Consider the following 229246-nt stretch of genomic DNA (forward strand, 5'->3'; position numbering starts at 1 on the left):
AGGCTTGGCGCCATGTTCAATCCCTCGCAAGCCGATGTTCGCCGATTTTTCTGTACTGTTTACGCCAAGGCGAAGGCAGGTCAAGCACTAGAAGCTATTGAAACCATAGCAAGCCAATGGATGGACGAGCATCCTGAATACCATGCCGATCTGCAGGATCTGGATGCCGCCCTGGCCCGAAATTACGATCTGGAGGCGGGCGCGACCAACCCCTTTCTGCACCTGTCCATGCACTTGTCGATCAGCGAGCAATGTTCCATCGACCAGCCGCGCGGCATACGCCAGGCGGTGGAGCTGCTGACGCGGCGGCGCGACTCGCTGCACGCGGCGCACCACGAAACCATGGACTGCCTGGGCCAGATGCTGTGGGAAAGCCAGCGCGCCGGCCGCCCGCCCGATGGCGAAGCCTATATCGCCTGTGTGCAGCGCCAGGCAACACGGGATTGAAGTCCTGGGCACCCAAGACACCACTTTCAGCAACCATCAAAAAAGCCCGCGACAGCGGGCTTTTTTGTGACCTAGGCAGACTTAACGGAAGCGCGACTGCGGCACGACCTTCAGCTCGCTGTCCAGCGAGTGCACATACGAAGCCAAGGCCTTCAGTTCGGTATTGGAAAACTGCTTAGCCACGCCGCCCATAATGGCATTGCCGCGTCCCACCAAGGGATTTCCCTCGGTCTTGTACGCCTTCAAAGCAACATAAAGATAGTCCGCATGCTGACCCGCAATCTTGGGATAGCTGGGGTCGATAGGTTTGGAGAAATTGTCACCGTGGCAGGACACGCAAGCGCCCTTGGTCAGCAATGCCGTCACCTGGGCAGAGGGCTGCACGGTGGGCTTGGCTGGCAGCGTTGCGCCCTCCACCACACCCAGGCTGCTGTAATAGGCTGCCACGTCCGCCATGTCCTGGTCGCTGAGCGAATCGGCGATGCCGCGCATGGTGGGGTGTTTGCGGTCGCCCTTCTTATAGGCGTTCAACGCAGAGATGATGTACTTTGCGCCCTGCCCGGAAATCATGGGCACCTTGTGCACTTCGGGGAAGCTGGCCTGGTAGCCCTTGATGCCGTGGCAGCCAATGCACATGTCCACCTTGGCATGCCCCGCTTTGGCATCTCCCACAATGTCTTGTGCACTCACCAGAGTACCCACCGAAGCTACTGCAAACGTCAACACCGTGGTCAATAATTTATTCATTTTTTGCGCGCACAATCTGGGGGAGAAACAAGCTTGTACATCAAGCTCGCCGACGTGCGCGGATTATATGCGTCGGTAATTCAATCCCACCCATCCTTCTGCACCCACCATGAAGTTTCAAGGCTCCGACAATTACGTTGCTACCCAGGATTTGATGTTGGCAGTCAATGCAGCGGCCACGCTCAAACGACCGCTGTTGGTCAAGGGAGAGCCCGGCACGGGCAAGACCATGCTGGCCGAGGAAGTAGCCGCCGCCTTGGGCATGCCCCTGCTGCAATGGCACATCAAATCCACAACCAAAGCGCAACAGGGTTTGTATGAATACGATGCCGTCAGCCGGCTGCGTGATTCGCAACTGGGCGACGAGCGGGTCAAGGACATCCATAACTACATCGTCAAGGGCGTGCTATGGCAGGCCTTTACCGCAGACGAACCGGTGGCCCTGCTGATCGACGAAATCGACAAGGCGGACATCGAATTCCCGAACGACCTGCTGCGCGAGATCGACCGCATGGAGTTCTACTGCTACGAGACGCGCGAGCTCATCCGTGCCAAGAACCGCCCCCTGGTGTTCATCACGTCCAACAACGAAAAGGAACTGCCCGACGCCTTCCTGCGGCGCTGCTTCTTCCACTACATCCAGTTCCCCGACGCCGGCACCATGCAGAAGATCGTGGACGTGCACTTCCCCGGCCTCAAGAAAGAGCTGCTGGCTGCGGCCATGAAGACCTTCTACGACGTACGCAATTTGCCGGGTTTGAAAAAGAAACCATCCACGTCCGAGCTGCTGGACTGGCTCAAGCTGCTGGTCGCCGAAGACATTTCGGCCGAGGCACTGCACAGCCAGGACCATAAGGTGGCAGTACCACCCCTGGTAGGTGCCCTGCTGAAGAACGAGCAGGATGTAAGCCTATTTGAGAAGCTGGTGTTCATGAACCAGCGCAACCGCTAACCTTGCCATCCACAGTAGGAGTTTTGGAATGAGTTTTGTACAAGCTGTCAACCTGCGTGCCCGCGGTGTCTTGCTGGAACCCATGGAACTGCAGCACGAAGCCGGCCTGCAAGCCGCCGCAGCCGATGGCGAACTGTGGAACATCCGCGTCACCTCGGTACCCGAACCCGAGAACACCCGCTGCTATATAGAGACCGCCCTGAAGATGCGCACCGATGGCAACCGCTTCGCGTTCGTAGTCAAAGACGAGGCCACTGGCCGCATATTGGGGACCAGCAGCTACCACGACATCCTGCCGGCTGTGAAGCGCGTGGAGATTGGCTACACCTGGTACGGCAAAAGCAGCCAGCGCAGCCACGTCAACACCACGGCCAAATTGCTGTTGATGACACACGCATTTGAAACCCTGGGCTGCCATGTGGTGGGCTGGCGCACCGACAACTTCAACTTCGCGTCGCAAGCTGCCATCGAACGCCTGGGCGCGAAGAAAGACGGCGTCATCCGTGGCCATGCGGTGCGGCGCGACGGCACCATCCGCGACACCGTGATGTACAGCCTGCGCAGCGGTGAATGGCCCGAGGTCAAAGCACAACTGCGGTACCTGTTGGACAAGCCACGCCCCTGAGCCTGCTTGCCACCGCCATGCTGATCGACTTCTTCTACACCCTGCGTTCCGCCAAGCTACCGGTCTCCGTCAAGGAATATCTGAGCCTGCTGGAAGCACTGAAGGCAGGTGTGGTCGGCCCAGCCAGCGAGGACGGCACATCCATAGACGACTTCTACTACCTCAGCCGCACCACCCTCATCAAGGACGAAAAGCACTACGACAAGTTCGACCAGGCTTTTGCCGCCTACTTCAAGGGCGTGGAGATGGTGGCCGACTTCACACAGAACATCCCGCTGGATTGGCTGCGCAAAAATCTGGAGCTGGACCTCAGCCCCGAAGAGAAAGCCCAGATCGAAAAAATGGGCTGGGACGCGCTGATGGAAACGCTCAAAAAACGTTTTGAAGAGCAGAAGGAACGCCACGAAGGCGGCAGCAAATGGATAGGCACCGGAGGCACCAGCCCCTTCGGCGCCAACGGCTACAACCCCGAAGGCATACGTATAGGCCAGGAGAAAAGCCGCCACAAAAGCGCGGTGAAAGTATGGGACCAGCGCGCCTTCAAAGACTACGACGACCAGCAAGAGCTGGGCACGCGCAACATCAAGATCGCGCTACGCCGCCTGCGCAAGTTCGCCCGCGAAGGCCATGCCGACGAGCTGGACCTGCCCGACACCATACGCAGCACCGCGGCCAACGCCGGCTTCCTGGACATCAGGATGGTGCCGGAGCGCCACAACAACGTGAAAGTGCTGCTGCTGATGGATGTGGGCGGCAGCATGGACGAACACGTACAGCGGGTGGAGGAACTCTTCAGCGCCAGCAAAAGCGAGTTCAAACACCTGGAGTTCTATTACTTCCACAACTGTGTTTACGACTTCATGTGGAAGCACAACCGCCGCCGCTACAGCGAAAAATTCGCCACCTGGGACATCCTGCACAAGTACAACAAAGACTACAAACTGATCTTCATCGGCGACGCGACCATGAGCCCGTATGAAATCCTGCAGCCCGGCGGCAGCGTGGAATACAACAACGAAGAAGCCGGTGCCGAATGGCTGCAGCGCCTGACCCGCGCCTTCCCCCAATTCGCCTGGATCAACCCCGAACCCCAAGGCCTGTGGCAATACCGCCAAAGCATTGCCATCGTCCAGCAACTGATGGGCCAACGCATGTTCCCCCTGACGCTCAAAGGCCTAGAAGAAGCCATGCGCTTGCTTTCCAAGTAGACGGATGCTGCGCAAAGTTATATTGATCACCCTCTGGGCATGGGCTTTTGCAGGAACTGCTGCATGGGCACAAACCCCTGCCAAATCGGCGTTTGACCTGCGCATCAACGCGCCCGCCAATCTGACCGACATGCTCACGCGCCACCTGGAGCTGCAGCGCTACCGCAGCCTGACCGACCTGGACGCCACCGAACTCACGCGCCTGCTGCAAGCCGCAGAGCGCAATGCCCGGGACCTGCTGGCCACGCGCGGCTACTTTGCACCTACGGTCACGCTGACCACGGTAGACACCCCACAAAGTCCCACGGCCCCGGTCGAAGTGGTGCTGACTGTGGACCCCGGTGTGCCGACCCGCATCAGCGAGGTCCACATAGACTTCAGCGGCCCGCTGGCCGACGACCCCGACAGCGCCCCCCTGCGCGAAAGCATACGCGCCGACTGGCAGCTGCACCCTGGCGACACTTTTACCCAGGACGGCTGGGACGACGCCAAGACCCAGGCCCTGCGCAGCCTGACCGTGCAGCGCTTTCCCACCGGCGAAATCCAGAACAGCCTGGCCGACATCGATCCCGACACCCACCAGGCACGCCTGGAGGTCACTCTGGCCTCGGGACCGGCATACCGGTTTGGCGCCATGGAGATACGTGGCCTGGAACGCTACGACGCCGACCTGGTGCGCAACCTGGCCCAACTGCCCAGCGGTTCAGACTACACCCAGGCCCAGCTGCTGCAGGCCCAGCAACGCCTGGCCGACAGCGGCTACTTCGACTCGGTCTTTCTCACGCTGGACACCGCCGGCGACCCCGCAGCCGCCCCCGTAGTTGCGCAACTGCGCGAGGCCAAGCTGCAAAAGCTGGTGCTGGGCGTGGGCTTCAGCACCGACAGCGGGCCCCGTATATCCGCCGAACACACGCACCACCAGTTACCCTGGATTGGCTGGCGCGGCGTCTCCAAGCTGTCGCTCGACCACAAGACCCAGACGCTGGGCACCGAACTCACTTCGCACCCCGACGAGCGCAGCTGGCGCTGGGTCACCTCCGCGCAGCTGGAGCGCGAAGCCGTCAGCGGCACCGTGACCAACAGCCAACGCCTGCGCGCCGGCCGCACGCAAATCAACGACCACATCGACCGCAATATCTACCTGCAGTACGACCAGGCCACCACGACCACCGACTCCGAACCCCAAAGCACGGCCAGCGCCATCAGTGCCAACTACGCCTGGACGCAGCGCAACTTTGACGACATCCGCACCCCCACATCGGGCTACGGCGTGGCCGTAGAACTAGGCCAGGGTCTGACCTTGGGCAGTGACCGCCAGCCCTTCACCCGGGTGCTGACACGCTGGCTGGGCTACTTCCCGCTGAGCCGCCTGTTGCCGGCGGATGGCCCGTCCATGCGCCTGGGTCGGCTGGCCATGCGCGCAGAAGGTGGTGCCGTGGTGGCCAAGGCCAGCGCCAACGTGCCCAGCACCCAGGAATTCCTGACCGGCGGCGACACCACCGTGCGCGGCTACAGCTACCACAGCATCGGTATCGTGGCCGCGGACGGCACGGTCAGCGCCGGGCGCTACATGGCCTCCGGCAGCCTGGAATGGCAGCGCCCCATCGTCTACAACGGCCGCACCACCGAGTGGGAAAGCGCGGTGTTCGCCGATGCAGGTGCGGTGGCCAACACCATCGGCTCGCTGGAAACCAAGGTCGGCGTGGGCGCCGGCGTGCGCTGGCGCAGCCCGGTTGGCCCGGTACAGATCGACCTGGCCTACGGCCTGGCCACCCACAAGATGCGGCTACACCTGAGCGTAGGGTTCAGCTTCTGATGGCGATCTGGCGACCTTCACGTAAAAGCCTGCTGTGGCTGCTGGGTGCGCCCTTGGCGCTGCTGGCCCTGGTGGCGGCCCTGACAGGCGGCATCTGGCTCTGGCTGGGTGGCGACACCTCGCTGGCCACGGCCCTGGGCCGGGTGGCACCTTATCTGCCGACCGGCCATTCGCTGGAGGTGCGCGACGTCAGCGGCTCGGTGCGCCAGGGCGGCCACATTGGCAGCCTGCATTACCAAAGCCCGGACATCACCATAGATGCGCAAGACATCGCGGTGGAATGGCAGATCCAGCCCCTGCTGCAACGCAAGCTGCACCTCAGCCAACTGCGCGTGGCACAGCTGCGCATCACGCAAGCACCCTCCACCACCCCCAGCAAGCCGCTGACCGAACTTGTCCTGCCGCTGCAGCTAGATGTGGTATTTGCGGTAAATGACCTGCAATGGACCGGTCCGCCCGCGCTGCAGGCCAGCCAACTGGCAGGCCGCTACCGTTATGACGGCAGCCAGCACCAGCTGAAGCTGGACAGCCTGCGCATTGCATCCGGCCAGTACAGCGGGCAAGCCCAACTGCAGGCACGCAACCCCATGGCCCTGGAGGCCAAGCTACAGGGCCAGGTGGAAACCAGCATCCCAGGCAGCAAAGCCCCCTTGCACATCGCAGCCAGCGCCTCCGCCCAAGGCCCCTTGGCCGGCCAGGACGCCCAGCTGGAAGTACTGGCCCAGCTGACGCCAGACAAAGCAGCCCAACAGCCCCTGCAAGCCACCGTGACAGCGCAAGTCCGCCCCTGGGCAGAACAGCCACTGCACCAAGCCGAGGCGAAGTTTCAGGACCTCAACCTGGTCGAGCTCTGGCCCGAGGCACCACAAACCCGCTTAAGCGGCAGCGCCCAGGTCACGCCCGATGCGTCCAGCACGCCAGGCGGCCGCTGGAACGCCAGCGCAGCCGTGGACAACCGCCTCAGCGGCCCTTGGGACAAGGGCCGTATTCCGGTAGACAGCGCACGTGCCCAGCTGCAGTTTCAACAGGGTGCCTGGGTGGTGCAGTCGCTAACCGCCCAGCTGGGCCAGGGCAGCCTGCATCTGCAAGGCCATTTGCAAAACCATTTGGACGGCACGGCCAGCAACGACTGGACTGCCCAGGCCGAGCTGCAGCGCATCACCCCCTCGGCCTTACATACCAAGTTGGACCCGGCGCCGCTGAACGGCCAGCTCAGTGCACAAAGTCGTAGCGCCGCCATCAGCTTCACCGCCGCCTTGCAACCTGCTGGTGCAGCGCCCGCGCGCTCGGCCCTGAACGGCCTGCGCATACAGCAGGCACGTGCCGTAGGCCGCTGGGCCCAAGGCACGCTCAGCCTGGCCACCCTACAGCTGCAGACCGACGACGCGCAACTGCAGGGCCAACTGGACCTGACGCTGGCCAGCCGCGCGGCCAAAGGGCAGCTACAGCTGAGCCTGCCCGGCGCCAAGGCCGACCTGCAAGGCAACCTCAGCGCCCAGCAGGGCGCGGGCAATGTCAGCCTGCACGTCACCGACGCCGCAGCCACCACCCAGTGGCTGGCCCGCCTGCCCGGCCTTGCCACCAACCTGCAAAACCTGGCCATCAAGGGCCAGGCCGACCTGAGCGGCCACTGGACCGGCGGCTGGGCCAATCCCACAGGCTCCGCACAAAAATCAGGCACCAATGGACTGGACCTACAAGCCCAACTGAGCTTGCCCACGCTGGAGCTGCGCCCCGCTAGCGGCGACCCCATCTTGCTGCGCAATGGCAAGCTGGACCTGTCCGGCAGGCTGCAAGCGCTGGACCTACAACTACAGGCCGAACTGGCCACCGGCACCCAGCAGCTGAAATTGGACAGCCGCGCCAGTGCCGACCTTTCCGCCCCCAACCAGTGGCAGGCCCGTATCGCCAGTCTGGTGCTCCAGCTGCAGGACAGTACCCGGCCCGGGCCGTGGCGGCTGCAGCTGGACCAGCCACTAGCCCTGAAACTGGCCCGTAGCGCCGGCACCACGGCATTGGACGCCGCCGCCGGCACCGCCAGCCTGACCGGTCCGGCACCGGGCAGCGCACGCATCAGCTGGCAGCCCGTAGCCTGGGTCCAGGATGGCGCGCACACCCGGCTGCGCACCCAGGGCAGCGTGCAAGGCATCACCATGGGCTGGCTGGAAACCCTGGCCGCCAGCAGCGGCCAACTGGCACAACTAGGACTGAAGGGCGACCTGGTGCTGGACGGCGACTGGGACATCCAGGCCGCCCAGACCCTGCAGATCAGCGCCAACCTCAGCCGGCGCAGCGGCGACATCCTGCTGCAGACCAGCGACGACACCGGCCCCGCACGCGCGGGCTCCGCCAACACGGCCAGCACCATCAGCGCCGGCATCCGTACCGCCAGCGTGGGGCTACGCAGCAATGGCAACCAGTTGCGCGCCAGCCTGCGCTGGGACAGCGAGCGCGCCGGCCAGATCGAGGCCAACCTCGGCACACAAATCAACAACAGCGATAGCGGCTGGACCTGGCCGGCCGACGCGCCACTCAGCGGCAGCGTGCGCGCAGAGTTGCCCCGGGTCGGCATCTGGTCCGTGCTGGCCCCACCCGGCTGGCGCATGCGCGGCACGCTGGCCGCCAACGCCACACTCAGCGGCACCCGCCAGGCACCGCAATGGGCCGGTACGCTGCAGGCCGACGACCTGGCGCTGCGCTCGGTGGTGGAAGGCATAGAACTGCGCGACGGCCGCTTCCGCGCCACGCTGGAAGGCCAGCGCCTGAACATCAACGAATTCAGCCTGCGCGGCGCACCCACCGGTGGCACGGCCGCACCGGCAGGCAGCGACGGCGGTACGCTGACCGCCACCGGCTTCGCCCGTTGGTCCAGCGTGGCTCCGGCTGGCATCCAGCTGGACCTGCAAGCCCAGGCGCAGGCTCTACGCGTCTCGGCCCGGGCCGACCGGCGCCTGTCGATCTCCGGCAAGCTGCAAGCCCATCTGGAGCAAGGCAAGCTCAGCCTGCAGGGCGCACTGAAGGCCGACCAGGCGCTGTTCATCCTGCCCGATGAAACCGCCCCCAGCCTGGGCGGCGACGTGGTGGTGCGCACCCGCAGCACCGGGGCCACAGCTACCACGGCGGCCACACCCACAGCCTCCAAGAATACGCCCGACATCACGCTGGACCTGGACCTGGGCAACGACTTCCGCCTGGTCGGGCGCGGCCTGGACACCCGGCTCACCGGCCAGCTCAAGCTGCGGGCCGGCCCCACCCTGGCCGGCCCGCGCGTCACCGGCGAGCTGCGCACCGTGCGCGGCAGCTACCGCGCCTACAGCCAGAACCTGGATATTGAGGAAGGCATCCTGCGCTTCAACGGGCCTTTTGATAACCCGTCGCTGGACGTGCTGGCGATCCGCCCCAACCTCAGCGTGCGCGTGGGGGTACAAATCACCGGCACCGCCTTGGCGCCTCGGGTGCGCCTGTATTCCGACTCCGACCTGTCCGATGCCGAAAAACTCGCCTGGCTGGTGCTGGGACGCAGCGCCGCCAACGGTGGCGCAGAAGCCGCCGTGCTGCAGCAGGCAGCGCTGGCCCTGCTAGGCGGCAATGGCAAGGGCATCTCGGGCGGACTGGCATCGGCGCTGGGCCTGGACGAGCTATCGTTCAGCGGCAGCGGCACCAAGACCGACGGAACCACCACCGCTGCCGCCGTCACATTCGGCAAACGCCTGTCGCGCGACTTCTACGTTGCCTACGAGCACAGCCTGGCCGGCACGCTGGGCACGCTCTACATCTTTTACGACCTGAGCAAACGCTTCACCCTGCGCGGCCAGACCGGCGAACAAAGCGCGATCGACCTGATCTTCACGCTCACCTACGACTGAAGCTGAGAACGTGTTCACGTTCTAAGCAGCGACCACCTGCGAAGCATGGGTCTGTGGCCGCCGCGCAGTGGCCGCACTGCCCATGGACGCGGCCATGATGCAGCCTATGGCCAGCCACTGCCGCTGGTTCAGGTGCTCGTCCAACAGACCCATGGCCAGCACCGCGGCCACTGCCGGCTCCATGCTGATCATGATGCCAAAGGCCTCCTTGGGCAGGCGCTTCATCGCCACCATTTCCAAGGAGATCGGTAGCGCGCTGGAGATCGCCGCCACACATACGCCCACCAACAGCACCGTGGGCGACAGCAGCGCCGCGCCGGCATGCACAACGCCCACCGGCACCACCACGATGGCCGCCACCAGCAGGCCCAACGACACCGAATGCCCCGCATGCAGATGGCCGACCCGCTTGCCGAACACGATGTACAGGGCCCACAGCACCGCCGTCCCCAGCGCGTACAGCACGCCCGTGGGGTCCAGGTCGTTACTGCTCAGGCCCAGGGGCAGCAGCATGCCCAGGCCCAGAGCGGCCAGCGCCAGCCAGACAAAATCCACCATCCGGCGCGACGCGGCAATCGCCAAGGCCAGCGGCCCGGCAAATTCGATGGCCACGGCCAGCCCAAAGGGCAAGGTGCGCAGCGACATGTAGAACATCAGGTTCATCGCGCCCAACGCGGCGCCATAGCTGGCAATGGAAATGGCATCGGCCCGCGACAAATGCCAGCGCCAGGGCCGCCACAGCAGCAATAGCAGCAGGGCCGAAAAGCCCACGCGCACGGCCGACGTGCCCTGCGCGCCCACCAAAGGGAAAAGCTGCTTGGCCCAGGAGGTGCCAATGCCCAGGGCCGTCACCGCGCCCAGAACCGCCAAAAAAGGAATCACCCGTGGATAGCGTGTCAAAGTCATGGGTGAAAATATAAATCGCAGCATGGCTGGTTTTCGCTGTAAAAACAGGCCACAAACGCAAGATTCGCTCACCATCGTCCACCCATATGTCCGCCGCCCTGCCCCTAGACGCATTCGACATCGCCATCCTGGACATCCTGCAAAAGGACAACAGCGTGCCCCAGCGCGCGATTGCCGAGGCGGTGCACCTATCGGCGCCAGCGGTGCAGCGGCGCATTCGCCGGCTGCAAGACAGCGGCGTGATCCGCGCCAATGTAGCCGTGATAGACGCGGCCAAGGTCGGCCTGCCGCTGACCATCATCATCGAGCTGCACTTGGAGAACGAACGCCCCGACCGCACCGCCGCCATGCGCGCCCGCATCGCCGCTGAACCCGCGGTGCAGCAGTGCTACAGCGTGACCGGCGAGGCGGACTACCTGCTCATCGTCACCGTCGCCTCGATGGCCGACTACGAGGCGCTGACGCGGCGCCTGTTCGAGGGCGACGACAACATCCGCCGCTTCCGCACCTCGGTCACCCTGGGCTGGCTGAAGTCCGGTCTGCAGCTGCCGCTGGACAAGGCGCTGCCGAGCGGCACCGCTGGACAAATTCATAGAAAATAGGCCGCCCGCGCAGATAGAAACTGCGCTAGTAGCTACGCTTTCAATAGCAAAAATCCATCCATTTGCTGCACCCAGGACTACAAAAGCAAGATTTGCACGCCGGCCGGCGACCACGCCAAAACTGCCCTTGCCAGGCCCTACAATCCCGGCTCCCCTTGTAGTTCAATGGATAGAACGAGTGCCTCCTAAGTGCTAAATACAGGTTCGATTCCTGTCGAGGGGACCAGTAAGTCGTTGATTTCTATAGCGCACTGAACAAACTGGGACAAAGCTGGGACTTTTTGACAGGTTTTTGCAGTGCCATGGGTAGGCTGAGGGTCCCGAAACGACCTCGTCCACGCCATGAACGACATCACTACCCTGGCAATTTTCAATACCGAAAATACCGTCGCGCGCTTGACTACCGGTATATCAGCTTGCAGATCGCAGCCAGCGAATTCAGCGGTCGAAGCGACGCCCCCTCCGATTTTTTCCACCAGGCTAGCAGTACGGTTCAGCTCAGTTACCTTGAAATGGATGTCCATTCTGCAAATGGTCGTACAGACACCCATTCAGCAGCGCATCAGCATGTCAATATGCTCGGGGTAGTCCCAGTTCCATGTGATTTTGGATGCGATGGTTTTGTACATGGGCGAGATTCGAGGGAAAGAAAAGCCGCCGAGATTGCTCAAGGCGGCTTGTTTGGCCGGGGTTTACCGGCAAGGGATGGAAATTAGGCTAGATCAGAGCCAGCTCTTCACTTTGCGTTTCACTCTTCCGACGAATCCACGAGACTTCTTTTCAAGAACACGCGGCAGGCTCGCCAAGGACGACGGGGTCCGCAGGACATGTTGACCGTAATCAAGGACAGGCTTGCCTGACAACCGAGCAATCTCGATCGCCTGCTCACTTTCGCTCTCGATAAACAGGACAGCATCTTTCAGTTTTCTGTAGACCTTTGCCTTGTGGCTTCCATGGGCGCCCAAACGGCGGCGCTCTTCAGCTGACGGCAAGTCGAGCATGTGCAATTCGCCATACTTGCCCCCGAAATCACGCAGCCATTGCTCCGTCTGCGGTCGGTACTTCTCAAGCCGGCTCGTCACCAAATGACCAATCCGATAGGAAGTTGCCGCCAAAGGGCGCGCAGCCTGCAGAAAATCGATGTATTTTGGCCCATCATCGTTTTGTTCTGCCGAAGGGTCGAGACAAAGCACGCCGTCAATATCCACACAATAGTGCTCGGCTTCGTCACGATGGAAGAGATTCCATTCGAAAATTCGCGGAAAGCCCGTGCTTGCAAAATGAAAATCTAGCGGGGTCGATGTCGGGCTTGTGTAAACCGCACCATATGTCGCCTTCCCTTTGTAGCCGGAGGTCTCAATCATCTTCCGGGCATCATTGATGGATTTCCCCGTCCAGGCGCTGTCGTCAATCACGACGATGCTTTTCGCATCCCACGCAGTTTGCAAGTAGCCCATCGAATGCTCTGCTGTGCCATCTTTGCGGGTACGCCCCGTAGCGAGTGGAGCATTGGTGCAAAAGGAGTGCACATCTGTCACCTTGCAATTGGCATAAAGCGCAAGAATACTGGCGGCCAAAAGACCACTACGAGGTACGCCCACGATCAAATCAACCCCTCGCGGCAACGTTGCATGTCCCGCCGCAATATCTCTCGAAAGATCGGCTATCGATTTGTAAATCATGTATTCCCCAGAATTACCTGGAGAAATTATGCCCGGACTACAACATTTGGTTACATTGCAATAAATGAGGGTTTACGGAACAGGAAGGAGCCAACAGGGTGCCCTCCTACTAGCATTTGCCGCCATAGCGGCCACTGCACACAGGGCATTTTGCAGCGGCGCTCGCCGACCGATGACAATTGACTGGAGCTATGCATCCCGACATGTATTCGACCCTGTTTAGCAGGGCGCGACACTGTTCTGACACTTAAAGAATAGCCCAGTGCTTCTTAAATGTGGCCCAACGAATGTCGACCTCAAAACCTGCGGGATAAAAATGTCGCTGCGGTATGTCTCGGCCATCAAAATCTCCTGGAAGTAGCGTGCAGACTGGCTCTCTGGCGAGTACTTGGAAAAATATCCAGATATCAAAAATTTGACGAACCACTGCAGCTCCGGCTAACCGTTAGGTCTCGATCAGTAGGCATCTTTTCGTCAAAAGATGGAGGCACCAAGCGCTCTATTTTTCATAGCTTCTTGCGCATATATTGCCTGCGCTAGAGCCGTTTTTATTCAAGAATAAGGGCGTAAAGAACGGTAGCGCAACGGCCGCACGCTACCTTTCGGTGGATGTGGCCTTCTGCTGACTACATCGCTACAACCAGCGGAAAAACCCAGCCCGACCACGCGACCGGGTTATGCCACTTTTTTCAGTTGTGCGAGCGAAGAAAGAACCACGCCCAGGGAATTGCGGGCGCACTACCAGCCCCGTGCAGGACGCAACCATGATGATTGAGAATTTATAGAAAAACAGGCTACAGCGCAGGTGATATCAGCGCTAAAAGCTATATTTAATATAGCAATTGATGCCACCACCGCATCAACGGGTGGGCCGGCTTTGAAAGTCCAGCACCCAGCCCGGGAATGCCTCTGCCGGCATGGGCCTGGCGATGTAGTAGCCCTGGGCAAAGTCGCAACCCAGGGCGGCCAGTTGGTCCCAGGCCGCGCGGGTTTCTATGCCTTCGGCCACGGCCTTGCGCCCCAGGTCGTGGACCAGGTCGATGGTGGAGCGGACAATGGCCGCCGAGTCCTTGCTGGTGGCCATGTCACGCACGAAGGACTGGTCGATCTTGATGTATTCCACAGGCAGTTTCTGCAGGTAGCTGAGCGACGAGTAGCCGGTGCCAAAGTCGTCGATGTACAGCGGTATGCCGTCGTCACGCAGGCTGTGCAGCACGCGCAGCGCAAACTCGGCGTCGTCCATCACCGCGCTTTCGGTGATCTCCAGCTCCAGCAGGCCTGCGGCCACGCTCCAGGTGGCTCTTTGCTTGCGTATGGTGTCCAGCAGGCCTTCGTCACGCAGGTTGCGGGCCGACAGGTTGACGGCGATTGGCAGCGCACAACCCTGCTCCTGCCACACATGGTTGAGGCGTAATGCGGCGTCGATGACCCATTCGGTCAGCGGCCTGATCAAACCCGTGTGTTCAGCCAGACCGATGAATTCACCCGGCGGCACCAGGCCGCGCTCGGCATGTTTCCAGCGCACCAAGCCCTCGGCACCGCAGACCTGGCCAGTGGCCATGGCGACCTTGGGCTGAAGGTAAAGCTGCAGATCACCGCCTTCAATCGCCCGGCGCAGCTCGCCCGCCATGTTCAGCCGATGCGACTGAACCTGGTTCTGGGCCGGATCAAACACCCGGTAGGCCACGCCCTTCTTCTTGGCCTGGTGCACGGCAATATCCATGTGCCGATAAAGGTCGTGAGGGGTCTCTCCATGCTGGGGAAACAGGGCTACGCCGGTGGTCACGGACACATCCAGCATGATGTCGGCAATCGGAAATGGCCGCGACAGCATCGCCGCCAAGCGCTGAACCATGGCGTTAGTGGCCTGCGCATCGCTATGGGGTAGCAACATGGCGAATTCATCTCCACGCAGCCTGGCAACTACGGCCGGCGCAGGGGCTGCCATCTGCAGCCGGGCGCCAAACTCGCGCAACATGGCGTCGCCCTGGTCGAAGCCCAGCGTGTCGTTGATTTCGCTCAAGCGTTCGATGTTGGTCTGCATCACGGCAAAAGGCTGGTTGAGCCGCGCACTAGCTTCGATGGCGGCCTCCAGTTGCTCGGTGAACTGAAGCTGATTCGGCAAACCGGTCAAGGTGTCGAATCGGGTCAGGTGGCGCATGGCCGCCTGAACTGCGTGCTGTTCAACGGCCGCGCGCAAATTACTGATACCAAAGGCCAGATCGTCGGCCAGCTCACTCAACAAGGTGAGCTCGTTCGGGCCAAAGGTATCGGGTTCCATCGCAAAAATTGCCAACGCGCCCAGGGTTTTGCCATGCACCGTCAAAGGGCATGCTATGCAGGTCGTGCTGCCATACAAATGCTCAAGCCATGGCGCACAACGCGGATCGGCTTGCATGTTCCCGACCACCTGCGTCGTGCCGGTACGGATGGCGGTGGCAATCACACCACGCCCGTGCTCGTTGTCCGCCCAGGTCACCTTCAAGGTCTGCAACGCGGCAAGGCCGGCGGGATAGCCACGTTCGGCCATGGGCGACATGGATTGTTCGGCGTCGTCACGGGAGTACCAGACGGTCGCCATCTGGTAGCCACCCGCGTCCACAATCGCCTGGCACATATGGTCCAGCAGTTGCTGTTCATGGCTGGCCCGCAACATGGCACGGTTGCCCGCACTCAGGGTTTTCAATGCGCGGCTGACGTGCTCCAGTTCGTGCACGCGTAGCGCCAGCTCGGTATTGAGCACCTGGATTTTCTCGCTGGCCAATTTGCGCTCGGTAATGTCCGCACCCAGCACGTAGTAGCCCAGCACAGCATCCTGCGCATCAAACTTAGGGACATATTGGATGGCCTGCCAGATGCCTGGAAAAGGTTGCCAGTCATAGCTCTGCGCTTGCCCCTGCAAAGCCTGGTCAACCAAGGGCGCAGCGATCGCATAGCGCGTATCTCCCAGCACCTCCCGCACCGTAAGACCGCCAATATCGGGTAGCCCGGGGGCAAAGCGCTGCTGGTACTGGCTGTTGGCGTAGACATAGCGCTGCTGCGCATCCACGTAGGCAATCAAAGCGGGTACGTTGTTGATGACGCTGCGCAGATGGTCTTCGCTCTCACGCAACTGCTCCGTGCGTTCCCACACGCGCTGCTCCAATAGTTCATTTTGGCTGCGGATCACCCGCTGAGCCTGGCGCGCCAGCGTTTCGTCCCGAAACACCAGCACGACTCCGTGTATACGACCTGCACTGTCACGGATGGGGGCCGCGCTGTCCGCGATCGGGCACTCGCGGCCATCGCGGGCCAGCAACAGCGTGTGGTTGGCCAGCTCTTGCACTTGGCCGGTAGCCAGCACCTGCGCCACCGGCACCTCGGCAGGCCGGCGTGTTTGCTCATGGACGATGCGAAACACCGCATCCACCGGTAGGCCCAGGGCTTCAGCTTGCTGCCAGCCCGTCAGCTGCTCTGCCACCGGGTTCATGCGGGTGATGCGGCCATGGGTATCGATGGCCAGCACGCCATCCCCAATGGAATGCAAGGTGGTCGCCAGATCTTCTTCACTGTCAGCCAGGGCCCTCCGACTGGCGTCGGTCTTGCGCAGTTGGCGACTGATCAAGGCATAGGTGGCCGCCAACAGCGCGCACAAGCTACATGCCACCAGCAAGCCCATGCCCAACAGGTTATTGCGCGTGCGTTGTTGATCGGCATACCGTTGCTCCAGCAGGCGCAGCTCTTCCGCCTCCATGCCCTGCAGCAGCCGGTACACGCGCTCGCGTGTTTCCTTCAACGGCGATAGGGCAACAAATGCGTTGGCGGCACCCACACCCTGCGTCTTGCGCAGTAGCTCCACCTGGCGCGCAATGGCCATGCGCTGGTCTACCACGGCACGCAGCTGCACCCACCGCTCTTGCTGGCCTGCATTTTTCTCCGTGAGTTGTTGAATGCGGCGCAGAACAGCTTCGCGCGAGGCCATAGCCGTATTGCGCTCAGCCAGTTGGGCGGCATCGCCCGTGATCCGGTAGCTCTGGGTCACCAGCTCAATCTGCAGCGTGTCGCCCCGGGCGCGGGACAAGCTGTTGAGAACCTCGTGGGTGTGCTCGACCCATAGCGCCGCAGCATTCGCATCGCTGGCCACCTTCCAGGTCGTGGCGGCTAGCACGCACACCACCAGCATCGCGGCGGCAAATGCTCCCAGCACCTTCACCTCAAAACCAGAGCGACGTTTCACAGAACTCCTCCAGCTTTGTGTATAGCCAACGTTTACATTCTGCCACCCACCGGAAACGATTTCGGCATGCCATTGTGACGGCCCAAACAGTCTGCCGACAGACGCGAAAACCGCTGAAAATCTTTACAACCCGACATATCTCCACTACGTGGCAGTGCAGCATGCCCTACTACACTGCGGCCTTAGCTTCACCCTGAAAGGCCCGCATGTCCATCAGCGCCACGTCGTCCGCAGGTTCCACGCCGCTACCCTCCACAAGCAGCAGCACCAAAACCACCGCACCGGCCAAAACCGATGCCAGCATCACCACTGCAGCCACACCCGAAGTCAAAAAAGACAGCACCCAGGACGCGCACTTCAATGTGCAAATGCCGGCACAGCCTGTTTCCAACGGCCTTGGGCAGACCATAGGCCAGCATTTGAATCTGCGCGCCTGAGCCTCTACTCCATTTTGATGAAAAATGGCTGTAGCGCTTATTAACATTGCGCAAGCCGCTACTTTAAATATAGCAACTGCACTTTATGGGAAACGGGGAGTACGGCACGCGGGTCTGCCGCGTGAAGCAGGCTAACCCGTTGTGGAAACAGCTATCCCAAGACTGGGTAAGCCATCAGAGACTCCACCAATACTGCACCACGTTGGCCTGATCGCAGCCAACCAGATCTGACATAGAGAATGCCGTGGCTAACGGGTGCAGCACACCGCTGTGGCGGCCATCTCCCCGCCGAGATTGGATTTATTGTCAACCTCTACTATTTAAGCCAAACATATACTCGATAAGGAATTATTTTTGAAATCCACCGCAAAACCCATACAAAGTTATTCATTTTCCCGGGCGGACCACCAACGCCTTTAATACCATCCAACAGTCCACACAAGCATGCATTGCTTTTCTTCATAAACCCTTTTTCATGCAGCTTGCTTGACTCCAACAAACTGCGACTCAGCAAGCGCAGCTTCAAAAATCGACGATATGGGGCTGGCGTATATTTACTCCAAAACAAGAACCCATTACGCGCCATCAAGTAAAAATAATACTCAGGTCGCTCAAAATGAATAGCAGTACGCCGGGGATGAAAAATGCGAGCACCAAAAGACACCTGACTCAGCCATCCGGCACGAGACAATCGAACACCCAAATCATTGTCCTCGTAATAGGCAAATAAATCTTTATCCAGCAGACCTACCGCTCTTAAAGCATCCAAGCGATAGAGCGGAGCAGTGCCATGCAACCACATATCTTTAGGATGCTGAATTTGCAAGGCCTGGGCATCGGCAATATTGTTGGGGCGCCGAGACTCCAAAGCAGCCCAATCATGCAAAGCACCGCAAAAATCCATGACGGAATGGTCATGCAAAGCAAGAATTACGGGAGATATGGCACCACATTCAGGGGTATTCTGAATATCAACAACCATCTTTTGAAGAGTACGCGGATCCACTACGGCATCGCTATTCAAAAGCCATACATAATCTGCATTCTGCTCTAAAGCAGATTGAATAACCATATTATGGCCTCCGGCAAACCCAAGGTTCGTGGTCATGCGCAGCAGTTGCACATTACTTGCCTGCAAGCCCGTGCTCAGTGCATTCCAATCCTCAATTTCAGACCCGTTATCTAATATCACTACGCAAAAATCGATACCATCCACGATAGATGCCAGCACCGATGCAACACAGCGTATTGTTTCCGCTGCCGTATTCCAATTAAGAATACTAATTACAACAAAAGGAATATCTAATTTTTTACGCATGCATGTAAATTTTTTCTAATACATCAAAATCCAATTGAAGACTAGCCAACGATCAAAAATGCACCATAAAAAACAATTTCAAAGCACTGCATCACAAGCAGTTTTAACAGTCAAAAATGTATTAACAATAGCTAGAGCAGTTCACGCTTTAGAAAAATACATCCCAGATAACACCCCGCTGCTGAGAATCCGTCGCCCACCTCACCCGCAAGGCAGCCAATCGTTTTACGCACCCAGCTGTTCCCTGGCACAACAACTTCCCGCCCGCAACAAAGCCGTGTCGACAGCATATGATTCAGACACCATACATTTCCCGTGCCAAGACAGCGGCGGAAAAATGGAATAACAACAGCACGTCATTTCCTGTAACTATCCTGCAACTACTCTCCCGCTTAACCTTCAATAGACCATGTCGGCATAGCTGGAAACAAAACCTAAGACAAATAACAAATAGACGACCACCAAGTGCTCATTATTTTGAGCCTCATCATGGCCCCAACAAAGGCTGGCACGTCCACTGCCAGACTTAACCCAAACCTGCGATACAGCGAAGAACGTAGGTCTTGAGATAGCGCCAATTCGTCGGGTCCAGCCGTATCGCCTCTCGGATGAAAGGCTTGGCGGCTTGCATGTCGCGGTCGTGCTCGATGTGCTGGTAGCCGCGGCCGAACAGTTCGGCCGCCAGGCGCCTGCGGATACCCGGCAAGGTCTGCCACGGGGCCTGGCGCATGCAACGCTGCTGGATGTCCAGGATTTCCTGGTTCATCGGCAGGCGGCTATTGCGCCCGGATATGGTGTTGGGCGAGTCATACAGCACGCCCAAAGGGCCTGGCACCTTCAGCAATGGGTATTTGGCCGCGAACCGCAGCCACATGTCGTAGTCCGCAGCGATGCGGTAGCGGGTATCGAAATCGCCCAGCTCCGCGTGCAGCGATTTGCGCCACACGGGCTGTGACCCGGTGATGCAGCGCAGCATCAGGTCTTGCGGGGTGTAGTCGGGCCAATGGCGCAGCTTGGCTCCACGGCGGTCACAGTCGGCGAAGGTTTCGTTTTCCGTATGGCTGATCAATTGGTCTGCGTAGGTCAGCGCCACCTCGGGGTGCTGGTCCAAAGCGGTCACCATGGCCTGCATGAAGTCCTGGCGGTGGCGGTCGTCGGTATTGGCATTGGTCAGGTACTTGCCGCGCGCCAGGGGGATGGCCCGGTTCCAGGCGACATACAAGGGCTCGCGCTCGGTGCGGATCAGCTGGATCTGCGGATATTGGCGTGCGAACTCCGCGCAGATTGCACTTTCGCCCTGCGGGGAGCCGCTATCAATGACCAGCACCTCCATTTCACTGAACAAGGTCTGCGCGACCAGATCCTCCAGACAGCCGCGTATAAAGCGCTCTGCACTGTAGGTGGAAACAATCGCCGTGATGAGGGGAAGTGCCATGTCCAAGCAAGGTGAAGTGCGCGGACGCACCACGCAGGTATAGATTTGTAACCGTTTGCCGACGATTATTTGCGAAGCAAGTCGCATTTCGGTGGCGGCAAACAGACAAAAGTCATACTAATCGTACGATTTATGCCTTTTGCTCCACAGGATTGGGCACGCCCACGCGCTTCTACGCGCTATAGGACGGGCGCTTGGCGCCCAGCTAGCGGAATTGGTGTAACTGCTCCACCGCCTGCTGCAGGTCACGGGCCCAGGTACGGCGGTCCCGGCCGTCCGCACGCTGGGGCTTGCCATAGGCGACCTCGGCGATGATGTTGTTGGCGCTGAGAGTGCGCCAGAGCGATCCAAACAAGGTGTCGTCACCGGCAAAGCGCGGGCCATCGTGTGGCGCGCCGGTATGTGCGTCGACAAAGCGCAGCGCCATCGGCAGCACCGGCACCTGCGAGGAAATCGCCGCCTGGAACAGGTTGGCATGGAAGGGCAGCACGCCGCGCCCGTCGCTGGTGGTGCCCTCGGGGAATACCGCCACCACCTCGCCAGCTTGCAGGTGTTCGGCCATGTGGTGCACCACGCGCATTGCGTCGCGGCGCTTGGCCCGTTCGATGTACAGCGTGCCCACGCCCGTGGCCAGGGTGCCGACCAGGGGCCAGTGCTTGATTTCGGACTTGGAAACAAACCGGCAGTAGCCCGCGGCATGCACCACCGCAATATCCAGCCAGGAGATATGGTTGGACACCAGCAGCAGCGGCCCCTGGGCCGGCATGCTGCCCCGCACCCGAAGTGTGATGCCCAGGACCACCAGCACCTGTTTGGACCAGACCTCTACCTCACGCTGCTGGGTCGCTGCGTCCATGTGCGGAAAATGCCGACGGATAGTCCACCAGCCCTTAAGCACATGCAAAAGCAAGCCCAGCACTTTGGCCAGAACGCGAAAAATATGCATACAACCCGATCCAAGCTTGGCGCTGAGATATTCAAGTAAAAAGTGCCGTTCGTGCAGAAGATACCTGCGCTAGCAGCTACTATTTTTATAGTGAATCGAATGCCACGTGGCCAGCTACAACGGCACAGCGCACACGGCCCGGCAGCTCATAGCCCGAAAAGGGTGTGTGCTTGCCCTGGCTGCGCAGGCTGTCGGCAGCCACCGCCCAGCTGGCGGCGGGGTCGAACACGCAGAGGTCGGCAACGCCGCCCTCGACCAACTGGCCCAGGCTGGCCTGCAGCGTGCCCAGGCTGCTGCCCAGCACGGCGGCGGGCGCACAGGTGACGGCGGCCAGCGCGCGCTGCAGCGGTACGCCGTCGTCCTGGCTCCACTTCAGCGCCAGGCTCAGCAGCAGCTCCAGGCCGGTGGCACCGGGCTCGGCTTCGGCGAACGGCAAGGCCTTGGCATCGGCTTCGACCGGCGTGTGGTCGGACACCAGGGCGTCGATGGTGCCGTCGGCCAGGGCGGCGCGCAGGGCTTCGCGGTCGCGCTGCTGGCGCAGCGGAGGACTCAGGCGGGCCCGGCTGTCGAAGTAGCCGATGTCTGTATCCGTGAGGTGCAGCGAGTTGATGCTCACATCGCAGGTCACGCGCAGACCGTCCTTTTTGGCCTGGCGCACCAGGGCGATGCCGGCGGCGCTGCTGATACGGCAGAGGTGCACGCGGGCGCCGGTGGTTTTCATCAATTCAAAAATGGTGTGCAGCGCGATGGTTTCGGCGGACACAGGCACGCCGCTCAAGCCCATACGCGTAGCCAGCGCACCGCTGGCGGCCACGCCCTTGCCCAGGTGCAGCTCTTGCGGGCGCAGCCAGACGGCGTAATCAAAGGTGGCGGCATATTGCAGCGCGCGCTGCAGCACCTGGGTGTTGCCCAATGGCACCTCGGCCTGGCCGAAGCCGATACAGCCCGCGCCGGTGAGCTCGACCATCTCGGTCAGCACCTCGCCCTGCAGGCCGCGGGTCAGCGCGCCCAGCGGGAACAGCCGCGCCTGGTGGTTCTTTTTGGCGCGGAACTTCAGCATCTGCACCAGGCCGGGCTCGTCCAGCACCGGGTCGGTATCGGGTGGGCAGACCAGGCTGGTCACGCCACCGGCAGCTGCCGCGGCCATTTCGCTTTCCATCATGCCTTCGTGCTCGTAGCCTGGCTCGCGCAGACGGGCGCACAGGTCGACCAGGCCGGGTAGCACGATGCAGTCACTGGCGTCGACCACGCGGTCGGGCTGGAAGTCGGGCACGTCGCGGCCGATGGCGATGATGCGGCCCGTAGCGATGGCGATGGAGCCGGTGGTGTCCAGCCCGCTGGCCGGGTCGATGATGCGGCCGTGTTGGATCAGGGTCTTCATATTTTAAACCAAATAGGGCTCTAGCGCAGGTAGTACCTGCGCTAGAAGCTATCAAATAAATAGCACACACAATAGACATCGACGGCGCTCCGTTCGTGAAACACCGCAGAACCGGCTCCGTCGGGCTGCTGGTGTTGCCCCCAGCAAGGGGGTTGGCGAAAGATGCGCAGCACTGAAGCCTGGGGGTGTGCCACAAGCTACGCCTCATTCCCGGCGACGATGCCCATCACGGCCATGCGCACAGCAATGCCGAAGGTCACCTGCGGCAGGATCACGCTCTGCTTGCCGTCGACCACGGCGGAGTCGATCTCCACGCCGCGGTTGATCGGGCCCGGGTGCATGACGATGGCGTCGGGCTTGGCCAGGGCCAGCTTTTCGGGGGTCAGGCCGAAGCTGCGGAAGAACTCCTGGCTGGACGGCAGCAGCGCGCCGCTCATACGCTCGTTCTGCAGGCGCAGCATGATGACCACGTCGCAGTCCTTGATGCCCTCTTCCAGCGTGTGGCAGACGCGCACACCCATCTGCGCCATGTCGCTGGGCACCAGGGTCTTGGGGCCGACCACGCGGACTTCGGCGCAGCCCAGCGTCGTCAGCGCATGGATGTCGGAGCGCGCCACCCGCGAGTGCAGCACGTCGCCGACGATGGCCACGGTGAGATTGCTGAAGTCTTTTTTGTAGTGCCGGATGGTGTACATGTCCAGCAGGCCCTGCGTGGGGTGCGCGTGGCGGCCGTCGCCGGCATTCACCACATGCACATGCGGCGCGACGTGCTGGGCAATCAGGTAGGGCGCGCCGGACTCGCTGTGGCGCACCACGAAGATGTCGGCGGCCATGGCACTGAGGTTGGCAATCGTGTCCAGCAGCGACTCGCCCTTGGCGGCGCTGGAGCGGGCAATGTCGAGGTTAATCACGTCGGCGCTGAGGCGGGTGGCGGCGATCTCGAAGGTGGTGCGGGTGCGGGTGCTGTTCTCGAAGAACAGGTTGAACACGCTCTTGCCACGCAGCAGCGGCACCTTCTTGACTTCACGGTCGTTGACGCTAACGAAGTTGGCGGCGGTATCCAGGATCTGCGTCAGGATGTCCTTGGGCAGGCCTTCGGTGGACAGCAGGTGAATCAGCTCGCCGTGCTTGTTGAGTTGGGGGTTGTTTCGTTTGTAAAGCATAGGGTGTCAGCCTTCGACGTTGAAGCTGAAAGCGCCAGAGTCCTTGCGCGCCAGTTCGAGCTTCTGGGTAGCAGGCAGGGCCACGCGGGCAGCGGCAAAGTCGGGGTGGATCGGCAGCTCACGGCCCCCGCGGTCCACCAGCACCGCCAGCTTGACGGCGGCCGGGCGGCCAAAATCGAACAGTTCGTTGACCACGGCGCGGATGGTGCGGCCGGTGTAGAGCACGTCGTCCAGCAAGATGATGTCGGCACCATTCACGTCAAAAGCCAGCGCGGTCTGCCCGCCGCCGCCCGAGACCATGCCGCGCTTGGAAAAATCGTCACGGTGCATGGCGCTGGAGATCACGCCTGGCTTGCCCGGTAGTTGCAGGTCGGCCTGCAGGCGCTCGGCCAGCCAGGCGCCGCCGGAGGTGATGCCGACCAGGCGGGTGTCGGGTTTGAGCAAGGCTTTGACGCCCCGCAACAGCTCTAGGTACAACGCCTCGGCGTCCAGCATGAGTGTGCTCACGAAATACTCCTCCAAGCAGGGGTTAGATGAAGCCCTACGGACATGGCTACGGAGCCGCGTGTTGGTTGGCTTGTTACGGAGTTCAGCCAAGTTTCTGCGGAATGCTCGCTTTCCGGGACTTGGGCATTTTTTCTGTCCATACTTTTTGGGCGCATCTTTTGATAATAACCCGCTGCCGCATCCCGTTCTGGCATGTACGGAGGCGCCAGGCAGCGGTTTTCGAGCCCGCTGCAGCCTGGTCAGTCTTCTTACGGGGAAAGGGGGTTTGGGAGCGCGCTCCAGGTGACCGGAACGTCTCGCTCACTGGGCAGCGCCAGCGGCGGATGGTGAAACGGCGGCCACTGTGCTCCGCCGTTTCTCTTGGCACGCTCAGTAGGTTATCTTGAACGTGGCGTCTTGCTTATCACCAGCAGGGGACGATGCGGAGATGGTGTCCAGTTGCAAATTGAAGGCTGAGTGACGGATATACCGGTCCGGGTAGTTGAACGATTTAAAGGATGTCCAGCTCGCATCAGCCCATCCATTGACCTTGTAAAACGTGGCGTCGTTCTTGAAGGTGGAAGTACCATCGTTTTTATTTACTACCAGCTTGAAGGCGGAATGGCGAAGGTAATAGCCCGGAAAACCAACCGCTTCAAATGACACGGCGGTGGAGTCGGCCAAACCGGGCACCGCGTGCCACTTTGAATCATCTAGCGGATCAATAGGTGCCTGGTCGATACGGCCAGCGAATGAGGCGTGGCGAACAAACCGGTCTGGGTAGTTATACGATTTGATGCGTTTCCAGCTTGGATCGCCCCAATAGGCAATCAGATTCGCCAATTCAGCCGCGGTTACCTTTGTGATAGTGCTGTGTTTGGCATTCACGGGCGCGTTGTAATCGCGCATATTCAGTTGGGTCCAGGAATTGGTAGCGATATTGGTGGTTTCCCACGCATAAAAGACCGGGTTGCGTGGAGAGTAGCTGTCGCCCCAGAGGTACCACCGCGTTTCGTTTATTTTTTGAACCAATGTTGGGGCTTCGATCGCCGCCCCGCTGGGGGCAATGGTGGGGACGTAGTTATTCGTGAAGGTTCCCGGGTTCAAGGTAGGCGCTTGAAATCCGTGGATGGTGCCATTGGCGTTGTAGAAGTAATTGACGCCGTTGTACGACAGCATGTCACCGTCGTAAATGTCATGGCCCGGATCATGGAAAACAGTCAGGTTTGTCGAATCGGTGACTGTTTTGAAATCCGTTGTATAGCTTACGTAGATGCGGTTGTAATCGGTGTTTCCAGACCACAGAATGGCATATTTACCACGGGATGCATCCCAAAATGCCTCTGGTGCCCAGGCATGCATGGTTGAACTGTTATTTACCTGCAGCAACCGGCCATTATTGAAGGTCCGCAGATCTGGCGAATCCCAGACATGGATACTTTTACTGAGATTTGCAGCCATATCCTGCCCAATCATATTTGTGGCCATTACCACAAATGTGCCGTCTTGCTTTCTGAAAATAAAAGGGTCGCGCAATGCGCCGTAACCCAGCGTTGGCGTAACCACCGGCTTATTCTGGTTCAGCGGTGCCCAGTTCAAACCATCGGTACTGTATGCCAGATGCAATGCAAACCTGTTCTGCGTTCCATCGGGCGACTCGGTGAAATAGCCCATGACATAAGCGGTATAGGGGTCCGCGGCAAACGCCACGCGACCCATCGCCAAACCTATAAATGCCAAGGTTTTAAAAAAAATCTTTATGACTCTATTCATCATGCTTCTGCTCCTGTTTTTAGTTTTTCAAACGAAATTGGGATTTGTTTCCCTGGTCTTGGTGAGACTACGCCCACTGCTATTGCTGCTGTCCCGCCGCTGAGCGGGGTTCAAACTGAAACCGACCGTGCACCGAGGCATCCACCACGGCTGGGGGTGGTTTATCTCCTTCCACCAATTGGGTAAGTACCGCTCTTGCACGGTCAAACTCATCCTGGGTTGCGGCCATAGCCCCTTCAGCTGAGCTCCCGGGGTCAAGAACCGTACGGCCAGTGCTGGACTGGTATTGCGCGTGCGCATCCAAAGTACGACGCAACTCGGATTGGGCTTGCGCATCCCCGAGTTGCGCCCGCGCTTCCAATTGCCGAATCAATTGGGGAGCTTGGTCTTGGATCCACGCGCATCGATTGGCGGGGTCCTTCTCGGGCGGTATCTTGGTGGCAACGCACCTGGGAAGGTCTTGCAGCAAGGCCCCCATCGCAAGCACGCCGCCGTCCATGGCCGCCACGATCCATTTATCCGGCGGCGCGGACTGAACTTTCTCTGCGTTGTCGCCAGGTATTGCCACAGGGGGACAGGCTTCACGTTCGCCCAGCATCTCTACCGTAATGGCAGAACCATCTGGGCAGCGTCCGACGGCCACCACGGAACGCGTCTTTAGCCCTTCAAAACCCACAGAACCAGGGTGTTCTGCCGAAGGCTTCTCCGGGCCTGGCATCTCCCGGCTTGGTAGACAAAAGAGCACTACAGCCGACAGGAGAGCAACTCCTGCCAGCGCAGTTTTAATCTGCAAGCCACTCATATGCACCGCGCTTGATCAATTCACCCGCTCAAACATCCAACGCTGAGGGGTACCTTCCGTATTCGTCCATTGCTGGATAAGCGCCCCATCCGCGGAATTCCCATTCACTACGTCCAGCATGAGGCCGCTACCCACGCCTTGGACCTTGAAGTATTGGGAATTCGTATAAATCAACTTCCATTGCTGGTTCGTGGTGCCAATGGCGGGATACGACTTCACCAGAGCCCCTGCCGTGGTGCTGAAATTGAATACATCTGCAACGTTGCCATTAAAACTGGAGGTGAACTGGAAGGCCCCTGACCCAGCGGGGTCCAGTGACCACAGTTGGTCCGGATTGTTGAAATTGGTCCAGCTCCAGATCTCCGCACCGTTGGCTTTAGCTGCGTATCGATTAATGCTCATCACTTTGCCGCTAGCTTGGTTGCGCAAACGATAAAGAATGGTGTCGGTGCCTTCGCCAGAAGGCCGCACCATGGCTGTGCCGGGCACCGAAGGCGCGCCCACAACGATAGTGTCGCCACTCCATGTGACCTTCTGGATTCGCGTAGTACGTTGCTCCCCGCAGCCTTGGCCAGAAGCCGGATTCGCGTGGTAGACCACCCAGTCTTCCGTGCCATCGGGTGACTTCACAAAGGAATGGTGTCCGGTCCCAAAAGCCCCCGGTCCTTTTTGCAAGAAGGGGGTGGGATTTTTGGTCCAGTTGGATGCTACGGTCAGGTCGGAGCCCAAGGGGGCCGTCCATTCGCCGAGTTTGTATTCGTCCGTGCCGCAGTAGCTGGCGGAAAACGTCAAGTGCACTTTATTGCCGTGGACAATAAATTGAGGGCCTTCATTCACAGGGGAGCCCGCGGTTTCCCAAGCCAGGTCCGGAAGGAAGATTTTGGCGCCACGCGTACCTGGCACGATGGTTTTGGGGTCGCTCAACTTCGCTATGGCCAGGTACTGCTGAGATGTACCCGCGGTCTCGGACCACGCCATATAGAGCTGCCCATTGATCTTTGCGACGGTTTGGTCGATTTTCCAGTCTTCATAGGTGTCATTGATCTTCGTAGGCGCACTCCAGGTTCCTACTGTGGGGTCTGCGTTGGTGTTGGTAATGACCCAGATGTGGTTCTTGTTATTCGTATTGCCCGACGCGGAAAAGTAGAGATACCAAACACCATCAAAGTTGTATATTTCAGGTGCCCAAACCAACTTATTAAAGCAATCGGTTCCTGCGCAATATGAGGGTGGTGTCATCACCGTGACCCGTGCGCCTGTGCCTATACCGCTGAGCGTGCGCGACTTGGCAATTTGCAGGCTATTCTGACCTGCGATGGTGTGCACGTAGTAGTAGTACCCATCCGTATGTCGCATGACAAATGGGTCCGCGGAAGAAACGCCTGCTGGGCCAACCGGGTTGATAAAGGTGGTGGACGCAGCGTGAACCGATAACATAGCTGTACAAGCCAATAGAGCTGTGCACGCCGGTCGCACAATGTGCCGCAATTTGGATAAGGTCATGATTACTGTCTCCTAAGAAATAGGCGATCACCGAGAAGTGAATCGCTTGTGGTTGATATTCGAGGTGTTCCGCTTAGAGTCAATTCACCCGCTCAAACAGCCAGCGCTGCGGGGCCAATCCGTTGGGTGCCCATTGCTGAATGATCCCGCCGTTGTTCAAGGTTCCATCCTTGACGTCGAGGTTCAAACCGCTGTTACGGTTTTGCACATCAAAGTACTGCGACGTGGTGGGCAGCAGCTTCCATTGCTGGTTGGTGCTGTTGATGGCGGGATATGACTTCACAGGCACTCCGGGGGTGGTGCCGAAGTTGAAGACATCCGCAACATTGCCATTGAAGCTGGATGTGAAGGTCACATAGCCGGAGCCTGCGGGTTCCAGAGACCACAATTGGTCGCTGTTGTTGAAGTTGTCCCACTGCCAGATGCTGGCGCCATTGGCACTGGCTGCGCCACGGTCGATGCTCATGACTTTGCCACTGGCCTGGTTGCGCAAACGGTACAAAATCGTGGCATTGCCTTCACCGGAAGGGCGGGGCATGGGAGCTCCGGCCGCAGTCGGTGCGCCGATGACCGGAGTGTCGCCGTTCCAGGTTATTTTTTGGATGCGGGTGGTGCGTGAGTCCACACAGCCCTGGCCCGGGGCTGGGTTGCCGTGGTAGACCACCCAGTCCTCGGTGCCATCGGGTGACTTCACAAAGGCATTGTGTCCTGGGCCATAAACACCATTGCCCTTTTGCAGAATTGGGGTGGACGACTTGGTCCAGTTCGCGGCAACGGTCAAGTCCGCCCCTAGAGTAGCGGTCAGTTCACCCAATTTGTAGTCGTCGGTCCAACATCCACTGGCAGAGAAACTCAGGTGCACCTTGTTGCCGTGCAGCAGGAATTGCGGGCCCTCGTTGACGGCGCCGCCCGAGCGCTCCCAAGCCAGCGTCGGCATACTAATGGTGGTAGCACGCACGCCGCTGGCAATCGCTGTGGGGCTGCTCATCTTGGCAATCACCACATGCTGGTCAGTCCCCGCGAATTCAGACCAAGCCATGTACAACTGCCCACTGATATTGGCCACGGTCTGGTCGATTTGCCAGCCGTCAAAGCTGTCGTGTATCTTGATGGGTTGGCTCCAAGTACCGGTGGTGGGGTCGGCACTGGTGTTTTGGATCACCCAGATGCGGTTGCTTCCGCTGTCGTCGCCCGATGCGGAGAAGTACAAATACCAGACGCCATTGATGAAATTCAGCTCTGGAGCCCAGATGTTTTTGGCGTAGCAGTTGTTACCGCTGCAGGCGCCCACCGGGGGTTTCCAAACTGTGGTCACCGGTGCGGCGCCAATACCACTAAGGGTGCGCGATTTGGCGATTTGCAAATTGGTCACACCACCATTGGGCCAACCTTGCGTGGTATGCAAATAGTAGTAAAAACCGTCCGTGTGGCGCATCACAAAGGGATCGGCGGAAGAGACGGTGGTGGGCCCTACGGGATTGATGAACGTTGTAGACGCAGCGTTTGCGGTGAGCATATACACGCATGTCAGCAACGCGGCTGACAATTGCAAAAGTATGTTGTGGCGGGTGAATCGGACCAAGGTGACTTCTCCGGAAAACTACAAGAGACGCCAGAGCACAGACTCCGGCTGATTAAATAGGTAAGAAGGCGCTTGAGAAAAATGAGGAAACTAGTTCTCAGTACCAGGATTAAGGAACTTCATGCCAAAAATCTATAGTTCAGGTCGTGCCACGTTGCGCTTTAGTATTTGCGCTTGGGAAATTCCCGCGACGCGGCGTCCATGCTGAACACGCCTTCTTTGCTTTGAACCCGTTTTGGTATCGGCTTACCTTCCGCGACAAGGCGCACCAAGGTCATAAGCTGAGGGCCTATCAGAGGATTGCACTCTACGGTGACGTTCATCTTGCCTGCGGCCATTGCTTCAAAAGCGCCTCGTACCGCATCGACGCCGATGATCAAAATGTCTTTGGCTGGTTTGAGTCCGGCCTCTTCAATGGCCTGAATCGCACCCAGCGCCATATCGTCATTGTGGGCGTACACCACATCGATCGCGCGGCCTTCTGCTTTGAGAAATGCTGCCATGACTTCTTTACCCTTCTCACGCGTGAAGTCCGCTGTTTGAGACCGAACCACCTTGAACCGTGGCGCAACCCGTATGACCTCGTCGAATCCGCGTTTACGCTCAATGGCGGGCGCTGATCCAGTGGTGCCCTGCAGCTCCACGATGCGAACGTCACCCGAAGTCTTGGCGTTGCGCAATAACCAGCGCCCCGCCCTGCGCCCCTCTTCCGTAAAGTCGGAGCCGAGCAAGGTGACGTAGAGGCCATCGTCACGCGTATCCACACTTCGATCCGTCAAAATTACAGGGATACCGGCACGCCGGGCTTCCAGCAATACGGGGTCCCACCCGGTGGTGACCACTGGTGCAAGAGCTATTACGTCAACACGTTGCTCAATGAAGGTGCGTATTGCCTTAACCTGGTTTTCCTGCTGCTGCTGTGCATCCACAAATTTGAGGCTAATACCCTCCGCGGCCGCGGCCTCTTGAACCGACTTGCTATTAGCTATACGCCATTGACTCTCGGCGCCCACCTGGACGAACCCCAGAACCAGTTGGCGTGCCCGCGCAGGCCCCGCCAGTGAGAGTCCGGACAAAAGACCTACCAGGGCGCATTGACGTCGCGTAATCATGTTGATTTCTTTACTTAACGGACAAACTTTTGATCCGAGGTGATCATGGTGAGATCGACATAGGTCGATCCGTTATGGTTGCTGGGCGAAAAGTGAACGGTGTAACCGCCCAAGTCGTAGGGCTGCAGCGATTCCATGGCCTTGATGAAGGAGGTGCGCGTGGGGTTGCTTCCGGCCTTGCGCAATGCTTCTACAACGACCTTTGCCGCGATATACCCTTCCAGGGAACCAAAGCCGGGTTCGCCCTTTACCTCCGCCAACACCTTTTGGTAGTTGCGGACCAGCGCATTGTTGCCATTCCAAGGGAAAGGAACGACCTGGGAAATTTGGACTCCGCGCCCACGCTCCTCCAGCTCGCGCGCCAGAACCTGGCTCCCCACAAAGGATGTATTCCATAGCAACGGCGGCGGGTCCAGCTTCTGCATCTCACGGATAAAAGCCACGCTGCCGGAGTAGGCAGCCATCATCACCACGGCCTGTGGTTGGGCGGCGCTGATATCGCGTACAGCTTTGCCCACATCGATTCCATTTCTCTCGACCGAGCCGCTGGCCACTAGCGACAAACCCATCAACTTGACGGCTTGCTCCACCCCTTCCAGCGCCGCTTTGCCGTTCGCATCATCTTCATGAAACACCGCGATCCGCTTCATACCCACGGTGCTCAAATGCCGAACAATGGCTCTCGTCTCATCAAAGTAGCCTGCGCGCATATTGAAGACATGGGGATTGAAAGGCACCCGAAGTACCTCTGCACCAGTGAATGCCGCTAAAAATGGAATCCCGCTCTCATTGACCAGAGGCAGCACGGCCTGGCTTGCGGCGCTTCCCACATAACCCATGAGGGCAAAAACTTTATCTTCCTGAATCAGGCGGCGCGTGTTCTCAATAGTGCGTTCGGGTTCGTACTTGTCATCGAGAATCCGCAACTGGATTTTTCGCCCATACACGCCGCCATCTCTGTTGACTTCATAAAAATGCAGATTGGCGCCAAAATTGAAATCCACACCCAGTTGCGCGGCAGGGCCGGATAGTGGAGCAGACTGCCCAAAGACAATGGGGCCGCCTACCGCATTTTCGGCATGGATGCCCAAGGGGAACGCAAGGATCCCCCCCAGCAATACCCATCTACTTTTATGGAGCTTTCGCAGAACCGAGGGGAGCCCCCCCGTGTTCACGCATTTGGCAGCTATTCGCCGTATGAAACCTACCGTCATTGTTGTCTCCTGCAATTAATCTTATGGAATACCACTCCATCCCTGGTCTCTAATGGACTATTGAAATGGGGATGTGTTTTGGCTGCGAATCCCTACTATTTGCAGAGTCCAAGCGGTAGCAATGAATGCCGGAGCAAGGCTCCGGCGGGTGGGAAAGATGGAATAGCGACTTACCGCTTACGGCGCTAACTCAAGCACCCATTTCTGGGCGTCCAAGCCGTTGTCTGGCCATTGCCGGATGTTGGCGCCGTTGGCCGGCGAGGCATTGATCAAATCCAGAGCTTTGCCGCTGTGGCGCGCAATCAATTTGTATGTGGACGGGCCCACGTTGACGATGCTCCATTGCTGGTTGGTGGCACCGGTCGAGGTGGAGATATCGACGTTGGCGCCATCTGTCGTGGCAGCACCGGTCACATTCAACGCTTTGCCGGAGACCACGTTAATCAACTGGTAGTAGCCATTGCCCAGGTCGGTGATGGTCCAACGCTGTGCGGTGTTGCTGAGGTCTTCCCATTGCTGCACATTGTTGCCATCGGCCGTGCCAGCGTTGGCATCGTCCAGAACCTTGCCACTGCTGCGATTGGTCAAGCGGTAGCGGCCGCCGGACTGCAGTGCTGGCAACAGTTCAATACGGTCGAGCTCGGCATTGCCGGCACCTTTGGCAATGCGCACGGTGTTGGCACCTGCATTGAGTGTTACGTTGATTGAGGTGCTGCGGTAGCTGACCCAACCGTCTCCAGCGTAGTAGGGATAGTTCAAGGTCGTATTGGCGCCCCCGTTCACGCTCACCAAGTGGGCCGCGGCAGCCTTGGAACCGTTGTCATACCGCGCCGCCAGCGTGTAGATGCCAGCGGTTGGCACATTGACTGCAAACTGAACATAACTGCTGCTGGTGTCTATATAGCCGACTTTCTTGCCGCCGGTGGCACCGGCGTCACTCACGACCTGCGCGCTCACCACCGTAGCGGCTTCTGCCTCATAGCTGATGGGGTCCACTTGCAGGTAATCGACCTCTGCAAAATTGCTGTTGTAGGTCAGCGTGACGGTGTTGCTACCGGCATTGAGATTGGTATTGACGGTGACCGTGGAGAACGTGCCCCAGCCGGCCATGGGTGGATAACTCACGACCGTGGCTGCGCCGCCATTGACCGTCATTTTGTGGGAGGCCGTTGTGCCGGAGCCATTGGCAAACCGAATGCTCAAAGCATAGGCACCAGCCACGGGCACTTGGACATTGTCGAAACGTACAAAACTGGTCGCATCGTTGATGTTGCCCACGTCTTTTCCATTGGAGGCATTGGCATACGACATGACACTTGCCAAGCCACCCCGGGTCGCGTATTCCGCTTCAAAGCGGTTGTCCCCCGCCGGAGTAGGCATCACGGTGCCGGTGGAAACCGGCACACCCAATACCGGCTTGCCCGTAGCCGCATCCCACGTAAATTTCTGGATGCGCATACTGCGCTGGTTGCCGAAGCAGGTATTCACCGTGCCATCCGAGTAAGCGTGGTACATCAGGTAGTCCTCGGTCCCATCGGCCGACTGCACAAATGCGTTGTGGCCAGGGCCATAGACATTAGCGCTAGGGTTGGACTGGAAGACCGGGGTAGACGATTTACTCCAGGAGGCCGACGACAGCAGGTTGCTGGTGTCGGACGCGGTAACCAAGCCCATCACGTAGCGTGGATCGCAGGAGCTAGCCGAGTAGCTGATGAAGATCTGGCCGTTGCGTTTGATGACTTCAGGCCCTTCGTTCACCAAATAGCCTTGCTGTTCCCAGGCCAGGTTGGGCGTGGTCACCAAGGTCTGGGTGCTGACGTCCATATGCAAAGGATCGTTCATCTTTGCAATGTAGACATTGGAGTTGATGTTGTTGCTGCCCGCAGGCTTTTGCGCCCACACCAGATACTGCACATTGTTGTGCGTGAAAGTGGTGGCATCCAGCGTAAAGCTGTCCCACGCCGTGGTAATGCGGCCATCCTCCACCCAGGTACCGGTGGTTGGGTCTGCGGCGCTGTTTTCCAGTGCGTAGAGGCGCACATTGAAGGCATTGCCAGACTCACCAGCGGTGAAGTAGACGTACCACTTGTTGTTGATGAAGTGAATCTCGGGTGCCCAGATGTTGGCGCCCATGATGCCGCTGGCATGCTTGGTCCAGATCACCACCGGTGTGGCGCTGCCAATGCCTGTCAGGGTGCGTGACTTGCGCAGCTCCAGCCGGTCAAACTCCGGCACGGTGGACATGTAGTAGTAATAGCCGTCTGTATGTTTGTAGACCCAGGGATCGGCACGGTGCAGCAAATTGGCATTGCGAAAGTGCATCGCATTGGCGCTGCCTTGTACCTCGGCGTATGCGCCGCCGAGGGTACAAACGAGCAGCAGTGCCACATTCAGGCATGCCGTAGCAATTCGTTTTAGAAAACGAATCCTCATATTTTTGTCTCCTGCATGATTCTTATAAGTTGGATATATGTAAAAACCTGGGGTATCCACAATCAAGTCCAACACATTTTTTCAGCTTCGAAATACGGATAAAAGCCGCCATTTCAAATGCTGCGGCGATAGTAGTGATTAAGGAAAGAGCACACCAATAAATTATTGGGTGAGACCCATACCAAAATGCATCAATTCATTAACAATGGACTGACCGCATATAGGTGTTCTATTTAGGCATCAATATGTATGACTAGGGGGTTTTACCCACATGCGTATAAATACAGCCCATATTGACCAAATAAGCCCAGTTGGACTCGAGAAATTTCGTATAAGAAGCTGGCTTGGTGTCAACGACCAATTATTTAGTCGGCCCTGCAAAACCCCGGCGGCCCGCGTAAATACTGGGTTTTCGCCAGTTCCGCTTGGTGCTTGACCCCTGGAGAATCATCAAATCAGATTTTGATTCTTGGGGTTTTTGCAGATGTCCGAGACCGATTTCTTCCGCCAGCCGCAGATCGAAACGGCTCTGGCCCCACACTTCACCCGCCAGGTGCGCGCGGGCAGCGCTGTCGCGCAAGACGACCTGTTTGACTCCTCTGTGCAGGTCGCCGGCGCTGGCTTTGTCGCAGCCGGTCGCCCCGACTTCCCATCCGCTTGATGGCCAGGCTGCTGTACCTCAAGCATGCCTACAAGCTCAGCGACGAAGAACTGGTGGAGCGCTGGGCTGAGAACGTGGTTTGGCAGCACTTCAGCGGCATGAGGTTCTACGAGCCGCGCCTGCCCTGCGATGCCACACAGATCGGGCGCTTTCGCTCGGCCATCGGTGAGGCAGGCGTGGAAGAGTTGCTCAAGGCCACCATCGATACGGCAGTGTCCTCCAAGGCCATCAAACCAGCCGAGTTCCAGCGGCTGATCGTGGACACCACGGTGCAGGAGAAGGCGATTGCGCACCCGGTGGACTCGCGCTTGCTGGAGATCGCGCGCCACAAGGTGGTGGCAGCGGCCAAGCGGCTACGCAAAGTAGTTAAACGCCAGCGTACGATCCTGGGGATCGTGCTGCGCGAGGTGGGGTGCAAGATCGAAGAGGCCAGCCAGGCAACAGCGCTCGCGCTGACCTGCTTGCGTACGCTGATGCAACGCGCCGAGCGCATCCGCAGCCAACATCCCAAGGACAAAAACAAGCTGTACGCCTTGCACGCCCCCGAGGTGGAGTGCATCGGCAAAGGCAAGGCCCCAAAGCCCTACGAATTCGGCGTGAAGGTCAGCGTGGCAGTCACGCACAAGCAGGGCCTGATGGTGGGTGCGCGCAGCTTTACTGGCAACCCCTACGACGGCCATACCTTGGCCGAGCAACTGGAGCAGGCGACGATTCTGACCGAGGACACCGGGGCCAAGCCCAAGCAGGTGGTCGTGGACCTGGGCTTTCGGGGCGTGGATGCGACCAACCCGGGCGTTGAGATCATTCACCGGGGTAAGTTCAAGAGCTTGACCGATCAGCAGCGACGCTGACTCAAACGCAGGCAGGCGGTGGAGCCGGCCATCGGGCACTTGAAACATGACAACGCCATGGACCGGTGCTGGTTGCAGGGCGCAACGGGCGATGCGTTCGCAATGGCCACGCGCGCGCGGGACAGCGGCTTGAGTCAGTAGGTCCGGTTGCCTTGGTGAATTTTGCATGGCCGACTATTTACATCAGGTCAATTAATCTGCCTCAAGAATTGCTCAAGAATGATGCAGGCTGCGGCGGCATCGGCGTCCTTCGCCCCCATTTCCAGCGCTTCCGTGGTGCTGTAGCGTTCGTCCACCTCGAACACCGGCAAGTTGAAACGGCCGCGCAGCTGCCGTGCGAACTTCTGGGCACGCCGGGTGTTGTCGTGCGCAGCGCCGTCCGGGTGGAAGGGCACGCCGACCACGATGGCGTCGGGCTGCCATTCCTTGACGCGGGCGGCGATGGGGATGAAGCGAGCATCGCCTTCGGCGTTGATCGTGCCCTGCGGCGTTGCGGTGCGGGTGAAACGGTTACCGACTGCGACGCCGGTGCGCTTTTGACCGTAGTCAAAAGCCAGGAAGGATTGCAAATTGGCGGGAACGGCTACCGGCTCGGTCATGCATGCCCTGCTTCGGGGGACAGCATCCAGGCCTGCAGACCCAGCAACATTAAAGCCTTGTCGTAGCGCTGCTCGACCGGGGTGTCGAAGATCACCGACAGATCGGCTTCCACCGTCAACCAGCTGTTTTCACCCAGCTCGGCCTCCAGCTGGCCCTCACCCCAGGCGGAATAGCCCAAGGACACCAGCACACGGCGTGGGCCGGCACCGGTAGACAGAGCTTCGAGTACGTCCTTGGAGGTGGTCATCTCCAGCCCGCCGGGAATGGCCATGGTGGAGGCGTAAACCGACTCGGTAGGGTCCACATCGTCGGCGACAAAGGCCTCGTGCAGCACAAAGCCGCGCTCGGTCTGCACCGGGCCGCCCTGGAATACGGGGCTGTCGCTCAGATCAGCGCGGCGCAGCGGCAGCTCGACCTTGTCAAACAGGGCTTGAAGGCTGATATCGCTGGGTTTATTGATCACCAGGCCCATCGCGCCGCGCGGGCTGTGCTCACACAGGTAGACCACGCTCTTGGCGAAGGCATCGTCCTCCAGCCCGGGCATGGCAATCAGGAAGTGATGCGTCAAATTCATGGGGGATGCATCAGGGGTCATGCTGCCATTTTAAAACAGCACGCATATCCCTCCACGAGGCGCCATGCCCCTATCCAGGGATGCTATGGGACCAGCTTTATAGGGCCCTAGGGTTTGCCCCTGCCTGTAGTCAATTCCCGCCGCATGTCGATTTTGAACAAGTGCACGTCCGCACGGCGCAAGGTGGCACACAGGTGACATCGAACAATAGGTGCAGATTCATTGGACCCCCACGAGAAACCCATGCGCGGCCAAAACTACTCACTCTGGAGCCTGCTCAAGCACGGCTTTAAAAACCACCAAACCTGGGAACCGGCCTGGGAACGGGTGGCCCTGAAACCTTCTTACGACGTGGTGATCGTCGGTGGTGGCGGGCACGGCCTGGCCACCGCCTACTACCTGGCCAAGAACCACCCCGAGGTCGGCAAGATCGCGGTGCTGGAAAAAGGCTATTTGGGGGGCGGCAACACCGCGCGCAACACCACCATCGTCCGCTCCAACTACCTGTGGGACGAATCCGCAGCCATCTACGAGCATTCGCTGAAGCTGTGGGAAGGCCTGACCGAGGACCTGAACTTCAACGTAATGTTCAGCCAACGCGGCGTGTTCAACCTGGGCCATACCCTGCAGGACATGCGCGACATCGAGCGCCGGGTCAACGCCAACGCGCTGCAAGGCATCGACGCCCACGTACTAAACGCCCAGGAAGTCAAAGAAAAGATCCCCCAGCTGGACTGCAGCCGCAGCCGCCGCTACCCGGTGTTGGGCGCCAGCTGGCAGCCGCGCGCCGGCATCGCACACCACGACGCTGTGGCCCGTGGCTTTGCCCGCGCCGCCAGCCGTCTGGGCGTGGACTTGATCGAGGGTTGCGAAGTCACCGGCATGGACATCCAGGGTGGCAAGATCCGCGGCCTGCAAACCAACCTGGGCGCGGTCAAGACCGACCGTGTGGGTTGCGTCGCTGCCGGCCACTCCTCGGTGCTGGCCAAGATGGCCGGCCTGCGCATGCCACTGGAAAGCCATCCGCTGCAGGCCTTTGTGTCGGAATCCATGCAGCGCGTGATCGACACCGTGATCATGTCCAACGCAGTGCACGGCTACCTGAGCCAGTCCGACAAGGGCGAGCTGGTGATCGGTGCCGGCATCGACAGCTACCTGGGCTATGGCCAGCGCGGCAGCCCGCACGTCATCGAGCACACGGCCGCAGCCATCATCGAACTGTTCCCGCAGTTCTCCCGCGTGCGCATGAACCGCCAATGGGGCGGCATTGTGGACGTGACGCCCGACGCCTGCCCGATCATCTCCAAGACCGCGGTGCAAGGCCTATTCTTCAACTGCGGCTGGGGTACCGGCGGCTTCAAGGCCACGCCGGGCTCGGGCCATGTGTTTGCCGACATGCTGGCCCAGGGTGAACCCGGCCCGCTATCCAAGGCTTTCTCCGTAGACCGTTTCCTCACCGGCCATTTAATCGACGAACACGGCGCCGCTGGCGTCGCACACTGATATGTTTTTACTGCACTGCCCCCATTGCGGCGAAACGCGGGACGAAGAAGAGTTCAGCAACGCCGGTGAAGCCTATATTCCCCGCCCAGCCCAACCCGAAGCCGTGGACGATGCCGTCTGGGGTGACTACGTATTCTTTCGCAAGAACACCAAGGGCTGGTTCTGGGAACAGTGGCAGCACACAGCGGCCTGCCGCAAGGTGTTTGCCGTCAAACGCAACACCGCCACCTACGAGATCGCCGGTACCTGGACCCTGGCCGAAGGCAAGGCGCTGTTCCTGGCAGACATGGCCAAGGAGCACGCAGCATGAGCGGCACCCGAGTCCCCCAAACCGGCACGCGCATCGACACGACGCGCACCATTAGATTCACGTTTGACGGCCGCGACTACACCGGCCACCCCGGCGACACGCTGGCCTCCGCCCTGCTGGCCCATGGCGTTCGTCGCATGGCACGTAGCTTCAAATACGGCCGTCCGCGCGGCATCATCGGCGCCGGCGCAGAAGAACCGAATGCGCTGGTGCAGCTGGGCGTCGGCGCGCTGACCACGCCCAACGTCAAAGCCACCCAAGCCGAGCTGTACGACGGCCTCAGTGCCAGCTCCACCTCGGGCTGGCCTTCGCTGGACTTTGATCTGAAGTCGGTATTGGGCCAAGGCTCGCGCTTCATGCCAGCCGGTTTTTACAGCAAGACCTTCAAGTGGCCGCAAAAGCTGTGGCCCCTGTATGAAACCGTGATCCGCAAGTTCGCCGGTTTTGGCGACGCGCCCACCGAGCCCGATCCCGAGCACTACGACCACCTGCACCACCACGTGGACGTACTGGTGGTGGGCGGCGGTGCCTGCGGCCTGCTGGCCGCGCTGCAAGCCGGTCAAGCCGGTCTGAAGACCGTGCTGCTGGACGAGCAAAGTGAAATGGGTGGCTGGCTGCTGTCCGACCCGACTGCACAGATTGACGGCCGCAGCAGCGATGCCTACATCCGCGCCGTGTTGGCAGCTCTGCATGACATGCCCCACGTCACCGTGCTGCCCCGCACTACTGCATTCGGCATGTACGAACAAAACCTGGTGCAAGCCGTGGAACTGGTGCAAGACCATATCGCCCCGGAACAGCGCCAGGCCCATCTGCCACGCCACCGCCTGCATAAGATCCGCGCCCACCACGTGGTGCTGGCCACGGGTGCCATCGAGCGGCCCCTGGTGTTCGGCAACAACGACCTACCCGGCGTGATGACCGTGTCTGCAGGCCAGACCTTTCTGCAGCGCTACGGCGTGCGCGTCGGCCAGCGGATTGTTATCTGCGGCACCAGTGACCTGATCCACGACTGCGCGGAAGGCCTGGCCAAGGCTGGCGCCAACGTCACGGTAGCTGATGTGCGCCACGGCGCTGTAGCCCGCAACAGTAGCTACAAAGTGATGGCCGGCCACGGGATTTCCGAAGTCACCGGCGGCAGCGAAGTCAAGGGCGTGCGCCTGGTGCCACTGCACGCCACGCGGGACGAAGTGGCCGGTGCCAGCACCCATATCGCCTGCGATGTGGTGCTGAGCTCGGGTGGCCTGTCGCCCACAGTGCATCTGTTCTGCCATGACGGCAGCCGCCCCACCTGGGACGAGGCGGTAGCCGCCTTCGTCGCGCCGAGCCAGGGCCGTAAAGGCGTGGCCTGCGTCGGCTCCGTGACCGGCGCATTTGAACTCTCTGCCGCGCTGGCACAAACCACGCGGGCCATGCAACAGGTACTGGCCCACTGCGGCAAGCCCCAGGGTCTGCAGGTGCCCACCTGCAGCCAAGCCAAACGCATGCCGGCCCGCCCCATGTTCCGCCTGCCCGATGGCAAGCAGGAAGGCGCTGGCGCCAAAGCCTTTGTGGACTACCAAAACGACGTCAGCGCTGCCGACATCGAGCTGGCCGTACGTGAAAACTACCACTCAATCGAGCATGTGAAGCGCTACACCGCGCTGGGCTTTGGCACCGACCAGGGCAAGCTGTCGAACGTGAACGGCTTCGTCATCACCGCCCGCGCCCTGAAGCGCCCGGTGAATGAAGTCGGCACCACCACCTACCGCCCCGCCTACACCCCGGTCAGTCTGGGTGCGCTGGCCGGCACCATGACCGAAGAGTGCTTTGACCCGAGCCGCTACACCGCCATCCACGCGTCCCACGTGGCACGCGGTGCCGCGCTGGAGCCGGTCGGCCAATGGCTGCGCCCCTGGTACTTTGCCAAGCCCGGCGAAGACCTGCACGCCGCGGTGAACCGCGAATGTCTGGCGGCCCGCAATGGCGTGGCGGTGATGGACGCATCTACCCTGGGCAAGATCCAGATCGACGGCCCGGATGCTCGAGAGTTCCTGAACCGCATCTACACCAATGCCTGGACCCAACTGGCCGTCGGCAAATGCCGCTACGGCCTGATGCTGGACGAAAACGGCATGGTGATGGACGACGGCGTAACGGCTTGCATCGAGCAAAACCAGTTCTACATGACCACCACCACCGGCGGTGCCGCGCGTGTGCTGAACTGGCTGGAGCGCTGGCACCAGACCGAATGGCCAGAGCTGAAAGTGTGGATGACCTCGGTGACCGACCACTGGTCCACCATCGCCCTGGTTGGCCCCAAAGCCCGCGCCGTGCTAGCCAAGCTGTGCTCGGACATCGACCTGTCGGCCGAGAACTTCAAGTTCATGGACTGGCGTCCTGGCACGGTGCACGGCCTGCCGGCCCGCGTGTTCCGCGTCAGCTTCTCGGGTGAGTTGTCCTACGAAATCAACGTCGAGTCCGGTTACGGCCATGCCCTGTGGGAGGCTGTGATGGCCGCCGGTGCCGAGTTCGACATCACCCCTTACGGCACAGAGACCATGCACGTGCTGCGCGCCGAAAAGGGCTTCATCATCGTCGGCCAGGACACCGACGGCTCGATGAGCCCGCTGGATCTGGACATGGCCTGGGCCGTCGGCATGAAGAAGCCCTTCAGCTTCCTCGGCAAGCGCTCACTGGCCCGCAGCGACACGGCCCGCGAAGGCCGCAAGCATCTGGTCGGTCTGCTGCCCGAAGACCCTACCACTGTATTGATCGAAGGCGCGCAAATCATGGAAAGCGCCACGGTTGCCAACAGCAACCAGATGCTAGGCCATGTGACCTCCAGCTACCACAGCGCCTTCCTGGGCCGTTCGATTGCCATGGCGGTCGTGATGGGTGGACTGCAACGCAAGGACCAGACCCTGTACGTGCATGCGCATGGCAAGGTCACGCCGGTCAAGGTCAGCAGCAGCGTGTTTGTGGATGTGAAAGGTGATCGTCAAAATGTCTAAGGTTCTGTTGGAATCTCCGCTGCACGCCTTTGGCCTGTCGGCCCGTGTGCAAACCCCGAGCAGCAGCGACCGCATCGTGCTGGCCGAACTGCCCCACATGGGCTATTTGGTGCTGCGCGGCAAACCCGATGACGCCGCCTTCATGCAGACCGTAGCCGGTGTGCTGGGCCAGACGCTACCGACCCAGCCCATGACCGTGCTGAGCACCGATGCAGGCGCTGTGCTCTGGGTATCGCCCGACGAATGGCTGCTGGTGTGTAAGCGCTCGCGCCGCGACAGCCTGCTGGCCGCGCTGACCAGCGCAGTGCAAGGCCAGTTCGCGCAAATCGTAGACAACAGCGGAGGCCTGACCTCCATGCGCCTGGCCGGCCCCGACCACATCCAATTGCTACGCCAGCTCGGCCCATATGACTATGAGAGCCTGGCCGTGGGCCGCTGTGCCAGCACTGTGGTGTCCAAGACCGGACTGACTGTGATGCGCACCGACACCACTGGCGTGGTGCTGTTGTTCCGCCGCAGCTTTGCCGACTACACCTGGCGCCTGCTGGAGCGCACGGCACGGTCGTACCGGCCATGCATCACCAGCCCGGCGCAATGCGCCGACCCCGTGTTCACACCTTTGTTTGAAACCGTTTGAAAAGCTTTCACCATGACCACTGAAGCCTTCTTCTCTACCGGCGTAGCCCAGGCCGACCCTGCAGTCAGCGTCGCCATGGACCACGAACTGAAACGCCAGCGCGAACAGATCGAACTGATCGCCTCGGAAAACATCGTCTCCAAGGCCGTACTCGAAACCCAGGGCTCGGTGCTGACCAATAAGTACGCTGAAGGCTACCCCGGCAAGCGCTACTACGGCGGCTGCGAGCATGTGGATGTGGTCGAGGCCCTGGCGATTGAGCGCCTATGCAAGCTGTTCGGCTGTGAGTTCGCCAATGTGCAGCCGCACTCCGGCGCGCAGGCCAACACGGCCGTCATGCTGGCCCTGGTACAGCCCGGCGACACGGTGTTGGGCATGTCTCTGTCGGCTGGCGGCCATTTGACGCACGGCGCCAAGCCCGCACTGTCGGGCAAGTGGTTCAAGGCCGTGCAGTACGGCGTGCGCCGCGCCGACTCGCTGATCGACTACGACGAAGTCGAAGCCCTGGCCATCGAACACAAACCCAAACTCATCATCGCCGGCTTCTCAGCCTACCCCCGCACCATTGACTGGGCGCGCTTCCGCGCAATCGCCGACAAGGTAGGCGCGCTGCTGATGGTGGACATGGCCCACGTGGCCGGCCTGGTTGCCACCGGCGTCTACCCCAGCCCGGTGCCGCATGCGCATGTGACCACCTCCACCACCCACAAAACCCTGCGCGGCCCGCGCGGCGGTGTGGTGCTGACCAATGACGCCGAGATCGCCAAGAAGATCAATTCCGCAGTATTCCCCGGCTCGCAAGGCGGCCCGCTGATGCACGTCATCGCCGCCAAAGCTGTGGCCTTTGGCGAGGCACTGCAGCCCAGCTTCAAAGCCTATACCCAGCAGGTTGTGGCCAACGCCAAGGCCCTGGGCGCCGTACTGAAAGCCGGTGGCCTGGACCTGGTGACTGGCGGCACCGACAACCACCTGCTGCTGGTCGACCTGCGCCCGCTGGGCCTGAAGGGCAACACCACCGAAGTGGCGCTGGAGCGTGCCGGCATTACCTGCAACAAGAATGGCATCCCATTCGACGACGAGAAGCCGACCATCACCTCCGGCATCCGCGTCGGCACCGCTGCCGGCACCACCCGCGGTTTTGGTGTGGCCGAGTTCGAAGAAGTCGGCCGCCTGATGCTGGAAGTCTTCAACAGCCTGAAGACCAACCCCGCCGGCGACGCCGCGACCGAGGCCTCGGTCTACGCCCGCGTCAAAGCACTGACCGCCCGTTTTCCTCTGTACGCATAAAGGACACGCACCATGAGCACCCTGCACCAAGACTCCATCGTCATAGACGGCCTCATCATCGCCAACCTGAACCGCAGCGTATTTGAAGACATGAAGAAAGGCGGCCTGGCCGCTGCCAACTGCACCGTCTCCGTGTGGGAGGACTTTCCAAAGACGGTGGACAACATTGCCCAGCTGAAACAGCTGATCCGCGACAACAGCGATCTCGTCACCCTGGCGCGCAACACAGCGGACATCGTCAAGGCGAAAGCCGATGGCAAGACCGGTATCGTCCTGGGCTTCCAGAACGCCCATGCCTTTGAAGACAACCTCGGCTACATCGAGGCCTTCCACGACATGGGTGTGCGCGTGGTCCAGCTTTGCTACAACACGCAAAACCTCGTGGGCACCGGCTGCTATGAGCGCGATGGCGGGCTCTCCGGCTACGGCCGCGAAGTCATCGCAGAGATGAACCGCGTGGGCATCATGGTGGACCTGTCGCACGTCGGTAGCAAGACTTCGGAAGAAGCGATCCTGGCCTCCACCAAGCCCGTGGCTTACACCCACTGCCTGCCCCTGGGCCTGAAGGACCACCCGCGCAACAAAAGCGACGCCGAGCTGAAGTTCATCGCCGACCACGGCGGCTTCATCGGCGTGACCATGTTCTCACCCTTCCTCAAGCGCGGCAATGAGTCGACCGTGCACGACTACGTCGAGGCCATCGACTACGTCATCAACATTGTTGGTGAAGACTGCGTGGGACTGGGCTCTGACTTTACCCAGGGCCACGGCCATGAGTTCTTCGACATGCTGACGCATGACAAAGGCCGCTGGCGCCGCCTGACCAACTTCGGCGAGGTGATCAATCCCGAAGGCATCCGGACCATCGGCGACTTCCCCAACCTGACGACTACGATGCAGCAATCCGGCTGGTCCGATACCCGGATCACCAAGGTACTGGGCGCCAACTGGATGAAATTCTTCGACCAGGTCTGGGGCACCTAAGACCCACCACCCACTGTTTCCCGCCCCTTCGCATTCCCTATCCACAACCAGGAGTTAGCTGCTATGACCGTTTCGTTCTCCCCTCGCAAACGTCGTGAATTCCTCACACAGACTTTGAGTCTGTCCGCATTAGCCATGTCCGGTGGCGCCGCCTTTGCCCAGGCCAAACCCACCATCAAGATCGGTTTTGTCGATGGCTGGTCGGACAGCGTCGCCACCACCAATCTGGCGGCCGCCATCATCCGCAGTAAGCTGGGCATGAATGTGGAGCTGGTGCCCCTGGCTGCCGGCATCATGTGGCAGGGTGTGGCGCGCGGCGACATCGACGCCACGTTGTCGGCCTGGCTGCCTGTGACGCACGAAGCCTATTTGGCCAACTTCAAGGACAAGGTACAGATCATCGGCACCAACTATCCAGGCGCCAAGATCGGCCTGATCGTGCCGGAATACGTCAAGGCCACCAGCCTGGCAGACCTGAATACCCACCGCGCCGACTTTGACAACCGCATCGTCGGCATCGATGCCGGCGCCGGCGTGATGAAGAAGACTGAAGAGGCCATCAAGGCTTATGGCCTGGAAATGCGCTTACAGCCCAGCTCAGGCCCGGCCATGGCTGCCGAACTGGACCGCGCCTACCGCGCCAATAAAGCGATTGCTGTGACCGGCTGGATTCCACACTGGATGTTTGCCAAGTACAAGCTGCGCTTCCTGGCCGATCCGAAGAACGTCTACGGCGCCGAAGAGCATGTGGACAGCGTGATCAACCCCGGCTTGAACACCAAGGCACCCACGGTTGTAGCCTTCCTGAAAAAGCTGTCCTGGAAGCCAGAAGAAATCGGCGCCGTGATGCTGGCCGTAGAAGGTGGAGCCAAGCCTGCCGACGCCGCCGAGAAATGGATGAATGACAACACTGCCCGTGTTGCTGGCTGGTTGGCCTAAGCATCCCGTTCGATCCATTTTTCAGATAGCAAAGGCTGTGTCGCAATGTTGAAGCAGACGATTTCTTTCAAACGCCTGGTGCCTTGGGTGCTGGGTTTGGGGTTGGCGTTTTCCGCCCAGGCCCAGACAGCGTTGAAACATTGGCCGCCCGAGGCTGCGACACAGCTGGAGAGCCTGATCCAGGCTAATGCCAACAAGGGGGCGTTTGCGGTGTTCGACGCCGACAACACCACCTACAACAATGATCTTGAAGAATCCCTGCTGCCGTTTCTGGAAATGAAAGGCATTCTGAGCCGCGACAAGCTGGACCCTGCACTCAAGCTGATTCCATTCAAAGACATAGCCGGCCACAAGGAAAGCCTCAACAGCTATTACTACCGCCTGTGCGAAATCGACGACCAGGTCTGTTACCCCTGGGTGGCCCAGGTGTTTTCGGGTTACACCCTGCGCGAACTCAAGGGCTGGATTGACGAGATGCTGGCCTCCGGCCAGCCAATCCCCGCGACCTACTACGAAGGCACGACGGTCAAGACCATTGCCGTTAAACCGCCCAAGTTCTATCCCGGCATGCAAGAGCTTTACAACAAGCTGATGGAAAACGGCATTGAGGTCTACGTCGTAAGTGCCGCCAGCGAGGATCTGGTACGCATGGTCTTGGCAGACCCTCAGTACGGCTACAACGTCAAGCCACAAAACGTCATCGGTGTCGGCCTGCAGCTGAAAGACCGAAAAACTGGCGAAATCACCAATACGCGCAAACTGATTGCGGCCAAGAAATACGACCCCGCAGCCTTACTTGACCATGAACTGACCCCGGCGCTGTGGGCACCGATGACCTGGTTTGAAGGTAAGCAAGCGGCCATCTATACCTATATCGACGAATGGAAGAAGCCCATTCTGGTCGCGGGCGATACCCCGGTCAGTGACGGCCCCATGCTGTTTCGCGGTACTGACGTAGAGCGCGGTGGCCTGCGCGTCTGGGTGAACCGCAAAGACAAATACCTGGTGCAGATCCAAGCCATGCAAAAGAAGAATGCCGAAGCCCAGAAGGCCCAAGGCCTGCCCGTGACAGCCGACCGCAACTGGGTGGTGGTCAAGTCGGATCAGATCCAGTAAGCCCACGGCTGCGCATTTCCCTTTCCCTACAAAGAGATCCCCCATGAATCCCCAACTCCCCATTGAAGTCAACGCTGACACCGGCGTCTGGACCACCGACGGCTTGCCGATGATTTACGTGCCTCGGCACTTCTTCGTCAACAACCATGTCGAAACCGAAGCCGTAGTGGGGCGCGAGGTGTATGCACCGGCGCTATACAAGGCCGGCTACCGCTCGGCCTACTTCTGGTGCCAGCAGGAAGCTGCCACCCACGGCCTCTCCGGCATGGCTGTGTACGAGCACTACCTCAAACGCCTGTCGCAACGCGGCTGGGGCCTGTTCTCCTTCATCGAGGCCGATGCCGCCACCGGCCACGCGCAAGTGAAGCTGGAGCATTCGGTGTTCGTGCTGGCACAAGGCATTGCCGGCGTGCCAGTGAACCACAGCAAGGTCTGCTATCTGTTCGCCGGCTGGTTCTCCGGCGCCATGGACTGGGTACTGGAGACCAGCGGCTCAGCGGTGCGCACCACCAGCACTGAAACCCAATGCGCGGCAGAAGGCCACAGCCACTGCATCTTCACCGTCAGCCCCCTTTAATTATTTCCAGCAGAGCCCGCCATGCGCTACCCGCATTTGTTTGAACCGATCCGCCTGAACCAGGTGCTGCTGCGCAACCGCATCGTCAGCACGGCGCATGCCGAGGTGTATGCCGAAGGTGGCGTTCCTACCGAACGCTACATCCGCTACTACGAAGAGAAAGCCAAGGGCGGCGTGGGCCTGGCGATTTGTGGCGGCTCCAGCCCGGTATCGCGCGATAGCCCCTGGTCGTGGTGGAGCTCGATCAACCTGGCCAAGGGCTCGGTGATCGAACCCTTGAGCAAACTGGCAGAAACCATGCACAAGCATGGCGCCAAGATCATGATCCAGGCCACCCACATGGGCCGACGCAATGCCTGGCATGGCTTTGACTGGCCGCACCTGGTCAGCCCCTCGGGCATCCGCGAGCCGGTGCACCGCGGCAACGCCAAGACGATTGAGATCGAAGAAATCCGCCGCATCGTGGCCGACTACGGTCGCGCCGCCAAGCGTGTGAAGGATGCAGGACTCGACGGCATCGAAATCTCCGCCGCCCACCAGCAGCTGGTCGACCAGTTCTGGAGCCCGCGCGTGAACCACCGTACCGACGAATACGGCGGCAGCCTGGAAAACCGCCTGCGCTTCGGCATGGAAGTGCTGCAAGCCGTGCGCGAACAGGTCGGCGCCGACTTCTGCGTGGGCATGCGCATGTGCGGCGACGAATTCCATGAAGACGGCATCAGCCACGAGATGGCGAAAGAAATCGCCCAGGCGATGAGCGAGAGCGGCCTGATCGACTTCCTCAGCGTGGTCGGCTCCGGTGCCGATACGCACAACACCCTGGTCAACTGCATGCCGCCGATGGCGCTGCCGCCCGAGCCCTTTGTGCACCTGGCCGCCGGTATCAAGTCCGTCTCCAAGGTTCCGGTGATGCACGCCCAAAGCATCCGCGACGCATCGCAGGCCGAGCGCATCCTGGCCACCGGCATGGTCGACATGGTCGGCATGACCCGGGCCCAGATCGCCGACCCCCACATGGTCATCAAGATCCGCGACGGCCGCGAAGACCAGATCAAGCAATGCGTGGGTGCCAACTACTGCATCGACCGCCAGTACAACGGCCTGGATGTGCTCTGCATCCAGAACGCCGCCACCAGCCGCGAAGAAACCATGCCGCACGTGATCGAAAAGACCACCGGCAAGCGCCGCAAGGTCGTCGTCGTCGGCGGCGGCCCGGCCGGGCTGGAGGCAGCTCGCGTGGCCCGTGAGCGCGGCCACGACGTGGTGCTGTTCGAAAAGAACGCGTTGGTAGGCGGCCAGGTGAACCTGGCGGCCAAGCCACCGAAACGAGAGCAGATGGCCGGCATCATCCGCTGGTTCGACATGGAAACCCTGCGCCTGGGCGTGGACCGCCGTTTGGGCGTGGCCGCCACCCAGGAGATGATCCTGGCCGAGCAGCCCGACATCGTGGTGCTGGCCACCGGCGGCCTGCCGCACACCGGCCAGACGCCCGCCTGGGGCGCAGCCGAAGGCCTGTGCGTCAGCGGCTGGGACATCCTGTCCGGCGCCGTCGCCCCCGGTGAAAACGTGCTGGTCTACGACAGCATCAGCACCCATGCGGGCACCGGCGTGGCCGACTTCATCGCCGCACGCGGCAAGCTGGTGGAGATCGTCACCCCCGACGTGAAGGTGGCCGACGACGTGGGCGGCACCACCTTCCCGATCTTCTACCGCCAGCTGTATGCCAATGCCGTAATCCAGACGCCCAACTTCTGGCTGGAAAAGGTCTACCGCGAAGGCGACAAGCTGATCGCCGTGCTGAAGAACGAATACACCGAGGCGCTGGAAGAGCGCGCCGTGGACCAGGTGGTGGTCGAAAACGGCATCCTGCCGAACGACGGCCTGTACTGGCAGCTCAAGCCCTTGTCGCTGAACAAGGGCCAGACGGACATCGAAGCGCTGTATGACGCCAAGCCGCAGCCCGGCCTGAGCGAAACCACCGGCAACGGCAGCTTCCTGCTGTACCGCGTGGGCGACTGCGTCTCCATGCACAACATCCACGCCGCGATCTACGACTCGCTGCGCCTGTGCAAGGACTTCTAAGATGCTGCAGCACCTCGTAAGCACGGTCTTCTGGCTGGCAGTCCTGGGCCTGGCCTGGGGCCTAGCGCGCCGCGCTCTTATATGGAAAACAGGCCGTTCGAGCACAATAGACCTGCGCGGGCTGCTACAAATACCGAAGCGCTACTTTGTCGACCTGCACGACGTGGTGGCGCGCGAGCCGTTTGTCGCACGGGCCCACGTCGGCGTGGCCGGCGGTGCCATCCTGGCGCTGGCGCTGGTGGCTGTGAACTACGGCCTGGGCCTGTACTGGCGCAGCCTGGACGCGGTGCTGCTGCTGGCCGGCCTGATGATGCTGGCCGGCGCCATCGCCATGGCCTCGCGCCGCCGCCAGGCCCCGGCCCGCCTGTCCCAAGGCCCATGGAGCCGTCTGCCCTATTCGCTGATGCTGTTCGCGCTGGCCGTGGCCCTGGTGGGCGTGGTGGCCTTGACCGGCACCGCGCTGGCGCCTTGGTTGGCCGGCCTGATCAGCCTGGCGTTTGCCGCCGGCGCCGCCGAACTGGCGCTTGGCATAGGCCTGGGCGGGCCCATGAAGCATGCGGTCGCCGGCCTGCTGCACCTGGGCCTGCATCCCCGGCCGGAGCGCTTTGGTGACAAACGCTTCGCCACGGCCCTCAAGCCCCTCACGCTGACCGCGGACGACATGGGCGTGGGCAAGCCGGCCGATTTCGCCTGGAACAAGCTGCTGTCGTTTGACGCCTGCGTGCAGTGCGGCAAGTGCGAAGCCGCCTGCCCGGCCTTTGCCGCCGGCCAGCCGCTGAACCCGAAGAAGCTGATCCAGGACCTGGTGGTCGGCATGAGCGCCAAGAGCGACGCGAACTATGCCGGCAGCCCGTATCCGGGCCAGAAGGTCGGCGAGCATGCGGGCGCACCGCACCTGCCCATCGTCAACGGCCTGATCAATAGTGACACGCTGTGGTCCTGCACCACCTGCCGCGCCTGCGTGCAGGAATGCCCGATGCTGATCGAACATGTGGATGCCATCGTCGACATGCGCCGCCACATGACACTGGTCGGTGGCGTGGTACCGAACAAGGGCATGGAAGCACTGGAACAGCTGCGCGACACCGATACCGTCGGCGGCTTCCCGCTGGCGGCCCGCCACCACTGGGCGGCCGACCTGAACGTGCCGGTACTCGATGTCGGCGGCCAGACCGACTGGCTGGTGCTGGTGGGCGAAGGCGGCTTCGACATGCGCTACCAGCGCACGCTGCGCGCCTTCATCAAGACGCTGCAAAAGGCCGGGCTGAAGATCGCCCTGCTGGGCGCGGCAGAAACCGATTGCGGTGACCTGGCACGCCGCCTGGGCGATGAGGCCGGCTTCCAGCGCCTGTCGCAACGCCTGATCGCTACCCTGAAGACCCGCGGCTTCATGCACATCGTGACGCCCGATCCGCACATCTTCCATTCGCTGAAGAACGAGTACCCGGCCATGGGTGGCCACTTCGACGTATGGCACCACACCCAGCTGCTGGCCGAGCTGCTGGCCAAGGGCCAACTCAAGCCCACGCGCGCCGGCAGCCTGGAGGCCGTGACCTACCACGACCCCTGCTACCTGGGCCGCTACGGCCGCGAGGTGGATGCACCGCGCTCCGTGCTCAAGGGCATAGGCATCAAGGTGGTGGAGATGGAACGCAGCCGCGAACGTGGCCGCTGCTGCGGCGGCGGTGGCGGTGCACCCTTCACTGACATCCCTGGCAGCACCCGCATACCGGACATCCGTATGCTGGATGCCAAAACCACTGGCGCGGGCATCGTCGCCGTGGCCTGCCCCAACTGCACCGCCATGCTGGAAGGTGTGGTCGGCCCACGCCCTGAAGTGCGGGACATTGCCGAGCTGGTGGCCCACGCCCTGGAGGTTGCATGAACGCCCCTATGCATTCCGCCGTGCCGCGCATCGACCCGCGCCGCCCGGCCATCATCACGCCCGCCGGCCTGCGTCGCATCGTGCTGGGCAGCAGCGAGGGCGAGCGCCTGGCCAACGGCCGCTCGGCCCACCACGCTGCGGCCAAGCCGGTGCGCAGCGCTGGTCCGTTCAACCAGACCACCGTGGTGGTCACCCATGCCGAGCGCGGCGCATTGACCGATGGTGCACGCCAGGCGGTTGCGGCTGCAGCCATATTGGCCTCGGCCCAGGTCGAAGTGGTGGTGGCCGTGCTCGGCGCCTGCCATGACGATGTCGCAGCGCAGGGCGCAGACCGCATGCTGGTCCTGGAAGACCTGGACTCCGGCCGCTACCAACCTGGCGCCTGTGTGGCCTGGCTGCAAAAGCTGCAAGCATTGCTGCAACCCGCGCAATGGCTGTTTGCCGATGCCGGCGCCGATGGGCAGCTGGGCCGACGCTTCGCCGTCAGCGCCGGACTGGACCTGGTCTGCAGCGTGGCCGAGCTGGCTGCCGACAAGCTGCGTGTACCTGCCAATAGCCACCAAGACTGGCTGCGCCCACATGCCCCGGTCATGCTGCTAGCCAAGAACGTTGCCAGCACCAAGCTGCCGTTTGTGGGCCTGGGTAACCAGGAATCAGCGCCACCGCTGCCGGCCGTGGTGGAGCTGGGCATCGAAGACATGGGCGTGCAAGCCGGCGACCCACAAACCCTGGCGCTGGAAGAAGCCGATTTCATCCTGGCTGCCGGCAATGGCGTAATCGATGTGCCGCTGTTCCACACCCTGGCACGCGAAGTGGGTGCCGCCGTGGGCGCATCGCGCGTGGCGGTGGACGACGGCCGTTTCACCCGCGCGCAGCAGGTGGGTGCCACCGGCAAAACCGTGTCGGCCTCGGGCTATCTGGCGCTGGGCATCTCGGGCGCGGTACAGCATTTGCAAGGCATCAAGGATTGCCGCCACGTCATCGCGGTCAACCTGGACGCATCCGCCCCCATTTCCCGCCGTGCGGACCTGACGGTGGTGGAAGACAGTGCCGCCCTGATGCAGGCCCTGCTGGAACTGGTTCGCCAACAGAAGGAGGGGGTATGAGCGATATCACCGTACTGGTCGCTGCCCGCACCCACGCGGTCAGTGGCAAATCCACCCGCAGCCGTGCCGATGCAACGGCAGCAGCCCTGGCCTTGGGCTTGCCCGGCACCGTGCGCTTGCTCACCGCAGGTAGCATGCCGGATGCTGTGGCCCGCGACTATCTGGCGCTGGGCGCCACCCAGCTGGAAATTCTGGAATCGGATGCCGATACCTGCGATGTGTTGTTGCCTGCCTTGCACAACATACCCTGGGTCCTGGCGGGCACACGTCCGGAGTCCGAACAAGGCACAGGCGTTTTGCCTTTTGCGCTGGCTACCGCGCTGGGCCGCCCGGTGATCACCGATGTGCTGGCGGTGCAAGTCGACGGCAAGGCCTGGATCATCACCCAGGCACTGCCCAAAGGCGCACGCCGCCGCTTGCGTGTCACCCCACCTGCCGTGCTGGTCATCAGCGCCGCAGCACCTGTCACACTGCGCCACTCGTTGGCGGATGCGATGGCCGGCACAGTGGTACGCACATCCGTGTCAAACACCGCCGCCAGCAGTGCACCGCAAGGCCAGTTGGTGCCCCGCACGCTGCGACGCAAATTACTGGAAGCCCGCACCGTGCAAAGCGGCCACGCCCGTATGCTCGGCGCGATTGAGTCGCCCTCTACAGGCGGCACCGTGCTGCAAACCGGTACCCCCCATACGAAGGCGCAGGCAGTTCTGGACTACCTGCGCACCCACTCTCTTGTGCATTTTTAGGAGACGCCCACATGACCACGACCATTTCAGCGCAGTCTCTACTCACCCGTGAGTTGCTAGCGCGCCGCCGCCCCGGTTACAGCCTGGAGGCACCGTTTTACCTGAGCGAGACCGTTCTGCAGGCCGACCTGGAGCACATCTTCGGCAAGCACTGGATCTTCGTCGCGGTAGAGCCGCAAATTCCCGAAGCGGGCGACTACATCACGGTGGATTTCGGCAAAAACTCCATCCTGATCGTGCGCGACGACGACAACCAGGTGCAGGCCTTCCACAACGTCTGCCGCCACCGCGGCTCGCGCCTGTGCGCCAGCCAGCAAGGCGTAGTGGGCAACATCGTCTGCCCCTACCACCAGTGGACCTATGACCTGACCGGCAAGCTGATCCACGCCAAGCACATGGGCGAAGACTTCGATCCCAGTCATCTGAGCCTGAAAAAGGTGAATGTGCGCAGCCTGGCCGGCCTGATCTTCATCTGCCTGGCCGAAAATCCACCCGAAGACTTTGAGCAGATGGCGGCCGAGATGACGCCCTATATCGCGCCGCACCGGCTGCAGGACTGCAAAGTGGCGGCCCAGGTCGACATCATCGAGGACTGCAACTGGAAGCTCACCATGGAGAACAACCGTGAGTGCTACCACTGCGTGAGCAACCACCCCGAGCTGACCATCTCGCTGTACGAATACGGCTTTGGCTACCAACCCGACGAACACAACAAGGCCGATCTGCAGCGCTTCCAGGACATCCTGGCCGCCAACCACGAGCGCTGGGAAGGCATGGGCCTGCCCTCGGCCGAGATCGACACGCTGGACGACCGCGTCACCGGCTTTCGCACCCAGCGCCTGCCGATCGACCGCTCGGGCCAGTCGCAGACCATGAATGCCGAGGTCGCCTCCAAGAAATTGCTAGCAGACTTCGTAGATCCGGCGCTCGGTGGCCTGTCTTTCTGGACCCAACCGAACTCCTGGCACCATTTCATGAGCGACCATATCGTCAGTTTCACCGTGCTGCCGATCTCAGCCACCAAGACCCTGGTGCGCACCACCTGGTGCGTGCACAAGGATGCGGTCGAAGGTGTGGACTACACCAAGGAAAACCTGACCGCCGTGTGGAACGCCACCAACGACCAGGACCGCCGCCTGGTGGAAGAGTCACAGATCGGCATCGCCACCGGCGCCTATGAACCTGGCCCTTACTCCCCCTTCACCGAAGGCCTGGTAGAGAAGTTCTGCAACTGGTACGTGAACCGCCTGAGCGCTCTGACGAAGTAAACCACCGCCACCCTTGCGCTGTAAGCACCGCCATGTCCATCCCCTCTTTTGCCCCCGATTTCGCCGGCCCGGCGTCCCAGCCCTGGTCTTCCGACCGGGACGAAACCCTGCGCTGCGTGCACATCCGCCAGGAAACGCACGACGTGAAAACCTTTGTGCTGGCCGCCGACGGTCCGCGCAACTTTCGCTATCTGCCCGGCCAATTCATCACGCTGGAGCTGGACATTGCCGGCAGCAAGATCAACCGCTGCTACACCCTGTCCAGCACGCCCACCCGGCCCGACCTGGTCAGCATCACCGTCAAGCGGGTGCCTGGCGGCGTGGTGTCCAACTGGCTGCATGACAATCTGCGCGTGGGCATGGCGCTGGGAGCCATGGGGCCGTCGGGCGAGTTCAGCTGCTTCAAGGCGCCGGCGAAAAGCTATCTGTTCCTGTCCGGCGGCAGCGGCGTGACACCGCTGATGTCCATGACGCGCGCCCTGCACGACTTGGGCAGCGACGCCAACATCGTGTTTGTGCACTGCGCGCGCACGCCCGCCGATGTGCTGTTTCCCGAAGAACTCACCATGATGGCGCGCAATATGCCCCATTTGCGACTGGCCATGGTGTGCGAACAGCACACACCGGGTAGCGCTTACGCGGGCCACCTCGGTCGACTGGATGCGGCACGGCTGGCGCATATTGCGCCCGACTTCATGCAGCGCGACGTCTACACCTGCGGCCCGGCTCCGTTCATGGGCGCGGTGCGCGGCCTGCTGGCGGGGGCAGGTTTCGAAATGCAGCGCTACCGCGAAGAAAGTTTCTCTTTCGAATCCCTGTCTACCGAAGAATTATCAGAGGCGCAATTAAAACCAGGCGTCGACGAGATAATAAAAATTGATAGCACGCCCACATTTAAAATCCAACTAGAGAAAATGGGCAAGGTATTCGACTGCCCATCAGACCAAACCATTTTAAAAGCTGCCGCCGCAGCCGGTTTGCGCCTACCCTCTTCTTGCAGCAGCGGTGCTTGCGGCACCTGCAAAACCAAGAAAATATCGGGTCAGGTTGAAATGAAACATGCTGGCGGCATACGCCAGCGCGAGATTGACCAAGGCTGGATTTTGCCGTGCTGCAGCAAGCCTACGAGTGACATTTCACTCGAACGATGAACACCAATGTGTGCATGCACTTCGCCAAAAACCAGCCATGCACCATGCCCGACATCCGTCACCTCACCAAAATTCTATTTTGGTGCAAACCATTAAAACAATATCCATATTTACCCAAAAATTAACCAAACATAATAAAGTCAGCCCATTTATGGGTGGCACATCATTTGCTTATAAGAATAGACCAACGCATTGATCCAAAGTTCCTGGAGACCCACGATGTCAAACCCAAAAATTAGCGTCAAAAATCTGTACAAGATATTCGGCAGCAATATCTCAGAAGCCGTCAAGTTACTCAACGAAGGTCGTAGCAAGGACGAGGTTTTCGCCAAAACCGGGCATGTCGTGGGCGTCAATAAGGTCAGCTTTGACGTTATGCCAGGCGAGATTTATGTGCTCATGGGCCTGTCCGGCTCGGGCAAGTCCACCCTCATCCGGTTGATCAACCGCCTAGTGGAACCCTCCTCCGGCTCCATCAACATCGACGGTGAAGACATCGCCAAGCTGCCCCATGACGCGCTGGTGCGCTGGCGGCGCAAGCGGGTGGCCATGGTGTTCCAGTCCTTCGCCCTCATGCCACACCGCAATGTGCTGGACAACGCCGCCTTCGGCCTGGAAATGGCCGGCACACCGCGCAAGGAACGGGAAACCCGCGCCATGGAAGTGCTGGCCCAGGTAGGCCTGCAAACCTACGCAGCCAAATACCCATCTCAGCTGTCCGGCGGCATGCAGCAGCGCGTGGGCTTAGCACGCGCGCTGGCGGTAGACCCCGATATTCTGCTGATGGACGAAGCCTTCTCGGCGCTCGATCCGCTCAAGCGCGTGGAAATGCAGGGCCTGATGCTGGAGTTGCAGCGCGAACAGCAACGCACCGTTTTGTTCGTCTCGCACGACCTTGAAGAAGCTCTGCGCATCGGCACCCGCATCGCCATCATGGAAGGCGGCAACCTGGTGCAAGAGGGTACGGCCCACCAGATCATTACCCAGCCGGCCAACGCCTATGTGCGCAAGTTCTTCGAGGGTGTGGACACCTCGCGCTACCTCACCGCCGCCGACCTGCTGGACCCGGGCCTCAACGGCCACTCGTACAACGGCGGCCCGCGCCTGCCCTGGTCCACCACCCTGCCCGAGGCCATGAAGATCGTGCTGGGCATGGACCAGCCGGTCGGCGTGTTCGATGCCACCAACCAGTTGCTGGGCTGCATCTCTGCCCGCAGCCTGCTCGTCAAGATGTCCCAGGAAGCCCGCCATGTCTGATCTGCTCACCCAAGTCACCGACGCCACCCACAACATGCTGCCCCTGGGCAAGTGGGTCAACGCAGGCGTCAAAACCCTGCTAGACAACGGCGCCACCGTGTTCGACTCCATCGGCGTAGTGGTCGAGGGCTTTGCCCAATCCATCGAGCAGGGCATGCTGGCGATTCCCTTCTGGCTAGTGATTGCAGTCGCCACCGTTGTCGGCATTCGTCGGCTCAGTTGGGGTTTTGGCCTGTTTGTTGCTTTGGCTTTGATGCTGATCGTGGTGACTGGCTTCTGGCCGCAAACCATGGTGACGCTGGCGCTGACGCTGTCGGCCACCCTGATCAGCCTGTTTTTTGGTATTCCCCTGGGCATCTGGTGTGCCCGCAACAACCACATCAACGCCAGCGTGCGACCCGTACTCGATTTCATGCAGACCATGCCCGCTTTTGTGTACCTGATACCTGCAGCCATGCTGTTTGGCCTGGGCCGCGTGCCGGGCACGATTGCAACCGTGATCTTCGCCATGCCGCCGGTGGTGCGCTTAACCAGCCTGGGCATACGCCAGGTCAGCTCCGAGCAGGTGGAGGCCGGCAACGCTTTTGGCTGCACCTCGACCCAGCTGCTGTTCAAGGTGCAGCTGCCTATCGCCATGCCGACCATCATGGCCGGCGTGAACCAGACCATCATGATGGCGCTGTCCATGGTCATCATCGCCTCCATGGTGGGCGCCGGCGGCCTGGGCAACGACGTGCTGGCCAGCATCCAACGGCTGGACATCGGCCTAGGGTTTGAGAGTGGTCTGGCCGTCGTCTTGCTGGCTATCATTCTTGACCGCCTGACTGAAAGCTTTGGCGTGGCCCGCAAAGGCCGCGACAGCTGACCCCACGCAGAAATTGAGGAGCGCCCCTTTGCCACGCAGTCCCCTTGCCCCAACCCAGGCCTCACCGGCTGCGGCATTCGGAGCCAACGACGCTTCCGTTTCAACAGATACCACGCGCATCGGATTCATTCTGATGCCCGATTACTCGATGATCGCCTTTGCCAACGCGGTGGAAACACTGCGCATGGCCAACTACATCAGCCGCCGCCCGCTGTACAGCTGGACAGTGGTGAGCACCGAACAAAGTGGCGCCCAGGCCAGCAATGGCCTGACCATGGGGTCCACCGGCGACCTGGCCAGCCTGTCGGAATGCGATACGGTGTTTGTCTGTGGCGGCGTCAACATCCGCCGCAACACCGACGATGCCGTACGCCACATGCTGCGCCAGCTGGCCACCCACGGGGTGACCATGGGCGCGTTGTGCACTGGCTCTTTCGCCCTGGCCAGCGCCGGCCTGCTGGACGGCTACCGCTGCGCCATCCACTGGGAAAACCTGGCCGCCATTGGCGAAGAATTCCCCAAGGTGCAGTTCGCCACCGAGGTCTTCATTCTGGACCGCGACCGCATCACCTGCTCGGGTGGTACGGCGCCGCTGCACCTGATGCTGCACCTGATACGCGCCAGCCACGGCGCCAAACTGGTGATGGACATTTCTGAGCAGTTCATCGTGGAGCGGCTGCGCGCCAGCAACGACCGCCAGCGCATACCCCAGCCCGAATGCATAGGCCCGGGCTACCAGCATCTGACCGAGGCCGCCGAAATCATGGCCGCCAACATCGAAGATCCCTTGCCGCTGGCCGAGCTGGCCAGCGCCATTGCACTGTCGCTGCGCCAGCTGGAGCGGCTGTTCCACCGCTACTTCAGCATGAACCCGGCGCAGTACTACATGAACCTGCGGCTGCGCCGCGCGCAGGAGCTGCTGACGCACAGCAGCATGCCCATCATGCAAGTCACTGTGGCCTGCGGCTTCCAATCGTCCTCGCACTTCTGCAAAGCCTACCGTAGCCTGTTCGGCCACTCGCCCAGCGAGGAACGCCGCCGCCACGCAGGCACCACGCCTGCGCGTGCACCGGCCTGGCCCAAGCAGGCCTCGGCAACGGTATCCGCCATACGCGTGGCCTGAACCCCGCTTCATCGGCTGTTTTTTTTAGCCCCAACGGCGCCTAAGCGTTGGCGCCACCTATTGCTACATAATTTATAGCTTCCTGCGCATATAAAACCTGCGCAGGCAGGCTTTTTTATGCCTAATATTCTGACAAGTCTCTGACACTTGCCGTACCCGGACAACTCCGCGTCGTTCTCAGCAAAGTTTCCAGCCGCCAACCTGTGAAAGTGCATGGTGTCGTCACTTGGTACAACACCTGCCCCTCCACCCACTAGGAATCGGTCATGAAATTGAAACTCGCTCTTCTCGGTCTCGCCTCCTCCGCCTTCTCGCTGTGCGCACCGCTTGCGCATGCAGAAGAAGCCAGCTGCAAAACCGTGCGTTTTGCCGACGTGGGCTGGAGTGATATTGCCGCCACCACCGGCCTGGCTTCCGTGGTGCTCGAAGGCCTAGGTTACAAGCCCACGGTGACCATCGCCTCGGTACCGATCACCTTCGCAGGCATCAAGTCCAAGCAGATTGACGCCTTCCTGGGGTACTGGAACCCCAGCATGACGCCCATCATTGAGCCCTTCGTCAAGGCCGGCCAAATCAAGGTGCTGGAGCAACCCAACCTGGTCGGTGCCAAGTACACCCTGGCCGTACCCGCCTACCTGTACGACAAGGGCCTGAAGACCTTCAATGACATCGCCAAGTTCCAGAAAGATCTGGACGGCAAGATCTACGGCATTGAACCTGGCAACGACGGCAATGCGCTGATCCAGGGCATGATCGACAAAAACCAGTTCGGCCTCAAGGGCTTCAAGATGGTCGAGTCATCCGAGGCCGGCATGCTGGCCGAAGTGCAGCGCGCCAGCCGCAGCAACAAGGGCATCGTGTTCCTGGGCTGGGAACCCCACCCCATGAACGTGCAGATGAAGATGAAGTACCTGGAAGGCGGCGACGATGTGTTCGGCCCCAACCTGGGTGAAGCCAAGGTCTTCACCGCCGTGCCCCCCAGCTACGAAGCCCGCTGCCCGAACGTTGCCACGCTGCTGAAGAACCTGCAGTTCACCACCACGATTGAAAACAACGTGATGATCGGCATCCTGGACAAGGCCAAGCCCGAGGCCGCAGCCAAGGCCTACCTGAAGAAGAACCCTGGCGTACTGGAAGGCTGGCTCAAGGGTGTGAAGACCTTCTCGGGTCAGGATGGCCTGCCTGCGGTTACCGCGTCGCTGAAGTAAGTTCTCCCCACCTGCAGTGCTGCCGTATCAACCCGGCAGCACTACCTTTACCCATTTTTGGCGCGCTCTGCTATGACCTCGGCTTCTTCCACCCATTTCTGCCTGAACCTGGCCTGCGGCAGTGCCCAGGGACAGGTCGCCGCCGTGTCCGAACTGCTGAACCAGCACGGCGCCTACATCGAACAGTTTTCGGTGTTTGACGACCACACGACCGAGCGCTTTTTTGTACGCAGCGTGTTCAGCCTCAGCAGCTCGGTGGATGTGCTGCGCAGCGCCTTCGCCGACCTGGCAAAAAGCTTTCCAGCAGCCCAGTGGAAGGTGCACGACCTGGCCCAGCCCACCCGCGTGCTGATCATGATGTCCAAGTTCGACCACTGCCTGCGCGAGCTGATCGCGCAGTGGCGCCGTGGTGAGCTGAAGATGGACATCGTCGCCGTGGTGTCCAACCACCCCGACCTGGCACCGCTGGCCGAAGCCGAAGGCCTGCCTTTTCACCACATCCCCATCAGCGCTGACACCAAGCCAGCCCAAGAAGCCAAGCTGGAGCAGCTGATTGCCGACACCGGTGCCGAATTCGTGGTGCTGGCGCGCTATATGCAAGTTTTGTCCGAATCGCTGTGCGAGCGCCTGCACGGCCGGGTCATCAATATCCACCATTCCTTCCTGCCCGGCTTCAAGGGTGGAAAACCCTACCAGCAGGCTTTTGACCGCGGTGTCAAGCTGATCGGCGCCACCGCCCACTTTGCCACCACCGACCTGGACGAAGGCCCGATCATTGAGCAATCCGTCGAGCGCGTGGACCATGCGGATACACCACAACACCTTTCGCAAGCCGGTCGGCTGGTGGAGAGCCTGGTGCTGTCCCGTGCCATGCGCTTCGTACTGGACCGGCGTGTCTTCATCAACGGCATGAAGACCGTAGTGCTACGCTGAGCCATAGCCCCCAGAAGAGAAAACCATGACCGAATCCCTGATTCCCAGCTTTGTTGACGGTGTAAGCATACAAGGCAGCGGTGACCACTTCACCACGATCAACCCCGCTACCGGCGCCGTCATTGCGGGTGTGCACGACTGCGGCGAGGCTGACGTCAACGCCGCTGTTGAAGCCGCCCAACGCGGCTTCGCCATCTGGTCAGCCATGACCGGCACTGAGCGCGGCCGCATACTGCACCGCGCGGCCCAGTTGCTGCGCGAACGCAACGACGATCTGGCCGCGCTGGAGGTGCAAGACACAGGCAAACCCTGGCAGGAAGCCTGCGTGGTCGATGTGGCCAGCGGTGCTGACTGCATCGAATACTTTGCCGGCGCCGCCGCCACCCTGGCCGGAGCCCAATACCCGCTGAAGAACGCCTTTGCCTACACCCGCCGCGAACCCCTGGGCGTGTGCGTGGGCATAGGCGCCTGGAACTACCCGATTCAGATAGCCTGTTGGAAGTCTGCGCCCGCCCTGGCTGCGGGGAACGCTATGATTTTTAAACCGTCCGAGCTCACACCCATGACGGCCGTGAAGCTGGCCGAGATCTACCTGGAAGCCGGTGTTCCGCCCGGCGTGTTCAACGTGCTGCAAGGCCGCGGTGCCACCGGCGCGCTGCTGGCGGCCCACCCGGACGTGGCCAAGGTGTCAGTCACCGGCTCGGTACCCACCGGCAAGCGTGTCATGGCCAGCGCCGCCGGCACGCTCAAGCGCGTCACCATGGAGCTGGGCGGCAAGTCGCCGTTGATTGTGTTTGACGACGCCGACTTCGAACAGGCCGTGACCGCCGCCATGATGGCCAACTTCTACACCCAGGGCGAGATCTGCACCAACGGCACCCGCGTCTTCGTACAGCGCGGCATCCAAGACAAGTTCCTGGCACGGCTGAAGGAACGCACGCTGCTGCTGCGCGTGGGCAACCCCACCGACCCCGATACCGAAGTCGGCGCGCTGATCTCCGCCGCCCACCGTGACAAGGTGCTGGGCTACATCGCCCAGGGTGTGGCCGGTGGCGCCACCCTGGTCTGCGGCGGTACAGCGGCGGCAGTGCCTGGCTGCGAGCAGGGCAATTTCGTAGCCCCCACCATCTTTGCCGACTGCACAGACAGCATGGCCATCGTGCAGGAAGAAATCTTTGGCCCGGTTATGTCCGTGCTGGTGTTTGACGACGAGGTCGAGGTGGTACGCCGCGCCAACGCCACCCGCTTCGGCCTTGCCGCAGGTGTGTTCACCCGCGACGGCGCACGCGGCCACCGCGTAGCGGCCAGCCTCAAAGCCGGCATCTGCTGGATCAACAACTACAACATCACGCCCATCGAGATCCCCTTTGGCGGCGCGGGCGAATCCGGCATAGGCCATGAAAACAGCATGGTCGCGCTGGAGCAGTACACCCAGCTGAAAACCGTGTACGTAGAACTGGGCCAAGTCGCCTGCGGGTACCGTTGAACCATGCGCACGGAAAGCTTTGACTACATCATCGTGGGTGCCGGCTCGGCCGGCTGCGTGCTGGCCAACCGCCTGACCGAAGATCCGGACGTGTCTGTGCTGCTGCTGGAAGCCGGCCCGGGCGACCGCAGCATCTTCATCCACATGCCCTCGGCCTTTGCCTACCCGCTGGCCAACGACAAGTACAACTGGTACTACCACTCCGAACCCGACCCCTACATGAACAACCGGGCCATGTACTGCCCGCGTGGCCGGGTACTGGGCGGCTCCTCCAGCATCAACGGCATGGTCTACATCCGCGGCCATGCGCTGGACTACGACAGCTGGGCCAGCTACCCGGGCCTGGAAAACTGGTCCTACGCCGACTGCCTGCCCTACTTCCGCAAAGCCGAAACCCGTGCCAAGGGCGGCGACGCCTACCGCGGCGACAGCGGCCCGCTGCACGTCTCCACCGGCGCCTGCGTGAACCCGCTGTACAACGCCTTCATCGAAGCCGGGCAACAAGCTGGCTACGCCCGCACCGAGGACATGAACGGTTACCGCCAGGAAGGCCTGGGGCCGATGGACATGACGGTACACAAGGGCCGGCGCTGGAGTACCGCCATGGCCTATCTGCGCCCAGCGCTGAAGCGGCCGAATCTGCAGGTGCGCACCCGTGCCTTGGTGGCACGTGTGGCATTTGAACCCGAGAGCAACCCACCGCGCGCCATCGGCGTGGAGGTTGTCAACGGTCACAAGACAGACCTGCTGCGTGCTCAGCGCGAGGTGATTTTGTGCGGCGGTGCCATCAATTCTCCGCAGCTGCTGCAGTTGTCCGGCGTGGGCAACCCCGACGCACTACGCAAGCTGGGCATTCCCGTGGTCACCGCGCTGCGTGGTGTGGGCGAGAACCTACAGGACCATCTGGAAACCTATGTGCAGTACGCCTGCAAGGAACCCATCACCCTGTACAACGCCATGAACCCGGTAGCCAAGGCCAAGATCGGCGCCGAATGGATGCTGCTGGGCACCGGCCTGGGGGCGACCAACCATTTCGAATCCGGCGGCTTCATCCGCAGCGAAGCGGGCGTGAAACACCCGGATCTGCAGTACCACTTTCTGCCCATGGCGATCAGCTACGACGGCAGCGCGCCGGCCAGCTTCCACGGCTTCCAGGCACATGTCGGCCCGATGCGGCCCACCAGCCGCGGTTCGGTCACGCTGAAAAGTGCCAACCCCAAGGAAGCGCCGCGCATCCTGTTCAACTACATGTCCACCGAGCAGGACCGCAAGGAAATGCGCGCCGGTATCCGCCTTACGCGCGAGATCTTTGAGCAGAAGGCGTTCGACCGTTTCCGTGGCGAAGCCATCTCGCCCACCAACGCAGTGCAGACCGATGCCGAGATCGACGCACACATCCGCGAACACGCGGAAAGCGCGCTCCACCCATCCTGCACTTGCCGCATGGGCACAGACGACATGGCAGTCACCGACGGCAGCGGCCGGGTGCATGGCGTGAGTGGTTTACGGGTGGTCGACGCATCCATCATGCCGGACGTAATCAGCGGCAACCTGAATGCGCCCACCATCATGCTGGCCGAAAAAATGGCCGATACAATCCGCGGCAAAACTGCCCTGCCACGCTCGGATGCACCGTTCTTTGTGCATCCCCAATACCAAAGCGCGCAGCGCTAAAACAAGAGACAACTCCACCATGGCAGTCAGCGTTTTCGATATCTTCAAAATTGGCATCGGCCCTAGCAGTTCGCATACCGTAGGGCCCATGCGAGCTGCCCGCCTGTTCACCGAGCGGCTGGTACACCAGGATCTGCTGGCCCGTTGCACGCGGGTCGAAGTCAAACTCTATGGCTCCCTGGGTGCCACCGGCAAGGGGCACGGCACCGACAAAGCCGTGCTGCTGGGCCTGGAGGGCCATGACCCCGAGACCGTAGACGTAGAGGCTATTCCCGCCATGCTGGACGCAATCCGCAATAGCGGCCAACTGCGCCTGGGCGGGCGGCACCTGATAGCGTTCAAAGAAAAAGAGCATCTGGCCATGTACCGGCGCGAAACCCTGCCATTCCACTCCAACGGCATGCGCTGCATTGCATTTGATGCAGATGGCGTCGAGCTGCAAAACCGCTGCTACTACTCGGTGGGTGGTGGCTTTATCGTCAGTGACGAGGTAGCTGCAGACGGCCAGAAGCAAAAGGTGCTGGCACCCGACACCACGGTGCTGCCCTACCCCTTCCACAGCGGCGATGAACTACTGCAGCAATGCAAAAGCGCTGGCCTATCCATCGCTGCACTAATGCGCCGCAATGAGCAGCACTGGCGCAGCGATGCCGAAATCGACGCCGGGCTGCACAAAATCTGGAACGTGATGCAGGCCTGTGTGGAACGTGGCTGCCGCACCCAGGGCGTGCTGCCCGGCGGCTTCAAGGTCAAGCGCCGCGCGGCCGAACTGTCCGCCAAGCTGCGCTCCAATCCCGAAGCATCCTTGCGTGACCCGCTGCAGGTGCTGGACTGGGTAAACCTGTATGCGCTGGCAGTGAATGAAGAAAACGCCGCCGGTGGCCGGGTCGTCACTGCGCCCACCAACGGCGCGGCCGGCATCGTGCCCGCCGTATTGCACTACTACGTACGCTTCGTGGCCACCGCTACGCCCAGCGGCGTCATCGACTTTCTGCTGACCGCCGCCGCCATCGGCATGCTCTACAAGGAAAACGCCTCCATCTCGGGCGCCGAAGTCGGCTGCCAGGGCGAGGTGGGCGTGGCCTGCTCCATGGCCGCCGCCGCGCTCTGCGCGGTGATGGGCGGCACACCCGAGCAGGTGGAAAACGCCGCCGAGATCGGCATGGAACACCACCTGGGCCTGACCTGCGACCCGGTGGGCGGCCTGGTGCAAATCCCCTGTATAGAGCGCAACGCGATCGCGTCGGTGAAGGCCATCAACGCCGCCCGCATGGCGCTGCACGGCGACGGCAGCCACTTCGTGAGCCTGGACAAGGTCATTAAAACCATGCGTGAAACCGGCGCCGACATGATGACCAAGTACAAGGAAACCTCGCGCGGCGGCTTGGCCGTTAACATCGTGGAATGCTAAAACGCGGGCCTGCACAAACAGCTTACAAAGAGTTCGCTACTGGCATCGTCTGGTTCCGCCGGGATTTGCGCAGCTTTGACCACGCTGCGCTCTACCACGCGCTGAAACACTGCCAGCGGGTGCACTGCGTTTTCATCTTCGATACCGAGATACTCGACAGCCTGCCGCGTGCCGACCGCCGGGTGGAATTCATCCAGGCCAGCGTAGTCGAACTGGATGCCGCTCTGCGCGCGCTGCAACCTCAGGCCGGCCTGATCGTGCGCCATGCGGCAGCACGAGACGCCATTCCAGCGCTGGCCCAATCCCTGCAGGCCCAGGCGGTGTTTGCCAACCACGACGACGAACCCCAGGCCCTGGCGCGCGACGCCGCCGTACTAGGCGCTTTGGCACATAGGGGTGTGGCACTGCGCACCTACAAAGACCATGTGATCTTCGAGCGCAAAGAGGTGCTCACCCAGCAGGGCCGGCCCTATGGCGTGTTTACGCCGTACAAGAATGCCTGGCTCAAGAAGCTGAACGACTTCTACCTCAAGCCCTACCCGGTAGAAAAATACGCCGCCAGCCTGGCTGCCCGCCCCGCAGACTGCGCGCAGCCGGTGCCTGACCTGGCGGCCTTGGGTTTTGAACCTACCAACCTGGGGCAACTGAAACTGCCTGCCGGGGCCAGCGGCGGCCAGCATCTGTTCGAGGAGTTCCTGGATCGCATAGAACACTATGGCAGCACCCGCGACTTTCCCAGCGTCAAAGGCCCCAGCTACCTGGGCGTGCACCTGCGCTTTGGCACGGTATCGATACGCCAATTGGCAAGCGTAGCCCACACCTTGTCACTCCAGGGGCTGAATGGCGCCAGCATGTGGCTCAGCGAGCTGGTCTGGCGCGACTTCTATGTACAGATACTCAGCAACTTCCCGCATGTGGCGCAGGGTGCGTTCAAACCCGAATACGACAACATCGGCTGGGAGCACGGCAAGGCGGCCAAAGCCTTGTTCGAAGCCTGGTGCCAGGGACGCACCGGCTACCCGTTGGTCGACGCGGCCATGGCCCAGATCAACCAGACCGGCTATATGCACAACCGCCTGCGCATGGTAGTGGCCAGCTTCCTGGTGAAAGACCTGGGGCTGAACTGGCGCTGGGGCGAACGCTACTTTGCAGAGCATCTAAACGATTTCGACCTGGCCAGCAACAATGGCGGCTGGCAGTGGGCCAGCTCCAGCGGCTGCGATGCCCAGCCCTATTTCCGCATCTTCAACCCGACCAGCCAGAGCGAAAAGTTCGACCCCGAGGGCAAATTCATCCGCCGCTATCTGCCGCAACTGGCCAAACTACCGAACACCGCCATCCACGCACCGTGGACGGCGAAACCCATGGAATTGCAAGCGGCGGATGTGGTGCTGGGCCAGAACTACCCCCAGCCCATCGTGGCGCATGACGCGGCACGGACGCGCACATTGCTGCGCTACGCGGTGGTCAAAAAACCGAATGCCTTACCAGGGTGATGCTACTTATTTAATAGCTGCCAGCGCAAGCAGTACCTGCGCTAGCAGTCAATTTGGCGTATACCTTCCCAGGTATACCTCACCCAAACGCTAAGTCTGAGCGATCTCCACCGCCGTATACCGGCGCACCAGGCTCAGCAGTTCCTCTTCCGAATATGGCTTGCCCAGATAGTGGTTCACGCCCAGGGCCTGCGCATGCTCGCGGTGCTTTTCCGCTGTGCGCGAGGTGATCATGACGATGGGCAGGTGTTTGTACTGCGCATCGTCCCGGATGGTGCGCGCCAGATCGAAACCGTCCATGCGCGGCATTTCGATGTCTGACAAAACGATCGCTGGCAGCTCGTCGTGCAAACGCTCCAGGGCCTGCACGCCGTCGTTCGCCAGGCTGACGCGGTAGCCTTCACGCTGCAGCAAACGCTGGGTAACACGGCGCACAGTGATGGAGTCGTCCACCACCAGCACCAGAGGCACCTGCTGCACCACGGCCAGAGGCGCATCCTTTTTGCCGCCATCGTCTTGCCACTGGCGCGCCTGCGTGCCGTAGACCGACGACAAAGCCACCGGGTTGTAGATCAGCACCACGGCGCCGGATGCCAGCACCGACAAACCAGCCAAACCGGGCAGACGCGAGAGCTGTGGCCCCAGATTCTTCACCACCACTTCCTGGTTACCCAGCACTTCATCCACGTGCAAGGCCAGGCGCTGCGCAGCACTGCGGAAAATCACCACTGAACTGTTCTTGCCGGCGGGTTCGACACTGTGCTGAGACGCCTGCAACAAGGCGCCGGCCCAGAAAAATGGCACCGACTCGCCCGCAAACGGTATGACATGCTCGGCATAGGCTTTGGCCAAGTCGGCCTGTGGCATGCGGCGCACTTGCTCCACCACGTTGGCGGGCACGCCGATGGACAGCGCTCCAGCACGCAGCATCACCACCTGCGTCACCGCCGTGGTCAAGGGCAGCACCAGTTTGAACTGCGTGCCGTCTCCGGACACCGAACTGGTTTCAATCCGGCCACCGAGCGCCAGCACCTCGGCCCGAACCACATCCAGACCAATACCGCGACCGGCCAGCTCCGTCACCTGGGAGGCGGTGGAAAAGCCCGGCATGAAGATGAAGTCGGTCAAAGCCGCGTCATCGACTGCCTGGTCCGCGGTCAGCAGCCCCTGGGCAATGGCCTTGCGGCGTATGCGTTCCGGCTCCAGCCCTGCACCATCGTCCGAGAAATTGACCGAGATGTCATTGCCCTCGTGGGTCAGCGCAACCGTGATGGAGCCGACTGCGGGCTTGCCTGCCGCTTCGCGCAGATCCACCGCCTCGATGCCATGGGCCACGGCATTGCGCAACAAATGCTCGAATGCGGGGGCCATGCGGTCCAGCACACCCCGGTCCATCTCGATGGAGCCGCCCACAATGTCCAGTTTGACCTGCTTACCAGTCTCTTTGGAGGCCTGGCGCACCACGGCATACAGCCGCTCGGCAATGCCTTCAAACTCCACCATGCGGGTGCGCAACAGATCGCGCTGCAGCTCGCGGGCCTGGCGGGCCTGGGCAACCAGATCGTCTTCGGTGCCTTCAATGGTGCGCTGCAAGCTGCGCTGCACGGTGGCTACGTCATTCACCGACTCGGCCATCATGCGGGTCAACTCCTGCACGCGGGTGAAGCGGTCGAATTCCAGCGGGTCAAAGCCCTGGGCCGAATCCTTGACCAAAGCCAGACGCGATTGCATCTGCGATTCCGCCTGCACCTCGATGTCGCGCAAATGGGTGCGCAGACGCTCCAGGTTGCCGGTCAAGTCGCCGAGGGAGCCGCGCAACTGGTTCAGCCGCGCCTCCAGCCGGGTCCGGGTAATGATGACTTCGCCGGCCTGGTTGACCAGGCGGTCCAGCAGCTGCGAACGCACACGCACCGACTGCTGCGCCATCTGCCGCGGCAAAGAGGGCGTGTGCAAGGCCAGCACCGGCGCCGACGCCTGGGGGGCATCGACAGCTGCAGCCGCCGCCGTCGGAGCAGCCACAGGCAAAGCCACGACAGCCGCGCTGGGTGCCTGCAGGTACTGGGTGCGCAGGCCATCCAGATCGAACTGCAGCCGGTCGAAATAAGACAGCAAGGGGTCGATCTGCGCGGACTGGAGCGAGTCGGCGTCCAGCCGCTCTATCGCTGTTTCCAGCCGATGCGCCAGTTCCCCCAAACGCAAAGCCCCAGCCAGCCGGGCACTGCCCTTGAGCGTGTGCAGTGCGCGCAAGACCTCGCTGCGCGCACCAGTGTTCTCCGGCCTTGCACGCCACTGGCGCAATGCGCCACCCAGGTGGGGCAGCAGCTCGTTGGCTTCTTCTTCAAAGATTGGGAACAAGTCCGCATCAATCGCGTCCTCGACATCGATTTCGTCTTCGAAATCGGCCAAGGCGTCCTGTACCTGAACACCCATAGCCGCATGGAAGTCTATCGGTACAGGCACCTGGGTATCGTCCGGAACCTCATGCGGAGCGGCTTCCGGCAACTCTGCAGTAGCACCCAACACGGGAGCCTCGACAGGCTCTGGCGGCAGCTCCAGCAGTTCCGGCACTGGTTCCACCGCCGGAGCTTCTGGCTCTGGGGGTACCACCAGCTCAACAGCCTCAGCCGGTGCAGGCTCTTCGACCTGCTCCAACTCGGAGAAGAAGGCCAACGCAGCCGCATCATCCAGCTCAGGAGCTGCTTCGGCAAGCGGAGTTGCGGGTGCTGCAACAGGCTCGGCTTCCAGCAGGTCGCGCAGGGCCTGCAATACGGTGGGGCTGGGCTCTTTCAAAAAGCCCGCAGCGAATTGGTGCAGCAAACGGCGTATGTCTTCGGCCGCATCGGTGAATATCTGTGCATGCTGTGCCGTGCCCTGGGGCTCCAGCTGCACATGCTCCAGCGCAGACTCCAGGGCCCGCGCCATTTGCGACAAGGCCTGGAAGCCCACGGTTGCGGAGCTGCCCGCCAGTGAATGCGCCAGCGCGACCGTGGTATCGGGCAAGGGCTGCTCCAACTCCAGCGACCATTCGCTGAGCTCGGTCAACAAGCGCCGCGACCATTCGTCTGCCTCGTTGAGGTACACGTTGTATAGCGGAATGCCTATACGCAAGCTGCCGATGACCTTGGTGTTGTCATCTACCTCCGGCTCGGGTTCTGCTTGCGGTTCTGCAGATGCCAAGGACAGTTCTTCTGCCACGGTGGCATCGGGTAGTTCGGCAGACGGTGCCGGCACGGGCTCGTCTTCCAGCAGATCTGCAACAAGGGGCTCGTCCTGCGGTACATCCAGGATTTCAGGCTGCGGCTCTGGTACGTCCAGCACAGCCGGCTCTTCCAGCGCAGTCACAGCAGATGCGGAATGCGGTACGGCCAGTGGCAAGCTGCGTAGCTCCAGACGCAGGGCATCGGCCGAGGCGCGGAAAGGCTGCGCCGTCCAGGGCTCAGCAGCGCCCGCAGCGATGTCGTCGGCCCACTGGCCAAATGCCTGCAAAGCCTGGCGCGACAAGGTTTGTAGTGCCGCAGTGGCCGGCGTTTGTTCGGCCAGCCAGCTGTTGATGAGCTGTTCCATCGCCCAGGCTGCCTCGCCGAATTCGGCCAAGCCGACCATGCGCGCGCTGCCCTTCAGGGTGTGGAAAGCACGGCGCAAGGAAGTTTGGGCCGCCATGTCCACCGGTTCGACGGCCAGCGTGTCCAACGACTCCAGGCCCGCCTGCACCACCTCTCGGGCCTCTTCCAGGAAGATGTCTTGTAACTCAGCTTCATCATCCTCTTGCGCGGGCAAGGGCTCTGCGACAGCGGGTGTTGGCGCTGCCACCGGCTCCACTACAGGCTCGGGTGCGCTGGTGACCACCTCGTCGAGTGGCAAAAATTCCAGCATTGGCTCGTCCATGCTGAACACGTCCAATGGCTCGACAGGGACAGGCTCCGGCAACTCAAGCGGCATGGGCTCGGTTATGGCGAAGAAATCCAGCTCCTGGTCAACTCCGGCGGCCTCCGTCAAAGGAGCTAGCTCGGTGCTCTCGAAAGACTCGGCAACGCTCTGTTCCAGATCCAGCGGTTGGTCCAACATGGAATCCATGAAAGGCACTTGCACGGTTTCATGCGCTGGCACCGGGCTGCGCCCGACCAGCAGCTTGAACTCACCGGCCTCTTCGTCGTACACAAACAATTTCTTGGCCAAGGCGCGCTGGTAACCCAGCATGTCGATCATGAAGCCCAAGGCCCCGAGGCTATTTCCCAGACGGTCGAAGCTGGCCGCGCGCTCTTGCGCGTCCTGTTCATCATCGGACATATAGCCGTCCACCACTTCGCGCATACGCATCACGGCGTGGGAAGCCTGGTCCAGACCGAGCACCGACAAGACGCCGCGCATCTGCGACAACTGGTTGGCGACCTTGGCCAAAGGCACTTTCTCGCGCGGCGTGCGGAAGAACTGGTCAAGTGACTGCTCGACCTCGGTCAGGGTGCTACGCAGCTCGTCCACCACGCTACCAATGCTTTGGCGATCGCTCACGCGGTGGTACAACTCCTCCATCCAGCCCGCCAGGGGCTGTGGTTGCTGGCCTCGCTCTACATCGGCCAGGCGCTGCGCCAACACGCTGGCACGCTCGGCCAGTTGCTCATCGGCCTGGTCCAGCTCCTCGAACGCAGCCTCCAGATACAGCACAGCCGTAGCCACCTCCATGCCCAAAGCGGCAGAAGGTGGCACCTTGGAGCGCACCGTGGCTTCCACGGCCTGAACCAGGGCTTGCGCCAGCACCGTACTGCCAGGGTGCAACTTGGACAGGGATTCACCCACCATGGTGAACTGGTCTAGCGCAGGCTTGAAACGATGGACATCACCACCGGCCAGGGCTGACCAGGTCTCGGCGGCAGCGGCAAGGCGCTTGCGCGCTTGTGCCAGCAAAGCCGGATCGAACCGACCGAACTGCCGGACCTCGTAATCAATGGGAGCATGCCGCTGCAACCCATAGGCCTGACGCACCGCGGTCAGGGTGGGTGCATCCGAGCTGCGCACCGGCACGGTCTGCGCGCAAAAAAACAGCATGTCCTGCGCCAGGCGCGGTGGAATCTGCGTATCACCGCGCGCCAGGGCGGCATACTGGGTCAACACCCGGGACGCAATGCGCTTGGAATAGACGTCCGAAGGAAACAATCCCAAGGACAGGGCTTCAAAATAAGCAGCAGCAATCGTCCAGAACGCACGATCAGGATGTCGGCTCTGCGCCGCAGCACAGCCCAGGCAGATGGCGACCAGCGCCTGCGCAGCTGCTGGGTCGCCAGTCTTCACCACCTTCAAAACATGCTGGTCCAGCCGCGCACGCAGCGCGGGCGAATAGGCGATCGGCACCACCGGCACGGCCGCAGGGATATCCCGCCAATGGGCCTCCATCGGCCACAGATCAGCCGGATGAACCTGGTTCACGCCCGCCAAGGCCTGCACCTCGCGGTACTGAGGAAACAGGCCCACGGACGACACCGGTTTGCCCGCCAGCACGCCTTCCAGATAATCGACAAGTGCAAAGCTGGCGCGCTCAATCTTGCCAACAGCGTCCTCGTTGCACAGATTGGGGTTCTCGATAAATCGCACCGCTGCGGCCTCCATGGCCTGCAGCACCAGGGACGGCGGCGTCATGCCCACCATCTCCAGTGCACCGACAGTCAGGTGCAATTGCTGACGTGCCGTGGTCAAACGGCTGCTATCGGGCAACACAAATGCGGCCCCCTGCGCAGCTTCCGTTTCACGCACGTAACGCCGCAAACTCTTGACAGCGACTTCCAGTGTTTTGCGCAGTTCATCGAGCACCCAGGCCAACGGCCCCAAGTCCTGCTCGGTCGAGTCAACAGCCGTGGATTCAATGGCTTGCATAGAAATGTCCCTAGCAGCAATGCGCGACAACGCAGAACCGATCAAACGATTTTGAATCGCGCAACCGACTGGCGCAACTCTTCAGCCATATGGGAAAGCTCACGCACCTGCGTGGCCGTGGTGCGCGTCCCCTCACCGGTCTGCTCCGTCACCGCAAAAATATGCTGGATGTTGTCGGCCACCACGTTGGCCTTTTCGGCTTCACGCGACGTGGCCAGGGAAATCTGCTCGATCAGCTCAGCCAGTCGACGCGACACGCGGTCGATCTCGGTCAGCGCCGTACCGGCGTTGTCCGACAGTTGGGCTCCAGCCACCACACCCTGGGTTGAACGCTCCATGGCGCCCACAGCGTCATGGGTGTCGGTCTGAATCGCTTTCACCAATGCCGCAATCTGGCGTGTCGCGTCGGCAGAGCGCTCGGCCAGGCGCTGCACTTCTTCGGCCACCACAGAGAAGCCGCGACCGGCTTCACCGGCAGACGCGGCCTGGATGGCGGCGTTCAAGGCTAGCACGTTGGTCTGTTCGGTAATGTCGGAAATCAGCTCGGTGATTTCACCAATCTCCTGCGACGACTCGCCCAGGCGCTTGATGCGCTTGGAGGTTTCCTGGATCTGGTCACGGATGGCATTCATACCACCGATGGCGTTCTGCACCGCTTGCAGGCCCGAGTCGGCCGCTTGCAGGGACTGACGCGCCACTGTGGCGGATTCCTGTGCCTGGGTGGACACCTCATTGATGCGCGACGCCATTTCCAGCACGGACAGACCGGTTTCACGGATCTCGCGCAGCTGCTCGGTGGAGGCTGCCAGCAGCTCGGTCGAGGTGCTGTCCACCTGGGACGTCGTGTGCGCCACCTGGGTGGCCGTGTTCTGCACGCTACCTACCAGTGCGCGCAGCTCTTCCACCGTGTAGTTCACCGAATCGGCGATGGCCCCGGTAATGTCTTCCGTCACGGTGGCCTGTTGTGTCAGATCGCCTTCCGCCACAGTTTGCAACTCATTCATCAAACGCAAAATTGCGGCCTGGTTGGCGTCGTTCAAACGCTTGGTTTCACGTTGCGACAGCTCCGCATCGATACGCTCACGCTCGGCAAATGCTTGGCGCTGGCGACTTTCCTGCAACTGCAGCTTCACCAGCCCCGCAGCGCTGAGGAACGCCAGCAGCACCGACAAGAGCAGCAGGCCAATAACTGCCGCTGGCAGACCGGTGCGGTCCGACAACTTGCCCTGTAGGGCTTCCAGCTTGCGGCGCAAGGGCTCGCTGTCTGCACCGATGGAAACCTCTGCTTCACGAGCCGACACCAGCCCTTGCAAGTTCCCCAGAATCGCGCCAGCCTGGGCCCGGGTTTCGTCGTACAGCTTGAGCAAGGCATCCAACCGCTCCCGCGTGGCCGAATCCTTGGCGGCTGCCAGGTGCAGCTCAGGGCTGCCGTCCTTCAAGCCCTGGGTAATTTCCTTGAACGAGTTCAAATCTTTACCCAGCAAGAACACGGCCTCCGGGCTCACGCCGTCCATGGTCTGGAATTCATTGGCCGACTTGCCGATTCGCTGGGTCAGCATCACCAACTGGCCCGTTGCAGAAATCTCAGCAGGAGAAGCGGCTTGCTGCAATTTGAAAGACGCGATGGTTTCGGCAATCTCCAGCAGATCCGAAGATTGGCGATTGATCGTGCGCAAGGCGCTACCCACCTGGGTCAAAATCTTTTGCTGCGCCATGACGGTGGCAGCATTTTTGGTTGCACGGTCTACGATCGGTTTAATTTCCGCGACATCCGTCTGCAGCTCAGCATCCATCGCCGCGACATCGTCACCGCCAAACTGGAATTCATGCGTCTCCAGCCCCAACGAGGCAGAGCTTTCTGCGACGTCAGGAAAAGCCGACGCGCTACCGACCAAAGCCTGCGAAACAGCTTTGGCCAAGCGCTGAGACTGCATGAGCGCCGTACCCACGTCCCCCAACTGTTGTGCCACGTTATTGGAGCGCCACACCGCATAACCGGCCGCTGACGCAAACACCGCCAAGGACACCACCAGCAGCAACGCCAGGATGCGCTGATGCGCATTCACCGCACGCCGCCCCAGCAAAGGCAAAGTCACCCGGGTATCTTGTGCATCCTGGGAAGTCGTACCGACAAAGCGGCTTTCACCATATGCAGCCTGCTGGGAATCAGGTGCCGCCTTGGAGACTGGTTCGGACTCGGCTTCGTGCGGTTGCGCTACCGTATCCATCTCCGAAAAATCCGAGTGTTGCGTGAGGGGCTGAGTTTGAGGATCTACAACGGACATAGCGCAGCTTTCTGGAAAAACCTAAGCACCAATGCTCAGAAAAGAAGGAAGTTGGGACAACGCGAGCAGGTTCACCTCCTGCCAAGCCAGTCCCGCCGCGTCCGTATAGACACGACCGAAATACGCTGGGGCATCGGCTGGAGGTGCTTGTGACGCGGTAAATGACTCCGGCCCGCGCAAGCCGGACAACTGGCTGACCAGCAAGGCACAGTTCACATCCATGCCGGCATTCAAAGACAACAGGCTGCACTCGGACAAGGGCGTATCGGTGCGTGCGGAGGGCACTACGTCTGCCATAAATCGAGCAAAGTCGACCACACCGAACAAGCCACCACGCAAATTAGCCACGCCCAGAAACCAGGGCTGGGTATAAGCCGCAGGCTGGACAGGGGTCCAGGGGAAGATTTCGCCGCACTGGGCCAGCGGGAACAGGCAGTGGCTGCCACCAACCTCTACCGCCAACCATCGCACCGCAGTACCTTCGCCGCGTGCCGCCTGCAACCGGGACGCTAGCCGGGTTTGTAGCTCTCTCAGGGCTTCACGGTTCGCCATAGGTACTGGGGCTTAGGCCAGAGCGCGTATCTTGGCCTTCAGCTCATTGGCGTCGACCGGCTTGGTGATGTAGTCACGGGCACCTTGGCGCAGACCCCAAACCCGGTCGGTTTCCTGGTTCTTGCTGGTACACATGATGATGGGCACATCGGCATATTCAGGCGTGCGGCTGATGGTACGGGTCAGCTGGAAGCCGTTTTGTCCTGGCATCACCACATCCATCAGAATCAGATCCGGTTTTTGTTCCGCCAGACGCCGGAACGCGTCTTCAGCGTTTTCAGCGGTCCGCACCGACATGCCCATCTTCTGCAGCAAATCGGTCAGGTACATCAACTCGGTTTTGGAATCGTCCACGATCAACACATGGTGGATGGCCATCAATCAGCTCCTTGCACTGCAATGCCAAACTGCTGTACCGCTTGCAGCAGTTGGTCTTTGGTAAACGGTTTGGTCAGGTAGTCCTGCGAACCCACCATGCGGCCCCTGGCCTTGTCGAACACACCATCCTTGGAAGACAGCATGACCACAGGGATAGCGGCGAACTTCGGGTTGCGCTTGATAATCGCACAGGTCTGGTAACCGTCCAGCTTGGGCATCAAAATGTCGCAAAAAATCAGTTGCGGCACATGGTCGTTGATTTTGGAGAGGGCATCAAAGCCATCTTCCGCGAGCAGCACTTCGTGACCGCCCTGCTTGAGGAAGATCTCCGCGCTGCGACGTATCGTATTGCTGTCGTCCACCACCAGCACCTTGAAGCTTGAGGCTGTCGTACTCACGTCATCGCACTCCTGTGAGGAACTCGCAAAACGAATAGTCGCTGCGGGTCAAAGTTGAACCATTTCGAAATCTTCTTTACGCGCGCCACACTCTGGGCAGGTCCAGTTCATGGGTACTTTTGCCCAGGGAGTTCCTGGTTCAATACCATGCTCCGGTGAGCCTGTGGCCTCATCGTAAATCCATCCACAAATCAAACACATCCAGGTAGTAGCTTCAGTCACAACTTAAAGGGCCTTCGAATAGAATGAAACGGATTGTATCTACGCATTATGATGGCCTTGCCAGTTTGCTCGCGCCCCACGTCAAATTAGGCTCCATGAACGCAACTTCTCCCCCTTCCCCCACCACCGAACCTGCTGACGACGCCGAAGACGCAGTAGACGATCTCGCCGGCCCGGCCTGCGTGATGGTCTTCAACGCCAGCGACCCTACCGGCGCAGCCGGCTTGCCGGCCGACACCACGGCCATGGCCTCGGTGGGCGCCCATGCCTTGCCCGTGGTCACCGGTGCCTACACCCGCGATACCGGCGAGATTTTTGACCATTTCTGCTTCGACGAAGAAGCCGTCACCGAACAGGCCCGTGCGGTGCTGGAAGATATCGAGGTCCAGGTGTTCAAAATCGGCTTTGTGGGCAGCCCGGAAAACATCAGCGCGATTGCCGAGATCACCTCCGACTATGCTGAGGTGCCAGTCATCGCCTACATGCCCAACCTGTCGTGGTGGGACGAAGACAAGATCGAGGAATACCTGGACGCCTTCCGCGAACTACTGCTACCCCAGACCACCGTGCTGGTGGGCAACCACAGCACATTGCGCCGCTGGCTGCTGCCCGATTGGGACAACGACCGCAACCCCAGCCCGCGTGACATCGCCAAGGCCGCCGCCGCCATGGGCGTGGCCTACACCCTGGTAACCGGCATGCCGCTGCCCGACCAGCATGTGGAAAACGTGCTGACCAGCCCGCAGTCGGTGGTGGCCAGCGAGAAGTTCGAGCTGTTTGAAGCCGTGTTTACCGGCGCTGGCGAAACCCTGTCGGCCGCGCTGGCAGCCCTGCTGGCCAGCGGCAGCGAGCTCCCCGAAGCCACCCATGAAGCCCTGAGCTATCTGGACCGCTGCCTGGACGGCGGCTTCCGCCCCGGCATGGGCCACATCCTGCCCGACCGCATGTTCTGGGCCCAGCCCGAAGAAGATGGGGAAGAAGGCGGTGAGGGCCCCGAGATCGACGACGACACCCTGCGCGCCATTGCCGCGCTGGACATCCCCCCCAACAACGACACGCGGCATTGATGCCGGCACACCCGCTGCGGGGTGTGCACTTGAGGAATCGCATATGAACCACAACGAACAACTGTTTGCCCGTGCCCAGAAAGTCATCCCCGGCGGCGTGAACTCCCCCGTGCGCGCCTTCAAGGCCGTGGGCGGCACGCCGCGCTTTGTGCAGCGCGCCCAGGGCGCCTACTTCTGGGACGCCAACGGCCAGCGCTATACCGACTACATCGGCTCCTGGGGCCCGATGATCCTGGGCCACGGCCATCCGGCGGTCGTCGAGGCCGTTCAAAAGGCCATGTTGGAGGGTTTCTCTTTCGGCGCGCCTACCGAGCGCGAGGTCGAGCTGGCCGAAGAAATTTTGTCCCTGGTACCGTCGATGGAAATGCTGCGCCTGGTCAGCTCGGGCACCGAAGCGGCGATGAGCACCATCCGCCTGGCGCGCGGCGCCACTGGCCGTAACAAGATCATCAAGTTCGAAGGCTGCTACCACGGCCATGCCGACGCGCTACTGGTCAAAGCCGGCTCTGGCCTGGCCACCTTTGGCAGCGCCACCAGCGCCGGTGTGCCGCCCGAAGTGGTGCAGCACACCCTGGTGCTGGAATACAACAACCTGGCCCAGATCGAAGAAGCCTTTGCCCTGCACGGCAAGGACATCGCCTGCCTGATGATCGAACCCATCGCCGGCAATATGAACTTCGTGCGCGCCAGCGTGCCCTTCATGCGGCGCTGCCGCGAGCTGTGCACCCAGTACGGCGCCCTGCTAGTGCTGGACGAGGTGATGACCGGCTTCCGCGTGGCCCTGGGCAGTGCGCAAAGCGTCTACGCCAAGCACATCCCCGGCTTTGCCCCCGACATGACAGTGCTGGGCAAGGTAATTGGCGGCGGCATGCCGCTGGCGGCTTTTGGCGGCTCGCGCGCGGTGATGGAACACCTGGCGCCGCTGGGCGCGGTCTACCAAGCCGGCACGCTATCAGGCAACCCGGTGGCCACGGCCTGCGGGCTGGCGACGCTGCGCGAGATCCGCAAACCCGGGTTTTACGAGGCCCTGGGGGCCTCCACCCGCAGCCTGGTCAGCGGCCTGCAGGCGGCGGCCGATGCCGAGGGCGTGGCCTTCTGTGGCGACTCCGAAGGCGGCATGTTCGGCTTCTTCCTGCTCGACCAGCTGCCGCAGAACTACCCGCAGGTCATGAAAACCAGCAGCCCTCGCTTCAACCAGCTGTTCCACGGCCTGCTGGACCGCGGCGTGTATATCGCCCCGGCGCTGTACGAGGCCGGTTTCGTCAGCAGCGCACATACGGCGGACGACATCCAGACCACCGTGGCAGCCGCGCAGGCGGTTTTCAAGGAACTATCAAAAGCATAGCTACCAGCGCAGGTAAAACCTGCGCCAGAGCCACTTTTTATACAAAAACCGTTTGCAAAAATTTGAAACTCTTGCGTAAAGCCTGAAACCCCGCAGGGGGGTCGCGCGTCATAGCTACATGATGAAAAAAGCTCTACTACTCGGCGCCCTGACCTTGGTCAGCGGCCTTTCCTTCGCCCAGGAAACCGGGCGAGTTCTCTCATCCACGCCCATCGTGCAGCAGTTCAGCGTGCCGCGCCAGGTGTGCAGCAACCAGCAGGTGGCGGTAGAACCACAGCGCTCGGGTGCGGGTGCATTGATGGGCGGCATTGCCGGCGGCGCGGTGGGCAATGCCATCGGCGGCGGCAGCGGCCGTGCGGCGGCGACCATGCTGGGCATTTTTGGCGGCGCCATCCTGGGTGACCGCATCGAAAGCCCCGGCCCTACGCAAATCCAGAATGTGCAGAGCTGCAACACCCAGACTTTTTATGAAAACCGCACCGTAGGCTACACCGTGGTTTACGAATACGCGGGTAGGCAGTACACCACCACCACGGCCACCGACCCCGGCCCCAGCATCGCGCTGCAGGTGTCGCCGGTGGGCCAAAGCGCCCCTCCCGTGCAGGCACCGGTGCAAACCATCTCCAGCGACTACTACCAGGCCACGCCAACTTACGTCACGGCCCCGGTGGTCGTCACCCAGCCCTACTACCGGCCAGCCCCCATCGGTGTCGAGCTGAATTTCGGCTACTCCAACGGATACCGCCACTGGCGCTAAACCCATAACCCAACCCCTTTAAGGACCGCTGCGCGGTCCTTTTTTTCGTCCATATGCTATTAAATTAATAGCTGTCAGCGCATATAAATACTGCGCTAGATACCAATTTAACCCAAACCCATCCAAATTAATGACAATTGACATCTATTAAACATGATAACTACAATCTATTTTCAAAAAACCTGACCCAGGAACCCCATGCCCCGCGTATCCCGCGCCCAGACCGACAGCAACCGTGCGGCCATAGAAGCCACCTCGGCCCGCCTGTTCCGCGAGCAGGGCATCAAGAACGTCAGCGTGGCCGACCTGATGGCGGCGGTGGGCCTGACCCATGGCGGCTTCTACGGCCACTTCGCCTCCAAGGACGCACTGGCCGCCGTGGCCTGCACGCACGCATTCACCCAGGCCCATGAACGCTGGACCGAACGCGTCGCCAGCCAGTCCAGCCCCGACGCTGCCCTGCAGCACCTGTTCCAAGCCTATCTGCGGACTGAGAGCCGCGACAACGCCGGCACCGGCTGCCCCTTGCCCGCCCTGGCCGCCGACGTGGCCCGCGAGCCGGCCGACAAACCGGTGCGCGCCGCCTACCTGGCCGGGCTGAACGACTTGCTGTCGGTGCTGCTGCCGCTGCAGGGCACGGGCGACGCCGCCACCGATCGCAGCCAGGCCCTGGCCCAGCTGTCCACCCTGGTAGGCGCCTTGCTGCTGTCCCGCGCCACCCAGGGCGACGCTCTTTCCGACGAACTGCTGGCCGCCGCACGCGCCCACCTGCAGCCTGCTACCCCGCCCTCCCCATCCACGCCCACCTGAGCCCAAGCCATGTTTGCACACGCCCTCTCACCCTGGCTGCAACGCCGGGGCATCCATTTCGCCTGGGCTATCCTGGCCATTGCCTTCCTGACCATGTTGAGCTCGGCGGCCTCGCTGGGCCTGCCCGGCGCCTTTCTGCAGCCGCTGGGCAAGGAATTCGGCTGGACGGCCGATCAGATCTCGTCCGCCATGGCGCTGCGCTTCGTGCTGTTCGGGCTGATGGGGCCGTTCGCCGCCATCCTGATGGAGCGCTACGGCCTGCGCACCATCGTCTGCACGGCCATGCTGCTGGTGGCCACCGGCCTGCTGCTGGCCACGCGCATGACGGCGCTGTGGCAACTGGTACTGCTGTGGGGCGTGGTGTTGGGCGTGGGCTCGGGGCTGACGGCCCTGGTGCTGGGCGCGGTGGTGGCCACCCGCTGGTTCGAGCAGCGTCGTGGCCTGGCGCTGGGCCTGCTGACGGCCAGCTCGGCTACCGGCCAGTTGGTGTTTCTGCCGCTGGCCACCTGGTTGATAGACCGCTACGGCTGGCGCATGGCGGTGCTGCCGGCCGTTACCAGCTGCCTGCTGGTGGCCGGGCTGGCGTTCTGCTTTCTGCGCAACCGGCCGCAAGACCTGGGGCTGCGTGCCTATGGCGCCAACCCGCTGGTGCCGGACACGCCGCCCGCCGCCACACGCATGGGCCTGGCCGAGCCACTAAAACTGCTGGGCAGCGTGTCACGCAGCGGCATCTTCTGGGTGCTGTTCGGCACCTTCTTCGTTTGCGGACTGAGCACCAGCGGGTTGATCCAGACGCACTTCATCTCGCTCTGTGGCGACTACGGGCTGGCGGCGCTGCCAGCGGCATCCGTGCTGGCGATGATTGGTGCGTTTGACTTCGTCGGCACCATCCTGTCGGGCTGGCTGTCGGACCGCTATGACAACCGCAAGCTGCTGTTCTGGTACTACGGCCTGCGTGGGCTGTCGCTGTTCTGGCTGCCGCACTCGGAGTTCACGCTGTACGGCCTGTCGCTGTTCGCCATGTTCTACGGCCTGGACTGGGTGGCCACGGTGCCGCCCACGGTGAAGCTGGTAACAGCGCATTTCTCCAAGGAGCGTGCCGGCATGGTATTTGGCTGGGTGTTTGCCGGCCACCAGATCGGCAGCGCGGTGGCGGCCTACGGCGCCGGACTGACGCGTACCGTGATGTTCTCGTACAACCCCGCGCTGTATGCGGCGGGCGCGGCCTGCCTGATGGCGGCCACCGCCATCATCCTGTCGCGGGCACCGGGCAAGCCCGTGCTGCAGCCCCTGCGCGCCTGATATCGCTACGAAATAAATAGCTGCCTACGCAGATAGGCCGGGCCTTTCACACCAGGAACCCATGGAACCGGCTTTGCCGGGCCATAGGGTTCGCCCCCTGCAAGGGGGTTGGCGAAGACACGCAGTGCGTAGCCTGGGGGTGAGCCTAGGCCACCTGGTGCATCTGCAGCAATTCAGAATGCGCCACCCAGTCGCCAGCCTGGGCCTTGAAGGCCTCGATATGCGGGCCGGTGATGTGGTTTTGCCAGGCGGCGCGGTCCCGCCAGCGCTCAAAGAACACCACCTTGCCGGGCTGGCTGTCGTCCTCGTGCAGCTCGTAGACGATGCAGCCGGGCTGCTTGCGCGCCTCCAATACCAGCGCGGCCTGCGCGGCCACCAGGGCAGCCTCATAACCCGGCTTGGCCTGGGCCAAAGCAACGACGACGAAATCCGACATGCACATCTCCTGTTAAAAAGAGGGCATTAACACACAAAGGAGCTTGGCATGCACTGGTCGGCCCAACAATACTCCACGTTTGAAGCGGAGCGCACGCGCCCGGTACGCGACCTGGTGGCCGCCCTGCCAGAGCAGGAAGTGCACCACGCCGTGGACCTGGGCTGCGGCCCGGGCAACTCCACCGAGGTGCTGGCCCACCGTTTTCCCAATGCCAGCGTCACCGGGCTGGACAGCTCGGACGATATGGTTGCCGCGGCGCGCCAGCGCCTGCCCACGCTGCAGTTCGCGCTGGCCGACATCCAGACCTGGCAACCAGCCCAGCCGCCGGATGTGTTGCTAGCCAATGCATCGCTACAGTGGCTGCCTGACCATGCCACGCTCTACCCACGCCTGGTCGGCACCTTGGCACCCGGCGGCAGCCTGGCCATACAGACACCGGACAACCTGGAAGAACCCGCCCATCGCCTGGCGCGCGAACTGGCCACCCAAGGACCCTGGGCCGCGCAGATAGGCGCCGTGCAGCACCCGCCACGGCATAGCGCAGAGTGGTATTACGCCCTGCTACGGCCGCATTGCAGCCATCTGGATGTGTGGCGCACCACCTACTTTCACCCACTGGCGGGCGGTGCCCAGGCGGTGGTGGAATGGTTCAAGGGATCGGCGCTGCGGCCCTACTTGGCGCTGCTGGACGCGGCACAGCAAACGGCGTTTCTGGAAAGCTACCAGACAGCCATTGCCCAGGCCTACCCGGCGCTGGCAGACGGCACGGTGCTGCTGCCCTTTCCGCGCCTATTCATCGTGGCGCGCAGCTAAATCAGGGCACTGGTGGCTGGGACAGGACCCAGCGCGCCAGGGCCTGCGCGTTGGCCTCCGACACCTGGGTTTGCCTCGGCATCAGCAGCCGCCCCCAGGCACCTACGCCACCGCTGCGTATTTTGGCGGCCAGCCGGGCCGGTGCTTCCGCATCGCCCTGGTAGCGGGCGGCCACCTGGGCAAAGCCCGGCCCCACCTGCTTGTGCACCAGGCCGTGGCAGGACATGCAGCCGGACTGCTGGGCCAGCTCCTGCGGTGGCACCGCCGCCCAGCCGCTGGCGCAGAACAGCGCAGCGGCAAACACGGCGCTGGTGCGCATGGTCTTAGTGGCGGAAGTGGCGCACGCCGCTGAACACCATGGCCACACCGCGCTCGTTGGCGGCGGCAATGACTTCATCGTCACGCATCGAGCCACCGGGCTGGATCACGCAGGTCGCGCCTGCGTCCACCACCACGTCCAGCCCGTCACGGAACGGGAAGAAGGCATCGCTGGCCACGGCCGTACCGGCCAGGCTCAGATTCGCGTGGCCGGCCTTGATGCTGGCGATGCGTGCCGAGTCCAGGCGGCTCATCTGGCCGGCACCCACACCCATGGTCATGCCGTCCTTGCAGAAGACAATGGCATTGCTCTTGACGAACTTGGCCACCTTCCAGGCGAACAACAGGTCTTGCAGTTGCTGCTGCGTGGGCTGCACGGTGGTGACGACCTTCAGGTCAGCCAGCACCAATTCATGGTTGTCGGCGGTCTGCATCAGCAGGCCGGAGCCAATGCGCTTGATGTCCATGGCGTTCTGGCCCTTGTCCCAGGCGGTGGCGCCACCGGTGGGCAAAGCGATTTCCAGCACGCGTACATTGGCCTTGGCCTTGAACACTTCCAGCGCCTCGGCGGTGTAGCCGGGCGCCATCAGCACTTCGACGAACTGCTTCGAAATCTGTAGCGCAGCGTCCTTATCCAATGTGCGGTTGAGGGCAATAATACCGCCAAAAGCCGAGGTCGGATCGGTCTGGAAGGCCTTGCTATAGGCTTCCAGGCCGTTCGCGCCCACGGCCACGCCGCAGGGGTTGGCGTGCTTGACGATCACACAGGCCGGCACGTCAAAGCTCTTCACACATTCCCAGGCGGCATCGGCATCAGCGATGTTGTTGTAGCTCAGTTCTTTGCCTTGCAGCTGCTTGGCGGTGACCAGGGAGCCGGGGGCGGGGTGCAGGTCTCGGTAGAAAGCGGCTTGCTGGTGCGGGTTCTCGCCGTAGCGCAGGTCTTGCAGCTTCACGAAGCGGCCGTTGGTTTGCGCGGGGAACTGGGCGTGGCTGCCGTCTTCCTGGATGCTGGACAGGTAGTCGCTGATGGCGCCGTCATACTGGCTGATGCGGTTGAACGCGGCTACCGACAGGGCGAACTTGGTCTTCTGGCTGACGGAGCCGGTGGCTTTCAGCTCGGCCACCACGCCGTCGTACTGGCTGGCGTCGGTCAGCACGGCCACGTCTTTCCAGTTCTTGGCGGCGCTGCGCACCATGGCCGGGCCGCCGATGTCGATGTTCTCGATGGCGTCTTCCAGCGTGCAGCCGGGCTTGGCCACGGTGGCTTCAAACGGGTACAGGTTAACGACCAGCAGGTCGATGGTGGCGATGTCGTGCGTCTTCAGAGCCGCCATGTGCTCGGGAAAGTCGCGGCGTGCCAGCAGGCCGCCGTGCACCTTGGGGTGCAGGGTCTTGACGCGGCCGTCCAGCATCTCGGGAAAACCGGTGTGGTCGGCCACCTCGGTGACGGGCAGGCCGTTGTCGGCCAGCAGCTTGGCGGTACCGCCGGTGGACAGCAGGCCATAGCCCAGGGCGTGGAGGGAGCGGGCCAGTTCCAGGACACCGGTTTTATCAGAGACGGAGAGTAGTGCGTTCATGGGGTTCTACAGGTCAGGGAGTCAAAATAAAAAGGGGGACGCAGGCGCGAACTTATTCCACCAGGCGGTGTTCCAGCAGCTTCTTGCGCAGGGTGTTGCGGTTCAGGCCCAGCCATGCGGCCGCACGGGACTGGTTGTTGTCGGCCTGGGCCATGACCACTTCGAGCAGGGGTTTTTCCACCACCCGGACCATCATGTCGTACATGCCTGCGGGCTCGATACCGTCCAGGTCCTTGAAGTAGCCGGCCAAACTGGCTCTTACACATTCATCGATACTTTTTTGGCTCACTCGGTGCTCTCCAGATGCGGTCTTGTTTCTTGGGTGCTGGGGTCGGCGGCTTCGGGCATGCGGTCCATGGTGGCGGCAAGCCCGGAAAAGAATGCGTCCACCGCGGCCAGCTGCAGCTGCGGCTCTTCCAGCAGGTTCATGCGGGCGCGGAAGGCCTCGCCCCCCGGCAGGTTTTTGACATACCAGCCGATGTGCTTGCGCGCGGTGCGTACGCCGCTGAAGTCGCCGTATAGGCTGTAGTGGTCTTCCAGGTGCTCCAGCAGCAGGCGCTGGACTTCGGCCACCAGCGGCGGTGCCAGGTGCGCGCCGGTGGCCAGGAAATGCGCCACCTCGCGGAAGATCCAGGGGCGGCCCTGGGCGGCACGACCGATCATGGCTGCGTCGGCACCGGTATAGGCCAGCACGTCGCGCACTTTCTCCGGGGTGGTCAGGTCGCCATTGGCCACCACCGGCACGCGCACCGCAGCTTTGACGGCGGCAATGGTGTCGTATTCGGCATGGCCCTTGTAACCTTGCTCGCGGGTACGGCCGTGCACGGTCAGCATCTGCACGCCCGCCTGCTCGAACTGGCGCGCCAAGGCCACGGCGTTCTTGTTGTCCTGGCTCCAGCCGGTGCGCATCTTTAGGGTGACGGGCACGCCGTACGGCGTGCAGGCGGCCACCACGGCCTCGACGATGGCCAGGGCCAGGGGTTCGTCCTGCATCAAAGCCGAGCCAGCCCATTTGTTGCACACCTTCTTGGCCGGGCAGCCCATGTTGATATCGATGATCTGGGCGCCGTTGGCCACGTTATAGGCCGCCGCCTCGGCCATCATGGCTGCATCGGTGCCGGCGATCTGCACGGAAATCGGCGCCACTTCACCATCGTGGTTGGCGCGGCGCGAGGTCTTCAGCGTGTTCCACAAGTCGCGCCGCGAGGTCACCATTTCGCTGACCGCGTAACCCGCGCCTAGCGCTTTACACAGGCGACGAAACGGCCTGTCGGTCACGCCAGCCATGGGCGCAACAAACAAGCGGTTCGCCAAAGCGTACGGGCCAATGTGCATGGGAATAGGTCAACGCGCCGGTGAGGCGCCAAGGAAAAATCGGGGGGATCGCTATTCTAGCTGCTCAAAATTTCAGCAATCAAAATGCGTCACCTTGGCGACAGCGGCCAGCCAAGTAACATGCCGCGATGTTTAAGAAGCGTCTTGCACTCCAGGCCCTGCTGCTCTCTCTGACCGGGATAGGGGCCGCCGGCACCTGGGCGCAAACCATCCCAGCCGAAGACAACAACGCCGATGCAGCGCCCCCCAACCCGGAGAGTGCGCCCGCCAACGACTTCTGGTCCGGCGACCTGGGCCAGGGCGCGGCCCAGCGTGGCGTGGCCAGCTGGTATGGGCGGCGATTCCATGGTCGGCGCACCGCCTCGGGCGAGATTTTCAAGTCCAATGAACTGACCGCTGCGCACCGTACCCTGCCCCTGTTCAGCTACGCCCGGGTGACGCTGCTGCGCACAGGAAAAAGCGTGGTGGTGCGCATCAATGACAGAGGGCCGCACATTCTGACCCACCGCGTCATCGACCTGAGCCAAGCCGCCGCCGCGGAAATCGGCCTGCTGGCCTTGGGCACGGCCGAGGTGCTGGTGGAGCGGGTGCTGCAGCGTTCACCCGAGGACGGCCCGGGCACCGGTCTGCGCCTGCCAGGTTAAACGGCGGCCATGCGCTCGGCCATGAAGTCCACAAAACAGCGAATGCGCGAAGCCAGCGCGGTATTGCGGTAGTACACCGCGTGGATGGGCTGGCGCACCTCCAAGGTGTCGCGCGGCAGCACCTGCACCAAGTCCCCCCGGGCCCGGTCCTGCGCTGTCATGAAGTCCGACAGGCAGACGATGCCGGCACCGGCCAGCGCCAGGAAGCGCAGCGTTTCGCCGCTGGATGCCTTGACCACAGGCTGCACGGCAAAACCATCGCCGTCGGCGTGGCGTAGCGGCCAGAGGTTCAGGCTCTCGGGCTGGGTGAAGCCCAGCAGGCTGTGCCGGCGCAGATCGTCCACGGTTTTCGGTCGACCCTGGGCTTTCAGGTAAGCCGGGCTGGCCAGCACGCGCAACGGGTACTGCGCCAAGGGCCGGGCATGCAGGCTGGAGTCGCGCAGCGTGCCGATGCGAATGGCCACGTCGGTACGCTGCTCCAGCAGGTCGATGATGTTGTCGCTGCTGTGCAATTCCAGTGTGATGTCCGGGTACTGCGCCCGGAAATCCTTCACCAGGGGCACGATGCCATGCAGCACGAAGGGCGCGGCGGCATTCACCCGCAGCAGGCCAAACGGCTTGCGCTGGCGCGACAGCATTTGCTCCTCGGCCGCGTCCACCGCCGCCAGGATCTCGCGGGCATGCGCCAGAAATACCTGGCCCTCTTCCGTCAACTCAAGCTTGCGCGTGGTGCGGCGCAGCAAGGTGGTGCCCAGCTTCCGCTCCAAACGGCCCAGCGCCCGGCTGATGCCGGACGTGGTCTGCGCCAGCTGCGCTGCCGCGGCGGTGATGGTGTGGCTGTCCACCACGGTGGTGAAGGCCAGCAGTTCGTCCAGACTTGTCTTCATTGTTGACTTTCTATCAAGAATATTGTGCTGGATACCGGCTTTTTCTACAAGAATAAAAACCAGACACTGCAGGCCTTGTGACTCATTTGGAGTGGATTTAATGCCTCTTGCCCTGCTTGCGCTGACCCTTAGCGCCTTTGCCATCGGAACGACCGAGTTCGTCATCGTGGGACTGATCCCCACGGTGGCCGCCGACCTGGGCGTCAACCTGCCATCCGCCGGCCTGCTGGTCAGCCTGTATGCGCTGGGGGTCGCCGTGGGCGCCCCGGTGCTCACTGCGCTAACCGGCAAGCTGCCGCGCAAAACCCTGGTACTGGCGCTGATGCTGCTGTTCACCCTGGGCAATTTGCTGGCCTGGCAGGCACCGGGTTACACCAGCCTGGTCGTCGCACGCCTGGTCACCGGCCTGGCGCATGGGGTGTTTTTCTCTATCGCCTCCACCATTGCCACCAACCTGGTGCCCAAAGAGAAAGCCGCGAGCGCCATCGCCACCATGTTCAGCGGCCTCACCGTAGCCCTGGTGACGGGCGTGCCGCTGGGCACCTTCATCGGCCAGCACTTTGGCTGGCGGGCCACCTTTCTGGCCGTAGCCACGCTCGGCGTAGTGGCATTTATCGGCAGCCTGGTCTTCCTACCGGCCAAGCTGCAGCGCAGCCAACCTGCGTCCTTGCTACAACAGTTGGCCGTGCTGCGCCAGCCGCGCCTTCTGCTGGTCTACGCCATGACGGCCGTGGGCTATGGCGGTTCGTTCATTGCCTTCACCTATCTGGCGCCCATGCTGCAACAGGTATCGGGCTTTGAAGCCAACGCGGTCGGCCTGGTGATGCTGGCCTATGGCGTGTCGGTGGCAATAGGCAATATCTGGGGCGGCAAGCTGGCCGACCAGCGGGGCCCGGTGGGCGCATTGAAACTGATTTTTGCGCTGCTGGCGGCAGTGCTGCTGGTGCTGAGCTGGACGGCCCCGCACAAAAGCCTGATGGTGCTGACCGTGCTGGCCTGGGGTGCCGTGGCTTTTGGCAATGTGGCTGGCTTGCAGGTCTATGTGGTGCAACAGGCCGAACGCTTTGCGCCCCGGGCCGTAGACGTGGCCTCCGGCCTGAACATCGCCGCCTTTAACCTCGGCATTGCCGGCGGCGCGTGGGGTGGCGGCCGCATCGTGGACAGCATCGGCCTGATGCACACGCCCTGGATAGGCGCCCTGGTTGTACTGCTGGCCTGGGGCCTGACGGCCTGGAGCGGCCGACTGGACCAGCACAACCCCGCGCCTGCCGGCCCTCGCCGGGCCGCCATCGCCGGTGGTCATTGATTTCCCACTGCACCCCCTTTTTGAAAGAAAAACCATGTCTACACACACTATCCCTCCGATCGGCGTGGGCACCTTCCGCCTGCAAGGCGACACCGCCACCGCCTCGGTGCGCACTGCGCTGGAACTGGGCTACCGCCATATCGATACCGCCCAGATCTATGGCAACGAGGCCGCCGTAGGCCAGGTGATTGCGGACAGCGGCGTGCCGCGCCACGAGCTGTTCGTCACCACCAAGATCTGGACGGACCACCTGGCAGGCTCCAAGCTCATCCCCAGCCTGCAAGAAAGCTTGACCAAGTTGCGCCTGGACTATGTGGACCTGACGCTGATCCACTGGCCCTCGCCCGGCGGCACGGTGCCGGTAGCGGAGTCGCTACAGGCCTTGCAGCAAGCCCAGACCCAGGGCCTGACGCGCCAGATCGGCGTGTCCAACTTCAACATCGCACTGCTGCAGCAGGCCATCGCTGCGGTGGGTGCAGCGGCGATGGCCACCAACCAGGTGGAAGTTCACCCCTATTTGCAGAACCGCAAGCTGGTGGACTTCACACAAGGCCAAGGGATAAGCGTGACCTCGTACATGACACTGGCCTATGGCAAGGTGCTGACCGACCCGGTCGTCCTGTCCATCGCGCAGCGCCTGAACGCCACACCCGCGCAGGTGGTGCTGGCCTGGGCACTGCAGCGCGGGCTGGGAGTCATTCCTTCGTCCACACAACGGAATAATCTGCAGAGCAACCTGGCCGCTGCGGCGCTGCGCCTGGGCGACGACGATATGGCCGCCATCGCCCGCCTCGATCGCGATGAACGCCTGGCCAACCCGGACGGGCTGGCACCACTATGGGACTAATGGCCTGCCCATGAAAAAAGCCCGCAGCTGCGGGCTTTTTCGTTCCATCCTTCAAGGAATTAGTGGAACTGCTCTTCTTCGGTAGAGCCGGTCAGCGCCGTCACACTGGACTTGCCGCCCTGGATCACTGTCGTCACCTCGTCGAAGTAACCCGTGCCCACTTCCTGCTGGTGCGACACAAAGGTGTAGCCGCGGTCGCGGGCAGCGAACTCGGGCTCTTGCACCTTTTCCACATAGGCCGACATGCCGCGCTTCACATAGTCTTGCGCCAGGTCGAACATGTTGAACCACATCGAATGGATGCCGGCCAGCGTGATGAACTGGTACTTGTAGCCCATGGCGCCGAGTTCGCGCTGGAACTTGGCGATGGTCGCGTCGTCCAGGTTCTTCTTCCAGTTGAAGGACGGCGAGCAGTTGTAGGCCAGCATCTTGCCGGGGTGCACCTTGTGCACGGCGTCGGCAAACTTCTTGGCGAAGGCCAGGTCGGGCGTGCCGGTTTCGCACCACACCAGATCGGCGTAGTGGGCGTAGGCAATCGCGCGGCTGATAGCCTGGTCAATTCCCTTGTTGGTCTTGTAGAAGCCTTCGGAGGTACGTTCGCCGGTGATGAAGGGCTTGTCGTTCTCGTCGTAATCGCTGGTCAGCAGGTCGGCGGCTTCGGCATCGGTGCGGGCAATCACCAGGGTCGGCACCCCGCAGACGTCGGCGGCCATGCGGGCGGCGATCAGCTTTTGCACGGCTTCGGCGGTGGGCACCAGCACCTTGCCGCCCATGTGGCCGCATTTTTTGACCGAAGCCAGCTGGTCTTCCCAGTGCACGCCGGCCGCGCCGGAGTTGATCATGGCCTTCATCAGTTCGAAGGCGTTCAGCACGCCGCCAAAACCGGCTTCGGCATCGGCCACGATGGGCGCGAAGTTATCGATATAGCCGGCGTCGCCCGCATCAATGCCCTTGGAGTGCTGGATTTCATCCGCACGGCGGAAGGTGTTGTTGATGCGCTCCACCACCTTTGGCACCGAATCCACGGGGTACAGCGACTGGTCGGGGTACATGGCGGCGTAGCCGTTGTTGTCGGCTGCCACTTGCCAGCCGGACAGGTAGATGGCCTTCACGCCAGCCTTCACCTGTTGCATGGCCTGGCCACCGGTCAGCGCGCCCAGGCAGTTCACATAGGCTTCGGTGTGCAGCAAGTCCCAGAGCTTTTCGGCGCCACGGCGGGCCAGGGTGTGCTCGATGGGGAAGGAGCCGCGCAGGCGCACGACTTCGGCCGCGGTGTAGCCACGTTTGATGCCCTTCCAACGGGGATTGGTGTCCCAGTCTTTTTGCAGAGCGGCGGCTTGTTGTTCACGGCTGAGTTGTTCGGTGATGGATTGCGGCATAAAGACTCCAGAGGTTGATTGAAACAGGGTCTGCACCAGCGGCGGGTTCTGCGGTGCCGGTGGAAAAATTCTAAGTCTTCTACAAGACTTTTGATACTCTTATGTCTTATATAAGAGTAAATATTTACACTATAAAAATCAATGGCTTACGAGCATTTTTTGCAATGCAAAACAAAAAACCGCTGACCGAAAATAAATGCTGCACTGCAGCAGCACGTCGTTTCGCGCAGCGGTGGGCGAGTATCACATCGTGAAATACTTATCCCGTCTGCGCAGGGCGCCCTGCATCGCAACCCTATACTGGCTCCATGCAAGCCTGGATAGAACACCTGCTGACCCTGTTGGCACTGCCGCAATTCGGCCTGAGCACCCTGTTTGTGGTGTCCTTCATTTCCGCCACGCTACTGCCCCTGGGCTCCGAGCCGGCAGTGATCGGACTGGTTTCCCTCAACCCCGGCCTGTTCTGGCCTGCGGTTTTCACCGCCACGCTGGGCAACACCTTGGGCGGTGCCGTGGATTGGTGGATGGGCTATGGCGCCCATAAAGTGGCAGACAAATACCAGCATTCGGCCTACCACGTTCGCGTGCTGGGCTGGCTGGAACGTTTGGGCCCCAAGGCCTGCCTGCTGGCCTGGCTGCCACTGGTGGGTGACCCGCTGTGTGCGGTGGCCGGCTGGCTCAAACTGCCGTTCTGGCCTTGCCTGGGCTATATGGCAGTGGGCAAGTTTTTACGCTATCTGGTGATGACAGGATCGGTAGTGTGGGCGTTTCCCCACCTAAGCTGGTAGCGCTCAGAAACGCTCGTGTGCCGCCAGGTAGCGCCATTGGCCAGGAGCGAGCGCTGTCATGGCCACACGGCCCACACGCATACGCTTGACGCTGCGTATTTGCAGCCCGGCACTTTCACACAGGTAGTCAACCTGCCCCGGGCGCTCGCCCTTGAGCGCGAAACGCAACCGGGTTTCGGTCTCGGTATTGCTGCTGACGCTGACCTTGGCGGGGGTCAACAGTCGTTCGTGGTACTGCACCGGCTCAGACATCGTACGCAGCATGCCGGGCGTGACGGCACCGGCCACTTCAACAATCAACTCGTGCTCGATCAGGTCCGCATCTTCCTCCAGCTTGCGCAAGACACGGCCATCCTGGGTGTAGACCACCAGACCGCTGGCCCGGCTGTCCATAGGAGAGGCCAGGCGCAATTGGGCAAAGTGTTTTTTAAGCACACGGATACCGGAGCGGTCATCGGGTGCATGGCTCTCGCGGGTTAACAGAGTCAGCGCGGCCTGTGCCTTGGGGCCAGGGCCGGCATCCAGACCGGCAGTGAAGCCCACCGGCTTGTGCAAGATCAGCGTGACACTCGGAGGCGCCAGCAGGCTGGCATCCGGGTCCACCTCGATCTTCTGGTCGGCCACGCGGAACATCGGCTCTTCCACCAGCTGCCCGTCCACGCGCACCCAGCCGCCTTCGATGTACTGCTCCGCCTCACGGCGAGAGCAGCCAAGCTGCTCGGCAAGGCGTTTGGCGAGACGAACCGGTTCGGTCATAGATACTATCGTTTTTATAGCTGCTTGCGCAGGATGTATCTGCGCAAGCAGGCTAAAAGGCTTATGGAATTACGATGAGAACAAGAAGTTCATCACGTCGCCATCCTTGACAACGTAGTCCTTGCCTTCGGCGCGCATCTTGCCCGCATCCTTGGCGCCCTGCTCACCCTTGTTGGCGATGAAGTCGTCAAACGCAATCGTCTGGGCGCGGATGTAACCCTTCTCAAAATCGGTGTGGATCACGCCAGCCGCCTGCGGGCCGGTGTCGCCCACGTGGATGGTCCAGGCGCGCACTTCCTTCACGCCAGCGGTGAAATAGGTTTGCAGGCCCAGCAGCGAGTAGGCGGAGCGGATCAGGCGGTTCAAGCCCGGCTCGTCCTGGCCCAGTTCCTTCAAAAACTCCAGGCGATCCGCGTCGTCCATCTCGGACAACTCGGCTTCAATCTTGGCGCAGATGGCCACCACAGGCGCGTTCTGCGTCGCGGCGTAAGCCTTCAGGCGGTCCAGAAACGGGTTGTTCTCGAAACCGTCTTCACTGACGTTGCCAACGAACATCGCAGGCTTGGCGGTGATGAAGAAGAACTGCTTCAGCAGGGGCAACTCTTCCTTGCTGAAATCGATGGTACGCACGGGCTTGCCCTGGTCCAGCGCCGCCTGGCACTTCTCCAGAATGGCCACCAGCTTGATCGACTCCTTGTCGCCCGAACGTGCAGTCTTGGTCACGCGGTGCAGTGCCTTCTCGACCGCAGTCAAGTCGGCCAGGCACAGCTCGGTCTGGATCACTTCAATATCGGCAATCGGGTCGACCTTGCCGGCCACGTGGATCACGTTGTCGTCTTCAAAGCAGCGCACCACGTTGACAATGGCGTCGGTTTCGCGGATGTGCGCCAGGAACTTGTTGCCCAGACCTTCACCGGTGCTGGCTCCGGCCACCAGGCCGGCGATGTCCACAAACTCGACAATCGCCGGCACGATGCGTTCGGGCGTGATGATGTCGGCCAACTGCTGCAGGCGCGGATCAGGCACCTCCACCACGCCCACATTGGGCTCGATGGTGCAGAAGGGATAGTTTTCCGCGGCGATGCCCGCCTTGGTCAACGCGTTGAACAGGGTCGATTTACCGACGTTGGGCAGGCCCACAATGCCGCACTTCAAACTCATGAAATATCCTTAGGAATCAAGCACTTCAAGGCCCATGTGGAGCATCTCGAGGTGCCAGGCCCACATCAAGACGAAGGGGCCGAAAGAGGGTTGGCGACGCAACCAAAACCAAGCCGATCGGCAAAATTTTGTGCTGGTTTTGTCACGCGGGAAGCCGCCAATTGTAATGACCAGCTAAATGGCGAGCGCGGGCTGCCGCCCAAGGGCTCAGCCGGCCCAATCCTTATGAACCTCCGCTTCTATGGCAAAAGCAGATCACTCAAACTTGTAGTCAGCTGTGGCGCTCTGCCCCACGCGCAGCGCCATGTCCACGCCGTCCACCACGATGGCGTTCATGCCGAAGGCCACGGCGCCGCCGACCACCTCGTTGCGGCGGTAGGTTTGCAGCATGTCGCCCACTACAGGGGTGCTGGTGGCGGTGGCCGGGTCGATGTTCGGGATCGGGCAGCGCGGGCAGGGCTTGACCATGCGCAAACGGGCCAGACCCTGGAAGGTGCTGATGTGCAGCTCGTCCAGGCTATCTTCGTCATGGGCCTCCACGCCGGCCAGCACGATGTTCGGGCGAAAGCGCTCCATGCCCACTGCAGCTTCGCCGGCGGCCAGCAGGCGCTGGTTCAGGCCATCCAGCGCGGCCTCGCTGATGACCAGCACCGCAAAGCCGTCGCAAAACTGGTTCAACGCCTCGGTGCCACCGGTCCATTTCAGGCTAGACAAGCGGCGATGCTCGGGATCAAAGCGCACCAGCCGCAGCTTGCGCGGCACAGCCACGCGCTGGCCTGTGGCATCGGTGTTCAAAAAGTCGCTGAACCACTGGGCGGCCACATCGCCCATATCGAAGGCGGCCACGCTGTCGCTCCACACCGTCACCTGCGTGGGCTGCTCTACTTTATCTAGCGCAATGTGCAGAGCCAGCATGCCGGGGGCACGCAAAACCATCTCTAAGTTTTTCAGCTCAGGCTGAATCAGCGCCATGCGCGGCAGCTCGCGCTGGGTCACAAAAATGCCTTGCTCGTCCACTACCATCCAAGCGCGGTCGAATTCCAGGCCGGTTTCGGTCAGCGTGGCCTCGGACAACTCCACGCCAGCGCAGGATTTGACCGGGTACACAAACAGGCGGGCGATGGTGGCTTGCACATCCATGGGGCAATTCCTTGGGCAAATCCAGGCATTGTGCCCGCCTCCTACAATCCCGGCACTGGACTTGTTGCCCGCCGGGCGACCCGTCCGTACCGACTTATCAGATATGGCCCAATCCTTCGACATATGTATCCGCGGCGCAGGCATCGTTGGCCGCACTTTGGCGCTGCTGCTGGCGCGCGACCGCTTGCGCGTGGCCCTGGTGGCCGAACCGGTCGCCCCCACTGCCAGCCAGGACGTGCGGGCCTACGCGCTGAACACGGCCTCGCGCGAGCTGCTGGAATCCCTGCGCAGCTGGCCCGAGCCGCAGCACGCCACCGCCGTGCAGAACATGCAGGTCTGGGGCGACAAGGGTGGCGAAGTGCACTTCAGCGCCGAACAGCAAGGCGTACCCGCCCTGGCCTGGATCGTGGACGTGCCGGCCCTGGAGGCCCGCCTGTTTGACGCCGTGCGCTACCAGCCCATGATCGAGGTCGTCAGCAGCCCGGTCGAGGCCAAGCTGACCGTGGTCTGCGAAGGCAAAGCCAGCGCTACCCGGGCCGAACTGGGCGTGGCATTCGACAGCATGGCCTACCAACAGCACGCCATCGCCACCCGCCTGGTATGTGAGAAACCGCACGGTGGCACCGCCCGCCAATGGTTTGCACAGGGTGAAATACTGGCTTTTTTGCCGATGCAGGGCGATGCAGGGAACTCTGTGGCCGTGGTGTGGTCTGTGCAAGAGGAACGCGCAGCCGAATTGCTGGCTTTGCCGCCCGAGGCGTTTGCCCAGGCACTGGAAGCCGCCAGCTACGGCACGCTGGGATCACTCGCGCTGGATGGCCCGCGCAACGCGTGGCCGCTGCACAAGGCGCAAGCAGCACGCTGGGTAGGGCAGAAGGAGCAGCGCGCATGGGTATTGGCAGGTGACGCGGCGCACGCGGTGCACCCCCTGGCTGGCCAAGGCTTGAACCTGGGCCTGGGAGATGTGGCCGAACTGGCGCGCATTCTGCACGGCCGCGACTACTGGCGTAGCGTGGACGACAGCAAGCTGCTGCGCCAATACGAGCGCGCACGCAAGACAGCGTTGCTGACGGTAGGTGGTGCGACGGACGGGCTGCAGCAGCTGTTTGCACGCGACGATGCGACATGGCAGGGCCTGCGCAACTGGGGGATGAAGGGCTTTGAACGCAGCGGCTGGGTGAAGAGCTGGGTCGCGCGGCAGGCCATGGGTTTAGAAGGCTAGAGCGCCTCGCTCTGTTCATTTTTTACGGTTTAGGTAGATATCCATGAGATTTTTGACACTCGCAGTCGCCACGGCAGCCACACTCGCTTGCCTGGGCGCACAGGCCCAGGAGGCCGCCATCCGTAAAAATCTGGCCGAGCGCATTCCGCAGATGCCCAAGATCGACGAGGTCATCAAAAGCCCCATGCCCGGCCTGTACGAGCTGCGCGTAGGCGGCAGCGAGATCATGTACACCGATGCCGACGGCAACTTCCTGATCCAGGGCAATTTGATCGACACCAAGCTGCGCCGCAACCTGACCGAAGAGCGCATTGAAAAGCTCAGCGCGGTGAACTTTGACGACCTGCCCAGCAAGGACGCTTTCACCATCGTGCGCGGCAACGGCAAGCGCAAGATCGCAGTATTTGAAGACCCGAACTGCGGTTACTGCAAACGCTTCGAGAAAGACCTGCAGAAGGTGGATAACGTCACCATCTCGCTCTACCTGTTCCCCATATTGAGCCCCGACTCCACCGACAAGGCCCGCAACATCTGGTGCGCCAAGGACAAGGGCAAAGCCTGGACCGACTGGATGGTGCGCAGCCAGCTGCCGCCCGCTGCGCCGGCCAATTGCGACGCCCCAGGCTTGGCGCGCAATGTGGAGTTCGGCAAAAAGTACCACATCACCGGCACGCCCACCCTGTTGTTTGCTGACGGCTCGCGCATCCCAGGCGCCATCCCGTCCGAGCAGGTCGAAGCCCAGCTGGCCAAAATCAAGAACTAAACCAGGAACTCAACAACCCGCCGCCACCAGCGGCGTGGTGTTTTACACACAGTGGGCCATTCGCTGGCGCGCAGGGCTGCCAAAGCCCGGAAAATCGCGCCCATGCAAAAAAACTCCACTGAAATTCTGGTCCATCGCGTCGCCTACGTTGGCATGGCGGTCTATGTGCTGCTGGCGCTGCTGATCTGGCTGGTGCCAGACAACCTGCACCCGTTTATTGCCATCTCCCTGGTCGGCCTGGCCGCCACCCATGCCACCTTTTTGGGTGGCATCCACGGAGGCATCGGCCTGCACATGGACTCCCCCACGCCGCGCAAGAACATTGCACTGGCCACTATTCCCGCATTTTTGAGCTGGATCGCCATCATCATGCCCGCCTATGCCGGCCTGCCGCTGCTTGGCCTACTACTGGCCGTGTGGTGCGTGGTAGACCATAAAACCTGGCCCGAAGCCGGCCTGGCCGCTTGGCTGCCGCTGCGCCTGCACACCACCATCGCAGCCGTGCTGAGCTGCTTGATGGGCGCTGCGGGGACTTGAACCCGGGTCGGCCTGCGGCTGGGGTATTCTTAGCCCCATGCCTATGCCCCAACCCGCATCCCGCGCACTCAGCGCCGTCTCTTACCGCGTGGAGGTGGCCGACCTCCACGCCCACCTGTTCCGCGTCACGCTGACCATTGCCCAGCCCGCCGCCACGCAGCGGGTGTCGTTGCCGGTCTGGATTCCGGGCAGCTACCTGGTGCGGGAGTTTTCCAAAAACCTGCAACTGCTGCAGGCCCGCCAGGGCAAACGCGCCGTAGCACTGCTGCAGATAGACAAAAACACCTGGGAGGCCACGGCCACGCCCGCCAAACCCTTGGTGCTGAGCTGCGAGGTCTATGCCAACGACGCCTCCGTGCGCACAGCCTGGCTGGACGCCACGCGCGGCTTCTTCAACGGCACCAGCCTGTTCCTGCGCGTACACGGCCAGGAAGACGCTCCCCACAGCCTGGAACTGGCCACCAGTCCGGCCACCACATCCTGGAGCGTAGCCACCGGCTTGCAGGCCGTGGCGGTGGACACAGCCGGCTTTGGCCACTACCGTGCGGCCAGCTATGACGAGCTGGTGGACTGCCCGGTGGAAATGGGCCAGTTCTGGAGCGGCGAATTCAAGGCCGGTGGCGTACCCCACCGCTTTGTGGTGGCCGGTGCACCGCCCGCCTTCGACGGTGCCCGCCTGCTGGCCGACACCAAGGCCATCTGCGAAACCGAGATCCGCTTCTGGCACGCCAACAAACAGGCCGGCAAGCCGCCGTACGCCAGCTACCTGTTCATGCTGAATGCAGTGGACGACGGCTACGGCGGGCTGGAGCACCGCAACTCCACGGTGCTGATCTGCAACCGCCGCGATCTGCCGCGCCTGAGCGATGCGGATGCCAAAAAGCCAGCCAAGCCCACCGTCCCCGCGAAACGCAGCGAGGGCTACACCACCCTGCTGGGGCTGATCAGCCACGAATACTTTCATACCTGGAATGTCAAACGTCTGCGCCCGGTCGAATTCGCACGTTACCAATACGACGCCGAGCAATACACCCGGCTGCTGTGGTTCTTTGAGGGCTTCACCAGCTACTACGACGACCTGCTGCTGCGCCGCGCCGGCCTGCTGGACAACACGACCTACCTCAAGCTGCTGAACAAGACCATCAACCAGGTGCAACAAACCCCGGGCCGGCTGGTGCAGTCGGTGGCCGACGCCAGCATGGACGCCTGGGTCAAGTACTACCGGCAGGATGAAAACACACCCAACGCCACCGTCAGCTACTACACCAAGGGCGCACTGGTCGCCCTGTGCTTCGACCTGACCTTGCGCGGCGAGGGCCAGACCACGTTGGACGACGTGATGCGCGCCCTGTGGCTGCGCTGCCAGGGCGGGCCCATGGCGGAAGCCGACTTCGCTGCCGTGCTGGCCAAGCTGGGCGGCCGCTCTTTTCATGCCGAAATCCAGGCCTGGGTGCATGGTACCGGCGAGCTGCCACTGAAAGACCTGCTGGCCGGCCACGGCGTCACCGTGCATGAAGACCCGGCCCAACTGGCCCAGCGCCTGGGCCTGCGCGTGGCCGAAAGCCAGGGCCTGCAAGTCAAGGTGGTGCTGCGCGGTGGCGCGGCCGAGCTGGCCGGCTTCGCCGCCGGCGACGAATGGCTGGGGGTGGAAGTGGCGCAGGGCAAACAGACCAGCAGCTGGCGCATGTCCAAGCTGGACGACCTGCTGCTGTATGCCGGCCAGCAACGCCAGGTCACCGCCCTGGTCGCCCGCGATAAGCGGCTGCTGCGCCTGACGCTGAACCTGCCATCCGTGGCCAGCACCAGCACCTGGCGTCTCGCCGCCGAGAACCCGCGCGCGGTTAGTGCCTGGCTGGAACCGGCCAAAAGCTGATGTTGAAGAATTTATAAGAAATATGCCTCTAGCGCAGGTAATACCTGCGCAAGCAGCTATTTTTTGGATAGCAAACATTTCTCTACCCACCAGGAGCATGGCATGGACTACCAACTGATCACCGTACGCACCGAGGCCGACAAGGTCGGCATCATCACGCTGAACCGCCCCAAGCAGCTGAACGCCTTGAATGACCAGTTGATGGACGAGCTGGGCCACGCGCTGAAGCTGTTTGACGCCGACGCGGCCATCGGCTGTATGGTCATCACCGGCAGCGAGAAAGCTTTTGCCGCCGGCGCCGACATCACCGCCATGGCCGGCTACAGCTATGCCGATGCCTTCAAGGCCGACTTCATCACCCGCAACTGGGAAACCCTGCGGACCGTGCGCAAGCCGGTGATTGCCGCGGTGAGCGGCTTTGCCCTGGGCGGCGGCTGCGAGCTGGCGATGATGTGCGACTTCATCATCGCAGCCGACAACGCCAAGTTCGGCCAGCCCGAGATCAAGCTGGGCATCATCCCCGGCGCGGGCGGCACGCAGCGCCTGCCGCGCGCCGTGGGCAAGTCCAAGGCCATGGACATGGCGCTGACCGGCCGCATGATGGACGCCGCCGAGGCCGAGCGCGCCGGCTTGGTCAGCCGCGTCGTGCCGGTAGACCAGCTGATGCTTGAGGCCCTGGGCGCCGCGCTGATGATCTGCGAGTACGGCCAGCTGGCGGTCATGGCCGCCAAGGAGTCGGTGAACCGCGCGTTCGAAAGCAGCCTGAACGACGGCATGTTGTTCGAGCGCCGCCTGTTCCACAGCCTGTTTGCCACCGCCGACCAGAAGGAAGGCATGGACGCGTTCGTCAACAAACGCAAGGCCGTGTTTACGCACAAATAAGCCCTGACTGCAGGCTGCAGCGTGAATGTCCAGCCCGGAAGAACCTGGATACTTGTCTAAAATTTAGGGTCAATCTCAAAACAAGCGAAAAAAGTGGGCTATACTCTTGGGCTGTTGGTGATATAGCTCAGTTGGTTAGAGCGCAGCATTCATAATGCTGATGTCGGTGGTTCAAATCCACCTATCACCACCAAAAATATTAAAACCCGCAGAGCAATCGTTCTGCGGGTTTTTTCGTTCCAGCAGGCTACCCACAAGCATTCGGCGGCCACGACACCAAGGAACTCCATGAAATCGCATTTCTTCCGAACCGCGCTGGTGCTGGGCCTGCTGTCGGCCATTGGCCCGTTTGCCATCGACATGTACCTGCCCGCCCTGCCCTCCATCGGCCAGACACTGGGCGCCAGCATGACCGCCGTGCAGGCCAGTCTGATGGCCTTCTTTGTGGCGCTGGGCATTGGGCAAATTCTGTACGGCCCAGCGTCGGACATGCTGGGGCGCAAGGCTCCGCTGTATTTCGGCCTCAGCCTGTTCGCCGTGGGCAGCGTGGGCTGCGCGCTGGCGCCCGATATCCACATCCTGGTCGTACTGCGCTTTGTGCAAGGCCTGGGCGCGTGTGCCGGCATGGTGGTACCCAATGCTGTGGTGCGCGACCTGCACACCGGACCCGATGCAGCGCGGCTGATGTCCTTGCTGATGCTGGTCTTCAGCGTGTCGCCCATCCTGGCACCGCTGGCGGGTAGCTTCCTGATCGAATGGGCCGGCTGGCGCAGCGTGTTCTGGGCCGTGACTGTGGCCGCCGGCCTGGGCCTGGTGCTGCTGGCCACCAGCCTGCCTGAAACCCGCTCGAGCGACCAGCGCGCAGGCAGCAATGTGCGCAGCGCCGTGGCCGCCTACGGCCTGCTGCTGCGCGACCGCCACTACCTGGGGTTGGTGGGCATAGGCGCTTTCGGCATCTCCAGCTTTTTTGCCTATTTGGCGAACTCCTCTTTTGTGCTGATCGACCACTACGGTCTGACACCGCGCCAGTACAGCCTGGCCTTCTCGCTGAACGCGGCGGCCTTTATCGGTGCCGCCCAGTTCACCGGCAAGCTGGGCGCGCGCTACGGCCTGGCGCCGCTGGTGAAGACCGCCGGCGCGGGTTATGCCGCCACCATGGTTCTACTGTTGCTGCTCAACCTGGCAGGCATGGACCGGCTGGATGTATTCATCGGCATGCTGTTCGTGGGCTACGGCTTTCTGGGGCTGATGATGCCGCTGACCGGCGTGCTGGCGCTGGAGAAGCACGGCAATATCGCCGGCACCGCATCGGCACTGATGGGCACGCTGCAGTTCGCGGCAGGCGCCTTGGTGATGGCCTTGGTCGGCCTGTATGTGGATGGCAGCGCACGGCCCATGGTGGTGGGCATTGCCGGCTCGGCCATGGTCGCCTTTGGGCTGGCCTACATCACGCTGCGCGGTACGCACCGCAGCGCGGCCGTTACATCAAACCAGTAGCTGCGGGGCGCTGCGCCCATATTTCAGCGTCTGTTCCTGGCCGTTGAAACAGCCCCGGGCTTCGTCCCGGCCTTGCAGCACAAAGCGTGCGTTCGGCTGGCCCAGCGTGGCGGCAGCTTGCTGGCTGTTCAGGCCAATTTGACCAGGGTGCAGGCGGTTGATGATCACCCCCAACTGGGTATCGGCAAAGTCTTTCATCATCCAGGCGTCGCCATCACTGTCGCCAAACACCAGGGCTGGCCCATAGCCCTTGGCGGCCACCCAGTGCTTTTGTATGCCCAGTGTCTTGCCCGGGCCCCAATTGAAATGCCAATCTTTGCGGTACACCGGTGTGTACTTACCGTCCAGCATCTCCAACTTCAGGCCCAGCACGTTTTCCGGTAGCACGTCGTAGCCCAGGCCGGGGTGGCCCGCATACGCACGCACCACGTCGTCCAGCGAAGCAGTGGACACCAACACATCAAAACCATGGGCGCGCAAATCACGCATCAACTCCGCCATCTCGCCATGCACGCGCATGCCGTAGAAGTGCACGGGAGCAAGCTGCCCGGCCCGACCCGGCAGCTCTGCACTGCTGGTGATGGCCGCCTGTTGCAGCGGCAACGCCAAATTGTGGGCCACCGCATCCAACACCATGGACTGCAGCTCGGCTGTGCTGAAGTTGCTATAAAAATAGATGATCCACTTGTAGCCCACCTCCATGGGGTAGCTGTCGCACAGCGCCCCGTACATGAAGTAGAACTTGGCGCAGAAGTTCTGGTACTGCGGGGTCTCCACCAACTCAGCCAGCGGCGTTGTGCCGCCCAGGGTCGCGCAGCGGGCGTACAGCCAGCTGTAAGCCTCATCGATATCGGCCGTCAGGTCTTGCATGTCCACCGGCTGACCTTGCACATTGCTGCAATCCGCATGGAACAGGCCCTCGGGCACACCCAGGCGCAGCACGTGGGCAAACTCGGCGGGCGTCAGCTTGAAGCGCAGCTGCTCGGCCTGGTACAGCAGCAAAGCTTCTTCCGCATCGTTCATGATGCAGGTGTTGTCCCAGTCGAATACGGCATACGGCTTCTTGTCCGGGTTATAGCCGGCAGCACTCTGCCCCAGGGTGCTCAGCACCCGGTCCAGGGCGCGCCGATTCGCGGGCGACCAGCCGGTCATGGCATTGTCCGCAACCATGCTCAGGCCGCCTCTTCGAGTACCAACAGGTTGTCGAAGGAAAAGCCCAGGTGCACAGGCGCGCCACGTTCCGGCAGGGCATGGCTGGGGTTGTTGAATACATCCAAAGAAATCACCACGGTATCGACGCGCGCGCGTATACGCACCACGGCGCCCAGGAAGTGCACATCCTCCACCGTCGCGGCCAGCGAATTGCGACCGGACACGGGTGCTTCCAGCGAAATGGCCTCGGGCCGTATCGCCAGTGCACGGTTTTGACCCGCTACAGCGCCAGGCATGGGGTTGGCGGTGGTCAACGTCTGGCCACACACCTGCAACTGGCCAGAAGCCGCATCCATAACCACGCCGGACAACAGGTTCAGCGTGCCCACGAAAGACGCCACAAACCGCGTACGCGGAAAGTTGTAAACCTCGGACGAAGTACCGATCTGCTCCACCCGACCTTCGTTCAACACCACGATGCGGTCGGAGATGGACAAGGCCTCTTCTTGGTCGTGTGTGACGAAGATGGAGGTAATGCCCAGCTCGCGCTGCACCGCACGGATTTCTTCGCGTAGCGAGACGCGGATCTTCGCGTCCAGCGCCGACAGGGGTTCGTCCAGCAGCAGTACCTGGGGCTTGCCGGCCAGGGCCCGCGCCAGCGCCACGCGCTGCTGCTGGCCGCCCGACATCTGCCAGGGATAGCGCCCCCCCAGGTGCCCTAGGCCGATCAGCTTGAGCATCTCTTCCACGCGTGCATGGATTTGCTCCACCGGCATCTTGGCGACCTTGAGGCCAAAGCCTATGTTCTCGGCCACGGTCATGTTCGGGAACAGTGCATACGACTGGAACACCATGCCGATCTTGCGTTGGCTAGTGGGCACATGGGTCACATCACGCCCATCGAACTTGATGGTTCCGCCCGATGGACCTTCAAAACCGGCCAACATGCGCAGGATGGTGGTCTTGCCGCAACCGGACGGGCCTAGAAAGGTAATGAACTCGCCGCGCGCGATGTCCATCGTGAAGTCATGTACCGCGGTCTGGTTGCCGAAGGTTTTTTTCAGGTGGGATATTTCGAGGAAAGCCATCGCGTGTGGTGGGTAGACAGTGGGTGGACGTGGAAATACGGGTTCAGGGTTTGGTCGCGTTCTTGGCATTGCGCCCAAACACCTGGATCAGGCCCATCGAGGCCCAGGTCAACATAAAGGCCATGACCGCCAGCGCGGAGGGTTCGTAGGCCTTGTTGGCGCCCACCAGTTGCAGATAGGGGCCAAAGGCCGGGCGGCTCAACAGGCTGGCCATGGTGAACTCGCCGATCACCACCGCGAAGGTCAGGAAGGCGCCCGACAAAATCGCCGATCGCACATTGGGAAAGATCACCTTGAACAGAATGGTGAAGGTGCTGGCGCCCAACACCTCGGCAGCCTCCGTCAGCGTGCGCACATCAATGGCGCGCAAGCCGGTATCGATGGATCGGTACATATACGGCAGCGACAAAGTCACGTAGCTACAGACCAGCAAGAAATCTGTGGCCCGCTCGTTGCCCGTCAAAGGAATCCAAGAGCTGCTGTTGAAAATCCGCAGGTAACCAAACACGATCACGATGGCCGGAATCACCAGCGGCAGCAAGGTGATGAACTCCACCAGCGGCCGCAGCTTAGGCAGGCGCAGCTGCACCCAGTAGGCCGTGGGCACCACCAGCAACACACCCACGATGATGGTGATAACCGCCATCATGATGGAGTAGCCAAACGTAGCCTGGAACAGTGGGTCGGTAAACACGACGCGGTAGGCTTCAAAGCTGTACTCACCGCGCAGCATGCGCAGGCTGAATTCAAACGTGGCCAGCAGCGGAATCAGGAAATAGCTGGCGCCCACGCCGATGGCGATCCAGGCGCCTAATCGCGATGTGGATTGGGATGCGGGTTTCATGTGCGCCCCTTTTCGGACTTGCTACGCAGCCAGATGTAGCCTGCATTGGACAGGCCAGTAATCACCACCATGCCCAGGGCCAGGGCATAGCCCAGATTGGGGTTGTGCAGCACATCGCCACGTATCTGCGCGTACAACAGGATGGGCACAATGTTCAGCGAACTGCCGGTCAGCGCATAGGCGGTGGCCACCGCACCAAATGCGTTCGCAAACAGCAGCAGCATCGCGCCCATGATGCTGGGCCACAAGACCGGCAAGGCGATGTAGCGCCAGTAGTGGAAGGACGAACCACCCAGGCAGTCGCAGGCTTCGCGCCATTCGCGCTTCAACCCTTCCAGCGCGGGCGACACGATCAGCACCATCAGGGGAATCTGGAAGTACAGATAGGTCAGGGTCAAACCGGTAAAGCTGAGGATGCTGAAACCGGTGGAATACAGGTCAAAACCCAGGTACTTGCGCATCAGTGTGGTCACCAGGCCCACGCGCCCCAGCGTCGCCAAAAACGCGAAAGCCAGAGGCACACCCGCAAAGTTGGAGGCCACGCCAGAAAACGTCATCAGCGTAGGCCGTATCCAGACAGGCAACTGGCCCTGCACCGCAGCCCAGGCCAGCAAAAAGCCAATCACACCGCCACCGATGGCCGATGCGGCACTGATACGAAAGCTGATCCAGTAGGCGTTGATGACGTTGTCGTCAAACAGGCCGCGCAAATTGTTCAGCGTGAAGTGGCCGGCCGGGTCCTGGAATGCCCCGACCATCAAATAGCTGGTCGGAAGCACCAGGAACACGGCGGCAAAGACCAGGAAGGGTGCAACACCCAGCCAGTTCCAGCTGAGTCTGCCCCCCGGTTTGGGCAGCGCAGCAGAGGGCGCCATACTTGAAGAATTAGTCACGATGAGCCACTTAAAGCAGCGCCCTCAGGCAAGCGAGAAAGCCAAAAAGAAGCTGGCATGACCGACACCGGTCAGGCCAGCACTGTCCAAATGCTTTGGATTACTTCACAGCGGCACCGACGAGGGTGTCCCATTGTTTGGTAATGGTTTCTTTGGCAACGCCTTGCTGTTCCAGCGTGGGGAAAACCGCCTTGGCATACCCGGCTGCTGGTGGCAACTTATCCAAACTGGCCTTAGGCAACTTTTTCTTAGCCATCAGATCGGCAAACCGGATGGGGTGGCAGTAGCCGTCCAGCCAAGCCGCTTGGCCTTCGTCGGAATACAAATACTCCATCCACAGCTTGGCTGCGTTCGGATGCGGTGCATACGCGCTAATGGCTTGTGCGTAAACGCCCGCAACAACACCAGACTTTGGCACCACCACCTGGACATTGGGATTGCCCTTCAACGAATCACGGTCGGCCAGAGCGTTGTAATCCCAGCGGATGATGATGGGCGTAGTACCTTGTGCCAGTGATGCAGCTTTACCAATCACGGGAACAAAATTACCAGCCTTGTTCAGATCGCGGAAAAATGTCAGGCCCGCAACAGCCGCCTTGGCAGGATCGTTGGGTTCCTTGGAGATACCTGCGGCGTAGATGCCCTGGATGGCCTGGTTTGCAGCGCGCGGGTCACCCGCCAGAGCCACAGCGTTTTTGTATTCGGGCTTCAGCAGGTCGCTCCAGTCGGTGGGCACCTTGCTGATCAGGTCGGTGTTCACCTCGAAGGCCAGCACACCGTAGTAATCGCCATACCAGAAGCCATCGGCATCCTTGGAGTCGTTCGGAATAGACGCCCAGTTGGCGACCTTGTAGGGTTGCAGTAGGCCAGCGGCCTTGGCTTGCGGGCCAAAGGACAAGCCCACGTCGATGGTGTCGGGTGCTTGAGGACCCTTGTTATCCTTGTTGGCCTTGATGGCCTCCAGTTCATCGCCAGAACCCGCGTCAGGGTTGAGTTCGTTGACCTTGATGCCGTACTTGGCCTTGAAGGCATCAATCATCTTGCCGTAGCCACACCAGGATCGCGCCAGCGCGATCACGGTCAACTCGCCCTCTGCCTTGGCAGCTGCGACGAGCTGGGCCGATTGGGCCGAGGCATTCTGGGCGCTACCCAGTGCCACAGCAGCGGCAGCCGACACAGCGAGGAGCTTGAACATTTGACGAGGCATATCACTTCCTTTTCGTTATCTAGCAGAGAGACAGTTGACAGTGAAAGATCAGGGTTCTTGCAGGCCCGCGCACCACGGCAACGGCGACTACAAACACCCAGCCCAGGCTGGAGGCAAAGAGTCTGAAGAATTACTAAACAATTACAACAAAACCCTCGATTGCATACTAGCGCCCCCCCTTTGCTTGCGCAATCCTAGTGACGGTTTATGACCATTCCGCGACTATTCCATGACATTTAGCAATATCCGAGCCATCTTTACGCAGCGCACCACGCACATGGTGGCGGCCGAGGCCGCGCGGTAAAATCGCGGCCACCCAGCCTCTGGATGTACACCACGAACCGCTGCATGCCTACACCATCACGCTCCCTATCCGCTATATTTTTGATAGCCATCAGCGCAGTCATCTTCTGCGCTAGCGCCATTTTTTCTTTAAATGCTGCGGCGCAGACCCGCGACTTCCCGGCCAGCGCATTGCGCGGATCGCTGCAAGTCACATTGCCACCCCAGGTAGAAATGGACGGCAAAGCCGACCAGCTCTCACCCGGCGCGCGCATCCATGGCACAAACAATCTGTTGGTGCTATCCGGCAGCCTGGTCGGACAAACCATGTGGGTGAACTACACCCGGGACACCAGCGGCTTGCTGTCCGAGATATGGATACTGACCGAGGCCGAAGCGGCCCTGGAACGCAACGGCGCCAAACCCAAACGCTTCTTCTTTTTCTGATACCTGGCGCCGCCAGCCCAGGCGGCAGCACGATTCCAAGCATTGCAATGGCATGCGGCCTTGAGCTAACACCGCGCGCCCAGAAAGTACCCCATGAGTAAAAAAGTCTTTATCAAAACCTTTGGCTGCCAGATGAACGAGTACGACTCGGACAAGATGGTGGACGTGCTGCATGCCGCGCAAGGCTACGAGACCACGCAAAACGTGGACGAGGCCGACCTGATCCTGTTCAACACCTGCTCGGTGCGTGAGAAGGCGCAGGAGAAGGTTTTCAGCGACCTGGGCCGCATCAAGCACCTGAAAAAGAAAGGCGTACAGATAGGCGTAGGCGGCTGTGTGGCCAGCCAGGAAGGCGCGGCCATCATTGCCCGCGCGCCCTATGTAGACGTGGTGTTTGGCCCGCAGACTCTGCACCGCCTGCCCGAGATGCTGAACCAGCGCGCGCTGCAAAGCCGCCCGCAGGTGGACATCAGCTTCCCGGAAATCGAGAAGTTCGACCACTTGCCACCGGCGCGCGTAGAAGGCGCATCTGCCTTTGTCAGCATCATGGAAGGCTGCTCCAAATACTGCAGCTACTGCGTGGTGCCGTACACACGCGGTGAAGAGGTTTCACGCCCCTTCGACGACGTGCTGGTGGAAGTCGCCGGCCTGGCCGACCAGGGTGTGAAGGAAGTGACGCTGCTGGGCCAGAACGTCAACGCCTACCGGGGCAGCATGGGCGACACGGCCGAGATCGCCGACTTCGCGCTGCTGCTGGAATACGTGTCCGACATTCCCGGCATCGAGCGCATCCGCTACACCACCAGCCACCCGAATGAATTCACCCAGCGGCTGATAGACGCCTACGACAAGCTGCCCAAGCTGGTCAGCCATTTGCACCTGCCGGTGCAGCACGGCTCCGACCGCATCCTGATGGCCATGAAGCGCGGCTACACCGCCATGGAATACAAGAGCACGGTGCGCAAGCTGCGCGCCATCCGCCCGGACATGGCCATGAGCAGCGATTTCATCGTCGGTTTCCCCGGCGAAACCGAGGAAGACTTCCAAAAGATGATGAAGCTGGTGCACGACGTGGGCTACGACAACAGCTTCAGCTTCATCTTCAGCCCCCGCCCGGGCACGCCGGCGGCCAACCTGGCAGACGACACGCCGCACGAGGTCAAACTGGCGCGCCTGCAGCATCTGCAAACTGTGCTGAACGACAGCGTGCGTTCCATCGCTGCCCAGCGGGTGGGTACCGTTCAGCGGATCTTGGTGGAAGGGCCTTCACGCCGCCCCGGCGCCCATGGTCTGGAGCTGATGGGCCGTACGGAATGCAATCGCGCCGTCAACTTCCAGGGCCCTGAACGCCTGATCGGCCAGATGGTGGATGTCACCATCACCGAGGCCATGTCGTTCTCGCTGCGCGGCGAAGTCCGGTTGCTGGAAACCGCGAGCTAAGTTTCTAGTTCGGCGCGAGCGAGGTCCGCGGTGAGCCGCTCAGAGGCGTCGAGCGGCTCTACAGCCGAGGCCTGCTCGTACAAACGCGTGGCCTCGGGTATGGCCGCCTCGCCGTTCAGCATTACCAAGGCATTCGCATATTCGACCAGGGCAATCGCCGAGTTCGGGTGCATGCGCAGCGCCTCACGCAGCAGGCGCAGGCTTTCCTCTTTGCTGACGCCATAGGTCATGCTGCCAATCAAGGGGCCGACCTTGTCAATCACTTCCGCATGAAAGGCCCCCAGTGCCACATGGGCCGCCACGTGGTGCGGCTGCAAGCGGATCGTGCGCTCCAAAGAATCTTTGACCTTGCTGCCCAAACCCAGGGCCAACGCCTTGGCCACGTTGATGCACTGGCTGTAACGCCCCAGCGCATAGGCATGCCAGTACCAGGCATTGGCGTTACTCGGCTCGGACTCGACCTGGGCTTGTGCTCGCTTGGCCACGTCCATGAACATGTCCAACCGCACCTTCTCGCGCGGCTCCAGATAGGTTGCATACATGCTGCAGGCCTTGTTGGCCACGTTCAGACCCGCATTGCCCAGCGCCAGGCCGGCTTCGGTGGCTTGCTGGAATTCACCGTTGTGGAACAGCGCCCAGGCCTCCAGTACACGGGTATCGCCTGGCGGTGGCTCCACATCCAGCTGGTGCAGGCGCTGCCAGCTCTTGGCCAGGCTGGCCGTATCAAAAGCAAAAGCGCCCGGATAAGGAAAAGTCGTCCACTGGGTCATGGCATGTCTCCTGGGTTGGCAGCGTTGCTCGCTGGGGGAATCAGGCCGCTACGTTGGCAACTCCATCACTATAGGCAGAAACCAGTTTCAGCAGATGCATGCGCTGCCCCATTTCCAGATAAGGCAGCAGCACATTAAGCACATGGTGGGCACCGCGCAATGGCGCCAGTTGCGCACTCTCCGGCTCCATGGCGTGGCGCGGGTCCCGCACGTATTCAAAACTCAGCCAGTACGTCAGCACCACCACCATGCTGGTAGCGGTAGCTTCGGTCTCACGGGCATCGATCTGCAGGGCACCGGCCTGGGCCATGCTATCCAGCAAGGCCCGCAAGGCGCGGGTCTTGTTCTTCAACACCCACTGGAAATGGGTTTCCAGGTGGCGGTTGTTGCTCAGCAAATCATTCAGGTCGCGGTACAGAAAACGGTATTCCCAGATCAGCTCGAACAGGCTGTGCATAAAGAACCAGGCATCCTCCACATCGCGCACGCCGTCGCTGGCATTGAGCAGCTCGGTCAACCCGCGCTCATAGCGGTCGAACAATGCGTTGATCAGTTCCTCTTTGGCCGGGTAGTGGTAGTAGAGGTTGCCGGGGCTGATGGACAGCTCGGCGGAGATCAGCGTGGTGGAGACGTTCGGCTCTCCAAACCGGTTAAACAAATCCAGCGAAACCTCCAGAATGCGTTCTGCAGTACGGCGCGGCGCTTTTTTCGCCATGGATGTCTTCCCTGTGATGAATGCCCCACTCTACCCCAGGCCATGCGGCGATAAAACTAGGGATGGCGCTAGTAGGGTCATCAGTGCACAGACCACAAAAAAGGGTGCCGCAGCACCCTTTTTCAGTCTTGGAGCACTGGGTTCCCGGTTCACTCCACAGAGCTGTCGTCAGCTGCAGCTTTGCGCCCGGTCGCCCGCTTGACCGCAGGCTTGCCACCCTCGACGCGGGCGGAGAGTGCTTCCACCGCCTGGGTCAAAGCGTCCACCCGCTCCAGCAGCAAATCCACATCGCGGGCCGAGGGCACACCCAGCTTCTTCAAGGCCTTAGCAACCCGGTCTTCAAAGATGTTCTCCAGCTTATCCCACTGGCCGGTGGCACGCTCGGAAATACCCTGGGCCAGGTTGGTCATCTTGCTGGCGGCTTCGGTGATTTTTTCTTCGGCCATGACCTGGGACTTGCGCTGCATGCCCAGCCCCTCTTTGACCAAGGCTTCAAACACCTTGCCGCCCTCTTCCTGCGCCTTGGCGAACGCGCCCAAACCCGCCAGCCAGATCTGCTGGGCCGAATCCTTGACAGATGGATGGGCGGAAGAGCCGCCCTCCGGGGTGGTGCCGCTGTCGCCGGGCTGTTTCGTGGCCATGGAATATCCTCAAAAATAGAGATGAACGATCTCAAAAACGATGGCATCACTGTACGCAGGGCCACGCGCAAGATGTAGAGACGCGATCCTAAGCGGCTAGAGGCGTAGCTCTAGCCAGCACCATAAAACGGCGGCCTAAACCGCCTGCGCCAGCATCTTGTCCATGCGCCGGGCCACCTCGGACTCAATCTTGTCCTTGAAGGCACTCAGCAGAAATCCCAGCTCCGCATCCAGCACAAAACGGTCCTCGGTAATTTGCACCGTGCCGGTCACGCCCGGGCGCTGGAAGCTGATCTCGTCGCTCGACTCACCTTGCTGGTAGCTGCAGCTCATACCCAGCCGGGTTTCGGCCTGCTCAATCCACTCGCCGACCAGTTTGCGGGCGTTCAACAAGCCCAAAGTGTGTTCACGCTGCATATGGATATCGCTCACCAAGATACTCCTGAAAAAAGGACTGAAAACATCCGTTCCAAACCGGATACAAGGCCGGATGATGCCAGTCTATTGCGCCCAAGAAGGGCACAATAGTGACACCTCTTTGAAAAGGTTTTCCATGCTGTACAAATTCAAATCCAAAGCAGACGGCGATCTCATCATGCACGAAGCGAATGGACGCCAAGTACTGGAAATCATCGGCAAGACGCCAGGTGCCCACGGCATCATCCTGGTCAGCGAGTTTGCGGCGGCCGAGGCCGCGCTGAACGCCGCCATCGCCAAAGACAACCAGGAACGCAAGGAAGCCACCGCCGAAGCCAAGGCCCATCTGGCCGACACGGTGTCTTTGCAACAACGTGCCATGCCCTTTATCGCCATGCTGCACCGCTGTGCCAAGGAAGACGCCGACGTGACCTGGTAGCTTCTAACGGCTGAGCAAAACTCAATCGGCGTACACGCCTGCGGCCTTGATGATGGGGCTCCATTTGGCGATCTCGGCGGCCACGAACCTCTTGTGCTCGGCCGGCTCCAGGCGCTTGTCCGTTACTACGACAGCTCCCTGGTCGGCCTGCTTACGGATGAAATCCGGGTCTTTCAGTGCACCCCTCAGCGCCGCATTCAGCCTGGCCAACACGGCTGCCGGCGTGCCCTTGGGGGCGTACAGGCCATGCCAGATGGTGACTTCAAAACCCTTCAGACCAAGCTCCTGCAAGGTCGGCAGATCCTTCAACAAAGGTGTGCTCAAACGCTTGGCCGTCGTCACCGCGAAAGCCTTGACCTTTTTTGCCTCTATCTGGTTGGTGGTGTTGGTGGTCTGGTCGCACATCAGGTCGATCTGGCCACCAATCAGGTCGGTGATCGCCGGTGCAGCCCCCTTATAGGGCACGGTGGTCATATCAGCCTGCAGCGCGCTCTGAAACAACAGACCGCACAGGTGCGAGGCCGAGCCCACGCCGGCATTGCCCAGGTTGATACGACCCTTGTTCTGTTCAATCCAGGTCGCCAACTCTTTGTAGTTGTTAGCAGGCATGCTGGGCTTGCTCACCAGTGTCATGGGCACCTCATCCACCAGGCCCAGATATTCAAAATCTGTTTCCACCTTGAACGGCAGGTTGCGCACCAGGGTGGGCATGGTGGCCATGCCGATATGGTTCAGTAGCAAGGTATAGCCGTCTGGCGTAGCGCGTGCGGCCTTGGCCGAACCAATCGAGCTACCGGCACCAGCGACGTTATCCACCACGATGCTGATGCCGCCCAGTGGCTTACGCAAGGCCTCGGCCAAATCACGCGCCACCCGATCGGTGGGGCCTCCGGCCGAAAACGGCACGATGATGCTAATGGTTTTGCTGGGAAAGCCGGCCGCCTGGGCCGACAGCGCCAAAGATGTGGCCGCCAGCACCGCCCCGCATTGCGTGAACGCAATCAATGACCTAAGGCTGCCGGCCCAGGGTCTGAAGGGCATCAGGCGTCCTCCTGTGGTTTGATCACCATGACCGGCACCTTGGCCGCATGCAAGACTTCATGCGATACCGATCCCAGCAAAGCGCTGCGCAGGCTGCCTTTGTCACGCGCACCCATCACCACCATATCGCAGCCGTAGCGCTCCAAAATGTCGATCAGGGTATGCGCCGGATCGCCACTGGCCACCTCGCATTCAAATGGAATATGGGCCTCCCGCAGCAAAGCCTCACCCGCCTTGAGCGCATGGGCACCGGCCTGGGCACTCGCCCGCTCAATCAGCAAAGGGTCGGCGGCCATGACCATCTCGTACAACTGCGCAGGCTCTTGCACATTGGCCAGCACCACGCTGGCCTGCAATCCCTGGCGCACCAGGCTGATCACCTGCCGTACAGCCTGCAAAGACACGTCGGAGCCATCCAGGGGCAACAAAATTTTCATGGCTTATCCTCTCGAACTTTGAAAAGTCCAGCATAGGCCCAAATCCGCCTTCAACGCCACCCCGCAGCCAAAAGATTCCCGCATGCCCGCATTGATATTGATTCCCGGACTGGTCACAGACGCTGAAATATGGCGCGACCAGTTGGCCGCGCTGCCCCCGCACTGGCGTACCCTGGTGACCGATGTACATACCCGCCACGCCCGGATCGAAGCCATGGCCCAGGCGCTGCTGCAAGAACATAGCGGCCAACTACTGCTGTGCGGCGCCTCCATGGGCGGAATGGTGGCCATGGAGGCCGCGCGCCAGGCACCCGAACGCGTCCTGGGGCTGGCCCTGCTGGGTACCAGCGCGCGACCGGAAACCGAGGCCCACCGGCGGCAGCGGGGAAACGCCATCCAGATGTTCAAAGACGGGCGGGTCGCAGAATTTGTGCGCGCCAGCGGCACCATGGCCTTCTCCCGTGAGCAAGCCGGCAACAAAGTGCTGGCGGCGCGCTACAAAGAGCTGGTCTTGCGCGCCGACACGACACAGTGGATACGGCAGAACCAGGCCCTGATGGAACGCCCCGACGCTCGCCTGCACATGCGCCAAGTCCGCTGCCCGACGCTGGTGCTGTGCGGAGCCGACGACCTGATGACGCCACCCGAACTGTCCCGCGAAATCGCCGCCCTGGTACCGGCCGCGGAGCTGCATCTACTTCCCCGGTGCGGCCATATGTTGACGCTGGAGCAACCCGCCACGGTAAACCGCCTGCTGCTGGACTGGCTGAACCGCCTGGTGATCACGCCAGCGCCGTTGACTCCACTTGGAACGTAGACACGGCTTCGGACAAGCGCCGCGCCTGGCTCTCCAGCGACATGGCGGCCGTGGCGGCCTCTTCCACCAAGGCTGAGTTCTGCTGCGTGACCTGGTCCATCTCGTGCACGGCCGTACTGATCTGGGCGATGCCGTCGCTCTGCTCGGTAGAGGCCACCGAAATCTCGTCAATGATGCTGGCCACCCGCTTCACGGCAGCCACGATCTCGCCCATGGTCCGCCCGGCGTCATCCACCAGAACCGTGCCGCCCTCGACACGGTGGGTGGAATCATCGATCAAGGCTTTGATCTCCTTGGCCGCCACCGCACTGCGTTGGGCCAGCCCACGCACCTCGGACGCCACCACCGCAAAGCCGCGCCCCTGTTCGCCCGCGCGCGCCGCCTCCACTGCGGCGTTCAGCGCCAGGATATTGGTCTGAAAGGCAATGCCGTCGATCACGCTAATGATGTCGGTGATCTTTTTGGAGCTGGCGCTGATGCCATGCATGTTCTCCACCATGCGGGTGAAGTTGGCGCTGCCGTATTCCGCCACCTGGGCTGCATTCATGGCCAGCGCGCGCGCCTCGACTGCATTGGCGGCGTTGTGCTGCACCGTGGCCGTCAGTTGCTCGACACTGGCAGCCGTCTGCTCCAGGGCCGCCGCCTGCTGCTCGGTGCGCTGCGACAAGTCGTTGTTGCCCGATGCAATCTCACGGCTACCCACGTCGATTTCATGGGTGCCCCGGCGAATCTCGGTCACGGTCTGTGCCAGGTTGTCCTTCATACGGGCAATCGCCCACAGCAGGCTGTGCTGGTCACCCGCACGCAATTCAACCTTGCCCACCAGATCCCCCTTGGCAATGCGCTCGGTTACCGTGGCTGCGTAGGCCGGCTCTCCGCCCAGCGACGACAAAATGCTGCGCGTCAAGCGCCAGGCCAGCAGAGCAATCACCCCCATGGTGATCACAAAAATGGCCAGCATCTGCCAGGCGGAACGCCAAAAGGCTGCATTGATGTCGTCACTGTAGAAACCGGTGCCTATCCACCAGTTCCAGGCAGGAAACGCGACGACCCCGTTCAGCTTAGGCACCAGTTCATCGCTGCCGGGCCGTTTCACCAGCAGCGACACAAAACCCACGTGCTCGCGCTGCATAGCCTCGGCATAAGCCTCCCCGTCAGGGCGGCCATCCAAGGTCTTGGCCTGCGAGGACGGTATGGTACCCACGATCTTGGCATTGGGATGGGCATACAGCAGGCCGCTGGGGTCACGCACCCAGTAGTAGCTTTTGCCATCGTTGTTCAGAAAAGTCAGCGCCGACTTGGCCGCATCCTGTGCCTGATCGTGGCTGAGCTTGCCCGTCTGCTCCAGCTCCTGGTAGTGCTTGACCATGTTCTCGGCCATCAGCAGCATGTTCACGATCTGCGCCCTGCGGTCGCTCAGCATGGCGTCTTTCAGTGAGTACAGGGCGAACCCGCCCAATATTGCCAAGCCCAGCAAGGCGGAGGCAGCCAGGGTCATGAGGCGGCTGGATAGTTTCACTGCAATCTCCATTTGTAAGCAATGCAACATTTTAGGAATAAAGGCGCCCTGCAAGCCCACCTGAACTCTCGAAAAAGCCGGTCTATCCGCCCGGTAAAACTTAAGACGCCGCTTGGCTGCGCACCTTCGCATCCAGCTGTTGCTGCACGAACGGCGAGACGAATTTATACACCTCGCCGCCCAGCAATGCGATCTCGCGCACAAAGGTGCTGGAGACGAACTGAAATCCGTCGCTGGGGGTCAAGAACACGGTTTCCACGTCCGGCATCAGGGTGCGGTTCATGCCGGCCAGCTGGAATTCGTAGTCAAAGTCAGTCACCGCGCGCAGGCCGCGCACCATGGCCTTGCCGCCACGCGCCACCACGAAGTCGCGCAGCAGGCCGGAAAAACTCTCCACCTGGACCTGGGGGTAGACCTTGACCGTTTCGCGCACCATCTCCATGCGCTGTTCCAGGCTGAACAAGGTCTTCTTGTGATGGCCAGCCGCCACGGCCACGATGACGCTGCCAAATAGCTGGGTGGCGCGCCGCACCACATCCTCGTGGCCCAGGGTCATGGGGTCGAAGGTGCCTGGGTAGACGGCAACAATCGGCGGATTCATGACGGCTCTCCGGCCGCCAGCAGCTGCAGCAAATGGGCGTGGACCGCGCCCGCCTTGAGGTAGCGGTGGGTGCGCAAGCCATGCGGTTGCAGCAACTCGTCGGTCCACTTGGCGGGGGCCTCCAGGTACACAAAGCCCTGGGCCTGTACTGCCCGCGCCGCTGCCGCCAGGGCACCGGCATACAGGTCGGACTCGAACGGCGGGTCCAGCAGCACCAGGTCCACGCTGGCCGGGGCCAGCTGGCGCAGAGCCGCCACGCCGTCGCCACGCTGGATCTGGGTGGCACTGGCCTGCAGCTTGATCTGGGTGGCCTTGAGCTGTGCTACCAGCGCCGGGTCCTGCTCGTAGAGATGGACGCTGGCCGCACCGCGCGACGCGGCCTCGAAGCCCAGCGCGCCGGTGCCGGCAAACGCGTCCACGCAGCGCCAGCCCCCCAGGTCCTGGCCTAGCCAGTTGAACAGGGTCTCGCGCACCCGGTCCGGTGTGGGGCGCAGGCCGGGCTTGGATGCCACCGCCAGGCGGGTGCGTTTCCACTGGCCGCCGATGATGCGCACCTCGCCGGGCTTGCCGCCGACCGGGTGCGGGTCCGAGGGGCGGGGTTTGGTCTTCTTGGCCGGGGCTTTGGCCGGGCGCTGCAGGGTGCTCATGGGCTTTCTCCAACCACCACGGTGGCCATTTTTTCGGGTTGCAGTACGCGGGCGAACGCGGCCTTGATATCGGCCTGGGTCACACGTTCAATCTGTTCGGTCCAGTGGTCCAGGTAGTCCAGTGGCAGATGGTTCCAGGCGATGTTAGCCACGTTGTCCAGCAATTTGCGGTTGCTGTCCAGGCGCAGGGCGAATCCGCCCTCCAGATTGTCCTTGGCGGCCTGCAGCTCGGCTGCGGTCGGGCCCTCGGCCACGAAGCGGGCCAGCACATCCTTGGCCACCTGCAGCGCCTGCACAGCCTGGTCAGGCCGGGTCTGCAGGCCGATGCTGAAGGCGCCGGCATGCCGTCCGGGAGCAAAAGCGCTGTAGACGCTATAGCTCAGGCCGCGCTTCTCCCGCACCTCGGTGGTCAGGCGCGAGCCAAAGCCCCCACCGCCCAGGATGTGGTTGCCCACCAGCAACGGGAAGAAGTCTGGGTCTGCGCGCGCATAGCCGGGCTGGCCCAGCAGCACCTGGGCCTGGGCCGCAGCAAAAGCGATGTGCTGCTCGCTGGCCTGGTGCAGGGGCGCCACCTCCGGTACGGCCGGTAACTCGGCGCAAGTCTGCACCTGGGGCAGGCGCTGCAGCAGACGCGACACCAGTTGCTCCGCCTGCGCCCGGTCTACAGCCCCCACCAGGCTGACCGTGGCATAGCAGGGCAGGATGCTGCTTGCGTACAGCTTGCGCATATCGACCACACCGATACGGGCCAGGGTCTCGGGTGTCAGCTCGCGGCCGTAGGGGTGGTCGCCGTACACGGCGGTGGCAAAGGCGCGGCCGGAGATCGTCGCCGGCCGGGTGTTCGCCTCTTTCAGCGAAGCCAGGATGCGTGGGCGCTCGCGTTCCCATAGCGCCTCGGGAAAGGCCGGCTCGGCCAGTTGGCGGGCGGCCAGGACCACGGCCTTGTCCAGCAGGTCCGGGTAGGTCAGGGTGCGAAGCGAAAAGCCCATGCGGTCGGCACTGGCGCTGCTGCTGAAAGATGCGCCCAGGTCGGCCCACGCCTCGCCCAGGGCGTTTTCATCCAGCGCGGGCCCGCCAGCACTGGCCCGTATGCCGCGCCCCGCCGTGGCGGCCGTCAGGCGGGCCAGGCCGGCCTGGGCTGCGGGGTCGCGGCGGCTGCCGGCGTCGAAATCGATCTGCACATCCAGCATGGGGATGCCTGGGCTGGGCACCAGGTAGACCTGGGTGCCGCCTTGCGTCCAGTGCTGTATGGGGATGGCGGCCTGCGCGGTTGGCAGACAAAAAAGGCCTCCAGCGCAGATAAACGCTGCGCCAGCAGCTATCTTTTTAATAGTTTTCATCAGCGCAGATCTCCGGTGGGCAGGGCACGGGACTTTTTACGGTTGGGGTCCAGCGGCTGGGGCCGCAGTGCCGCCACGGTCAGCAGGTCGTCGCCAAAATAGCGGGCGGCCACGGCCTGCACCTGGGCACCGGTGATAGCGCGCAGACGTTCGATCAAGCGCCGGTTGATGTCCAGCGGCAGACCCTGCACCCAATGGCTGCCCAGCTCGCGCGCCTGGTTCATCACCGAGTCCAGCTTGTAGACCTCGCTGGACACCCATTGGGTCTTGACACGGTTCAGCTCGGCCTCGGTCACGCCCTGCTGCGCCACCAGGGCGACCTGGGCACGCAATGCGGCTTCGACCTGCTCGGCGGTGTGGCCACTGGCCGGTACGCCTTCCAGGATGAACAGCTGCGGGCCACGCCCAACCAGCCCGCTATAGGCGCCGGCACTATCAGCCACCGGGCCGCCCGGCTGGCCGTGCTCCTGCGTCAGCGCGCGGTCCAGCCGGGCACCGCTGTAGCCGTCCAGCACGGCGGCCAGTACGGTCAGCGCCAGGGCGTCGTCGTTATCGTCGGCCAGGCTGGGCATCTTGTAAGCCAGGGTCACATAGGCCTGCTCGGCCGGGGCCTTGAAATCCATGCGCTTGATGCCGACCTGCAGCGGCTCCAGCCGGGGCTTGCGCGGCGGCACGGCACGCGCCGGGATGCTGCCGTAGTACTTGCTGGCCAGCTGGCAGACCTGGGCCACATCCACGTCACCGGCCACCACCACGGCGGCATTCGCCGGGGTGTACCAGCGCTGGTAGAAGGCCCGGGCGTCGTCGGGCGTCATGGCGTCCAGGTCGCTCATCCAGCCCACCACCGGGCGGCGGTAGGGCGAGGCCATGAAGACGGTGGCATTCAAGGCCTCGTTCAGCAGCGCCCTTGGCGACTCCTCGGTGCGCATGCGGCGCTCTTCCTTCACCACCTCCAGCTCACGCTTGAATTCATCGTCCGACCACTGGTTGTGGGCGAAGCGGTCGGCCTCCAGCTGCATCACCGCTTCCAGTTTGGTGGCGGGGATCTGCTGGTAAAAGCCGGTGTGGTCCTTGGCGGTAAACGCGTTTTCACGCCCGCCCAGGGCCGCCACGCGGCGCGAAAACTCGCCCGGCGGCAGGCTGGGCGTGCCCTTGAACATCATGTGCTCCAGGATGTGGGCCACACCCGAAGTGCCGTCCACCTCGTCGATGGAGCCGGCGCGCACCCATAGCATGTGCACGGCCGTGGGGGCGCGGTGGTCGGGTTGGACGATGACCGCCATGCCATTCGGCAGGTCGCACCGCGTGACCGCGGGCGCTGCAGTTTGGGCGTGGGCCAGGGCACTCAGGCCGCAGCACAACAGGAGTAAAGGACGTTTCATAGAATGGCTGATTCTAAGAACGCACCAAATGTTCAGCTTTTTCAAGAAAAAACCTCCCGTCCCCGATACCGCCGCCCCCGTGGCGCCCCCCAGCCCCGCCGCCGAAGCCCCTGCGGCCAGCTGGCTACGCAACCCGTTTACCGCCAAACCCGCGCCCGTGGAAACACCGGCACCAGCCGCCGTCGCAGAGCCCGCCGCCCCCCGCGCAGGCTGGCTGGACAAGCTGAAGACAGGCCTGCGCAAGACCGGCTCCAGCATCACCACCGTCTTTACCGGCACGCAGATCGACGACGCCCTCTACGAGGAGCTGGAAGACGCGCTGCTGATGGCCGACACCGGCGTCAAAGCCACCCAGCACCTGCTGGCGGACCTGAAGCAGCGCGTCAAGGCCGCCAAGGCCACCGAGCCACAGGCCGTGAAGGCCCTGCTGGTCGAATCCATCACCGCCCTGCTGGCACCGCTGGAAAAAGCCCTGGTGATCGGCCAGCACACGCCCACCGTGGTCATGGTCACCGGCGTCAACGGTGCCGGAAAAACCACGTCGATTGGCAAGCTGACGCGCCATTTGTCTGCGTCAGGCGCTAGCGTTTTGCTAGCAGCAGCGGATACCTTCCGTGCCGCCGCGCGCGAGCAGCTGGGCGTCTGGGCCGACCGCAACACGGTGGAAATCATCAGCCAGGACGGTGGCGACCCAGCCGCCGTGGCCTTTGACTCGGTCAGTGCCGGCAAGGCGCGGGGTCGCGACGTGGTGCTGGTGGACACCGCCGGCCGCCTGCCAACCCAGCTGCATCTGATGGAAGAGCTGAAGAAAATCCGCCGCGTGGTGCAAAAGGCCGACCCCACCGCCCCGCACGAGGTGCTGCTGGTGATAGACGGCAACACCGGCCAGAACGCCGTCAGCCAGGTGAAGATCTTCGACGACGCCATCCAGCTCACCGGCCTGATCGTCACCAAGCTGGACGGCACGGCCAAGGGCGGCGTACTGGCCGCCATCGCCCAGGAGCGGCCGATTCCGGTGTATTTCATCGGCGTGGGCGAAAAACTGGAAGACCTGGAAACCTTCAACGCGCGCGAATTCGCGCAGGCCCTGCTGAGCTAAACCCTCAAGGCACAGGCGGTCGGCTATCGCACTGGCCGGCGTACAGCAGCTCACCGCCCGGCGCCACCAGCCGGGCGCGACTGGCCTGGCGGTCCACGATCCACTGGGCGCCGCTGCCAAACACCACCTCTTTGTCGTCCACAAAGCCCGAGCTGAGCCACTGCCGGTTCACGGCCACGGCGTCCTCCTGCTCGCTGAAGCGCAGCTCCACACCGCGCCGCACCTGGGTGCTGCCGTCGGCCCGCAGATCGCAGTACAGGGTGCGCGTGTCGGGCGGCCCGCCCTGCTCCAGGAGTTGGCGTGCGATCTGCCGCGCCCGGCCCGGCTGGCTGGTACTGCGACAGGCAAATTCGGCCACCAGCCAAGTGCCATCCAGCATGTGCACGGGCACAAACGCCAGCTGCGCCATGTCCAACGGCCCACTACGCCGCTGCAATGGCGGGGTGTCGGTCTTCAGGGAGCCCGACGGCAGAGTCGATTCCAGCGTGGCAATACGCAGCGGCCCCTGGCAGTCCACCACAAAGTCGGCGTTACCGGCGACCGGACTGGGCTGGCGCAGATTGATCAGGAAATAGGTGCCGCTGACATGGCTGCGGTCCACGATCTGCAGCGACACCGCATCTACACCAACCAGCACGTCGTCTATGCGCTGCACGATCTGCATGTCCTTGCTGGTGGCGGGCAGATTAGCTGCCGGCTGCGCCCAGGCCGGGCCCAGATTGGCGCAAAAAGACAACAGAAGAAGGATGCGGAGATAAGGCACCGGGCGATTTTGCCCGTCTTGCAGGCGTCTTTTGGCCTAGCTCTTTAGAATCGACCCCCTTCTGACGCCGCAAACCCGCGGTTTACCCGTATGGACTCCCATGACTTCTCCCGTTAACGCCTCGTTTAATGCCCTGTTGCAACGCATTGAAATTGAAAGCGCACCCCAGCCCACCGCCGCAGTGATCTGGATGCACGGCCTGGGCGCCAGCGGGGACGACTTCGCAGCCATCGTGCCCGAGCTGGACCTGCGCGGCTGCGCGCCCATCCGCTTCGTGTTTCCGCACGCGCCCGTCATGCCGGTAAGCATCAACAACGGCTACCCCATGCCCGCCTGGTACGACATCAAGAATGTGGACCTGGTGCGCCAGGAAGACGCGGCCGGCATCCACGCCTCAGCCCGCGCCATCGAGGCCCTGATCGCCCACGAAGTCGCCCGTGGCATTGCTGCCAAGCACATCGTGCTGGCGGGCTTCTCCCAGGGCTGCGCCATGGCCTTGCACACCGGGCTGCGCCATCCGGCGCGACTGGCGGGCATCATGGCCTTGTCGGGCTACCTGCCGCTGGCCGACACCCTGGCTACCGAGCGCCACCCAGCCAACTTCAACACCCCCATCTACATGGCCCATGGCACGGCCGACCCGGTGGTGCCCCTGGCCCGCGCCGAAGGCTCGCGCCAAGCGCTGACGGCCCTGGGCCACCCAGTGCAATGGCATACCTACCCGATGCCGCACAGCGTGCACCCCCAGGAGGTGGCGGACATCAGCCGCTTTCTGCAGTCTGTTCTGCCGTCTGTTCAGGGAGCGGCACAAGGATGATGCTGGGAATCGACTTTGGCACCTCCAACACCGTAGCGGCCCTGGTGCGCGCCGATGGCAGCCTGGAGACCATTCCGCTGGACGCGGGCAAGCCCACCCTGCCCACGGCCCTGTTCTTCTCCTACGAAGACCAACACACCAGCTATGGCAGCGCCGCCATGCAGGCCTATCTGGCAGGCACCGAAGGGCGTTTGATGCGCTCCATCAAAAGCCTGCTGGGAAGCCGGCTGATGGAAGAGAAAACCGTGGTCAACGGCCAGCTCATCAGCTACACCGAGATCCTGGTACTGTTCTTCAAGGAACTAAAAAAGCGCTCCGAAGCCCACCTGGGCCACGCCGTGCAGCACGCCATGCTGGGCCGCCCGGTGCATTTTGTGGACGACGACGCCCAGCGCGACGCCCTGGCCCAGGCCACGCTGGAGCAGGCCGCACGTGCGGCGGGCTTTGAAGACGTGCAGTTCCAACTGGAGCCCATCGCGGCGGCGTTCGACTTTGAGCGCCGCGTCAGCACCGAAACCACGGTGCTGGTGGTGGACATTGGCGGCGGCACTTCGGACTTCACCGTGGTGCGCGTGGGCCCGGGCCGCCAGTTGCATGCCGACCGCGCCAACGACATCCTGGCCACCACCGGCGTGCACATCGGCGGCACCGACTTCGACCAGTTGCTGAATCTGCGCCACGCCATGCCCCTGCTGGGCCTGGGCCATACCGGACCCAGCGGGCGCGAGGTGCCGTCCGGCATCTTTTTTGACCTGTCCACCTGGCACCTGATCCACCAGTCGTATTCGCGCAAAAGCCTGGCCCAGGCCAGCGACCTGCGCGACGACTACACGGACCGCGCGCTATACCAGCGGCTGATGCATGTGCTGCAGGAGCGCGTGGGCCACCACATCCTGGCCAATGTAGAAGCCAGCAAGATTACCTGCTCGCTGTCCGGGGCGGAAACAACCATGGACCTGGATTGCATAGAGCGTGGTTTGACGGCCTTGCTTACCCCCGAAGGCCTGGCCCAGGCGCTGCAGGCCCAGCTGGCACGCGTGGTGCAAACGGCCCAAGCCTGCGTGGATATGGCCGGCCTGGCCCAGCCCGACGTGGTCTATCTCACGGGTGGCTCATCCGCCCTGGCACCGCTGCAGCAGGCCATGCAGGCCCTGTTCCCCCACTCTCGCTTGGTGGCGGGCGACCGCTTTTCCAGCGTTGCGGCAGGCTTGGCCTATGCCGGCTCGGTGGCGCGGGAGAACAAAAAAGAAATGGCGCTGGCCTGAGGTGCTATCAAATAAATAGCCGCTAGCGCAGATAATTCCTGCGCTAGCGGCTATTTTTATGGCCAACTCTTATTTACTGGCAGCAGGTGCGGGAGGCGTGCCCATGGCGCCCGCGGCGTTCAGACGCTTGACGATGGTGGCATCCAGCGCGCGCAGCTTGGTTTCTATCTGGGGCTTGCTATCAGCAGAAATCTTTTCGAACACCGCCTTCTGCAGGTCGGGGCCTAGTTGAGAGAACTTGCGCAACACCGGCGAGTCAATCACGGCGATCAGTTGGCGCAGCTCGTCTTCACTGAAGCGTGCGTCCAGCAGCGGGCCAATGGCGCTGGGCGCGAGCTTGGTCAGGCGGTCACGCAGCATGGGGCGTACATCGTCCACATATTTCTTCACATCACCTTGCACGTCCTTGGCCAGAGCTTCGCGCTTTTCAGGCGGTGCCTTGAACTGGATCACCGACATGGCGTTCTGCATCAAACGCAAGGCATCCCCTTCGGCCAATTGGCGCGACATCTGGTCCAGCGTAGGTTGCTGCAGCTGTAGCACCTTGTTGATCAACTCTTGCTTGGCAGGGCTAATTTCCGCCTGCGCCAAAGCAGCTGCAGCAAGCAAAGTTACCGCGAGGATGGTTTTTTTCATGGTCGGTTCTCAGTTGGAAAAATAGGGGATGGGTCGAAGCGACCTGCCAAACATTATCGCGCCCTACACAGGCAAGGTGAAACGCAGGGTACAGCCGCCATCCAGCGCGCCTTCAGCCTGGATGCTGCCGCCGTGGCGCAATACGATCTGGCGCGCCAGGGCCAGGCCCACGCCAGCGCCCTCGAACTCCGACGTGGTGTGCAGCCGCTGGAACAGGTCAAACATGGAGCCGCTGGCCGCAGGATTGAAACCCACGCCGTTGTCGCGCACCCAAAACACCACCCCGCCGACTTGCGGCTCCCAGCCCAGCGCAATCTGTGCCTGGGCCCGCGGCCGGGTGAACTTCAGTGCGTTCGACAAAAGCTGCTGCCACAACTGGCGTATGAGTGCGGGGTCGCCATGCACCTCGGGCCAGTTGTCAGGCAGTTGCCATTCCACCTGGCGGCCCGCCGCCGCTGGTGCCAGCGCATTCTGGGCTTCAGCCACTAGCGCGGCCAAGGGCAACACAACCGGCTGCAAAGCCACGCGCGAGAGGCGGGACAGTTCCAGCACGGCGTCCAGCATGCGGGCCATGTTGCGTGCCGCCTGCTCCAGCGTATCCAGGCATTGCGCGGGGTCTTCGCCCTCGGCCAGCATCTCGCGCACCAGCGGCGCATAGGCGGTGATATGGCGCAGCGGTGCCCGCAGGTCGTGCGACACGGTGTAGGCAAAACGCTCCAGCTCGGCCTGCAGCGCGGCGTTGTGCGCTTCGCTGCGCTGCAGGCGAGCCTGCAGATCGGCGATGGTGGCTTCGGCTCCGCTCAAGGTTTGGCCTTTTTCGGACGACTCCAGTTGGCAATCGCCACCTGGCGCGCACGCGCCACGCTGAGCGCACCAGGCGCGGCGTCCTTGGTCAACGTGGAGCCGCCGCCCACCGTACCGCCCGCACCGATGGTGATGGGCGCCACCAGCACGCAGTTGCTGCCCACATGCACGTCGTCGCCGATCACTGTGCGGTGCTTGTTGGCGCCGTCGTAGTTGGCGGTGATGCTGCCGGCGCCGTAGTTGACGCGCTCGCCCACTGTGGCGTCGCCCAGGTAGGCCAGATGGTTGGCCTTGGCACCGTTGGCCAGGGTGGAGTTCTTCACCTCCACAAAGTTACCGATATGCACCTCGGCACCCAGCTGGGCACCCGGACGCAAACGGGCGAACGGGCCGATCAAGGAGCCCGGCCCCACCGAAACGCCCAGCTTTTCGCCATCGATGTGGGTGAACGGGTGGATCACCGCACCGGCGGCGATCTGCGCGTTGGCGATCACGCAGTTGGCGCCTATGCGTACACCGTCACCCAGGCTGACCTGGCCTTCAAACACGCAATTCACGTCAATCGATACGTCCTGCCCGCATTGCAAACTGCCGCGCACATCCAGCCGCGCAGGGTCGGCCAGGCGCACGCCCTGCTCCATGAGTGATAGCGCCTGCTGCCGCTGGTAAGCGCGCTCCAGTTCGGCCAGCTGTACGGGGCTGTTGACGCCTGCGACCTGCAGCTCGTCGCTGATCTTGTGGGCCACCACCGGTACGCCATCGGCCACGGCCATCTTGACGATGTCGGTCAGGTAATACTCGGACTGGGCGTTGCGGTTGTCCAAACGACCCAGCCAGGTGCGCAGATGCTTTGCGGGCACCGCCATGATGCCGCTGTAGATCTCGCGGATGGCGCGCTGTTCGTCCGTGGCGTCCTTGTGCTCGACGATGGCCTGCACCGCATCTCCGTTGCGCACAATGCGGCCATAGCCGCTGGGGTTGGGCAGCTCCAGCGTCAGCAGGGCCAGCTTGCTCCCAGCGCCCACGGCGATCAGCTGGCGCAGGGTGTCGGCCTGGGTCAGGGGCACGTCGCCCGACAGAATCACCACCACGCCGTCATCGGCCAGCTGGGGCAGTGCCTGCTGCACCGCATGGCCCGTGCCCAGCTGCGGCTCCTGGCGTGCAAAATTTATAGAAAAAGTATCGCCAGCGCTTGTATATCCTGCGCTGGCCGCTTCAACTTCTGTAGCGCCATGACCGGTAATGACCACCACATTGCGGGACTGCAGATTGCTGGCGGTGTGGACAACATGGGCCAGCAACGCACGCCCGGCCAAAGAGTGCAACACTTTGGGCAGCTTGCTTTTCATGCGGGTGCCTTTGCCCGCGGCCATGATGACTACGTCGATTTCTGCCATGTCTTGCTTCTTCAAAGGTAAATGGATTGGGATTATCAGCCTGTTGTTGGCCAGCTTTCTGCTGTTCGCCTGCACCAGCCTGAAGCTGGCCTACAACCAGGGCGAACACCTGGGCGTCTGGTGGCTGAACGGCTATGTGGATCTGGACAAGGCCCAGGCGCAACAGGTGCGTGAAGACCTGCGTGCACTGCAGCACATCCAGCGACAGCAGCAACTGCCCATCTACGCCGACTGGCTGCAACAACTCCAGAACCAAGCCGCACAAGACACCACACCCGAGCAGGTCTGCGCGACAGGCCAGCAGCTGCGCAGCTTTGTAGAAGCTCTGGTATTCAGCACCGAGGGCCCGGCAACCACACTGGCCCAAAGCCTGAGCCCGGCGCAGCTCCAACATTTGGAGCATAAGTTTGCCGACAAAAACACCGACTACCGCAAGGAATGGCTGGCTCTGGAGCCGGCCGAGCTACGGGCCAAGCGCCTCGATACCGTACTGGAACGCGCCGAAACCGTCTATGGACGCATAGATGCAGCACAGAAAGCATTGCTGCGCCAGCAATCGGAGCAGTCGTTGTTCGACCCGCAGCGCACACAAGCCGAGCGCCTGCGCCGCCAGACCGATATGCTGCAAACACTGCGCCAATCGGCCCGCGCCCCTGATGCACGTAGCGCCATCCATGACCTGATGGCACGCAGCCTGCATCCGAACACCCCCTCGGACCGCACGTACACAGAAGCTTTGCGCCAGCAAGACTGCCAGAACATCGCCGCCTTGCACAACAGCACCACGCCCGCCCAGCGCTCCGCCGCCGTCCGCTGGCTGGCCGGCTACGCAAAACTACTCAGAGAGTTGGCAGCCCAAAGCTGAATGCCGCACCAAGTTTTGGTGCATGCATCACAAAATTTGGCGGGCAAAGTACCCACCTAAAAACAAGCCGATTGCCTATCCTTCTACCCAATCCTGTTGTGCGCTGCAACACGCTACACCAACCTGCATTTCGCGGGAACAACAGGTTTGAGGGATAACGCCATGCTGCACACCGATTTTTCTGATTCCGTCACCGACACTCTCAGCTATGTAGATGAGCCCCTGTCCAACGCAGCGGCCTCGTCACCAGACGCACTGGTATTGATGCAATGCGTACTGGAACAAATGGACTATGGCCTGGCGCTGGTCCACATGGTGACGCGGCAAATCCGCTTTTCCAACCGGCTTGCCTATAGCAGCCTGCAAGGCGCCGGTAGTGCACGCAGCGGCCTGTGCATTACCGATGGTCGCTTGACTACCTTACTCAACTCCGATGAAGCCCAACTGGAACACGCCCTGCTGCGTGCCCAATCCGGCGTACGCGCGCTGATCAGCCTGGGTGGCGAAGACTGCACGACCAGCGTGGCAGTGGTCCCGCTGACTGCCCCCGGTGCAGGCCCGTTTGCCTTGCTGGTATTTGCCAAGCAACAGCTGTGCGACAGCTCCACCATCGCACTGTTTGCACGCGAGCGCGGGCTCACCAGCGCCGAAAGCAATGTGCTGGCCTCGGTTTGCAGCGGCATGCGCCCCACGCAAATCGCCGAACGCCATGGTGTGCAGATATCTACCGTTCGCAGCCAATTGCGTAGCATTCGGGTAAAAACCCGCTGCGATACCATCCGGCAACTGGTGGAAACCGTATCCATCCTGCCGCCTATGGCGCGCCACATGACAGCATTGCAGCATTAACTCCAGAAAACTTTGATACATTCGGATACACAAGTGTGTATCCGAATGTGACTCTGACCATAGCTATGGCATAGACTGGCGCGTACGCAGTACGCAGCCGTCTATCCATGAAACCCGCAATTGATACCCTGACTGAGACTTTCTGCAACGACAACTCCATGCCAGAGTTGGTGCGGGAGTTGGTGCCTCTGGGCGAAGTCCGGCGCTATCGAAAAGGGACCATCCTGATCCATGAGGCCGACACCGGCGACACCTTGTTTGTCGTGGTGGATGGGCGGGTCAAAGTCTTTTGTACCGACGACAACGACAAGGAAATCACGTTTGACGTGATAGGCCCAGGCGACTACTTCGGTGAAATGGCCCTGGATGGGGGCGCCCGGTCGGCCAGCGTGGTGACAATGGAGGCCACCGCCTGCGCACTGCTGACGCGAAAAACCTTGTTGAGCTTCATTGCTACACGCCCCGAATTCGCGCTGGACCTGCTATCCAAGGTGATACGCAGAGCCCGCATGGCCACCAATAGTGCGCGCAATCTGGCTTTTGTGGACGTATATGGGCGCCTGGTGCAATGCCTGCAAGGCCTGGCGACACCACAAGCAGACGGAACCCTGCTGATTGCCGAACGCATCACGCACCAAGAAATTGCCAGCCGGGCCGGCTGCAGCCGAGAAATGGTGAGCCGCATCCTGAAAGACCTGGAAACCGGTGGCTATGTGCGGGTAGACAAGCGCCAGATCACGCTTTTGCAAGCCCTACCTGCACGGTGGTAAACCATGTGCTGCGCCCCTCTGCTGCTAGCACAAGGCGCACCGCACGGCGCAGTATCAATCCAAGGCGCGTTTGAGACGAATTTCCTCGATTTTGATGTCGCCCATGGGTACGGTCTTGGCGGTATTGAGTTCCCGCTTGAAGCCCGCCAAGTCAAAAAAGCGCAAAGCTCTCTCGTTGCGCAACGGAATCCAGATGGTGACGGTGGTGCACCCCTCGTCTACCAAGGCTTCACGGGCCGCATCCCACAAAGCCAGGCCCACACCCTTGCCCCAGTGGCTGGGGGCAACATAGATGGACCAAACTTCACCCACGGTGTTCTTGGTGCCCTTGTCGCGCGAACGGTCAAATCCTACAAAACCCACGATGGTTTCACCGTCCAGGGCCACTTGCACCTGCGGATCTCCGTATTCGATGGCCTCACGCCACAGATTCAAACGCTTGGCACTGGGCATGGTGTTGAGATGCTCATCAGGCACCAGACCCTGGTAGGCGGCGGCCGTCGCAATAACGTGGAGATTGGCGATGTCCTGGGCTTCGCGCAAAACTGCGGGACGCACATCGAAAATGTATGAACTGGTCATGGGAAGAGAACGAAAAGAAAGAAATGGGCCTATAGCCCAGAGAGCGAAAACATTTCGGGGGACAGGGATTGTCGCCGCAAAAGCCTGCCAAGCAGGCTTTTGACGGAAAGCTACGACTAAACTTGGTCACACCATGCAGCAAGATACCGTTTGTTTCAGTGCCCTATTGCTACCCGCAGAAAGTGGTTTCGATGCACCGCCAGATCTGCCCCTGCTGGTCGCGGCCGAACATGCTGGCTTGTTAATGGCAAATTCCTGCCGCAACGGCACCTGCAGAACCTGCATCTGCCACTTGGCCAGCGGCGGCGTCCAGTACCGCATCGCCTGGCCTGGCCTGAGTGCGGAAGAAAAGCGCGATGGCTATATCCTGCCTTGCGTGGCCTACCCCACCTCCGACGTTACTCTGGTACTGCCAGAGCGGGCCGGATATATCTCCTGATATCCCCGGCAGGAATACCCGTGCAAGTACCAGACGCTGCCCCCACCCTTACCCTGACGGTTGTGGTGGACGGTACACAACTGTCCATGGCGCTGTCAGATGCACAAGCCATGGGGCATATCGCCAGTTGTTCCATCAGTGATGAGCAAATGCGGACCCTGCAGGCCCCGAAGGGCCATCCATTCACGCAGGGCGCTCTCCTGTTCGAACAATTATTCCCAACAAGAATACGCAACATCTTGCAACAGAGCGCATCACGCGCCATCTATTTACAACTGGACGAAAGCTTGTTGGCCATTCCATGGGAAATGGCTTTTGATGGCAGCCAGTTTTTAGGTGAAAAATTCCAGATTACCCGCCGCGTGCTGTCAGGCGCCCCCCCCAAACGCCCAGGACGCGCAACGCCACGCAGGGAGTCTCTGCGCGTCCTGCTGCTACGAAAGCCACACTGCTCGCCAGCACAAGAGGCGTACTGTGCAACGCTGGCCGAAAGCATTCTCTTTATCGAGGGCCTGGAAGCCACGCTGGTGCACACCCAAACCGTTGAACCCACCAGCTTGCTCAAGCTCGTGCACGACAGCGACGTGGTGCACAGCATAGGCACTGACGACCACCTTCACGCAATACCCGACCACCAGGACACCAGCAACGCCGCACAACTTTGGATATCCGACCGTGCCAGCAGTCACATTGGCATGCTGCGATATGGCGCCAACGTACTCATACACCAGGATGTAGACGACGCACCGCTGCATATCGACGGCATGCGGGCGTTCTACCAGGCCTTGGCCCAGGGCAGTACGCTTGGGGCCGCCGTGCAGCATGCACGGCATAACCGTCACCACCAGCAGACGTCCACAGAAGCCCTTCCGTGGACCTGTGCGCTGTACGGCGATGCTGCATTGGTTTTACACCCCTCCATGGAACGCGCAGGCCTGGACGACAACCTGCGCCAGGTTACGGCCGTGTCCTGCGATCTGGTGGGCTCTACCCACCTGCTGGACACCTGGGGGGCCGAACGTTACAGCGAAGTGCTGGACACCTACCACACGGTGTGCGCTGGCGTGGTATCGCGCTGGGGCGGCATTTCGGACACCCCCCAAGGCGATGACGGCATCATGTGCTACTTTGGCGTGCCTTTGGCCTACGAAGATTCGGTGGCACGTGCACTACGCGCCGGGCTGGAAATCATCCAAACCGTCACCCAGTTGGGAGTACAGGTACGACTTGGCGTAGTGACCGGCAATGTGGTGGTGCGGTCTGGCCAGCCCTTCGGCGTTTCCTTGCACCTGGCCGCACGGCTTCAGTCCATCGCCCAACCCAACACCATGGTTGCCAGCGATTCCACGCGGCAAATCGTCAAAGAAAAATTCATCTTCGAGCGGCTCACAAGCCTGCCGCCGCTCAAAGGATTCGCCCCCGCCACCGCGGCCTACCGCGTGGTCAGCGAAGTACCCAATGGTAGCCAGCTTGCGCAGGAGTCCGCGCCTCGGCGCACCCCATTTGTAGGCCGTAATGCCGAAATCGGCGCGCTGGAACAGCACTGGAATGAAGTCTGCACCCAAGGTGTGCGCGCAGTGCTGGTGTCAGGCGAGGCAGGTATCGGCAAATCACGTCTGGCCAGTGAGTTCCGTCGTTCCCTGCAGGCCCGCAAACTGGCGGTGCTGGAATGCCGCTGCACGCCGGACCATGTGCACAGCACATTCCATCCCTTGATCGATTTTCTGCGCCGCCAGTTGCGCATCGTGGATGAAGAGTCACCCGACAGCAAGCTCCACAAGATCCAGGCACAGCTGCCCGAAGACCTGTTACAGACCGATGCCCAGGCGCTGGTCGCAGCCCTGCTGTCGATTCCGATGGACGGCAGACTGGCAGCCCTGTCCTATACCAAAGAAAAGCAACGCGAACGCACGCTGGACGTGCTGGTGGCCTGGCTGCTGCATGCCACACAGCGTGGCCCGGTTTGCCTGCTGATGGAAGACCTGCAATGGGTTGACCCTTCGACACGTGAATTTCTGCATCGCGCCATGGCCGAGGCGAAGCAGCGCCCCCTGATGGTACTGCTCACCCTGCGCACCGAGCAGTCCCCGGTACAGGACACCGGCTTTGCGGTGCACGAGGTCCCACTGAAGGGCTTGTCGCCCGAATCCACCCGGGCCATGATTCTGGGCGCCTGCGGCCCCTCCGCCGTGCCGGGCGAAATGGTGCAGCTCCTGGCGGCCAAGGCCGATGGTGTCCCCCTGTTCATCGAAGAATCGGCCCGCATGGTAATGGACCTGGGGGTGCAAGCCCACAGCCACGATGCGGCCATGGCGGCGCGCTTCACCGTGCCAGCCACCATCCATGACCTGCTGATGGCGCGGCTGGACCGCCTGGCCACCGCCAAGCAGGTTGCGCAGGTGGGCGCCACCATAGGACGCGAGTTCTCCCTGCCGTTACTGCAGGCCATCGTGGCACACGAAACCTCACCCATCGGGCTGCATGATCTGCCCGCACGCCTTGCAGCGCTGGTGCGCTCCGGGCTGGTGATTGAGACCACCGACGCTGCGGGCACCCACTATTACTTCAAGCATGCGCTGGTACGCGATGCGGCCTATGAATCCCTCTGGGAACGCGACCGCAAACGCCTGCACCGCACCATCGCCAACGTCGTACGCGAGCAGTTCCAGGACCTGGCGCAAAGCCAGCCCGAGTTGTTGGCCCACCACTTCGCGCAGTCAGGCAACGATGCACAGGCACTGGAATACTGGGAACGGGCCGCCCGCAGAGCCGCTACCCGCTCCGCCCATCTGGAAGCCATCAACCACCTGCGCAGCGGTCTGGCCGTTTTACTGCGGCTGCCGCCGGTATCCGAGCGTGACCGCGCCGAACTGCGGCTGCAGCTGCTACTGGCCGGCCAGCTCATCGCCACCCACGGCTACGGCGCCGACCAGGTAGGGCACGCCTATGAACGTGCGGCTGAACTCTGCCAGCGCGTAGGCGACGAAACCGCGCAAATGAAAACCCTGCTCGGGCTGGAGGGCTACCACTTCATGCGCGCCGACTTTGACCGCGCGCATGAGATTGCCCAACAGGCTGCCAATCTGATCGGCGAGGCTGCCGACCCCATGCGCAAAATCCAGGTGCAATGGGCGGCAGGCAACATCCTGTTCCACAAGGGTGATTTTGTGGCCTCCCTCGCGCACCTGGACGCCTGCCTCACCGACTACCGACAGCTGCAGCACCATCCCAGCGTGGTGCAAGACCCCGGCATCATGAGCCTGTGCTATTCCGCCTGGGCCGTGTGGGAACTCGGCCTGGCCGACCAGGCCCTGGAGCGGGCAAGGCAGGCTGTGGCCCTGGCCGAACAACTCGGCCACAAATTCAGCATGGGCGAAGCATTTGCTTTTTGTGCGTCCATACACCTGTTCCGGGGCGAGATCACCGAAGCCATGCACTGCGCCAAGCAGGCCAAAAGCATCTGCCAGGAAGGCGGATTTGCCGTCTGGCTCGCGTATTCCACCTTGCTGCATGGACGCCTGCTGGCCGAGCTGGGGGAACCCGAGGCTGGCGTGGCAGAAATGCAGCAGGCTTATCGCATGTGGGTCTCCACCGGCGCCGTCGTCACCCGTCCGCTGTACCTTGCAATGCAGGCCGAAGGCCTGGCACTGGCCGGCAAACCCGATGAAGGCCTGGCCCTGCTGTACCAGGCGTTCGAGATCGTCTGCCAGTACCAGGAGCATTACCACGAGGCCGAAATCCGCCGGCTCACGGGCGAGTTGCTGCTGCAATCTGCCGCCTTGCACGGACAAGACCGACAACAAGAAGCTGAACAATGGCTGCAAGGCGCGCTGGACTTTGCCCGTAATCGCCAACATCGGGCCGCAGCCCTGCGCTGTGCCACCAGCCTGTCGCAACTACAGGTAGCACAAGGCCGCTCATCAGAGGCAAAAATCGTACTCAAAAGTGAGTATGACGCCGTATCAGAAGGTTTCTACACTCGCGACGTGCAGGTTGCCGGGGCTTTGCTGGAGCCTTTGTTGCCAGCCGAATACGACCCCCTCGCCACCGCCTGAAGCTCGCAGTTGGTGAATGGGCAACCAGTCACCCACGGAGCCCCCATGACCCCACTACTCGCCGCCTTTGACGACGTGCAGATCTCGGCTTTCCAACAAAACCGCCTGCTTTTCTCCTGGCTCAATGACGATCAACAGCGTGCCGCGCTGTACCAGGAATTACTACAAACCCCGCGCGTGCTGCAGTTCACCAGTTGCGCCGACACCAAGATCCACGCCAACGACGCCGGTGACTCGCAGTACCACCAGCAGGTCTATCTGCTGTCGCAACGTGCGCACATCGAACAGGCGCTGACCAACACCGAATACTTCAGCAACTCGCCCTACCTGGCGCTGGGCAGCGGCACCTTCATGCTGGGCCTGGACAAGGACCAGCCCACGCCCGCCACCGACGAACACAAGGCCCAGCGCCAGTTTGCGATGAGCGCCTTCAAGTACGACGGCCGCACCATCGCCGCGCTATCGGCGCTGGCCTACCAGGCCGCCGCCGTACTGCCGCTGAAAACCCGGGAGTTCGACCTGGCCTATCTGAGCGAGCAAGCCGCGCTGCGCTTTGTCGGCTTCCTGTTCGGCTTTGCCCAGTCCGACATAGGCCTGCTGGAGCAGACCATGCGCCTGGCCTACAACGGCATGAGCTACCAGATGTTTGCCCGCCACTTCGTCGCCAACCCTTTCGCCGTGCCCCAGGCCTCGGGCGCGATGGGCATGCTGCTGGTACGCGTCGGCCAGCTAATCGACCAGTACCAGAAAGCCATCGGCAAAAAAGAGCAGGATGAAGTCGCGTCCCTGCAGCAAGAGCTGAAAGATCTGCAGACCTTTGCCTTCCCGCCGCAGGGCGCGCTGCTGCTGAAGGATTTCGAGCCCGTGCTGCCACGGCTGGCACGCACTGCGGCCCAGTATTCGGGCACCGAGCTGGCGGCCATCGTGGTCGGCTCCATCGCCGGCATCATCGGCAATGTGCAGGCCAGCGTCAGCATCGCCATCAGCCAGTTCTTCACGCTCGGCCAAATGCCGCTGGCCCAGGCCGCCGCGTTGCGCGCTGCGCAAAATCCAGCCGATGCGGGTGCGCTCAGCGCGCTGATTTTGGAAGCACTGCGCCTGCAGCCACCCGCGCCATTTTTGCCGCGCCGCGTGCTGAAGGACAACCCATTTGGCGACACGGACGGCGTGCGCGTACCGGCCGGCTCCCTCGTCATCCTGGCGGTGGGCGCTGCCACCCGCAACGACGGCCAGCCCCATCCGCACGAGTTCCGCTCTGCAGCCACCAAAGACGATCCGCTGATCTTCGGCGGTGACCCCGGCGACCACCTGCACCAGTGCCTGGGCAAGTACATCGCCATGCCGTTGGTAGCCCAGGTGGTGCAGCAGGTGCTGCTGCTACCCGGCCTGGCGCAAACGCTGGACCCGACCACCGGCGAGCCGAACCGGCTGCAAAAGCACTGGGGTTTCAACTGCAGCAGCTTCCCACTGCAGTTCACCGTGGACAAGCGCGTCATCCAGCAGTCGCTAAACGTGGTGATGGAGATCAAGAAACCCCTGGCCGTGCACGCCGAGGCGCTAAAGCAAATCATCGTCTACGGCGCGCCACGCATCGAGCTGCGGCTGCAGCAGGCGCGCCATGTGCACTTCGCGTTTTTCGAGTTTCTGGAGAACGACAGCAAGCTGGTGCTGCACACCATCTTCGACGGCGACTTCGACGCCTACATCGAACACTTCGCACTGCAGATCGGCCCGCTGTTCGACCTGCTGTTCGAGCACATCGAAAACGCGCCACCATTGCCGGTGGCCGAATTCCCCAAGGAATTCATCGACGCGATACGCCTGCACAACAAGCAGCCAGCCGGGCGTTATTTCTACAGCGCCTACCCGATGCGCACCGTGGCCGACATCAACTCCAGCCCGGAGGTCCGCTAAATGCCGCACACCGCCCCGCTGGAAAAAGCCCACATCCAGAACATCGTGGCCAATGGCTACGACTTCCACCACAGCCGCTACTTTGTGCTCAGCATCACCCAGGTCGATACGGCGCGGCAGTTTCTGCGCGCGCTGCTGGACGACGGCTGGGTCGTTTCGGCCACCGCCTCGCGTGCCACTGCCGCGCGGCTGAAAGCCGAACAGCGCTGCCCGGTCGGCATAGGCTTCACCTTCAAAGGCCTACAGCAGCTGCAGCTGCCGTCGGTGTATTTGCGCGCCTTCCAGGACCGGGCGCCGGCCTTTGCCGAGGGCGCCTACCAACGCGCAGCGCACCGCCTGGCAGACACCGGCCCCAGCGCCGCCGAACTGTGGGAAGACGGCTTCCGCCCCAACACGGCCCACCTGTTCCTAACCCTGCATGCCGACACCGTGGCCGAGCTGGACCAAGCGCAGGCCACGCTGCAGCAGCTGGCCGGCGACGCGTTCGCACCCGAAGGCTGGACCGCCGCCTTCCAGGGCGGCCACCTGAACCACGACCGCAAAAAGCGCCGCATCCACTTCGGCTATCTGGACGGCATCACCAACCCACTGGTCAACGGCCTGCACCCGCATGCCGCCCACTATGCCGAGCTGAAGATTCCGCCCCAATTCCACGCCCCCGGCGAGTTCCTGCTGGGCCATGAGAACGACGAGGGCTATAACCGCTGGCTGCTCAGCACCGAAGACGAGCCGGTGCGCCAGTTCTTTGCCAACGGCAGCTTCTCGGTGTTCCGCAAAATGGCGCAGGACACGGCAGCCTTCGAGTCCTTCGTCGACAAGGCAGCCGGCGATGCCCCCTCGGCCGACTATGTGCGCGCCAAGCTGCTGGGCCGCTGGCACGACGGCCGGGTACTGGACGAAAGCTCACCCAACCAGCCCGGACCAGACCACACGCCGCAGACAAACGCCGAGTTGAACGACTTCGACTTCTCGGCCGACAAGCAGGGCCTGGGCTGCCCCTTCGGTGCACACATCAGGCGTATGAACCCGCGCGCCGATCCGGTCGTGCCGTTCCGCCGACGTCCACTGCTGCGCCGTGGCATTCCCTACGGCCCGGCAAGTGGTGGGGCCGACAGCGACCGTGGTCTGCTAGGCCTGTTCTTCTGCGCCAGCCTGGAGGACCAGTTCGAGCACCTGGTGTCCGAGTGGGGCAACAAAAATCCGTTTGGCACCGGCATCCAGGGCACAGCCAAAGACCCACTGATCGGCAACCATGAAGGCGACGGCGGCCAGTACGACATTCCCATGGGCGGCAGCGTCAACAAGCCACTGACCGGCTTCACACCGTTCGTCACCACACGCGGCACGCTGTACACGATGTTCCCCAGTCTGCCGGCGCTGCGGGTACTGGCCGAGCCACCGGCGGGCTGATGCAAGCCAAAGAGGCCGCCAACGCAGGTAGTACCTACGCCAGAAGCTATCAATAAAGTAGCAACCACAAATCTGAAAGCCCCCTCCGTGGGGCTTTCCTGCAATTGGTGAGCAGCTGCGCTATAAAACGCCTTTCGCCCACAGAAAGCTCCCGCCCCATGACCACCACCCTGCCCACCTATTTCATCTCCCATGGCGGCGGCCCCTGGCCCTACATGGAAGAGATGCGCCCCATGATGCGCGTGCTGGCCGAGTCGCTGGCCGATATGCCACGGCAGATCGGTGTCACCCCCAAGGCCGTGCTGTGCATTTCGGCCCACTGGGAGGAAAGCGCCTTCACCGCCATGTCCAGCCCCCAGCCGCCGATGTTGTACGACTACGGTGGTTTTCCACCCCACACCTATAAGGTGGTCTACCCCGCGCCCGGCGCGCCGGAGCTGGCCCAGCGCGTGGTGAACCTGGTTGCCGCCGCCGGCCTGCCCGCGCGTCTCGACCCGCATCGCGGCTTTGACCACGGCACGTTTTCACCCCTGGTGGTGATGTACCCGCAGGCCGACGTGCCGGTGCTGCAGCTATCGCTGAAGACCGGTCTCGACCCGGCCATCCACCTGGCGCTGGGCCGGGCCCTGGCCCCGCTGCGCGACGAGGGCGTGCTCATCGTCGGCAGCGGCCTGAGCTACCACAATCTGCGCATGTTCGGCCCGGCGGCCCGGGCGCCGTCCAAAGCCTTTGACGACTGGCTGCAGGACACCGTGGCCGCCGCCCCAGCCGAACGCGAAGCCCGCCTGCTGGCCTGGGCCAGCGCGCCCTCGGCCCGCCTGGCGCACCCGCGCGAAGAGCATCTGATCCCGCTGATGGTGGCTGTGGGCGCCGCCTTCAATGACCCGGCCACCTGCGTCTACCACGAAGACGCCATGTACGGCGGCGTCACCGCCTCCAGCTTCCGCTTCGACACCAAGGCTTAAACAGGCTGCTAGCGCAGATATCTCCTGCGCAAGCAGCTACATATTCAATAGCAAAATGCATTTCTCCTCCCTCACCGCCCTGTGCGCGGCCCTGCTCTGCGCCAGCGCGGCCCACGCCGTACAGGACTGCGAACTCAACGGCCAATCCGTCAACCCCGACAACGGCAGCACCACCGCTGGCAAGACCGGCATCATGCGCTGCAAGGACCGCGACACCGGCCAGCTGACCCGCGAAGAAGAGCTGCAGAACGGCCGCTCCATGGGCCTGGACCGCTTCTACCAAAACGGCAAACTGCTGCGCGAGCGCCATGTCAACGAGCGCGGCAACAACCACGGCCTGGTGCGCGAATTCGCCCCCGACGGCACGGTGCTGCGCGAGTCCACCTACGACAACGGCAGCGAAGTCGGCCTAGTGCGCCGCAACCACCCGACGGGCACTCTGATGCGCGCCACCTACTACGGCACCGGTAACCAGGGCGAACTGGCCTATGCCGAACTGACGCCGCGCGGCCAGCTGCGCGCCCTGCGCTGCGGCGACAAACCGCTGCTGACGCCGCTGGTGGACGACGCCAAGCTCTGCGGCTTTGTGGGCGGCCCAGCATCGGTAGAGATGTTCAATGACACCGGCGTGCTGCAGATGCGCGCCCGCTACGCCAACGGCCAACGCCAGCGGCTGGAAGACCTCTACCCCAGTGGCAAGCCCGAGCGCGTGGAAGAAACCAAGGACGGCATCCGCTCCGAGCGCCGCTTTGCCGAAGACGGCGTGCTACGCCGCGAAACCCTGTGGCAGCTGGACGGCAAAACCTCCAGCAAGACCCTGGAGCGTGAATTCTCTGAACGGGGCAGCCTGGTGCGCGAGCAGAAATGGGCCGAGCGCCGCGCGGTCAGTGACGCCAGCTTCTACCTGAATGGCCAGCCCAAAAGCCGCATGCTGTATAGCCGCGACGGCAACACTAATTACGTGGACGAAACCGACTTCTATGACAGCGGCAAGCCATCCCGCACCGGGCGCTACATCCCGACCGACCGCTACAACCAGACCCCTATAGGCACCCACCAGTCCTTCAACGCCCAAGGCAAGCTGGTGGGCGAAGCCATCTACGACAGCCGTGGCCGCATCAGCCGCGAACGCGACTGGGACGACGACGGCAAGCTCTTGCACGACGACGAGGTGTTTGAAGACGGCTCGCGCAAGGCCTACGCCAAATAAAAAAGGGCGCTGCATCATGGCAGCGCCCCATTGGGTGGATTTATAAGAAATCGGCCCCTAGCGCAGGAAAAACCTGCGCCAGTAGCTACATATTTAATAGCAAACCAGCTCAGGCCGTGCGGCCACGCCCGGCCACCAGGGTGTCGCCCAGACCGACCAGGCCCATGGCCAGACGCCCGACAGCCGCGGCGGCGGAACGCAGGGCCAATGCCAGGTCGCGGCCCGGCTGGACCACACCGCCGCGCCATTGGGCACCGGCACTGGCGGCTTCCTGACGGCCGTCCCAGACCGCCTCGGTCTGTGGCTCCCAGCTGAAATAGGCAGCCTCGGTCTGGCCGGACTCGGTACCCAGCGCCCAGGTCTCCACCACCAGACGCTGGCCGGCCTGCAGGTTCAGGCTGTCTCCGGCCTCCAGGATGTGGTCGCCCAGCACCATGGTGTGGCCGGTGTGCGGGCCGTCCGTGGTGGCCCAAATCTTCCCCTGCGCCACACGGAACACGCCAGGCTGGCGCGGTTGCAACGTGGTAGCGTGCCCCGCATCCAGCTTCCAGCATTCCGTCAGAGCGGCCGCAGAAAGAGTGGATTGCAATGCAAGGGTGGTAGACATGGTGTACTCCAGATAATGTCGTTTTGGGAATGAATCATCGTTCTTGCCGTTCACGAGGTCCAATGAAATCGGACCGGGTTATTGATTCCCAAACCGCATGAATGGCACACTCCCCCCATGCTCCAACCGCAAACCCATTTACGTACCCGCCCCATCAGCGTGGGCCAGCTGCGCGCTTTCACCGCCGTGGCCCGGCACCTGAACTTCCGCGCCGCCTCAGAAGAGCTGGCACTCACCCAGTCGGCCGTCAGCCGGCAGATCCAGGCGTTGGAGGAAGAAGTCGGCGTACCGCTGTTCCTGCGCCACACCCGGGCTGTCGAGCTGACTGGCGCGGGCTCCCAATTGATGCGCAGCGTGACGCACGCGCTGGAGCAGCTGGACAGCACGGTGCGCATGATCCGCCGCAGCGCGGGGCGCAAAAGCGTGGCCGTCAGCACCTGGGCCTCGTTTGCATCCATGTGGCTGATCACCCGGCTGGAGGCCTTCCAGAGCGAATTCCCGGACATCGACATCCGCATCGACGCCACCGACAACCTGATCGACCTGGACACAGCAGATGTGGACCTGGCACTGCGCTACGCCAAGGCCGACATGGTGCCGCCAGGCGCGGTACGCATGTTTGGCGAACAGCTGACCGCCGTGGCCAGCCCCTGGCTACTGAAAACCGGCCAGCCCTTGGTGCGCGGCGAAGATCTGGCGCATTTCGCACTGATCGAGGCTGGTGACGCACACCGTGCGAACCACCTGGAATGGCTGTCTTGGCGGCGCTGGTTCGAGGTGCACCAGCTGGAGCATATAGAACCCAAACGCTGGATGTTCTTCAACTACGCTCACCAGATCGCCCAGGCCGCGCTCACCGGGCAAGGCATCGCGCTGGCGCGCATGCCGCTGATTGCCGACAGCCTGGCCAGTGGTGATCTAGTGGAAATACTGCCGCATATGCGGCTGGACTCACCCGTGGCCTACTGGATGGTGGTCGGCCCGCGCAGCGCCGAGCGACCGGAGATTAAGGCCTTCTGCGCTTGGTTGCAGCTACAGGCCCTGGCCACGCGCAAAGCCATAGGCGATACGCCGGACCCTGACACGGTGGATCACTTCGACTGACGCGTGAGCATGCGCCCAGCCCGTTGCAGCACGCCGTCGGCACCGGCTTCGCAGGCCAGTTGACCGTTGACGAACACCTGCTCAATGCCAATGGAGCGCTCCAGCGGGCTCGCGTAGCTGGCCATGTCCTGCACCCGTGCCGGGTCGAACACCACCACATCGGCAAACCAGCCGGGTTGCAGCTGGCCGCGCTGCTGCAGGCGGAAGTTGCGTGCCGACAGCCCCGTCATCTTGTAGACCGCCTGCTCCAGCGTGAACAGCTGCTCGTCGCGCGCATAGCGGCCCAGCACGCGCGGGAACGCGCCCCACAGGCGCGGATGCGGATGCTGGTCGTGCGGCAGGCCGTCCGAGCCGATCATGCTCAAGGGATGGGCCAGCACGCGCTTCACGTCGTCCTCGTGCATCTGGAAGTAGCAGGCGCCGCCAGGCTGCAGGCGCTGGCAGGCAGTTTGCTGGTCCACGCCCCACTCGGCCGCAATATCAGCCAGCAGGCGGCCGACCATTTCCGGGTGCGGTGTCGACCAACTGAGCAGCACATCGATCACGCCGTCCACCAGGTCCTCGCGCAGCACGGTGGAGCCGGCCAGGTAGGGGTAGACGTCCATGGCCACTCTCTGCCGTTCGGCCAGCTTCTCGATTAGCGGCAGGGTCTGCAAGGTGCGGCCCCAGTTGGCCGGGCCCGCGCATTTGTGGTGCGAGATGATCAGCGGCACGCCGGCGATGTGGGCTGTGTCGCCGGCCTCGTGCAAGGCCTCGATGATGGCCGCCATTTCGCTGCGCAAATGGGTGGCGTAGACGCCGTCGAACTGCGCCACCACCTGGGCCAGGCGCACCACCTCCTCCATGGGCGCGGCAAACGCCGGCTCGTAGAACAGTCCGCTTGAGAGGCCGGTGGCGCCCTGGGCCATGCATTGCGCCAGCAGCGCACACATGCGCTCCAGCTCGTCGGCGCTGGCCGGCTTGTCCATATCGGCCATGCAGGCAAAGCGCAAGGTGGTGTGGCCGATCAGTGAGGCCACATTCACCGCCGGCTGGGCTTGCTCCACGGCCGCGGTATAGGCCTCGAAAGCTGGGTATTTGAACGAGTCCTGGCCCAGCAGATTCAGCGGCGGCAGCGGCTGCTGCACCTGGTAGGGCGCGAGCGAAATACCGCAGTTGCCGGTCACCACCGTGGTGATGCCCTGCGACAGCTTGGGCCACATGCCGGGCGACTGCAGCACCAGGTTGTCGTCGTGGGTGTGCACGTCGATGAAGCCGGGTGCGATCACGCGGTAGCGGCAATCTAAGCGCTGCAGCCCGGGCAGATCTATGGCGAGCTTGGGGCCCATGGCGGCGATGCGGTCGCCCTGCAGCAATACGTCGCCGACCCAGGCGGGCGCGCCCGTGCCGTCGATGATGCGGCCCTGCTCCAGCAGCACAGCGGCTTGCGTCATGCGCCGTCTCCGGGCTCGGCAGGGTCCACGCCCCAGCTGAGCTGCGGGTGGTGCCGCATATCGACGCCCCGGGTGCTGAGGATTTCATGCACACCACCAAGGCGCTTCACCGCCTGGTCGCCCAGGCGCTGGGCCACCAGCACGGTCAATATTTCAATCACCGTCAGGTGCACTAAGTAGGCCTCGGTGCCGACATGCATCACCGGGTCTTCGGGCACATGGATGCCGAGCACGATGTCGGCATGCTGGGCCAACAGGCTGTCTTGCTGGGTCAGCGCGATTACCGTGGCGCCCTGGCTGCGCGCCACGTCCACCGCCTCGATCAGCGACGGCATGCGCCCCACGTGCGAGATGGCAAACACCACACCGCCGGGCATCTGCGTGGCGGCCGATACCAGCTGCAGATGCATGTCCAGATAGGCATTCGCCACCAGGCCCAGGCGGAACAGGCGCGCCTGCATGTCGGAAGCCATGAAGCTTGATGTGGCGCCAACGCTGTAGCAGTCCACCCGCGTGGCCGCCGCCATGGCGCGGGCCGCGGCTTCCACCGACTCCACGCTCAGTTGGGCCGGCACGCTGTTGATGGCCGAGGCCGCACCCTTGATGACCTTGGTGATCACCTGGGCCGCATCGTCCTCCAACCGCACCTTGCGGTGCAGGGGCGAGCCGCCAACCGCCATCTCCTGCGCGAGCGCCAGCTTGAATTCGCGCAGGCCCGGATAACCCAGGTCACGGCAGGTGCGCATGATGGTCGGCACCGAGCTGCCGGCGCGTTGGGCCAGGGCTTCAAAACTTTCATCGAGCACACGCTCGGGGTCTTGCAGCACCAGGGCCAGCACCTTGCGCCGGCCGGCCGGTGCGCTGACCATCAGGGCCGCGATTTTTTGGAGTACGCCAGAGGACATGCAGGCTTTCAAAAACAGGTCACCAGCGCATCACAGACGCCGTAGTCGGCATCGACCACCGGCATCCAGCGCCATTTGTCGAAGGTGGTGCAAGGGTGCGAAATCCCCAACGCCACACGGTCGCCGACCTGCAGCAGCGCGCTGCCGGCATCCGTCCAGCGCAGATAGGCATGCTGGTCGTTCAGCGCGCTGACAGTCCAGTCTGCGGGTGCCGTGCGGATGCTGCGGCCACCGCGCGGGCTGTAGGCGATGGGCGTGGGCAAATCGAGGTCATAGGACAGGTCGCGCCGCCCCACAGCCAGGATCGCCAGGCCAGGCTCGGGGCAGGACTGCACGCTGGCCCAGACTTCAATCGCCGGGTGCAAGCCGTCCTCGCAGCCCAGGCGCTGGTTCACCGCGTTCACCATGCGCTTGTAGAAGCCGTGGTCGTGCGTCACATAGCAGCCCGAGCGCAGCAAGCCGCGCACCGGGCGCGACAACTGCGGCTTCAGCTGTTCGGCCACCAGGTCGAAGATCGCCGAGCCGCCGGCCGTGATCAGCACCTCGTCGTCGGCAAACCAGCCTGCCGCATCACAGGCCAGGGCGATGGCGGCAACGCGCTGCATCAAGGCATTGGCGTAGGCGCTGTCGGGCTCGGTCTTGCCGCTGGCGCCGCCGCCTTCGTAGCACTCGATGCCGACCAGACGCGTGGCGCTGCTCTGGTGCAGGCGCTCGGCCAGGGCCAGCGCATCGGCGTGGTTGCGGCAACCGGTGCGGCCGCCGGGCACGCCGATCTCGATCATCACTTCAAACGGAGTGGCTTGCGGGTGGGCGCTGAACCAGGCTTCAATCAGCTCCAGCTGGGCCAGCGAATCCACCAGAAAGGCGATGCGCAGGCCTGCAAACTCCTGCTGCAGACTCTGTATGCCTTGCAGGTCGGAAGCGGTCAGCACCTGGTTGGCAATCAGGCAGCGGCGCGCGCCGGTGGTGGCGCCAGCGCGCACCTGGCCGACGGTAGCAAAGGTCAGGCCCCAGGCGCCCGCATCCAGCTGGCGCTGGAACAGCTGAGGCGACATGGTGGTCTTGCCGTGCGGCGCCATATCGACACCGCGCTCGGTGGCAAAGCGCTGCATCCATGACAGGTTGTGCGTGACGGCATCGCGCTTGACGATGGCCAGCGGCAGCGGCAGATCGCCGTCCAGCACATTCCAGCCTTGTGCTGCTACGGCAGAACGGCGCAGCGGAGCCGTGTTCTGCGGAAAGCCTTTGAACGAGACGTCGAGCTGGGGGTCCAGGATATCTTGCAGAGTCATATTCATTCCATGTTCACAAGGGGTAGATCATCGCGCAGGCAGGCCTTGAAACGGCCCTGCCCCAGGTCTTTGAGTTCAGGGCGCTGCTCGGCGCACAGCGCCATCGCGTGCGGGCAGCGGGTACGGAAGACGCAGCCAGACGGCGGGTCGATCGGGCTGGGGATATCACCCTGCAGCGGTACGTGCACGCTCTTGTGCTGCGGGTCGGGCTTGGGCGATGCGGCCAGCAGCGCCTGGGTGTAGGGGTGCAGCGGCTGGCTGAACAGATCGGCTGTAGGCGCCACCTCCATCACCCGGCCCAGGTACAGAACCACCACGCGGTCGCACAGGTATTCGACCACGTCCAGATCGTGGGATATGAACAGCATGGTCAGCGACAGCTTGTCGCGCAAGTCGCACAGCAGATTCACCACCTGGGCCTGGATGGACACGTCCAAAGCCGACAGCGGCTCGTCGGCGACGATGAATTCAGGCTCCACCGCCAAGGCCCGCGCCACGCCTATGCGCTGGCGCTGGCCGCCGGAGAACTCGTGCGGGTAACGCGCCGCATGCTCGGGCCGCAGGCCCACGGTTTCCAGCAGCTCGGCGATGCGCGCGGCGCGGGCCTGCTTGCCGCTATGCAGGCCGTGCACCTGCAGCGCTTCACCCAGGATGTCGCGAATACGCATCTTCGGGTTCAGGCTGGCATACGGGTCCTGGAAGATCATCTGCAGCTTGCTGCGCAGGGCGCGCATGCGGCTATCGGACGCCTTGCCCAGGTCTTCGCCGCGGTACAGCACCTGGCCTTGTGTGCTCTCCACCAGGCGCAGCAGGGTCCGGCCTATGGTACTTTTGCCGGAACCCGACTCGCCCACCAGGCCCAGGGTTTCGCCGCGCTGGATGGCGAAGGACACGTCGTCCACCGCGCGCACCGGACGCGTGCTGGCGCCGAAATACTTGTGCAGGCCGCGCACCTCGATCAGGGCTTCGCTCATGCGGCCTCCTTGTGCTGCATCACGTTGCGCTGCTCTATCGGCAGCACACAGCGGGCCCAGCGGCCCGGGCCTTCGGCATTCAGCACCGGCATGGCCTGCTGGCACAACGGCAGCGCCAGATCGCAGCGCGGTGCGAATGCGCAGCCTGGCGGCGGTGATAAGGGGCTCGAAACCTGGCCTCGGATCGCGTACAGCCTGCGTTTGCCGTCTGCGTTCAGCGCGCGTTTGCGCTGCTGCGCCGGCAGGCAGGCCAGCAGGCCCTGGGTGTAGGGATGGCGCGGCTGGGCGAACAGCTCGACCACTGGCGCGGCCTCGACGATGCGGCCAGCGTACATCACCGCCACTTCGTCTGCATGGTGGGCCACCACGCCGAGGTTATGGGTGATGAACAGAATGCCCATGCCGGTCTCGGCCTGCAGGCGCCGCATCAGCGCCAGGATCTGCGCCTGGATGGTCACGTCGAGTGCGGTGGTCGGCTCGTCGGCGATCAGCAGGGTCGGGTTGCAGGCCATGGCCAGGGCGATCATCACGCGTTGGCGCATGCCGCCTGAGAGCTGGTGCGGGTACTCCTTGACGCGCTGGACGGCGGCCGGTATCTCCACCAGCTCCAGCATGCGCTGGGCGTGGGCCATGGCGGCAGCGGCGTCCAGGCCCAGGTGCAGGCGGGCCGATTCGGCGATCTGCTCGCCAACGGTGAACACCGGGTTCAGGCTGGTCATCGGTTCCTGGAAGATCATCGCAATTTCGTTGCCGCGGATGGCGCGCATCTGCGACTCGGGCAGCTGCAGCAGGTCCACCGTGCGGCCGTCGCGCTGGGTAAACAACGCCTCGCCGCTGACCTGGGTGCTGGCGGTGCGCGACAGCAGGCGCATCAGGGTCAGGCTGGTGACGGACTTGCCCGAACCAGACTCGCCTACCAGCGCGGTGGTGCGGCCCGGATGGATCTGGAAGCTGACATCGGCCACCGAGCGGATCAGGCCCTCGTCGGTATCAAAGAAGGTGCTGAGATGGCGTACATCCAGCCGTGTGGGGTTGGGGGTCGTGGGGGTAGACATAGTTTTACAGGGACTTCTTCAGCCGGGGGTCCAGCAGGTCGCGCACACCATCGCCCAGCAGTTGCAGCGACAGCGCCGTCAGGATGATGGCCAGGCCGGGGAACAGCACGATCCACAGCGCCTGCTGCGCGTACTGCTGGCTGCCGGCGACCATGGTGCCCCAGGTGGGAATCTCGGGCGGCACGCCGACGCCCAGGAAGGACAAGGCGGCTTCGGCCAGGATGGCGTAGGCGAAGATGAACGAGGTCTGCACCAGGATCGGTGACATCAGGTTCGGCAGGATGTGGCGCCACAGAATGCGCCCTGTAGAGACGCCCAGCGCGCGCGCAGCCTCGACAAACAGCAGCTCGCGCACCACCAGGGTAGAGGCCCGCACCACCCGCGCCACGCGCGGTGTGTAGACCAGTACCAGGGCCAGCACCACGTTCAGCATCGACGGGCCGAGGATCGCCACCAGCGCGATTGCCAGCAGGATGTCGGGGAAGGACATCATCGCGTCCACGACGCGCATCACCGGCGCATCCAGCTTGCGAAAGAAGCCGGCCAGCAGACCGAACAAAGTACCAAAAACGATAGCACCTCCCGCAGTCAGTGCGGCGATGGTGAGCGAATAACGCCCGCCAAAGGCGATGCGGGCGAACAGGTCGCGGCCGAGCTCGTCGGTGCCCAGGATGTGCTCCATCGTCGGCTTGGACAGGCGTTGGCTGACCGCGGTGTCGTTCGGGTCAAACGGCGTTAGCACGCTGGCAAAGATGGCCACGATGACCACCAGCAGCAAGCAGATGGCGGCCGCCAGCACGATGCGGCGGCGGAATAATTTTTGCAGAACGTGGGGGATTTTCATGCGGACTCTGGCTCAATATTTCACGCGCGGATCGACCAGCATGTAGAGCAGATCGACCAGGAAATTGATGACCACGTAGATCACGGCGATCACCAGCAGAGCGCCCTGGATGACGGGATAGTCGCGGCGCAACACGGCGTTCACCACCAGGTTGCCGACGCCGGGCAGGCCGAACACGGTCTCGGTCACCACCGCGCCGCCAATCATCAGGGCCGTGGTCAGACCGAGCACGGTGACGATGGGCACCAGGGCATTGCGCAGCGCATGTTTGAGGATGACAACCTTCTCAGTCAGGCCCTTGGCACGGGCGGTGCGCACATAGTCTTCTTCCAGCACGTCGAGCATGGACGCGCGGGTAAAGCGGATGATCAGCGCCGAATTCAATACGCCGAGCACGGTGGCCGGCAGCACCAGATAGTGCAGGCGCTCGGCCAGCGTCGCGCCCGGATCGCCATAGCCGGACACCGGGAACCAGCCCAGCGCCACGGCAAAAATCTGCATCAGCACCAGGCCCAGCCAGAAGCTGGGGATGCTGGCCCCCAGCATGGCCAACCCGGTCACCACCTGGTCGATCCACTTGCCGCGGTACACCGCGGAAACGATGCCGCTGGGCACACCGATCAGCGCGGCGATGGCCACGGCCAGCAGGGCCAGCAAGGTGGTGGGCTCGGCCCGCTCCCACAGCGCCTGGGTCACAGGGCGCTGCAAGAAGATGGACTGGCCCAGGTTGCCATGCGCCAGCTCTTTCAGCCAATAGCCGAACTGCACGACCAGGGGCTGGTCCAACCCGTATTCGCGCTGTACGCGAACAATGTCTTCGGCCGTGGCCTGGTCGCCCAGCAGCACCGAAATCGGGTCGCCGGACGCGGCCCGCGTGAGGATGAACACCAGTACCGCTACCAGCGCCATCACCACCAGCATGCCCGCGATGCGGGAGGCAATATAGCGATACACAGAATTTCTCCTCAAGCAAACCAGCCGCAGCAGCGAAAGCCCGCTGCGGTCATTTTCAAAAAACCTACGCAGAGAACTCTATCGAGGATGCACTGCCCACCGCCACGTACTGGCCGGTGAATTGAATGTCGCCCTTGGTTACCCGGAAGATCGTCACGTTGTCGCCCTGCTTGTTATGGCACACGTACAAGAACCTGCCGCTCGGGTCGAGGGTACAGCTGCGCGGGTAGTTGCCACGCGTCCACTCTTCACGCACCAGCTTGGGCTCGCCAGCAGCATTGATCTTGAACAGCGAAATCGAGTCGTGCAAGCGGTTCAAGGACACAAAGTGCTGGCCATTGGGCAGCATGCGGATGCCAGACGCATAGCTGGTACCTTTGAAGCCCGGCGGCAAGGCCGAGGTTTCGCTAACCAGGGTCAGCACGCCCGTGCCACTGTTGTAGCGCATGAAGGCAATTGTCGACGCCTCTTCGTTCACCAAGTACAGCCACTTGCCATTCGGGTGGAAGCAGAAATGCCGCGCGCCCGAGCTTTCCGACACCGCCACGCTGCTGGGCTGGCTCAGCACACCGCTGCTGCGGTCGAACTTGTACGAGATCACACGGTCCAAGCCCAGATCGGCCACCAGCACAAAGTTGCCGCCCGGGTCGCTGTGCACCATATGGGCGTGCGGGCCGTCGTGGTCGCTGGTGGCAAAGCCTTCGTGCGACAGCGCGGCCTTGGGTACCACGTCAGCGCCGGGCTTGCACTGCGCACCGCCGCAGGCGTCCACATCCTTGTAGATGGCCACCGGCTTGTCGGTATCGAAACTGCCGTCGGCGCGCAGCGCAATCACACTGACATCGCCGCTGGAATAGTTGGCGGTAAACACAAAGCGTCCATCGGGATGCACGCTGACATAGGCCGGGTCTTTGCCCCCGCAGGGGATCTCGGCCACAAACGACAGCGCGCCATTGGCCTCGATGCGGTAGGCCGACACCGAGCCGCCGCTGTCGGGGCCGGCCACGGCCGAGAACTCGTTGCCGGCATACAGCATGCGCAGCGACGGATGGCGTGCCAACGAGGCCGGGTTGCGCAGCTTGCTGGCCGCGTCGCCGGTATTCAATACCGCTGCCGGTGCGCCGGCGATGGGCATCAGCGCGCCAGTTGCACTGTTCAGCGCGAACTGGTGTACGCCCAAACCACGCCCTCCGCGCCAGGGCTTGCCGCCATCGGTGTAGGTACCCACATAGGCGTACACGGGGCCGGAGCTAGCGGCTTGCGCGCTCAGCACGGTCAAACCCAAAGCTCCCAGGCCAGAAACGACGGCCGTGGCTTTGAGAAAGTGTCTGCGGCTGGCAGCGGTGTGGTCATAGTGCAATTCCTGGTCAGTAACACGAGATGGCATGGCATTTCCTGTGAATGGGTGGAAGGGGCGGGGCGAAATCAGGGCAGCACCAGGCCGCCCCGGTTTACTTCTTCAGGCCGGTGTTCCAGAAGAACGGCCAGGTGGCGGGTGTGTAGCCCTCCAGCGCTGGCGACTTGGCCGACAGGCTGTTGAACTTGCCCACGTTGATGTAAGGCACTTCGTCGTACACCACCTGCTGCACCTTGCCCCACAGCGCGGCGCGCTTGGCGGGGTTGGTTTCCTGGTTCAGCGCCGACAGTGCGGCCTGCTTGGCCGGCGTGGACCACCAGCCGGGCGCGCCATCGCCGAGTTGCGGCGGCGACAGCATGGGCTCGGGGAACTGGCCGGAATGGGTCACATAGATGTCCCACAGCTTGGAGTCGTTGCGGCGCTGCACCAAGGTAGCCCAGTCCACCACATTCAGATCGACCTTGAAGCCGGCCTTCTTCAGCTGCTCGGCCATGATCAAGGCCATGTTGTAGTGGAAGTCGTACTGGCGGCTGGTCAGGATGCGGATGGGGTCGCCCTTGTAGCCGGCAGTGGCGGCGGCCGCCTTGGCCTTGGCGGGGTTGCGTTCGTTGTATTTGTCAACACCAGCCGCCGAATAGAACGGCGTGCCCTTGGGGAAATGGTTGCCTTCAGCGGTGAAGAAACGTGTGTCGCCAAAACCGGCAGCCAGCATCTCGCCCTCGCCCAGCGCCACTTGCACGGCCTGACGCACGGCCAGCGGGGCCATCACACCTTCTTTGGTGTTGAACACCAGGTAAGGGAAGCCAAAAGACGGGGTCATGATGGGTATCACCTTGTCGGTAGCTTTTTCCAGGCGCGGCAGGGCTTCGATGGGCAACAGATCTGCAAACTGGAACTGGCCGGAAAGCGAGCCTTCGACCCGGGTGTTGGCATTCGGCACCGGGATGAATCGCAGCTCTTCGACCACCGCAGTCTTTTTGCCGCCGTAGCCGTTCGGTGCTTCTTTGCGTGCGCTATAGCCGTCAAAACGCGTCAACAGCACGTATTGATCCGGGTGGCGCTCTTTGAACTTGTACGGGCCGGTACCGACAAATTCCTTCAAGGGCTGGGCAATCGACTCCTTGGCCATGATGGCCGCCATGCCCGATGGCAAAGCCAGCTGCGGCAGCAGCGGTGCGTACGGGTTCTTCAGGCTGATGGTGATGGTCAGTGGGCCTTTGGCAGACAGGTCATCGACTTCTTTGGCCAACGCTTTGCCGCGCGGCGAAACTTCCATCCAGCGCTTCAGGCTGGCCACCACGTCGTCTGCAGTCAATGCCCGGCCGTTGTGCAGTTGCACGCCGGCGCGCAGCATGATGGTGTATTGCTTGCCATCGGCCGATACCTTGGGCATGGCTTCGGCCAGCATAGGCACCACATTCCACTTGGCATCGAAAGTAAACAGCGGCTCGTAGACGTGCTGCATGATGGTGCCGACCAGATCGGCGCTACTGGCCATTGGGTCCAGGGTTTGCGGCTCGGCCACCATGGCCAGATTGAGGGCAGACTTGGGTGCCTGTGCGTGCACGGTCCAAGGCAATAAAGCCGCGCCCATGGACAGCAGCAGAACCGTACGGCGGAGCAAGGCGGGGGTGGAGGGCTTCATCGCGAATCCTTTGGATTGAAAGTAATTTTCACAACGCAAAGAATATGCCAAGGAAAATCACCAAAAAATAGGTGAACACCCTTGTTTAATGAAAAATACTTTCACCAAAGAGGTGCAAAAACCGTGCTGCGTGCCAGAATGGGGCCTGAACCAACCCGCCCACAGGAGCCCCCCCGCATGCCGCTGATCCATTTAGGCAACCCACCCGTCGCGTCCGACCAGCAACCCCGCCCCTTCTCGCCCGCTGTGCGCGCAGGTGACTTCATCTATGTATCCGGCCAGGTGCCTGCTGATGAAAAAGGCGAAATCGTGGCCGGTGGCATTGAAGCGCAGACCCGCCAGGTGATGAAGAACCTAACGCAAGTACTAGCCTTGGCTGACTGCACGCTGGCCGATGTGTGCAAAACCACGGTGTGGCTGGAAGACGCACGCGATTTCGGCGCCTTCAACCGCGTGTACATGGGCTACTTTGGAGAAAAGAAACCCGCTCGCTCCACCACCGAAGCCCGTTTGATGGTGGACGCCAAGGTGGAAATCGACGTTATTGCCTACAAGCCGGCGTAACTAGAAAAACCGGTTTTCTTCTCGTAGTATCGTAGTAGGGCGAGCACAGCGAAGCCCGTTCCAGAACAACCGCGGAACTGGCTTGGCCAGGCCGCTGGTTGCGCCCCCTGCATGTCGCATCGGTTTTACAAACCGATGCGAGGGGGGTTGGCGGCCACATGCGCCTTCGGTTTTTCAAACCGATGTCGGGGCAAAGCGGGCAAGGCTGGGGGTGTTCAACCAGCTGGCCAGACGACGCCGTTATCGTTCAGGATCGCGTCAAGCGGCACGTCGTGCGGCTCGGGCTCGAATTCATCCAAATACCCCTGGGTAAAGCCCAGGCCCACCGTGAAAGGCTTGGGGTCCAGGCTGGCCAGCATGCGGTCATAAAAACCACCACCATAGCCCAGGCGGTACCCCCCGGCGGCATAGCCTACGCAGGGCACAAACAGCAGCGAGGGGAACACCAGCTCAGTGGCCTGGGGCTTGAGAATGCCGTAGGCATCTTCTTCCATGGGGCAGCCCGGGTACCAAGCGTGGAAAGTCATGGTCTTGTGCTGCTTGTTGACCACGGGCAAACCAATGCGCTTGAGTTGCGGACCATCCAGCAGTTCACCGTCTTCCTTCCAGCGGTGCAAGGCGGGCAAGGGATCGAACTCGCCCTTGATGGGCCAGTAGGCGCCAATCACGGTGTCGGGCCGGCCCACCAGCCAGATACGCATCACCCTTTGTAGCAAATCGGCACGCTCCAAGCGGTCGGGCATCTCCAGGCGTTGTGCGACCAGCGCTTCGCGCAGGGCTTTTTTGTCCAGTGCCTTGTCGTTCATTGAGTTGTCCATAATCCCCACATGCAAGTTCCAGCCATTTTGACATCGTTCACGCTCGCCCTCGGTATCGTATTCGCAGGCTCGGCCTGTAGCCAACCCAAGTCCGATCCTGTCGCCGACAGCGCCATGGTGGACATCAACCAAGCCTTCAAACGTGGTGACCGCAAGCGCGTAGCTGCCCTGCTGCCCCAGGTACATGGCCATATCCTGGAGCCCTGGGCTGCCTACTGGGACCAGCGGCTGCGCCTGGACGAAATGACCCCCCTGGACATGCAGAGCTTCAGCAGCCGCTTCCCGGCCAGCTACCAGGAAGACCGCCTGCGCAACGACTGGCTGCTGCTGCTGGGCCAGCGCCGAGACTGGACCACGTTTGAAGACGAACACGCGCGCTACCGCATGGTGGACGACCGAGAGGTGCGCTGCTACGCCCTGCTGATCGAGCAGATCAAGCAAGGCGCCGATTCACCGCCGGCCCTGGCGGACGAAGTACGCCGCAACTGGTACGCCCAGCGCGACGCGGACGACGGCTGCACCCAGGCCGCAGGCCAGCTCTACGCCGCCAAGAAATTCAAGGATCTGGACATCTGGCGCAAGGCAAGGCTGGCGGTAGAGGCCAACCGCCCGCGCATGGCCGCCAAAGCTGTGGAAATCGTCGCACCCGAATCGCTGCCCCTGCTGAACAGCCTGAACGACAGCCCCGCCAAGTTTCTGACCAGCAAGGTCACCGCCCTGTCACGCACGCGGCGCGAAATCATCATGCTGGCCGTGATCAAGATGGCGATCAACGATGCCGATGCGGCAGCCACGGTACTGGACGCCAAATGGGGTTCGCAGCTCAATGCCGAGGAACGCAACTGGACCTGGGGCGTGATCGGCAAGCAGGCCGCCATGCGCTTGTCACTGGCCGCGCCAGACTACTACGCCAAGGTCAGCAAAGACAGTGACCTGACCGATGACATGCTGGCCTGGAAGGCCCGCAGCGCTCTGCGCATGGGCCGCTGGAAAGATGTGCTGAACGCCACCGAAGCCATGGGCGACGACGGGCAACAGGACGCCACCTGGGTGTACTGGCGCGCACGCGCACTGCAGGCCCTGGCCAAATCCGACCTGGACCGCGAAGAGCCCAAGCGCCTGTTGCAAAGCATTGCTGGCGTACGCGGCTTCTACGAACAGCTGGCGTTGGAAGAGTTGGGCCAGAAAATCAGCGTACCGCCACGCCCGGCCAGCACCACGGCAGAGGAACGTGACACGGCCCGCGCCAACCTCGGCCTGCAACGCAGCCTGGCAGCGATCCAGTTGGGCCTGCGCAGCGAAGGCAATCGCGAATGGAACTACACAACCAATCTGCACAGCCCCGGCGGCATGAACGACCGCGAGCTGCTGGCCGCCGCCGAGCTGGCTTGCCAGCGCGAAGTATGGGACCGCTGCATCAACACCAGCGACCGCACCCGGGGCGTGATGGATTTTGACCAACGCTTCCCCATGCCCTTCCGCGATACCGTGGTGCGGCGCAGCCGAGAGATCAACCTGGACCCGGCTTTTGTCTACGGCCTGATACGCCAGGAGTCGCGCTTCGTAATGGATGCACGCTCCGGCGTGGGCGCCTCCGGCCTGATGCAGGTGATGCCGGCCACCGCCCGCTGGACCGCCAAGAAGATCGGCCTGGCCGGCTTCACCGCCGACCAGCTGAACGACCGCGACACCAATATCACCATCGGCACCGGCTACCTGAAGCTGGTGCTGGACGACTTCACCGGCTCCATGGCCCTGGCCGCGGCAGCCTACAACGCCGGACCGGGCCGGCCCCGCAGCTGGCGCAATGGCCCGGTGCTGGAGGCCGCCATATGGGCCGAGAATGTGCCGTTCACCGAGACCCGCGACTATGTGAAAAAGGTCTTGTCCAACACCACCAACTACGCCGCCATCCTGACAGGCCAGCCCCAGTCGCTGAAGGCCCGTCTGGGTAATATCGGCCCTCTCGACCCGAATACGGTCGAGCCCATCAAGGACTTGCCATGAACACCTCCACCGTCGCCGCTGCCTCTCCCTACGGCACCCTGCCCCCGGCCAGCCCGCTGGCGCAGCGCAAACCCATCAGCCTGCCCCGCCTGGCGGAAATGCACGACCGTGGCGAAAAGATCACCATGCTGACGGCCTATGACGCCACCTTCGCCGCCGTGGCCGATGCCGCCGGCGTGGAATGCCTGCTGGTCGGTGACTCACTGGGCATGGTCTGCCAGGGCCTGCACAACACCGTGGGCGTAAGCCTGGAAACCATGCGTTACCACACTGAAAGCGTGGTACGAGGCCTGCAGCGCACCCAGGCCACTGCCTGGGTGATTGCCGACCTGCCGTTTGGCAGCTACCACGAAGGCCCTGAGCAAGCCCTGCGCAGCGCAGCCGTGTTGATGCAGGCTGGTGCACACATGGTCAAGCTAGAAGGCGGTGGCTGGACCAGCGACACCGTGCAGTTTCTGGTCGAGCGTGGCATACCCGTCTGCGCCCATCTGGGCCTGACGCCTCAAACCGTGCACGCCCTGGGCGGCTACCGCGTACAGGGCCGCTCCGACGCGGCGGCCAGCACGCTGCGCCTGCACGCCCATGCGCTGCAAGATGCGGGCGCCGCCATGGTGGTACTGGAAATGGTGCCTGCCCCACTGGCGGCCGAGCTGACCACCGAACTCAAGCACTGCGCCACCATCGGCATCGGTGCGGGCAAGGACACGGCCGGCCAGGTGCTGGTGCTGCACGACATGCTGGGTATCAATTTAGGTAAGATGCCGCGCTTTGTACGCAACTTCATGCTGGACAACACCAGCGTGCGCGGCGCGATGGAAGCCTATGTACGCGCCGTGAAAGACGGCAGTTTTCCAGACAACAGCCAGCACGCCTGGTAGTAGCTATAAGGCGCAGGCTTGACGGACCGGACGGGCAAGCAGCCCGCCGATCCACCGGCCATAAGCTCCATTTTTGATTCTTGCCGATGTACATCGCCCACACCATTGAAGAACTGCGCGCCCACCTGGGCGGCTTCCAGCACCCGGCCTTTGTGCCGACCATGGGCAATCTGCACGAAGGCCACCTGGCCCTGGTGCGCCAGGCCAAGCCTCTGGGCGATGTGACCGTGGCCAGCATCTTCGTGAACCGGCTGCAGTTCCTGCCGCACGAAGACTTCGACAGCTACCCGCGCACCTGGGACAAAGACTGCGCCCAGCTGCAGGCTGCAGGCTGTGATGTGCTGTTTGCGCCGAACGAGAAAGAACTCTACCCCGAGCCGCAAAGCTTCAAGGTCCACCCGCCGGCTGAAATTGCCGACCTGCTCGAAGGCCACTTCCGCCCCGGCTTTTTTATTGGCGTATGCACCGTGGTGATGAAGCTGTTCCAGTGCGTTTTTTCCGAGGCCCAGGGCCGGCGCACGGCCGTGTTCGGCCAGAAAGACTACCAGCAGCTGCTGGTGATACGCCGCATGGTGCAGCAGTTTGCACTGCCGGTGGAGGTGCTGGGCGGCACCACCTGCCGCGCTGCGGACGGTCTGGCCCTGTCCTCCCGCAACAGCTACCTGAGCCCAGACGAACGCGCCGAGGCGGTGCAACTATCTGGCGTACTGCGCACCCTGGCTACAGCCCTACGCCAGGGCTGCACAGACATCGCCGGCCTGGAAGCCCAGGCCATGGACACGCTACGCCAGCGCGGCTGGCTGCCCGACTATGTGGTGGCGCGCCGACGCAGCGACCTGCAACGCCCCGTGGCCAACGAGCCCCTGGTGGTACTGGCCGCCGCGCGGCTGGGCAGCACCCGGCTGATCGACAACCTGGAAGTCTAAAACCAATCGCTACAAATAAAATAGCTGCTAGCGCAGGATTTACCTGCGCTAGCAGCTATTTTTATATGAAACCTGCGGGCCTGTTGGTGCTCAGGCGCTGGCACCCGCACGCGAAATGGACACACCGGCGACCATGGGCTGACCCAGGATTTCCGGGTCGGCCGTACGCTTGGCGGCCACGCCCTCCGCGTCGAACAAATGCATGCAGTGCGGCGGAAAGTACAGGTGCACTTGGTTGCCCACGCTGCAGCGGGTCTGGCCGTTTTCACGCACCGTGACCAGCTCTCCACCGGCCAGGCGCACATAGATGTAGCTGGCTTCGCCCAGCTGCTCCAGGAATGCCACCAGGCCATCCACCACATTGGCACCGCCCCCTTGCACGTTTGACACGATCTGCACATGCTCAGGGCGCACGCCCAAGGTCACGGCACTGTTCGCAGCCACGCGCGATGCATCCACCGCGGCGTGCACATCCACCTCGGCCACCTTGGCAACCGCCTCGGCGCCGGAGGCGTGGCTCAAGCGAGCTTCCACAAAGTTCATCTTCGGGCTGCCGATGAAGCCGGCCACGAACTTGTTGACTGGGCGGTGGTACAGCTCCAGCGGCGCGCCGCATTGGGCCACGCTGCCATCACGCTGCACCGCCTCGCCGGCGTTCAACAGCACGATCTTGTCGGCCAAGGTCATGGCCTCGACCTGGTCGTGGGTCACGTAGATCATGCTGGCGGTGCCGATGTCCTTGTGCAGCTTGGCGATCTCCAGCCGGGTCTGCACGCGCAGCGAAGCGTCCAGGTTCGACAATGGCTCATCGAACAAGAACACATCCGGCTCGCGCACGATGGCCCGGCCAATTGCCACCCGCTGGCGCTGGCCGCCGGACAGCTCTTTGGGCAGGCGCTTCAGCAGCGGGTCCAGCTGCAGAATCTTGGATGCCTTGCGCACCCGCTGCTCCACGGTCGCGGTGTCGGTCTTGGCCTGCTTCAGACCGAAAGCCATGTTGTCGTACACGCTCATGTGCGGATACAGCGCATAGCTTTGGAACACCATGGCCACGCCCCGGCGCGAAGGCGGGGTTTCGTTCATGCGCTGGCCCTTGATGCTGAGCTCGCCGCTGGTAATGTCCTCCAGGCCAGCGACCATGCGCAGCAATGTGGACTTGCCACAGCCTGAGGGGCCGACAAACACCACGAACTCGCCGCGCTCAATATCCAGGTCTACTTTGCGGATGGTGTCCGGCACGCTGCTGCTGTAGCGCTTGTGCACGTCACGGAAGCGGATTTCTGACATGGTTGTCTCCTACTTATTTCTGAATTAAAGCGTCGCGAACAGCACGCCATACGGTGGCAACACCAGGTCTTGGCCGTCCTGGCGGCCGGATGGCAAGCCAGACGGCGTCTCCACCTTGTGTACCTGCAGGCCTGCGGGCAAGGCATAGCGCACGGCATTTGTCCCCATATTGAAAGCACACAGCAATGCAGCATCGCCACTGCGACGCACAAAGGCCAACACCGCATCGTGCTCCGCCAGCAGCTCGATGCTGCCGGTGCGCAGCACCTCAAAACCACGGCGCCAGGCCAGCATGGCCTTGTAGAAATGGAACAGCGAATCCGGGTCCGCCATCTGGCTGCGCGCTGCCAACGGCAAATGCTCGGGCCACATCGGCAGCCAGGTTTTGGCTGCCGTGCTGAAGCCGGCATGGGCCGCGTTAACGTCCCAGGCCATGGGCGTGCGGCAACCATCGCGCCCCACGAATTCGGGCCACATGGCAATGCCATACGGGTCCTGCAGATCTTCCACGGCCAGGGTAGCCTCCGTCAGACCCAGCTCGTCGCCCTGGTAGATACAGGGCGAGCCACGCAGGCTGAGCTGCATGGCAAAAACCAGGCGCTGCCAGGCATGGTTGTCGCCCGGCTGCTTCCACCGGCTGGCCACACGCACGCAGTCGTGGTTGGACAGTGCCCAACACGCCCAGCCGTCCTGGTTGACGGCCTCCAGGTTACGCAACACGGAGTGCACAAAGCGGGCATCGCAGCGCGGGCCCAGCAGGTCAAACGCATAGGCGGTGTGCAGCTTGTCGCCACCGCTGGTGTATTCCGCAATACGGGCGGCAGCATCGTCATCGCCGATTTCACCCACGGTCATCAGATCCGGGTACTGGTCCAGCAGCTTGCGGATGCGGCGCAGAAAATCCAGGTTCTCCGGCTGGCTCTTGTCATACACATGACGCTGCCAGCCATAGGGGTTGACCTTGTTCACGGAGGGATCGTCCGTAGGCATGCCGCGTGCCGGGTTGTCGCGCAGCTGCGCGTCGTGCACGCAGAAGTTGACGGCGTCCAGGCGGAAACCATCTACGCCCCGGTTCAGCCAGAACTGCATATTGTCCAGCGACGCTTGCTGCACTTCCGGGTTGTGGAAGTTCAAGTCAGGCTGGCTGGTGAGGAAGTTGTGCATGTAGTACTGGCAGCGGCGGGTGTCCCACTGCCAGGCGCTTCCGCCAAAGATGGACAGCCAATTGTTCGGCGGTGTGCCGTCTTCCTTGGGGTCGGCCCAGACGAACCAGTCGGCGCGCGGGTTGTCGCGGCTGGAGCGCGACTCCACAAACCAGGGGTGCTGGTCGGAGCAGTGGCTGAGCACCTGGTCGATCAGCACCTTGATGCCCAAAGCATGGGCCTTGGCCACCACGGCATCGAAGTCGGCCAGCGTGCCGAAAATGCCATCCACCTGGCGGTAGTCCGAAATGTCGTAGCCAAAGTCCTTCATCGGACTTTGGAAAAACGGCGACAGCCAGATTGCATCCACACCCAGCTCGGCCAAGTAGGGCAGGCGTTGCACCACGCCGGTCAGGTCGCCAATACCGTCGCCATTGCTATCTTGAAAACTACGCGGGTAGATCTGGTAGATCACCCCGCCACGCCACCACCCATTTGCCTGCGCCATGCTCAGCCTTTCACTGCGCCAGAGGTCAAACCACCCACAATCTTGCGCTGGAATATCAGCACCAGGGCAATCAACGGCAAGGTCACCAGCACCGAGGCCGCCATGATCTTGCCCCACGGAATTTCATATTTGTCGGCACCGCTAATGAGGGAAATGGACACCGGCACGGTGCGGTCGTTGTTGTTCAGGACGAATGTCAGGGCGAACATGAACTCGTTCCAGGCGGCAATAAAAGCCAACAGCCCGGTGGTCACCAGAGCCGGCCACATCACCGGCAAGAACACCTTGACGATGATGCCCCAGGGGGTGCAGCCGTCCATAATGGCGGCCTCCTCCAATTCCTTGGGCAGGTCGCGCACAAAGGTGGTCAGCACCCACACGGTGAACGGCAGCGTGAACACCATGTACGGCAGGGTCAGGCCCCACCAGTGGTTGTACAGACCAAAAGCCTGCATCAGCTCGAACATGCCTGACAGCACCGCCACCTGCGGGAACATGGACACGGCCAGCACGGTCAATAGCAGCAGGCCGCGACCGCGGAACTGGATGCGGCCCAGCGCGTAAGCCGCCGTCACGCCCAGGAACAACGAGGCGATGACCACCATGGTCGATACCGCCACCGAGTTCAGGATGTGGCGCCCAAAGGGGTGCTCTGCCACCGTAAACATGGCGATGTAGTTCTTCAGCGAAGGTGCGGCAGGCCATAGCGAACTGCTGAACAGCTCGGTACCCGACTTCAATGAAGTGACGATGGCGTAATAAAACGGGAACAGGCAAAACAGCGAGATGATCGCCACCAGGGCGTACAGGCCGATGGAGCCCAGTATTTTTTGAAAAGTGTGGTTCATGCTGGATCTCCTTATTTCTTGCCACCCAGATCTACCCGGGACAGCTTGAGGTACAGCAGAGTGCACACCGCAATGATGAGAAACAACACAGTGGAAGCGGCCGAGCCATAGCCCACATAGTTGTTATCCACGATTTCACGCCGCACAAAGCCCGACATGCTGATGGTGTCCACACTGTTGGAGGTCATCACATAGATGATGTCGAACACCCGCAACGCATCCAGCAAACGGAAGATTACAGCGACCATCAGAGCCGGCCAGATCAGCGGCAGGGTGACCTTGAAGAACACCCGCACCGGGTGGATGCCGTCCACATGGGCGGCTTCATAACAATCGGTTGGCAGCATCTGCAGCGCCGCCAAGGTCAGCAGGGCCATGAAGGGTGTGGTCTTCCACACGTCGACCAGCATGACCGACCACAGCGCGTAGTCGGGATCAGCGGTCCAGGCGATGTTGTGGTCGATGATGCCCGCCCCCTTGAGCATGGCATTCATGACGCCAAACTGGTCGTGCATGATCCAGGCCCACATCTTGGCCGACACAATGGTAGGTATGGCCCAAGGCACTAGCACGGCCGCTCGCACAAAGGAGCGGCCCTTGAAATTCGCGTTCAGCACCAGCGCAAAGATGATGCCCAGTATGGTTTCAATAACCACCGAAACTATCGAGAACTTGAAGGTATTGCGAATGGCCATACCCCAGTCGGTGTTCCAGAAACCCTCTACCGCCTCCAGATTGAATACACCGTATTTACCGAAATAGTTCTGCAAACCCACCATGTTGTAAGAGGACTCGCCGATGTTCTCAAGCGTAGCGTCTGTGAAGCTGAACCAGATCGTGCGGCCCAGCGGCCAGCCCGCCACCAGCAATAGCACCAGCAAGGTTGGCGCCAGAAATATCCAGGCACTGCGTGTGCGCTCGCGGGTAAGTTCGGATGTTTTTTTGCGCATGGCGACTCCTGGGATCGATGTGCTGAACGGGCTGCCACGCTGTTTAGCCTGGCAGCCCCTGGGCTCAACAGTAAAGGCTTACCACTTAGGACCGCGGCGAATCGAATCCAGCTTGCCCTCGAGCTTTTTCACGCTGTCTTCACCCGTGGATTTGCCCGACAGCACTTCGTGCGTGGCATTCCAGAACGCTGCGGAGACTTCGTTGTACTTAGCACCCGTGACCGTGGCCGGACGAGGAACGGCCCCAACAAAAGTGTCATACAGGTCGCCGAAGAACGGGTTGGCGGCCAACACTTCCTTGTCCTTGTACAACGAGGCAATGGTGGGGTTGTAAGAACCGCGGATGGCACGATCCTTCTGCACAGCCTCACTGGTCAGGTACATCACAAAATCAGCCGCTTCTTTGGGATTCTTGGAGTATTTGCTCACCGCCAGTTGCCAACCACCCAGCGTTGCAGCCGTCTTTCCTCCATCACCCTTGGGTAGAGCAACAACTCCGACCTTGCCCTTGACCGGGCTGTCTGCCCCCTGGCTGAGCGACCAGGCATACGGCCAATTGCGCATGTACACCGCATTGCCTTTTTGGAACACGCCGCGCGCGTCTTCTTCCGCATAGTTCAATACACCCTTGGGTGCAATGGTGCCGATCCAGCCGGCTGCCGTGTTCAAGGCCTTGGCTGCAGCAGGATTGTTGATGGTGATCTTGCCGGTGCTGTCCACAATATTGCCACCACCGAAGCTGGACACCCATTCGACCGCATCACAGGTCAAACCTTCATAAGCCTTGGCTTGGAAAACAAAACCTTGCATGTCCGCATTGCCCGCCTTGCGCTCTCCGTCCATGACTTTCTGGGCGGAGGCAGTCAACTCGGCCCAGGTGGTGGGAGCCTTTTCGCCGTACTTGGACAGCAAGTCTTTGCGGTAATAAAGAACGCCCGCATCGGTAAACCACGGCATGGCCAGCAACTTGCCGCCCACGGTGTTGTTGGCCACGATGGCCGGGAAATGGGCCTTTTCAGCGCCATTGGTGTACGACGTCAGATCCAGCAAATGGTCTTTCAGAAGACCAGGCCACACAACGTCCACGTTGATCACATCCACCTCGGTCGATTTGGCGGCGAACATTTGACGGAACAAACCCAGGATGTCACTGGTGGACTGCGGAATGCTCAGATGCTTCACCGTATTGCCCGTTTTGCTGGCCCACTCATCGCCGGCCTTCTTGCAGAACTCGTAATCCTGCCCCACAGAGCCGCAGGAAATGGTGAGCGTGACTCCGGCGGCATGCGCGCCCAAAGCACCGATGCTGAGCAGCACAGCGGCCGCAGTTTTTGTAATTGCTGTCATGTAGTCTCCTGGTTTATTCGAGGTCCACCTGCACAAGTCTGGAGCTGCTAGGCTCCGTTCGCAGGCTTTTGAGTCGCCGGTGAAAGCCAGCGCAGTATAAATTCAAAGCGCTTTGAAAAGAATACTGGGTTTACCCGGGGAGACCCTGAAAAGCCCTCAGATCGGCATACGACAAGCTCCAAATCCAAGAAACAAAAAAGCCCACAACAGGCAGAAAGACCGTTGTGGGCATGAAGTGGTTTGCCACTCTCTAACCCGCGAAAGAGAGTATTGGCTCGATGCAGCTACTGCTGCATGGATTAGAAGTCGTAGTGCACGCGCAGAGCGAAACCGGACGAATCCCTGGTGGTGTTGGAGCCGCTGCCTTTGGAGAAGGACACTGCGGGAGTGATCGTCGCGCCCTTCACGTCAAAGAATGGAATGGCGTATGCAGCCCAGAAGGTCGAGACCTTGTAGTCTTCACCAGCCGTCTTGGTGTTGCCTTGCACAGTCGCCAGGGTCAGACCACCGAAACCGACCATCACAGCAAAGGTGTTTTGCTTGAAGTCTTGGTCGTTCTTGGCAGAGGCGAAGTTGGCGGTCAGCACGACATCGCCGAAGTTGTAGTCACCCGTCAAGCCAAAGCCGGTGGTGCGCTTGGCCAGGCCGGTGTGGTACTGGATGCCTTCCAGGCCAGCTGCCACATGCAGAGGACCATTCGCGTAGCTCAACACTGGACGGATACCGTTGGCTTGGCCCGTGCCCTTGCTGGACACGCCGCTGACTTCCAGCGACAGACCGCCGCCCAGTTGCACGGTGCCGGCTGCGTGGAACACGCCAGCGCCATAGGCAGCAAGATTGCTATCGTTAGGCACCACGTTCACGCCACCTTGACGGCCGCGCAGCACGTTAGCTTGGTAAGGAGCATTACCCGCGTATTCGACCAGCACGTCGCCAGGGGTTTGGAAAAGGTTAGCGGCTTCGAAGCGGCCCAACTTAACGTCAGCCACATCGCTACCCATTTGCGCCCACATGTCATCCACACCAGCAGTGCCGTCTGGATGGGCCAAATAGGTAGCACGACCGGCGATGAAGTATTTAGAACCCATCTTCTTGCTGGCGTTCAATTCCACACGGCCGGACTGGGATGCACCACGTGCCAAGTTTTCAACCTTGCTATCCAACTCGATGTTGGCATCGAAGTCAGCAGCTGCGAAAGCGGAAGCGGAAACCATCGCGATGGCGGCGACAGCGGTTGCCCGGAAGGCAAATTTCATGGACTGGCTCAAAGGAATCTCCTGTAGTAATTTAAGTTTTGTGCAGGTTTTGCGCTCTCTACGGGGGCCTTCATTTCCCCCAAGACTCTGAAGAGGACCGCAAACCTGGCTGCATTCTTTGTGGGCTCCGTTTTCTCAGTGATAAGCAATTACCCTCGAAGAAGTTACAAATTGGTTACCAAAACAGCGATTTCGAAGCTTTATTTGTAGGACTTTTAAAGCCCGCAACCTCCGTCCACAACCCCCCTTTGCTTTTCTTGTTTTTCCCAATGAAAACCGTACTTTTAAGACGAGCATCCCGCGTGGTTTACACAAGGTTCACAAATACAAAAAATTAGCAAAAAAATTAGTTCATTCATGGAACTAATCGCACGACACCCGAATCGTCTTTATGTTGCAAAATTGCGACATAAACGATGCCAGAGTAGACATGCGTCAGCATTGGTGCACACATTCCTCCGTCCATCGATGGGCTACCATTGCCGCGCCACCCCTACGCCCCACACTTACACGCTATTGCAAAGAGATGTCACTGAAACGGATTGCCGAAGAACTCGGCTTGTCGCTGACCACGGTCAGTCGCGCGCTGAACGGCTACCCCGAGGTGGCGGCAACAACGCGCCGCGAGGTCATGGAAGCCGCCGCGCGCCTGCATTACCGGCCTGACGCGCGCGCCAGAGGCTTGGCCCTGGGTCGCGCCGATGCAGTAGGCATCGTGTTCCCCATCACCACCGGCGACCTGGGTGACCAACAGTTTTTGCAGGTTGCCTCGTCGATGGGCAGCCGTTTTGCCCAGGCAAGCATGGACCTGCTGATCGTGTCAGCCTCGGCAGACGATGAGTTGGCGGCGTATGAGCGCGCCATCACCGGCCGGCATATCGGGGTATTTGTAGTACCACGCACACGGGTGGCGGATCGCCGCCTGCAGCTGCTGCAAAGCCGCAATGTTCCGTTCGTGGCCTACGGCCGCAGCAGCACCTTGACCGAGCCCTACGCCTGGTTCGACTTTGACAATCTGGCCGGTGCGCGCATGGCCGCAGAACGCCTGTTGAGCCTGGGCCACCGGCGTATCGGTTATATCGGTGCGTACCCCGAATACAACTTTGCAGACCAGCGATTTAATGGATTTTGCGGCGCCTTGAAAGCAGAAAACGTCACAATCGCCACCGATGCAGTGCAGCGCGTGGCCTTGGACCGCCGCTCAGGCTATGCCGCGATGCAGAACCTGCTGGCCCTGCCTAACCGCCCCACCGCCGTGTTGGTAGACAACAACCTGGCGGGCATTGGCGCTGTCCATGCAGCCATGCACTCCGGGCTGATGCTGGGACGTGACTTGTCCATCATCGTCTATGACGGCGTAGGCCCAGATTCGGTAGTGCGCGCCCGTGTGACAGCAGTCATGCAGCCCACCCCCGAAGCCACCGGCGTCACGCTGGCGGAAATGACACTGGCGCGCATGCGCAACGCCCCCTTGGATACGCTGCAAAAATTGTGCATGCCCGAGTTGGAAATTGGCGACAGCGACGGACCGCCCGTACTGCCGTAGACCCTGTTCTCAATCCGCCTTGGCCACGGCCCGCAAAGCCAGCACACGGGCGGCATGCACCAATTCCCCTATGGCTTTGCCTTCGATGCCGCGGCCCTGAGCCTCGCGGGCAATGGCGTCCGTGGCAACCGATTGGGCAGCCTGCAGCACCTCCAGCCAGTAGCCGCGCTGGGCATAAGCCTGCTCTTCCATCCCCAGGCGCCCGCGGGCATCGCATTCACAGGCCCATAAAGCGTCCATGAAGCGTTGTGGCTTGCGCAAGGCATCGCAACGCTCCAGCAAGCGCAGCAGCGCCGCGGCGCCGAACTCCTGGCCACGGTGGATATTGCCGTGCTCACGCGCCACCAAATCACCCAGATCCCGGCAATCGGTCGGCACGCGCAAACGTTGGCATAGGCCCTTGAGCAATTGGGCACTGCGGGCCTCATGCCCGATGTGGCGAGGCAAAACATCGGGCGGTGTAGTCGCCTTGCCCAGATCATGGACCAGGCAGGCAAAGCGCACAGGCAAAGGCGCTTGCAGGCGGGCCGCCATATCCAGCACCATCATCACGTGGACGCCGGTATCCACTTCCGGGTGGTAGTCCGCACGCTGAGGGACACCCCACAGTGCGTGCACTTCGGGCAGCAGGCGTGCCAGGGCACCGCAGTCGCGCAGTACCTCGAACATGCGGGAAGGCCGCTCCTCCATCAAGCCGCGCGCCAGCTCTTGCCAGACACGCTCGGGCACCAAAGCATCCACCTCGCCGGCCGCCACCATTTCGCACATCAAGGCCTGGGTCTCTGGGGCCACATGGAAGTCGGCAAAGCGGGCCGCAAAACGGGCCACACGCAGTATGCGCACGGGATCTTCACGGAAGGCGTCTGTGACGTGGCGCAGCACCTTGTCGCGCAGGTCGCGCTGGCCACCATAGGGGTCCACCAAGGTCTGGGGATTTAGATCAAAACTGCCGCTAACGCTTATACTTTCTGCGGGAGCCGCTATTGAATTAATAGTAAGGTCGCGCCGCGCCAAGTCCTGCTCCAGGGTGACGTCAGGCGCTGCATGCACGGCAAAACCCCGGTAGCCGGGTGCGGTCTTGCGCTCGGTGCGGGCCAAGGCGTATTCCTCATGGGTGCGGGGGTGCAGGAACACCGGGAAGTCCTTGCCCACCGCGAGATAGCCTTGGGCCAACAGGGCTTCGGGACTCGCCCCCACCACCACCCAGTCCCGGTCTCCACCTTGACGCCCCAACAAGGCGTCGCGTACCGCACCGCCGACAAGAAAAATATCCATTGTTGGAGTTTATCCAGAGTGCGGCGCAGCAGCCGGTGGTACGCCCGCGCGCTAGCGGGCCACCCGGTAGGGCTCTTCGAAGTCCAGAAAGTCCTGCTCTGCCCGTGCATCGGCCACCCAGGCCTGCACGCCTGGCAAGGCACTCACATGCTCGATATAGGCCTGAATCACTGGCGGCACGGGCAGGGCATAGGTCACCAGACGCATACACACCGGGGCGAAATACGCGTCCGCAATGCTGAACGTGCCAAACAACATGGGGCCGCCATGCGCCTCCAGCAAAGCGCTCCACATGGCGACCAAGCGCTCCACATCGGCGCGCACACCGGCCTGGTCACGCCAGATCAATTGCCCGACCTCGGGCAAAGAAGCCTCGATGTTCATGGGGCAGTGGCTGCGCAGAGCGGTAAAGCCCGAATGCATCTCGGCACATACGCTGCGGGCACGGGCCCGGTCCTGGGGGCTTTGCGGCCACAAGGCTTTTTCAGGGAACTGTTCGGCCAAGGTTTCGGCAATCGCCAAGGTATCCCAGACGGCCAGATCGCCCTCGACCAACACCGGCACCTTGCCCACCGGATTCACCTTGGCCATGGTCGCCTTGAACTGCGACTCCGCCGCAAACGAATCAAATCGGACCTTGATTTCCTCAAACGGGATGCCGGCCTGCCTCAACAACACCCACGGACGCATGGACCAAGACGAATAGTTTTTATTGCCGATATAAAGCTTGCGCATGGAATCCCTCTTAAAACAACACTGAATAAATGCACCCGCCCGTAGACTCCATTCTCAAATACAGCCCTAGGCACAAAGAATGACAGCCTACCCGAAGTTCAGATGTTTATTGATGCAAAGAATCCATGCGATTGATGCCGGACTATAGTTTCAGCCCCCCAATGCAAAAAGCCCAGTCCGAAGACTGGGCTTTTTGATAAAAATGATTACCGCAACTAAGCCACGGTAAAAAACGGCATTAAATTAGCCAGCAATCAGAAACTGGTCGCGGTCTTGGCCTTGGATCCACTTTGGCGGTTTGCCACGGCCAGTCCAGGTATCACCGGTAGCTGTATTGCGGTATTTAGGAGCAACCTTGGCTCCGCTTTTAACGCGGGGCTTACCAGCAGCAAAAATGTCTTCCGCGGTCAAACCGAAATCAGCGACTAGCGTTTTGACTTTTTCAATGGCGGCGGCATTTTCCGTGGCGCGTGCAGCATTGATTTGCTGCTCAAGGAGTTCACGCTGTTGCAAAAGTTCTTTGTAGGTAGGCATCTTTGTATTCCGAATACTTCGAAAATGAATTATTGACGCTTAATTATAAACCCACAAATACGGGTTTGTGTAAAGCCAATTTAAAGATAACCCGCAGGTTAGAAAAAACTTCGCCACAGAATCATCGAACCCCTTGGTCTCCACATGGACATTGGCATGGATATAGGCGGAAATACCAGTATCCAAGGCCAATATGCACACCGATCAGGCCAATGCGACGGCGGCGTAGTCACCCACTTTGTCGGCCAAACCAGCGGGCACCAAGGTCACCCCCGTGGTTAATGAAGGCAATTTTCCATCAATATGGGATTGCAGGCGTGGCAGCAGAAATTCGCGGTTGTGCCAAAAAACACTGCCACCCAAGCTAATGCGCTGTAAATCCAGCGTGATCACCAGGTTATACAAAGAGCGCCCCAATACCCGGCATAGATCATCCACCTTGGTCAACGCATCTGCATCTCCGGCGCGGGCCGCCTGGAATAATGTGGCCGCATCCAGGCCAAATCGGCGGGCAATCGCATTGCCGGCAACCAAACCCTCTACATCGCCGATATTCCCGCAGCCGCATAAAGCGTCCAGGTTATCCGAAACAAACATATGGCCGGCATGGCCGGCATTTCCATTCTTGCCGCGCAAGATATGGCCATCCACGCACAGCCCCATACCAATACCGGTACTCCAGGTCACATAAGCACAGTGGTCCACGCCCACCAAGGCACCCCAGCGACGCTCGGCCTCCAGTGCGGCAATACAGTCGTTCTCGATGCGCACCCGGGCGAAACGGTGACCCAGGGGCGCTTCCAACAGCGCCGTATCCCAGTCATTGGGCAGGCCACGTGCCGGGCCGGCCATGCCGCCGCAGATGTTCGGCGCGGTCAATTCAATCAGGCCGTCGCGGATCAGGAACGGACCGCAGGACGACACGCCTGCCACCTGCACGTCTGCCGGGTTGGCACCGATCTCGGCACAGGCCTCGTCCACCATGCGGATGATCTGCACGGCCAGAGCATCGTTATTGCCGGTCTTGGCGGTGGGCTCGGTACGCCGCGCCTGCAAATTGGGCAAATCGTCGTTGCCAACAGCCAGGCTGACAGCGACCTTGGTGCCGCCAATATCGATACATGCTTTCATGGGATTTATTCTCTTAAATGAGTTTGGAAACAAGGCTAGCGAGAAAGCTCAAAACCAGAGTGGTGGTTAATGGAATAAACCACTCGCGGCCAAATAGTCTGAAACGCAAATCACCGGGCAGTCTGCCAAAGCCTAACTTGCGCAACAACGGGGAAAACCAGTCAATTAGTAACAGGGCGAGAAAGATAACCAGCAGCCAGCGCGCCATACATCAAAGCGTATGGCTGCGGTCACCCTGGGCAAAACCCAGCGGCTCCCAAGGTGTGCCAGCACCAAAGGCAATCACCTTGAACAGCTCGCCCATCTCGTGCTCGGAGATCAATTTCAACGCATTCGCACGTTCTGCATGCGTAGCGTGCTCCATTTTTTGGAGCAACCCGCAATTCATCAAAAACCGCGCCTGGCTGGTATAGCCCAGCACATTCAGGCTGGGCTCGGCCTCTTGTCCGGCCAGGGCAATGCCAGTGAAATTGACATGGGCGGTAATGTCCTTCAGCCCCACATAGGTCAGCGGATCGGGGTCGGCGCGGTGGGCGTAATGGCACATCACCGTGCCTGTGCTGCGCTGCGGGTGGTAATACTCGGCTTCAGGGAAACCGTAGTCCAAAAAGAAGGCGGCACCCTGGGTCAGGCGGTCGGCCAGGGTCCGGATGAAGGACTCGCCCTGCGGATGGATTTCGGTCAGGTAGTCGTGCGGACCATCGATCTCGGTCGGCGGGCGCAGGCTGGTGGGGCGGTCGTCCCAGGCGAAGGCGTCACCAGTCCACACCACACCGCGCTCAAACCACTGGCCGCTTTTGCGTACCAGCAGCTGCACCGGCATGGCGTCCAGCACCTCGTTGCCGACCACCACGGCCTGCAAGCTGGCGGGCAGCTCGGTAACCCACTGCACCTTGTCGACAAAAGGCTGCAGGCGTAGTTGCTGGCGCGCACGCAGGCTGCCAGACAGATCCACGATGCAGTAGCGCTGCAGCTTGTCACCCAGGGCCTGCAGCAATTGCTCGGCCAAGGCACCCGAGCCGGCACCGAACTCCCAGACCTCGCAGGTCTGCGTCGCGTCCAGCGCCTGTGCGACCTGCACGGCCAGGGTCTGGCCGAACAAGGGCGATATCTCAGGGGCGGTGACGAAGTCACTGCCATCTGCACCTTGGTCAGCCTCGGGCATGGCGCCGAACTTCAGGCGGTCATTGGCGTAATAACCCAGGCCGGGTTGGTACAGGGCCAGCGCCATGAAATGGTCAAAACCGATCCAGCCGCCGGAGGACTGGATCAATTGCTGGATATGCGTCTGCAATGCGCTCGTTAAACTGGGGGCTGTTTTTTCCACCCTCGGATTGTCCGCTGAATGTTGCCTGTATCTCCGCACCCTCGACAAGCTCGTACCGTTTTGGTAACCGGGGCCGGCAAACGGCTGGGGCGCGAGATCGCCCTGACCCTGGCCCAAGGGGGTTGGCAGGTGGCAGTGCACTACCGCCGCTCGGAACAGGACGCTATTAAAACAGTAGCTGACTGCGCAGGTATTACAAGCGCCAGCGGCCTAAAACATGCCGCATTCCAGGCAGACCTGGCCGATGAAGCCCAGGTACGCGCCCTGCTGCCGACCGTGCTGGCGCAATTCGGAACGGTAGACGCGGTGGTCAACAGCGCCAGTACCTTCGAACACGACAGTGCCGCCGACTTCAGCTTTGCCGCCATGGAGTTGCACCTGCGCAGCAATACCGGCGCGCCGATTCTGCTGGCCCAGGCACTGCACAAGCATGTCGTGGCACGCGGCTGCAGCACCGGCGCGGTGGTGAATCTGCTGGACCAGAAACTGTGGAACCTGAACCCGGACTTCTTGAGCTACACCCTGTCCAAGGCCGCGCTGGAAGTCGCCAACACCATGCTGGCCCAGGCGCTGGCACCCCAGCTGCGGGTGGTGGGCGTGGCACCCGGCCTGACGCTGAAAAGCCATATGCTGAGCGATGAGCAATTTGCCGCCCTGCACAAGATATCCCCGCTGGGCCGCTCCAGCACAGCCGCCGATGTGGCGGCCACTGTCAAGTTTGCACTGGAGAACGCGTCCATCACCGGCACCACCCTGCTGGTAGATGGCGGCCAGCACCTGATGCAGTTCGAACGCGATTTTTCGCTCATGTAACTCTTTTCAAAGCCATGCACCACACCTCCGGAAACCAAACCCTGCAACTCACCGGGCTGCGCTTCGATGCCAACCTGGGCATTCTGGAGTCCGAGCTGACCACTCCCCAGCCGATCCAGGTGGATGCCGAACTCAACCTCGGCCCGCAGCCACTGGAGCCCAGCGACGACGACATCAACCACGTACTCGACTACCGCAAGGTGCGCCAGATCATCATCGACGACTGTACCGCCGAACACGTGAACCTGCTGGAGAGCCTGATCGGCAAGCTGGCACAACGGCTGATGCAGCTGCCCGGCGTGCTAGGTGTGCGCGTGCGGATAGCCAAGCTGGAAATCTTTGAGGACTGCGAAGTCGCTATCCGGATCGAGACCGGGCAGTGGTAAGCCCTTGAGCATTTAAAATCGATAGCAACCAACTGTTATTTGATAAGCTTTGGCATACCTACTTACTCCAAGGAAGGCCACATGAATTTGCCCGGCACCACCGCATTGGCGCGACGCACAGCCCTGCAGATGGCGCTGCTGGCCTGCTTGCTGCCGGCGCATGCCGGCGAAACCATCAAGATCCTCACGGAAGAGTACCCGCCTTACAACTACACCGACAAAGGCAAGATCACCGGACTGGGAACCGAGGTGGTGCAAGCGGTGCTCAAAGAAATCAATATCGAAGGCCAGTTCCAGTCTGTGCCCTGGGCCCGGGCCTATGAAACCACCCAGAACAGCGAGAACGTGCTGATCTACTCGATCAACCGTTCCAAAGACCGCGAAAAGCTGTTCAAGTGGGTTGGTCAGATCACCCCTACCGATTTCTATCTGTTCTCGCTGAAAAGCCGCAACATCCAGCTGGCAGACCTGGGCAGCTCGAAAAACCTGCAAATCGGCACTGTGAACCAGGACGTGGGCGAGCAGTTTTTGGCATCCCAAGGTTTTGTCGTTGGGCACAACCTGCAGTCCAGCAGCAAATACGAGCTGAATTATGAAAAACTCAAGCTGGGCCGGATCGACCTGTGGGTCATGAACGAACTGAGCGCGTACTACATCGCCCGCCAGGCCGGAGACGACCCGACCACTGTGCTGCAGAAATCATTGCGCATTCCTGAGCTCAGCGGCGGCGGCAACTACATGGCTTTTGGACCAAAAACCTCAGACGCCCTGGTGGAGCGCTTCCGCAAGGGCCTGGAAACTATCAAGAAAAACGGTATTTACGACGCGCTACAGAAAAAATGGCTGTAAGCCCGCCCATCCTCAACACCGAGATTAGCCGCGGCACCAGTGCGCTGGGCAGCCGCATGGTGATGGCGACCTTGGGCTTTTGTTTGCTGTTCACGGTGGCGGTGGCCGCGCTGCGCACCTGGTCGGCCTGGCAAAACAATGTCGCAACCATGTCCGCAGAGCTGGAACTGATCGCCCAGGTCTACCAACGCACACTCTCCAAATCCATTTGGGAAATGGACCGCGAATCGCTGCAGACCAACATCGACAGCGTGGCCAATGTGGCATCGGTAGGCCAGATCGAAGTCGCGCTGCAGTCGGTCAACCGCCCCCCGGAAATATTCCGCCGAACGCACAGCGGCTGGAAAGCATCTACCCGCGCGCCCATGTTGCGCGTCAAACTTGACTACGAGGCATTCGTTGGCAGCAAGGAGACCGTAGGCGAATTCGCGCTCTACGGCGACGAAAGGATTCTGTGGGCACGTTTACGCACCGAGGTGCTGGCCATTCTGGTGACCCAGGTCACACAATCACTGTTGCTGGCCAGCTTGATCATGCTGCTGTTCAGCAAACTGGTCACCGTGCATGTGCGCCGCATCGCACGGCACCTGGGTCAATTGACGCCAGACAATCTAGACCACAAGCTGCGGCTGGACCGAGATCCCGCCCGCCAAGACGAGCTCACGCTACTGGAGACAGGGGTCAACCAGTTGCAGAGCAACCTCTCCAGCTACCTGCAGCAGCAGCAACGCTATGAACATGAGCTGGCCAGCCACCGCGACCACCTGGCCGACATGGTGCGCGAGCGCACCAGCGCCCTGGAATCCACCAACGCACGGCTAGAGAATGCCAATGCCCTGCTGGACAGCCTGGCCCGCACCGACCCACTGACCGGCCTGGCCAACCGCCGCCACTTTGACGAGGCCAAGGAGATCGAGTTTCGCCGCGCCCTGCGCTCAGGGCTTCCGCTGTCGCTCCTGGTGTGTGATATCGACGCGTTCAAACGCTACAACGACGCCTACGGCCACCCTGCCGGCGACGTCTGCCTGCGCGCCGTGGCCCACGCCATTCAAAAATGCAACGCCCGGGCCGGCGACCTGGTGGCCCGCATCGGTGGCGAGGAGTTTGCCGTGCTGCTGCCGGGCACCACCGCAGAAATCGCCACCCAACTGGCCAGCCGCCTGCTGGAAGCCGTATCCGCACTGGCAATTCCACACCGGGACTCCGAGGCGGCCGCGCATGTCACCGTCAGCATCGGCCTGGCCCAACTGGACACCGAACATACCGACAACTTCAGCGCCTTGTTTGAGCAAGCCGACCAGGCGCTGTACCAAGCCAAAAGCAACGGCCGCAACCGTGTCGTCGCACATGGAAGGCCGCTGGCCTAGGCCAGCGGCAGTTATTCTTTTCAGGCAACACCCACCAGACCATGAAAAAAGTACTCCTCCGCCTACTGGCTTGCGCCACCACCCTGGTTTCACTACACGTTGGAGCCCAAGCGGTACGCGCGGTCACCGAAGATGCACCGCCCTATACCTTCATGGCGGGCGGCAAGGTCGCGGGCATCGCCACCGAGGTGCTGGAAAAAACCCTGCAGCAGGCCGGCATAGCCGACTACCGGGTCAACCTGTATCCGTGGGCCCGTGCCTATGACATGGCACTGAATGAACCCAATGTGCTGATCTTCCTGATTGCGCGCACGCCCGCCCGGGAAAAGCAATTCCAGTGGGTAGGCGAATTCATGCAGATGCGCTACCACCTGTACAAGCTGCGCGAGCGCGCCGATGTGGCTGCCAGCCAACTGGACGGCGCGCGCAACCATGTGATTGGTGTGATACGCGACGATGTACGCCAGCAATACCTGCAACGCCAGGGCTTTTCACGCCTGGTGGTCTCGGCACAGGCAGGTGAGAACTTCGCCAAACTCCTGAGCCGCCAGGTCGATATGGTGCCGCTGACCGAGGGGGAAACCGCCCCCCTGTGCCGCAGCGCCCATTTCGACTGCGCAAAACTGGAAAAAGTGCTGACCCTGGATGAAATGACCACCGGCCTATACATGGCCTACAGCAACTCCACTCCCGAGGCTCTGGTCAGCAAAACCCAGGCGGCGTTCGAGCAACTGCGCGCCAACGGCACGGTGCGGCGCATCATGGAAGCCCCGGCCACCCACGCCAAATAATTCGCCCATCGAGGCAAAACACGGCGTAAAAAAGCCCCGTTTTGATCGCATAAAGGCGCGGCACGGGATAATCGGGGTTTTCCCAGCCAAGATTGCCCCCTTTATGAGCGCCGTATGGACCGCCGACGAGGCCGCCCCCGTCACCCCCACCGCCACTGACTTCAAGATCGAGCGCGAAACGCACAAGCTCGAAAAGCGCCTGTGCCGCGAAATGGGCAAAGCCATCGTCGACTACAACATGGTCGAAGAAGGCGACAAGGTCATGGTCTGCGTGTCGGGTGGCAAGGACAGCTACGCCATGCTGGACATCCTGCTCAAACTGAAGGCCCGCGCGCCCATCCATTTCGACATCATTGCCGTCAACCTGGACCAGAAGCAGCCCGGCTTCCCTGAGGACGTGCTGCCCCGCTACCTGACCGCGCTGGGCGTGCCCTTCCACATCGAGAACCAGGACACCTACAGCATCGTCAAGCGCGTGATCCCCGAGGGCAAAACCACCTGCGGCCTGTGCAGCCGGTTGCGCCGTGGCATTCTGTACCGCGTGGCCGACGAGCTGGGCGCCACCAAAATCGCGCTGGGCCACCACCGTGACGACATGCTGCAGACCTTCTTTTTGAACATGTTCTTCGGCGGCAAGCTCAAGGGCATGCCGCCCAAGCTGGTCAGCGACGACGGCAAGCACATCGTCATCCGTCCGCTGGCCTACGTGACCGAAAAAGACCTGGTGCGCTGGGCCGCGCACAAGCAGTTCCCCATCATCCCCTGCACCCTGTGTGGCAGCCAGGAGAACCTGCAGCGCAAGCAGATCTCGCAAATGTTGCAGGAATGGGAAAAGAAGTTCCCCGGCCGCATCGAAAGCATGTTCAGCGCGCTGCAAAACGTTGTGCCCTCGCATCTGATGGACGGCAGCCGTTACGACTTCAAGGGCCTGCGCCCCACGGGCGTGGCCTCGGAGGACGGCGACCAGGCATTTGACGCACCCAGCTTCCCGCCCGCAGGCCTACCCGGCCTGCAGGTCGTACAGCTCTAGGAGATAGAGCCATGGCACGCTGGTCCACCCTGCTGCTCGCAAGCTGCGTGTGGCTGTCCGGCTGTGCCTCCATGTGGCGCGTGGACAGCGATGTGCAAAGCTTCTCCACCCTGGGTGCGGTCGCCCCCGGCACCACCATCCGCTTTGACCGCCTGCCCTCGCAACAGGCCGACGCCGCAACGCAGAACGCACTCGAAGCCATCGCGACACCCGCCCTGGCACAGGTGGGCCTGGTACCGGGCCCAACGCCGCGCTTCAACGTGGAGCTAGGCATCCAGACCCTGGTCATCTACCCGGATACCGGGCGCTGGGGCCCAGGTCCCCTCTGGTATGGCCCGGGCCGCTGGGGCTGGCCGGGGCGCCCACAGCTCTGGATGCCCGAACCCACCCGCTACCAGCACCAGCTCAAGCTAGTCTTGCGCGCCGTGGATGGCGGCCAGGTAGTCTTTGAAAGCCGGGCCGTGCACGAAGGTTTTGGCGGCCGCATTGAAGACGTGCTGCCGGCCATGTTCCAGGCCGCCCTGCAGGGCTTCCCCAACCCGCCAGCGGGCCTGCGCACGGTCAGCATACAGCCACCGCAACACTAAGAACACCTATGAACGCCACCCGCATCATCGCCATCCGCCATGGTGAAACCGCCTGGAACGTAGACACCCGCATCCAGGGCCACCTGGACATCCCGCTGAACGCCACGGGTCGCTGGCAAGCACAGCGGGCCGCCCAGGCCCTGGTCGAAGAACCCATCACCGCCATCTATGCCAGCGACCTGCTGCGGGCTTATGAAACGGCGCAAGCTGTCGCCAACGCACTGGGCGTGGACATCGCCAAGGCGCCAGGCTTGCGGGAACGTGACTTTGGCGCCTTCCAGGGTCACACCTTCGCGGAGATCGAGGCCACTCAGCCCGAACTGGCACTGCGCTGGCGCAAGCGCGACCCCGATTTCAGCCCCCCTGAGGGTGGCGAATCGCTGATCCGATTCCGTGACCGGATACTGGCCTGCGTAGACCTGCTGGCAGCGCGCCACCCCGGCGAGCTGATCACCCTGGTGGCCCATGGCGGCGTGATGGATGTGCTGTACCGCGCCGCCACCGGCCAGGGCCTGCAAGCACCGCGTACCTGGAACCTGGGCAACGCCGCCATCAACCGCCTGCTGTGGACCCCGCAAGGCCTGAACCTGGTGGGCTGGGCCGACACCCAGCACCTGGAAGCCGACACCGCACTGGACGAAACCAGCGCTTGAGGAACAGACCATGCTTCATTACTTGATGCACGCAAGCGAATACTCGTGGCAGGAGCAATTACTGTACGCCGGCCTCTTCGTTGCAGCCATTGTGTTGCTGTTTGTATTTTTTTGGTGGCGCAAGCGTGCTGCGCGGCCCCGCCAGGGCGACTTTGCGGCACTGGTACAAAACCACTCGATTGCCGAAGCGCTGGACCAACAGCAACGAGGCCCGTTGGAAGACGCGGCCGATGCCTGGCAGCAAACGCAAACCGCGCTGGGCACCGTAAAAACCGGCGTGGAACGCGCACTGGCACTGGTCTGGCTGCTGCTGTCGGGCCTGCTGTGCGCCATCAGCATCCTGTTTGTGCTCATAGGCCTGCTGAAATTTCCGGCGCTGAACTGGGGCCAGCAGGGGTTCTTCCTGGCACTGGCCGTGGTATGCGCCTGGTTTGTGCGGGCGCAATGGCGCGACCTGCGTGGCGCGAAGTAGGCCGGTAGCGCCGTCACGCTTACAGCCAAATCAACTGTTTGCGCCGATAGCACCTGCACAGACAGCTACCAATTAAATAGCAAACCCGAAGTTTTCCTTACTCCGCGGCAAACAGCCCACCCTCGGCCTGCGGCGGGTTCACACCCAGGTGGCGGTAGGCGGCCAGCGTGGCGATGCGGCCGCGCGGCGTGCGCTGCAGAAAGCCCTGCTGTATCAGATAGGGCTCGATCACATCTTCAATGGTGTCGCGCTCCTCGCCGATGCTGGCGGCGATGTTGTCCAGCCCCACCGGGCCACCGTCGAAGCGGTGGATCACCGCCTCCAGCAGCTTGCGGTCCATCAGGTCGAAGCCCTGCGGGTCCACATCCAGCATGGCCAGCGCGCGGTTGGCGATATCCAGCGTGATGGTGCCGTTACCCTTCACATCGGCGTAGTCGCGCACCCGGCGCAGCAGGCGATTGGCGATACGCGGTGTGCCGCGCGAGCGGCGTGCAATCTCGTAACCCCCATCGGCCTCCATCGGCGCATTCAGCAGACCGGCGCTGCGCTTCACAATGCGCGCCAATTCGTCCGGCGTATAGAACTCCAGCCGCGCCACGATACCGAAGCGGTCGCGTAGCGGGTTGGTCAGCATACCGGCGCGGGTGGTGGCGCCGACCAGGGTGAAAGGTTGCAGGTCCAGCTTGATGCTGCGCGCCGCCGGGCCTTCGCCGATCATGATGTCGATCTGGTAGTCCTCCAGCGCGGGGTACAGGATTTCTTCCACCACCGGGCTGAGGCGGTGGATTTCATCGATAAACAGGACGTCGTTCTTTTCCAGGTTGGTCAGCAGCGCAGCCAGGTCCTTGGGCTTTTCCAGCACCGGGCCGCTGGTCTGGCGCATATTCACGCCCAGCTCGTGGGCAATGATGTGGGATAGCGTAGTCTTGCCCAGGCCGGGTGGGCCGAACAGCAGCACGTGGTCCAGCGCCTCGCTGCGTTTTTTGGCCGCGCCGATGAAGATCTCCAGCTGCTCTCGCGCCTTGGTCTGGCCCACATATTCGTCGAACAGCTTGGGGCGCAGCGCGCGTTCTATCGCCTCTTCCTGGGGCGAAGAGGGCACGGCGGAGACAACGCGCTTGGGCGGCGTCGGCGCGAAATCATCAGTCTGGATGGACACGGCAGGCAGGTCAGAAGAGGGTTGAAAACAGAGCGGCCACTATAGCGCCTGGCGCCCGACTGTATGCAAACGGGCCGCCGCTTTGAGTGAGGAGACGGCTTGCTTGTGGCTATAGTGGACCCTGCAACACTTTACATAGCAATGCGGTAGCTGTTACACCCTTGCTTGTTTCTTTTAAGCCTATTGCCCATGACGCCCACACCCTCTGCTTCCCCCCCTTCTGCACACTGGTCTGTTGGCTGGCAAGGCGTTCGCCACAGTGCCCTGGGACTGCTGCTGTGTGCCAGCGCCAGCGGCTGGGCGGCCGATGCGCCGGCGGAAAAAATCCCATCCATCGGCAAGATCACCCTGCCCGCCAAGCCGGCATCGCAAGAAGGAGGCAAGGCAGCCGAAACCAGCAAGACCAAGGAAACCGTCAGCAAGGAATCCATGGGCGACCAGGTACGCGAACTGGTCGAGCAAGCCAACGCCAGCAACCAGCAAGCCAAAGGCAAAAAAGGCAAGACCGCCAAGACCCCGCCAAAGATCACGCTGACCATCGAGGCCGAGCCCAAAAAATCCGGCGCACGCGGCACGCCCTCGGCACCGCCCGACATAGCGGCCGCCTACGCCCGCGCCCATGGCGCCATCCCCAACCCGGTGGACAGCCGCGCAGCCGCCATGGCCCAGGTGGCCGGCCTGCCACCGCGCACCACGGTGTCCCGTGACAACCTGGGCATGGCGCGCAGCGATGAAACCCGCTGGACCTACGACGGTGAATTTGGCCCACAAGCCTGGTCGCGGCTGCGGCCCGAATACGGCCAGTGCGCCACCGGCACGCGCCAGTCGCCCATCCACATCCAGGACGGCAACACCTTGCAGGGCCCGGCCGAACCGCTGCAGTTCCACTACCAGCCCAGCAGCGCCATGGTGGTCAACACCGGCCGCACCATCCAGGTGGACGTGGTGGGTGACAACACCCTCACCGTGCGCGGCTCCACCTACAAGCTGACCAACATCCAGTTCCACCACCCCAGCGAAGAGCGCATCAACGACCGGGCCTACACCATGGCGGCCCATCTGATCCACCGCAACATCGACGGGCAGATTGCCATCGTCGCCGTGCTGATGGACCCAGGCCAGCCCAACACCATGGTGAACAAGGTCTGGACCTATATGCCGCTGGACGTGGGCGACCGCGTGCGCATGCCGTCCGGCCTGCTGGACCTGAACGAGCTGCTGCCGCAAGACCAGCGCTACTACCAGTTCATAGGCTCGCTGACCACGCCACCCTGCTCGGAAAACGTGCTGTGGATGGTGTTGAAGCAGCCCATACAAATCAGCCCCGAGCAGTTGCGCCTGTTCGCCCAGCTCTACCCGCGCAACAACCGCCCGGTACAGCCCCTGAACGGGCGCGTGGTCCGCGAAGGCATGTAAGAGCCTGTTACGACCTATTTGGCCAGCGCTTTCAGCGCCAGCTTGATACCTTCGCTGACGCCCACGCCGGCCGGCAAGGCCTTCAGCGCCAGCGCCGCTTCCTTGTCGCTATAGCCCAGGGCCACCAGGGCCTGCAGGATGTCGGCCTGCGCATCGCTGGTCACACCGGTGCGCACTCCGATATCGGGGCCCAGCTTACCCTTGAGCTCCAGCAGCAGGCGCTCGGCAGTCTTGGGGCCGATGCCGGGCACCTTCTTGAGCCGCCCCACTTCTTGCAAGGTAATGGCCTGGGCCAGGTCGTCCACCCCCATGCCCGACAAGATGCTCAAGGCCGTGCGCGGCCCGACGCCGCTGATCTTGATCAGCTGGCGAAACGCGTCGCGCTCGCCCGGTGTGGCAAAACCGTACAGAATTTGCGCGTCTTCACGCACCACGAAATGCGTCAGCAACGTGACCTGCTCGCCCAAGCCCGGCAGGTTGTAGAAGGTGCTCATGGGCACATCCACGTCATAGCCCACACCGTGGCAGTCGATCAGCACCTGGGGTGGGTTCTTGGCGGCCAGCAGGCCTTGGAGTCGTCCGATCATGGGGTTTCCGAATGGTGAAAGCGCGATTGTCCCCGACGAGCACCGCCAATGCGCCACACACACGTTCTTACAGCTCTTGCATCCTCGCCCGGCATGTAACGGGATCGGCTCCTACCATTGGTCTCTTTTGGGAGGAATCCACCATGGCTCTGCAAGCCCCGTTTTTTGGCAAGCGTGAACCGGCCGTTTTGGGCCTGCGCCCCAGCCCCTCGCATGCACAGCAAGCCCCCCTGGGCAAACCACTGAACACCACCAGCACATCGTCAGCCAGCTCCACCCCCCTCCCCAGCGAAGTAAGCACTATGCAAGCCTCTACACCCGCAACCTCCACCAGCACCAATTCCGCCACCAAGACCGGCGGCAGTACCCTGACCGTGGGCCCGAACATCAAGCTCAAGGGCGTGGAGATCACCGACTGCGACACCCTGGTGGTGGAAGGCATCGTCGAAGCCACCATGGACTCGCGACTGATGCAGATCACCGCCGACGGCGCCTTCAAGGGCGCTGCCGACATCGATATTGCCGAAATCCATGGCAGCTTCGACGGCGTGCTGACGGTACGCGACAAGCTGGTGATCTACTCCACCGGCAAGGTCACCGGCACCGTGCGCTACGGCAAGCTGGTGGTAGAAGAAGGTGGCCAGTTGTCTGGCGAAATCGCTTTCGGCACCAGCAAAGCCGCACCCGTGAAAGCGGACCTGCAGGCCATCGCGGCCTGAGTCACTTCGGCTGGGGCTCAACGCCCCACCGTCTCCAGCCAGGCATCCAGCTCCTGTGCCAGGGCATCGGTGGCCGCCGCCAGTGCCCGCACCCCACCGGGTGCGTCGGCGCTAGGAGCCGGGCGCTGCAAGCTGAACGTGCGCTGGGCCAGCAAGCTGTCACCCAGCGGCGTACTTTCCACCAGCGTGGCGCGCAGCCGCACCAGGCCGGTACTGGCCGTGGGCGACTGGAAAAGCTGGGTAAATTCCTGCAACTCCAAACGCAACAAGCGCGGCGCCGGCCCAGCGGTTCGTGCCAGTGCCGCACTGTCGCTGGCGGCCAGCACGGCCCGGCGCTGCCCCAGCACATCACGCAGCCGCTGGCCCACCAGCTGCGCGGGCGGCACGCTCCAGCGGGCCTGGGTGTAAGGACGCAGTTGCTGCGCGTCCGCATAGCCCAACCGGTACAGAATGGCTGTGCCACCGTCAATCAACCCAGGTGCCTCTATCTCGGCAAACGCCAGGGGTGGCAAGCTGGTCGTGGCCAACGGGCTGTTGGCCGTGGTGGTGCTTGGGCCGAAGTCATACTGCGTGGCACGCACGGGCTTGTCGGGCAAAGCCGAGCAGGCAGCCAGGGCCCAAACCACCGAGCCCATTACCAAGCCAAATAGGCACCTTGCGCACATTCCACCTGCGCCAGCAGCTCTTATTTTCATAGCAAATCCTTTGTAAGCCGTTTTCATGGTTGTGCGGCAGGGGCCACAAAGCCGAGCTCGCCCGGGCCGGGTACGACCGCGCCGCCGCCAAAGATCAGCGATTGCGGCTGCTCGCTGATGCCGTTGACAGTACGGCCCAGCTGCCGCGCCGCACGGGAAGCGTCATCGGCCACCCGGTTGATGCGCGGCAAGGTGGCATTGCCCAAGGCGTCCGCCGCGTGCGACAGCGCGCCCGAACCTTCGGCCAGCCGGTCCATCACGCCGCCTTTTTCATTCAGCCTCGCAGCCGTCTGCCCGATGGCGACAAAGCTGCTGTCAGCCGTGTTGGCGGCGGTCTGCAGCGCGCGCATCGCCTGGTGGGTGTCGTCGGCAATCGCCGGGATGCGCGCCAGCGCTGGGTCCAGCCGCTGGGTGACGGTTTGCTCCAGCCGGGCGCTGAGCTGGGCCAGGCTAGTGGTGGCATGGTCGGCATTGGTCAGCACGCCGGTGAATAGTTTCTGGTTCTCATCGCTCAGCAACTGGTTCAGGCGCAGCGTGGCCTGGTCCACCTGCTCCAGGATGTGTGGCACCTGCTGGGTCAGCTTGCCCAGTTGCGAGGTCTCCAGCGGCAAGCGTGGTACACCGCTGCGGCCGGGCGGAATCGGGGTCTGGGCCTGGCCCGCGTCGTCGATCTGCACAAAGGCCAGGCCAGTGATGCCCTGGTAGCTCAGGCTGGCAAAGGCGGTGGGTGATAGCGGCGTGGTGTCGTCCACCGCGATACGTATCAGCACATTGCCCACCACGTCGGGGTCGAAGCCGATATGGGTCACCTTGCCCACGGCCACGCCCTTGTAACGCACGGCGGCCTGGGGCTGCAGGCCCGTCACCGGGTCGCGCGTCGAAAGTTCATACGGATGGCTGCTGCCCGCATCGCGCGTGAGCCACACCGCCAGCGCCACCAACAGCGCGGTGACAGCCAGCACAAACGCGCCCGCCGCCAGCGCATGGGATTTATTTTCCATGGGGACTCTCTCCTGAAGGAATGGGCGAAGGGGGTAGCGGCGCCAAAGCCCGCCGCCCGCGTTCGCCCAGAAAAAAGTGTTCGATGAACGGGTGCGGGAAGGCCACCACTTCGGCAGGCGTGCCCGTCACCAGCACCTTTTTTTCGGCCAGCACGGCCACCCGGGTGCTGAGCGCAAACAGAGTGTCCAGGTCGTGGGTAACCATCACCACCGTCAGGCCCAGGCCCTGGTGCAGGGCGCGCAGCAGGGCCACAAATTCGTCCGCACCATTCGGGTCCAGCCCGGCGGTGGGTTCGTCCAGCAGCAACAACGGTGGGTCCATCACCAACGCGCGGGCCAGGGCCACGCGTTTGACCATGCCGCCGGACAAATCCGCTGGCATCTTGTCGGCATCGGCCGGGTTCAGGCCGGCCATTTGCAGCTTGACCAAAGCCGCGTCACGCACCAAGGCCTCGGGCAAGGTTTTGAGTTCGCGCAACGGAAAGCCAATGTTTTCCAACACAGTAAAGGCCGAAAACAGCGCCCCCTGCTGGAACAGCATGCCCACCCGGCTGGCCGCACCCGCCCGGCCCAGCTCGGCTGCGGGCTGGCCCAGCACCGTAACCTGGCCCTGGGCGGGCTGCTCCAGCCCCAGCATCTGGCGCAGCAGCACCGTCTTGCCCGTACCCGAGCCACCCACCAGGGACAAAATCTCGCCGCGCCGCACGGTCAGCGACAGGTCCTGGTGGATGACGGCCCGCTTCTTGCCGCTGCCAAATGCAGTTTGCAGGCCTTGGATATCGACGATGGTGTCTGCATCCATATCAGACTCCCACGTTCTTGAAGACGATGGCGAACAAGGCATCGACCAGGATCACCACGGTGATCGAGGCCACCACTGAAGCCGTCGTGCCCTGCCCCAGGCTTTGGGTATTGGGTTTGACGCGCAGGCCGCAATGGCAGCCCACCAGCGCAATCAACAGGCCGAACACGGCCGACTTGAACACCGCCAGCCCCAGGTTGGCCACGCCAACGGCATCGGGCAAGGCCTGCAAAAAAAATGCGGGCGTGATGCCCAGCGAAAGGTCCGCCGCCAGCATGCCCCCCGCTAGCGCGGTGACCGAAGTCCATACGGTGATCAGCGGCATGGCAATCGCCAGCGCCATGGCGCGAGGCATCACCAACCGGTAGCTCAGGGGGATACCCATGACGCGCATGGCATCCAGCTCTTCGGTCACGCGCATCACGCCGATCTGCGCGGTGATGGCCGAACCGGAGCGCCCGGCAATCAGGATGGCGGCCAACATCGGCCCCAGCTCGCGCACCACCGACATGCCCAGGATGTTGACGATAAAAGCCTCGGCCCCGAACTGGCGCAGCTGCTGCGATGTCAGGTAAGCCAGCACCACGCCAATCAAGAAGCCCACCAGCGCAGTGATGGGCAGGGCCATGGTGCCCATTTGGTACAGATGGCCCGAAACATCCCGCCACGGCCCGGCCTGCGGGCGGCGCGCCAGGCGCAGCAGATCCAACGCCAATTGCCCCACCATGCGCAGCAAGTCCAGCCCCTGCGCCAGGCCCGCCAGCACCCAGGCGCCCAGCGCGTCGAAACACTGCGCCCAGGTCGCGTCGTGGCTGGGGGGCGCTTCACACGAGAATTTGGCGACACGCTCCAGCAGGCTGCGCTGCTCGGGCAGCAGGTCGATCTGCGCTGGCCACTGACGGCCCCAGTGGTTCCACAGCAATTGCGCACCCACATGGTCCAAGCGCTCCACGCTTTGCAGATCCCAGTGCGCAGACGGCGGCTGTGCCTGCAAGGCCGAAGTCGCGGCCCGCCACTGCGCCGGCACGGCCAGATCGGCCGCCGCCCACCGGCCCAGCAGCCTGGCGGTCAGCGCATCGGGCTTGTCTGCAGGGGAGATGCTGTCGATATGGGGCGGTGAATCTTGGGCCATGGTGTGCAGCGCATCCTAACAAGCCGCCCCCGCACCTGCGCGTAGGACAAGCGCCTGAACACAGCGTACAGGCGACAATACAGCCATGATTGTTCGCCACACCTTCTCGCCCCCCAACAACACCCGGCTCGACAACCTCTGCGGCCCCATGGACGCGCATCTGCGCACCATTGAAGACGCGCTGCAGATCAAGATCGCCCACCGCCACGAACAATTCAAGATCGACGGCCCCAAAGCCACCGCCAACCAGGCGCTGGAGCTGCTGCAGGCCCTGTACGAACAGGCCGGCCGTCCCATTAAGCCCGACACCGTACAGCTGATGCTGGCCAGCGATGCGGACCTGGGCGCCGATGGCCACAGCCTGCAAACCCGCCGCACCGACCTGCGCGCCCGCACGCCCAACCAGACCACCTACCTGGACAACATCGCCCAGCACGACATCACCTTCGGCATTGGCCCGGCCGGCACCGGCAAGACCTACCTGGCCGTGGCCTGTGCGGTGGACGCGCTGGAGCGCAGCGCGGTGCAGCGCATCGTGCTGACCCGCCCGGCGGTAGAAGCCGGCGAGCGCCTGGGCTTTCTGCCCGGCGACCTGAACCAGAAAATCGACCCCTATCTGCGCCCGCTATACGACGCGCTGTACGAGTTGATGGGGCCCGAGAAAGTACAAAAGGCCTTTGAGCGCAACGCGCTGGAAGTGGCGCCGCTGGCCTTCATGCGTGGACGCACGCTGAACAACGCCTTTGTGATCCTGGACGAGGCACAGAACACCACTCCCGAGCAGATGAAGATGTTTCTGACCCGCATCGGCTTCGGCGCCAAGGCCGTGGTGACTGGCGACGTCAGCCAGATCGACCTGCCCAAAACCCAGCTCAGCGGCCTGATCGACGCCGAGCAGGTGCTGCGCCGTACCAAGGGCATTGCCATCACCCGCTTCACCAGCGCCGACGTGGTGCGGCACCCGCTGGTAGCGCGCATCGTCGACGCCTACGACACGCGCGGCAAATCGGACCTGGCCGTGCGTACCCGCAAAACTATTTAACACCATCCATTACGCTATTAATTAGATAGCTGCCTGCGCAGAAGATACCTGCGCTAGCAGCCAAAAACATGCTGAACAACCTACAACTCTCGCTGCAATTTGGTGAGCTGGCCAACAAGGAAGAGCTGGCCCTGCACCGTGCCGCCCTGCCCCGCCACAGCGTGGCCCGCTGGATACGCCACGCACTGGCGCTGGACGCCGAAATCACCGTGCGCATCGTCGATGCCGAAGAAGGCCAGGCCCTGAACCGCGAATACCGCAAGAAGGACTACGCCACCAATGTGCTGACCTTCGACTACACCCAAGAACCGGTGGTTACCGCCGACCTGGTGCTGTGCGCCCCGGTGGTCGCCCGCGAAGCCGCAGAAAACGGCAAGTCGCTGAAAGACCATTACGCCCATCTGCTGGTCCACGGCACCCTGCACGCCCAGGGCTGGGACCACGAAACCAGCGAAGAAGATGCCAACGAGATGGAAGCTTACGAGACCGAGATCCTGGCAGAACTGGGCATCGCCGACCCTTACGCCGACTAAGCTGGCGGATTAAAACTGCAGCGGAATCGTCACCGGCCCGTCGTTGACCAGATGCACAAGCATGTCGGCACCGAACTGCCCGGTCTGCACCGGCGCATGCAGCAGCCGGGCCTGGGCTACAAAATAGTCGTACAGCCGGCGCCCGTCCTCGGGTAGCGCTGCGCTGATAAAGCTGGGCCGGTTGCCCGCCGAAGCATCGGCCGCCAGCGTGAACTGGCTGACCACCAGCAGCCCGCCCGCCACGTCCTGCAGGCTCAGGTTCATCTTGCCCGCCGCATCGCTGAAGATGCGCAGCTTCAAAATCTTGGCCAGCAGCTTGTCGGCCTGGGCTGGCACATCGCCGCGCTCGGCACACACCAGCACCAGCAGGCCGGGGCCAATCTGGCCCACCACCTCGTCCGCAATGACCACGCGGGCTTCCCGCACTCTTTGTAAAACAGCTTTCATGCGGCGATTGTCGGTCACGGCCCTCAGGGTTGTCACCGAGCATGGGCCTGGACCACACCACTACGATAGGCCACGATTTTTCAAAGGACACACCATGCGTTTGCGCAACTACGGTATTTACATCCTCGTCGGCGGCCTGCTGGGCCTGGCAGCTGCCGCCCAGGTGCAAACCAGTGGCTTGACACGCACCATCGTGGGCAAGGAAGACGTTTCAGTACCGGGGCGCGAGGCGGTGGTCGCACGGGTAGAAATTGCCCCCGGCGGCAAGGCGGCCCGCCACACCCACCCCGGCGATGAAATCAGCTATGTGATGTCCGGCGAAACCGTTTTGCTGGTGGACGGCCAGCCGCCGCGCCGTATCAAGGCGGGTGAATCCTTTGTCATTCCCGCAGGCGTGGTGCACGCCGCCGAGAACGACACCGCCAACCCGGTGCAACTGGTCGGCGTCTACGTGGTGGAAAAGGGCAAGCCGCTAGCCTCGCCAGCGCCTTGACCTCACGCCTGCATTAGCCCAGCGTCACGCGGGCAAACTTGCGTTTTCCCACCTGCAGCACATAGGTGCCGGCACCCAGTTTCAAGCCCTTGTCGCTGACCACGCTGGAATCCACGCGCACGCCGCCGCCGTCGATCAGGCGGTTGCCCTCGCCGCTGCTGGCCGCCAGGTTGGCCATTTTCAGCAGCGCGGCAATACCCACGGCCGCACCGCCTTCGCCCAAGGGCAGGCTCAGCTCGGCAATGTCATCCGGCACGCCGCCCTTGCTGCGGTTGTTGAAGTCTTGCTCGGCCGCATCGGCTGCGGCAGCGCTGTGGAAGCGGGCGGTGATTTCCTTGGCCAGCGCCACCTTGGCGTCCTTGGGGTTACGGCCGGCCTCCACTTCCGCCTTGAGCGCAGCAATCTCGGCCTCGCTCTTGAACGACAGCAAGGTGTACCAGCGCCACATCAGCACGTCGGAGATGCTCAACACCTTGGCGAACATGGTGTTGGGCTCTTCGCTGATGCCGATGTAGTTGTTCTTGGACTTGGACATCTTCTCCACGCCGTCCAGGCCTTCCAGCAGCGGCATGGTCAGGATGCACTGCGGCTCCTGGCCGTATTCGGCCTGCAGGTGCCGGCCCATCAGCAGATTGAACTTCTGGTCGGTACCGCCGAGTTCCAGGTCGGACTTGAGCGCCACCGAGTCGTAGCCCTGCATCAGCGGGTACAAGAACTCGTGCACCGCGATGGACTGGCCGCCGTGGAAGCGGTCGTGGAAGTCGTTGCGCTCCATCATGCGGGCCACGGTGTAGCGCGAGGCCAGTTGGATCATGCCGCGCGCGCCCAGCGGCTCGCTCCATTCGCTGTTGTAGCGGATCTCGGTCTTGGCCGGGTCCAGCACCAGGCTGGCCTGCTTGTAATAGGTTTCGGCGTTGATCTTGATTTGCTCGGGGGTCAGCGGTGGCCGGGTGCTGTTACGCCCACTGGGATCACCGATCAGCGAAGTGAAGTCGCCAATCAGAAAGATCACCGTATGGCCCAAATCCTGCAACTGGCGCATCTTGTTCAGCACCACGGTGTGGCCGATATGGATGTCGGGCGCCGTTGGGTCCAGGCCCAGCTTGATGCGCAGCGGCGTGCCGGTGGCCTCGGAGCGTGCCAGCTTCTTCAGCCAGTCTTCTTGCGGAATCAGCTCGTCACAGCCGCGTAAAGACACGGCCATGGCCTCCCGAACACGGTCGGTCACAGGGAAATTACTGCCCGATACGGGACTTACTGCTTGATTCATAAGGGTTTTTCAGGTCTTTATCCATTGTCGCCCAGGGTGGGCACCGCTATACTCGCGGATTCGCTGCAGCCCCTGATTTTAGTGGTGCGTTGCCTGATAGGCCGCCCAAAACCCCAGGTCTGGCGCAATACACGGCTCGCAGGCCCGCTTCCTGCTACCGGCCATTGCGCATGACCTGACTGAACTTCCAGGGCCTTCCACGTCTCTGCAGCAAACCTCTTTTTGGGAATTCAATCTTTTGAACAACGGTCTCAACACCGTCAGCGATAGGCTTTTGTCTTTGGTACAACGCCACCCCAAGCGCATCACCGCGCTGGTGGCGGCCGTACTCTTAGGCGGTGGCAGCGGCGCATTTGCCGTCGCCTCCCTAGGCCCAGACGCCGCTGACCTGCCGGTACGGCAAATCACGGAATCGGTGCAACCCCTGCCCTTGCAAGAGCAGGCTGCGGCACTCGATCTGCACAGCTTCAATCTGTTCCGCACGGAAACCACCCGCTCCAGCGACACTGCCACATCGCTGCTGCAGCGCCTGGGCATCGCCGATGCGGACGCGGTCGCATTCCTGCGCAGCGATGCACTGGCCAATAAGGCCATCTTCGGCCGCGCCGGCCGCATCGTGAAAGCCGAGGCAACCGACAAACAAGCCCTGCTGTCTCTCAGCGCGCTGTGGAGCCCGGGCAACGACGGCGCCATCCAGCGCCTGGTGGTCGAAAAGACCGCCCAGGGCTTCCGCTCCCGCATGGAAGATGCCCAGCTGGACACCACCAGCCGGCTGGCCGGCGGCACGATTCGCAGCTCGCTGTTTGCCGCCACCGACGAAGCCGGCATTCCCGACGCCGTCGCCACCCAGGTCGCCGAAATCTTCTCGGGCGACATCGACTTCCGCCGCGCGCTGCGCAAGGGCGACCATTTCTCGGTGGTCTATGAAACCGTTGAAGCCGACGGCCAGGTGCTGCGCACTGGCCGCGTCTTGAGTGCTGAATTTTTCAGCAATGGCAAGACCTACCAGGCCATGTGGTTTGCCGAACCCGGTCAAAAGGGCAGCTACTACTCGCTGGACGGACAAAGCCTGCGCCGTGCCTTCCTGACTGCGCCGGTTGAGTTCTCCCGCATCACCAGCGGCTTCTCCATGCGCTTCCACCCCATTCTGAAGCTGTGGAAAGCCCACCTCGGTGTGGACTACGCGGGTACCACTGGCACGCCGGTGCGTACCGTGGGTGACGGGGTGGTGGAGTTCGCGGGTGTGCAAAATGGTTACGGTAACGTGATCATCGTCCGCCACAACAACCACAACGAAACCCTGTACGCGCACCTGAGCCAGATCAATGTGCGCACGGGCCAAAAGGTCAGCCAGGGCGAGCATATCGGCGCGATTGGCGCCACCGGCTGGGCAACCGGCCCGCATCTGCACTTCGAGTTCCGCGTCGATGGTGTGCACCAGGACCCGATGACGGTGGCCCGCCAAAGCGAAAGCCAACCGCTGTCCGCCGCAGCCAAGCCAATGTTTGACAAACTCGCCGCCACCATGCGCCAGCAGCTGTCCGCAGCCTCTGCCGTGCAACAGGCCAGCGCTGACTAAAATGTCCGAGCTCTACATCGGCCTGATGTCCGGCACCTCGCTGGACGGCGTGGACGGTGTACTTGCTGACTTTGCCGGTGGCCGCATGCAGGTGCTGCAGCACGCCAGCCTGCCCTTTGTCGATGCGCACCGGGCCGGGCTACTAACCTTGAATTCACCGGGCGACAACGAGCTGCACCGGGCGGCCCTGGCCGCCAATGCCTTGGCCGAACTCTATGCCAAGGTTGTCCAGCTGTTGCTGGACCGTGGCCAAGCCGCTGCAGCGTCCATCCAGGCCATTGGCGCTCACGGCCAGACCGTACGCCACCGCCCGCAGGAATTTGACGGCACCGGCTACACCCTGCAACTGAACAACCCAGCCCTGCTGGCCGAGCGCACAGGCATCACCGTCGTGGCGGACTTCCGCAGTCGCGACATCGCCGCCGGCGGCCAGGGCGCCCCCTTGGTGCCGGCCTTCCACCACCAGGTGTTCGGCCGTGCACAGGAAGCGGTGGCGGTGCTGAACATCGGTGGCATCTCCAACCTCAGCGTGCTGGACGGCGAGCAGATCCTGGGCTTTGACTGCGGACCCGGCAATGCGCTAATGGACTACTGGTGCCAACAACATACCGGCCAGCCCTTCGATGCCGACGGCGCCTGGGCCGCCAGCGGCAGCGTGCAGCCGGACTTGCTGGCCGCCTTACTAGACGAGCCCTTTCTGACCAAGGCACCGCCCAAGAGCACGGGCCGCGACCTGTTCAACCCCGGTTGGCTGGCCGCCAAGCTCCAGGGATTTGCCGGGCTGAGCCCGGTAGACGTACAAGCTACATTGACCGAATTGACCGCCAGCGCAAATGCTACCTGCGCAAGTAGCTATGGAAAAAATAGCAAACAATTGATCGTATGCGGCGGCGGCGCCTTGAACGGTCAGCTGATGCGGCGCATCCAGGCAGCACTGCCCACCATACAGGTGCAATCCTCGGCCGCCCACGGGCTACCGCCTCTACAGGTGGAAGCCTCAGCCTTCGCCTGGCTGGCACGCCAGACGCTGCTGCGCGCACCGGGCAGCCTTGCCAGCGTCACCGGCGCACGCGGCAACCGGGTGCTGGGCGCGATCTACCCGGCCTGAGCCCTACTCCAGGTCAGCTGCACCTGCTGGGGCCGCCACCTTCTCGTCGGGTGCCAGCTGCCAAAAGATCCAGGCCGATGCCAAGGTCATCAGCCCCATGGTGGCAAACGTAGCGTGGAAAGCCTGCAAGGTCTGCGTAGCACCCACAGCCTGGAAATAGCCGGTGTAACCCGCCAGCACCGCCCCTGCGGCTGCCACCCCCATCCCCATGGCCAGCATCTGCACCATGGACAGCAGGCTATTGCCGCTGCTGGCCAACGGACCATCCAGGTCCTTCAAAGTCACCGTATTCATGGCAGTGAACTGCATGGAGTTGACCGCCCCAAAGAAAGCCAGCTGCACCAGGCGCAGCCACAGCGGCTGCTCCGGTGTTACAAAAGCAAAGCTGGCCATGGTCAGCCCTACCAGCGCGGTATTCAGTACCAGTACCTTGCGGTAGCCCAGCCAGGTGATCAGGCGCGTCGCCAGGGTCTTGGTCACCATACCGGCTGCCGCCACCGGCAGCATCATCATGCCGGCCTGTGCCGGGCTGTAGCCCATGCTGACCTGCAGCAGCAACGGAATCAGAAACGGCATGCAGCTGCTGCCTATGCGCGCAAACAGATTGCCCAGCAGACCAATGGCCAGCGAAGGAATGGCGAACAACCTGGGTGAAAACAAGGGCTCGGGTTCCCGCACCGCGTGCAGCCAATAGGCCACCAGGCTGGCCAGGCCGAACATCAGCAACACCAGCACGGTGGCCTGGCGCAGCCCCAGTTCGGACAGGCCATCCAGCGCCAAGGATAGAGCCACCATGCCAAACGACAGCAGTGCATAACCACTCAGATCAAAGCGCTTGTACTCCACACGCAGGCCCTCGGGCATCCAGGCCAGGGTGGCCATGCCGCCCAGCACACCCACCGGCAGATTGATCAGAAAGATCCAGTGCCAAGTGGTGTACTCCACCAGCCAGCCACCCAGAGTCGGGCCGATCAGCGGGCCAATCAAGCCCGGCAGCGCAACAAAGCTCATGGCTTTCAAAAACTGCTCGCGCGGAAATGCCCGTAGCACCGCCAAGCGCCCCACAGGCAGCAATAAAGCCCCACCAACCCCTTGCAACACACGGGAGGCCACCAATTGCGTCAGGCTGTGCGACATCGCGCAAAACAAGGAACCCAGCGTGAAAAGAGCAATCGCGGCAACAAACAGGCGGCGTGTGCCGAAGCGGTCGGCCATCCAGCCCGAGGCTGGGATCAACATGGCCATCGTCAGCGAATAGGCCACCACCACCGACTGCATGCGCAAAGGGCTTTCGCCCAGACTGGCGGCCATGGCCGGTAAGGCGGTATTGACGATGGTGGCGTCCAGGGTCTGCATGAAAAACCCAATAGCCACCAGCCAGAGCAACCGCTGGCGCGTCGCTTCATCTTGCATGCGGTAACCGCTCCTTGTCCAAACCGGTTGTAGCAAAGAAAAAGCCGCCCATGGGCGGCCTTTTCAAGACGGGGTGGCCAATCAGGCCGAGAAGCTGGAGCCGCAGCCGCAGGTGCTGGTAGCGTTAGGGTTCTTGATGACGAACTGGGCGCCTTGCAGGTCTTCCTTGTAGTCGATCTCTGCGCCCAGCAGGTACTGGTAGCTCATGGCGTCGATCAGCAGAGACACACCGTTCTTGGTCATGGTGGTGTCGTCTTCGTTGGTGATCTCGTCAAAAGTGAAGCCGTATTGGAAGCCGGAGCAGCCGCCACCCTGCACGAACACCCGCAGCTTGAGATCCGGATTGCCCTCTTCGGCGATCAGGTCGGCCACTTTGGCGGCAGCGCTGTCGGTGAAGACGATGGGGGTGGGCATTTCGGTCTGGATGTTTTCGGCTAGGGCGCTCATGGGGTACTCCGTAAAGAATCTAGGTGATGCTACTGCAATTCCCGACTTAAGTTGCGGGGCAAACAATTTGCCGGTATCAGCAGTGCGGTCTTTTCAAAAACAAAAACCGCCAAAGCCCGAAGGCTTGGCGGTTTTTGCGTCGCACAGAGCGAAAAGCTTAACGCTTCGAGAACTGCTTGCGGCGGCGTGCAGAGTGCAGACCGACCTTCTTACGTTCGACTTCACGCGCATCACGCGTCACGAAGCCGGCTTTGCTCAGCTCAGGCTTGAGCGTTGCGTCGTAATCGATCAGGGCGCGGGTAATGCCGTGGCGGGTTGCGCCGGCTTGGCCGGATTCACCACCACCGTGCACGTTGACCATCACGTCGAAAGTTTCGGCGTGGTTGGTCAGCACCAGAGGCTGCTTGCAGATCATGATCGAGGTAGCACGACCGAAGAACTCGGTGATGTCTTTACCGTTGACCTTGATTTGGCCGGAGCCCTTCTTGATAAACACACGGGCGACGCTGGATTTGCGACGGCCGGTGCCATTGTTCCAATCACCAATCATCTGGATACTCCTTAGATGTCCAGCACTTTAGGCTGTTGGGCGGTGTGTGGATGCTCAGCACCACCGTACACCTTGAGCTTCTTGATCATGGCGTAGCCGAGCGGGCCCTTGGGCAGCATGCCCTTGACGGCTTTTTCCAAAGCGCGGCCTGGGTGCTTGGCTTGCATGTCGCGGAACGAGATGGCAGAAATACCACCTGGGTAGCCGGAGTGGCTGTAGTAAATCTTGTCGTTCGATTTGGCACCGGTCACGCGCAGCTGGGCTGCGTTGATGATGACGATGAAGTCACCGGTATCGACGTGAGGCGTGTAAATGGCCTTGTGTTTGCCGCGCAAACGGAGAGCAACTTCGCTGGCTACTCGTCCGAGGACCTTATCGGTCGCGTCAATCACAAACCACTCGTGCACCACGTCAGCGGGTTTCGCGCTGAAGGTCTTGGTCATGAGTTTTCTCTTTAAAAGAATGGTTTGGCCAACCTGAGGGGTTGGCGTCCTAGCAGCCCTTTTCCACGGTCGGCGTCTCTCTGGTGGAGATCTCTTAGGTGGTTTTTAAACTGCACCGCGGGGCTAGCAAACCGCTGGGCAGCCTTGGATTATACAAAGTTGCAGGCCCGGCCGTCAAACTGGTTGTTTAAGAGTGTTTTCGCTGGTTGCGATTCAGCCGTTGCGTGTTCTCCACGCACACCGGCAACTCGGCAAATTCCGGCTTCTGGCACTCGCGGTACAGGCACATGGGACGGGCAATGAAGTTGCTTTCCGGGCACAGCTCCACGATCGTGGTCGAAATCCGCGCCTCCCGAGGCCGCGTCTGCGGTGCAGTTGCAGCAGCCGAGGCGCCACTTGCAGGGGGGGCGGCTACACGCGGCTTGCGCACAACTGGCCTCGTGGCTTGGGCCGCGCTCGCCACAGACTTCGGACTGGAGGCTGCTTGATCCTGGGATGCCGCCTGCGCCGCCACAGCAGCCGCGGGCTCGGTCACAACAGCCGGTTTGGCACTCAGTGCGACCGCAGGCATGGCCGCCACGGCAGGAGTCTGGGCAGCGGGCAAAAACCCACTCCAGTACACCCCCGCAGCCACCCCGACCGCCAACACGACAGCCCCACCCCACCCCACGGTCTTACGCCACAGCGTCGTCCGCTGCTCCGTTCCAGCCAACAGCACAGGCGCGACGGCGGCAACATCCACCACCACAGGCGCCGCTGGACGGTAGACAAATTGGGTGGGTTGCTCAGCCAGATCAGCGGGCTGGGGCTTGGCGCGCGCCGCCTGCTCGTCGCGAGACAGCTGCCAGCCCTCACCCATGGCAGCCCGCCAGTCAAAGCGGGCCATATCGGACGGCACCTGCAAATCCAGCGCTTCGGAGAAAGCTTCCACCGACTGGGGCCGGTCCTCGGGGCGTATGGCCAGACTGCGGTCCAACGTGTCGACGAACGCCGGCGAGTAATTACAGCCGTACAGGCTGTGTGCCGATTGCGCCAGTTCGCGCATGCTGGGCATGCGGTCACGCAACACGCGGAAGGTAGCAGGCAGGGGCAAATCGTTGGCCAAATAGCCGTGCACTACTGCAGCCAGTGAATACAGGTCGCTCCAGGCGCCCTGCACCATGTCGCGTGCATCAGCGTATTGCTCAATGGGCGCGTAATTCACCTTCAGCACCGCCGTGTGCTTGCGGCTCAGGTCGCCAATGGCGCGCCGGGCCGCGCCCAGGTCCAGCAAGACCGGTGGACCCACATCCTGCAGAAAAATATTGTCGGGCGACACGTCCCGGTGCAGGGTCTGGTGCGCGTGCAACAGCTTCAGCGCTTCCAGCACCGACCACAGCACCTGGCGCAACCAGGCCTCGGACGGCGGGCGGCGCATCTGGCTGCGCGCCTGCTTGAGCGTCAGGCCGTGGTACAGCGGCATCACCATATAGGCGGTGTTGTTCGCCTCCCAGAAACGCAGCACCTTGACCAGGGACGGGTGGTCAAACTGCGCCAACAGCCGGGCTTCGGCCACAAAAGACTGCAAACCCGCCTGGTAACTGTTGCCGTCCAGCGAAGACCGAATCACCACCGACGACCCACCGGTACGCCCAGCCAGCGCCGTGGGGATGTATTCCTTGATGGCGACCGAACGCTGCAGTGAATGGTCGTAGGCCTGGTAGACCATGCCAAAGCCGCCCACGCCCAGCAACCGGACCAGCTCGAACTCCCCCAGGCGCGTGCCGTTAGCCAGCGCATCGGTGTGGTGCACTTTGTGGAGAACTGGCGGGTAGGCTAAATCGGACATATGGCGGTCGGGGGACCATAGTTTAGTGGCCGGCACCACACGGCAGGCGCCCGCCTCGTTACCATTGGGGCATGTTTAGTTACCGCCACGCCTTCCATGCGGGCAACCACGCCGACGTGCTCAAGCACACGGTGTTGATTGCCGCCCTTAAATATTTGACCGAAAAAGACCCGGCCTTGGCCGTGCTGGACACCCATGCGGGTGCCGGCCTATACCGGCTCGACGGCGACTACGCCGAAACCAGCGGTGAGGCGGCAGACGGCATTCTCAAGCTGCTGGCGCCCCCCGCCCCCGGCGAAGCACCATGGCAGCCCGCCCCCCTGCTGCAGGACTACCTGGACATGGTGGCCAGCTTCAACAAAAGCGGCGCCAAAAAGGTCTATCCCGGCTCTCCGTTCATCATGCAACAACTGTTACGTGACCACGATCGGCTGAAGCTGTTTGAGCTGCACCCCACAGACAGCAAAACCCTGTCGGCCAACATCGCCCAGCTGGAAGCCGGCCGCCAGGTCGCCGTGTTCCGCGAAGACGGCTTTGAAGGTATCCGCAAATTCCTGCCCCCACCCAGCCGCCGCGCTTTCCTGCTGTGCGATCCCAGCTATGAAATCAAGAGCGACTACGCGCTGGTGTCGACCATGGCGGCCAACTGCCTGAAGCTGTTTGCCACCGGCACCTATGCCGTCTGGTACCCCATCATCCCGCGGCCCGAGGCACACGACCTGCCCCGCAAACTCAAAACCCTGGCCACCAAGGCCGGCAAGAGCTGGCTGCACGCCACGCTGACCGTCAAGTTCAGCAAGCTCACCACCGATGCCACCGGTGAAGTCAAGCGCCCTGGCCTGCCCGCCAGCGGCATGTTCCTGATCAACCCGCCCCACACCCTGAAGGCCGGTCTCAAGCCCGCGCTGGAGCAAATGGTGGAACACCTGGGCCAGGACAAACACGCCACCTTCACGTTGGACTCCGGCGGCTAACACCACCACGATCGCTCAGCGATTTGCTATATAAAACATAGCTGCCGGTGCTGGATTCATTTGCGGCTGCGGCCGATTTGATGCACACCGTGCGGAAATCGGTATACCCGCTATCAGCAAACCCGGGTGAGGGCACCCCTGGGTGCACGTAAATTCGCGTAGCATGTTGCTCGCACGGGGCGGCGCCTGCCTGATGCAGCGCCCACCCTCCCCACATGCCGCAACCTCTGTTTAGAACCATCCATGATTTTTGTCGCTGGCTCTGCCAATCTTGATTTTGTCGTGCGGGCACCGCACATCCCAGCCCCCGGTGAAACCGTGCTGGGCCATGCGTTCCAGACCTTTCCCGGCGGCAAGGGCGCGAACCAGGCCATCGCCTGCGCCCGGGCAGGCGGCGCCACCACGCATATGCTGCTGGCGCTGGGTGACGACGCCTTTGCCCAGCCGCTGGAGACCTCATTGGCCGAGGCCGCCGTGGTCCCACACATCGTGCGCTCTGAAAAGCCCACCGGCACCGCCTTCATCTGCGTGTCCGACGACGCCGAAAACGCCATCACCGTTGCCCCTGGCGCCAACCTCGCCCTGCAGGCCGAACACCTACCCCCGCTACAAGGCTTCACCCACCTGCTGCTGCAGCTGGAAACCCCACTCGACACCGTCACCGCCTACGCCCAAGCCGCGCGCGCCCAGGGCGTGCAGGTGGTGCTGAACGCCGCGCCCGCGCAAGTGCTGCCCCCGGCCCTGCTGGCCGCCGTGGACGTGCTGGTGGTCAACGAAGGCGAACTCGCCAGCGTAGCCCAGCATGAAGGCAGCGTGGCCGAATGCCTGGCGCGGCTGGACGTGCGCTGCGTAGTGGTCACCCTGGGCCACCGCGGCTGCTGCGCCCGGCTGGACGGTGACATCACGCTGCAAGCGGCCTTCCCCGTCACACCGGTGGACACCACTGCGGCCGGCGACAGCTTTTGCGGCGCCCTGACCGCCGCGCTGTCGCAAGGCCATTCCTTGGCGCAGGCCCTGCAATACGGCAGCGCTGCCGGCGCACTGGCCTGTACCCGGGCCGGCGCACAGTCCAGCATCCCCAGCCACGCCGAGGTGCAGGCCCTGGTCGCCAGCGGCGCGCCGGCTGGTGCAGAAGCTGCGCTGCGCGCCTTCTGCGGCTTCCCGGCCTAAGCCCTTTTCACCCCCTATTCAAAGAACGAAAGAACACCATGAGCACCCAACACAAAGTCATTTTTGATACCGACCCCGGCGTGGACGACGCCATGGCCCTGTACTTCGCACTGGCCCACCCGGCCATCGACGTGGTCGGCATCACCACCACCTTCGGCAATGTCACCGTGGAACAGGCCGCCATCAACGCCCTGTATCTGACGGCCATCGCGGGCAAGACGATTCCCGTGACCAAAGGTGTAGCCACGCCCTGGGTCAAGCCCGGCGAGGCGCCACCGGCCTTCATCCACGGTGCGGACGGCCTGGGCAACCTGGCCTCGCGCGTCGCCACCGCCAACCAGCTGGACCCACGCTCGTCGGCCCAGTTCATCGTGGACATGGCCCGCGCCCACCCCGGTGAAATCACGCTGGTGGCCGTAGGCCCGCTGGGCAATCTGAGCCTGGCACTGAAGCTCGAACCCCAGTTGCCCAAGCTGCTCAAGGAAGTCATCCTGATGGCCGGCACGGTGACCGAGCCCGGCAACGTCTCCCCCGTGGCCGAAGCCAATGTATGGAACGACCCGCACGCGGCCGACCACGTCTTCACCGCCGGCTGGAAGCTGACCATGGTCGGCCTGGACGTGACCCACCGCGTGATCGTGCCACTGGCACTGATCAAGAAGATTGCCGACAAGCACCAGCACATTGCCACCGATGTACTGCACCACGCGGTGAGCTTCTATGCCGACTTCTACAGCGGCATCTACCCGCATGTGGCCAAGATCCACGGCTGCTTCGGCCACGATGTGCTGGCCTTCATCTACCTGGTGAACCCCGAGTTCTTCACCCTGGAAAGCGGCGCCATCCGTGTTGCCACCGAAGGCATCGCCAACGGCCAGACCATGATGAAGCGCAAGGACATCTTCCACCCGCAAGCCGGCTGGGCCGACAAACCGGCCACCCAGGTCTGCATGCAGGTGCAGGCCGAGTCGTGCAACACCGTGTTTGAAGACACCCTGATGTCCGACTGGCTACCCCGCTAAAACGCCCCTCCCGAGAAGGAACCTGTCATGCAGCTCCCGGTTGTCGATTACCGCAGCGCCACCGCGGCGCAAGACTTTTGCCAAAGCCTGCACAACACCGGCTTTGGTGTGCTGGCCAACCATCCGCTGGACCAAAATCTGGTGGAAGGCATTTACGCCGAATGGCTGGCGTTTTTTGGCTCCGAAGCCAAATACAAGTACACGCAAGACCCGGTCAGGTTTGACGGCTACTTCTCGCCCGCGGTGTCGGAAACCGCCAAGGGCAACGACAAGCGCGACCTCAAGGAGTTCTACCATATCTACCCCTGGGGCCGCTATCCGGCCGAGGTGTCGGACGCGGCGCAGCGCTACTACAAAGCTGGTAGTGCCCTGGCCGCCGAGCTGCTGAAATGGGTCGAAGACAACTCCCCGCCCGAGGTGCGCGCCCGCTACACCGAACCGCTGCCCCAAATGATCGAGGGCTGCGACCAAACCCTGCTGCGCGTGCTGCACTACCCACCGCTGCGTGGTGACGAAGAGCCCGGCAGCGTGCGCGCCGCAGCCCATGGCGACATCAACCTGCTGACCATCCTGCCCGCTGCTACCGAGCCCGGCCTGCAGGTGCTGGGCAAGGACGGCGCCTGGTTCGACGTGCCCTGTGACTTCGGCCTGCTGATCGTCAATATCGGCGACATGCTGCAAGAAGCCAGCGGTCACTACTACCCGTCCACCACGCACCGCGTGCTCAACCCCACGGGCGAGGGCCGCTTCAAGTCGCGCGTATCACTGCCGCTGTTCCTGCACCCACGCCGAGAAGTCGTGTTGTCGGACCGCTACACCGTTCAAAAGTACTTTGACGAACGCATGCACGAACTCCGTGGGAAGAAGTAGCACACCCCCAGGCTCCACGCTGCGCGTTTCCGCCAACCCCCCTCGTATCGGTTTAAAAAACCGATGTGACAAGCAGGGGGCAACACCTGCAGCCCGGCGGAGCCGGTTCTGCGGTGTTTCTGGAATAAGTCCCGGACCTCCTTAGGCCTCCCTCTTGATCTTGCGTTTGCAATTCCACTCCTGGAGTTTTTATGAAAATGCCTACCCGCCGCTTCGCTCTTGTCCTGCTCGTTGCCGCTCTGGCCGGCTGCTCGTCCATGGGCCCTGCGGGCCCGGAGAAGGACAAGACCTACCACCTAACCGTGCTGCACACCAACGACCACCATGGCCGTTTCTGGAAGAACAGCGATGGCGAATACGGCATGTCGGCGCAGAAAACTGTGGTGGACCAGGTACGTGCCGAGGTGGCTGCGGCTGGTGGCCAAGTGCTGCTGCTCAGCGGTGGCGACATCAACACCGGTGTGCCCGAGTCCGACCTGCAAGACGCCGTGCCCGACTTCCGCGGCATGAACCTGCTGCGATTTGACGCCATGGCGGTAGGCAACCACGAGTTCGACAAGCCCCGCGCCGTACTGAAAATGCAGCGCGACCTGGCCACCTTCCCCATGCTGTCGGCGAATATCTACGACAACGGCCAGCGCATGTTCGCGCCCTACAAGATTTTCAACGTAGGTGGCTTGCGGGTGGGCGTGATGGGCCTGACCACCGAAGACACCTACAAGATGGTGCACCCCGACAACGTCAAGGGCGTGGAGTTCCGTAGCGTCATCAAAGAAGCCAGCAATGTCGTACCCGAACTGCGTGCCAAGGCTGACGTGGTCATCGCCGCCACCCATATGGGCCACTATGTGGACGGCCAGCACGGCAGCCAGGCCGAGGGCGATGTGGAGATGGCCCGCGCCGTCAAGGGCATCGACCTGGTGGTCGGCGGCCATTCACAAAATCCGGTCTGCATGAAGGCCGAAAACGTACGCGACGAAACCTATGTGCCCGGCACGCCCTGCGCCCCGGACCGCCAGAACGGCACCTGGATCGTGCAGGCCCACGAGTGGGGCAAGTACGTGGGCCGCGCCGACTTTGAATACCGCAACGGTGAATTCAAGCTGGTGCACTACGCGCTGATTCCCATCAACCTCAAGAAGACCGTGAAGCTGGCCGACGGCAAAACCGCCAAGGCCTACTACACCAGCGAAATCGCCGAAGACCCGGCCATGCTGGCCATGCTCACGCCCTACCAAAACATCGGCCAGGAAAAACTAGGCATGGAAGTCGGCAGCAGCGATGCCCGCATCGAAGGCGACCGCAGCGTGATCCGCGCCAAACCCGCCGCCATGGGCGTGCTGGTTGGCCTGTCGATGATGGAAAAAACCAAGGCCGACTTCGCCGTGGTGAATGCCGGCGGCGTACGCGACTCGCTGCCCGCTGGTACTTTGACCTACAAGGACGTGCTCAAGGTCCAGCCCTTTGGCAACACCATCGCCACGGTGGATTTCACCGGTGCCGAGGTCATGGACTACCTGAACGCCACCGCCAAAATGTCCGTCGGCTCCGGCGCCTTCCCGCAATTTGCCGGCATCGAGCTGGTCATGACCGGTGGCGTCGTCACCAGCGCACGCATCCAGGGCAGGAACGTGGACCCCGCCAAAACCTACCGCATGGCCGTCAACAACTTCCAGGCCGTGGGCGGCGACGGCTACCCCAAGCTGATTGCCCACAAGAACTATGTTGACAGCGGCTTTGTGGACGCCGACGTGCTGCGTGGCTATATCACCAGCCGCAGCCCGCTGAAGGCGGCCGACTTTGCGCCTGGCGATGCAGTGGTACGCCGCTGAGAAATTTAAATAAAAAGTGGCTCTGGCGCAGGAAATACCTGCGCCAGCAGCTACGAATTCAATAGCACCAACCATCCACTCACCACGCTGCTCCGGCAGGGTACCGGGACTCGCCATGCTTTCTCCTGAATTCGCACCGACCTGGACCGAAAGCGAGATCAGCACGGATGGCCTATGTGGCACCCTCACGCTGCCCCTTGGTGCTTCAGCAATACCGGCAGTTCTTCTGTTGGCCGGCTCTGGCCCCGTAAATCGGGATGGCAACTTGCCGGGCCTGCCCAATGACAGCCTGAAACTGTTGGCGCATGCTCTGGCAGCACAAGGCATCGCTTCGCTGCGGGTCGATAAACGTGGCGTTGGCTCCAGCCAGGTGAACGCAACGCGGGAACAAGATTTACGCTTCATCCGCTATGTCGATGACGCTCTGGCCTGGCGTGCAGTTCTGGCGTCTCTCGAACGCATATCCGCGGTTTTTCTGTTGGGCCACAGCGAAGGCGCCCTCGTCGCGACCATGGCCGCGCAAGGCGCCCAAGGCGCTCAGGTAGCGGGCCTCATCCTGGTCGCGGGTGCCGGCGAAGCGGCTCCCAAAATCATCGCGCACCAACTGGCGGCGGCGGGTGTGCCGCCTGCGCTGCAAGAGGCGTCCCAACACATTGCGGCATGCCTGTGCGAGGGAGATACCACCCCCAACGTCCCCGCCGAGCTCGCACAGTTCTACCGCCCCGGCATCATGAATTACCTGGCGTCCTGGTTCACGCTCGATCCAGCCAACGAATTCGCCAAGACCTACTGCCCTGCGCTCATTGTCCAAGGCAGCACAGACCTGCAGGTAGGGGTTGCAGACGCGCATAGGCTTGCTGCCGCGCGTCCAGACGCCACTCTTTGCCTGGTAGAGGGCATGAACCACATCCTCAAAATGGCCCCCGTGGACAGGGCAGCCAATTTGCAAACCTATTCCATGCCGCAGCTCCCTTTGGCCCAGGCACTTGTTGAGCGGGTTGTGAATTTCATCCGGTCTGCAGAGCAGTCGGCCAGCGCACGCCGCTGAAGTGGACGCCGCGAATGCTCAGGCCTTGGCCAGCAGCGTCGCCAGCTCGGCGGAGGAGCGCACAGCCAGCTTGGCATAGACGCGGGCGCGGTAGACCTCCACCGTGCGCACCGAGATATGCATTTCATCGGCGATGACCTTGTTCAGCTTGCCGGCGGCCACGCGGTGCATGACATCGCGCTCGCGCTGTGTCAGGCCGGCCAGCTTGGCGCCGCGCGCATCGCCCTCGGCTAGGCGCTGCTGCTGGGCAGCTTCCACCGCCAGTGCATCGCGCACCCGCTCCACCAGGGCGGCGTCGCCAAACGGTTTTTCCACAAAATCGAAAGCACCTTTTTTCAGCGCCTCCACGGCCATGGGAATGTCGCCGTGGCCGGTCAGAAAAATCACCGGCAGGGTGTTGCCGCGTGCCGCCAGCTCGTCGTACACCTGCAGCCCCGACAACGGCTCCATACGCACGTCCAGCAGGATGCAGCCCCGTACCGGCGTGGGGCCGTCCAGCGCGGCCAAAAAGGTCGGGCCGTTGGCATAGCTGCAGACGCTGAAGCCATGCGAGCTGAACAGAAACTCCAGCGCGTCGCGCACCGGCGCCTCGTCGTCCACCAGGTGTACGGCTACGGGGTGGTTGGGGAGTGTCATGCGTTGATTTCCTCGTCTTGGGTGTAGACGTCGTGGGCCTCGAACAGGGGCAGGGTGAAGGACAGGCGGGCACCGCCCAGCAGGCTGGGGCCGGCGTCCATGCTGCCGTGGTGGATCTCGATCACCGAGCGGCAAATCGCCAGGCCCATGCCCATGCCTTCCAGCTTGGTCGAATAGAAGGGTGCGGTCAGTCGCTCGATGCTGCGGCCGTCCAGTCCGGGGCCGTCGTCCTCCACGTCCAGGCGCACAAAACGCTCGCCCGCCGGCGTGGCGGTGATGCGGATCTGGCCTTCGCGGCGGTGACCGGCCAGAGCGTCAGCGGCATTGCGCACCAGGTTGATCAGCACCTGTTCGATCAGTATGGGGTCGGCGTACACCGGTGGCAAATTGCTGGCCAGCGCCCACTGGATCTCGATGTGCTGGCGCTTCAGATCGCGCTGCAGCAGCTCCACCGCGCGGCGTGCTACGGCGGCCAGGTCACTGGGTTCGCGCTGGGGCGCACGGCGGGTCAGGAACTCGCGTATGCGCTGCACGATGCGCCCGGCCTCGGCGGCCTGTTCGCCCTGGTTCCTCAGCGCCTTCAGCACCGGCTGGTTGGCATAACCTTCCTGGTGCAGCATGCGCTGCAGGCCGGCGTTGTAGCCGATGATGGCAGTCAGCGGCTGGTTCAACTGGTGCGCCAGGGCCGAGGCGACCTCGCCCAGTGTGGTCAGGCGGGCCTGGTGGGCCATGGCCTCGGCCTGGTGGCGCTCGCGTTCTTCCAGGTGCTTGCGTGCGGTGATGTCGATGATGGAGCCCATCCAGCCGATCTGCGTGCCATCGGCGTCGATCAGCGGCGACTCGAACACCATCACGTTCAACATGTGCCCGTCCTGGTGGCGCCACACGGCTTCGTAGCCGTCGCGAGGGGCATTGCCCGCCAGATTGCGGCGGTTGCGCAGCATGACTTCGTCGATGGATTCCGGCGGCCAGTAGGGCATGGGCGGCGTCAGGCCGACCAGCTTGTGCGCGGGCAAGCCCACCATATCGCAGAGGGTGCGGTTGACGTAGAGGATGCGCCCCTCGGCATCGCGTGCGCGCAGACCCACCAGGGCTGAGTCTTCCATGGCCTGGCGCCAGGCGGCTTCGGTGCGCCAGGCGCCCTCGGCACGCGAGATCTGGCGTACCTGGCGACGCAGCAGCACGGTGGCCACCAGCATCAGTGCCAGGAAGCCCACCACCAGCACCACCGGCAGAGTGCGCCAGAACGGCCGGGGTATCTCGCGCAAGGTGAGCTCCAGGTAGGTGCCGGGCATGTTGCGCCCGACTTGCACCTTGTAGCTTTCATGGGCCTGCGGGTCCAGGTGCAACGGCACTTCATCCACCGAGGCAATGGTCTGGTCGGAGGTGTCCAGCAGCTGCACATCGTATTTGCGCGAGACCCACCACGGTGTGCCACGGCGCAGCAGCAGAGCCGCCGAATAGCGCACCACGAGGCGGTCCGTGCCCGCGGCCTGCACCAGGTGAGCCGACATGCCGGGGCTTTCCAACAGCTCGCGCAGCGCGCCGTGACTAATCGGTTGCTGCTCGGGAACATTGGCGACGATCCGGTTGTTGGCGTCCAGCCAGGTCACGCTTTGCCACAGGCTGCGCAGGCCGTTGGACACGTCGGCGTTGGTGGCCAGCCCGGCGGTGTTGCGCGGCAAGTGCGGCAATTGTTTCGCCAGATCTTCCAGGTAGGTGGCCTCCACGTCCATGCGGGCGCGCAACTGCGCCTCGGTGCTCAGCGCATCGGCAATCATGGTGGCACGGCGTTCGGCCTGGTCGTCGCGGTCCGCCCGCCAGGTCCAGGCCAGATCGCCGGCGACGAAGGCCAACGAGGCCAGCAGCGGCAGCGCCCACAGCCAGCGGCGCACGCGGCTTTGCAACGCGCTGTCGTGGCTGCGCGGGGCATGGGTGTCGGGGTTAGCCAGCATGTTGGAAGTCTAGCGCCGGCGGCAGAATACAAGTGCTTTTGCGGCGTCGAAATTCAGGGTAAACCCTTGGATTTAAAGGACTGGGCGCTATAAATGTGGAAGTCCACACTAGCCCGGCACGAGGCCGCAGCAGACACTCCGCGCCATCCTCTTTCCATTCGGAGACATCCCATGACAAATTTTGCTCGCCGCACCCTGGTGCAACTGGCCGTCGCGGCCGCTACTGTGTGCACCGGCGCCGTGGCTTTTGCACAAGCCCCTATCGTCATCAAATTCAGCCACGTGGTGGCCCCCGACACACCCAAGGGCAAGGGCGCTCAACGTTTCAAGGAACTGGCCGAGCAACGCACCAACGGCAAGGTCAAGGTTGAGCTGTACCCCAACAGCCAGCTGTACAAGGACAAGGAAGAACTCGAAGCCCTGCAGCTCGGTTCGGTGCAGATGCTGGCGCCTTCGCTGGCCAAGTTCGGCCCCTTGGGCGCCAAGGAATTCGAGGTGTTTGACCTGCCTTTCCTGTTCAAGGACGAAGCTTCTTTCCGTGGCATCACCGAAGGCCCGCTGGGCGCTGAACTGTTCAGCAAGCTGGAACCCAAGGGCATCCATGGCCTGGCGTACTGGGACAACGGCTTCCACATCATGAGCGCCAACAAGCCACTGCATACCGTGGCCGACTTCAAGGGCATGAAGATGCGCATCCAGAGCTCCAAGGTGCTGGACGCCCAAATGCGCGCACTGGGCGCCATTCCCCAGGTGATGGCTTTCAGCGAGCTGTACCAGGCGCTGCAATCCGGCGTGGTGGATGGAACGGAAGGCGTGCCTTCCAACTTCTACACCCAGAAGATCTATGAAGTGCAAAAGAACATCACCATCTCCAACCACGGCCACCTGGCCTATGCGGTGATCGTGAACAAGAAGTTCTGGGACGGCCTGCCAGCCGACATCCGCACCACGCTGGAAGGCGCTGTGAAGGATGCCACCACCTACGCCAACGCCATCGCCGCCACGGAAAACGTGCAGGCTCTGGACAAGATCAAGGCCAGCGGCAAGACCACCATCTACACCCCAACCGCTGCTGAAATCACCGAATGGAAAAAGGCCTTGATGCCCGTGCACAAGGAAATGGAAGCGCGCGTGGGCAAGACCACGATTGAAGCCGCGTACAAGGCAGCAGGCTTCGTCGCTCCCAAGTAATTCCTATAACAACTGCGCGCCCTTGCCATGCTCGCCATGGCAAGGGCGCGCTTTGGAGATTCCATGTTCAACCGAATACTCAACCACCTGGAGGAATGGCTCATCACCTTCCTCATCGGGGCTGCGACGCTGGTGATTTTTATGGCGGTGGTGCACCGCTTTCTGAGCGGTGTGCCCTATATCCAGGACTACGCCGTGCGCATCGACGTGAGCTGGGCGCAAGAGCTGTGCATCTACATGTTCGTGTGGATGGCCAAGTTTGGCGCGGCCTATGGCGTGCGCAACGGCACCCATGTGGGCGTGGACGTGCTGGTGCGCCAGCTGCCCCCCGAAAAAGCCAAGTGGCTGGTACTGTTCGGCCTGCTGGCAGGTGCGTTGTTTACCGGCGTGGTGGCCACGCTGGGTGCGAATTTTGTGTGGGAAAACGGCTTTCACTACGCGTTGTTTCACATGCTGGGCCTGGACCTGGGTGATGTGCCCGAAGGCCCCACCTCGCCCGACCTGGAACTTCCCACCTGGATTGCCTATTCCTGCGTGCCGCTGGGCTCGTCGCTGATGTGCTTCCGCTTTCTGCAGGTTGCCTGGCAGTTCTGGCAGACCGGTGAGGTGCCCCATGCGGCGCATACCGTGGCTGGTGTTGACGAAGAAGCCCACTAAGCCGCCGGAGACTGCTCATGAATACCCTCATCATTTTTTCTCTGCTGGTCCTCTTGATGATCACAGGCATGCCGATTTCGATCGCGCTGGGCCTGACCGTACTGACCTTTCTGTTCACGCTGACCGATGTGCCAGTGGCCTCGGTCGCCTTGAAGCTGTTCACCGGCATCGAGAAGTTCGAGATCATGGCGATCCCGTTCTTCATTCTGGCGGGCAACTTCCTGACGCACGGGGGGGTGGCCAAACGGATGATCAACTTCTGCACCTCCATGATCGGCCACTGGTACGGCGGCATGGGCCTGGCCGGCGTGCTGGCCTGTGCGCTGTTTGCCGCCATCTCCGGGTCATCCGTGGCCACCGTGGTTGCTGTGGGCTCCATCATGCTGCCGGCGATGGTCAAGCAGGGCTACCCCAAGCAATTCGGGGCCGGCGTGATCGCCACCTCGGGCGCCTTGGGCATCCTGTTCCCGCCGTCCATCAACCTGGTGATCTACTCCATCGCTACCGCCGGCATGAACGGCGTGGGCCCGAATGGCGAGGCCGTCAGCTCGGCCTCGGTGGGCCAGTTGTTCCTGGCCGGTATCGTGCCCGGCCTGTGCCTGTCGTTTCTGCTGGGTGTCACCACCTGGTGGCGCGCCAAGAAGCTGGACTACCCGCGCATGCCCAAGGCGACCTGGAAGGAACGCTACAAGGCCTTCCGCGACAGCATGTGGGGTCTGCTACTGATCGTGGTGGTGATTGGCGGCATCTACAGCGGCAAGTTCACCCCCACCGAGGCGGCGGCCATGGCTGCGGTGTATGCGTTCTTCATCTCGGTGTTTGTCTACAAGGACCTGAAGCTGAGCGACGTGCCCAAATCGTTGCGCAGTGCCGCAGCCATGAGCTCCATGCTGCTGTACATCATTACCAACGCGGTGCTGTTCTCGTTCCTGATGACGTCCGAGCAAATTCCACAGGCCATGGCCGCGTGGATGAGCGCCCAGGGCTTTGGCCTGGTGGCATTCCTGCTGCTGGTGAACGTGATCCTGCTGGCCGCCGGCAACTTCATGGACCCCGCCGCGATCGTGCTGATCATGGCGCCCATCCTGTTCCCCGTGGCCGTCAAGATGGGCATCCACCCGGTGCACTTCGGTATTCTGATGGCCGTCAACATGGAAGTGGGCCTGTGCCACCCGCCCGTAGGTTTGAACCTGTATGTGGCCTCGGGCATTACCAAGATGGGCATCAGCGAGTTGACCGTGGCCGTATGGCCGTGGCTCAAAACCATGATCGCCTTCCTGCTGGTGGTGACCTTCTGGCCTAGCCTCACCCTGTGGCTGCCACGGGTGCTGGGCATGGTGACCTGACCGCGCTGTACACCCATAGCGACAAGAGCCCCGGCATGCCGGGGCTTTTTTATTTGCTACACATATAGGAGCTACTGGCGCAGGTGCTATGTGCGCTAGCATAGGATTTTCCATATAGGAGATTGCGCATGGCCAACATACTCATCCTGGGCGCGTCGCGCGGCATAGGCCTGGAGTTTGCGCGCCAGTACGCCGAAGCCGGCGATCGCGTCATCGCCACCGCCCGAGACGCAGCTGGCCTGGCCCGCCTCAAGGCCGTGGGGGCCGAGGCCTTGCGCCTGGACGTGGCCGACCCGACCAGCATCAGCGGCCTGGCCTGGCAGCTGGACGGCGAAAAAATCCATCTGGCCCTGTACGTCGCGGGCCTGTTTTCACAAGGTGGCGCCACCTCGCCGCCCACCCAGCAGGACTTTGACCGTGTGATGCACACCAATGTGCTGGGCGCCATGCAGGCCATTCCCCAGGTAGCGCCCTTGGTGGAGGAAGGGGGAGGCGTATTCGCCTTCATCACCAGCGGCATGGGGCAGATCAGCAGCGTGGCCTCCAGCGCCAGCTGGACATACCGCGTCAGCAAGGCCGCACTGAACATGGCGGTGGCCGCCGCCCAGCACGACTATCCGCGCGCCACCCTGCTGGCGCTGTGCCCGGGCTGGGTGCAAACCGATATGGGCGGCCCCGGCGCCAGCCTGACGGTAGAGGCCAGCGTGGCCGCCATGCGCCGCACCCTGGCGGCGACGACGTCGGCCGACCGTGGGCGCTATCTGCACCACGACGGGCGACCCTACACCGGCTGGTAAATCAGCCTCTAGATGGGGAACTGCGTGGTGGACAGCACCTGCTTGAGCACCATGAACGAGCGAATCTGCCGCACGCCCGGCAGGTGCAGCAACTGCGTGGCGTGCAGGTTGTTGAAGCTGTCGTTGTCGCGCGTGCGCAGCAGCATGAAATAGTCAAACTCGCCCGTCACCACATGGCACTCCATGCAGCCCGAGACCTTGGCTGCCGCTTTCTCGAACAGGGCGAATGACTCCGGCGTGGACCGGTCCAGCACCACGCCTATCAGCACCAGCATGCTGGCGTCCAGCGCCTTGGGGTTCAGCAGCGCGACGATGCCCGAAATAAAACCCAGCTGCTTCAGCCTATCCACCCGCCGCAGGCAGGCCGGCGGGCTCAGATTCACCTTGGCGGCCAGCGCCACGTTGGTCATGGACGCATCGCGCTGCAGGGCGCGCAATATGGCTTTGTCGGTACGGTCTATGGCGTGGTCAACGTTGTCGGCGGGTGCCGTCTTGGTTTTTACTTTTGTTGCGCACATATTGCTTATCAAGACATAAAAATACAACCATATCAAAGAATCAAGGTTTTAAAAATAAATAAGGAAGAATGTTTGCAACCCTGTTAAGCAGGGTGCTCCCTAGAATTTGGCTATGCGTTGCAAGGCACCCGCGTTGCGCGTCCACCGTCTTTAACTTTGCGAGCTACCACCATGAACCTGCAGAAATTCCCGCGCCACGCCCTGACCTTTGGCCCCTCGCCCATCACCCCGCTGAAGCGGCTCAGCGCACACCTGGGCGGCAAGGTGGATCTGTACGCCAAGCGCGAGGATTGCAATAGCGGCCTGGCCTTCGGTGGCAACAAGACCCGCAAGCTGGAATACCTGATCCCCGAGGCCATCGCGGGCGGCTATGACACCCTGGTGTCCATCGGTGGCATCCAGTCCAACCAGACCCGCCAGGTCGCCGCCGTCGCCGCCCACCTGGGCATGAAGTGCGTGCTGGTGCAGGAGAACTGGGTGAACTATTCCGACGCGGTGTACGACCGCGTGGGCAACATCGAAATGTCGCGCATCATGGGCGCCGACGTGCGGCTGGACGCCGCCGGTTTCGACATCGGCATCCGCCCCAGCTGGGAGCAGGCCATGGAAGACGTGCGCAAGGCCGGCGGAAAGCCGTTTCCGATTCCGGCAGGTTGCTCCGAGCATCCACTGGGCGGCCTGGGCTTTGTGGGCTTTGCCGAAGAAGTGCGCCAGCAAGAAGCCGAACTCGGCTTCAAGTTCGACTACATCGTGGTCTGCTCGGTAACGGGCAGCACCCAGGCCGGCATGGTGGTGGGCTTTGCCGCCGATGGCCGGGCCGACAAAGTGATTGGCATCGACGCCTCGGCCAAGCCTGAAAAAACCCATGCGCAAATCCTGCGCATCGCGCGCCACACCGCCGAAATCGTGGACCTGGGGCGCCCCATCGAAAGCAAGGATGTGGTGCTGGACACCCGCTACGGCGGCCCTGAATACGGCCTGCCCAGCGCCGGTACGCTCGAAGCCATCCGCCTGTGCGCACGCCAGGAAGGCATGCTGACCGACCCGGTGTACGAGGGCAAATCCATGCACGGCATGATCGACATGGTGCGCAAGGGCGAATTCCCCGAAGGCTCCAAAGTGCTGTACGCCCACCTCGGCGGCGTGCCGGCCTTGAACGCCTACAGCTTCTTGTTCCGCAACGGCTAAAACCACAAGGTGCGCAGCATGGAACAGCAGGACGCGAACGATCCCGAAGAACTGCGTGAGTGGTGCGACGCGCTGGACAGCCTGCTCCAGGCCTGGGGTCCGCAAGCGGGCCGGGCACGGGCGGTGGAGCTGCTGGACGCGCTGCTGGCCCACGCACGCAGCCGCAAGCTGGGCTGGCGCCCCGAGCCCGTCACGCCCTATCTGAACACCATAGGCGTGGACGAACAGCCGCCGTACCCGGGCGACCTGGCCCTGGAGCGCCGCCTGTCTGCCATCCTGCGCTGGAATGCCCTGGCCATGGTGGTGCGTGCCAACGCAGCCCATGGCGAGCTGGGCGGCCATATCGCCAGCTACGCATCGGCTGCCGATCTGTTCGAGGTGGGCTTTCAGCATTTCTTCCATGCGCGCACGCCCAGCCATGGCGGCGACCTGGTGTACTTCCAGCCGCACTCGGCGCCCGGCGTGTATGCGCGCGCCTACCTGGAGGGGCGCTTGCCCGAGAGCGCGCTGCAGCACTACCGGCAAGAGCTGGTAGCCGAGGGCCAAGGCCTGCAGGGCCTGAGTTCCTACCCGCACCCCTACCTGATGCCGGACTTCTGGCAGTTCCCCACCGGCTCCATGGGCATAGGGCCGATCAACGCCATCTACCAGGCGCGCTTCATGCGCTATCTGGCGCACCGCAACTTGCTGGAAACCGCTGGCCGCAAAGTCTGGGGCTTTTTTGGCGATGGCGAGATGGACGAGCCCGAGTCGATCGCCGCGCTGACCTTGGCCGCGCGCGAGAAGCTGGACAACTGCGTCTTCGTCATCAACTGCAATCTGCAGCGCCTGGACGGGCCGGTGCGCGGCAACGGCCGCATCGTGGACGAGCTGGAATCCCTGTTTGCCGGCGCGGGCTGGAACGTGGTGAAGTGCCTGTGGGGCTCGGAATGGGATGCGCTGCTGGCCCATGACCACGGCCATGCCATCACCCAGGCTTTTGCGCAGACGGTGGACGGCGAATTCCAGACCCTGAGCGCCAACGACGGCGCCTTCAACCGCCGCACTTTTTTCAACAAAACACCGGCGCTGCAGGCGCTGGTAGCCCACCTGACCGACGAGCAGATTGACCAACTGCGCCGTGGTGGCCACGACCCGGTGAAGATCCACGCCGCCTTTGCCAAGGCCGCGCAACACCAGGGCCAGCCCACCGTGGTGCTGGCGAAAACCATGAAGGGCTATGGCATGGGCTCCGTGGGCCAGGGCCGCATGACCACGCACCAGCAAAAGAAGCTGGACCGCGAGGATCTACTGGCCTTCCGCGAGCGCTTCCAGCTGCCGCTGACGGACGAGCAGGTGACCCAGGCCGCCTTTCTCAAGCCCGCTGCCGACAGCCCCGAGATGCGCTATCTGCAGGCCAGGCGCCAGGCCCTGGGCGGCTACCTGCCACAGCGCGAAAGAACCGCACCGCCCGTGGCCATACCCGCGCTGGAGAGCACCGCCGCCTTTGCCCTGCATGCCGACGGCAAGGCCATGAGCACCACCATGGCCTTTGTGCGCCAACTGGGTGCGCTGCTGAAGGACTCTGTGCTGGGTCCGCGCGTTGTGCCCATCGTGGCCGACGAGGCGCGCACCTTCGGCATGGCCAATCTGTTTCGCCAGGTCGGCATCTACGCACCCTTTGGCCAGCTCTACCAGCCTGAGGACGCGGAGTCCATGCTGTTCTACAAGGAAGAGGTGTCGGGCCAGATTCTGGAAGAGGGCATCAGCGAGGCGGGCGCCCTGTCTTCCTGGACTGCAGCCGCCACCAGCTACTCCACGCATGGGCTGGCCATGCTACCGTTCTTCATTTACTACAGCATGTTCGGCTTCCAGCGCGTGGGTGACCTGATCTGGGCCGCTGCGGACCAGCGGGCCCGGGGCTTTCTGGTTGGCGCCACCTCGGGCCGCACCACGCTGGGCGGCGAGGGCCTGCAGCACCAGGACGGTAGCAGCCATCTGGTGGCGTCCACCATCCCCAATTGCCGCGCCTACGACCCGGCTTTTGCGGGCGAGCTGGCCGTCATCATCGACCACGGTGCGCGCCAGATGCTGGAGGCCCAGGTGGACGAGTTCTATTACGTCACGGTGACGAACGAAAGCGTCGAGAATCCCAGCCTGCCCGCCCAAGCGCATGCCGATGTGCTGCGCGGCATGTACCTGCTGCGCCAGGGCAAGCCTCTGCCACGCAGGGTGCAGTTGTTCGGCAGCGGCGCAATCATGGGCGAAGTGCTGAAGGCCGCCGAGCTGCTGGAGCGCGAGCACGGCGTGGCGGCCGATGTGTGGAGCGTCACCAGCTACATCGAGCTGGCCCGCGAAGGCCAGGCCCAGGAGCGGCTGTGGCGCCAGGGCGCCAAGCCCATGGTGGATAGCTGGTTTGGCCGCAAGCTGGCGGCCAGTAGCGGCCCCATCATCGCCGCCACCGACTATGTGCGGGCCCTGCCCGAGATGGTGCGCGCCTTTGTGCCCGAGGGCCGCCGGTATGTGACGCTGGGCACGGACGGCTTTGGCCGCAGCGACTCGCGTGCCGCACTGCGCGCGCATTTCGAGGTCAACGCGCAAGCCATCGTCCAGGCCAGCATCCGCGTGGTGCACGAGATCATCTTCAACGAGACCGACAGCAACCGCCGCCGCCATGACGACGACGCCATGTCGATGGCATCCATCTAAGCCCGTTCTAGGTGAATTCGGGTTCGCTACTAAAAAAATAGCTGCCTGCGCAGGTATTACCTGCGCCAGAGTGCATTTTCTTTAATATTTTCCTACACAGCTCGCGCGGTGGAGCTGCCAGCACATAGCCGACCGGGGAAGCGCTCAAAGTGCACCCGGTACAATCCGCGCCCAGCCAAGGCCATTCGGAAACAGCACGCTGCTACCGAATGCATGCCCGGCTACAAGCGCTACGCGCAAGGTGTTTTCACCATGGGGCTGCGGCGAGTCCGCCGTGCCCACGCCCACTGGCCCATCGCTATGGGAATGGGCAGGTGCCCCCATACAGCCACATTGAGCCCCATTGCCGCTACCTCCTGGGTGCAAAGGAATCTTTTTTGCGCACGAACTTCAGCAGTTCCAAACTTGTTCGCCTGCTTGGTGACCCGGCCTCCGTCGGCAAGGCGGGCGCCAGCGTGGATTCTGCCGAGCAGCTGAGCGTGCTGCTGGGCGTGTTCGACGCGGTGACGCTGCGCGGCGCGCTGCAAGCCATCCAGACCACGCGTGCGGCCGCCCAGCCCGCTGGCAAGCCCGTCCAGATGGGCCGCAGCGTGGATGTCGCCGCACAGATGCAGCAGGTACGCCAAGTCCTGATCCACGCCATCACCACCAAGCCGGTGACGGTGGCCGATGCGGGTGCCAGCCGGCGGCGGGGCCGTAATCCCGAGCCCTTGCCCCTGCCGGTGCCAGCCGCGCCCGAAGAAGCGGTGGCCGACTACGCGGTATTTCGCCAGCGCCACCTGGACCTTCAGCGCCAGATGGATTTGATGCTCCCGCCCTTGCGCGTGAATGTGCGCGAGGCGATTGCAGCGGTGTCGCCCAGCTTGCGGCAGCTGGCGGCTCTGGACGCCGTGTGGGAGCAAATGCTGGCAGCGCGCGAGCAGAAGTTGCTGGCCACCATCCCAACGCTGCTGAAGCACCGGTTTGAACAATTGCGCACGGACCCGTCGCAGCCATCCGCCGGCTTGGCGCCCGCCCTGTGGCACCAACCTGGCGGATGGCTGGACCGGTTTGGTAAGGAACAGCAGGCCGTCATGTTGGCCGAGCTGGACCTGCGGCTGGAGCCCATCATGGGTCTGGCAGAGGCATTCCAGCGGGAAACCGCGCTTGAACGTACGCCCACTGCGGCGCCGCGTAGGGATATTGAAAAAGTTGAGAACGCAGTATGAATAGGTTTGTTTTCGCCGCCATCTTCGCCATCGGTCTGCTGGGCGTGGCCTGGGTGGGCTATGGGTTTGTGGGCACGAGCGCGTTGGCGCTGGCCGTCACCGCGGTGATCGCCGGGGTGTACCTGCTGGGGGCGCTGGAGCTGCGACGCTTCAGGGCCGACACGGCATTGCTGGCCACTGCGCTGGCCGAGCTGGTGCAGCCACCCGCTGATTTGCCCACTTGGCTGGAACGTGTGCCAGCACTATTGCGCAACCCCGTGCGCATGCGTGTCGAGGGCGAGCGCAGCGCTCTGCCTGGCTTGGCGTTGACGCCGTATCTGGTGGGCTTGTTGGTGATGCTGGGCATGCTGGGCACCTTCCTGGGCATGGTGGTGACCTTCAAGGGCGCGGTGTTTGCGCTGGAGGGCTCCACCGATCTGCATGCCATCCGCTCCGCCCTGGCGGCGCCCATCAAGGGCCTGGGTCTGTCGTTTGGCTCCTCGGTCGCCGGGGTGGCGGCGTCGGCGGTCTTGGGGCTGCTATCGGCCATGGCCCGGCGCGAACGGCTGGACGTGGTGCGTCTGCTGGATGCACGCATTGCCACCACCTTACGGCCCTTCTCCATGGCGCAACAGCGCCATGACGCCTTCAAGGCCGTGCAAATGCAGGCCCACGCGCTGCCCGAGGTGGCCGCGCGCCTGCAGGTCATGATGGACGGCATGGAGCGCCGCAGCCAGCAGTTGAGCGAGCAGTTGCAAGGGCAGCAGGCGCAGTTTCACCGCGAGGTGTCGGGGGCGTATGGCGAATTGGCCAGCTCCGTCAGCGCATCGCTGCAGGCCAGCCTGGCCGCTGCGGCACGCGCGGCAGGCGACAGCATCCAACCGGTGGTCCAGGCGGCGATGGCCGAGATGGCGCAGGAATCCACACGGCTGCACCAACGCGTCTTTGACGCCACGCAAAGCCAGCTGAATGGCCTGGCCCAGAGCTGGGACGCAGCGGCCGCGCGCACGGCCGATGGCTGGGCCGCCGCGCAACACAACCATGTGCGCAGCAGCGAGGCCCAGGCGGCACGATTTGACGCGGCGCTGCAAGGCTTTGCCGATACGTTTGAACAGCGCTCCAGCACGCTGCTGGCTTCGGTACAAGCGGCTGCAGCCCAGTCCCGGGACGCGCAAGCGGCCGCGGACCAACTGCACCTGCAAGGCTGGACGCAGGCATTGCAGTCCACCACCCACACGCTGCAGGGCGAATGGCGCGCCATGAGCGAACAGGCCCTGGCCCAGCAACAGGCCGTGTGCCAAACGCTGGAGAAGACCGCTGGCGCGATGGTGGAGCACACCCGCCAACGCGCCGAGACAACCCTGACGCAGGTAGCTGATCTGGTGGCGCGGTCTGAAGCTTTGTTGGCCGCGCATACCGCCGCAGAGGCCCGCTGGACACAGGACCAGAGCGAGCGCCTGGCGCAATTGGCCAAGCTCTCGCACACCGCACTGCAAGGCTTTGCCGACACTTTCGAACAACGCTCCAGCACGCTGCTGGCTTCGGTACAGGCGGCTGCAACCCAGTCCCGCGAGGAACAAACGGCCGCCGATCAGCTGCATCTGCAGGGCTGGACGCAGGCATTGCAGTCCACCACCCACACGCTGCAGGGCGAATGGCGTGCCATGGGCGAGCAGGCGCTGGCCCAGCAACAGACCGTGTGCCAAACGCTGGAGAAGACTGCCGGCGAAATGGTGGCACACACCAGCCAACAAGCCGCTGCAAGCCTGGCACAGGTGGCTGATCTGGTGGACCGGTCTGAAGCTTTGCTGGCCAGCCATACCGAGGCAGAAGGCCGCTGGACGCAGCAGCAGGGCGAGCGCCTGGACCAATTGGCCAGCCTTTGGCGCACCGAGCTGGCAGCATTGCGCGCCGAAGAATCCACCCGTGGCCAGGCCGCAGTGGACCGGCTGGCGCAATTGCAGTCAGCCGTGGTGACCCATTTGGCGACCTTGGGCACGGCCCTGGAAGAGCCCATGGCCCGGCTGATGGCCACGGCGGCCGAGGCGCCCCAAGCTGCAGCGGAAGTGATTGCCCAGTTGCGCCAGCAAATGGCCGGATTCAGCGAACGCGACAACCAGGCGTTTGCAGAACGCACCCAGCTGGTGGCCCAACTCGACACACTGCTGCAGACGCTGAACCAGGCTGCTGGCGATCAGCGCACCGCCATCGAGTCGCTGGTGGCATCCGCTGCCAGCGTGCTGGACTCTGCGGGCGGCCAGTTTGCCCAAACGGTGGAGGCACACACCAGCCAGACCGCACAGGTGGCGGCGCAGGTCACCGGCAGTGCCGTGGAATTGGCCAGCCTGGGCGAAGCCTTTGGCCATGGTGTGCAACTCTTCAGCGCGTCGAACGAAAAACTGGCGGACAGCCTGCAGCGCGTGGAGGGCGCGATCCAGCAGTCGGCAACGCGCAGCGACGAACAACTGGCCTACTACGTGGCCCAGGCGCGTGAGGTAATTGACCTCAGCATCGCCGCACAGCAGACGGTGGTGGAAGACATGCGCCGCCTGCGCAGCGCGGAAGGGGTTGCGGGATGACCGGCGCGGAAGACTGGGAGGACGGAAATGACGGCGTGGAGCAGACCGCGCCCGTCTGGGCGGTGTTTGGCGACCTGATGTCGGGCTTGCTGGGAGCCTTTGTGCTGGTGCTGGTCGGGGTGCTGGTGGTGCAGATGGACCTGGTCACCAATCTGCAGGCCGAAGTGGCCAAGCGCCAAAGCGAAGAGCAGCGCCGCATGGCCCTGGAAAAGGCCCTGGCCGTGCCCTTGGCCACAGGCCGCGTGACCTTGAACAACGGCCGCATCGGCATCAGCGGCAACGTGCTGTTCCCGGTGAACTCGGACCAGTTGCGTCCCGAAGGGCGGCAATTGCTGAAGAGCCTGGTGCCGCCGCTGCAGGTCTACCTGGGTGCGCGGGACGACATGCTGATGGTCAGCGGCTTTACCGACAACCAGCCCATCATCGACCGCAACCAGCATTTCACCGACAACCTGGAGCTGTCAGCCCAACGTGCGCTCACGGTATCGCGCGCGCTGATCGAATCCGGCATGCCCTCGTCGCGGGTGTTTGCGGCCGCGTTTGGTGCCGAGCAACCCGTGGCGTCGAACGATGACGATAAAGGCCGTGCGCAAAACCGCCGGGTGGAAATGGCGCCGGTGCCCCGCTCAACAGCCGAGAAGCCGCCGGCACCATGATGCCGCCAGAGGCTTTCGATGCAGCGGCTGTGCTGGCGTCCTTGCGCAGCGCTGACGCGCAGCATTGGGACCCTGTGCGCTTTCGCTACTTGGAAGCCCTGCAACAGCGTTTGCAGACTGCACCCGAGCCCGTGCGGCGCATCGTGGAGGGCAAGCTGCAAGCAGGGCTGATGGCCTATACCGAACGTGGCGGGCGTAGGCCACTGGCAAGCGGCTCCGAATCCTCTCCCCCGCCCACCTCTCCGCTGGCCGCGCTGAACGCCTACATCCGTACCGCCACCCAGCCCACTGCGGAGGAGAATGCTCCCGCGATTGGCTGGGGTGGCCGGCCCGAGCTGAAGAGTGTGCAAGGTTTCCGGGAGGTCTGGTCCAAGTTTGCGGTTGTGGACCAGGTGGAGCAATCGCTCAAACGGGGCCCGGAAAACGCGGGGCCCTTGAATTCCCACATGCTGGTGCTGCGTTCCCTGGCCACGATGCGCGAGCTGTCGCCCGAGTACCTGCGCAGATTTTTGTCACATGCCGAAACCCTGCTGTGGCTGGACCAGGAAAGCCAGCGCCTCAGCGCTCCGCAGGCGCGGTCGGCGCGCACCAGCAAGCGGAAGAAATAAAGGCCGTACGCGTCCGGTTACACGACTTTCATGCGTGGCGCAGCGGCTTCTCCTTATAATGGCCGGATTCCGAGGAGCGCTGCAACCCCCGGCCTGGCCACCCCAGGCTCCGGTGTGAGGCTCGGAATCCATCCATTTAGTGATAACCGCGCTCACCCACTGCCTGCTAGGCTGAAATTCGGGTGAGTCCCGGTTCAGCGTCTGCGCAGTGGCCCTACCAACATGTACCAACCTGTTTTGGAGCCCACCATGAACGCAGTTCTCAAACCAATTTCTACCGCCGACCAAGCCATTGCCGACCTGAGCCTGGCCGCCTGGGGCCAGCGCGAAATCCGCATCGCCGAAACCGAAATGCCCGGCCTGATGGCCATCCGCGAAGAGTTCGCCGCAGCCCAGCCGCTGAAGGGCGCGCGCATCACCGGCTCGCTGCACATGACGATCCAGACCGCCGTGCTGATCGAAACCCTGCAAGCCCTGGGCGCCCAAGTGCGTTGGGCTTCGTGCAACATCTTCTCGACCCAAGACCACGCCGCTGCTGCGATTGCCGCCGCCGGCACGCCGGTCTTCGCCATCAAGGGCGAGTCGCTGAAAGACTACTGGGATTACACCCACAGCATCTTCGACTTCGGCGCCAAGGGTACGCCCGGCGAAGGTCCGAACATGATTCTGGACGACGGCGGCGACGCCACGCTGCTGATGCACCTGGGCCAACGCGCCGAGAAGGACATCAGCGTGGTCGGCAACCCCACCAGCGAAGAAGAAACCCTGCTGTTCGCCGCCATCAAGGCCAAGCTGGCCGTAGACCCCACCTGGTACACCCGCAAGTCGGCTGAGATCATCGGCGTAACCGAAGAAACCACCACCGGCGTGCACCGCCTGAACGAAATGTCGGCCAAGGGCACGCTGCTGTTCCGCGCCATCAACGTCAACGACTCGGTGACCAAGAGCAAGTTTGACAACCTCTACGGCTGCCGCGAATCCCTGGTGGACGGCATCAAGCGCGCCACCGACGTGATGATTGCCGGCAAGGTGGCTTGTGTGGCCGGCTACGGCGACGTGGGCAAGGGTTCGGCCCAGGCGCTGCGCGCACTCAGCGCACAAGTGTGGGTGACCGAGATCGACCCGATCAACGCACTGCAAGCCGCGATGGAAGGCTACCGCGTCGTGACCATGGACTATGCCTGCGAACACGCAGACATCTTCGTCACCACCACCGGCAACAAGAGCGTCATCACCCACGCCCACATGCTGAAGATGAAGGACCAGGCCATCGTCTGCAACATCGGCCACTTCGACAACGAAATCGAAGTTGCCGCACTGGAGCAGTACAAGTGGGAAGAAATCAAGCCCCAGGTGGACCACATCCAGTTCCCTGACGGCAAGAAGATCATCCTGCTGGCCAAGGGCCGCCTGGTGAACTTGGGCTGCGGCACCGGCCACCCGAGCTTCGTGATGTCGGCCAGCTTCGCGAATCAGACCATCGCCCAGATCGAACTGTTCACCAAGAAGGACGCCTACCAGCCCGGCAAGGTGTACGTACTGCCCAAGCACCTGGACGAAAAGGTCGCCCGCCTGCACCTGAAGAAGGTCGGCGCCATGCTGACCGAACTGACCGACGAGCAGGCCGCCTATATCGGCGTGTCCAAGAACGGCCCCTACAAGGCCGAAACATACCGCTACTAAAGCGTCCGCTCCCCCGCTCCCCGGGGGAGTTATCACCCCCATACGGAGCCCCATGCGCGCTGACCAATTACTCGTAGAACGCGGCATGGCCGCATCCCGCTCGCAGGCCGTGCGCCTGATTGCCGGAGGCATGCGCTGGTTTGACGGCATCAAATGGCGTGATGTCGCCAAGAACAAGGACGACATCCCGGAAGATGCCCAGCTGGAACTGCTGGACGCTGCCGAGGCACGCTATGTCTCGCGCGGCGGGCTCAAGCTCGAAGCCGCGCTGAAGCATGTCGGCCTGGACGCCAGCGGCCTGAAAGTGTTCGACGTGGGCCAGTCCACTGGCGGCTTTACCGACTGCCTGCTGCAAGCCGGTGCGACGCAAGTCACCGGGGTGGACGTAGGCCATGGCCAGCTGCACCAGAAGCTGCGCGAGGACAAGCGGGTGCTGTGTGTGGAGGGGCTGAACGCCCGCTCGCTCACGCCCGAGTCCCTGCAGGACGCTTGCGAGCATGTCTTGTCCGAGCATTGGGAACCCGCAGCCGTGACCGACCCCGAGCCCGTCTCGCCCTACAGCTGGATGAACGGCAACGGCGAAGTCACCGACTACGACGACAGCGACGATGCCGACGACGCCGAGGTGGAAGCCCATATGGCACAGGCCACCGGCAAGGTGAATGCCCGCGCCCTGGACGCCGAACCCGAAGTTGCGGCGCCCACCAAGCACCGCCGCAAGGCCGGCCTGGACGGACTGGATACCGAGCCCGAGTTCGACCTGGTCACGGGCGATGTGTCCTTCATCTCGCTGACGCTGATACTGCCGGCCCTGGTGCCGCTACTCAAACCCGACAGCCATTTGCTGATGCTGGTCAAGCCGCAGTTCGAGCTGCAGCCCGGCCAGGTCGGCAAGGGTGGCATCGTGCGCGACGAATCCATGTACGCCGTGGTGGAAGCGCGCCTGCGCGATTGCTGCGCCGAGCTCGACCTGGAAGTGCTGGACTGGTTTGACAGCGCCGTCGCCGGTGGCGATGGCAACCGTGAATTCTTCATTTTTGCAAAGAGAGCCCCATGAGCCTCGCATCCAATTTCCCTATCAGTCTCGAATTCTTCCCGCCCAAGACGGACGAAGGCGCGGCCAAGCTGCGCATCGTGCGCCAGGCGCTGTACGCGCTGAAACCCGAGTTCTGCTCGGTCACCTTTGGCGCTGGCGGCTCGACCCAGGAGGGCACATTTGCCACCGTGGCCGAGATCCTGGCCGAAGGCGTGCCGGCGGCCAGCCATTTCTCTTGCGTGGGCGCGACCAAAGCCACCGTGCGGGCCCAGTTGGCCACGCTGCAGGCCATGGGCGTGAAACGTCTGGTGGCCTTGCGCGGCGACCTGCCCAGCGGCTACGGTGCGGGCGGTGAATTCCAGTACGCCAGCGACCTGGTGGCCTTCATCCGCGCCGAGACCGATGATGCCTTCCACATCGAGGTGGCCTGCTACCCCGAAATCCACCCGCAAGCCAAGTCGGCCGACGCCGACCTGAACGCCTTCGCCATCAAGGTGCATGCGGGCGCCAACTCGGCCATAACGCAGTATTTCTACAACGCCGACGCCTACTTCCGCCTGGTGGAAGACGCGCGCAAGCTGGGTGTGGCGGTGCCTGTGGTGCCCGGCATCATGCCGATCTCCAGCTCCAACCAGCTGATGCGCTTCAGTGATGCCTGCGGTGCGGAGATTCCGCGCTGGATACGCCTGCGTCTGCAGGGCTTTGGCGACGATACCGCCAGCATCAAGTCCTTTGGCCTGGACGTGGTGACCGAGCTGTGCGAACGCCTGGTGGCCGGTGGCGCCCCCAGCCTGCACTTCTACGCCATGAACCAGAGCGCAGCCACGCTGGAAATCTGCAAGCGCCTGGGCCGTCTGGCGGCCTGATCTGCAAAGACAAGGTCTCCAGCGCATATTCCAGTTGCACCTGCAGCTATGACGCTTCTCTGAATACACGACATCACCAAATCGTCGCCTGCTGCCCGCAAGCGACGATGGTTAATGGTCGCTTTTGTGCGCTCTTGGGCTTGTTGCGCGTAGTGGTGTGCAGCTCGTAGAGGTCGTTGGGGCAGTAGTTGGCCAATGCATGCCCTCAAGAATTTTCTCGGCTTCGATCCTGGCACCTCCAGTATCAAGTTTCTTTCATCGTTCGGGGCTCACTCAGACTCATGAAAGTTAGCTACATTTCGCGGTTGCCGCCAGGCAACCCAGTGCGACCCAGCAGGGGTACGGCTCTGGCAGCGGGTCCATGTCATTAGAGGTACTTTATGCAATTCCGGCTTATGCAGCAGAGGCTGCGTGGCGTCACAGGTATTTGGGGGCTTTGTATGACGCTCCTTTTGAGCGCATGTGGGGGCGCCGGCGATAGCGCGGCGGTGCCGCCTTCAACACCTGCAATCACCAGCTACACCATCAGCGGCATGGTCACTGGCCTGGCATCGGGGGGCTCCGTCACCTTGCTGAACAACGCGGCTGACCCGACCACGCTCAGCACCAACAGCGGCTTCCGCTTTGCCACCCCGGTCGCCTCCGGCGGTAGCTATGCCGTCACCGTGGGCACCCAACCCAACGGCCAGACCTGCACGGTCAGCAATAGCACGGGCTCTGGGGTTTCGGCCAATGTGTCCAATGTGCAGATTACCTGCTCCGTCAACAGCTACACCATCAGCGGCACGGTCACTGGCCTGGCATCGGGGGGCTCCGTCACCTTGCTGAACAACGCGGCTGACCCGACCACGCTCAGCGCCATCAGCGGCTTCAGCTTTGCCACCCCGGTCGCCGCTGGCGGCAGCTATGCCGTCACTGTGGGCACCCAACCCAGCGGCCAGACCTGCACGGTCAGCAACGGCTCGGGCTCTGGGGTTTCGGCCAATGTGTCCAATGTGCAGATTACCTGCTCGGCCACCACCTACACCATCAGCGGCACGGTCACCGGCCTGGCATCGGGGGGCTCCGTCACCTTGCTGAACAACGCGGCCGACGCGTCCACGCTCAGCGCCAACGGCAGCTTCAGCGTTGCCACGCCGGTCGCCGCTGGCGGCAGCTATGCCGTCACTGTGGGCACCCAACCCAGCGGCCAGACCTGCACGGTCAGCAACGGCTCGGGCTCTGGGGTTGCGGCCAATGTGGTCGATGTGGCGGTAGCCTGCGTCAGCCGAGCCCGCTACGCCTATGTGGCGAACTTCGGCGACAGCACGGTGTCGCAGTACAGCATTGGCTCGGACGGCGCGCTCACGGCGTTGAGCCCCGCTACCTTGGCGACGGGAGCGAACCCCAATGCGGTCACCGTCGATCCCACGGGGCATTTTGCCTATGTGGCGAACAACGGCAACACGGTGTCGCAGTACCGCATAGGCACGGACGGCGCGCTCACGGCGCTGAGCCCGGCCACAGTGGTGGCGGGAGTTGCCCCCGTTTCAGTCAGCGTCGATCCCACGGGGCATTTTGCCTATGTGGCGAACACCGGCAACACGGTGTCACAGTACAGCATTGGCTCGGACGGCGCGCTCACGGCGCTGAGCCCGGCCACAGTGGTGGCGGGAGTTGCCCCCGTTTCAGTCAGCGTCGATCCCAACGGGGCACTATGCCTATGTGGCGAACTTCAATGACAACACGGTGTCGCAGTACCGCATAGGCACGGACGGTGCGCTCACGGCGTTGAGTCCGGCCACGGCGGCGGCGGGAGTCAACCCCGTTTCAGTCACCGTCGATCCCACGGGGCACTATGCTTATGTGGTCAACGCCAACAACGGCAAGGTGTTGCAGTACAGCATCGGCACGGATGGCACGCTCACGGCGCTGAGCCCTGCCTCGGTGGTGGCGGGAGCTTTCCCGCAATCGGTCACCGTTGATCCCACGGGGCACTATGCCTATGTGGCGAACAACGGCACCTGGACGGTGTCGCAGTACAGCATAGGCACGGGCGGCGCGCTCACGGCGCTGAGTCCGGCCACAGTGACTACGGGACATAGCCCCATGTCAGTCACCGTCGATCCCACGGGACGCTATGCCTATGTGGCGAACACCGGCGACGGCACGGTGTCACAGTACAGCATAGGCACGGGTGGCGTACTCACGGCGCTGAGCCCGGCCACGGTGGCAGCGGGAACTTACCCCAATTCGATCATCACCACGTTCGCACCTTAACGACAGGCATTGCACGCCCAGTGCGGCAGCCCCACGGCCCGCCCAGCGGCGTGGGGGCTTTTTTTAGGGCTATAGATGTGCCCTGCTCACGCAGGGCACGCGCTGATCAGTCCGGTAGAAAGCGCTGCCGAAAGGCATCGCAAAACTGCGCGCTGCCGGTCAGCGACAGGGTCACCGTGCAACGCGGTGGCCCGGCAGGCGCCAGCCGGGCGCTGAACTGGTGGGTCTGCTCGTCGTAGTCCAGCGCTTCGGAAGCGGCCCATTCCTGCTGGCCGTGCACATGAAAATCCCACTCACCACCCTCGTCCAACGGGGCGCGCAGGCCGGGGAAGGCCGTAAAAGCCCAGTCCAGCACCTGGGCCATCTCCTGGCGCACGGCGGCCACCTGCGCCGGCTGGGTGGAGGCCATGGCCTCGAAGCTGCCGTAGCCTTGCGTGTCTTCGCTGTAATCGAAGTCCAGGTAGTTCAGCATGTTCAGCTAAGGCGTAGCGGGTTTCAGTCTTCCGCGTCGTCGCTATCGTCTTGGCGTGCAGGCTTGGCGGCGCGCACGCCGTTCTTGGCCACCAGCTCGATGTAGAACGAGGCGGCGCCGCTGGCGGCAATTTCGTCTATCAGCTTGGTGATGGCGGCGTAATGCGCCACGACGGCGGTGTCCGCGCTGCTGCCAAATTTGCAGTCCCAGTCCCAGTAGTCCACGCCGGCAGGCAAGGGCTTGCGCAGTTGGCGCTGCATGTATTTGCGGATTTCGTGCTTGGTGGCGTCCAGCACGCGGTCACGGTGCTTGCCTTCGATATTCAGTTGGAATGTTTTTTTCACAGATGCCTTTGAGACGCCGAAACCACCCTGGTTGGGAGCTAAACGGCAGGCGTTCGATTATGGGGCTTGGCGACTGCTATTGTTTTGATAGCATATGGCGCAACTTTTATCTGCGCCAGAGCCACTTTTCATCAAAAATTCAAACTTGGCCGCCGCAACCTCTGCTTTCATAGCAACTCAATCGCCATGGCTACCGCCTCACCACCGCCTATGCACAGGGTGGCCACGCCTCGGCGCAGGCCATGCTGGCGCAGCGCGTACAGCAGCGTGACCAGGATGCGCGCGCCGCTGGCGCCAATCGGGTGGCCCAGCGCGCAGGCGCCGCCGTGCAGGTTGACGCGGCCGTGCTCCATGCCCAGCTCGGCCATCAGCGCCATGGGCACCACGGCAAAGGCCTCATTCACCTCCCACAGGTCCACATCCGCCACGCGCCAGCCGATCTTGTCCAGCAGCTTCTGTACCGCGCCCACCGGGGCCGTGCTGAACCAGGCCGGCGCCTGTGCGTGGCTGGCGTGGCCGACGATGCGCGCCAGCGGCGGCGTGGGCCATTGGGCGGCAGTCGAGGCGCGGGCCAGCACCAGGGCGGCGGCGCCGTCGCTGATGGAGCTGCTGCTAGCCGCGGTGATGCTGCCGTCGGGCTTGAATGCGGGCCTCAGCGTGGGAATCTTGTCCAGGCGGATGCGGCCTGGCGCCTCGTCCACCTGGACCTCCACACCACGCACCGCCACTGGCGTGATCTCGTCCGCAAACGCACCGGACGCAATGGCAGCCTGGGCGCGCTGCACACTGGTGGTGGCGAACGCATCCTGCGCCGCGCGGCTGAAGCCGTAGTGGGCCGCGCAGTCCTCGCCAAAGCTGCCCATGGAGCGGCCCAGCTCGTAGGCATCTTCCAGCCCGTCGAGCATCATGTGGTCCAGCACCCGGCCATGGCCTATGCGGATGCCGCTACGTCCCTGGGGCAGCAGGTGGGGCGCGTTGCTCATGCTCTCCATGCCGCCGGCCACCACCAGGTCCAGGCTGCGCGCACGCAGCATGTCGTGCGCCAGCATGGCCGCGAACAGGCCGGAGCCGCACATCTTGGACAAGGTGACAGCCCCCGCGCTTTGCGGCAGCCCGCCCTTGAAGCCCGCCTGCCGGGCAGGCGCCTGGCCCTGCCCGGCCATCAGACAGTTGCCGAAAACGACCTGGTCGATGCGCGCAGGATCCACGCCGGCGCGGGCCACCGCCGCCTGGATGGCGGCGCCCCCCAGGTCATGCGCGGCCAGCGGCGCCAGGGTGCCCTGGAATGCGCCCATGGGCGTGCGGGCCGCCCCCAGGATGACGATGGGATCCATTGCGGTAAGGGTCATGGTGGCGCTCCTTGGCGTACAAGTTAGCGCCCCACTCTACTCTTGCCTAGGCCTGCTGGATGGGAATCACACCATTCACGGGAACGTAGATCTCCCCGCCACCATTCTTGAACTCTTCCGACTTGTCCTGCATGCCTTGCAGCGCGGCCTCTTCCTCGCTGACGCCGAGGTTCTTGGCGTATTCGCGCACCTCCTGGGTGATCTTCATCGAGCAGAACTTGGGGCCGCACATCGAGCAGAAATGCGCCACCTTGGCAGAGTCCTTGGGCAGGGTTTCGTCGTGGAATTTCTTGGCGGTTTCCGGGTCCAGCGACAGATTGAACTGGTCCATCCAGCGGAACTCGAAGCGCGCCTTGGACAGCGCATCATCGCGGTAGCGCGCACCGGGGTGGCCCTTGGCCACGTCGGCGGCGTGGGCGGCGATCTTGTAGGTGATGATGCCGGTCTTCACGTCGTCGCGGTCGGGCAGGCCCAGATGTTCCTTGGGTGTGACGTAGCACAGCATGGCGGTGCCGAACCAGCCGATCATGGCCGCGCCGATGCCGCTGGTGATGTGGTCATAGCCGGGCGCGATGTCGGTGGTCAGCGGGCCCAGGGTGTAGAACGGCGCTTCGTGGCAGTGCTTGAGCTGCTCGGTCATATTGGCCTGCACCATGTGCATGGGCACGTGGCCCGGGCCTTCGATCATCACCTGCACGTCCTGCTCCCAGGCCTTCTGCGTCAACTCGCCCAGGGTGCGCAGCTCGGCGAACTGGGCTTCGTCGTTGGCGTCGGCACCAGATCCAGGGCGCAGGCCGTCACCCAGCGAGTAGCTGACGTCGTAGGCCTTGAGAATCTCGGTCATTTCATCGAAATGGGTGTAGATGAAATTCTCTTTGTGGTGGGCGATGCACCACTTGGCCATGATGGAGCCGCCGCGCGAGACGATGCCGGTCATGCGGTTCGCGGTGAGGTGGATGAAGGGCAGGCGCACGCCGG

Annotated in this window: 207 protein-coding genes, 2 tRNA genes, 1 pseudogene and 1 riboswitch (1 of these 211 only partly in view); of the genes and pseudogenes, 111 read left to right on the forward strand and 99 right to left on the reverse strand. The window is 62.4% G+C overall.

The genetic code is table 11. From position 1 onward, the window contains the following. Nucleotides 1-12 precede the first annotated feature (12 nt). Entirely contained in the window at nucleotides 13-447 is a 435-nt protein-coding gene (locus AC07VY_RS07690) for a DUF1841 family protein (protein ID WP_495097117.1), read from the forward strand. Between the two features lie 81 nt (nucleotides 448-528). Here AC07VY_RS07690 and AC07VY_RS07695 read toward each other — a convergent pair whose 3' ends face one another. Next, on the reverse strand, nucleotides 529-1194 hold the full coding sequence (locus tag AC07VY_RS07695) for a c-type cytochrome (protein ID WP_495097116.1): 666 nt from the start codon (nucleotides 1192-1194) through the stop codon (nucleotides 529-531). Nucleotides 1195-1303: 109 nt separating this feature from the next. Here AC07VY_RS07695 and AC07VY_RS07700 point away from each other — a divergent pair, with 109 nt between their 5' ends. From AC07VY_RS07700 to AC07VY_RS07720, 5 genes are read left to right on the forward strand one after another with little or no spacing between them, the layout of a single operon-like run. Further along, nucleotides 1304-2146 carry an AAA family ATPase gene (locus tag AC07VY_RS07700; protein ID WP_495073756.1) on the forward strand — a complete coding sequence of 281 codons (843 nt, stop codon included), beginning with the start codon at nucleotides 1304-1306 and terminating at the stop codon, nucleotides 2144-2146. Between the two features lie 28 nt (nucleotides 2147-2174). Beyond that, the gene (locus AC07VY_RS07705; protein WP_495097115.1) at nucleotides 2175-2771 is read left to right on the forward strand and encodes a GNAT family N-acetyltransferase; all 597 of its coding nucleotides are present in this window, start codon (nucleotides 2175-2177) and stop codon (nucleotides 2769-2771) included. Nucleotides 2772-2788: 17 nt separating this feature from the next. Next, the gene (locus tag AC07VY_RS07710; protein ID WP_495073758.1) at nucleotides 2789-3979 is read left to right on the forward strand and encodes a vWA domain-containing protein; all 1191 of its coding nucleotides are present in this window, start codon (nucleotides 2789-2791) and stop codon (nucleotides 3977-3979) included. Between the two features lie 4 nt (nucleotides 3980-3983). Beyond that, entirely contained in the window at nucleotides 3984-5795 is a 1812-nt protein-coding gene (locus AC07VY_RS07715) for an autotransporter assembly complex protein TamA (RefSeq protein ID WP_495097114.1), read from the forward strand. After that, nucleotides 5795-9661, forward strand: coding sequence for a translocation/assembly module TamB domain-containing protein (locus tag AC07VY_RS07720; protein ID WP_495097113.1), 3867 nt, complete (start codon nucleotides 5795-5797; stop codon nucleotides 9659-9661). Before AC07VY_RS07715 ends, AC07VY_RS07720 begins: the two co-directional genes overlap by 1 nt. Nucleotides 9662-9682: 21 nt before the next feature. On the opposite strand, the gene AC07VY_RS07725 is transcribed toward AC07VY_RS07720, so the two are convergent. Next, a complete protein-coding gene (locus AC07VY_RS07725) occupies nucleotides 9683-10567 on the reverse strand; it encodes an EamA family transporter (protein ID WP_495097112.1) in 885 nt (294 codons plus the stop codon). Between the two features lie 86 nt (nucleotides 10568-10653). On the opposite strand from AC07VY_RS07725, the gene AC07VY_RS07730 reads away from it, so the two are divergent. Beyond that, nucleotides 10654-11169 carry an Lrp/AsnC family transcriptional regulator gene (locus AC07VY_RS07730; RefSeq protein ID WP_495097111.1) on the forward strand — a complete coding sequence of 172 codons (516 nt, stop codon included), beginning with the start codon at nucleotides 10654-10656 and terminating at the stop codon, nucleotides 11167-11169. A gap of 151 nt (nucleotides 11170-11320) precedes the next feature. Beyond that, nucleotides 11321-11395 (forward strand) — tRNA-Arg (locus AC07VY_RS07735). Between the two features lie 496 nt (nucleotides 11396-11891). Here AC07VY_RS07735 and AC07VY_RS07740 read toward each other — a convergent pair. Next, complete coding sequence (locus tag AC07VY_RS07740) at nucleotides 11892-12851, reverse strand: phosphoribosyltransferase family protein (RefSeq protein WP_495097110.1); 960 nt, start codon at nucleotides 12849-12851, stop codon at nucleotides 11892-11894. 859 nt (nucleotides 12852-13710) lie between these two features. Then, entirely contained in the window at nucleotides 13711-17067 is a 3357-nt protein-coding gene (locus AC07VY_RS07745) for an EAL domain-containing protein (RefSeq protein WP_495097109.1), read from the reverse strand. A 206-nt stretch (nucleotides 17068-17273) separates the two neighbouring features. Between AC07VY_RS07745 and AC07VY_RS07750 the strand changes: the two genes are divergently transcribed. Then, the gene (locus tag AC07VY_RS07750) at nucleotides 17274-17504 is read left to right on the forward strand and encodes a hypothetical protein (protein WP_495097108.1); all 231 of its coding nucleotides are present in this window, start codon (nucleotides 17274-17276) and stop codon (nucleotides 17502-17504) included. A gap of 316 nt (nucleotides 17505-17820) precedes the next feature. Here the strand turns inward: AC07VY_RS07750 and AC07VY_RS07755 are convergent, their stop codons facing one another. Further along, on the reverse strand, nucleotides 17821-18822 hold the full coding sequence (locus AC07VY_RS07755; protein ID WP_495097107.1) for a glycosyltransferase family 2 protein: 1002 nt from the start codon (nucleotides 18820-18822) through the stop codon (nucleotides 17821-17823). A gap of 58 nt (nucleotides 18823-18880) precedes the next feature. Here AC07VY_RS07755 and AC07VY_RS07760 point away from each other — a divergent pair, with 58 nt between their 5' ends. After that, nucleotides 18881-19168, forward strand: a complete 288-nt coding sequence (locus AC07VY_RS07760; protein ID WP_495097106.1) for a hypothetical protein — start codon at nucleotides 18881-18883, stop codon at nucleotides 19166-19168. 180 nt (nucleotides 19169-19348) lie between these two features. On the opposite strand, the gene AC07VY_RS07765 is transcribed toward AC07VY_RS07760, so the two are convergent. From AC07VY_RS07765 to AC07VY_RS07820, 12 genes are all read right to left on the reverse strand, one after another. Then, nucleotides 19349-20257, reverse strand: coding sequence for a glycosyltransferase (locus AC07VY_RS07765; RefSeq protein WP_495097105.1), 909 nt, complete (start codon nucleotides 20255-20257; stop codon nucleotides 19349-19351). 205 nt (nucleotides 20258-20462) lie between these two features. Then, nucleotides 20463-21203, reverse strand: a complete 741-nt coding sequence (locus AC07VY_RS07770; RefSeq protein WP_495097104.1) for a lysophospholipid acyltransferase family protein — start codon at nucleotides 21201-21203, stop codon at nucleotides 20463-20465. An 85-nt stretch (nucleotides 21204-21288) separates the two neighbouring features. Then, on the reverse strand, nucleotides 21289-22584 hold the full coding sequence (locus AC07VY_RS07775) for a dihydroorotase (RefSeq protein WP_495097103.1): 1296 nt from the start codon (nucleotides 22582-22584) through the stop codon (nucleotides 21289-21291). A 197-nt stretch (nucleotides 22585-22781) separates the two neighbouring features. Beyond that, nucleotides 22782-23747, reverse strand: coding sequence for an aspartate carbamoyltransferase catalytic subunit (locus AC07VY_RS07780; RefSeq protein ID WP_495097102.1), 966 nt, complete (start codon nucleotides 23745-23747; stop codon nucleotides 22782-22784). Nucleotides 23748-23753: 6 nt separating this feature from the next. Beyond that, nucleotides 23754-24242, reverse strand: a complete 489-nt coding sequence (pyrR, locus tag AC07VY_RS07785) for a bifunctional pyr operon transcriptional regulator/uracil phosphoribosyltransferase PyrR (RefSeq protein ID WP_495097161.1) — start codon at nucleotides 24240-24242, stop codon at nucleotides 23754-23756. 381 nt (nucleotides 24243-24623) lie between these two features. Further along, nucleotides 24624-26009: a glycoside hydrolase family 43 protein gene (locus AC07VY_RS07790; protein ID WP_495097101.1), complete on the reverse strand. Its 1386-nt coding sequence runs from the start codon at nucleotides 26007-26009 to the stop codon at nucleotides 24624-24626. A gap of 76 nt (nucleotides 26010-26085) precedes the next feature. After that, nucleotides 26086-26808, reverse strand: a complete 723-nt coding sequence (locus tag AC07VY_RS07795) for a hypothetical protein (protein WP_495097100.1) — start codon at nucleotides 26806-26808, stop codon at nucleotides 26086-26088. Between the two features lie 15 nt (nucleotides 26809-26823). Further along, nucleotides 26824-28311: a family 43 glycosylhydrolase gene (locus AC07VY_RS07800; RefSeq protein ID WP_495097099.1), complete on the reverse strand. Its 1488-nt coding sequence runs from the start codon at nucleotides 28309-28311 to the stop codon at nucleotides 26824-26826. Nucleotides 28312-28390: 79 nt separating this feature from the next. After that, nucleotides 28391-29827, reverse strand: a complete 1437-nt coding sequence (locus tag AC07VY_RS07805) for a family 43 glycosylhydrolase (protein ID WP_495097098.1) — start codon at nucleotides 29825-29827, stop codon at nucleotides 28391-28393. A 227-nt stretch (nucleotides 29828-30054) separates the two neighbouring features. After that, on the reverse strand, nucleotides 30055-31005 hold the full coding sequence (locus AC07VY_RS07810; RefSeq protein ID WP_495097097.1) for an ABC transporter substrate-binding protein: 951 nt from the start codon (nucleotides 31003-31005) through the stop codon (nucleotides 30055-30057). Between the two features lie 14 nt (nucleotides 31006-31019). Beyond that, the gene (locus AC07VY_RS07815; RefSeq protein WP_495097096.1) at nucleotides 31020-32096 is read right to left on the reverse strand and encodes an ABC transporter substrate-binding protein; all 1077 of its coding nucleotides are present in this window, start codon (nucleotides 32094-32096) and stop codon (nucleotides 31020-31022) included. A 300-nt stretch (nucleotides 32097-32396) separates the two neighbouring features. Further along, the gene (locus tag AC07VY_RS07820) at nucleotides 32397-34652 is read right to left on the reverse strand and encodes a family 43 glycosylhydrolase (protein ID WP_495097095.1); all 2256 of its coding nucleotides are present in this window, start codon (nucleotides 34650-34652) and stop codon (nucleotides 32397-32399) included. 484 nt (nucleotides 34653-35136) lie between these two features. Here AC07VY_RS07820 and AC07VY_RS07825 point away from each other — a divergent pair. Next, nucleotides 35137-36260: pseudogene (locus AC07VY_RS07825) on the forward strand (transposase); the annotation flags it as partial. Between the two features lie 92 nt (nucleotides 36261-36352). On the opposite strand, the gene ruvX reads toward AC07VY_RS07825, so the two are convergent. Together ruvX and AC07VY_RS07835 are read right to left on the reverse strand one after the other, a co-directional pair. After that, nucleotides 36353-36763 (reverse strand): Holliday junction resolvase RuvX, encoded by a 411-nt coding sequence (gene ruvX / locus AC07VY_RS07830; protein WP_495097094.1) that lies wholly within the window; start codon nucleotides 36761-36763, stop codon nucleotides 36353-36355. After that, nucleotides 36760-37359 carry a YqgE/AlgH family protein gene (locus AC07VY_RS07835; protein WP_495073773.1) on the reverse strand — a complete coding sequence of 200 codons (600 nt, stop codon included), beginning with the start codon at nucleotides 37357-37359 and terminating at the stop codon, nucleotides 36760-36762. Before AC07VY_RS07835 ends, ruvX begins: the two co-directional genes overlap by 4 nt. A gap of 222 nt (nucleotides 37360-37581) precedes the next feature. Here AC07VY_RS07835 and AC07VY_RS07840 point away from each other — a divergent pair, with 222 nt between their 5' ends. The 24 genes from AC07VY_RS07840 (at nucleotide 37582) to AC07VY_RS07955 (ending at nucleotide 67375) form a co-directional block, all read left to right on the forward strand. After that, nucleotides 37582-38841, forward strand: a complete 1260-nt coding sequence (locus tag AC07VY_RS07840; protein ID WP_495097093.1) for a sarcosine oxidase subunit beta family protein — start codon at nucleotides 37582-37584, stop codon at nucleotides 38839-38841. Nucleotide 38842: 1 nt separating this feature from the next. After that, a complete protein-coding gene (locus AC07VY_RS07845; protein WP_495073775.1) occupies nucleotides 38843-39151 on the forward strand; it encodes a sarcosine oxidase subunit delta in 309 nt (102 codons plus the stop codon). Next, a complete protein-coding gene (locus AC07VY_RS07850; protein WP_495097092.1) occupies nucleotides 39148-42144 on the forward strand; it encodes a sarcosine oxidase subunit alpha family protein in 2997 nt (998 codons plus the stop codon). Before AC07VY_RS07845 ends, AC07VY_RS07850 begins: the two co-directional genes overlap by 4 nt. Next, nucleotides 42137-42781, forward strand: a complete 645-nt coding sequence (locus AC07VY_RS07855; protein WP_495097091.1) for a sarcosine oxidase subunit gamma — start codon at nucleotides 42137-42139, stop codon at nucleotides 42779-42781. Before AC07VY_RS07850 ends, AC07VY_RS07855 begins: the two co-directional genes overlap by 8 nt. 12 nt (nucleotides 42782-42793) lie before the next feature. Continuing rightward, nucleotides 42794-44068, forward strand: coding sequence for a serine hydroxymethyltransferase (locus AC07VY_RS07860; protein ID WP_495097090.1), 1275 nt, complete (start codon nucleotides 42794-42796; stop codon nucleotides 44066-44068). 12 nt (nucleotides 44069-44080) lie between these two features. Next, nucleotides 44081-45052: a dipeptidase gene (locus AC07VY_RS07865; protein ID WP_495097089.1), complete on the forward strand. Its 972-nt coding sequence runs from the start codon at nucleotides 44081-44083 to the stop codon at nucleotides 45050-45052. A gap of 63 nt (nucleotides 45053-45115) precedes the next feature. After that, the gene (locus AC07VY_RS07870; RefSeq protein WP_495097088.1) at nucleotides 45116-45991 is read left to right on the forward strand and encodes a glycine betaine ABC transporter substrate-binding protein; all 876 of its coding nucleotides are present in this window, start codon (nucleotides 45116-45118) and stop codon (nucleotides 45989-45991) included. Nucleotides 45992-46036: 45 nt separating this feature from the next. After that, nucleotides 46037-47107 carry an HAD family hydrolase gene (locus AC07VY_RS07875; protein ID WP_495097087.1) on the forward strand — a complete coding sequence of 357 codons (1071 nt, stop codon included), beginning with the start codon at nucleotides 46037-46039 and terminating at the stop codon, nucleotides 47105-47107. 43 nt (nucleotides 47108-47150) lie between these two features. Further along, a complete protein-coding gene (locus AC07VY_RS07880; protein WP_495097086.1) occupies nucleotides 47151-47684 on the forward strand; it encodes a DUF5943 domain-containing protein in 534 nt (177 codons plus the stop codon). Between the two features lie 21 nt (nucleotides 47685-47705). Then, a complete protein-coding gene (locus AC07VY_RS07885) occupies nucleotides 47706-49766 on the forward strand; it encodes an oxidoreductase (RefSeq protein WP_495097085.1) in 2061 nt (686 codons plus the stop codon). A gap of 1 nt (nucleotide 49767) precedes the next feature. Further along, nucleotides 49768-51651, forward strand: coding sequence for a (Fe-S)-binding protein (locus AC07VY_RS07890; protein ID WP_495097084.1), 1884 nt, complete (start codon nucleotides 49768-49770; stop codon nucleotides 51649-51651). After that, complete coding sequence (locus AC07VY_RS07895) at nucleotides 51648-52757, forward strand: FAD-binding protein (protein WP_495097083.1); 1110 nt, start codon at nucleotides 51648-51650, stop codon at nucleotides 52755-52757. Before AC07VY_RS07890 ends, AC07VY_RS07895 begins: the two co-directional genes overlap by 4 nt. Beyond that, nucleotides 52754-53503: an adenine nucleotide alpha hydrolase family protein gene (locus tag AC07VY_RS07900; RefSeq protein WP_495097082.1), complete on the forward strand. Its 750-nt coding sequence runs from the start codon at nucleotides 52754-52756 to the stop codon at nucleotides 53501-53503. The genes AC07VY_RS07895 and AC07VY_RS07900 overlap by 4 nt, the downstream gene beginning before the upstream one ends. An 11-nt stretch (nucleotides 53504-53514) precedes the next feature. Beyond that, nucleotides 53515-54771: an aromatic ring-hydroxylating oxygenase subunit alpha gene (locus AC07VY_RS07905; protein ID WP_495073785.1), complete on the forward strand. Its 1257-nt coding sequence runs from the start codon at nucleotides 53515-53517 to the stop codon at nucleotides 54769-54771. Between the two features lie 32 nt (nucleotides 54772-54803). Further along, nucleotides 54804-55922, forward strand: coding sequence for an FAD-binding oxidoreductase (locus AC07VY_RS07910; RefSeq protein ID WP_495097081.1), 1119 nt, complete (start codon nucleotides 54804-54806; stop codon nucleotides 55920-55922). Between the two features lie 219 nt (nucleotides 55923-56141). Next, entirely contained in the window at nucleotides 56142-57179 is a 1038-nt protein-coding gene (locus AC07VY_RS07915; RefSeq protein ID WP_495073787.1) for a quaternary amine ABC transporter ATP-binding protein, read from the forward strand. After that, nucleotides 57172-58044, forward strand: coding sequence for an ABC transporter permease (locus AC07VY_RS07920; protein WP_495073788.1), 873 nt, complete (start codon nucleotides 57172-57174; stop codon nucleotides 58042-58044). The genes AC07VY_RS07915 and AC07VY_RS07920 overlap by 8 nt, the downstream gene beginning before the upstream one ends. A gap of 133 nt (nucleotides 58045-58177) precedes the next feature. Further along, nucleotides 58178-59167: a GlxA family transcriptional regulator gene (locus AC07VY_RS07925; protein WP_495073789.1), complete on the forward strand. Its 990-nt coding sequence runs from the start codon at nucleotides 58178-58180 to the stop codon at nucleotides 59165-59167. A gap of 266 nt (nucleotides 59168-59433) precedes the next feature. Continuing rightward, nucleotides 59434-60375: a choline ABC transporter substrate-binding protein gene (locus AC07VY_RS07930; protein WP_495073790.1), complete on the forward strand. Its 942-nt coding sequence runs from the start codon at nucleotides 59434-59436 to the stop codon at nucleotides 60373-60375. A 72-nt stretch (nucleotides 60376-60447) separates the two neighbouring features. Next, nucleotides 60448-61308 (forward strand): formyltetrahydrofolate deformylase, encoded by an 861-nt coding sequence (purU, locus tag AC07VY_RS07935; protein WP_495097080.1) that lies wholly within the window; start codon nucleotides 60448-60450, stop codon nucleotides 61306-61308. 25 nt (nucleotides 61309-61333) lie between these two features. After that, on the forward strand, nucleotides 61334-62794 hold the full coding sequence (gene betB, locus AC07VY_RS07940) for a betaine-aldehyde dehydrogenase (protein WP_495097079.1): 1461 nt from the start codon (nucleotides 61334-61336) through the stop codon (nucleotides 62792-62794). Between the two features lie 3 nt (nucleotides 62795-62797). Further along, complete coding sequence (gene betA, locus AC07VY_RS07945) at nucleotides 62798-64468, forward strand: choline dehydrogenase (protein WP_495097078.1); 1671 nt, start codon at nucleotides 62798-62800, stop codon at nucleotides 64466-64468. A 19-nt stretch (nucleotides 64469-64487) separates the two neighbouring features. Continuing rightward, nucleotides 64488-65879: an L-serine ammonia-lyase gene (locus tag AC07VY_RS07950; protein WP_495073794.1), complete on the forward strand. Its 1392-nt coding sequence runs from the start codon at nucleotides 64488-64490 to the stop codon at nucleotides 65877-65879. Then, a complete protein-coding gene (locus AC07VY_RS07955; protein ID WP_495097077.1) occupies nucleotides 65873-67375 on the forward strand; it encodes a cryptochrome/photolyase family protein in 1503 nt (500 codons plus the stop codon). The genes AC07VY_RS07950 and AC07VY_RS07955 overlap by 7 nt, the downstream gene beginning before the upstream one ends. A gap of 90 nt (nucleotides 67376-67465) precedes the next feature. Here AC07VY_RS07955 and AC07VY_RS07960 read toward each other — a convergent pair whose 3' ends face one another. The 6 genes from AC07VY_RS07960 to AC07VY_RS07985 all read right to left on the reverse strand — a co-directional run bounded on the left by AC07VY_RS07960 (nucleotide 67466) and on the right by AC07VY_RS07985 (nucleotide 77054). After that, nucleotides 67466-73240: a hybrid sensor histidine kinase/response regulator gene (locus AC07VY_RS07960; protein ID WP_495097076.1), complete on the reverse strand. Its 5775-nt coding sequence runs from the start codon at nucleotides 73238-73240 to the stop codon at nucleotides 67466-67468. A 41-nt stretch (nucleotides 73241-73281) separates the two neighbouring features. Then, nucleotides 73282-75468, reverse strand: coding sequence for a methyl-accepting chemotaxis protein (locus AC07VY_RS07965; protein WP_495097075.1), 2187 nt, complete (start codon nucleotides 75466-75468; stop codon nucleotides 73282-73284). Between the two features lie 78 nt (nucleotides 75469-75546). After that, nucleotides 75547-76077, reverse strand: coding sequence for a chemotaxis protein CheW (locus tag AC07VY_RS07970; protein ID WP_495097074.1), 531 nt, complete (start codon nucleotides 76075-76077; stop codon nucleotides 75547-75549). Nucleotides 76078-76089: 12 nt separating this feature from the next. Continuing rightward, nucleotides 76090-76455: a response regulator gene (locus tag AC07VY_RS07975; protein ID WP_495073798.1), complete on the reverse strand. Its 366-nt coding sequence runs from the start codon at nucleotides 76453-76455 to the stop codon at nucleotides 76090-76092. Beyond that, entirely contained in the window at nucleotides 76455-76853 is a 399-nt protein-coding gene (locus AC07VY_RS07980) for a response regulator (RefSeq protein ID WP_495073799.1), read from the reverse strand. Before AC07VY_RS07980 ends, AC07VY_RS07975 begins: the two co-directional genes overlap by 1 nt. A 48-nt stretch (nucleotides 76854-76901) precedes the next feature. Continuing rightward, entirely contained in the window at nucleotides 76902-77054 is a 153-nt protein-coding gene (locus AC07VY_RS07985) for a rubredoxin (protein ID WP_495074214.1), read from the reverse strand. 116 nt (nucleotides 77055-77170) lie between these two features. Here AC07VY_RS07985 and thiD point away from each other — a divergent pair, with 116 nt between their 5' ends. The 5 genes from thiD to AC07VY_RS08010 all read left to right on the forward strand — a co-directional run bounded on the left by thiD (nucleotide 77171) and on the right by AC07VY_RS08010 (nucleotide 82356). After that, on the forward strand, nucleotides 77171-78142 hold the full coding sequence (thiD, locus tag AC07VY_RS07990; protein ID WP_495073800.1) for a bifunctional hydroxymethylpyrimidine kinase/phosphomethylpyrimidine kinase: 972 nt from the start codon (nucleotides 77171-77173) through the stop codon (nucleotides 78140-78142). Nucleotides 78143-78185: 43 nt separating this feature from the next. Continuing rightward, entirely contained in the window at nucleotides 78186-79487 is a 1302-nt protein-coding gene (gene hemL / locus AC07VY_RS07995; RefSeq protein WP_495073801.1) for a glutamate-1-semialdehyde 2,1-aminomutase, read from the forward strand. 121 nt (nucleotides 79488-79608) lie between these two features. Continuing rightward, nucleotides 79609-80244: a glycine zipper 2TM domain-containing protein gene (locus tag AC07VY_RS08000; protein ID WP_495097073.1), complete on the forward strand. Its 636-nt coding sequence runs from the start codon at nucleotides 79609-79611 to the stop codon at nucleotides 80242-80244. A 198-nt stretch (nucleotides 80245-80442) separates the two neighbouring features. Beyond that, entirely contained in the window at nucleotides 80443-81054 is a 612-nt protein-coding gene (locus AC07VY_RS08005; protein ID WP_495097072.1) for a TetR/AcrR family transcriptional regulator, read from the forward strand. A gap of 9 nt (nucleotides 81055-81063) precedes the next feature. Then, nucleotides 81064-82356 carry an MFS transporter gene (locus tag AC07VY_RS08010; RefSeq protein ID WP_495097071.1) on the forward strand — a complete coding sequence of 431 codons (1293 nt, stop codon included), beginning with the start codon at nucleotides 81064-81066 and terminating at the stop codon, nucleotides 82354-82356. Nucleotides 82357-82501: 145 nt separating this feature from the next. Here AC07VY_RS08010 and AC07VY_RS08015 read toward each other — a convergent pair whose 3' ends face one another. Continuing rightward, nucleotides 82502-82792, reverse strand: coding sequence for a putative quinol monooxygenase (locus AC07VY_RS08015; RefSeq protein WP_495097070.1), 291 nt, complete (start codon nucleotides 82790-82792; stop codon nucleotides 82502-82504). A 48-nt stretch (nucleotides 82793-82840) separates the two neighbouring features. On the opposite strand from AC07VY_RS08015, the gene tam reads away from it, so the two are divergent. After that, nucleotides 82841-83605: a trans-aconitate 2-methyltransferase gene (tam, locus tag AC07VY_RS08020; RefSeq protein WP_495097069.1), complete on the forward strand. Its 765-nt coding sequence runs from the start codon at nucleotides 82841-82843 to the stop codon at nucleotides 83603-83605. 1 nt (nucleotide 83606) lies between these two features. Here the strand turns inward: tam and AC07VY_RS08025 are convergent, their stop codons facing one another. The 4 genes from AC07VY_RS08025 to dusB are packed head-to-tail and all read right to left on the reverse strand — an operon-like array spanning nucleotide 83607 to nucleotide 86835. Further along, entirely contained in the window at nucleotides 83607-83924 is a 318-nt protein-coding gene (locus AC07VY_RS08025; RefSeq protein ID WP_495097068.1) for a c-type cytochrome, read from the reverse strand. Between the two features lie 4 nt (nucleotides 83925-83928). Further along, entirely contained in the window at nucleotides 83929-85500 is a 1572-nt protein-coding gene (gene purH, locus AC07VY_RS08030; protein ID WP_495097067.1) for a bifunctional phosphoribosylaminoimidazolecarboxamide formyltransferase/IMP cyclohydrolase, read from the reverse strand. Between the two features lie 52 nt (nucleotides 85501-85552). Further along, entirely contained in the window at nucleotides 85553-85789 is a 237-nt protein-coding gene (locus AC07VY_RS08035) for a Fis family transcriptional regulator (protein ID WP_490590869.1), read from the reverse strand. Beyond that, the gene (gene dusB / locus AC07VY_RS08040; protein WP_495097066.1) at nucleotides 85786-86835 is read right to left on the reverse strand and encodes a tRNA dihydrouridine synthase DusB; all 1050 of its coding nucleotides are present in this window, start codon (nucleotides 86833-86835) and stop codon (nucleotides 85786-85788) included. Before dusB ends, AC07VY_RS08035 begins: the two co-directional genes overlap by 4 nt. A gap of 128 nt (nucleotides 86836-86963) precedes the next feature. Here dusB and AC07VY_RS08045 point away from each other — a divergent pair, with 128 nt between their 5' ends. After that, the gene (locus AC07VY_RS08045) at nucleotides 86964-87479 is read left to right on the forward strand and encodes a septal ring lytic transglycosylase RlpA family protein (RefSeq protein ID WP_495097065.1); all 516 of its coding nucleotides are present in this window, start codon (nucleotides 86964-86966) and stop codon (nucleotides 87477-87479) included. Here AC07VY_RS08045 and AC07VY_RS08050 read toward each other — a convergent pair. Beyond that, nucleotides 87476-88366: a LysR substrate-binding domain-containing protein gene (locus tag AC07VY_RS08050; RefSeq protein WP_495073811.1), complete on the reverse strand. Its 891-nt coding sequence runs from the start codon at nucleotides 88364-88366 to the stop codon at nucleotides 87476-87478. The two genes, AC07VY_RS08045 and AC07VY_RS08050, sit on opposite strands and share 4 nt — an antisense overlap. A gap of 100 nt (nucleotides 88367-88466) precedes the next feature. Here AC07VY_RS08050 and AC07VY_RS08055 point away from each other — a divergent pair, with 100 nt between their 5' ends. After that, complete coding sequence (locus AC07VY_RS08055) at nucleotides 88467-89672, forward strand: MFS transporter (protein ID WP_495073812.1); 1206 nt, start codon at nucleotides 88467-88469, stop codon at nucleotides 89670-89672. A gap of 34 nt (nucleotides 89673-89706) precedes the next feature. Continuing rightward, complete coding sequence (gene dkgB, locus AC07VY_RS08060; protein ID WP_495097064.1) at nucleotides 89707-90519, forward strand: 2,5-didehydrogluconate reductase DkgB; 813 nt, start codon at nucleotides 89707-89709, stop codon at nucleotides 90517-90519. Nucleotides 90520-90578: 59 nt separating this feature from the next. Here the strand turns inward: dkgB and aceA are convergent, their stop codons facing one another. Then, on the reverse strand, nucleotides 90579-91898 hold the full coding sequence (aceA, locus tag AC07VY_RS08065; RefSeq protein WP_495073814.1) for an isocitrate lyase: 1320 nt from the start codon (nucleotides 91896-91898) through the stop codon (nucleotides 90579-90581). A 308-nt stretch (nucleotides 91899-92206) separates the two neighbouring features. On the opposite strand from aceA, the gene AC07VY_RS08070 reads away from it, so the two are divergent. Further along, on the forward strand, nucleotides 92207-92686 hold the full coding sequence (locus AC07VY_RS08070) for a YqaA family protein (protein ID WP_495073815.1): 480 nt from the start codon (nucleotides 92207-92209) through the stop codon (nucleotides 92684-92686). A gap of 3 nt (nucleotides 92687-92689) precedes the next feature. On the opposite strand, the gene AC07VY_RS08075 is transcribed toward AC07VY_RS08070, so the two are convergent. The 3 genes from AC07VY_RS08075 to AC07VY_RS08085 form a co-directional block, all read right to left on the reverse strand. Further along, nucleotides 92690-93442: an RNA pseudouridine synthase gene (locus AC07VY_RS08075; RefSeq protein ID WP_495097063.1), complete on the reverse strand. Its 753-nt coding sequence runs from the start codon at nucleotides 93440-93442 to the stop codon at nucleotides 92690-92692. A 69-nt stretch (nucleotides 93443-93511) separates the two neighbouring features. Continuing rightward, nucleotides 93512-94603, reverse strand: a complete 1092-nt coding sequence (gene ychF / locus AC07VY_RS08080; RefSeq protein WP_495097062.1) for a redox-regulated ATPase YchF — start codon at nucleotides 94601-94603, stop codon at nucleotides 93512-93514. A 255-nt stretch (nucleotides 94604-94858) separates the two neighbouring features. After that, the gene (locus AC07VY_RS08085; protein WP_495097061.1) at nucleotides 94859-95743 is read right to left on the reverse strand and encodes an MOSC domain-containing protein; all 885 of its coding nucleotides are present in this window, start codon (nucleotides 95741-95743) and stop codon (nucleotides 94859-94861) included. A 103-nt stretch (nucleotides 95744-95846) separates the two neighbouring features. On the opposite strand from AC07VY_RS08085, the gene AC07VY_RS08090 reads away from it, so the two are divergent. The 7 genes from AC07VY_RS08090 to AC07VY_RS08120 all read left to right on the forward strand — a co-directional run bounded on the left by AC07VY_RS08090 (nucleotide 95847) and on the right by AC07VY_RS08120 (nucleotide 102517). Continuing rightward, entirely contained in the window at nucleotides 95847-96965 is a 1119-nt protein-coding gene (locus AC07VY_RS08090; protein ID WP_495097060.1) for an FAD-dependent monooxygenase, read from the forward strand. Between the two features lie 43 nt (nucleotides 96966-97008). Continuing rightward, on the forward strand, nucleotides 97009-97728 hold the full coding sequence (locus AC07VY_RS08095; RefSeq protein WP_495073820.1) for a DsbC family protein: 720 nt from the start codon (nucleotides 97009-97011) through the stop codon (nucleotides 97726-97728). Between the two features lie 102 nt (nucleotides 97729-97830). Then, nucleotides 97831-98265 (forward strand): DUF3429 family protein, encoded by a 435-nt coding sequence (locus AC07VY_RS08100; protein WP_495073821.1) that lies wholly within the window; start codon nucleotides 97831-97833, stop codon nucleotides 98263-98265. A gap of 43 nt (nucleotides 98266-98308) precedes the next feature. Beyond that, nucleotides 98309-100138, forward strand: a complete 1830-nt coding sequence (locus tag AC07VY_RS08105; protein ID WP_495097059.1) for a M61 family metallopeptidase — start codon at nucleotides 98309-98311, stop codon at nucleotides 100136-100138. Nucleotides 100139-100240: 102 nt separating this feature from the next. Continuing rightward, nucleotides 100241-101020 carry an enoyl-CoA hydratase gene (locus tag AC07VY_RS08110; protein ID WP_495097058.1) on the forward strand — a complete coding sequence of 260 codons (780 nt, stop codon included), beginning with the start codon at nucleotides 100241-100243 and terminating at the stop codon, nucleotides 101018-101020. A gap of 116 nt (nucleotides 101021-101136) precedes the next feature. Then, nucleotides 101137-101213: transfer RNA gene (locus AC07VY_RS08115), tRNA-Met, on the forward strand. 95 nt (nucleotides 101214-101308) lie between these two features. Then, nucleotides 101309-102517: a multidrug effflux MFS transporter gene (locus tag AC07VY_RS08120; RefSeq protein WP_495097057.1), complete on the forward strand. Its 1209-nt coding sequence runs from the start codon at nucleotides 101309-101311 to the stop codon at nucleotides 102515-102517. On the opposite strand, the gene AC07VY_RS08125 is transcribed toward AC07VY_RS08120, so the two are convergent. The 5 genes from AC07VY_RS08125 to AC07VY_RS08145 form a co-directional block, all read right to left on the reverse strand. Next, complete coding sequence (locus tag AC07VY_RS08125; RefSeq protein ID WP_495097056.1) at nucleotides 102506-103687, reverse strand: haloacid dehalogenase-like hydrolase; 1182 nt, start codon at nucleotides 103685-103687, stop codon at nucleotides 102506-102508. The genes AC07VY_RS08120 and AC07VY_RS08125 overlap by 12 nt on opposite strands. 2 nt (nucleotides 103688-103689) lie before the next feature. Next, a complete protein-coding gene (locus AC07VY_RS08130) occupies nucleotides 103690-104757 on the reverse strand; it encodes an ABC transporter ATP-binding protein (protein ID WP_495097055.1) in 1068 nt (355 codons plus the stop codon). A gap of 43 nt (nucleotides 104758-104800) precedes the next feature. After that, the gene (locus tag AC07VY_RS08135) at nucleotides 104801-105601 is read right to left on the reverse strand and encodes an ABC transporter permease (protein WP_495097054.1); all 801 of its coding nucleotides are present in this window, start codon (nucleotides 105599-105601) and stop codon (nucleotides 104801-104803) included. Next, a complete protein-coding gene (locus tag AC07VY_RS08140; protein WP_495097160.1) occupies nucleotides 105598-106476 on the reverse strand; it encodes an ABC transporter permease in 879 nt (292 codons plus the stop codon). The genes AC07VY_RS08135 and AC07VY_RS08140 overlap by 4 nt, the downstream gene beginning before the upstream one ends. Before the next feature lie 118 nt (nucleotides 106477-106594). After that, nucleotides 106595-107689 (reverse strand): ABC transporter substrate-binding protein, encoded by a 1095-nt coding sequence (locus tag AC07VY_RS08145; protein WP_495074216.1) that lies wholly within the window; start codon nucleotides 107687-107689, stop codon nucleotides 106595-106597. 360 nt (nucleotides 107690-108049) lie between these two features. On the opposite strand from AC07VY_RS08145, the gene AC07VY_RS08150 reads away from it, so the two are divergent. Beyond that, nucleotides 108050-108430 carry a hypothetical protein gene (locus AC07VY_RS08150; RefSeq protein WP_495073828.1) on the forward strand — a complete coding sequence of 127 codons (381 nt, stop codon included), beginning with the start codon at nucleotides 108050-108052 and terminating at the stop codon, nucleotides 108428-108430. A 93-nt stretch (nucleotides 108431-108523) separates the two neighbouring features. Next, nucleotides 108524-109870 carry a tRNA (N6-isopentenyl adenosine(37)-C2)-methylthiotransferase MiaB gene (gene miaB, locus AC07VY_RS08155; RefSeq protein WP_495097053.1) on the forward strand — a complete coding sequence of 449 codons (1347 nt, stop codon included), beginning with the start codon at nucleotides 108524-108526 and terminating at the stop codon, nucleotides 109868-109870. On the opposite strand, the gene AC07VY_RS08160 is transcribed toward miaB, so the two are convergent. The 4 genes from AC07VY_RS08160 to AC07VY_RS08175 form a co-directional block, all read right to left on the reverse strand. After that, complete coding sequence (locus AC07VY_RS08160; protein WP_495097052.1) at nucleotides 109867-110640, reverse strand: hypothetical protein; 774 nt, start codon at nucleotides 110638-110640, stop codon at nucleotides 109867-109869. The two genes, miaB and AC07VY_RS08160, sit on opposite strands and share 4 nt — an antisense overlap. Before the next feature lie 40 nt (nucleotides 110641-110680). After that, complete coding sequence (locus tag AC07VY_RS08165) at nucleotides 110681-111355, reverse strand: TetR/AcrR family transcriptional regulator (RefSeq protein WP_495097051.1); 675 nt, start codon at nucleotides 111353-111355, stop codon at nucleotides 110681-110683. 149 nt (nucleotides 111356-111504) lie between these two features. Then, nucleotides 111505-111996, reverse strand: a complete 492-nt coding sequence (locus tag AC07VY_RS08170) for a phasin family protein (RefSeq protein ID WP_495097050.1) — start codon at nucleotides 111994-111996, stop codon at nucleotides 111505-111507. 135 nt (nucleotides 111997-112131) lie between these two features. Then, on the reverse strand, nucleotides 112132-112428 hold the full coding sequence (locus AC07VY_RS08175; RefSeq protein WP_490590904.1) for a polyhydroxyalkanoic acid system family protein: 297 nt from the start codon (nucleotides 112426-112428) through the stop codon (nucleotides 112132-112134). Nucleotides 112429-112549: 121 nt separating this feature from the next. Between AC07VY_RS08175 and AC07VY_RS08180 the strand changes: the two genes are divergently transcribed. After that, nucleotides 112550-112852 (forward strand): DUF1840 domain-containing protein, encoded by a 303-nt coding sequence (locus AC07VY_RS08180; RefSeq protein WP_495073834.1) that lies wholly within the window; start codon nucleotides 112550-112552, stop codon nucleotides 112850-112852. A 21-nt stretch (nucleotides 112853-112873) separates the two neighbouring features. Here AC07VY_RS08180 and AC07VY_RS08185 read toward each other — a convergent pair whose 3' ends face one another. Next, the gene (locus tag AC07VY_RS08185) at nucleotides 112874-113893 is read right to left on the reverse strand and encodes a tripartite tricarboxylate transporter substrate-binding protein (RefSeq protein WP_495097049.1); all 1020 of its coding nucleotides are present in this window, start codon (nucleotides 113891-113893) and stop codon (nucleotides 112874-112876) included. Further along, on the reverse strand, nucleotides 113893-114330 hold the full coding sequence (locus AC07VY_RS08190; protein WP_495097048.1) for a universal stress protein: 438 nt from the start codon (nucleotides 114328-114330) through the stop codon (nucleotides 113893-113895). Before AC07VY_RS08190 ends, AC07VY_RS08185 begins: the two co-directional genes overlap by 1 nt. 82 nt (nucleotides 114331-114412) lie before the next feature. Between AC07VY_RS08190 and AC07VY_RS08195 the strand changes: the two genes are divergently transcribed. Beyond that, entirely contained in the window at nucleotides 114413-115147 is a 735-nt protein-coding gene (locus AC07VY_RS08195) for an alpha/beta fold hydrolase (RefSeq protein ID WP_495097047.1), read from the forward strand. Here AC07VY_RS08195 and AC07VY_RS08200 read toward each other — a convergent pair. The 5 genes from AC07VY_RS08200 to AC07VY_RS08220 all read right to left on the reverse strand — a co-directional run bounded on the left by AC07VY_RS08200 (nucleotide 115113) and on the right by AC07VY_RS08220 (nucleotide 120636). Then, nucleotides 115113-116666 carry a methyl-accepting chemotaxis protein gene (locus tag AC07VY_RS08200; RefSeq protein WP_495097046.1) on the reverse strand — a complete coding sequence of 518 codons (1554 nt, stop codon included), beginning with the start codon at nucleotides 116664-116666 and terminating at the stop codon, nucleotides 115113-115115. The genes AC07VY_RS08195 and AC07VY_RS08200 overlap by 35 nt on opposite strands. A 100-nt stretch (nucleotides 116667-116766) precedes the next feature. Next, nucleotides 116767-117267, reverse strand: coding sequence for a pantetheine-phosphate adenylyltransferase (gene coaD, locus AC07VY_RS08205; protein WP_495097045.1), 501 nt, complete (start codon nucleotides 117265-117267; stop codon nucleotides 116767-116769). After that, on the reverse strand, nucleotides 117264-117914 hold the full coding sequence (gene rsmD / locus AC07VY_RS08210) for a 16S rRNA (guanine(966)-N(2))-methyltransferase RsmD (protein ID WP_495097044.1): 651 nt from the start codon (nucleotides 117912-117914) through the stop codon (nucleotides 117264-117266). Before rsmD ends, coaD begins: the two co-directional genes overlap by 4 nt. Then, a complete protein-coding gene (locus AC07VY_RS08215; protein WP_495097043.1) occupies nucleotides 117911-119254 on the reverse strand; it encodes a M16 family metallopeptidase in 1344 nt (447 codons plus the stop codon). The genes rsmD and AC07VY_RS08215 overlap by 4 nt, the downstream gene beginning before the upstream one ends. Beyond that, a complete protein-coding gene (locus AC07VY_RS08220) occupies nucleotides 119254-120636 on the reverse strand; it encodes a M16 family metallopeptidase (RefSeq protein WP_495097042.1) in 1383 nt (460 codons plus the stop codon). Before AC07VY_RS08220 ends, AC07VY_RS08215 begins: the two co-directional genes overlap by 1 nt. A 28-nt stretch (nucleotides 120637-120664) precedes the next feature. On the opposite strand from AC07VY_RS08220, the gene ftsY reads away from it, so the two are divergent. Continuing rightward, nucleotides 120665-121735 (forward strand): signal recognition particle-docking protein FtsY, encoded by a 1071-nt coding sequence (ftsY, locus tag AC07VY_RS08225; RefSeq protein WP_495097041.1) that lies wholly within the window; start codon nucleotides 120665-120667, stop codon nucleotides 121733-121735. A gap of 4 nt (nucleotides 121736-121739) precedes the next feature. Here ftsY and AC07VY_RS08230 read toward each other — a convergent pair whose 3' ends face one another. After that, nucleotides 121740-122498: a hypothetical protein gene (locus tag AC07VY_RS08230; protein WP_495097040.1), complete on the reverse strand. Its 759-nt coding sequence runs from the start codon at nucleotides 122496-122498 to the stop codon at nucleotides 121740-121742. 100 nt (nucleotides 122499-122598) lie between these two features. Here AC07VY_RS08230 and AC07VY_RS08235 point away from each other — a divergent pair, with 100 nt between their 5' ends. After that, a complete protein-coding gene (locus AC07VY_RS08235; protein WP_495097039.1) occupies nucleotides 122599-123315 on the forward strand; it encodes an alpha/beta hydrolase in 717 nt (238 codons plus the stop codon). Next, on the forward strand, nucleotides 123312-124580 hold the full coding sequence (locus AC07VY_RS08240) for an Hsp70 family protein (protein WP_495097038.1): 1269 nt from the start codon (nucleotides 123312-123314) through the stop codon (nucleotides 124578-124580). The genes AC07VY_RS08235 and AC07VY_RS08240 overlap by 4 nt, the downstream gene beginning before the upstream one ends. A 69-nt stretch (nucleotides 124581-124649) precedes the next feature. Here the strand turns inward: AC07VY_RS08240 and AC07VY_RS08245 are convergent, their stop codons facing one another. The 3 genes from AC07VY_RS08245 to glmU form a co-directional block, all read right to left on the reverse strand. After that, nucleotides 124650-125216, reverse strand: coding sequence for a DUF2059 domain-containing protein (locus AC07VY_RS08245; protein ID WP_495073847.1), 567 nt, complete (start codon nucleotides 125214-125216; stop codon nucleotides 124650-124652). Between the two features lie 63 nt (nucleotides 125217-125279). Beyond that, a complete protein-coding gene (locus tag AC07VY_RS08250; protein WP_495073848.1) occupies nucleotides 125280-126020 on the reverse strand; it encodes a sensor histidine kinase in 741 nt (246 codons plus the stop codon). After that, nucleotides 126017-127417, reverse strand: a complete 1401-nt coding sequence (gene glmU, locus AC07VY_RS08255; RefSeq protein ID WP_495097037.1) for a bifunctional UDP-N-acetylglucosamine diphosphorylase/glucosamine-1-phosphate N-acetyltransferase GlmU — start codon at nucleotides 127415-127417, stop codon at nucleotides 126017-126019. The genes AC07VY_RS08250 and glmU overlap by 4 nt, the downstream gene beginning before the upstream one ends. Here glmU and AC07VY_RS08260 point away from each other — a divergent pair. The 3 genes from AC07VY_RS08260 (at nucleotide 127416) to AC07VY_RS08270 (ending at nucleotide 129901) form a co-directional block, all read left to right on the forward strand. Then, nucleotides 127416-128282, forward strand: a complete 867-nt coding sequence (locus AC07VY_RS08260) for a DUF6279 family lipoprotein (RefSeq protein ID WP_495097036.1) — start codon at nucleotides 127416-127418, stop codon at nucleotides 128280-128282. The genes glmU and AC07VY_RS08260 overlap by 2 nt on opposite strands. A gap of 162 nt (nucleotides 128283-128444) precedes the next feature. After that, a complete protein-coding gene (locus tag AC07VY_RS08265; protein WP_495097035.1) occupies nucleotides 128445-129131 on the forward strand; it encodes a helix-turn-helix transcriptional regulator in 687 nt (228 codons plus the stop codon). Nucleotides 129132-129238: 107 nt separating this feature from the next. Continuing rightward, nucleotides 129239-129901, forward strand: a complete 663-nt coding sequence (locus AC07VY_RS08270; protein WP_495097034.1) for a Crp/Fnr family transcriptional regulator — start codon at nucleotides 129239-129241, stop codon at nucleotides 129899-129901. Between the two features lie 54 nt (nucleotides 129902-129955). Here AC07VY_RS08270 and AC07VY_RS08275 read toward each other — a convergent pair whose 3' ends face one another. Then, nucleotides 129956-130483 (reverse strand): GNAT family N-acetyltransferase, encoded by a 528-nt coding sequence (locus tag AC07VY_RS08275; protein ID WP_495097033.1) that lies wholly within the window; start codon nucleotides 130481-130483, stop codon nucleotides 129956-129958. A 133-nt stretch (nucleotides 130484-130616) separates the two neighbouring features. Between AC07VY_RS08275 and AC07VY_RS08280 the strand changes: the two genes are divergently transcribed. The 6 genes from AC07VY_RS08280 to AC07VY_RS08305 all read left to right on the forward strand — a co-directional run bounded on the left by AC07VY_RS08280 (nucleotide 130617) and on the right by AC07VY_RS08305 (nucleotide 140476). Continuing rightward, nucleotides 130617-130922 (forward strand): 2Fe-2S iron-sulfur cluster-binding protein, encoded by a 306-nt coding sequence (locus tag AC07VY_RS08280; protein WP_495097032.1) that lies wholly within the window; start codon nucleotides 130617-130619, stop codon nucleotides 130920-130922. A gap of 20 nt (nucleotides 130923-130942) precedes the next feature. Continuing rightward, on the forward strand, nucleotides 130943-134977 hold the full coding sequence (locus AC07VY_RS08285) for an ATP-binding protein (RefSeq protein ID WP_495097031.1): 4035 nt from the start codon (nucleotides 130943-130945) through the stop codon (nucleotides 134975-134977). A gap of 45 nt (nucleotides 134978-135022) precedes the next feature. Continuing rightward, nucleotides 135023-136891: a cytochrome P450 gene (locus AC07VY_RS08290; RefSeq protein WP_495097030.1), complete on the forward strand. Its 1869-nt coding sequence runs from the start codon at nucleotides 135023-135025 to the stop codon at nucleotides 136889-136891. Beyond that, nucleotides 136892-138301, forward strand: coding sequence for a Dyp-type peroxidase (locus AC07VY_RS08295; RefSeq protein ID WP_495097029.1), 1410 nt, complete (start codon nucleotides 136892-136894; stop codon nucleotides 138299-138301). A 158-nt stretch (nucleotides 138302-138459) separates the two neighbouring features. Beyond that, nucleotides 138460-139266 carry a DODA-type extradiol aromatic ring-opening family dioxygenase gene (locus tag AC07VY_RS08300; RefSeq protein ID WP_495097028.1) on the forward strand — a complete coding sequence of 269 codons (807 nt, stop codon included), beginning with the start codon at nucleotides 138460-138462 and terminating at the stop codon, nucleotides 139264-139266. A 55-nt stretch (nucleotides 139267-139321) separates the two neighbouring features. Then, complete coding sequence (locus tag AC07VY_RS08305; protein ID WP_495097027.1) at nucleotides 139322-140476, forward strand: toxin-antitoxin system YwqK family antitoxin; 1155 nt, start codon at nucleotides 139322-139324, stop codon at nucleotides 140474-140476. 109 nt (nucleotides 140477-140585) lie between these two features. On the opposite strand, the gene AC07VY_RS08310 is transcribed toward AC07VY_RS08305, so the two are convergent. Next, entirely contained in the window at nucleotides 140586-141083 is a 498-nt protein-coding gene (locus AC07VY_RS08310; RefSeq protein WP_495097026.1) for a DUF2917 domain-containing protein, read from the reverse strand. A 117-nt stretch (nucleotides 141084-141200) separates the two neighbouring features. Between AC07VY_RS08310 and AC07VY_RS08315 the strand changes: the two genes are divergently transcribed. After that, nucleotides 141201-142187, forward strand: coding sequence for a LysR substrate-binding domain-containing protein (locus AC07VY_RS08315; protein WP_495097025.1), 987 nt, complete (start codon nucleotides 141201-141203; stop codon nucleotides 142185-142187). Here AC07VY_RS08315 and AC07VY_RS08320 read toward each other — a convergent pair. The 9 genes from AC07VY_RS08320 to AC07VY_RS08360 all read right to left on the reverse strand — a co-directional run bounded on the left by AC07VY_RS08320 (nucleotide 142175) and on the right by AC07VY_RS08360 (nucleotide 152646). Beyond that, nucleotides 142175-143620, reverse strand: coding sequence for an N-acyl-D-amino-acid deacylase family protein (locus tag AC07VY_RS08320; RefSeq protein ID WP_495097024.1), 1446 nt, complete (start codon nucleotides 143618-143620; stop codon nucleotides 142175-142177). The genes AC07VY_RS08315 and AC07VY_RS08320 overlap by 13 nt on opposite strands. After that, nucleotides 143617-144525 (reverse strand): MurR/RpiR family transcriptional regulator, encoded by a 909-nt coding sequence (locus tag AC07VY_RS08325; protein WP_495097023.1) that lies wholly within the window; start codon nucleotides 144523-144525, stop codon nucleotides 143617-143619. The genes AC07VY_RS08320 and AC07VY_RS08325 overlap by 4 nt, the downstream gene beginning before the upstream one ends. A gap of 8 nt (nucleotides 144526-144533) precedes the next feature. Next, the gene (locus AC07VY_RS08330; RefSeq protein WP_495097022.1) at nucleotides 144534-145823 is read right to left on the reverse strand and encodes an amino acid deaminase; all 1290 of its coding nucleotides are present in this window, start codon (nucleotides 145821-145823) and stop codon (nucleotides 144534-144536) included. Beyond that, nucleotides 145820-146791: an ABC transporter ATP-binding protein gene (locus AC07VY_RS08335; protein ID WP_495097021.1), complete on the reverse strand. Its 972-nt coding sequence runs from the start codon at nucleotides 146789-146791 to the stop codon at nucleotides 145820-145822. The genes AC07VY_RS08330 and AC07VY_RS08335 overlap by 4 nt, the downstream gene beginning before the upstream one ends. After that, complete coding sequence (locus tag AC07VY_RS08340; protein WP_495097020.1) at nucleotides 146788-147846, reverse strand: ABC transporter ATP-binding protein; 1059 nt, start codon at nucleotides 147844-147846, stop codon at nucleotides 146788-146790. Before AC07VY_RS08340 ends, AC07VY_RS08335 begins: the two co-directional genes overlap by 4 nt. Before the next feature lie 4 nt (nucleotides 147847-147850). After that, a complete protein-coding gene (locus AC07VY_RS08345) occupies nucleotides 147851-148690 on the reverse strand; it encodes an ABC transporter permease (RefSeq protein WP_495097019.1) in 840 nt (279 codons plus the stop codon). 12 nt (nucleotides 148691-148702) lie between these two features. Further along, nucleotides 148703-149644: an ABC transporter permease gene (locus AC07VY_RS08350; RefSeq protein ID WP_116607346.1), complete on the reverse strand. Its 942-nt coding sequence runs from the start codon at nucleotides 149642-149644 to the stop codon at nucleotides 148703-148705. 64 nt (nucleotides 149645-149708) lie between these two features. Beyond that, entirely contained in the window at nucleotides 149709-151031 is a 1323-nt protein-coding gene (locus tag AC07VY_RS08355; protein ID WP_495097018.1) for a lactonase family protein, read from the reverse strand. A 64-nt stretch (nucleotides 151032-151095) separates the two neighbouring features. Then, on the reverse strand, nucleotides 151096-152646 hold the full coding sequence (locus AC07VY_RS08360) for an ABC transporter substrate-binding protein (RefSeq protein ID WP_495097017.1): 1551 nt from the start codon (nucleotides 152644-152646) through the stop codon (nucleotides 151096-151098). A 177-nt stretch (nucleotides 152647-152823) separates the two neighbouring features. Here AC07VY_RS08360 and AC07VY_RS08365 point away from each other — a divergent pair, with 177 nt between their 5' ends. Next, nucleotides 152824-153210: a RidA family protein gene (locus tag AC07VY_RS08365; protein WP_495073871.1), complete on the forward strand. Its 387-nt coding sequence runs from the start codon at nucleotides 152824-152826 to the stop codon at nucleotides 153208-153210. A gap of 215 nt (nucleotides 153211-153425) precedes the next feature. On the opposite strand, the gene AC07VY_RS08370 is transcribed toward AC07VY_RS08365, so the two are convergent. Beyond that, nucleotides 153426-154001, reverse strand: a complete 576-nt coding sequence (locus tag AC07VY_RS08370) for a 5-formyltetrahydrofolate cyclo-ligase (RefSeq protein WP_495074217.1) — start codon at nucleotides 153999-154001, stop codon at nucleotides 153426-153428. 36 nt (nucleotides 154002-154037) lie between these two features. Between AC07VY_RS08370 and AC07VY_RS08375 the strand changes: the two genes are divergently transcribed. From AC07VY_RS08375 to panC, 3 genes are all read left to right on the forward strand, one after another. Next, nucleotides 154038-156035: a lytic transglycosylase domain-containing protein gene (locus AC07VY_RS08375; protein ID WP_495097016.1), complete on the forward strand. Its 1998-nt coding sequence runs from the start codon at nucleotides 154038-154040 to the stop codon at nucleotides 156033-156035. After that, a complete protein-coding gene (panB, locus tag AC07VY_RS08380; protein WP_495097015.1) occupies nucleotides 156032-156913 on the forward strand; it encodes a 3-methyl-2-oxobutanoate hydroxymethyltransferase in 882 nt (293 codons plus the stop codon). Before AC07VY_RS08375 ends, panB begins: the two co-directional genes overlap by 4 nt. Nucleotides 156914-156999: 86 nt before the next feature. Continuing rightward, nucleotides 157000-157839: a pantoate--beta-alanine ligase gene (gene panC / locus AC07VY_RS08385; protein ID WP_495097014.1), complete on the forward strand. Its 840-nt coding sequence runs from the start codon at nucleotides 157000-157002 to the stop codon at nucleotides 157837-157839. A 90-nt stretch (nucleotides 157840-157929) separates the two neighbouring features. Here the strand turns inward: panC and AC07VY_RS08390 are convergent, their stop codons facing one another. The 6 genes from AC07VY_RS08390 to AC07VY_RS08415 form a co-directional block, all read right to left on the reverse strand. Further along, on the reverse strand, nucleotides 157930-159126 hold the full coding sequence (locus tag AC07VY_RS08390; protein WP_495097013.1) for an ABC transporter ATP-binding protein: 1197 nt from the start codon (nucleotides 159124-159126) through the stop codon (nucleotides 157930-157932). A 24-nt stretch (nucleotides 159127-159150) separates the two neighbouring features. Next, a complete protein-coding gene (locus tag AC07VY_RS08395) occupies nucleotides 159151-160776 on the reverse strand; it encodes an alpha-glucosidase (RefSeq protein WP_495097012.1) in 1626 nt (541 codons plus the stop codon). A gap of 2 nt (nucleotides 160777-160778) precedes the next feature. Further along, on the reverse strand, nucleotides 160779-161624 hold the full coding sequence (locus AC07VY_RS08400) for a carbohydrate ABC transporter permease (RefSeq protein ID WP_495073877.1): 846 nt from the start codon (nucleotides 161622-161624) through the stop codon (nucleotides 160779-160781). 11 nt (nucleotides 161625-161635) lie between these two features. Next, nucleotides 161636-162574, reverse strand: coding sequence for a carbohydrate ABC transporter permease (locus tag AC07VY_RS08405; protein WP_495097011.1), 939 nt, complete (start codon nucleotides 162572-162574; stop codon nucleotides 161636-161638). 78 nt (nucleotides 162575-162652) lie between these two features. After that, a complete protein-coding gene (locus AC07VY_RS08410; RefSeq protein WP_495073879.1) occupies nucleotides 162653-163921 on the reverse strand; it encodes an ABC transporter substrate-binding protein in 1269 nt (422 codons plus the stop codon). Nucleotides 163922-164220: 299 nt separating this feature from the next. Next, nucleotides 164221-165177 (reverse strand): hypothetical protein, encoded by a 957-nt coding sequence (locus tag AC07VY_RS08415; RefSeq protein WP_495103821.1) that lies wholly within the window; start codon nucleotides 165175-165177, stop codon nucleotides 164221-164223. Between the two features lie 526 nt (nucleotides 165178-165703). Here AC07VY_RS08415 and AC07VY_RS08420 point away from each other — a divergent pair. Then, a complete protein-coding gene (locus AC07VY_RS08420; protein WP_495097010.1) occupies nucleotides 165704-166723 on the forward strand; it encodes a substrate-binding domain-containing protein in 1020 nt (339 codons plus the stop codon). Between the two features lie 9 nt (nucleotides 166724-166732). Here the strand turns inward: AC07VY_RS08420 and AC07VY_RS08425 are convergent, their stop codons facing one another. The 6 genes from AC07VY_RS08425 to AC07VY_RS08450 form a co-directional block, all read right to left on the reverse strand. After that, nucleotides 166733-167998 carry a multifunctional CCA addition/repair protein gene (locus AC07VY_RS08425; protein ID WP_495097009.1) on the reverse strand — a complete coding sequence of 422 codons (1266 nt, stop codon included), beginning with the start codon at nucleotides 167996-167998 and terminating at the stop codon, nucleotides 166733-166735. 51 nt (nucleotides 167999-168049) lie between these two features. Beyond that, nucleotides 168050-168733, reverse strand: coding sequence for a glutathione S-transferase family protein (locus AC07VY_RS08430; protein ID WP_495097008.1), 684 nt, complete (start codon nucleotides 168731-168733; stop codon nucleotides 168050-168052). Nucleotides 168734-168976: 243 nt separating this feature from the next. After that, a complete protein-coding gene (locus AC07VY_RS08435) occupies nucleotides 168977-169267 on the reverse strand; it encodes an H-NS histone family protein (protein ID WP_495073884.1) in 291 nt (96 codons plus the stop codon). 204 nt (nucleotides 169268-169471) lie between these two features. Further along, the gene (locus AC07VY_RS08440; protein WP_495073885.1) at nucleotides 169472-170398 is read right to left on the reverse strand and encodes an ROK family protein; all 927 of its coding nucleotides are present in this window, start codon (nucleotides 170396-170398) and stop codon (nucleotides 169472-169474) included. Between the two features lie 13 nt (nucleotides 170399-170411). Beyond that, nucleotides 170412-170606, reverse strand: a complete 195-nt coding sequence (locus tag AC07VY_RS08445) for a DUF2905 domain-containing protein (protein WP_495073886.1) — start codon at nucleotides 170604-170606, stop codon at nucleotides 170412-170414. Nucleotides 170607-170609: 3 nt separating this feature from the next. Beyond that, a complete protein-coding gene (locus tag AC07VY_RS08450; RefSeq protein ID WP_495097007.1) occupies nucleotides 170610-171692 on the reverse strand; it encodes a class I SAM-dependent methyltransferase in 1083 nt (360 codons plus the stop codon). A 51-nt stretch (nucleotides 171693-171743) separates the two neighbouring features. On the opposite strand from AC07VY_RS08450, the gene AC07VY_RS08455 reads away from it, so the two are divergent. From AC07VY_RS08455 to AC07VY_RS08495, 9 genes are all read left to right on the forward strand, one after another. Next, a complete protein-coding gene (locus AC07VY_RS08455; RefSeq protein ID WP_495097006.1) occupies nucleotides 171744-172538 on the forward strand; it encodes an SDR family oxidoreductase in 795 nt (264 codons plus the stop codon). 14 nt (nucleotides 172539-172552) lie between these two features. Next, nucleotides 172553-172924, forward strand: coding sequence for a dihydroneopterin aldolase (locus AC07VY_RS08460; protein ID WP_495073889.1), 372 nt, complete (start codon nucleotides 172553-172555; stop codon nucleotides 172922-172924). Nucleotides 172925-173005: 81 nt separating this feature from the next. Beyond that, complete coding sequence (locus AC07VY_RS08465; protein WP_495097005.1) at nucleotides 173006-173773, forward strand: substrate-binding periplasmic protein; 768 nt, start codon at nucleotides 173006-173008, stop codon at nucleotides 173771-173773. Continuing rightward, entirely contained in the window at nucleotides 173764-175140 is a 1377-nt protein-coding gene (locus AC07VY_RS08470; protein WP_495097004.1) for a GGDEF domain-containing protein, read from the forward strand. The genes AC07VY_RS08465 and AC07VY_RS08470 overlap by 10 nt, the downstream gene beginning before the upstream one ends. 41 nt (nucleotides 175141-175181) lie before the next feature. Next, on the forward strand, nucleotides 175182-175931 hold the full coding sequence (locus AC07VY_RS08475) for a substrate-binding periplasmic protein (RefSeq protein ID WP_495097003.1): 750 nt from the start codon (nucleotides 175182-175184) through the stop codon (nucleotides 175929-175931). 103 nt (nucleotides 175932-176034) lie between these two features. After that, on the forward strand, nucleotides 176035-176961 hold the full coding sequence (gene ttcA / locus AC07VY_RS08480; protein ID WP_495097002.1) for a tRNA 2-thiocytidine(32) synthetase TtcA: 927 nt from the start codon (nucleotides 176035-176037) through the stop codon (nucleotides 176959-176961). Between the two features lie 11 nt (nucleotides 176962-176972). Beyond that, nucleotides 176973-177548 (forward strand): DUF4136 domain-containing protein, encoded by a 576-nt coding sequence (locus tag AC07VY_RS08485; RefSeq protein WP_495073894.1) that lies wholly within the window; start codon nucleotides 176973-176975, stop codon nucleotides 177546-177548. A gap of 8 nt (nucleotides 177549-177556) precedes the next feature. After that, nucleotides 177557-178201: a histidine phosphatase family protein gene (locus AC07VY_RS08490; protein ID WP_495097001.1), complete on the forward strand. Its 645-nt coding sequence runs from the start codon at nucleotides 177557-177559 to the stop codon at nucleotides 178199-178201. Between the two features lie 10 nt (nucleotides 178202-178211). Then, nucleotides 178212-178673 carry a hypothetical protein gene (locus tag AC07VY_RS08495; RefSeq protein ID WP_495097000.1) on the forward strand — a complete coding sequence of 154 codons (462 nt, stop codon included), beginning with the start codon at nucleotides 178212-178214 and terminating at the stop codon, nucleotides 178671-178673. A 97-nt stretch (nucleotides 178674-178770) separates the two neighbouring features. Here the strand turns inward: AC07VY_RS08495 and ruvB are convergent, their stop codons facing one another. Further along, on the reverse strand, nucleotides 178771-179832 hold the full coding sequence (ruvB, locus tag AC07VY_RS08500) for a Holliday junction branch migration DNA helicase RuvB (protein WP_495096999.1): 1062 nt from the start codon (nucleotides 179830-179832) through the stop codon (nucleotides 178771-178773). A 189-nt stretch (nucleotides 179833-180021) separates the two neighbouring features. On the opposite strand from ruvB, the gene AC07VY_RS08505 reads away from it, so the two are divergent. Then, entirely contained in the window at nucleotides 180022-181248 is a 1227-nt protein-coding gene (locus AC07VY_RS08505) for a carbonic anhydrase (protein WP_495096998.1), read from the forward strand. Between the two features lie 14 nt (nucleotides 181249-181262). Here the strand turns inward: AC07VY_RS08505 and ruvA are convergent, their stop codons facing one another. Next, nucleotides 181263-181835 carry a Holliday junction branch migration protein RuvA gene (gene ruvA, locus AC07VY_RS08510; protein ID WP_490590956.1) on the reverse strand — a complete coding sequence of 191 codons (573 nt, stop codon included), beginning with the start codon at nucleotides 181833-181835 and terminating at the stop codon, nucleotides 181263-181265. A gap of 143 nt (nucleotides 181836-181978) precedes the next feature. Between ruvA and AC07VY_RS08515 the strand changes: the two genes are divergently transcribed. Then, nucleotides 181979-182554 carry a bactofilin family protein gene (locus tag AC07VY_RS08515; protein WP_495096997.1) on the forward strand — a complete coding sequence of 192 codons (576 nt, stop codon included), beginning with the start codon at nucleotides 181979-181981 and terminating at the stop codon, nucleotides 182552-182554. 17 nt (nucleotides 182555-182571) lie between these two features. On the opposite strand, the gene AC07VY_RS08520 is transcribed toward AC07VY_RS08515, so the two are convergent. The 4 genes from AC07VY_RS08520 to AC07VY_RS08535 form a co-directional block, all read right to left on the reverse strand. Next, nucleotides 182572-183189, reverse strand: a complete 618-nt coding sequence (locus AC07VY_RS08520) for an ABC-type transport auxiliary lipoprotein family protein (RefSeq protein ID WP_495096996.1) — start codon at nucleotides 183187-183189, stop codon at nucleotides 182572-182574. Nucleotides 183190-183272: 83 nt separating this feature from the next. Further along, on the reverse strand, nucleotides 183273-184250 hold the full coding sequence (locus tag AC07VY_RS08525; protein ID WP_495096995.1) for an MlaD family protein: 978 nt from the start codon (nucleotides 184248-184250) through the stop codon (nucleotides 183273-183275). Beyond that, complete coding sequence (locus AC07VY_RS08530) at nucleotides 184240-185052, reverse strand: ABC transporter ATP-binding protein (RefSeq protein WP_495096994.1); 813 nt, start codon at nucleotides 185050-185052, stop codon at nucleotides 184240-184242. The genes AC07VY_RS08525 and AC07VY_RS08530 overlap by 11 nt, the downstream gene beginning before the upstream one ends. 1 nt (nucleotide 185053) lies before the next feature. Continuing rightward, nucleotides 185054-186184: an MlaE family ABC transporter permease gene (locus tag AC07VY_RS08535; RefSeq protein ID WP_495096993.1), complete on the reverse strand. Its 1131-nt coding sequence runs from the start codon at nucleotides 186182-186184 to the stop codon at nucleotides 185054-185056. Between the two features lie 85 nt (nucleotides 186185-186269). Between AC07VY_RS08535 and AC07VY_RS08540 the strand changes: the two genes are divergently transcribed. Both AC07VY_RS08540 and ybeY read left to right on the forward strand, forming a co-directional pair. Next, the gene (locus tag AC07VY_RS08540) at nucleotides 186270-187226 is read left to right on the forward strand and encodes a PhoH family protein (RefSeq protein ID WP_495096992.1); all 957 of its coding nucleotides are present in this window, start codon (nucleotides 186270-186272) and stop codon (nucleotides 187224-187226) included. 68 nt (nucleotides 187227-187294) lie between these two features. Next, nucleotides 187295-187759: an rRNA maturation RNase YbeY gene (gene ybeY, locus AC07VY_RS08545; protein ID WP_495096991.1), complete on the forward strand. Its 465-nt coding sequence runs from the start codon at nucleotides 187295-187297 to the stop codon at nucleotides 187757-187759. A 9-nt stretch (nucleotides 187760-187768) separates the two neighbouring features. Here the strand turns inward: ybeY and dtd are convergent, their stop codons facing one another. Next, on the reverse strand, nucleotides 187769-188206 hold the full coding sequence (dtd, locus tag AC07VY_RS08550; RefSeq protein ID WP_490590964.1) for a D-aminoacyl-tRNA deacylase: 438 nt from the start codon (nucleotides 188204-188206) through the stop codon (nucleotides 187769-187771). A 94-nt stretch (nucleotides 188207-188300) separates the two neighbouring features. Here dtd and AC07VY_RS08555 point away from each other — a divergent pair, with 94 nt between their 5' ends. After that, nucleotides 188301-188699 carry a cupin domain-containing protein gene (locus AC07VY_RS08555; RefSeq protein WP_495096990.1) on the forward strand — a complete coding sequence of 133 codons (399 nt, stop codon included), beginning with the start codon at nucleotides 188301-188303 and terminating at the stop codon, nucleotides 188697-188699. 13 nt (nucleotides 188700-188712) lie between these two features. On the opposite strand, the gene tyrS is transcribed toward AC07VY_RS08555, so the two are convergent. Then, nucleotides 188713-189969: a tyrosine--tRNA ligase gene (gene tyrS, locus AC07VY_RS08560; protein WP_495096989.1), complete on the reverse strand. Its 1257-nt coding sequence runs from the start codon at nucleotides 189967-189969 to the stop codon at nucleotides 188713-188715. A 238-nt stretch (nucleotides 189970-190207) separates the two neighbouring features. Here tyrS and AC07VY_RS08565 point away from each other — a divergent pair, with 238 nt between their 5' ends. Both AC07VY_RS08565 and AC07VY_RS08570 read left to right on the forward strand, forming a co-directional pair. Continuing rightward, the gene (locus AC07VY_RS08565) at nucleotides 190208-191548 is read left to right on the forward strand and encodes a M23 family metallopeptidase (RefSeq protein WP_495096988.1); all 1341 of its coding nucleotides are present in this window, start codon (nucleotides 190208-190210) and stop codon (nucleotides 191546-191548) included. A 1-nt stretch (nucleotide 191549) separates the two neighbouring features. Continuing rightward, nucleotides 191550-192656 carry an anhydro-N-acetylmuramic acid kinase gene (locus tag AC07VY_RS08570; protein ID WP_495096987.1) on the forward strand — a complete coding sequence of 369 codons (1107 nt, stop codon included), beginning with the start codon at nucleotides 191550-191552 and terminating at the stop codon, nucleotides 192654-192656. Between the two features lie 3 nt (nucleotides 192657-192659). Here the strand turns inward: AC07VY_RS08570 and mdtD are convergent, their stop codons facing one another. The 5 genes from mdtD to AC07VY_RS08595 form a co-directional block, all read right to left on the reverse strand. Continuing rightward, a complete protein-coding gene (mdtD, locus tag AC07VY_RS08575; protein ID WP_495096986.1) occupies nucleotides 192660-194069 on the reverse strand; it encodes a multidrug transporter subunit MdtD in 1410 nt (469 codons plus the stop codon). A gap of 81 nt (nucleotides 194070-194150) precedes the next feature. Beyond that, a complete protein-coding gene (erpA, locus tag AC07VY_RS08580; protein WP_092758362.1) occupies nucleotides 194151-194516 on the reverse strand; it encodes an iron-sulfur cluster insertion protein ErpA in 366 nt (121 codons plus the stop codon). 157 nt (nucleotides 194517-194673) lie between these two features. Beyond that, nucleotides 194674-195066: a 30S ribosomal protein S9 gene (gene rpsI, locus AC07VY_RS08585; protein WP_490590970.1), complete on the reverse strand. Its 393-nt coding sequence runs from the start codon at nucleotides 195064-195066 to the stop codon at nucleotides 194674-194676. A gap of 11 nt (nucleotides 195067-195077) precedes the next feature. Then, the gene (rplM, locus tag AC07VY_RS08590) at nucleotides 195078-195509 is read right to left on the reverse strand and encodes a 50S ribosomal protein L13 (RefSeq protein WP_490590971.1); all 432 of its coding nucleotides are present in this window, start codon (nucleotides 195507-195509) and stop codon (nucleotides 195078-195080) included. A gap of 187 nt (nucleotides 195510-195696) precedes the next feature. Continuing rightward, a complete protein-coding gene (locus tag AC07VY_RS08595) occupies nucleotides 195697-197337 on the reverse strand; it encodes a serine/threonine protein kinase (protein WP_495096985.1) in 1641 nt (546 codons plus the stop codon). Between the two features lie 71 nt (nucleotides 197338-197408). Here AC07VY_RS08595 and AC07VY_RS08600 point away from each other — a divergent pair, with 71 nt between their 5' ends. From AC07VY_RS08600 to AC07VY_RS08625, 6 genes are all read left to right on the forward strand, one after another. Beyond that, nucleotides 197409-198311 (forward strand): 23S rRNA (adenine(2030)-N(6))-methyltransferase RlmJ, encoded by a 903-nt coding sequence (locus AC07VY_RS08600; protein WP_495096984.1) that lies wholly within the window; start codon nucleotides 197409-197411, stop codon nucleotides 198309-198311. A gap of 243 nt (nucleotides 198312-198554) precedes the next feature. Beyond that, nucleotides 198555-199481: a ribokinase gene (locus AC07VY_RS08605; protein ID WP_495096983.1), complete on the forward strand. Its 927-nt coding sequence runs from the start codon at nucleotides 198555-198557 to the stop codon at nucleotides 199479-199481. 38 nt (nucleotides 199482-199519) lie between these two features. Next, nucleotides 199520-200503, forward strand: a complete 984-nt coding sequence (locus tag AC07VY_RS08610) for a nucleoside hydrolase (RefSeq protein ID WP_495096982.1) — start codon at nucleotides 199520-199522, stop codon at nucleotides 200501-200503. A gap of 27 nt (nucleotides 200504-200530) precedes the next feature. Continuing rightward, on the forward strand, nucleotides 200531-201373 hold the full coding sequence (locus AC07VY_RS08615; protein WP_495096981.1) for a 2OG-Fe(II) oxygenase family protein: 843 nt from the start codon (nucleotides 200531-200533) through the stop codon (nucleotides 201371-201373). A 191-nt stretch (nucleotides 201374-201564) separates the two neighbouring features. Then, on the forward strand, nucleotides 201565-203205 hold the full coding sequence (gene ushA, locus AC07VY_RS08620) for a bifunctional UDP-sugar hydrolase/5'-nucleotidase UshA (RefSeq protein WP_495096980.1): 1641 nt from the start codon (nucleotides 201565-201567) through the stop codon (nucleotides 203203-203205). A gap of 115 nt (nucleotides 203206-203320) precedes the next feature. Then, nucleotides 203321-204253 (forward strand): alpha/beta hydrolase, encoded by a 933-nt coding sequence (locus tag AC07VY_RS08625; RefSeq protein ID WP_495096979.1) that lies wholly within the window; start codon nucleotides 203321-203323, stop codon nucleotides 204251-204253. An 18-nt stretch (nucleotides 204254-204271) separates the two neighbouring features. On the opposite strand, the gene AC07VY_RS08630 is transcribed toward AC07VY_RS08625, so the two are convergent. Together AC07VY_RS08630 and AC07VY_RS08635 are read right to left on the reverse strand one after the other, a co-directional pair. Continuing rightward, nucleotides 204272-204889: a response regulator transcription factor gene (locus AC07VY_RS08630; RefSeq protein WP_495096978.1), complete on the reverse strand. Its 618-nt coding sequence runs from the start codon at nucleotides 204887-204889 to the stop codon at nucleotides 204272-204274. Continuing rightward, the gene (locus tag AC07VY_RS08635; protein WP_495096977.1) at nucleotides 204886-206844 is read right to left on the reverse strand and encodes a sensor histidine kinase; all 1959 of its coding nucleotides are present in this window, start codon (nucleotides 206842-206844) and stop codon (nucleotides 204886-204888) included. The genes AC07VY_RS08630 and AC07VY_RS08635 overlap by 4 nt, the downstream gene beginning before the upstream one ends. A 171-nt stretch (nucleotides 206845-207015) precedes the next feature. Here AC07VY_RS08635 and AC07VY_RS08640 point away from each other — a divergent pair, with 171 nt between their 5' ends. The 4 genes from AC07VY_RS08640 (at nucleotide 207016) to AC07VY_RS08655 (ending at nucleotide 210835) form a co-directional block, all read left to right on the forward strand. After that, a complete protein-coding gene (locus AC07VY_RS08640) occupies nucleotides 207016-208035 on the forward strand; it encodes a TRAP transporter substrate-binding protein (protein WP_495096976.1) in 1020 nt (339 codons plus the stop codon). A 63-nt stretch (nucleotides 208036-208098) separates the two neighbouring features. Next, on the forward strand, nucleotides 208099-208692 hold the full coding sequence (locus AC07VY_RS08645; protein ID WP_495073923.1) for a TRAP transporter small permease: 594 nt from the start codon (nucleotides 208099-208101) through the stop codon (nucleotides 208690-208692). A gap of 17 nt (nucleotides 208693-208709) precedes the next feature. Then, nucleotides 208710-210038 (forward strand): TRAP transporter large permease, encoded by a 1329-nt coding sequence (locus AC07VY_RS08650; protein WP_495096975.1) that lies wholly within the window; start codon nucleotides 208710-208712, stop codon nucleotides 210036-210038. Between the two features lie 128 nt (nucleotides 210039-210166). Then, nucleotides 210167-210835: an SDR family oxidoreductase gene (locus AC07VY_RS08655; protein ID WP_495096974.1), complete on the forward strand. Its 669-nt coding sequence runs from the start codon at nucleotides 210167-210169 to the stop codon at nucleotides 210833-210835. Nucleotides 210836-210843: 8 nt separating this feature from the next. Here AC07VY_RS08655 and AC07VY_RS08660 read toward each other — a convergent pair whose 3' ends face one another. Beyond that, a complete protein-coding gene (locus AC07VY_RS08660; RefSeq protein ID WP_495096973.1) occupies nucleotides 210844-211353 on the reverse strand; it encodes an Lrp/AsnC family transcriptional regulator in 510 nt (169 codons plus the stop codon). 171 nt (nucleotides 211354-211524) lie between these two features. On the opposite strand from AC07VY_RS08660, the gene AC07VY_RS08665 reads away from it, so the two are divergent. The 11 genes from AC07VY_RS08665 (at nucleotide 211525) to AC07VY_RS08715 (ending at nucleotide 226103) form a co-directional block, all read left to right on the forward strand. Further along, complete coding sequence (locus tag AC07VY_RS08665; protein WP_495096972.1) at nucleotides 211525-212541, forward strand: 1-aminocyclopropane-1-carboxylate deaminase; 1017 nt, start codon at nucleotides 211525-211527, stop codon at nucleotides 212539-212541. A gap of 18 nt (nucleotides 212542-212559) precedes the next feature. Next, complete coding sequence (gene mdeB / locus AC07VY_RS08670) at nucleotides 212560-215229, forward strand: alpha-ketoglutarate dehydrogenase (protein ID WP_495096971.1); 2670 nt, start codon at nucleotides 212560-212562, stop codon at nucleotides 215227-215229. A 377-nt stretch (nucleotides 215230-215606) separates the two neighbouring features. Next, a complete protein-coding gene (locus AC07VY_RS08675; RefSeq protein ID WP_495096970.1) occupies nucleotides 215607-216437 on the forward strand; it encodes a DUF3348 family protein in 831 nt (276 codons plus the stop codon). Next, on the forward strand, nucleotides 216434-218995 hold the full coding sequence (locus AC07VY_RS08680) for a DUF802 domain-containing protein (protein WP_495096969.1): 2562 nt from the start codon (nucleotides 216434-216436) through the stop codon (nucleotides 218993-218995). Before AC07VY_RS08675 ends, AC07VY_RS08680 begins: the two co-directional genes overlap by 4 nt. Then, nucleotides 218992-219651, forward strand: a complete 660-nt coding sequence (locus AC07VY_RS08685) for an OmpA family protein (RefSeq protein WP_495096968.1) — start codon at nucleotides 218992-218994, stop codon at nucleotides 219649-219651. Before AC07VY_RS08680 ends, AC07VY_RS08685 begins: the two co-directional genes overlap by 4 nt. Beyond that, nucleotides 219648-220259 (forward strand): DUF2894 domain-containing protein, encoded by a 612-nt coding sequence (locus AC07VY_RS08690; protein ID WP_495096967.1) that lies wholly within the window; start codon nucleotides 219648-219650, stop codon nucleotides 220257-220259. Before AC07VY_RS08685 ends, AC07VY_RS08690 begins: the two co-directional genes overlap by 4 nt. A 65-nt stretch (nucleotides 220260-220324) precedes the next feature. Further along, a riboswitch (S-adenosyl-L-homocysteine riboswitch) is annotated at nucleotides 220325-220420 on the forward strand. 88 nt (nucleotides 220421-220508) lie between these two features. After that, on the forward strand, nucleotides 220509-221942 hold the full coding sequence (gene ahcY / locus AC07VY_RS08695) for an adenosylhomocysteinase (protein WP_495073933.1): 1434 nt from the start codon (nucleotides 220509-220511) through the stop codon (nucleotides 221940-221942). Nucleotides 221943-221994: 52 nt separating this feature from the next. Continuing rightward, nucleotides 221995-222999 (forward strand): TlyA family RNA methyltransferase, encoded by a 1005-nt coding sequence (locus AC07VY_RS08700; RefSeq protein ID WP_495096966.1) that lies wholly within the window; start codon nucleotides 221995-221997, stop codon nucleotides 222997-222999. Next, nucleotides 222996-223844, forward strand: coding sequence for a methylenetetrahydrofolate reductase [NAD(P)H] (gene metF, locus AC07VY_RS08705; RefSeq protein WP_495096965.1), 849 nt, complete (start codon nucleotides 222996-222998; stop codon nucleotides 223842-223844). Before AC07VY_RS08700 ends, metF begins: the two co-directional genes overlap by 4 nt. Nucleotides 223845-224284: 440 nt before the next feature. Then, nucleotides 224285-225565 carry a beta-propeller fold lactonase family protein gene (locus AC07VY_RS08710; protein WP_495119481.1) on the forward strand — a complete coding sequence of 427 codons (1281 nt, stop codon included), beginning with the start codon at nucleotides 224285-224287 and terminating at the stop codon, nucleotides 225563-225565. After that, nucleotides 225549-226103: a lactonase family protein gene (locus AC07VY_RS08715; protein ID WP_495119482.1), complete on the forward strand. Its 555-nt coding sequence runs from the start codon at nucleotides 225549-225551 to the stop codon at nucleotides 226101-226103. Before AC07VY_RS08710 ends, AC07VY_RS08715 begins: the two co-directional genes overlap by 17 nt. A 106-nt stretch (nucleotides 226104-226209) precedes the next feature. Here AC07VY_RS08715 and AC07VY_RS08720 read toward each other — a convergent pair whose 3' ends face one another. The 4 genes from AC07VY_RS08720 to thiC all read right to left on the reverse strand — a co-directional run. Further along, on the reverse strand, nucleotides 226210-226575 hold the full coding sequence (locus AC07VY_RS08720) for a hypothetical protein (RefSeq protein ID WP_495073936.1): 366 nt from the start codon (nucleotides 226573-226575) through the stop codon (nucleotides 226210-226212). A gap of 23 nt (nucleotides 226576-226598) precedes the next feature. Next, entirely contained in the window at nucleotides 226599-226919 is a 321-nt protein-coding gene (locus tag AC07VY_RS08725; RefSeq protein WP_495073937.1) for a DUF6172 family protein, read from the reverse strand. Between the two features lie 167 nt (nucleotides 226920-227086). Next, nucleotides 227087-228268, reverse strand: a complete 1182-nt coding sequence (locus AC07VY_RS08730) for an acetyl-CoA C-acyltransferase (protein ID WP_495096963.1) — start codon at nucleotides 228266-228268, stop codon at nucleotides 227087-227089. Nucleotides 228269-228314: 46 nt separating this feature from the next. Further along, nucleotides 228315-229246 carry the final stretch of a phosphomethylpyrimidine synthase ThiC gene (gene thiC / locus AC07VY_RS08735; protein WP_495096962.1) on the reverse strand. 961 nt of this gene lie beyond the right edge of the window, so only the last 932 of its 1893 coding nucleotides appear in the window; its start codon lies off the right edge, out of view — the gene reads right to left on this strand; it ends in the stop codon at nucleotides 228315-228317.

It is taken from the genome of Rhodoferax sp. GW821-FHT02C08, from assembly GCF_059421805.1.

Bases quoted from the DNA above. Each gene is read 5' to 3' on its own strand.
- AC07VY_RS07690 (WP_495097117.1), top strand. From the start codon at position 13: ATGTTCAATCCCTCGCAAGCCGATGTTCGCCGATTTTTCTGTACTGTT.
- AC07VY_RS07695 (WP_495097116.1), bottom strand. From the start codon at position 1,194: ATGAATAAATTATTGACCACGGTGTTGACGTTTGCAGTAGCTTCGGTG.
- AC07VY_RS07700 (WP_495073756.1), top strand. From the start codon at position 1,304: ATGAAGTTTCAAGGCTCCGACAATTACGTTGCTACCCAGGATTTGATG.
- AC07VY_RS07705 (WP_495097115.1), top strand. From the start codon at position 2,175: ATGAGTTTTGTACAAGCTGTCAACCTGCGTGCCCGCGGTGTCTTGCTG.
- AC07VY_RS07710 (WP_495073758.1), top strand. From the start codon at position 2,789: ATGCTGATCGACTTCTTCTACACCCTGCGTTCCGCCAAGCTACCGGTC.
- AC07VY_RS07715 (WP_495097114.1), top strand. From the start codon at position 3,984: ATGCTGCGCAAAGTTATATTGATCACCCTCTGGGCATGGGCTTTTGCA.
- AC07VY_RS07720 (WP_495097113.1), top strand. From the start codon at position 5,795: ATGGCGATCTGGCGACCTTCACGTAAAAGCCTGCTGTGGCTGCTGGGT.
- AC07VY_RS07725 (WP_495097112.1), bottom strand. From the start codon at position 10,567: ATGACTTTGACACGCTATCCACGGGTGATTCCTTTTTTGGCGGTTCTG.
- AC07VY_RS07730 (WP_495097111.1), top strand. From the start codon at position 10,654: ATGTCCGCCGCCCTGCCCCTAGACGCATTCGACATCGCCATCCTGGAC.
- AC07VY_RS07740 (WP_495097110.1), bottom strand. From the start codon at position 12,851: ATGATTTACAAATCGATAGCCGATCTTTCGAGAGATATTGCGGCGGGA.
- AC07VY_RS07750 (WP_495097108.1), top strand. From the start codon at position 17,274: ATGTCCATCAGCGCCACGTCGTCCGCAGGTTCCACGCCGCTACCCTCC.
- AC07VY_RS07755 (WP_495097107.1), bottom strand. From the start codon at position 18,822: ATGCGTAAAAAATTAGATATTCCTTTTGTTGTAATTAGTATTCTTAAT.
- AC07VY_RS07760 (WP_495097106.1), top strand. From the start codon at position 18,881: ATGCACCATAAAAAACAATTTCAAAGCACTGCATCACAAGCAGTTTTA.
- AC07VY_RS07765 (WP_495097105.1), bottom strand. From the start codon at position 20,257: ATGGCACTTCCCCTCATCACGGCGATTGTTTCCACCTACAGTGCAGAG.
- AC07VY_RS07770 (WP_495097104.1), bottom strand. From the start codon at position 21,203: ATGCATATTTTTCGCGTTCTGGCCAAAGTGCTGGGCTTGCTTTTGCAT.
- AC07VY_RS07775 (WP_495097103.1), bottom strand. From the start codon at position 22,584: ATGAAGACCCTGATCCAACACGGCCGCATCATCGACCCGGCCAGCGGG.
- AC07VY_RS07780 (WP_495097102.1), bottom strand. From the start codon at position 23,747: ATGCTTTACAAACGAAACAACCCCCAACTCAACAAGCACGGCGAGCTG.
- pyrR (WP_495097161.1), bottom strand. From the start codon at position 24,242: ATGCTGGACGCCGAGGCGTTGTACCTAGAGCTGTTGCGGGGCGTCAAA.
- AC07VY_RS07790 (WP_495097101.1), bottom strand. From the start codon at position 26,009: ATGATGAATAGAGTCATAAAGATTTTTTTTAAAACCTTGGCATTTATA.
- AC07VY_RS07795 (WP_495097100.1), bottom strand. From the start codon at position 26,808: ATGAGTGGCTTGCAGATTAAAACTGCGCTGGCAGGAGTTGCTCTCCTG.
- AC07VY_RS07800 (WP_495097099.1), bottom strand. From the start codon at position 28,311: ATGACCTTATCCAAATTGCGGCACATTGTGCGACCGGCGTGCACAGCT.
- AC07VY_RS07805 (WP_495097098.1), bottom strand. From the start codon at position 29,827: ATGCTCACCGCAAACGCTGCGTCTACAACGTTCATCAATCCCGTAGGG.
- AC07VY_RS07810 (WP_495097097.1), bottom strand. From the start codon at position 31,005: ATGATTACGCGACGTCAATGCGCCCTGGTAGGTCTTTTGTCCGGACTC.
- AC07VY_RS07820 (WP_495097095.1), bottom strand. From the start codon at position 34,652: ATGAGGATTCGTTTTCTAAAACGAATTGCTACGGCATGCCTGAATGTG.
- ruvX (WP_495097094.1), bottom strand. From the start codon at position 36,763: ATGACCGAGCCGGTAGCCGTTCCCGCCAATTTGCAATCCTTCCTGGCT.
- AC07VY_RS07835 (WP_495073773.1), bottom strand. From the start codon at position 37,359: ATGACCCCTGATGCATCCCCCATGAATTTGACGCATCACTTCCTGATT.
- AC07VY_RS07840 (WP_495097093.1), top strand. From the start codon at position 37,582: ATGCGCGGCCAAAACTACTCACTCTGGAGCCTGCTCAAGCACGGCTTT.
- AC07VY_RS07845 (WP_495073775.1), top strand. From the start codon at position 38,843: ATGTTTTTACTGCACTGCCCCCATTGCGGCGAAACGCGGGACGAAGAA.
- AC07VY_RS07850 (WP_495097092.1), top strand. From the start codon at position 39,148: ATGAGCGGCACCCGAGTCCCCCAAACCGGCACGCGCATCGACACGACG.
- AC07VY_RS07855 (WP_495097091.1), top strand. From the start codon at position 42,137: ATGTCTAAGGTTCTGTTGGAATCTCCGCTGCACGCCTTTGGCCTGTCG.
- AC07VY_RS07860 (WP_495097090.1), top strand. From the start codon at position 42,794: ATGACCACTGAAGCCTTCTTCTCTACCGGCGTAGCCCAGGCCGACCCT.
- AC07VY_RS07865 (WP_495097089.1), top strand. From the start codon at position 44,081: ATGAGCACCCTGCACCAAGACTCCATCGTCATAGACGGCCTCATCATC.
- AC07VY_RS07870 (WP_495097088.1), top strand. From the start codon at position 45,116: ATGACCGTTTCGTTCTCCCCTCGCAAACGTCGTGAATTCCTCACACAG.
- AC07VY_RS07875 (WP_495097087.1), top strand. From the start codon at position 46,037: ATGTTGAAGCAGACGATTTCTTTCAAACGCCTGGTGCCTTGGGTGCTG.
- AC07VY_RS07880 (WP_495097086.1), top strand. From the start codon at position 47,151: ATGAATCCCCAACTCCCCATTGAAGTCAACGCTGACACCGGCGTCTGG.
- AC07VY_RS07885 (WP_495097085.1), top strand. From the start codon at position 47,706: ATGCGCTACCCGCATTTGTTTGAACCGATCCGCCTGAACCAGGTGCTG.
- AC07VY_RS07890 (WP_495097084.1), top strand. From the start codon at position 49,768: ATGCTGCAGCACCTCGTAAGCACGGTCTTCTGGCTGGCAGTCCTGGGC.
- AC07VY_RS07895 (WP_495097083.1), top strand. From the start codon at position 51,648: ATGAACGCCCCTATGCATTCCGCCGTGCCGCGCATCGACCCGCGCCGC.
- AC07VY_RS07900 (WP_495097082.1), top strand. From the start codon at position 52,754: ATGAGCGATATCACCGTACTGGTCGCTGCCCGCACCCACGCGGTCAGT.
- AC07VY_RS07905 (WP_495073785.1), top strand. From the start codon at position 53,515: ATGACCACGACCATTTCAGCGCAGTCTCTACTCACCCGTGAGTTGCTA.
- AC07VY_RS07910 (WP_495097081.1), top strand. From the start codon at position 54,804: ATGTCCATCCCCTCTTTTGCCCCCGATTTCGCCGGCCCGGCGTCCCAG.
- AC07VY_RS07915 (WP_495073787.1), top strand. From the start codon at position 56,142: ATGTCAAACCCAAAAATTAGCGTCAAAAATCTGTACAAGATATTCGGC.
- AC07VY_RS07920 (WP_495073788.1), top strand. From the start codon at position 57,172: ATGTCTGATCTGCTCACCCAAGTCACCGACGCCACCCACAACATGCTG.
- AC07VY_RS07925 (WP_495073789.1), top strand. From the start codon at position 58,178: ATGCCCGATTACTCGATGATCGCCTTTGCCAACGCGGTGGAAACACTG.
- AC07VY_RS07930 (WP_495073790.1), top strand. From the start codon at position 59,434: ATGAAATTGAAACTCGCTCTTCTCGGTCTCGCCTCCTCCGCCTTCTCG.
- purU (WP_495097080.1), top strand. From the start codon at position 60,448: ATGACCTCGGCTTCTTCCACCCATTTCTGCCTGAACCTGGCCTGCGGC.
- betB (WP_495097079.1), top strand. From the start codon at position 61,334: ATGACCGAATCCCTGATTCCCAGCTTTGTTGACGGTGTAAGCATACAA.
- betA (WP_495097078.1), top strand. From the start codon at position 62,798: ATGCGCACGGAAAGCTTTGACTACATCATCGTGGGTGCCGGCTCGGCC.
- AC07VY_RS07950 (WP_495073794.1), top strand. From the start codon at position 64,488: ATGGCAGTCAGCGTTTTCGATATCTTCAAAATTGGCATCGGCCCTAGC.
- AC07VY_RS07955 (WP_495097077.1), top strand. From the start codon at position 65,873: ATGCTAAAACGCGGGCCTGCACAAACAGCTTACAAAGAGTTCGCTACT.
- AC07VY_RS07960 (WP_495097076.1), bottom strand. From the start codon at position 73,240: ATGCAAGCCATTGAATCCACGGCTGTTGACTCGACCGAGCAGGACTTG.
- AC07VY_RS07965 (WP_495097075.1), bottom strand. From the start codon at position 75,468: ATGGATACGGTAGCGCAACCGCACGAAGCCGAGTCCGAACCAGTCTCC.
- AC07VY_RS07970 (WP_495097074.1), bottom strand. From the start codon at position 76,077: ATGGCGAACCGTGAAGCCCTGAGAGAGCTACAAACCCGGCTAGCGTCC.
- AC07VY_RS07975 (WP_495073798.1), bottom strand. From the start codon at position 76,455: ATGGCCATCCACCATGTGTTGATCGTGGACGATTCCAAAACCGAGTTG.
- AC07VY_RS07985 (WP_495074214.1), bottom strand. From the start codon at position 77,054: ATGTGTTTGATTTGTGGATGGATTTACGATGAGGCCACAGGCTCACCG.
- thiD (WP_495073800.1), top strand. From the start codon at position 77,171: ATGAACGCAACTTCTCCCCCTTCCCCCACCACCGAACCTGCTGACGAC.
- hemL (WP_495073801.1), top strand. From the start codon at position 78,186: ATGAACCACAACGAACAACTGTTTGCCCGTGCCCAGAAAGTCATCCCC.
- AC07VY_RS08000 (WP_495097073.1), top strand. From the start codon at position 79,609: ATGAAAAAAGCTCTACTACTCGGCGCCCTGACCTTGGTCAGCGGCCTT.
- AC07VY_RS08005 (WP_495097072.1), top strand. From the start codon at position 80,443: ATGCCCCGCGTATCCCGCGCCCAGACCGACAGCAACCGTGCGGCCATA.
- AC07VY_RS08010 (WP_495097071.1), top strand. From the start codon at position 81,064: ATGTTTGCACACGCCCTCTCACCCTGGCTGCAACGCCGGGGCATCCAT.
- AC07VY_RS08015 (WP_495097070.1), bottom strand. From the start codon at position 82,792: ATGTCGGATTTCGTCGTCGTTGCTTTGGCCCAGGCCAAGCCGGGTTAT.
- tam (WP_495097069.1), top strand. From the start codon at position 82,841: ATGCACTGGTCGGCCCAACAATACTCCACGTTTGAAGCGGAGCGCACG.
- AC07VY_RS08025 (WP_495097068.1), bottom strand. From the start codon at position 83,924: ATGCGCACCAGCGCCGTGTTTGCCGCTGCGCTGTTCTGCGCCAGCGGC.
- purH (WP_495097067.1), bottom strand. From the start codon at position 85,500: ATGAACGCACTACTCTCCGTCTCTGATAAAACCGGTGTCCTGGAACTG.
- dusB (WP_495097066.1), bottom strand. From the start codon at position 86,835: ATGCACATTGGCCCGTACGCTTTGGCGAACCGCTTGTTTGTTGCGCCC.
- AC07VY_RS08045 (WP_495097065.1), top strand. From the start codon at position 86,964: ATGTTTAAGAAGCGTCTTGCACTCCAGGCCCTGCTGCTCTCTCTGACC.
- AC07VY_RS08050 (WP_495073811.1), bottom strand. From the start codon at position 88,366: ATGAAGACAAGTCTGGACGAACTGCTGGCCTTCACCACCGTGGTGGAC.
- AC07VY_RS08055 (WP_495073812.1), top strand. From the start codon at position 88,467: ATGCCTCTTGCCCTGCTTGCGCTGACCCTTAGCGCCTTTGCCATCGGA.
- dkgB (WP_495097064.1), top strand. From the start codon at position 89,707: ATGTCTACACACACTATCCCTCCGATCGGCGTGGGCACCTTCCGCCTG.
- aceA (WP_495073814.1), bottom strand. From the start codon at position 91,898: ATGCCGCAATCCATCACCGAACAACTCAGCCGTGAACAACAAGCCGCC.
- AC07VY_RS08070 (WP_495073815.1), top strand. From the start codon at position 92,207: ATGCAAGCCTGGATAGAACACCTGCTGACCCTGTTGGCACTGCCGCAA.
- AC07VY_RS08075 (WP_495097063.1), bottom strand. From the start codon at position 93,442: ATGACCGAACCGGTTCGTCTCGCCAAACGCCTTGCCGAGCAGCTTGGC.
- ychF (WP_495097062.1), bottom strand. From the start codon at position 94,603: ATGAGTTTGAAGTGCGGCATTGTGGGCCTGCCCAACGTCGGTAAATCG.
- AC07VY_RS08085 (WP_495097061.1), bottom strand. From the start codon at position 95,743: ATGGATGTGCAAGCCACCATCGCCCGCCTGTTTGTGTACCCGGTCAAA.
- AC07VY_RS08090 (WP_495097060.1), top strand. From the start codon at position 95,847: ATGGCCCAATCCTTCGACATATGTATCCGCGGCGCAGGCATCGTTGGC.
- AC07VY_RS08095 (WP_495073820.1), top strand. From the start codon at position 97,009: ATGAGATTTTTGACACTCGCAGTCGCCACGGCAGCCACACTCGCTTGC.
- AC07VY_RS08100 (WP_495073821.1), top strand. From the start codon at position 97,831: ATGCAAAAAAACTCCACTGAAATTCTGGTCCATCGCGTCGCCTACGTT.
- AC07VY_RS08105 (WP_495097059.1), top strand. From the start codon at position 98,309: ATGCCCCAACCCGCATCCCGCGCACTCAGCGCCGTCTCTTACCGCGTG.
- AC07VY_RS08110 (WP_495097058.1), top strand. From the start codon at position 100,241: ATGGACTACCAACTGATCACCGTACGCACCGAGGCCGACAAGGTCGGC.
- AC07VY_RS08120 (WP_495097057.1), top strand. From the start codon at position 101,309: ATGAAATCGCATTTCTTCCGAACCGCGCTGGTGCTGGGCCTGCTGTCG.
- AC07VY_RS08125 (WP_495097056.1), bottom strand. From the start codon at position 103,687: ATGGTTGCGGACAATGCCATGACCGGCTGGTCGCCCGCGAATCGGCGC.
- AC07VY_RS08130 (WP_495097055.1), bottom strand. From the start codon at position 104,757: ATGGCTTTCCTCGAAATATCCCACCTGAAAAAAACCTTCGGCAACCAG.
- AC07VY_RS08135 (WP_495097054.1), bottom strand. From the start codon at position 105,601: ATGAAACCCGCATCCCAATCCACATCGCGATTAGGCGCCTGGATCGCC.
- AC07VY_RS08140 (WP_495097160.1), bottom strand. From the start codon at position 106,476: ATGGCGCCCTCTGCTGCGCTGCCCAAACCGGGGGGCAGACTCAGCTGG.
- AC07VY_RS08145 (WP_495074216.1), bottom strand. From the start codon at position 107,689: ATGTTCAAGCTCCTCGCTGTGTCGGCTGCCGCTGCTGTGGCACTGGGT.
- AC07VY_RS08150 (WP_495073828.1), top strand. From the start codon at position 108,050: ATGCCTACACCATCACGCTCCCTATCCGCTATATTTTTGATAGCCATC.
- miaB (WP_495097053.1), top strand. From the start codon at position 108,524: ATGAGTAAAAAAGTCTTTATCAAAACCTTTGGCTGCCAGATGAACGAG.
- AC07VY_RS08160 (WP_495097052.1), bottom strand. From the start codon at position 110,640: ATGACCCAGTGGACGACTTTTCCTTATCCGGGCGCTTTTGCTTTTGAT.
- AC07VY_RS08165 (WP_495097051.1), bottom strand. From the start codon at position 111,355: ATGGCGAAAAAAGCGCCGCGCCGTACTGCAGAACGCATTCTGGAGGTT.
- AC07VY_RS08170 (WP_495097050.1), bottom strand. From the start codon at position 111,996: ATGGCCACGAAACAGCCCGGCGACAGCGGCACCACCCCGGAGGGCGGC.
- AC07VY_RS08180 (WP_495073834.1), top strand. From the start codon at position 112,550: ATGCTGTACAAATTCAAATCCAAAGCAGACGGCGATCTCATCATGCAC.
- AC07VY_RS08185 (WP_495097049.1), bottom strand. From the start codon at position 113,893: ATGCCCTTCAGACCCTGGGCCGGCAGCCTTAGGTCATTGATTGCGTTC.
- AC07VY_RS08190 (WP_495097048.1), bottom strand. From the start codon at position 114,330: ATGAAAATTTTGTTGCCCCTGGATGGCTCCGACGTGTCTTTGCAGGCT.
- AC07VY_RS08195 (WP_495097047.1), top strand. From the start codon at position 114,413: ATGCCCGCATTGATATTGATTCCCGGACTGGTCACAGACGCTGAAATA.
- coaD (WP_495097045.1), bottom strand. From the start codon at position 117,267: ATGAATCCGCCGATTGTTGCCGTCTACCCAGGCACCTTCGACCCCATG.
- rsmD (WP_495097044.1), bottom strand. From the start codon at position 117,914: ATGAGCACCCTGCAGCGCCCGGCCAAAGCCCCGGCCAAGAAGACCAAA.
- AC07VY_RS08215 (WP_495097043.1), bottom strand. From the start codon at position 119,254: ATGAAAACTATTAAAAAGATAGCTGCTGGCGCAGCGTTTATCTGCGCT.
- AC07VY_RS08220 (WP_495097042.1), bottom strand. From the start codon at position 120,636: ATGAAACGTCCTTTACTCCTGTTGTGCTGCGGCCTGAGTGCCCTGGCC.
- ftsY (WP_495097041.1), top strand. From the start codon at position 120,665: ATGTTCAGCTTTTTCAAGAAAAAACCTCCCGTCCCCGATACCGCCGCC.
- AC07VY_RS08235 (WP_495097039.1), top strand. From the start codon at position 122,599: ATGACTTCTCCCGTTAACGCCTCGTTTAATGCCCTGTTGCAACGCATT.
- AC07VY_RS08240 (WP_495097038.1), top strand. From the start codon at position 123,312: ATGATGCTGGGAATCGACTTTGGCACCTCCAACACCGTAGCGGCCCTG.
- AC07VY_RS08245 (WP_495073847.1), bottom strand. From the start codon at position 125,216: ATGAAAAAAACCATCCTCGCGGTAACTTTGCTTGCTGCAGCTGCTTTG.
- AC07VY_RS08260 (WP_495097036.1), top strand. From the start codon at position 127,416: ATGTCTTGCTTCTTCAAAGGTAAATGGATTGGGATTATCAGCCTGTTG.
- glmU (WP_495097037.1), bottom strand. From the start codon at position 127,417: ATGGCAGAAATCGACGTAGTCATCATGGCCGCGGGCAAAGGCACCCGC.
- AC07VY_RS08265 (WP_495097035.1), top strand. From the start codon at position 128,445: ATGCTGCACACCGATTTTTCTGATTCCGTCACCGACACTCTCAGCTAT.
- AC07VY_RS08270 (WP_495097034.1), top strand. From the start codon at position 129,239: ATGAAACCCGCAATTGATACCCTGACTGAGACTTTCTGCAACGACAAC.
- AC07VY_RS08275 (WP_495097033.1), bottom strand. From the start codon at position 130,483: ATGACCAGTTCATACATTTTCGATGTGCGTCCCGCAGTTTTGCGCGAA.
- AC07VY_RS08280 (WP_495097032.1), top strand. From the start codon at position 130,617: ATGCAGCAAGATACCGTTTGTTTCAGTGCCCTATTGCTACCCGCAGAA.
- AC07VY_RS08290 (WP_495097030.1), top strand. From the start codon at position 135,023: ATGACCCCACTACTCGCCGCCTTTGACGACGTGCAGATCTCGGCTTTC.
- AC07VY_RS08295 (WP_495097029.1), top strand. From the start codon at position 136,892: ATGCCGCACACCGCCCCGCTGGAAAAAGCCCACATCCAGAACATCGTG.
- AC07VY_RS08300 (WP_495097028.1), top strand. From the start codon at position 138,460: ATGACCACCACCCTGCCCACCTATTTCATCTCCCATGGCGGCGGCCCC.
- AC07VY_RS08305 (WP_495097027.1), top strand. From the start codon at position 139,322: ATGCATTTCTCCTCCCTCACCGCCCTGTGCGCGGCCCTGCTCTGCGCC.
- AC07VY_RS08310 (WP_495097026.1), bottom strand. From the start codon at position 141,083: ATGTCTACCACCCTTGCATTGCAATCCACTCTTTCTGCGGCCGCTCTG.
- AC07VY_RS08315 (WP_495097025.1), top strand. From the start codon at position 141,201: ATGCTCCAACCGCAAACCCATTTACGTACCCGCCCCATCAGCGTGGGC.
- AC07VY_RS08320 (WP_495097024.1), bottom strand. From the start codon at position 143,620: ATGACGCAAGCCGCTGTGCTGCTGGAGCAGGGCCGCATCATCGACGGC.
- AC07VY_RS08325 (WP_495097023.1), bottom strand. From the start codon at position 144,525: ATGTCCTCTGGCGTACTCCAAAAAATCGCGGCCCTGATGGTCAGCGCA.
- AC07VY_RS08330 (WP_495097022.1), bottom strand. From the start codon at position 145,823: ATGAATATGACTCTGCAAGATATCCTGGACCCCCAGCTCGACGTCTCG.
- AC07VY_RS08335 (WP_495097021.1), bottom strand. From the start codon at position 146,791: ATGAGCGAAGCCCTGATCGAGGTGCGCGGCCTGCACAAGTATTTCGGC.
- AC07VY_RS08340 (WP_495097020.1), bottom strand. From the start codon at position 147,846: ATGTCTACCCCCACGACCCCCAACCCCACACGGCTGGATGTACGCCAT.
- AC07VY_RS08345 (WP_495097019.1), bottom strand. From the start codon at position 148,690: ATGAAAATCCCCCACGTTCTGCAAAAATTATTCCGCCGCCGCATCGTG.
- AC07VY_RS08355 (WP_495097018.1), bottom strand. From the start codon at position 151,031: ATGCCATCTCGTGTTACTGACCAGGAATTGCACTATGACCACACCGCT.
- AC07VY_RS08360 (WP_495097017.1), bottom strand. From the start codon at position 152,646: ATGAAGCCCTCCACCCCCGCCTTGCTCCGCCGTACGGTTCTGCTGCTG.
- AC07VY_RS08365 (WP_495073871.1), top strand. From the start codon at position 152,824: ATGCCGCTGATCCATTTAGGCAACCCACCCGTCGCGTCCGACCAGCAA.
- AC07VY_RS08375 (WP_495097016.1), top strand. From the start codon at position 154,038: ATGCAAGTTCCAGCCATTTTGACATCGTTCACGCTCGCCCTCGGTATC.
- panB (WP_495097015.1), top strand. From the start codon at position 156,032: ATGAACACCTCCACCGTCGCCGCTGCCTCTCCCTACGGCACCCTGCCC.
- panC (WP_495097014.1), top strand. From the start codon at position 157,000: ATGTACATCGCCCACACCATTGAAGAACTGCGCGCCCACCTGGGCGGC.
- AC07VY_RS08390 (WP_495097013.1), bottom strand. From the start codon at position 159,126: ATGTCAGAAATCCGCTTCCGTGACGTGCACAAGCGCTACAGCAGCAGC.
- AC07VY_RS08395 (WP_495097012.1), bottom strand. From the start codon at position 160,776: ATGGCGCAGGCAAATGGGTGGTGGCGTGGCGGGGTGATCTACCAGATC.
- AC07VY_RS08400 (WP_495073877.1), bottom strand. From the start codon at position 161,624: ATGAACCACACTTTTCAAAAAATACTGGGCTCCATCGGCCTGTACGCC.
- AC07VY_RS08405 (WP_495097011.1), bottom strand. From the start codon at position 162,574: ATGCGCAAAAAAACATCCGAACTTACCCGCGAGCGCACACGCAGTGCC.
- AC07VY_RS08410 (WP_495073879.1), bottom strand. From the start codon at position 163,921: ATGACAGCAATTACAAAAACTGCGGCCGCTGTGCTGCTCAGCATCGGT.
- AC07VY_RS08415 (WP_495103821.1), bottom strand. From the start codon at position 165,177: ATGAAATTTGCCTTCCGGGCAACCGCTGTCGCCGCCATCGCGATGGTT.
- AC07VY_RS08420 (WP_495097010.1), top strand. From the start codon at position 165,704: ATGTCACTGAAACGGATTGCCGAAGAACTCGGCTTGTCGCTGACCACG.
- AC07VY_RS08425 (WP_495097009.1), bottom strand. From the start codon at position 167,998: ATGGATATTTTTCTTGTCGGCGGTGCGGTACGCGACGCCTTGTTGGGG.
- AC07VY_RS08430 (WP_495097008.1), bottom strand. From the start codon at position 168,733: ATGCGCAAGCTTTATATCGGCAATAAAAACTATTCGTCTTGGTCCATG.
- AC07VY_RS08435 (WP_495073884.1), bottom strand. From the start codon at position 169,267: ATGCCTACCTACAAAGAACTTTTGCAACAGCGTGAACTCCTTGAGCAG.
- AC07VY_RS08440 (WP_495073885.1), bottom strand. From the start codon at position 170,398: ATGAAAGCATGTATCGATATTGGCGGCACCAAGGTCGCTGTCAGCCTG.
- AC07VY_RS08445 (WP_495073886.1), bottom strand. From the start codon at position 170,606: ATGGCGCGCTGGCTGCTGGTTATCTTTCTCGCCCTGTTACTAATTGAC.
- AC07VY_RS08455 (WP_495097006.1), top strand. From the start codon at position 171,744: ATGTTGCCTGTATCTCCGCACCCTCGACAAGCTCGTACCGTTTTGGTA.
- AC07VY_RS08460 (WP_495073889.1), top strand. From the start codon at position 172,553: ATGCACCACACCTCCGGAAACCAAACCCTGCAACTCACCGGGCTGCGC.
- AC07VY_RS08465 (WP_495097005.1), top strand. From the start codon at position 173,006: ATGAATTTGCCCGGCACCACCGCATTGGCGCGACGCACAGCCCTGCAG.
- AC07VY_RS08470 (WP_495097004.1), top strand. From the start codon at position 173,764: ATGGCTGTAAGCCCGCCCATCCTCAACACCGAGATTAGCCGCGGCACC.
- AC07VY_RS08475 (WP_495097003.1), top strand. From the start codon at position 175,182: ATGAAAAAAGTACTCCTCCGCCTACTGGCTTGCGCCACCACCCTGGTT.
- ttcA (WP_495097002.1), top strand. From the start codon at position 176,035: ATGAGCGCCGTATGGACCGCCGACGAGGCCGCCCCCGTCACCCCCACC.
- AC07VY_RS08485 (WP_495073894.1), top strand. From the start codon at position 176,973: ATGGCACGCTGGTCCACCCTGCTGCTCGCAAGCTGCGTGTGGCTGTCC.
- AC07VY_RS08490 (WP_495097001.1), top strand. From the start codon at position 177,557: ATGAACGCCACCCGCATCATCGCCATCCGCCATGGTGAAACCGCCTGG.
- AC07VY_RS08495 (WP_495097000.1), top strand. From the start codon at position 178,212: ATGCTTCATTACTTGATGCACGCAAGCGAATACTCGTGGCAGGAGCAA.
- AC07VY_RS08505 (WP_495096998.1), top strand. From the start codon at position 180,022: ATGACGCCCACACCCTCTGCTTCCCCCCCTTCTGCACACTGGTCTGTT.
- ruvA (WP_490590956.1), bottom strand. From the start codon at position 181,835: ATGATCGGACGACTCCAAGGCCTGCTGGCCGCCAAGAACCCACCCCAG.
- AC07VY_RS08515 (WP_495096997.1), top strand. From the start codon at position 181,979: ATGGCTCTGCAAGCCCCGTTTTTTGGCAAGCGTGAACCGGCCGTTTTG.
- AC07VY_RS08520 (WP_495096996.1), bottom strand. From the start codon at position 183,189: ATGGGCTCGGTGGTTTGGGCCCTGGCTGCCTGCTCGGCTTTGCCCGAC.
- AC07VY_RS08525 (WP_495096995.1), bottom strand. From the start codon at position 184,250: ATGGAAAATAAATCCCATGCGCTGGCGGCGGGCGCGTTTGTGCTGGCT.
- AC07VY_RS08530 (WP_495096994.1), bottom strand. From the start codon at position 185,052: ATGGATGCAGACACCATCGTCGATATCCAAGGCCTGCAAACTGCATTT.
- AC07VY_RS08535 (WP_495096993.1), bottom strand. From the start codon at position 186,184: ATGGCCCAAGATTCACCGCCCCATATCGACAGCATCTCCCCTGCAGAC.
- AC07VY_RS08540 (WP_495096992.1), top strand. From the start codon at position 186,270: ATGATTGTTCGCCACACCTTCTCGCCCCCCAACAACACCCGGCTCGAC.
- ybeY (WP_495096991.1), top strand. From the start codon at position 187,295: ATGCTGAACAACCTACAACTCTCGCTGCAATTTGGTGAGCTGGCCAAC.
- dtd (WP_490590964.1), bottom strand. From the start codon at position 188,206: ATGAAAGCTGTTTTACAAAGAGTGCGGGAAGCCCGCGTGGTCATTGCG.
- AC07VY_RS08555 (WP_495096990.1), top strand. From the start codon at position 188,301: ATGCGTTTGCGCAACTACGGTATTTACATCCTCGTCGGCGGCCTGCTG.
- tyrS (WP_495096989.1), bottom strand. From the start codon at position 189,969: ATGAATCAAGCAGTAAGTCCCGTATCGGGCAGTAATTTCCCTGTGACC.
- AC07VY_RS08570 (WP_495096987.1), top strand. From the start codon at position 191,550: ATGTCCGAGCTCTACATCGGCCTGATGTCCGGCACCTCGCTGGACGGC.
- mdtD (WP_495096986.1), bottom strand. From the start codon at position 194,069: ATGCAAGATGAAGCGACGCGCCAGCGGTTGCTCTGGCTGGTGGCTATT.
- erpA (WP_092758362.1), bottom strand. From the start codon at position 194,516: ATGAGCGCCCTAGCCGAAAACATCCAGACCGAAATGCCCACCCCCATC.
- rpsI (WP_490590970.1), bottom strand. From the start codon at position 195,066: ATGATTGGTGATTGGAACAATGGCACCGGCCGTCGCAAATCCAGCGTC.
- rplM (WP_490590971.1), bottom strand. From the start codon at position 195,509: ATGACCAAGACCTTCAGCGCGAAACCCGCTGACGTGGTGCACGAGTGG.
- AC07VY_RS08595 (WP_495096985.1), bottom strand. From the start codon at position 197,337: ATGTCCGATTTAGCCTACCCGCCAGTTCTCCACAAAGTGCACCACACC.
- AC07VY_RS08600 (WP_495096984.1), top strand. From the start codon at position 197,409: ATGTTTAGTTACCGCCACGCCTTCCATGCGGGCAACCACGCCGACGTG.
- AC07VY_RS08605 (WP_495096983.1), top strand. From the start codon at position 198,555: ATGATTTTTGTCGCTGGCTCTGCCAATCTTGATTTTGTCGTGCGGGCA.
- AC07VY_RS08610 (WP_495096982.1), top strand. From the start codon at position 199,520: ATGAGCACCCAACACAAAGTCATTTTTGATACCGACCCCGGCGTGGAC.
- AC07VY_RS08615 (WP_495096981.1), top strand. From the start codon at position 200,531: ATGCAGCTCCCGGTTGTCGATTACCGCAGCGCCACCGCGGCGCAAGAC.
- ushA (WP_495096980.1), top strand. From the start codon at position 201,565: ATGAAAATGCCTACCCGCCGCTTCGCTCTTGTCCTGCTCGTTGCCGCT.
- AC07VY_RS08625 (WP_495096979.1), top strand. From the start codon at position 203,321: ATGCTTTCTCCTGAATTCGCACCGACCTGGACCGAAAGCGAGATCAGC.
- AC07VY_RS08630 (WP_495096978.1), bottom strand. From the start codon at position 204,889: ATGACACTCCCCAACCACCCCGTAGCCGTACACCTGGTGGACGACGAG.
- AC07VY_RS08635 (WP_495096977.1), bottom strand. From the start codon at position 206,844: ATGCTGGCTAACCCCGACACCCATGCCCCGCGCAGCCACGACAGCGCG.
- AC07VY_RS08640 (WP_495096976.1), top strand. From the start codon at position 207,016: ATGACAAATTTTGCTCGCCGCACCCTGGTGCAACTGGCCGTCGCGGCC.
- AC07VY_RS08645 (WP_495073923.1), top strand. From the start codon at position 208,099: ATGTTCAACCGAATACTCAACCACCTGGAGGAATGGCTCATCACCTTC.
- AC07VY_RS08650 (WP_495096975.1), top strand. From the start codon at position 208,710: ATGAATACCCTCATCATTTTTTCTCTGCTGGTCCTCTTGATGATCACA.
- AC07VY_RS08655 (WP_495096974.1), top strand. From the start codon at position 210,167: ATGGCCAACATACTCATCCTGGGCGCGTCGCGCGGCATAGGCCTGGAG.
- AC07VY_RS08660 (WP_495096973.1), bottom strand. From the start codon at position 211,353: ATGTGCGCAACAAAAGTAAAAACCAAGACGGCACCCGCCGACAACGTT.
- AC07VY_RS08665 (WP_495096972.1), top strand. From the start codon at position 211,525: ATGAACCTGCAGAAATTCCCGCGCCACGCCCTGACCTTTGGCCCCTCG.
- mdeB (WP_495096971.1), top strand. From the start codon at position 212,560: ATGGAACAGCAGGACGCGAACGATCCCGAAGAACTGCGTGAGTGGTGC.
- AC07VY_RS08680 (WP_495096969.1), top strand. From the start codon at position 216,434: ATGAATAGGTTTGTTTTCGCCGCCATCTTCGCCATCGGTCTGCTGGGC.
- AC07VY_RS08685 (WP_495096968.1), top strand. From the start codon at position 218,992: ATGACCGGCGCGGAAGACTGGGAGGACGGAAATGACGGCGTGGAGCAG.
- AC07VY_RS08690 (WP_495096967.1), top strand. From the start codon at position 219,648: ATGATGCCGCCAGAGGCTTTCGATGCAGCGGCTGTGCTGGCGTCCTTG.
- ahcY (WP_495073933.1), top strand. From the start codon at position 220,509: ATGAACGCAGTTCTCAAACCAATTTCTACCGCCGACCAAGCCATTGCC.
- AC07VY_RS08700 (WP_495096966.1), top strand. From the start codon at position 221,995: ATGCGCGCTGACCAATTACTCGTAGAACGCGGCATGGCCGCATCCCGC.
- metF (WP_495096965.1), top strand. From the start codon at position 222,996: ATGAGCCTCGCATCCAATTTCCCTATCAGTCTCGAATTCTTCCCGCCC.
- AC07VY_RS08710 (WP_495119481.1), top strand. From the start codon at position 224,285: ATGACGCTCCTTTTGAGCGCATGTGGGGGCGCCGGCGATAGCGCGGCG.
- AC07VY_RS08720 (WP_495073936.1), bottom strand. From the start codon at position 226,575: ATGCTGAACTACCTGGACTTCGATTACAGCGAAGACACGCAAGGCTAC.
- AC07VY_RS08730 (WP_495096963.1), bottom strand. From the start codon at position 228,268: ATGACCCTTACCGCAATGGATCCCATCGTCATCCTGGGGGCGGCCCGC.